The sequence below is a fragment of the Fibrobacter sp. UWB5 genome, from assembly GCF_002210295.1.
GTDB lineage: Bacteria > Fibrobacterota > Fibrobacteria > Fibrobacterales > Fibrobacteraceae > Fibrobacter.
Genome location: NZ_MWQH01000005.1, coordinates 1 through 230,686, shown reverse-complemented (window position 1 = coordinate 230,686; position 230,686 = coordinate 1). Strand labels below are relative to the sequence as shown.

Annotated in this window: 197 protein-coding genes, 3 tRNA genes and 5 pseudogenes (1 of these 205 cut by a window edge); 110 read left to right on the top strand and 95 right to left on the bottom strand. The window is 51.5% G+C overall.

All coding sequences use genetic code 11. From position 1 onward, the window contains the following. The 6 genes in view from B7989_RS09320 to B7989_RS09295 are tightly spaced (at most 44 nt apart) and all read right to left on the bottom strand, a layout consistent with a single transcriptional unit that may run on beyond the window. Window positions 1-269, bottom strand: partial view of an STAS domain-containing protein gene (locus B7989_RS09320; protein ID WP_088628228.1) — the 5' portion only. 31 nt of this gene lie to the left of the window's left edge; 269 of the gene's 300 nt are visible here — the first part of the coding sequence; the start codon lies at window positions 267-269; the stop codon falls past the left edge of the window. 44 nt (window positions 270-313) lie between these two features. Then, a complete protein-coding gene (locus tag B7989_RS09315; protein WP_088628227.1) occupies window positions 314-1,300 on the bottom strand; it encodes a hypothetical protein in 987 nt (328 codons plus the stop codon). An 18-nt stretch (window positions 1,301-1,318) separates the two neighbouring features. Continuing rightward, entirely contained in the window at window positions 1,319-2,677 is a 1,359-nt protein-coding gene (locus B7989_RS09310; protein ID WP_088628226.1) for a DUF1302 family protein, read from the bottom strand. Next, on the bottom strand, window positions 2,674-5,073 hold the full coding sequence (locus B7989_RS09305) for an RND family transporter (RefSeq protein ID WP_088628225.1): 2,400 nt from the start codon (window positions 5,071-5,073) through the stop codon (window positions 2,674-2,676). Before B7989_RS09305 ends, B7989_RS09310 begins: the two co-directional genes overlap by 4 nt. A 2-nt stretch (window positions 5,074-5,075) precedes the next feature. Next, a complete protein-coding gene (locus B7989_RS09300; RefSeq protein ID WP_073317962.1) occupies window positions 5,076-5,864 on the bottom strand; it encodes an outer membrane lipoprotein-sorting protein in 789 nt (262 codons plus the stop codon). A 24-nt stretch (window positions 5,865-5,888) separates the two neighbouring features. Next, a complete protein-coding gene (locus B7989_RS09295) occupies window positions 5,889-6,296 on the bottom strand; it encodes a DUF2147 domain-containing protein (RefSeq protein ID WP_088628224.1) in 408 nt (135 codons plus the stop codon). A 148-nt stretch (window positions 6,297-6,444) separates the two neighbouring features. Here B7989_RS09295 and ispE point away from each other — a divergent pair, with 148 nt between their 5' ends. The 3 genes from ispE to B7989_RS09280 all read left to right on the top strand — a co-directional run bounded on the left by ispE (window position 6,445) and on the right by B7989_RS09280 (window position 8,088). Then, window positions 6,445-7,311 (top strand): 4-(cytidine 5'-diphospho)-2-C-methyl-D-erythritol kinase, encoded by an 867-nt coding sequence (gene ispE, locus B7989_RS09290; protein WP_088628266.1) that lies wholly within the window; start codon window positions 6,445-6,447, stop codon window positions 7,309-7,311. A gap of 48 nt (window positions 7,312-7,359) precedes the next feature. Then, window positions 7,360-7,431: transfer RNA gene (locus tag B7989_RS09285), tRNA-Gln, on the top strand. A 36-nt stretch (window positions 7,432-7,467) separates the two neighbouring features. Further along, the gene (locus B7989_RS09280) at window positions 7,468-8,088 is read left to right on the top strand and encodes a 50S ribosomal protein L25 (protein WP_088628223.1); all 621 of its coding nucleotides are present in this window, start codon (window positions 7,468-7,470) and stop codon (window positions 8,086-8,088) included. Window positions 8,089-8,176: 88 nt separating this feature from the next. On the opposite strand, the gene B7989_RS09275 is transcribed toward B7989_RS09280, so the two are convergent. The 4 genes from B7989_RS09275 to B7989_RS09260 are packed head-to-tail and all read right to left on the bottom strand — an operon-like array spanning window position 8,177 to window position 11,939. After that, complete coding sequence (locus tag B7989_RS09275; protein ID WP_088628222.1) at window positions 8,177-9,124, bottom strand: asparaginase; 948 nt, start codon at window positions 9,122-9,124, stop codon at window positions 8,177-8,179. Window positions 9,125-9,135: 11 nt separating this feature from the next. Next, a complete protein-coding gene (locus tag B7989_RS09270; protein ID WP_088628221.1) occupies window positions 9,136-10,122 on the bottom strand; it encodes a hypothetical protein in 987 nt (328 codons plus the stop codon). Then, the gene (locus B7989_RS09265) at window positions 10,119-10,688 is read right to left on the bottom strand and encodes a DUF4416 family protein (RefSeq protein ID WP_088628220.1); all 570 of its coding nucleotides are present in this window, start codon (window positions 10,686-10,688) and stop codon (window positions 10,119-10,121) included. The genes B7989_RS09270 and B7989_RS09265 overlap by 4 nt, the downstream gene beginning before the upstream one ends. 3 nt (window positions 10,689-10,691) lie before the next feature. Next, window positions 10,692-11,939 (bottom strand): hypothetical protein, encoded by a 1,248-nt coding sequence (locus tag B7989_RS09260; RefSeq protein WP_144265011.1) that lies wholly within the window; start codon window positions 11,937-11,939, stop codon window positions 10,692-10,694. A 96-nt stretch (window positions 11,940-12,035) separates the two neighbouring features. On the opposite strand from B7989_RS09260, the gene B7989_RS09255 reads away from it, so the two are divergent. Next, on the top strand, window positions 12,036-14,399 hold the full coding sequence (locus B7989_RS09255) for a DNA internalization-related competence protein ComEC/Rec2 (protein ID WP_088628218.1): 2,364 nt from the start codon (window positions 12,036-12,038) through the stop codon (window positions 14,397-14,399). Here B7989_RS09255 and B7989_RS09250 read toward each other — a convergent pair whose 3' ends face one another. Beyond that, window positions 14,400-15,107, bottom strand: a complete 708-nt coding sequence (locus B7989_RS09250; RefSeq protein ID WP_088628217.1) for a hypothetical protein — start codon at window positions 15,105-15,107, stop codon at window positions 14,400-14,402. Between the two features lie 46 nt (window positions 15,108-15,153). On the opposite strand from B7989_RS09250, the gene hisC reads away from it, so the two are divergent. Both hisC and hisN read left to right on the top strand, forming a co-directional pair. Beyond that, complete coding sequence (gene hisC, locus B7989_RS09245) at window positions 15,154-16,245, top strand: histidinol-phosphate transaminase (RefSeq protein WP_088628216.1); 1,092 nt, start codon at window positions 15,154-15,156, stop codon at window positions 16,243-16,245. A 14-nt stretch (window positions 16,246-16,259) separates the two neighbouring features. Beyond that, window positions 16,260-17,075, top strand: coding sequence for a histidinol-phosphatase (gene hisN / locus B7989_RS09240; protein WP_088628215.1), 816 nt, complete (start codon window positions 16,260-16,262; stop codon window positions 17,073-17,075). Window positions 17,076-17,163: 88 nt separating this feature from the next. Here hisN and B7989_RS09235 read toward each other — a convergent pair whose 3' ends face one another. Then, window positions 17,164-19,716, bottom strand: coding sequence for an ATP-dependent Clp protease ATP-binding subunit (locus tag B7989_RS09235; protein WP_088628214.1), 2,553 nt, complete (start codon window positions 19,714-19,716; stop codon window positions 17,164-17,166). Window positions 19,717-20,068: 352 nt separating this feature from the next. After that, window positions 20,069-20,641 carry a hypothetical protein gene (locus B7989_RS09230; RefSeq protein ID WP_088628213.1) on the bottom strand — a complete coding sequence of 191 codons (573 nt, stop codon included), beginning with the start codon at window positions 20,639-20,641 and terminating at the stop codon, window positions 20,069-20,071. Window positions 20,642-20,688: 47 nt separating this feature from the next. On the opposite strand from B7989_RS09230, the gene B7989_RS09225 reads away from it, so the two are divergent. After that, the gene (locus B7989_RS09225) at window positions 20,689-21,288 is read left to right on the top strand and encodes a fibrobacter succinogenes major paralogous domain-containing protein (protein ID WP_088628212.1); all 600 of its coding nucleotides are present in this window, start codon (window positions 20,689-20,691) and stop codon (window positions 21,286-21,288) included. Here B7989_RS09225 and B7989_RS09220 read toward each other — a convergent pair whose 3' ends face one another. From B7989_RS09220 to B7989_RS09210, 3 genes are all read right to left on the bottom strand, one after another. Further along, window positions 21,289-21,591, bottom strand: coding sequence for a type II toxin-antitoxin system YafQ family toxin (locus B7989_RS09220; RefSeq protein WP_088628211.1), 303 nt, complete (start codon window positions 21,589-21,591; stop codon window positions 21,289-21,291). Beyond that, window positions 21,588-21,863, bottom strand: coding sequence for a type II toxin-antitoxin system RelB/DinJ family antitoxin (locus B7989_RS09215; protein ID WP_072977381.1), 276 nt, complete (start codon window positions 21,861-21,863; stop codon window positions 21,588-21,590). Before B7989_RS09215 ends, B7989_RS09220 begins: the two co-directional genes overlap by 4 nt. 645 nt (window positions 21,864-22,508) lie before the next feature. Next, the gene (locus B7989_RS09210; RefSeq protein WP_144265010.1) at window positions 22,509-23,606 is read right to left on the bottom strand and encodes an FISUMP domain-containing protein; all 1,098 of its coding nucleotides are present in this window, start codon (window positions 23,604-23,606) and stop codon (window positions 22,509-22,511) included. A 274-nt stretch (window positions 23,607-23,880) separates the two neighbouring features. Between B7989_RS09210 and B7989_RS09205 the strand changes: the two genes are divergently transcribed. Beyond that, window positions 23,881-24,195, top strand: coding sequence for a BrnT family toxin (locus B7989_RS09205; RefSeq protein ID WP_088628209.1), 315 nt, complete (start codon window positions 23,881-23,883; stop codon window positions 24,193-24,195). Next, window positions 24,192-24,407, top strand: a complete 216-nt coding sequence (locus B7989_RS09200; RefSeq protein ID WP_088628208.1) for a CopG family antitoxin — start codon at window positions 24,192-24,194, stop codon at window positions 24,405-24,407. The genes B7989_RS09205 and B7989_RS09200 overlap by 4 nt, the downstream gene beginning before the upstream one ends. A gap of 23 nt (window positions 24,408-24,430) precedes the next feature. Here the strand turns inward: B7989_RS09200 and B7989_RS09195 are convergent, their stop codons facing one another. The 3 genes from B7989_RS09195 to B7989_RS09185 all read right to left on the bottom strand — a co-directional run bounded on the left by B7989_RS09195 (window position 24,431) and on the right by B7989_RS09185 (window position 25,281). Beyond that, complete coding sequence (locus B7989_RS09195) at window positions 24,431-24,619, bottom strand: hypothetical protein (protein WP_088628207.1); 189 nt, start codon at window positions 24,617-24,619, stop codon at window positions 24,431-24,433. 42 nt (window positions 24,620-24,661) lie between these two features. Next, window positions 24,662-24,735: transfer RNA gene (locus B7989_RS09190), tRNA-Pro, on the bottom strand. A 78-nt stretch (window positions 24,736-24,813) separates the two neighbouring features. Next, window positions 24,814-25,281: a Smr/MutS family protein gene (locus B7989_RS09185; protein WP_088628206.1), complete on the bottom strand. Its 468-nt coding sequence runs from the start codon at window positions 25,279-25,281 to the stop codon at window positions 24,814-24,816. A gap of 156 nt (window positions 25,282-25,437) precedes the next feature. On the opposite strand from B7989_RS09185, the gene B7989_RS09180 reads away from it, so the two are divergent. Beyond that, on the top strand, window positions 25,438-26,271 hold the full coding sequence (locus B7989_RS09180) for an ABC transporter substrate-binding protein (RefSeq protein ID WP_088628205.1): 834 nt from the start codon (window positions 25,438-25,440) through the stop codon (window positions 26,269-26,271). On the opposite strand, the gene B7989_RS09175 is transcribed toward B7989_RS09180, so the two are convergent. Genes B7989_RS09175 through mraY form a run of 3 tightly spaced genes read right to left on the bottom strand, consistent with a single transcriptional unit; the run spans window position 26,268 to window position 29,576 of the window. Next, the gene (locus B7989_RS09175) at window positions 26,268-27,098 is read right to left on the bottom strand and encodes a lauroyl acyltransferase (protein WP_088628204.1); all 831 of its coding nucleotides are present in this window, start codon (window positions 27,096-27,098) and stop codon (window positions 26,268-26,270) included. The genes B7989_RS09180 and B7989_RS09175 overlap by 4 nt on opposite strands. Beyond that, window positions 27,085-28,422, bottom strand: coding sequence for a UDPGP type 1 family protein (locus B7989_RS09170; protein ID WP_088628203.1), 1,338 nt, complete (start codon window positions 28,420-28,422; stop codon window positions 27,085-27,087). The genes B7989_RS09175 and B7989_RS09170 overlap by 14 nt, the downstream gene beginning before the upstream one ends. 5 nt (window positions 28,423-28,427) lie before the next feature. Then, a complete protein-coding gene (mraY, locus tag B7989_RS09165) occupies window positions 28,428-29,576 on the bottom strand; it encodes a phospho-N-acetylmuramoyl-pentapeptide-transferase (protein ID WP_088628202.1) in 1,149 nt (382 codons plus the stop codon). Window positions 29,577-29,714: 138 nt separating this feature from the next. Between mraY and B7989_RS09160 the strand changes: the two genes are divergently transcribed. Continuing rightward, window positions 29,715-30,203 (top strand): hypothetical protein, encoded by a 489-nt coding sequence (locus B7989_RS09160; protein ID WP_073317886.1) that lies wholly within the window; start codon window positions 29,715-29,717, stop codon window positions 30,201-30,203. A gap of 6 nt (window positions 30,204-30,209) precedes the next feature. After that, the gene (locus tag B7989_RS09155) at window positions 30,210-30,836 is read left to right on the top strand and encodes a LysE family translocator (protein WP_088628201.1); all 627 of its coding nucleotides are present in this window, start codon (window positions 30,210-30,212) and stop codon (window positions 30,834-30,836) included. Here B7989_RS09155 and B7989_RS09150 read toward each other — a convergent pair. Then, window positions 30,833-31,792 (bottom strand): bifunctional oligoribonuclease/PAP phosphatase NrnA, encoded by a 960-nt coding sequence (locus tag B7989_RS09150; protein WP_088628200.1) that lies wholly within the window; start codon window positions 31,790-31,792, stop codon window positions 30,833-30,835. The genes B7989_RS09155 and B7989_RS09150 overlap by 4 nt on opposite strands. A gap of 37 nt (window positions 31,793-31,829) precedes the next feature. Here B7989_RS09150 and B7989_RS09145 point away from each other — a divergent pair, with 37 nt between their 5' ends. From B7989_RS09145 to B7989_RS09115, 7 genes are all read left to right on the top strand, one after another. Then, the gene (locus B7989_RS09145; RefSeq protein WP_088628199.1) at window positions 31,830-32,657 is read left to right on the top strand and encodes an HAD family hydrolase; all 828 of its coding nucleotides are present in this window, start codon (window positions 31,830-31,832) and stop codon (window positions 32,655-32,657) included. A gap of 116 nt (window positions 32,658-32,773) precedes the next feature. Beyond that, window positions 32,774-33,673, top strand: a complete 900-nt coding sequence (locus B7989_RS09140; RefSeq protein WP_088628198.1) for an FIST N-terminal domain-containing protein — start codon at window positions 32,774-32,776, stop codon at window positions 33,671-33,673. After that, window positions 33,606-34,652, top strand: a complete 1,047-nt coding sequence (locus B7989_RS09135) for a sensor domain-containing diguanylate cyclase (protein ID WP_088628197.1) — start codon at window positions 33,606-33,608, stop codon at window positions 34,650-34,652. The genes B7989_RS09140 and B7989_RS09135 overlap by 68 nt, the downstream gene beginning before the upstream one ends. Beyond that, on the top strand, window positions 34,642-36,300 hold the full coding sequence (locus tag B7989_RS09130) for an EAL domain-containing protein (RefSeq protein WP_088628196.1): 1,659 nt from the start codon (window positions 34,642-34,644) through the stop codon (window positions 36,298-36,300). Before B7989_RS09135 ends, B7989_RS09130 begins: the two co-directional genes overlap by 11 nt. Before the next feature lie 89 nt (window positions 36,301-36,389). Continuing rightward, window positions 36,390-38,879 carry an NPCBM/NEW2 domain-containing protein gene (locus B7989_RS09125; protein WP_088628195.1) on the top strand — a complete coding sequence of 830 codons (2,490 nt, stop codon included), beginning with the start codon at window positions 36,390-36,392 and terminating at the stop codon, window positions 38,877-38,879. Continuing rightward, window positions 38,876-39,976, top strand: coding sequence for a glycosyltransferase (locus tag B7989_RS09120; RefSeq protein ID WP_088628194.1), 1,101 nt, complete (start codon window positions 38,876-38,878; stop codon window positions 39,974-39,976). The genes B7989_RS09125 and B7989_RS09120 overlap by 4 nt, the downstream gene beginning before the upstream one ends. Then, window positions 39,942-40,628, top strand: a complete 687-nt coding sequence (locus B7989_RS09115) for a hypothetical protein (RefSeq protein ID WP_088628193.1) — start codon at window positions 39,942-39,944, stop codon at window positions 40,626-40,628. The genes B7989_RS09120 and B7989_RS09115 overlap by 35 nt, the downstream gene beginning before the upstream one ends. Before the next feature lie 251 nt (window positions 40,629-40,879). Here B7989_RS09115 and B7989_RS09110 read toward each other — a convergent pair whose 3' ends face one another. Together B7989_RS09110 and B7989_RS09105 are read right to left on the bottom strand one after the other, a co-directional pair. Continuing rightward, window positions 40,880-41,764: a phosphoribosylaminoimidazolesuccinocarboxamide synthase gene (locus B7989_RS09110; protein WP_088628192.1), complete on the bottom strand. Its 885-nt coding sequence runs from the start codon at window positions 41,762-41,764 to the stop codon at window positions 40,880-40,882. Window positions 41,765-41,830: 66 nt separating this feature from the next. After that, complete coding sequence (locus tag B7989_RS09105; RefSeq protein WP_088628191.1) at window positions 41,831-42,544, bottom strand: polysaccharide deacetylase family protein; 714 nt, start codon at window positions 42,542-42,544, stop codon at window positions 41,831-41,833. Between the two features lie 35 nt (window positions 42,545-42,579). Between B7989_RS09105 and B7989_RS09100 the strand changes: the two genes are divergently transcribed. Next, a complete protein-coding gene (locus tag B7989_RS09100) occupies window positions 42,580-43,422 on the top strand; it encodes an undecaprenyl-diphosphate phosphatase (protein WP_088628190.1) in 843 nt (280 codons plus the stop codon). A 268-nt stretch (window positions 43,423-43,690) separates the two neighbouring features. Next, on the top strand, window positions 43,691-45,577 hold the full coding sequence (gene htpG, locus B7989_RS09095) for a molecular chaperone HtpG (RefSeq protein ID WP_088628189.1): 1,887 nt from the start codon (window positions 43,691-43,693) through the stop codon (window positions 45,575-45,577). Window positions 45,578-45,661: 84 nt separating this feature from the next. Here the strand turns inward: htpG and B7989_RS09090 are convergent, their stop codons facing one another. Continuing rightward, the gene (locus tag B7989_RS09090; protein ID WP_088628188.1) at window positions 45,662-46,705 is read right to left on the bottom strand and encodes a BamA/TamA family outer membrane protein; all 1,044 of its coding nucleotides are present in this window, start codon (window positions 46,703-46,705) and stop codon (window positions 45,662-45,664) included. 92 nt (window positions 46,706-46,797) lie between these two features. On the opposite strand from B7989_RS09090, the gene ettA reads away from it, so the two are divergent. Next, on the top strand, window positions 46,798-48,492 hold the full coding sequence (ettA, locus tag B7989_RS09085; RefSeq protein ID WP_088628187.1) for an energy-dependent translational throttle protein EttA: 1,695 nt from the start codon (window positions 46,798-46,800) through the stop codon (window positions 48,490-48,492). A gap of 40 nt (window positions 48,493-48,532) precedes the next feature. Here ettA and mqnE read toward each other — a convergent pair whose 3' ends face one another. The 4 genes from mqnE to B7989_RS09065 form a co-directional block, all read right to left on the bottom strand. After that, complete coding sequence (gene mqnE / locus B7989_RS09080) at window positions 48,533-49,573, bottom strand: aminofutalosine synthase MqnE (RefSeq protein WP_088628186.1); 1,041 nt, start codon at window positions 49,571-49,573, stop codon at window positions 48,533-48,535. A gap of 1 nt (window position 49,574) precedes the next feature. Then, window positions 49,575-51,614: a M23 family metallopeptidase gene (locus tag B7989_RS09075; protein ID WP_233144342.1), complete on the bottom strand. Its 2,040-nt coding sequence runs from the start codon at window positions 51,612-51,614 to the stop codon at window positions 49,575-49,577. A 110-nt stretch (window positions 51,615-51,724) separates the two neighbouring features. After that, window positions 51,725-51,797 (bottom strand) — tRNA-Ala (locus tag B7989_RS09070). Window positions 51,798-51,885: 88 nt separating this feature from the next. Continuing rightward, window positions 51,886-52,431 carry a peptidylprolyl isomerase gene (locus tag B7989_RS09065; RefSeq protein ID WP_073317843.1) on the bottom strand — a complete coding sequence of 182 codons (546 nt, stop codon included), beginning with the start codon at window positions 52,429-52,431 and terminating at the stop codon, window positions 51,886-51,888. Between the two features lie 179 nt (window positions 52,432-52,610). Here B7989_RS09065 and pyrR point away from each other — a divergent pair, with 179 nt between their 5' ends. From pyrR to B7989_RS09020, 9 genes are all read left to right on the top strand, one after another. Then, window positions 52,611-53,171 carry a bifunctional pyr operon transcriptional regulator/uracil phosphoribosyltransferase PyrR gene (gene pyrR, locus B7989_RS09060; RefSeq protein ID WP_088628264.1) on the top strand — a complete coding sequence of 187 codons (561 nt, stop codon included), beginning with the start codon at window positions 52,611-52,613 and terminating at the stop codon, window positions 53,169-53,171. Window position 53,172: 1 nt separating this feature from the next. Further along, window positions 53,173-54,132 carry an aspartate carbamoyltransferase catalytic subunit gene (locus B7989_RS09055; RefSeq protein WP_088628185.1) on the top strand — a complete coding sequence of 320 codons (960 nt, stop codon included), beginning with the start codon at window positions 53,173-53,175 and terminating at the stop codon, window positions 54,130-54,132. Further along, the gene (locus B7989_RS09050) at window positions 54,119-55,402 is read left to right on the top strand and encodes a dihydroorotase (protein ID WP_088628184.1); all 1,284 of its coding nucleotides are present in this window, start codon (window positions 54,119-54,121) and stop codon (window positions 55,400-55,402) included. The genes B7989_RS09055 and B7989_RS09050 overlap by 14 nt, the downstream gene beginning before the upstream one ends. Before the next feature lie 9 nt (window positions 55,403-55,411). Further along, window positions 55,412-56,485 (top strand): PilZ domain-containing protein, encoded by a 1,074-nt coding sequence (locus tag B7989_RS09045; RefSeq protein WP_088628183.1) that lies wholly within the window; start codon window positions 55,412-55,414, stop codon window positions 56,483-56,485. Between the two features lie 98 nt (window positions 56,486-56,583). After that, window positions 56,584-57,729, top strand: coding sequence for a pilus assembly protein PilM (gene pilM / locus B7989_RS09040; RefSeq protein WP_088628182.1), 1,146 nt, complete (start codon window positions 56,584-56,586; stop codon window positions 57,727-57,729). After that, window positions 57,729-58,352, top strand: coding sequence for a PilN domain-containing protein (locus tag B7989_RS09035; protein WP_088628181.1), 624 nt, complete (start codon window positions 57,729-57,731; stop codon window positions 58,350-58,352). The genes pilM and B7989_RS09035 overlap by 1 nt, the downstream gene beginning before the upstream one ends. After that, window positions 58,345-58,944 (top strand): type 4a pilus biogenesis protein PilO, encoded by a 600-nt coding sequence (locus tag B7989_RS09030; protein WP_073317822.1) that lies wholly within the window; start codon window positions 58,345-58,347, stop codon window positions 58,942-58,944. The genes B7989_RS09035 and B7989_RS09030 overlap by 8 nt, the downstream gene beginning before the upstream one ends. Then, window positions 58,944-60,992, top strand: coding sequence for a hypothetical protein (locus B7989_RS09025; RefSeq protein ID WP_088628180.1), 2,049 nt, complete (start codon window positions 58,944-58,946; stop codon window positions 60,990-60,992). Before B7989_RS09030 ends, B7989_RS09025 begins: the two co-directional genes overlap by 1 nt. 5 nt (window positions 60,993-60,997) lie before the next feature. Then, complete coding sequence (locus tag B7989_RS09020; RefSeq protein WP_233144348.1) at window positions 60,998-62,509, top strand: secretin N-terminal domain-containing protein; 1,512 nt, start codon at window positions 60,998-61,000, stop codon at window positions 62,507-62,509. 92 nt (window positions 62,510-62,601) lie between these two features. On the opposite strand, the gene holA is transcribed toward B7989_RS09020, so the two are convergent. Then, a complete protein-coding gene (holA, locus tag B7989_RS09015; protein ID WP_088628179.1) occupies window positions 62,602-63,579 on the bottom strand; it encodes a DNA polymerase III subunit delta in 978 nt (325 codons plus the stop codon). Window positions 63,580-63,582: 3 nt separating this feature from the next. After that, window positions 63,583-64,047 (bottom strand): transcription elongation factor GreA, encoded by a 465-nt coding sequence (gene greA / locus B7989_RS09010; RefSeq protein ID WP_088628178.1) that lies wholly within the window; start codon window positions 64,045-64,047, stop codon window positions 63,583-63,585. Window positions 64,048-64,147: 100 nt separating this feature from the next. Here greA and argJ point away from each other — a divergent pair, with 100 nt between their 5' ends. The 3 genes from argJ (at window position 64,148) to B7989_RS08995 (ending at window position 67,683) form a co-directional block, all read left to right on the top strand. Next, the gene (gene argJ / locus B7989_RS09005; protein ID WP_072797135.1) at window positions 64,148-65,365 is read left to right on the top strand and encodes a bifunctional glutamate N-acetyltransferase/amino-acid acetyltransferase ArgJ; all 1,218 of its coding nucleotides are present in this window, start codon (window positions 64,148-64,150) and stop codon (window positions 65,363-65,365) included. 102 nt (window positions 65,366-65,467) lie between these two features. After that, the gene (locus tag B7989_RS09000) at window positions 65,468-66,646 is read left to right on the top strand and encodes an iron-containing alcohol dehydrogenase (RefSeq protein ID WP_088628177.1); all 1,179 of its coding nucleotides are present in this window, start codon (window positions 65,468-65,470) and stop codon (window positions 66,644-66,646) included. Window positions 66,647-66,666: 20 nt separating this feature from the next. After that, complete coding sequence (locus tag B7989_RS08995; protein ID WP_088628176.1) at window positions 66,667-67,683, top strand: SDR family oxidoreductase; 1,017 nt, start codon at window positions 66,667-66,669, stop codon at window positions 67,681-67,683. Window positions 67,684-67,703: 20 nt separating this feature from the next. Here the strand turns inward: B7989_RS08995 and B7989_RS08990 are convergent, their stop codons facing one another. Genes B7989_RS08990 through B7989_RS08980 form a run of 3 tightly spaced genes read right to left on the bottom strand, consistent with a single transcriptional unit; the run spans window position 67,704 to window position 74,864 of the window. Next, entirely contained in the window at window positions 67,704-70,124 is a 2,421-nt protein-coding gene (locus tag B7989_RS08990) for an ABC transporter (RefSeq protein ID WP_088628175.1), read from the bottom strand. Continuing rightward, window positions 70,117-74,253, bottom strand: coding sequence for a hypothetical protein (locus tag B7989_RS08985; protein WP_088628174.1), 4,137 nt, complete (start codon window positions 74,251-74,253; stop codon window positions 70,117-70,119). The genes B7989_RS08990 and B7989_RS08985 overlap by 8 nt, the downstream gene beginning before the upstream one ends. A gap of 29 nt (window positions 74,254-74,282) precedes the next feature. Beyond that, a complete protein-coding gene (locus tag B7989_RS08980) occupies window positions 74,283-74,864 on the bottom strand; it encodes a hypothetical protein (protein ID WP_088628173.1) in 582 nt (193 codons plus the stop codon). A gap of 252 nt (window positions 74,865-75,116) precedes the next feature. Between B7989_RS08980 and B7989_RS08975 the strand changes: the two genes are divergently transcribed. The 3 genes from B7989_RS08975 to B7989_RS13990 are packed head-to-tail and all read left to right on the top strand — an operon-like array spanning window position 75,117 to window position 79,088. Further along, window positions 75,117-78,797 carry an InlB B-repeat-containing protein gene (locus B7989_RS08975; protein WP_088628172.1) on the top strand — a complete coding sequence of 1,227 codons (3,681 nt, stop codon included), beginning with the start codon at window positions 75,117-75,119 and terminating at the stop codon, window positions 78,795-78,797. Further along, window positions 78,797-78,919 (top strand): hypothetical protein, encoded by a 123-nt coding sequence (locus tag B7989_RS14245; RefSeq protein WP_255406416.1) that lies wholly within the window; start codon window positions 78,797-78,799, stop codon window positions 78,917-78,919. Before B7989_RS08975 ends, B7989_RS14245 begins: the two co-directional genes overlap by 1 nt. A 13-nt stretch (window positions 78,920-78,932) precedes the next feature. Then, window positions 78,933-79,088: a hypothetical protein gene (locus B7989_RS13990; protein WP_158212888.1), complete on the top strand. Its 156-nt coding sequence runs from the start codon at window positions 78,933-78,935 to the stop codon at window positions 79,086-79,088. 71 nt (window positions 79,089-79,159) lie between these two features. On the opposite strand, the gene B7989_RS08970 is transcribed toward B7989_RS13990, so the two are convergent. Further along, window positions 79,160-80,110, bottom strand: coding sequence for a YihY/virulence factor BrkB family protein (locus tag B7989_RS08970; protein ID WP_233144341.1), 951 nt, complete (start codon window positions 80,108-80,110; stop codon window positions 79,160-79,162). Window positions 80,111-80,158: 48 nt separating this feature from the next. Then, the gene (locus tag B7989_RS08965; protein WP_088628170.1) at window positions 80,159-81,217 is read right to left on the bottom strand and encodes a hypothetical protein; all 1,059 of its coding nucleotides are present in this window, start codon (window positions 81,215-81,217) and stop codon (window positions 80,159-80,161) included. Between the two features lie 85 nt (window positions 81,218-81,302). Between B7989_RS08965 and B7989_RS08960 the strand changes: the two genes are divergently transcribed. After that, window positions 81,303-82,034 carry an OmpA family protein gene (locus tag B7989_RS08960; protein WP_233144340.1) on the top strand — a complete coding sequence of 244 codons (732 nt, stop codon included), beginning with the start codon at window positions 81,303-81,305 and terminating at the stop codon, window positions 82,032-82,034. Between the two features lie 50 nt (window positions 82,035-82,084). Here the strand turns inward: B7989_RS08960 and B7989_RS08955 are convergent, their stop codons facing one another. Then, window positions 82,085-82,918: a S1 RNA-binding domain-containing protein gene (locus B7989_RS08955; protein ID WP_088628168.1), complete on the bottom strand. Its 834-nt coding sequence runs from the start codon at window positions 82,916-82,918 to the stop codon at window positions 82,085-82,087. A gap of 112 nt (window positions 82,919-83,030) precedes the next feature. Here B7989_RS08955 and radC point away from each other — a divergent pair, with 112 nt between their 5' ends. The 9 genes and pseudogenes from radC (at window position 83,031) to B7989_RS08915 (ending at window position 92,090) form a co-directional block, all read left to right on the top strand. Next, a complete protein-coding gene (gene radC / locus B7989_RS08950; protein ID WP_233144339.1) occupies window positions 83,031-83,735 on the top strand; it encodes a DNA repair protein RadC in 705 nt (234 codons plus the stop codon). Window positions 83,736-83,898: 163 nt separating this feature from the next. Then, window positions 83,899-86,580: an OmpA family protein gene (locus B7989_RS08945; protein ID WP_088628167.1), complete on the top strand. Its 2,682-nt coding sequence runs from the start codon at window positions 83,899-83,901 to the stop codon at window positions 86,578-86,580. Window positions 86,581-86,661: 81 nt separating this feature from the next. After that, on the top strand, window positions 86,662-86,901 hold the full coding sequence (locus B7989_RS08940) for a hypothetical protein (protein ID WP_088628166.1): 240 nt from the start codon (window positions 86,662-86,664) through the stop codon (window positions 86,899-86,901). 19 nt (window positions 86,902-86,920) lie between these two features. Next, on the top strand, window positions 86,921-87,733 hold the full coding sequence (locus tag B7989_RS08935; RefSeq protein WP_088628165.1) for a thymidylate synthase: 813 nt from the start codon (window positions 86,921-86,923) through the stop codon (window positions 87,731-87,733). Window positions 87,734-87,753: 20 nt separating this feature from the next. Continuing rightward, a complete protein-coding gene (locus tag B7989_RS08930) occupies window positions 87,754-88,239 on the top strand; it encodes a dihydrofolate reductase (RefSeq protein ID WP_088628164.1) in 486 nt (161 codons plus the stop codon). Next, window positions 88,240-89,955: a GGDEF domain-containing protein gene (locus B7989_RS08925; protein ID WP_144265009.1), complete on the top strand. Its 1,716-nt coding sequence runs from the start codon at window positions 88,240-88,242 to the stop codon at window positions 89,953-89,955. It begins immediately after the preceding gene. A gap of 70 nt (window positions 89,956-90,025) precedes the next feature. Continuing rightward, a pseudogene (locus B7989_RS14350) lies at window positions 90,026-90,454 on the top strand (MgtC/SapB family protein); the annotation flags it as partial. 129 nt (window positions 90,455-90,583) lie between these two features. After that, window positions 90,584-91,333: an MgtC/SapB family protein gene (locus B7989_RS14345; protein WP_369829055.1), complete on the top strand. Its 750-nt coding sequence runs from the start codon at window positions 90,584-90,586 to the stop codon at window positions 91,331-91,333. A 13-nt stretch (window positions 91,334-91,346) separates the two neighbouring features. After that, a complete protein-coding gene (locus B7989_RS08915; protein ID WP_088628161.1) occupies window positions 91,347-92,090 on the top strand; it encodes a hydroxymethylpyrimidine/phosphomethylpyrimidine kinase in 744 nt (247 codons plus the stop codon). A 152-nt stretch (window positions 92,091-92,242) separates the two neighbouring features. On the opposite strand, the gene typA is transcribed toward B7989_RS08915, so the two are convergent. Next, window positions 92,243-94,075: a translational GTPase TypA gene (gene typA, locus B7989_RS08910; RefSeq protein ID WP_088628160.1), complete on the bottom strand. Its 1,833-nt coding sequence runs from the start codon at window positions 94,073-94,075 to the stop codon at window positions 92,243-92,245. Window positions 94,076-94,175: 100 nt separating this feature from the next. Here typA and B7989_RS08905 point away from each other — a divergent pair, with 100 nt between their 5' ends. Then, on the top strand, window positions 94,176-94,631 hold the full coding sequence (locus B7989_RS08905) for a hypothetical protein (RefSeq protein WP_088628159.1): 456 nt from the start codon (window positions 94,176-94,178) through the stop codon (window positions 94,629-94,631). Here B7989_RS08905 and B7989_RS08900 read toward each other — a convergent pair. Together B7989_RS08900 and B7989_RS08895 are read right to left on the bottom strand one after the other, a co-directional pair. Continuing rightward, window positions 94,628-95,866 carry a lamin tail domain-containing protein gene (locus B7989_RS08900; RefSeq protein WP_088628158.1) on the bottom strand — a complete coding sequence of 413 codons (1,239 nt, stop codon included), beginning with the start codon at window positions 95,864-95,866 and terminating at the stop codon, window positions 94,628-94,630. The two genes, B7989_RS08905 and B7989_RS08900, sit on opposite strands and share 4 nt — an antisense overlap. 144 nt (window positions 95,867-96,010) lie before the next feature. Further along, window positions 96,011-96,502 (bottom strand): peptide chain release factor-like protein, encoded by a 492-nt coding sequence (locus tag B7989_RS08895; protein ID WP_088628157.1) that lies wholly within the window; start codon window positions 96,500-96,502, stop codon window positions 96,011-96,013. A 21-nt stretch (window positions 96,503-96,523) separates the two neighbouring features. On the opposite strand from B7989_RS08895, the gene B7989_RS08890 reads away from it, so the two are divergent. From B7989_RS08890 to B7989_RS08870, 5 genes are all read left to right on the top strand, one after another. After that, complete coding sequence (locus tag B7989_RS08890) at window positions 96,524-97,249, top strand: hypothetical protein (protein ID WP_233144338.1); 726 nt, start codon at window positions 96,524-96,526, stop codon at window positions 97,247-97,249. A gap of 23 nt (window positions 97,250-97,272) precedes the next feature. Beyond that, window positions 97,273-98,148, top strand: coding sequence for a hypothetical protein (locus tag B7989_RS08885; protein WP_088628155.1), 876 nt, complete (start codon window positions 97,273-97,275; stop codon window positions 98,146-98,148). A 39-nt stretch (window positions 98,149-98,187) separates the two neighbouring features. Further along, window positions 98,188-102,291 (top strand): C25 family cysteine peptidase, encoded by a 4,104-nt coding sequence (locus tag B7989_RS08880; RefSeq protein ID WP_233144337.1) that lies wholly within the window; start codon window positions 98,188-98,190, stop codon window positions 102,289-102,291. Between the two features lie 2 nt (window positions 102,292-102,293). Continuing rightward, the gene (locus tag B7989_RS08875; RefSeq protein ID WP_088628154.1) at window positions 102,294-103,160 is read left to right on the top strand and encodes a hypothetical protein; all 867 of its coding nucleotides are present in this window, start codon (window positions 102,294-102,296) and stop codon (window positions 103,158-103,160) included. Window positions 103,161-103,285: 125 nt separating this feature from the next. Continuing rightward, window positions 103,286-105,022, top strand: coding sequence for a carbohydrate-binding protein (locus B7989_RS08870; protein WP_088628153.1), 1,737 nt, complete (start codon window positions 103,286-103,288; stop codon window positions 105,020-105,022). Window positions 105,023-105,128: 106 nt separating this feature from the next. Here B7989_RS08870 and metK read toward each other — a convergent pair whose 3' ends face one another. Then, window positions 105,129-106,319 carry a methionine adenosyltransferase gene (gene metK / locus B7989_RS08865; RefSeq protein ID WP_088628152.1) on the bottom strand — a complete coding sequence of 397 codons (1,191 nt, stop codon included), beginning with the start codon at window positions 106,317-106,319 and terminating at the stop codon, window positions 105,129-105,131. 249 nt (window positions 106,320-106,568) lie between these two features. On the opposite strand from metK, the gene B7989_RS08860 reads away from it, so the two are divergent. The 5 genes from B7989_RS08860 (at window position 106,569) to B7989_RS13985 (ending at window position 111,041) form a co-directional block, all read left to right on the top strand. After that, window positions 106,569-108,293, top strand: a complete 1,725-nt coding sequence (locus tag B7989_RS08860; RefSeq protein WP_233144336.1) for a type II and III secretion system protein — start codon at window positions 106,569-106,571, stop codon at window positions 108,291-108,293. Continuing rightward, entirely contained in the window at window positions 108,290-109,378 is a 1,089-nt protein-coding gene (locus B7989_RS08855; RefSeq protein WP_088628151.1) for a hypothetical protein, read from the top strand. The genes B7989_RS08860 and B7989_RS08855 overlap by 4 nt, the downstream gene beginning before the upstream one ends. Next, window positions 109,368-110,261 (top strand): hypothetical protein, encoded by an 894-nt coding sequence (locus B7989_RS08850; RefSeq protein ID WP_144265008.1) that lies wholly within the window; start codon window positions 109,368-109,370, stop codon window positions 110,259-110,261. Before B7989_RS08855 ends, B7989_RS08850 begins: the two co-directional genes overlap by 11 nt. Window positions 110,262-110,331: 70 nt before the next feature. Further along, window positions 110,332-110,844, top strand: a complete 513-nt coding sequence (locus B7989_RS13880) for a type II secretion system protein J (protein WP_158212887.1) — start codon at window positions 110,332-110,334, stop codon at window positions 110,842-110,844. Further along, complete coding sequence (locus B7989_RS13985; protein WP_158212886.1) at window positions 110,832-111,041, top strand: PilW family protein; 210 nt, start codon at window positions 110,832-110,834, stop codon at window positions 111,039-111,041. The genes B7989_RS13880 and B7989_RS13985 overlap by 13 nt, the downstream gene beginning before the upstream one ends. 45 nt (window positions 111,042-111,086) lie before the next feature. Here the strand turns inward: B7989_RS13985 and B7989_RS08840 are convergent, their stop codons facing one another. Beyond that, window positions 111,087-112,655: a glycosyltransferase gene (locus B7989_RS08840; RefSeq protein ID WP_233144335.1), complete on the bottom strand. Its 1,569-nt coding sequence runs from the start codon at window positions 112,653-112,655 to the stop codon at window positions 111,087-111,089. 131 nt (window positions 112,656-112,786) lie between these two features. Here B7989_RS08840 and B7989_RS08835 point away from each other — a divergent pair, with 131 nt between their 5' ends. From B7989_RS08835 to B7989_RS08825, 3 genes are read left to right on the top strand one after another with little or no spacing between them, the layout of a single operon-like run. Continuing rightward, on the top strand, window positions 112,787-113,317 hold the full coding sequence (locus tag B7989_RS08835; protein ID WP_088628148.1) for a sulfurtransferase TusA family protein: 531 nt from the start codon (window positions 112,787-112,789) through the stop codon (window positions 113,315-113,317). 12 nt (window positions 113,318-113,329) lie between these two features. Continuing rightward, entirely contained in the window at window positions 113,330-113,914 is a 585-nt protein-coding gene (locus B7989_RS08830) for a hypothetical protein (protein WP_088628147.1), read from the top strand. A 13-nt stretch (window positions 113,915-113,927) separates the two neighbouring features. After that, a complete protein-coding gene (locus B7989_RS08825; RefSeq protein ID WP_088628146.1) occupies window positions 113,928-114,263 on the top strand; it encodes a hypothetical protein in 336 nt (111 codons plus the stop codon). 117 nt (window positions 114,264-114,380) lie between these two features. On the opposite strand, the gene B7989_RS08820 is transcribed toward B7989_RS08825, so the two are convergent. Then, window positions 114,381-115,655 (bottom strand): ammonium transporter, encoded by a 1,275-nt coding sequence (locus B7989_RS08820; RefSeq protein WP_088628145.1) that lies wholly within the window; start codon window positions 115,653-115,655, stop codon window positions 114,381-114,383. 25 nt (window positions 115,656-115,680) lie between these two features. Next, window positions 115,681-116,022, bottom strand: a complete 342-nt coding sequence (locus B7989_RS08815) for a P-II family nitrogen regulator (protein ID WP_088628144.1) — start codon at window positions 116,020-116,022, stop codon at window positions 115,681-115,683. 538 nt (window positions 116,023-116,560) lie between these two features. Between B7989_RS08815 and B7989_RS08810 the strand changes: the two genes are divergently transcribed. Next, window positions 116,561-118,345 (top strand): S8 family serine peptidase, encoded by a 1,785-nt coding sequence (locus tag B7989_RS08810; RefSeq protein WP_088628143.1) that lies wholly within the window; start codon window positions 116,561-116,563, stop codon window positions 118,343-118,345. Window positions 118,346-118,363: 18 nt separating this feature from the next. On the opposite strand, the gene B7989_RS08805 is transcribed toward B7989_RS08810, so the two are convergent. The 4 genes and pseudogenes from B7989_RS08805 to B7989_RS14180 form a co-directional block, all read right to left on the bottom strand. Beyond that, a complete protein-coding gene (locus B7989_RS08805; protein WP_088628142.1) occupies window positions 118,364-119,677 on the bottom strand; it encodes a GGDEF domain-containing protein in 1,314 nt (437 codons plus the stop codon). Window positions 119,678-119,744: 67 nt separating this feature from the next. Further along, window positions 119,745-120,233: a GNAT family N-acetyltransferase gene (locus tag B7989_RS08800; protein WP_088628141.1), complete on the bottom strand. Its 489-nt coding sequence runs from the start codon at window positions 120,231-120,233 to the stop codon at window positions 119,745-119,747. Between the two features lie 23 nt (window positions 120,234-120,256). Further along, window positions 120,257-120,919 carry a LysR family transcriptional regulator substrate-binding protein gene (locus B7989_RS08795; protein WP_233144347.1) on the bottom strand — a complete coding sequence of 221 codons (663 nt, stop codon included), beginning with the start codon at window positions 120,917-120,919 and terminating at the stop codon, window positions 120,257-120,259. A 45-nt stretch (window positions 120,920-120,964) separates the two neighbouring features. Continuing rightward, window positions 120,965-121,138: pseudogene (locus B7989_RS14180) on the bottom strand (LysR family transcriptional regulator); the annotation flags it as partial. A 193-nt stretch (window positions 121,139-121,331) separates the two neighbouring features. Between B7989_RS14180 and B7989_RS08790 the strand changes: the two are divergent. The 4 genes from B7989_RS08790 (at window position 121,332) to B7989_RS08775 (ending at window position 124,685) form a co-directional block, all read left to right on the top strand. Further along, the gene (locus B7989_RS08790; protein WP_072977139.1) at window positions 121,332-121,871 is read left to right on the top strand and encodes a flavodoxin family protein; all 540 of its coding nucleotides are present in this window, start codon (window positions 121,332-121,334) and stop codon (window positions 121,869-121,871) included. Window positions 121,872-121,888: 17 nt separating this feature from the next. Further along, window positions 121,889-123,082, top strand: a complete 1,194-nt coding sequence (locus B7989_RS08785; protein ID WP_088628139.1) for an alpha/beta hydrolase — start codon at window positions 121,889-121,891, stop codon at window positions 123,080-123,082. Between the two features lie 175 nt (window positions 123,083-123,257). Next, window positions 123,258-123,782, top strand: coding sequence for a cyclophilin-like fold protein (locus B7989_RS08780; protein WP_233144334.1), 525 nt, complete (start codon window positions 123,258-123,260; stop codon window positions 123,780-123,782). A gap of 24 nt (window positions 123,783-123,806) precedes the next feature. Then, window positions 123,807-124,685: a phosphatase PAP2 family protein gene (locus B7989_RS08775; protein ID WP_233144346.1), complete on the top strand. Its 879-nt coding sequence runs from the start codon at window positions 123,807-123,809 to the stop codon at window positions 124,683-124,685. A gap of 121 nt (window positions 124,686-124,806) precedes the next feature. Here the strand turns inward: B7989_RS08775 and B7989_RS08770 are convergent, their stop codons facing one another. From B7989_RS08770 to B7989_RS14090, 3 genes are read right to left on the bottom strand one after another with little or no spacing between them, the layout of a single operon-like run. After that, window positions 124,807-125,646: a nucleotidyl transferase AbiEii/AbiGii toxin family protein gene (locus B7989_RS08770; protein ID WP_088628137.1), complete on the bottom strand. Its 840-nt coding sequence runs from the start codon at window positions 125,644-125,646 to the stop codon at window positions 124,807-124,809. Next, entirely contained in the window at window positions 125,636-126,244 is a 609-nt protein-coding gene (locus B7989_RS08765; protein WP_088628136.1) for a hypothetical protein, read from the bottom strand. The genes B7989_RS08770 and B7989_RS08765 overlap by 11 nt, the downstream gene beginning before the upstream one ends. Before the next feature lie 52 nt (window positions 126,245-126,296). Continuing rightward, window positions 126,297-126,449, bottom strand: a complete 153-nt coding sequence (locus B7989_RS14090) for a hypothetical protein (protein ID WP_173347431.1) — start codon at window positions 126,447-126,449, stop codon at window positions 126,297-126,299. A gap of 115 nt (window positions 126,450-126,564) precedes the next feature. Here B7989_RS14090 and B7989_RS14340 point away from each other — a divergent pair, with 115 nt between their 5' ends. Next, on the top strand, window positions 126,565-126,660 hold the full coding sequence (locus tag B7989_RS14340; RefSeq protein WP_198959551.1) for a type II toxin-antitoxin system mRNA interferase toxin, RelE/StbE family: 96 nt from the start codon (window positions 126,565-126,567) through the stop codon (window positions 126,658-126,660). 178 nt (window positions 126,661-126,838) lie between these two features. Then, window positions 126,839-127,171 carry a putative quinol monooxygenase gene (locus tag B7989_RS08755; RefSeq protein WP_072980505.1) on the top strand — a complete coding sequence of 111 codons (333 nt, stop codon included), beginning with the start codon at window positions 126,839-126,841 and terminating at the stop codon, window positions 127,169-127,171. A gap of 25 nt (window positions 127,172-127,196) precedes the next feature. On the opposite strand, the gene B7989_RS08750 is transcribed toward B7989_RS08755, so the two are convergent. Continuing rightward, window positions 127,197-128,000, bottom strand: a complete 804-nt coding sequence (locus tag B7989_RS08750; protein WP_088628135.1) for a LysR family transcriptional regulator — start codon at window positions 127,998-128,000, stop codon at window positions 127,197-127,199. Window positions 128,001-128,198: 198 nt separating this feature from the next. Here B7989_RS08750 and B7989_RS08745 point away from each other — a divergent pair, with 198 nt between their 5' ends. The 10 genes and pseudogenes from B7989_RS08745 to bioD all read left to right on the top strand — a co-directional run bounded on the left by B7989_RS08745 (window position 128,199) and on the right by bioD (window position 135,926). Beyond that, window positions 128,199-128,711 carry a flavodoxin gene (locus B7989_RS08745; protein WP_088628134.1) on the top strand — a complete coding sequence of 171 codons (513 nt, stop codon included), beginning with the start codon at window positions 128,199-128,201 and terminating at the stop codon, window positions 128,709-128,711. Window positions 128,712-128,904: 193 nt separating this feature from the next. Next, window positions 128,905-129,246 (top strand): annotated as a pseudogene (locus tag B7989_RS14335) (carboxymuconolactone decarboxylase family protein); the annotation flags it as partial. 132 nt (window positions 129,247-129,378) lie between these two features. Beyond that, window positions 129,379-130,113, top strand: a complete 735-nt coding sequence (locus tag B7989_RS14330; RefSeq protein WP_369829054.1) for a carboxymuconolactone decarboxylase family protein — start codon at window positions 129,379-129,381, stop codon at window positions 130,111-130,113. Then, a pseudogene (locus B7989_RS14175) lies at window positions 130,113-130,898 on the top strand (formylglycine-generating enzyme family protein); the annotation flags it as partial. The gene B7989_RS14330 and the pseudogene B7989_RS14175, both read left to right, overlap by 1 nt. A 149-nt stretch (window positions 130,899-131,047) precedes the next feature. After that, window positions 131,048-131,272 carry a flavodoxin gene (locus tag B7989_RS14170; RefSeq protein ID WP_233144333.1) on the top strand — a complete coding sequence of 75 codons (225 nt, stop codon included), beginning with the start codon at window positions 131,048-131,050 and terminating at the stop codon, window positions 131,270-131,272. Window positions 131,273-131,287: 15 nt separating this feature from the next. Continuing rightward, window positions 131,288-131,944 carry a DUF4405 domain-containing protein gene (locus B7989_RS08730; protein ID WP_088628132.1) on the top strand — a complete coding sequence of 219 codons (657 nt, stop codon included), beginning with the start codon at window positions 131,288-131,290 and terminating at the stop codon, window positions 131,942-131,944. Continuing rightward, window positions 131,941-133,251: an adenosylmethionine--8-amino-7-oxononanoate transaminase gene (bioA, locus tag B7989_RS08725; RefSeq protein WP_088628131.1), complete on the top strand. Its 1,311-nt coding sequence runs from the start codon at window positions 131,941-131,943 to the stop codon at window positions 133,249-133,251. The genes B7989_RS08730 and bioA overlap by 4 nt, the downstream gene beginning before the upstream one ends. Before the next feature lies 1 nt (window position 133,252). After that, window positions 133,253-134,002, top strand: a complete 750-nt coding sequence (locus B7989_RS08720; RefSeq protein ID WP_088628130.1) for a 6-carboxyhexanoate--CoA ligase — start codon at window positions 133,253-133,255, stop codon at window positions 134,000-134,002. Beyond that, window positions 133,999-135,213, top strand: a complete 1,215-nt coding sequence (gene bioF, locus B7989_RS08715; RefSeq protein ID WP_088628129.1) for an 8-amino-7-oxononanoate synthase — start codon at window positions 133,999-134,001, stop codon at window positions 135,211-135,213. The genes B7989_RS08720 and bioF overlap by 4 nt, the downstream gene beginning before the upstream one ends. 47 nt (window positions 135,214-135,260) lie before the next feature. Further along, a complete protein-coding gene (gene bioD, locus B7989_RS08710; protein WP_088628128.1) occupies window positions 135,261-135,926 on the top strand; it encodes a dethiobiotin synthase in 666 nt (221 codons plus the stop codon). Window positions 135,927-135,953: 27 nt separating this feature from the next. Here bioD and B7989_RS08705 read toward each other — a convergent pair whose 3' ends face one another. Together B7989_RS08705 and B7989_RS08700 are read right to left on the bottom strand one after the other, a co-directional pair. After that, window positions 135,954-137,066: a cation diffusion facilitator family transporter gene (locus B7989_RS08705; protein WP_088628127.1), complete on the bottom strand. Its 1,113-nt coding sequence runs from the start codon at window positions 137,064-137,066 to the stop codon at window positions 135,954-135,956. A 10-nt stretch (window positions 137,067-137,076) separates the two neighbouring features. Then, a complete protein-coding gene (locus tag B7989_RS08700; protein ID WP_088628126.1) occupies window positions 137,077-137,658 on the bottom strand; it encodes a flavodoxin family protein in 582 nt (193 codons plus the stop codon). A gap of 147 nt (window positions 137,659-137,805) precedes the next feature. Between B7989_RS08700 and B7989_RS08695 the strand changes: the two genes are divergently transcribed. Continuing rightward, window positions 137,806-139,299, top strand: coding sequence for a glycoside hydrolase family 30 beta sandwich domain-containing protein (locus B7989_RS08695; RefSeq protein WP_088628125.1), 1,494 nt, complete (start codon window positions 137,806-137,808; stop codon window positions 139,297-139,299). 107 nt (window positions 139,300-139,406) lie between these two features. On the opposite strand, the gene carB is transcribed toward B7989_RS08695, so the two are convergent. The 6 genes from carB to B7989_RS08670 all read right to left on the bottom strand — a co-directional run bounded on the left by carB (window position 139,407) and on the right by B7989_RS08670 (window position 149,424). Beyond that, window positions 139,407-142,670 (bottom strand): carbamoyl-phosphate synthase large subunit, encoded by a 3,264-nt coding sequence (gene carB / locus B7989_RS08690; RefSeq protein WP_088628124.1) that lies wholly within the window; start codon window positions 142,668-142,670, stop codon window positions 139,407-139,409. Further along, window positions 142,663-144,360: a CTP synthase gene (locus tag B7989_RS08685; RefSeq protein WP_088628123.1), complete on the bottom strand. Its 1,698-nt coding sequence runs from the start codon at window positions 144,358-144,360 to the stop codon at window positions 142,663-142,665. Before B7989_RS08685 ends, carB begins: the two co-directional genes overlap by 8 nt. Continuing rightward, the gene (gene carA / locus B7989_RS08680) at window positions 144,347-145,528 is read right to left on the bottom strand and encodes a glutamine-hydrolyzing carbamoyl-phosphate synthase small subunit (protein ID WP_088628122.1); all 1,182 of its coding nucleotides are present in this window, start codon (window positions 145,526-145,528) and stop codon (window positions 144,347-144,349) included. Before carA ends, B7989_RS08685 begins: the two co-directional genes overlap by 14 nt. Further along, window positions 145,525-145,746: a hypothetical protein gene (locus tag B7989_RS13875; RefSeq protein WP_144265006.1), complete on the bottom strand. Its 222-nt coding sequence runs from the start codon at window positions 145,744-145,746 to the stop codon at window positions 145,525-145,527. The genes carA and B7989_RS13875 overlap by 4 nt, the downstream gene beginning before the upstream one ends. Before the next feature lie 162 nt (window positions 145,747-145,908). Beyond that, a complete protein-coding gene (locus B7989_RS08675) occupies window positions 145,909-148,029 on the bottom strand; it encodes a glutamine synthetase III (protein WP_088628121.1) in 2,121 nt (706 codons plus the stop codon). Between the two features lie 141 nt (window positions 148,030-148,170). Beyond that, window positions 148,171-149,424 (bottom strand): FISUMP domain-containing protein, encoded by a 1,254-nt coding sequence (locus tag B7989_RS08670; RefSeq protein ID WP_088628120.1) that lies wholly within the window; start codon window positions 149,422-149,424, stop codon window positions 148,171-148,173. Window positions 149,425-149,590: 166 nt separating this feature from the next. Here B7989_RS08670 and B7989_RS08665 point away from each other — a divergent pair, with 166 nt between their 5' ends. Both B7989_RS08665 and B7989_RS08660 read left to right on the top strand, forming a co-directional pair. Further along, window positions 149,591-150,148 (top strand): DUF1007 family protein, encoded by a 558-nt coding sequence (locus tag B7989_RS08665; RefSeq protein WP_158212885.1) that lies wholly within the window; start codon window positions 149,591-149,593, stop codon window positions 150,146-150,148. A gap of 13 nt (window positions 150,149-150,161) precedes the next feature. Then, window positions 150,162-151,169, top strand: a complete 1,008-nt coding sequence (locus tag B7989_RS08660) for a nickel/cobalt transporter (RefSeq protein WP_088628118.1) — start codon at window positions 150,162-150,164, stop codon at window positions 151,167-151,169. Between the two features lie 32 nt (window positions 151,170-151,201). On the opposite strand, the gene B7989_RS08655 is transcribed toward B7989_RS08660, so the two are convergent. The 11 genes from B7989_RS08655 to B7989_RS13870 all read right to left on the bottom strand — a co-directional run bounded on the left by B7989_RS08655 (window position 151,202) and on the right by B7989_RS13870 (window position 161,111). Further along, window positions 151,202-151,597 carry a biopolymer transporter ExbD gene (locus tag B7989_RS08655; protein WP_088628117.1) on the bottom strand — a complete coding sequence of 132 codons (396 nt, stop codon included), beginning with the start codon at window positions 151,595-151,597 and terminating at the stop codon, window positions 151,202-151,204. Beyond that, the gene (locus B7989_RS08650; protein ID WP_072799342.1) at window positions 151,598-152,179 is read right to left on the bottom strand and encodes a MotA/TolQ/ExbB proton channel family protein; all 582 of its coding nucleotides are present in this window, start codon (window positions 152,177-152,179) and stop codon (window positions 151,598-151,600) included. 39 nt (window positions 152,180-152,218) lie between these two features. Beyond that, window positions 152,219-152,926, bottom strand: coding sequence for an energy transducer TonB (locus tag B7989_RS08645; RefSeq protein ID WP_233144332.1), 708 nt, complete (start codon window positions 152,924-152,926; stop codon window positions 152,219-152,221). 9 nt (window positions 152,927-152,935) lie between these two features. Then, window positions 152,936-154,147, bottom strand: a complete 1,212-nt coding sequence (locus B7989_RS08640) for a DUF1302 family protein (protein ID WP_144265005.1) — start codon at window positions 154,145-154,147, stop codon at window positions 152,936-152,938. A 2-nt stretch (window positions 154,148-154,149) separates the two neighbouring features. Further along, window positions 154,150-154,932, bottom strand: a complete 783-nt coding sequence (locus B7989_RS08635) for an outer membrane lipoprotein-sorting protein (RefSeq protein WP_233144331.1) — start codon at window positions 154,930-154,932, stop codon at window positions 154,150-154,152. 9 nt (window positions 154,933-154,941) lie between these two features. Continuing rightward, window positions 154,942-157,317, bottom strand: coding sequence for an RND family transporter (locus B7989_RS08630; protein ID WP_088628115.1), 2,376 nt, complete (start codon window positions 157,315-157,317; stop codon window positions 154,942-154,944). A 243-nt stretch (window positions 157,318-157,560) separates the two neighbouring features. Next, window positions 157,561-158,196 carry a hypothetical protein gene (locus tag B7989_RS08625; protein ID WP_088628114.1) on the bottom strand — a complete coding sequence of 212 codons (636 nt, stop codon included), beginning with the start codon at window positions 158,194-158,196 and terminating at the stop codon, window positions 157,561-157,563. 21 nt (window positions 158,197-158,217) lie between these two features. After that, complete coding sequence (locus B7989_RS08620; RefSeq protein WP_088628113.1) at window positions 158,218-159,123, bottom strand: hypothetical protein; 906 nt, start codon at window positions 159,121-159,123, stop codon at window positions 158,218-158,220. Between the two features lie 8 nt (window positions 159,124-159,131). After that, window positions 159,132-159,665, bottom strand: a complete 534-nt coding sequence (locus B7989_RS08615; protein WP_088628112.1) for a hypothetical protein — start codon at window positions 159,663-159,665, stop codon at window positions 159,132-159,134. Between the two features lies 1 nt (window position 159,666). Next, complete coding sequence (locus B7989_RS08610; RefSeq protein ID WP_088628111.1) at window positions 159,667-160,863, bottom strand: hypothetical protein; 1,197 nt, start codon at window positions 160,861-160,863, stop codon at window positions 159,667-159,669. 29 nt (window positions 160,864-160,892) lie between these two features. After that, the gene (locus tag B7989_RS13870; protein ID WP_144265004.1) at window positions 160,893-161,111 is read right to left on the bottom strand and encodes a hypothetical protein; all 219 of its coding nucleotides are present in this window, start codon (window positions 161,109-161,111) and stop codon (window positions 160,893-160,895) included. 538 nt (window positions 161,112-161,649) lie between these two features. Here B7989_RS13870 and B7989_RS08605 point away from each other — a divergent pair. The 3 genes from B7989_RS08605 to feoB (B7989_RS08595) all read left to right on the top strand — a co-directional run bounded on the left by B7989_RS08605 (window position 161,650) and on the right by feoB (B7989_RS08595) (window position 165,021). Further along, window positions 161,650-162,657, top strand: coding sequence for a virulence RhuM family protein (locus B7989_RS08605; RefSeq protein ID WP_088628258.1), 1,008 nt, complete (start codon window positions 161,650-161,652; stop codon window positions 162,655-162,657). 61 nt (window positions 162,658-162,718) lie between these two features. Next, on the top strand, window positions 162,719-162,970 hold the full coding sequence (locus B7989_RS08600; protein ID WP_233144330.1) for a FeoA family protein: 252 nt from the start codon (window positions 162,719-162,721) through the stop codon (window positions 162,968-162,970). A gap of 2 nt (window positions 162,971-162,972) precedes the next feature. Further along, window positions 162,973-165,021 carry a ferrous iron transport protein B gene (gene feoB / locus B7989_RS08595; protein WP_233144329.1) on the top strand — a complete coding sequence of 683 codons (2,049 nt, stop codon included), beginning with the start codon at window positions 162,973-162,975 and terminating at the stop codon, window positions 165,019-165,021. Window positions 165,022-165,029: 8 nt separating this feature from the next. Here feoB (B7989_RS08595) and B7989_RS08590 read toward each other — a convergent pair whose 3' ends face one another. From B7989_RS08590 to B7989_RS08555, 8 genes are all read right to left on the bottom strand, one after another. Continuing rightward, entirely contained in the window at window positions 165,030-165,818 is a 789-nt protein-coding gene (locus tag B7989_RS08590; RefSeq protein ID WP_088628110.1) for a ZIP family metal transporter, read from the bottom strand. A gap of 15 nt (window positions 165,819-165,833) precedes the next feature. Further along, a complete protein-coding gene (locus B7989_RS08585; RefSeq protein WP_088628109.1) occupies window positions 165,834-168,182 on the bottom strand; it encodes an RND family transporter in 2,349 nt (782 codons plus the stop codon). 73 nt (window positions 168,183-168,255) lie between these two features. Then, entirely contained in the window at window positions 168,256-169,116 is an 861-nt protein-coding gene (locus B7989_RS08580; protein ID WP_088628108.1) for an ATP-binding protein, read from the bottom strand. A 125-nt stretch (window positions 169,117-169,241) separates the two neighbouring features. After that, window positions 169,242-169,670, bottom strand: a complete 429-nt coding sequence (locus B7989_RS08575) for a flavodoxin (RefSeq protein ID WP_088628107.1) — start codon at window positions 169,668-169,670, stop codon at window positions 169,242-169,244. Between the two features lie 42 nt (window positions 169,671-169,712). After that, on the bottom strand, window positions 169,713-170,279 hold the full coding sequence (locus B7989_RS08570) for a DUF3793 family protein (protein ID WP_072799359.1): 567 nt from the start codon (window positions 170,277-170,279) through the stop codon (window positions 169,713-169,715). 90 nt (window positions 170,280-170,369) lie between these two features. Next, window positions 170,370-172,100, bottom strand: coding sequence for an ABC transporter ATP-binding protein (locus B7989_RS08565; protein ID WP_088628106.1), 1,731 nt, complete (start codon window positions 172,098-172,100; stop codon window positions 170,370-170,372). Continuing rightward, the gene (locus B7989_RS08560; RefSeq protein WP_233144328.1) at window positions 172,093-173,844 is read right to left on the bottom strand and encodes an ABC transporter ATP-binding protein; all 1,752 of its coding nucleotides are present in this window, start codon (window positions 173,842-173,844) and stop codon (window positions 172,093-172,095) included. Before B7989_RS08560 ends, B7989_RS08565 begins: the two co-directional genes overlap by 8 nt. A 35-nt stretch (window positions 173,845-173,879) precedes the next feature. Next, window positions 173,880-174,716: an AraC family transcriptional regulator gene (locus tag B7989_RS08555; protein ID WP_088628104.1), complete on the bottom strand. Its 837-nt coding sequence runs from the start codon at window positions 174,714-174,716 to the stop codon at window positions 173,880-173,882. A gap of 312 nt (window positions 174,717-175,028) precedes the next feature. Between B7989_RS08555 and B7989_RS08550 the strand changes: the two genes are divergently transcribed. The 12 genes from B7989_RS08550 to B7989_RS08495 all read left to right on the top strand — a co-directional run bounded on the left by B7989_RS08550 (window position 175,029) and on the right by B7989_RS08495 (window position 190,362). Then, complete coding sequence (locus B7989_RS08550) at window positions 175,029-176,369, top strand: hypothetical protein (protein ID WP_088628103.1); 1,341 nt, start codon at window positions 175,029-175,031, stop codon at window positions 176,367-176,369. A gap of 161 nt (window positions 176,370-176,530) precedes the next feature. Then, window positions 176,531-178,777 (top strand): TonB-dependent receptor, encoded by a 2,247-nt coding sequence (locus B7989_RS08545; RefSeq protein ID WP_233144327.1) that lies wholly within the window; start codon window positions 176,531-176,533, stop codon window positions 178,775-178,777. A gap of 254 nt (window positions 178,778-179,031) precedes the next feature. Beyond that, window positions 179,032-179,256, top strand: coding sequence for a DUF1490 domain-containing protein (locus B7989_RS08540; protein ID WP_088628102.1), 225 nt, complete (start codon window positions 179,032-179,034; stop codon window positions 179,254-179,256). Between the two features lie 3 nt (window positions 179,257-179,259). Then, complete coding sequence (locus tag B7989_RS08535; protein ID WP_088628101.1) at window positions 179,260-181,341, top strand: heavy metal translocating P-type ATPase; 2,082 nt, start codon at window positions 179,260-179,262, stop codon at window positions 181,339-181,341. A gap of 349 nt (window positions 181,342-181,690) precedes the next feature. After that, complete coding sequence (locus B7989_RS08530; RefSeq protein ID WP_088628100.1) at window positions 181,691-182,128, top strand: metal-dependent transcriptional regulator; 438 nt, start codon at window positions 181,691-181,693, stop codon at window positions 182,126-182,128. Between the two features lie 48 nt (window positions 182,129-182,176). Continuing rightward, window positions 182,177-182,461, top strand: coding sequence for a FeoA family protein (locus tag B7989_RS08525; protein WP_072799378.1), 285 nt, complete (start codon window positions 182,177-182,179; stop codon window positions 182,459-182,461). Then, window positions 182,461-185,214, top strand: a complete 2,754-nt coding sequence (gene feoB, locus B7989_RS08520; RefSeq protein WP_088628099.1) for a ferrous iron transport protein B — start codon at window positions 182,461-182,463, stop codon at window positions 185,212-185,214. The genes B7989_RS08525 and feoB (B7989_RS08520) overlap by 1 nt, the downstream gene beginning before the upstream one ends. Window positions 185,215-185,447: 233 nt before the next feature. Beyond that, entirely contained in the window at window positions 185,448-186,839 is a 1,392-nt protein-coding gene (locus B7989_RS14085; RefSeq protein WP_088628098.1) for a hypothetical protein, read from the top strand. A gap of 130 nt (window positions 186,840-186,969) precedes the next feature. Beyond that, window positions 186,970-187,584 carry an MptD family putative ECF transporter S component gene (locus B7989_RS08510; protein WP_088628097.1) on the top strand — a complete coding sequence of 205 codons (615 nt, stop codon included), beginning with the start codon at window positions 186,970-186,972 and terminating at the stop codon, window positions 187,582-187,584. Then, window positions 187,581-188,264: an energy-coupling factor transporter transmembrane component T gene (locus tag B7989_RS08505; RefSeq protein ID WP_088628096.1), complete on the top strand. Its 684-nt coding sequence runs from the start codon at window positions 187,581-187,583 to the stop codon at window positions 188,262-188,264. Before B7989_RS08510 ends, B7989_RS08505 begins: the two co-directional genes overlap by 4 nt. Beyond that, window positions 188,261-189,733, top strand: coding sequence for an ABC transporter ATP-binding protein (locus B7989_RS08500; RefSeq protein WP_088628095.1), 1,473 nt, complete (start codon window positions 188,261-188,263; stop codon window positions 189,731-189,733). The genes B7989_RS08505 and B7989_RS08500 overlap by 4 nt, the downstream gene beginning before the upstream one ends. A 41-nt stretch (window positions 189,734-189,774) precedes the next feature. Beyond that, window positions 189,775-190,362, top strand: coding sequence for a class I SAM-dependent methyltransferase (locus B7989_RS08495; protein WP_088628094.1), 588 nt, complete (start codon window positions 189,775-189,777; stop codon window positions 190,360-190,362). Window positions 190,363-190,392: 30 nt separating this feature from the next. Here the strand turns inward: B7989_RS08495 and B7989_RS14325 are convergent. Together B7989_RS14325 and B7989_RS08485 are read right to left on the bottom strand one after the other, a co-directional pair. Next, window positions 190,393-190,542 (bottom strand): annotated as a pseudogene (locus tag B7989_RS14325) (hypothetical protein); the annotation flags it as partial. Between the two features lie 6 nt (window positions 190,543-190,548). Further along, the gene (locus B7989_RS08485) at window positions 190,549-190,935 is read right to left on the bottom strand and encodes a hypothetical protein (RefSeq protein ID WP_198959550.1); all 387 of its coding nucleotides are present in this window, start codon (window positions 190,933-190,935) and stop codon (window positions 190,549-190,551) included. 862 nt (window positions 190,936-191,797) lie between these two features. Between B7989_RS08485 and B7989_RS08475 the strand changes: the two genes are divergently transcribed. The 10 genes from B7989_RS08475 to B7989_RS08435 all read left to right on the top strand — a co-directional run bounded on the left by B7989_RS08475 (window position 191,798) and on the right by B7989_RS08435 (window position 206,812). Beyond that, window positions 191,798-192,856 carry a DNA cytosine methyltransferase gene (locus tag B7989_RS08475; RefSeq protein WP_088628092.1) on the top strand — a complete coding sequence of 353 codons (1,059 nt, stop codon included), beginning with the start codon at window positions 191,798-191,800 and terminating at the stop codon, window positions 192,854-192,856. Further along, a complete protein-coding gene (locus B7989_RS13860; RefSeq protein WP_144265003.1) occupies window positions 192,853-194,967 on the top strand; it encodes an AAA family ATPase in 2,115 nt (704 codons plus the stop codon). The genes B7989_RS08475 and B7989_RS13860 overlap by 4 nt, the downstream gene beginning before the upstream one ends. Next, entirely contained in the window at window positions 194,968-196,353 is a 1,386-nt protein-coding gene (locus tag B7989_RS08465; protein ID WP_088628090.1) for an LlaJI family restriction endonuclease, read from the top strand. Window positions 196,354-196,472: 119 nt separating this feature from the next. Next, on the top strand, window positions 196,473-196,895 hold the full coding sequence (locus B7989_RS13980; RefSeq protein ID WP_158212884.1) for a hypothetical protein: 423 nt from the start codon (window positions 196,473-196,475) through the stop codon (window positions 196,893-196,895). After that, the gene (locus B7989_RS08460) at window positions 196,892-197,386 is read left to right on the top strand and encodes a helix-turn-helix transcriptional regulator (RefSeq protein ID WP_158212883.1); all 495 of its coding nucleotides are present in this window, start codon (window positions 196,892-196,894) and stop codon (window positions 197,384-197,386) included. Before B7989_RS13980 ends, B7989_RS08460 begins: the two co-directional genes overlap by 4 nt. 318 nt (window positions 197,387-197,704) lie before the next feature. Further along, window positions 197,705-198,133 carry a metal-dependent transcriptional regulator gene (locus B7989_RS08455; protein WP_088628088.1) on the top strand — a complete coding sequence of 143 codons (429 nt, stop codon included), beginning with the start codon at window positions 197,705-197,707 and terminating at the stop codon, window positions 198,131-198,133. Between the two features lie 11 nt (window positions 198,134-198,144). Beyond that, window positions 198,145-198,384 (top strand): FeoA family protein, encoded by a 240-nt coding sequence (locus B7989_RS08450; RefSeq protein ID WP_072799394.1) that lies wholly within the window; start codon window positions 198,145-198,147, stop codon window positions 198,382-198,384. Beyond that, window positions 198,384-200,699 carry a Fe(2+) transporter permease subunit FeoB gene (gene feoB, locus B7989_RS08445; RefSeq protein ID WP_088628087.1) on the top strand — a complete coding sequence of 772 codons (2,316 nt, stop codon included), beginning with the start codon at window positions 198,384-198,386 and terminating at the stop codon, window positions 200,697-200,699. Before B7989_RS08450 ends, feoB (B7989_RS08445) begins: the two co-directional genes overlap by 1 nt. Before the next feature lie 325 nt (window positions 200,700-201,024). Further along, window positions 201,025-205,443, top strand: a complete 4,419-nt coding sequence (gene gltB / locus B7989_RS08440) for a glutamate synthase large subunit (RefSeq protein ID WP_088628086.1) — start codon at window positions 201,025-201,027, stop codon at window positions 205,441-205,443. Between the two features lie 7 nt (window positions 205,444-205,450). After that, window positions 205,451-206,812 (top strand): glutamate synthase subunit beta, encoded by a 1,362-nt coding sequence (locus B7989_RS08435; RefSeq protein WP_088628085.1) that lies wholly within the window; start codon window positions 205,451-205,453, stop codon window positions 206,810-206,812. Between the two features lie 12 nt (window positions 206,813-206,824). Here B7989_RS08435 and B7989_RS08430 read toward each other — a convergent pair whose 3' ends face one another. The 5 genes from B7989_RS08430 to B7989_RS08410 form a co-directional block, all read right to left on the bottom strand. Further along, window positions 206,825-208,390, bottom strand: coding sequence for a hypothetical protein (locus B7989_RS08430; RefSeq protein WP_088628084.1), 1,566 nt, complete (start codon window positions 208,388-208,390; stop codon window positions 206,825-206,827). Beyond that, window positions 208,377-209,213 carry a TIGR02147 family protein gene (locus B7989_RS08425; RefSeq protein ID WP_088628083.1) on the bottom strand — a complete coding sequence of 279 codons (837 nt, stop codon included), beginning with the start codon at window positions 209,211-209,213 and terminating at the stop codon, window positions 208,377-208,379. Before B7989_RS08425 ends, B7989_RS08430 begins: the two co-directional genes overlap by 14 nt. 215 nt (window positions 209,214-209,428) lie before the next feature. Beyond that, window positions 209,429-210,157 carry a twin-arginine translocase subunit TatC gene (tatC, locus tag B7989_RS08420; RefSeq protein WP_088628082.1) on the bottom strand — a complete coding sequence of 243 codons (729 nt, stop codon included), beginning with the start codon at window positions 210,155-210,157 and terminating at the stop codon, window positions 209,429-209,431. An 11-nt stretch (window positions 210,158-210,168) separates the two neighbouring features. After that, on the bottom strand, window positions 210,169-210,369 hold the full coding sequence (tatA, locus tag B7989_RS08415) for a twin-arginine translocase TatA/TatE family subunit (RefSeq protein WP_072797201.1): 201 nt from the start codon (window positions 210,367-210,369) through the stop codon (window positions 210,169-210,171). 113 nt (window positions 210,370-210,482) lie between these two features. Further along, a complete protein-coding gene (locus B7989_RS08410; protein ID WP_088628081.1) occupies window positions 210,483-211,778 on the bottom strand; it encodes a GTP-binding protein in 1,296 nt (431 codons plus the stop codon). A gap of 404 nt (window positions 211,779-212,182) precedes the next feature. On the opposite strand from B7989_RS08410, the gene B7989_RS08405 reads away from it, so the two are divergent. Continuing rightward, window positions 212,183-212,596, top strand: a complete 414-nt coding sequence (locus B7989_RS08405; RefSeq protein WP_073054722.1) for a hypothetical protein — start codon at window positions 212,183-212,185, stop codon at window positions 212,594-212,596. Here B7989_RS08405 and B7989_RS08400 read toward each other — a convergent pair. The 7 genes from B7989_RS08400 to B7989_RS08370 all read right to left on the bottom strand — a co-directional run bounded on the left by B7989_RS08400 (window position 212,593) and on the right by B7989_RS08370 (window position 222,952). Further along, entirely contained in the window at window positions 212,593-213,684 is a 1,092-nt protein-coding gene (locus B7989_RS08400) for a radical SAM protein (protein WP_088628080.1), read from the bottom strand. The two genes, B7989_RS08405 and B7989_RS08400, sit on opposite strands and share 4 nt — an antisense overlap. After that, window positions 213,681-214,367, bottom strand: a complete 687-nt coding sequence (locus tag B7989_RS08395; RefSeq protein WP_088628079.1) for a hypothetical protein — start codon at window positions 214,365-214,367, stop codon at window positions 213,681-213,683. The genes B7989_RS08400 and B7989_RS08395 overlap by 4 nt, the downstream gene beginning before the upstream one ends. A 164-nt stretch (window positions 214,368-214,531) precedes the next feature. Next, window positions 214,532-215,029 (bottom strand): acetolactate synthase small subunit, encoded by a 498-nt coding sequence (gene ilvN / locus B7989_RS08390; protein WP_072799415.1) that lies wholly within the window; start codon window positions 215,027-215,029, stop codon window positions 214,532-214,534. Window positions 215,030-215,040: 11 nt separating this feature from the next. Further along, entirely contained in the window at window positions 215,041-216,759 is a 1,719-nt protein-coding gene (gene ilvB, locus B7989_RS08385) for a biosynthetic-type acetolactate synthase large subunit (RefSeq protein ID WP_073317419.1), read from the bottom strand. A 353-nt stretch (window positions 216,760-217,112) separates the two neighbouring features. Next, window positions 217,113-217,619 carry a RidA family protein gene (locus B7989_RS08380; RefSeq protein ID WP_073317417.1) on the bottom strand — a complete coding sequence of 169 codons (507 nt, stop codon included), beginning with the start codon at window positions 217,617-217,619 and terminating at the stop codon, window positions 217,113-217,115. 102 nt (window positions 217,620-217,721) lie between these two features. Then, window positions 217,722-221,117, bottom strand: a complete 3,396-nt coding sequence (locus B7989_RS08375; RefSeq protein ID WP_088628078.1) for an MFS transporter — start codon at window positions 221,115-221,117, stop codon at window positions 217,722-217,724. A gap of 182 nt (window positions 221,118-221,299) precedes the next feature. Then, a complete protein-coding gene (locus B7989_RS08370; RefSeq protein WP_088628077.1) occupies window positions 221,300-222,952 on the bottom strand; it encodes a sodium:calcium symporter in 1,653 nt (550 codons plus the stop codon). A gap of 247 nt (window positions 222,953-223,199) precedes the next feature. Between B7989_RS08370 and B7989_RS08365 the strand changes: the two genes are divergently transcribed. After that, window positions 223,200-223,934 carry an SDR family oxidoreductase gene (locus tag B7989_RS08365; protein WP_088628076.1) on the top strand — a complete coding sequence of 245 codons (735 nt, stop codon included), beginning with the start codon at window positions 223,200-223,202 and terminating at the stop codon, window positions 223,932-223,934. Window positions 223,935-224,145: 211 nt separating this feature from the next. Next, window positions 224,146-226,869, top strand: coding sequence for a CIA30 family protein (locus B7989_RS08360; protein ID WP_088628075.1), 2,724 nt, complete (start codon window positions 224,146-224,148; stop codon window positions 226,867-226,869). A gap of 94 nt (window positions 226,870-226,963) precedes the next feature. Here the strand turns inward: B7989_RS08360 and tgt are convergent, their stop codons facing one another. Further along, window positions 226,964-228,100 carry a tRNA guanosine(34) transglycosylase Tgt gene (gene tgt / locus B7989_RS08355; protein WP_088628074.1) on the bottom strand — a complete coding sequence of 379 codons (1,137 nt, stop codon included), beginning with the start codon at window positions 228,098-228,100 and terminating at the stop codon, window positions 226,964-226,966. Window positions 228,101-228,281: 181 nt separating this feature from the next. Between tgt and B7989_RS08350 the strand changes: the two genes are divergently transcribed. After that, window positions 228,282-230,495, top strand: coding sequence for a carbohydrate-binding protein (locus B7989_RS08350; protein ID WP_233144326.1), 2,214 nt, complete (start codon window positions 228,282-228,284; stop codon window positions 230,493-230,495). Window positions 230,496-230,686 lie beyond the last annotated feature (191 nt).

Genomic DNA, 230,686 nt, shown 5'->3' with positions numbered 1-230,686 from the left:
GTTGCGTCCAGGACTTCCCTGAAGTTTTCGCCGATATTGAGAAGTTGCATGTTTCCCTGTTTCTTTTTTAAGACCTTGAATGTTGAAAGTAATACTCGGATCCCTGCCGAGGATACATAATCGCATTCTTTGAAATCCATGATTAGCGAGTTTACCTTTTCGATGTGTGCTGCAATTTCTTCTGCGAGTTTGGGCGAGGTGAGGGTGTTCAGCTCGCCAGAAAGAGCAATTGTCATTTCAGCATCGTTCAAAACAGTTCTAAGTTCCATTCTAGGCTCCGTATTATATTTTAGTAAAAAAATTGTGAAAAGAATTAAAACAAGTGCTTCCACTGGAATCCGAGTGTGTAGAATATCCACTCTCTACCGCTGTAAGTCATTAGCGGCTCGTGTTCTACGTCTTTGTATTTTTCGTGGAAACTGCGGCGCGACTGGAAATCAAAAAGCACATAAAGCTTGTCTTTCTTGCCGAGCGTGATTTCAGCCATGGGCCAAATGTCGATGGTCATGAAGTCGCCCTTGTAGTTTGATGAATAGTCGCCGAAATCGCTGGACTCATAATGGCCCGAAAGCGTGGTGCCGACGCCGATCATCGAAAGTTTCAAAGGCATTTGGTAGCCTACAAAGTATTCTTGTTCGTACACCCAGCCGCTTGCCATGCCGTCGGAGGCCTGCCATAGCCAAACATCGCTGTCGGTGCCAGTCAATTTCTGGTAGCCGGCTTTGTAGGTGGCTGTCGCTACAACGTGGTGCCAGTCGCCTTCCCAGAGGGCGGCGAGATCGAACATGAAACATGCGCTTCCCCAGCCGTACAAGTACCAGTGCGCAAAGGGAGTCATGTCCTTGTATTCAGGCTCTACTGCATTGTATGCAGCCATGCCTTGGAATAAATCGAATGCGTTCCAGCCGGTTCCTGCCGTGCCGCCGATGGCTAGCTCCAAAAAGGCAATGGGCGATACGGTGATGGATGCTACAGGCGCAATGGTTATCGGCGAAACTTCCAACCCCGCGCTAAATGTCACATGGTTGTCGGCGGTGAATTCGTCGTCGCCACGCAAGAAGGGGAGCGTGTAGGCCGCGTCAAATTCAGCAACGGCCTCGATGCCGTCGTATGGACCGCTGATGCCTGTAATATGAGTGCTTCCACGATCGTGTTCTACTTCAGGATAGTAGGCCGCAGAGGTCGTCGCTGAAAACTCCCAAGGCGAAGGTGCTTGAGTGGCTTTTTTCGGGGCTTCTTCTGCGAAAAGCTGACTGCCTAAGCAAAGTACGGCAGCGAATGCAAATAATGCTTTTTTCATGCTTTCCCCTCCAGAACGTTAGAATGACATTTTTCCTTTGAAAGTGACGCTGCTATAATCGCGGTATTCGCCGTATAGTCCCTCCTTGCCGTCGGGGCCTTCCAAGTACAGGTCTCCAATCAGGCTAAGCGTAATCGCGTCGGTTAGCTTGTAGTCCAGTTCCAGTTCGCTTGCCGTAGAAAAATCCCATAGATCCAAAGCGCCCGAGGCCATAATGGTGAGCGTTTCGTTCAGGATCGATTTTTCAATACTCAAGGTTGCCTGGTGCTCGAACTCGTTTCGTTCAAGGTCGCTATCGTGATCGATTACGCCGTCTGCAACATATTGTGCTGTAATCGTCCAACCTCCGCTAGGTGTCCAGTCTAGCCCGGCAAGGCCCAAGACTTGATTCTTTCTCTTGCTTGCGGGGCGCGAGTCTTCCGAATACTTGAAGAGTTGGCTGTTGACATCTGTTTGAAAATGTCGTTTGGGGAAATAGGCGCCTTCAAGACGGAATACGAAATCGCCGGCAGGAATCGCTGCGTCGGCACCGATCATATACATGCGCTTGTATTCACCTGTCACATCGATTGTGTAGCTGGTGGCAGGCATATCTTCGCCATCGCCAAAAATAATATTGGGGTTGTATCGGATTAACGGGAGGTCATCCCAACCATAGAATCCGTACAGCGACAAATCTGCGACCGAAGTGTAGGTACTAGCGCGCAGGGCGAGTTCGCTCTTCGAAAGCCTTTTTTCGGGGAGTTCGAAGTCGTCGTTTTTTTCAGGATAATTGATCCCGATGCCATCCACTTCCTCCGGGAATATGCGTGAATGCAGTGGATTTCCCTTGGCAAGTGGCAGAATGCTCGGCGTAAAGAATGGGATCCAGTAGGCGTCCACCTGCGTCTTGTCTGTCAGTAAGGAAAGGCGCACGGCGTCTACACCTAGCTTGGATTCGTTGTAGTCGGCAGCAACCACATTCGTTTCGTCTCGCGGGTTCAAGACGTCTGTAATTTGTATGTCGTCTGCCTTGCCCCACGAAACAACTTGGCGACCGACACGGAGCGCAAGCATTTCGCCCTTCCAGTCGATGTATGCTTCGCGTAGTTTTAAGGCGAAAGTGCCGTCATCGGCCACAAATGCCGATGAGCCGTTTGTCGATTGAGCGCCTAAGGCGTCGTGGACAATTTGGCCGTTCACGTAAACCATTGCTTCGTCCAGGTACGATTTGATTGTGCCGTCAAAGATCGTCTGGCCGAGTAGAAAGTCGCCCTTGTTGTGGTGAGCGTTCGGAAGTCCTACCCCGGCCTGCGAGGTTAGGCTACCCAAGAAGACTGTTTCTTGGGCACAAATGGTTACAGCAAGGGCTAAGCTGAGTGCGGTAAATCGTTTCATGCTTTCTCCTTTTCTTTGCCATACGGTTTTGACACTTGCAGAAGTGCGGGCGTAATCGTATAGTCGGCGAGCAAGGCGCTTGAAAGGCCGACAATGATTAGCAGACCGAGCACCATCAGGAAACGCAAGGGGCTAAACAGGTAAACGGCGAACATCGCACACAGAATCAACGTGGTCAAAAACATCGAAGCCCCGATTTCGCGGAAGGTCGCTTCCATCGCCCTCGATAGGGATCCGCATTCTTCGTATCGGACTTTCAAGTGTGTGGTCAAGTGGATTGTGTCGTCTACGGCAATACCCAGCACCAAGGGCATTACGGTGACAGTGCTAAAGTCCAGCGCAAAGTCAAAGTATCCCATGACACCGCCCACCAAAATGACAGGGGCCACGTTCGGAATCATGCCGATAATTCCAAGCTTGAAGCTGGAGAATGCAAGCATCAGCATGATGGCGATGATGATGAGCGAAAATCCGAAGGATTTCAGGCCGCCAAAAACAATGCGATTGCTCATTTCGGAATAGCGGATCATGTCGCCAAGCAGTGTGCATTGGGCGTTCGGGAACAATTCGGCGAGTTTAGCCTTTAAAGCGTTCATGTTTTGGAGCGCTTCTTCGGTAGCGAATTGGGTCATGTCCACGCTGACTTCTGTAATTCTGAATTCTTCGTCCATCGTTTCGCTAAAGTCTTCGCGCATTTCGATAGATGAAAGTTCCATCAGCTGCGCAAGTACGTATTCGTCTTCGGGAACGGCGTAAAGCGAATCTTTGCCTTCGTTCAAGGCGCGATTCATTTCTTTCAAGATGCTTGTCGCCGAGGTCACGCGCGGTTTTCCACCCGACCACTTGGTAAGCGAAAGGGAGCCTACGTAATCTTCGAGTTCCAAAAGTGCTTTCATGTTTTCGGGTTTCTTGAATGCGCCTTCTTCGTCAAAAGAGATCATGATGGAATAGCTGTACTGGTTTCCGAGCTTAGTCTTTAGCATTTTCTTGATTTCTTGCACATAGGGAACCTTGTCGCCCGAAATACTCAGGTAGTCCAGTTGCGCCGTAATCTTGAACATTCCCGGAATAAATGCTGCAATAATCAGGGCTGCAGCCACAATAAAGTGCCATTTTCTTTTATAGACGAGATCGGACCAGGCTGAAAATACCTTGTCCAGTTTTGTCGCTCCGTCTTTGCTAGTAGTGTCGGGCACGCCGTTCTTGCCGAACGACAGTAGAATTGGAATCAGGATTGTTACATAGAGGTAAATCGCGAGCACCACAAGAGCTGCGGCTTTACCCATCCATACAAGGGGTTTCATGTCGACAAACAGGAAACTGATAAACGAAGCCATGGTCGTAAGCACTGTAAACAGTACCGGCCAACCACATTCTTCGATGCATTTGATGGCAGATTCTTTACGGATGCCGGTGCGTCTAAATTGCAACTTGAACATGTTTATATAATGCACCGAATAGCCAACGGCTAATGCCATGCCCAGAACGACTGGCAAAGTGACGAGCGTAGAATCTGCCTTTACTCCGAAAAGGGCCATGCCGCCAAATACCGAGGCGATGGCACTGAGGGTAGTGATTGCCGGAACGAAAACGCCAAAGAAATTGCGCAAGAAAAGTGCCAGGAATAAAAGCATCACGCCGACGCTGCATAGTACCCTGATGCCGTATTCGGGAATTTCGTAACGGTCTTCGCAGGCGCTGTCGAACGGGATTCCTCCGCCATACAGTTTATAGTCTTTGTTCTGGAATTCGTCGCTTTCCATAATTTCCATCAGCTTGTAGCCGATAGCCAGATTGACTTCATCTACGTCGCCTTCGAATTTCTCTTCAAGTTCCTTGCCTTCGAACGGGTGGAGCGACAAGGAAATCCAGGTTTCGCGTCCGTCGTCACTGACGAGTGCGTTGATGAGGGCGTTCGTTTTTTCGTTCCCGCGCATCACGAGGGCACGTGCCTTGGCGAGCTCTGCCGAGTCCGAGGGGATCCCGTTCTCATAAGGCTTGACGATTTCAAAACCTTCTTCGTTACCTACGGGAATATTGACATTGATAATCGAGGTGAGCCTGTTTGCAAACGGAATTTCGTCCTGTAACCGCGTCCCGATTTTATCGATGACATTCAGGATGTCTTCGCTAAAGACATCGCCATCGCCTTGCTTTACGAGGAGGACTCCGACGCCGTTCAGGTTCCCGAAGACCTGTTCGTATTTTTTCGTATTGATGGTGATTTCGTCGGAATCGCCAAACCAGCCCTCTTCGCCACGCGAAAGAGCGAAATCGGCAAGACCGGAACTACAGATTACGGTAATAACGAGCAGTATGGCTAGAATGGGCCAACGGTAACGAATCTGGGTGGTTCCGACCTTGCGAAAAAAATGATTGATTCTAGAAACTCTCATTTTTACTTGACCTGTTCACGTTCCAACGCACTGACTGTAAAGTAACTTTCGTTTACTTTTTCGTCGTACTTAAGGTTCTTGATTTCGTAGACGGTTTTGTGGTTTGTTTGGACGTTGGTCATGGTCATCTTGAGAGAGGTCCAGTAGCCGTTCACTTGCTGAATATTGTCGGCAACGAGTGTCTTTTGCAGACGATTCTGTTTGTCGAAGTATTCGCCCTTGTGGACCACGTAAGTCTTCTTGTTCACCCAGGACACGCGACGGCTTACTTTTGCTTTGGGATCCTTTGCCTTTGCTTCGAGAATCCAGCAGTCAATTCCGTTCACCTTCTCTTCGCCGAGAATGGCGAAGTTGTCCTTGGAAAGACTGCGCGTGCCCAGGTCGTCGTAAGTAAAGTCTGTTCCCTGGAAATCGTCGTCCTTGCTGGAACCCGAAACGCGGCGCACCTTTTTCATGGCAGGGAGGTAAATCCAGCTGTCGCTATCGACGGTGGAACCATCGGCCTTGTCGGGGTAGTCGTAGGTGAGGTAGCTGATTCCTGCCACGTCCCTGGGTGTCTTGAAAACAAGGACCGTCTTGTCGGTGGTTCCGTCCTTCATGGTGTAAGATGCGATTTCGCGATTGCGAGTCTTTCCGTTTTTGTCAATCAGGGTAACCGAAATGGTTCCAGACGATGTTTTTCCGGAAGGCAAGTCGTGAACTTTCTTGGCGATTTCGTTTGCCGACTGGGCAAAGGTGGTTGCCGCATACAATAAGCTAGTGCCGAGCACTTTAATAAACAGATTCTTCATATTTTCTCCTTATTCCATCTTTTTTTACTTTTTACTGCGTTTCCAATATTCCGTGGCACCCAAAAGTCCCCAGCGGTCAAGCGAACCGCGCATTTCTAGGCGACCGTCCTTGGTGAGTGAAATCTTTCCGTGGTAGGTCTTGTTTTCTTCGGGGTCGTAAATGGAGCCGCCCTTTAGCATACCGTCATCTTCTTTCATGTCCTTGATGATGATGGTGCCGATGAGCTTTTGGTCGGCGGGGTCATCGGAATCCAGAATTTCGGTGAGCTTGCCGTAATACAGCCCGTTGCTGCTTTTATAGATGAGTACGGTGGCGTAAGGCTTGTCGGTATCGGGGTCGATGGCGGTCCACGGTCCCAGAATTTTGTCGACTTGGGCTTCCACTGCCAATGTAGCAAGGCATAAGAAAATGGTGAAAACGATTTTCTTCATAATTTTCTCTTCTTTTGGTTTTACAAGCTTTGGGCTTGTTTAATAGTTAGAAACTATCATCCCTTAATATATATTGTTTTTTTTTTACGGTAATGAAAAGTTTGTCCTAGGTATTCCAAATTGGAATATTTTTGCTAAGTTTAATGGCATGAAAGAATACGCTCCTGCTAAGATTAATTTGTTCTTAGATGTCATCCGCAAGCGTGAAGACGGATACCATGACTTGGGCACGCTGTTCCAGACCATTGACGCAGGCGATACCATAAGTGCCGAGCCGCGTCAGGATGGTCGCATTACGCTTTGCTACAACGAACCGCAGAATTATCCGCTGGAATCGGACTTGGTTTACAAGGCCGCAAAGCTCTTGCAACAAGAATCGGGCACGACGCTCGGCGCAGACATTTACCTCAATAAAGTGATGCCTTTGGGCGCAGGCCTTGGCGGAGGTTCTGCAGATGCTGCAGCGACGCTTCGCTTGCTGAACCAGCTGTGGAAGCTCAAATTTAAGTTCGAAAAACTTGAAGAAATCGGTGCGAAACTGGGTGCTGACGTGCCGTTTCTGGTGCGTGGCGGTACTGCCATGGCCGAAGGCATTGGCGAAAAGCTGACTTTTGTAAAGCCGTTGCAGTTGAGTGACGAACAGTACCTGTTGGTCGCGACTCCGCTTGATTCCGTACCGACCAAGGATGCCTACGCGGGCGTGCCCAAGTCCGGCCCGGACCGCTGGGAGACTTACAAGTCCAAGTGCATGCGCACGGGCAAGGCTGCGTCGATTGACTTTGCGCTTGCCAATACCTTCAATGCTTTTGAGGAATCGGTGTTCCCCAAGCACCCGCTTGTCGAAGAGATGAAGAATGAGTTTAAGCGTCTCGGGGCGAAGGCCGTCCTGATGTCGGGGTCGGGGGCGTCTGTTTTTGGCGTTTTCGAGACCCGTAAGCAGGCGAAAGAGGCTGCCGAAGAGCTGAAACCCATCTCCAGGTACCAAGTGGTAACCCGCTTTTTTGAGGGTTTTTAGCCCTCACCCTTTGAATTTGGCGTAAATTTGCTATATTTGCGCCACCATTGGGGTATCGTCAAGTGGTAAGACAACGGATTTTGATTCCGTTATTCGTAGGTTCGAATCCTGCTACCCCAATGAATTTTTTAACCATTTACTAATTGGAGTAAAATTATGGAACTCACAAAGCTCGCAGCAACCTCGAGAGTGCTAGGCAAGAGCCGCGACAACGCCCGCCTTCGTAAGGCTGGCCAGATCCCGGCTGTCTATTATGGTAAGGGTCAGGAGTCTGTGAATATCAGCGTTAGCGCAATTGATGTTCGCAAGGTCCTCGCCCCGGGTAAGCGTTACACGCTTCTCGACTTGGAAATTGATGGCAAGGCCGGCAACGCTGCCGTAATTTACAACTACCAGAAGAACCCGATTACCCAGGAAATCGAACACATCGACTTCCTCAAGATCGACGATACGACCAAGGTCAAGGTTCGCGTTCTCGTCAAGCTCAACGGCCTCCCGGTTGGTGTTAAGACCCAGGGTGGTACCTTTGCTCAGCAGAACCGCTACATCCAGCTCGCTGCCGTGCCGACCAAGATTCCGGCCGTGCTCGAAATGGACATCTCCGAATTCCCGGCTCCGACGACGTTCTACGCCAAGGACCTGAAGCTCGAAGACGGTATCGAACTCGCTTGCAAGCCGCGCACCGTTATCTTCACCATTACTGCCAAGAGCGGTAAGAAGGCTGACGACGCTGCTGATGCTGCCGCTGCTCCGGCTGCCGCTGCTGAAGCCAAGTAATTTTCAAAAAAGAAAATTTCAAAGAACCTGTCCTGAACAAGGGCAGGTTTTTTGTTTACGGTTCTTACTGTTCGCTGGAACGGGTTGGTTAAAGCGCGAAGACGCGCTTGATGTCGTCGGTGCGGCTTGTCTGCGTAAGCACGAGCTTGAGGAGTACGGCGGCCTTTTGAGGCGGCAGGCGGCCAGCACAAATGCGGCCTGGCGCAAGCGATTCGTTTAGAGTTACGAGCCCGTGATGGATTCGGCTCGAAATGACCACCGGAATGTCGATGCTTTCTAGGGCGCGGGCCCATGCCATGCTGAATTCACCCGAGCCGGCGCCCGCAATCACGAGACCGTCGGAGACGCAGGCGGCGTATTCCAGAATTTTCGGGTTGGCGTCTACGGTGAAGTAGACCACGTTCACGCGCGGCAGGCTTTCGAGCTTGGACACGTCAAAGAAATTCTGCTCCTTGAGGGCGTTCCAGTTGGAGCCTTCGCCGGGGGCGCTGACGCCCATCGCATTAATTGCCGATGCGCTACATTTTTGCACATTGCGTGCATCGAAAAGTTCACCTGCAAAGTAGACCCAGACCAGGTTCGCCGGAGGATCGTCGTCGACAGCGAAGCCGGCTGCCGCACGTACGGCGCCCAGCAGGTTGGCGGGGCCATCGGGATTCTTGGCGGTAGCAGGCTTCATGGAACCCGTGAAAATCACTGCCTTTTCGCACTTGACCGTAAGGCTTACGAAGTAGGCCGTTTCGTCCATGGTGTCGGTGCCGTGAGTGACGACGATGCCATCTACGGATTCATCGGCCTGCAAGTCGGCAATGCGGTTTGAAAGCTTGATCCACAGCTTGTCCGTCATGTCGTCGGAATTCACGTTGCAAATCTGCTCGGCCGTAATTTCGGCGTACTCCGAAAGCTCCGGCACAGATTTGACGAGGTCTTCGGCCGAAATTTGCCCGGACACATAGCCTGTATTTTTGCCGGGTTCACCGGCGCCAGCAATTGTGCCGCCCGTAGCAAGAATCACGATGTGTTTTTTCTTCGCCATAGAATCCTCCGCTACCTTACTTCATCTAGCAGTTGCTGCGTGGTGACGCCGTAGTATTTTTTGAGGGCTTCGTCGTCGCCGAGGGTGCGCATATCCTGAATGAACTTCCTGAAATGCACGAGGTTTGCGTTGCGTGCCAAAAGCCGTTCGACCATGGCCTGCGAATACCAGTAGAGTTTAACGGCCGTACCGGTGTTGTTTTCGTTTACGAAGGGCGTCTTGAGCGCTTCAATGCTAGGAACGCTGCCTTCGGGCTTGGCCATTCCCGTACGGGAGGCGTCAATCACCTGGGCGATGCCTTCGTTTACCCAAAGCGGTATGTGGTAACGGGTCATGGCGCGGATAAAGGCGTGGGTGAGTTCATGGAAGAACATCGGACGGTAAATTTCGCGGTAGGCCATCACGTTCACGGGAATACGGAGCTTGCCATCGAATACGGCTCCGACCCATTCGGGGCGAGGGCCTACACCTTGGTATTGCGAAGATTCGTAAAGCACCAGGTGCATCTTGTTTTCGGGATGAAAGTCAAACAGGTGGCAGAGTGAATCGTAGGCAACCTCTAATACCGAGAGCGCTTCCATTACGTCACTGCGGGAAGGGCGACCTTCAAATTCCACGCGAAAATGCATGGACCGTTCAATCTTGAGTTCGTCCATTTCGCGAATCAGGGATTCGCTTTTCTGCTTCAGGTAATCCAGGTCTTCATGCCGGAATTTTCGCGACTGAACGTAGGCAATGCAGTCTTCGTATCGTTCCTGTTCGTAGAGGATTCCTGCCAAATGGAGCTGTAAATTCTGGTCGTCGGGGGCTTCCTTGAGGAGCGTGCGCACGTTTTTCTCGGCGCAGTTCCATTCTGCCATTTCCAGGCATTCATTGGTCTCGGCGATTAGCGCTTCGTGCTTGTCAAAAGCCTCTTTGGCCGCCGATTGCTGCATGAACCAGCGAACTCCGACGAGCAAGACGATGACGCCAATGACAATCGAGACCAGATTTTTCAAAGTCTTACCGCCGTATCTTTAGACGAATCGTTTTTACCGCTGCCGGCCTTCTTGTAACGTTCGCGAATGAGTTGCAAGTCATGCTGGTAGGGGTTGCGCTTAAAGTCTTCGAAAGCCCAGGCGGTGGGGTGGAATTGTCCCTTCGCGTAAGTCAGGAGCATGTCGAGCCATACGCCATTGCCGGCGTAAAGTTTGAACGGTCCGCGCTTATAACTTGGTAAAACCACCTTGTCCAAGTCCATGTAACCGATATCAATGTTCACGCGGCGCGCTTCAGGGTTTGTGGCCTGCGCCATCGTAAGTTCCAGCGCATTGCTTCGTTCTTTTTCGGCGGCTATCGTTTCGGGCGGAATCGTCTTCTCGAACGAAACCACGCCGCGATACAAGCCTTCTCCCATTTCGGGCGTGTAATAGGGCGTCTTGTCGAAAGCAAATAATTTCCCCTTATGGCGAATCTTGCCCCAGGTGTTTTCGAGGGCATCGATCACTTCGGGCAGCCATTCGGCACTGGGCTGCAAGACAAATGCAATCAATTGGGCTTGTTCAGAAAATTGCGAAGCTTTCATAAATCAATGCGGGAAAATCATCAGGTTCTGACGGATAATGGCCAGTTGCTGTTTGCTAAACGAGAGAGTCTTGTTTTCTACCGTGAGCGGGAACATGTAATTGCCTGCATCCGGGCAGTTCTCGACTTTGAACGGGGTGTTCGCGAAAACGCGGATGCGCGGCATCAAGCGGTTGACGCGGAAATCGGTCCTTTGAACTTTGGCAAAGCTTGCCGCCACAAGTGAATTGCAAGAGGGGGTGTCTTCGAGCCCGTCTTCAAGGTTCGAATAATCGCCGAAATCGTAGCCTTCAAAGATGGTTTCGATATCGGCAGTAGTCGCGGTCGTATGGCGGAGCCCAAAGAAATGGCCGGTTTCGTGGAGGGCCGTTTCAATGATTCCCTGCATGTCAAGCGTTTCTTCGCCAGCCGGGGTCTTGATGTGCGTTCCCAAAACGACGGTACTTCCGGTTCCCTTGCCGAGGTTTGCGCTAAACAGGTTTGAATAACCCAGAATGCCTTCTTGGTCAATAAAGTGCACTAGGGTGATGTCCAACGCGTTTTCAGCACCGGGCCAGCCACCCAGTTCAGAAACCATGATGTCGTCTGAAGAACGGCCTGCAATCCAGGGCTCGTTTGCCGGGTAGTTTTCCCCGAGAGTCGGGTGTTCGGCGGCTCGCTTGATATAGAGCGTGTCAATCGTTACGGAGGTGTAGTGCTTGCGGTATTCCGCCAACAAGTTTGAAGCCAGTTCCTTGACGCTAAAGTCCTCGAGTTCTTCTTCGATATTGCCGACCAGAATCAGGTTGATTGAAAAATGGTCGGAGTAGGCGCCTTCGCCCGTGAACCGGATGTTTGAAACGCGGCCCTGGTAGTAGGACTCGTCTTGAATCAGGCTCGTTGCCCACAAGGCATTTTCGCGTTCTTCGCAAATAAAGGAGTATATGTAACGGCCGTTCTTGACAACGGGATCCAGGGTGCGGACCACTTGGGCGTGCAAGTCTTCGCCGTTTTTGCTCAGGAAAATTCTAAAAAGCTGGAGCTTCGGGGCTTCAAAATCGGGGTCAACATCGAATGACAGCTGGTAAGTGGCATTGGGGTGGACTATCAGCGTAATGCCGTGAGCCAGGTTCGCAGCCGAGGAATCGTTTTGGGCGTAGTCGTTGGGGAACAGTCCAAAAGCAAGTCCGCTGTCCGGGTAAAGGATAAATTCTTTTTCAGGATCATCACCGCAGCCTGCCAAGAATAGCGCCAGGCCTAAAAAGTACAACACACAAAATTTTTTACAAAAATTTTTCATAAAAAAACGTTCCAGTGCCTCCAAAAAAGCGTGTATAGAAGAGGGACTCTTCTGAAGGGCTTTATAACAATGAAATCTAGAAAAAAATACAAAATTCAGACTGATTTATATAACCTGTTGACTCCGCTCATGGGAAAACCGGCCTTGTTGTGTGCCATTGTCATGACGGTTGTTTTTGCAGGCCTCGATGAACCGCTGTACGCTTGTTTCTTGTGGCCTGTTTTAGGCCTTGTGACGCATGTCTTCAAAAAGTCGTTGCAATGGGTTGTCTTGATCAGTGTCGTGGTGTCGTTTGTTTGCCATGAATACTCGGTGCGCCAAGATGAGAATGATTTGCCTGCGGCAGGCGCTTATACAGAGGCTTGCGGGATTGTCGAGACGACGCAATCCAAAAAGAGCGGCATGGCGATCGTCATTCGCACGACTCAAACGATTGCGGGGGAGCTGCTTTCGCCATATCGTGTTCGACTGACTGAAAAGCGCTCGTTGCCCGAGTACCCTATGCCCGGAGATTCGCTTTGTTACGAGGCTTCGTACTATCCGGTTTTGCCGCCTACGGTGCCGGGCGCATTTGATACCCAGGGATGGCTTAAGTCACAAGGGCTCTTGGCGTATGGCAAGTTTGTCCATTGGACGACTTACCGTAAAAACTGGGTGCCGGAGCGCAGTTTTTATCAATTCCGCAAGTGGATTGGGTCGCGATTTAGCGATTATCTGGACCAGTCCGAAACGGGACTCTTGTTGGGGCTCTTGGCGGGTGACCGGAGCGGTATTCCCGATGCCTTGCGCAGTGATTTTCAGCGTTCTGGGCTAGTTCATGTTTTGGCGATAAGCGGGTTTCATGTGGTATTGCTTGCCGGAATGCTCATGATTTTTTTGAAGGCGACGGGGCTTCCGCACCGAGGCGTGCGCATTTTGGCGATTGTACTTCTGTTCTTGTATATTCCTGTGACCGGCGGGTCGCCCGCCGTAAGGCGTGCGGTGCTCATGTTTGCCGTGCCGCAGGTCGGCGCATTGTTCCAAAGGACTGCGAATACTCTGAATAGCCTGGGGGTCGCCCTTCTTTTCATTATGATTCCCGAACCCTCTGTCATCTGGAATCCGGGTTTTCAGCTTTCGGTGGCGGCGACCATGGGAATCTTGATGGGTGGCTCTTGGAGTCCGCTCAAAAAGTTGCCCGATGAACTTCGCAAGAATAAGTGGTGGTCCCGCTTGCAGGCGCTTGTGGTGGAGCCGACTTATGTGACCCTGTGCGCCACACTTTCGACGGCTCCTTTTTTGATTCACCATTTCAAGACGCTTTCGCCGTTTGCGTGGCTTGGCAATATTGTGGTGGTGCCTGCGATTTCGATGGGCATGCAGGCGGGGCTGTTTGCGCTGCTTTCTCCGTTTGATATTTTGCGGGAATATTTCTGTTATGCGGCTCGCTTCTTTTTGAGACTAGCTTCGCTCTTGACGCGCTTGCTGTCGGATTCTTCGCAAGCCTCTATTACAGTGGGGCCCTTTGATCCGTCAATTCTACTTTTATGCGGAGTATTGATTGTGTTGATGCCCGTTTTCGGTAAAAACAGGATTGCCCGGCGCTTTTCGCTGTGTTGCATGATTCTTTTTGCGATGACGTTTGCCTACAAAGGCTATTACGCCATTGTCAAACCGAGTTGGAAGTTGACGGCCATCGATATCGGACAGGGCGATAGCCTTTTGCTTACGACTCCTTCGGGCTCCCATATCCTGGTTGATGCCGGCGATATCAAGCGGCAAGATTCCGGAAAAGACATCATCGTGCCTTATCTGCACCATATAGGGGTTTCCAAGCTAGACGCCTTGATCATTACGCATGCGGACCAGGACCATTTTGGCGGAGCGGCGTCAATCATCAAGATGTTTCCGGTCAAGGAACTCTGGATAACGGATTGCGCAAGAATCGATGAAAAAGAAAACTGGCAACAGGTGATAGCGGAGGCTTACCGGCGAGACATTCCTATCCGCGATATTTCACGTGGGGTAATGTACAAAGAAAAGTTCTTTGAAATCAAGGTAATTCATCCCGATTCCAAACGTTGCGTAGATGCCAACACGCAAAGCATTTCGTTTCGGGCAAAGGGCCTCGGACATTCGGCAGTTTTGACCGGTGATTTGACGGTGCAAGGCGAAAAAGAAATCATGAAAACGGATGCTTATTTGGAAAGTGATGTGCTGAAACTTGGCCATCATGGTTCAAAGACATCAAGTAGCCGAAAATTCTTGAATCGTGTCAAACCAAAACTCGCCCTCATTTCGAGCGGCCGCAAGAACCGCTTTCGCCATCCGAGCAAACAGGTGATTCAAAGACTGGATTCTCTTAAGATTCCGTACCTGAATACGGCTGAACGCGGGACGATCAATGTCGTCTTCCGGCAAGATACCATGTTTGTCGAAACGATGTGGCGTTAGCTAGAGGGCCGTCTGCACGTACAGACCGATGCTCTTTTGGTCGTTGTTATCATCCTGCAGAACGCCGATATCGAATTCCAGGCGCACGCGTGTGCTGCCAAGGGCGAGTTCCAGCTTCGGGATGATGTCGACCATAAAGTCGTCGCGGAAATGTCCGGCGCTTCCGCTTGAGGTAATTTCGATCATGCAAAGGAAGCTTTTGCCAAAGTGCAGTGTCGGAATGGTTCCGAGGGCGAATTTGACGTAGCCGTCTTCTCCGGTAACGCCGTCAAAGAAACCGGCGCGTGCTTCGTAGGAGTTAGAAAAGTTGCTTGCGATGTAAACTTCTTTGCCGTAGGTGAGCACCATGGCGCTACCGTTGTTGCGGTTGAGTCCAAAGTAGCCGTCCAATTCTACAAATCGGCCGGCGCCCATACGGTATCGTCCACCGATGTCAATGGAGGCTTCCATGTTGTCCATCTTGTTGTAGGTGTACATGTCCACCTTGGCGCCCAATTCCCATTCCTTGTTTAGTGAACCCAAAATGTTCACGGGGAAAAGCACATTGCTTCCGAAATCCGAACGCAAGCCAAGACCGGCGCCAAACTTGGGCGAGGGTCTAGCATCGGGGCCGAGAGTGTAACGCATGTTCCAAATACGGTCCAAAGCGAAGGCGTTTTGAAAGCAAAGGCCTATTAACACAAAAATAATGAAATGGGAAATTTTCATGGGACTCAATTTAGCTAAATTTTAGGTGCAAAAAAAAGAGGATATCATGATTGATCCGCGTCCAGAGCTTTTGAAACTTTCTGATTACGTTCCCGGCAAATCCATGGAAGAAATCCGTGCCAAGTACGGTTTGACCAAGGTTGTGAAGCTGGCCTCGAACGAAAACCCACTGGGGGCTTCCCCCAAGGCTATTGAAGCCTATCGTGAAATTGCGGATATTTTACATTTGTACCCGCGTGGTGATGCTCCTAAGCTGATCAATGCCATCGCTGATTTTTACGGCGTGAACACCGACCAGATTGTTATTGGTAACGGTTCCGACGAAATCATTGACATGGTGGGTAAGGCTTTTATCCGTCAGGGTGACAACTGTATCGGCATTACGCCGACGTTCTCGGTCTATAAGTTTACCACACTTTCCAACGGCGCCGATTTTATCGGTGTCGGTGTGGGTGACCAGAAGACTCCGCTTTCGGAACTTTTGAAGGCTATTAACGACAAGACTCGCGTGGTCTTTATCTGCAGCCCGAACAATCCGACTGGCGTTTACTACAATAAGCAGGAACTGATTGACTTCCTGGATAAGGTACCGAGCAACGTGCTCGTATTCCTCGATCAGGCTTATTCTGAATTTGCAACGGCAAGCGATTATCCTGTGCTGATTGACATGTTGGACAAGTACAAGAACTTGTTTATCAACCGCACGTTCAGTAAGATTTACGGCCTTGCAGGGCTGCGCATCGGTTACGCATTCGGTAACGTTGAAGTTATCCGCGCCTTGTGGAAAATCAAGCCGCCGTTCGACGTGAACCAGGCCGCTCAAGTGGCTGCAATTGCCGCCCTTTCCGACAAGGAACACGTCAAGCGTACGCTTGAACTCAATGCTGCTGGCATCAAGTATCTGACTCCGGAGTTTGAATCGCTCGGCTTCAAAGTGTTGCCGACTCAGGGTAACTTCATTTGCGTCCACATCGGTGCGAAGGCGAAGGACCTCGTGCTGTTCCTCGAACAGAACGGCATGATCGTTCGCGGACTTACAAGCTTTGGCCTGCCCGAACACATCCGCGTGACTCTCGGCAAGCGCGAAGAAAACGAACTCCTGGTCAGCCTCGTTAAAAAGTGGAAGGCGGAGAATTAATCGCCGGAGGTGTTATGGCAGCGACTGCTGAAAATCAAGAGCTTTTGAAAATTGCGCTTAAGGCCGCAGACCTTGCCCAAGAAAATATCATGAAGTATTTTCAGGCAAGCGTTGGCGTGGAATGGAAAAAGGACAACACGCCTGTGACCGTCGCTGACAAAAGCACCGAAGAAATTGCCCGCAAGTTCTGGGAAAAGGAAACTCCGGGCTTTGGCGTGATTGGCGAAGAATTCGGAATTGAAAATCCCGATGCCGAATACCAGTGGGTGATTGACCCGATTGACGGAACCAAGGCCTTCATTCATGGCGTTCCTCTGTTCGGTACGCTCATTGCCTTGTACAAGAAGGGAACGCCGATTGCTAGCCTTATTCGCATTCCTGCCATGAATACGGCGGTGTGGGCGGTCAAAGATGGCGGCGCATTCTTAGACGGCCGTGAAATTAGCTGCTCCAAGGTTGCTAAACTTTCTGATTCGCTCGTGCTTTCGGGCACTGTGAATACCATGGAAACCGCGGGCTACGGCGAAAAGTATGCTGCCGTACGTCGCGCAGCCAAACTGCATCGCGGCTGGGGAGATTGCTACGGTTACTACCTAGTTGCCGCCGGCCGTGCCGAACTGATGATTGACCCGGTGGTTTCGTTGTGGGACATTGCCCCGTATCCGCTGCTGTTCAAGGAGGCGGGCGGCAAGTTCAGCACTATCGACGGCATCACGGAACTCTTCGATGCAAGCGGCAAGCCGGTAGCCCCGATTTACGAAGGCTACACGAGCATGGCCTCGAACGGCTTGATTCACGACGAAGTCGCGAAAATCATGTCTGCCAAATAAAACGCTAATCAAAAGACATTAAAAAATGACCCGCATCGTTTAGGATGCAGGTCATTTTTTGTTAGGGAGGGATGATTGGAGGAGAATATTACTTCACGGTGAACGTAGTTCCATCGTAGTCGATGGTGACCGGCTTTGCGGCACTCACTTCGCCAGCGAGGATTGCATGGCTCAGCGGGCGTTCCACGTTCCGTTCCAGATAACGCTGGATCGGACGTGCACCGAATTCCGGCTGGTAAGCACCGTCGGCAATCGCTTCGAGCGCCTTGTCGGTCAGCGTGAGCTGCAAATCCTGACGGGCAGCGCGTTCGGCGAGGCCCTTGAATTTCAGCTTCACGATGTCCTTGATTTGCGGCTTCGTTAAACTCTGGAATACCAGCACTTCGTCCAAGCGGTTCAGGAATTCCGGCCTGAAGAAACCACGGAGTTCCGGCTCGATTTCCTTCAAGGTCACAGGCTTTGCATCACCTGCGCGGTTCTGGAAATGAGCGGCGCCCAGGTTCGAAGTCATCAAGATCAAGGTGTTCTTGAAGTTCACGGTACGGCCCTTGCCATCGGTCAGACGACCATCGTCAAGCACCTGCAACAGCGTGTTGAACACGTCGGGGTGAGCCTTCTCGATTTCGTCGAGCAGAATCACGCAGTACGGATGCGTACGCACGGCTTCGGTCAGCTGGCCGCCTTCTTCGTAGCCCACGTATCCCGGAGGCGCGCCAATGAGTCGCGAAACGCTGTGCTTTTCCATGTATTCGCTCATGTCGATACGCACCAGCGCATTCTCGTCGTCGAACAGTTCCACGGCAAGCGCCTTCGCAAGTTCCGTCTTGCCCACACCCGTCGGGCCCAGGAACAAGAAGCTACCGATCGGCGCATTTTCGCGGCTAAGTCCGCTACGGTTACGCAGAATCGCTTCCGAAACCGCCTCGACGGCTTCGTCCTGGCCTATCACGCGGGCGTGCAGGCGTTCGTCCAAGTGCAACAACTTGGCCTTCTCGCCTTCACAAAGTTTCGTGACAGGAATTCCGGTCCAACGGCTCACCACGAGGGCAATCGTCTCTTCGGTCACCTCTTCGCTCAGGTCGCCGTCGCTTGCGGACTTCTTGATTTCTTCGGTCTTCGCGGCGATTTCCTTTTCGAGGTTCACAATCTTGTTGTACTTGAGTTCGGCGGCGCGGTTCAAGTCATAGCGGGCTTCGGCCTGCTCCATCTCGTCCTTCGCCTGCTGCAAGGACTTCTTGAGGCCCTGCAACTCGGCATTCTTCGCGCGCCTTTCTTGCCAACGGTCCTGCATGAGCTTGACTGCAGCATCTGTCGTCGCGAGTTCTTCACGCAACTCTTTCAGGCGCTTTACGCTGGTGTCGTCGGTTTCCTTCGCCAAGGCCTGCTCCTCGATTTTCATCTGGAGTTCCTTACGCTGCAAGGTGTCCAAGGCTTCGGGCACGGTGTCCATCTGCGTCTTCACAAGGCTTGCCGCCTCGTCAATCAGGTCAATGGCCTTGTCCGGCAAGAAACGGTCACTGATGTAGCGGTTCGAAAGTTTCACCGCCGCCACAAGCGCGTTGTCGTGCAGACGCACGCCATGGTGCGCATCAAAGCCGTCCTTAATGCCACGCAAAATTGAAATGGATTCCTCTTCGCTCGGCTCGTCAACCTGCACGGGCTGGAAACGACGTTCCAATGCGGAATCCTTCTCGATGTATTTGCGGTATTCCTGCGTGGTCGTCGCACCGATGCAGTGCAGTTCACCACGGGCCAGTTTCGGCTTGAGCATGTTGCCCAAGTCCATGGAGCCCTCGGTCTTGCCTGCACCCACGATGGTGTGGATTTCATCGATGAACAGCAAGGTGTTGCCGTCTTCTTCCAGTGCGTCCAGCACGGCTTTCAAACGTTCTTCGAAATCGCCGCGGTACTTTGCGCCCGCCATCAAGGCAGACAAATCGAGCGCAAACAACTTCTTGCCCTTCAAAGCGTCAGGCACGTCGCCGCGATAGATTCGCTCAGCGAGCCCTTCGACAATGGCGGTCTTACCCACGCCCGGTTCACCGACCAGGCACGGGTTGTTTTTCGTCTTTCGGCTCAAGATCAAGATGACGCGGCGGATTTCTTCTTCACGGCCAATCACCGGCGAAAGCTTTCCGTCGGCAGCCATTTCCACGAGTTCACGGCCATAGAGTTTCAGCGGAGACTGTTCCTCGGCATTGGCGGCACCCGCAAACGGGTCCGAAAGCCAGGTTTCCACGACTTCCACGGAACCGAGCGCATCTTCGAACACCTTCGCAAGGCCACGGTCGCCCGAGAACTTCATCAAGGCCACGAGCATATCGCCCGGGGTCACCATGCGGTTCACCTGGCGCGCCGCCTGCACGGAAGCACGCAAAATACGGTTCAAGTCGTTATCAGGTTCCACGTCGGGGTTCACGCCTTCCATGCGCGGAATCTTCTGCACGAACGGTTCCAATTTGCCGCGGAGCTCGTTGGTCTTCGCGCCCTTGGACTTATAAAGTTTCTTCAGGGTGGCATCTGGGCCTTCTACAAGGCCGACCGCCAAATGGGCCGCACCCAGGTAGGAATGCGAACAACGGTCACGCAGGCTCTGCGCCTTGGCCAACACCTTTTCTGCATCGTTATTAAAATCGGACATATTTTCCTCTCTTTTTTACCGCCATATATATGCAAAGGCCGTGCCAAAGCCCCGAAATAGGGAAAAATGGCTTTTTTTGACGATTTTTAGCCTAAAAACAGGTGCTTTACAACGGTTTCTTTTGGGCTGTTTAATAAAAAAAAGCCTTTTTTTCAAAAATTTACGCCATTTTGGCTCATTTTGAGACGTTGGGGTGTTGTAAAGTACAACAACACTTTATGTCCTACAACTATACCTTTTGCCCCTGTACGAATCTATCTTATGGATACGAAACCAAACATCCCAAACACCAACTACGGCATCCCTTGGGGGGGATGCCGTTAGTTTTTTTATAAGGGTGTTTTTCCCTGAGTTATTTCGAGAGGCACTGTGCGGCCTTGAGCATCAAGTCGACTTCCAGCTTTTTCTGGTCTTCAAAGGCGGTTTTCATCAGGTCGCGCACGGTGTAGTCTTTCTTGATTGATTTCAGCACGCATTCGCAGGTCGCTTTGTCTACATCGCCGGCTTTCAGGCATTCTTTCACGAAGGCGTTGTCCGTTTCGGCGGGGTAGTTCTGGGGAATGCAGGGCTCGATAAATTCAAATCCCCATTTTTCAAAATCGATGTTGTCGCCGTTGATCGAGCTCATAATCTGGTTGATGAACTTGCCGTCTCTAACAAGGCGGTCGTAGGCGCATTTGCAGGTTTTGTCGGCTTGGTTCACGCCCAGCCATTCCATGGATTGCACGGTGCATGATTGAACAAAGTTGTCCTTGAAAAGCGGGGTTTGTAGTAGAGTCTTGAAAATCAACATTTCTTCTTGCGAAATTGCGGGAGCCTGGGTGCTAGCCTGTGCGGGGGCTTGGGCTTTTGCGGTCGAATCGTTGGCGGCAAAGCAGAAGGCTGCTGCGCAAAGGAATGCGGCGATAGTTTTAGATATAGACATAAGACTCCGTTTTTTTCAGAAAATAGAAAATTAGTTATTTTTGGGCCATGAAGTTTTGGCTTGCCTTATTTGTAAGTTTGCTTGTAGCCTATGCCTCGGCGGCTCCTAAATCCAAAAAGAAAAACGAGTTCAAGGACCCGCGCGACAAGCAGACGTATCGCACGGTGAAAATTGCCGGCCTCGAATGGTTGGGCGACAACCTGAATTACAAAACCGAGGGCAGTTTCTGCTACAAAGATGAAGACGACCAATGCATGGTTTACGGCAGGCTCTACACTTGGGATGCGGCCAAAAAGGCATGCCCCGCCGGGTTCCGCTTGCCGACTCACGCCGACTTCGAAAGCCTCTGGACTGCAGCAGGCGCCGACTTTAACGCGGGCTACTTGATTAAGGCTGATTACGGCTGGTCGGGCGACACCAACGGCAACGACACTCTCAAATTCTCGGCGATGCCTGCTGGCAACCGTTTCGACGACGAAACCTACGGCAATACCGCCAAATTCGCCTTCTTCTGGAGCTCCGACGACGCCTCCGAGGGCATTGCCCCGGGCTCCGCCCGTGTGTGGTATCTCACCAGCAAATCCATGGCCTTTGGCTACATGTCCAAACCCAAGACCTTCGGATTCTCTGTACGGTGCGTGCGGTAATTATTTCCCGAATAAATCGGCGTGAGAGCCGGTGTCTACAAGTTCTAGAATAAGAATGTTTTCTTCGATTTTGTAGATTAACAAAAGATCGGGAAGAATGTGGCATTCCCTATGGCCGTTCCATTTTCCGACTAAAGCATGGTCCTTAAATCGAGCTTCAAGAGTTTCTCCTTTTTGCAGGGAGTTAACGACGCCTTCAATCTTGCTGACGTGTTCAATGTTTCTTTTGGCAATTTGTTTAAGGTGCTTTTTGAAGCGGTTTGTAATCCGTAAATTATACTTGAATCCGTCTTTGGAGTTCATTTTTTTATGTCCAGTTCCTCAAGCAATTCGTCGAACGAAGCATAAGTTTTTGCATTAGGATCGTGGGCGAGTTCTTCGCCTTCCTTGATGGCTTCGAGGAGTTCTTTGGACGGAGGTCTTGTAACGGCAAAAGGCAGGCCGTGGTGCAGAATGGCTTGCTTCAGGAAAACCGTAAACGCCTGGGAAAGCGTCAAGCCCAAGTCGTTGAATAGTTCGGTTGCCTGAGCCTTGAGCTCTTTGTCGATTCGTATGTTTGTTACCACGGTACTCATACCTCTAAATATACAACAATTGGTTGCGTTTGTAAAGTGTCTGTGGTGTAAATGTTGTAAAGTGGGCGGTCTTGTCATTTTTCGCAATTTCCTTAATTCTTGGCAAAAGATAAAACAAGAAATGGCTGGTGCGTGCAATCAACTGATTGCAAAATTGCGATTATTTTTAGGAGGGGGACGCCTCCCCCTGCTTGCAGCCCCGTGCCGGGTCTTCCAGCACCCCCTCGCCTAAGGGGCTCTGCCCCCTAAAACCCCCAGCTTCAAAAATGCCCACGGCTCCAGAAATGTGCTCGTCTCACTCACATGGATTCGGCCTTCGGCCTCTAATGTTCGCTCAACGACACTTTTTCTTCCGCCTTAGGGCATTCGTTTCCGGTTGTCTTGCCGCACTTGATGCGGCATCTCCTTTCCCCGCCCGCGTCATGCCGATGGAAATCGGCATCAGCTTTTCATGTCCGAAAAAAAACGCTCCGTCTCAGCCTGCTCCGCACGCGGACAAATTACGGCCTTCGGCCTTTACTGTCCGCTTAGCGGCCAGGCATTCGCCGCCGCTTTCTTCTTGGACATAATAACTCCCAATGGCCATTCTTACGAAAGGCCTATTTTTTTGATTTTTATTAAAATTTTACAGTTAAGTGAAAGTGGTTACTCGACCATTACGCAACGGACGGAGGCTCCTGTCACCTTAGACTGATAACCAGAAGAAATGGTCGTCTTATTAGGATTCATTCCATTACAAGAAGAGCGATGCTCTTGTGAGTTCTGTTCCTCAAGATAAAACCAAATTGTATAATCCTCCAATCTTGCAAACCCACCCTCTTCAGAACGATACCCAGCACCAATAAGGCTATAGCCACTATCATTGCTACCGCCAAAGCCGTACGCAGAACGGGTTCCCTTTACCCCATCTTCATTGTTATCAGCATGCACCACAATGTAGTAGTCATTATAAGTCAATAGGCGCCAGCCACTGGGGCATATTCCCTGGTGGTTTGGCTTGATTAAATCGGCACAGCTTTCGGTGTTGCAACGGCTCGGCAATTGCATCATTTCTGCCCACTGGTATAGGCCACCGTACTTGTTGCAGTTAGCAGTATCGTTTTTGTAACAGTAGCGTTCTATTTTAGAATCATCTTCTTGATCCTCAGAGCCCCAAACGAATTCGCCGACATTCAGGTTTTCAGCCATCACCTTGATGGTAGCAGCCTTGCCTGCCGTGTCTTCGCCGGTAATTTGTATGTAATAGTATTCACGGTTGTCGCGGGTATCAACAAATGTTTTGTACTCACCTTTACGCCAAAGCGTTCCCTTAAACGCATCGGTCCTATCGTAAGAACTGCTACTCGATTCTACAGTTTCAGAAGAGGTGACGCTACTGCTCGAAGCAACAACACTCGAAGAAGACTGCTTAACTTCTTCGCTGCTGCTCGACTTGGCTTCCGAAGAAGAAGACGGCTTTACCGAGGAACTGGATTCCTTCGACTTTTCTACCGAGGAAGAAGACTTGCCCTTATCAGCGCTCTTTTGCGAGCTTGAAGAATTTTTGGAAATTTTTTCACTGCTAGAACTTACATTATCGCAGTCATTGCTCTGTTCCTCGCACTGGCGAGGTTCCGGCGAAACAGAAGAAGAGGATTCATCGCCACATGCTGCAAGCAGGGCTAGGAGAATGGACAGAGCCAAAGCGTTTGCAAAAATCTTCACAGAAGACCTCCGGTTATAAAAATCCCACCAAACTTTCATTTTGGGGCAAATATAAATAATCAAATTTATGCTTGCCGCAATTCGCGACCGATTATATGGATTTCGTTGCAATTTTTTTTCTTTTTGTAAAAAGAAATAAATTTTTCGAATAATTGGTATTCAGTGACCTCCCAAAAGCGTGTATAGTATAGACGGTCTCTGTCTCTTCATGGAATGTCCCATGATGAAACGCTTAAAGGCTATAAATGGCAAAAAAAGGTGTTGCTTATTTTCATTTTTATAATTATATTATAATTATCCAGAGGAAATCTATATGCAAGTAGAATTCGTCTGGGACGACAAGAAAAATGCATCAAATCAAAAGAAACATGGTATTTCATTTGAGGAGGCTAAAACTTGTTTTGAAGATGACCATGCAAGAGTTTTCTTTGACGCCGAACATTCTGCGCAAGAAGAAAGATCAATTCTTGTCGGTTTGTCAAATCAATTGAGGACTTTGGTTGTTGTATTTACAGAACGAAGCGGGATTGTTTCCGAACAGTTGATAAATCGCATCATCAGTGCCCGAAAAGCGACTAGAAAGGAATTTCAATATTATTGGAACGCAAGAAAAGGAGATTGCTTATGAAGAAGGAATATGATTTTTCAAAAATGAAGGCCAAGAAGAATCCTTATGCAAAGTTCCTGAAAAAACAAATAACAATAAGGTTGAATTCTGAAACAATTGACTATTTCAAAAAAATGGCTACTGAACTCGGTATTCCGTATCAGGTGTTGATAGATTCGTATTTGACGGATTGTGCAAATACAAAACGCAAACTGAACATGAGTTGGGAGTAGGGGCGCGAGATTAGACAAAAGTTTCACTTCGTTTCAACTTTTGCCCTCCGGGTTTTGGCTTCGCCAAAATCGGACTTGGCGAGATTGACGCCTTCGGCGTCCGCGGCATCGGCTCGGTCATGACAGCCCGCGAGCGGTCTGTCGCGACGCTCGCCTCGCTCGCTTTTCGAACTCACGACTTCGTCGCTCGTTCTCAATCCCGCCAAATCCATATAAGACAAAAAAGACACCCTAGAAGGTGTCTTTTTGTCTTATCGGAATAGCGAGATTCGAACTCACGACCTCTTGCTCCCGAAGCAAGCGCTCTACCAGGCTGAGCTATATTCCGGTTCGGTGGTCCAATAATAGAAAAAAATGGAAAGAATTTAAAGGGGAAAGGTCCAAAAAAATGAAAAAAATCAAATTTTTATTTCTTGGCGGGCTTTCTGGTGGTTTTTGTCGGGGCGGGGCGCGGTTTTCCGAGGATCATGATGCTCGATCCGGCGTTGTCGGGCTCGACTTTGTACAGCTGGATACGGTTGCTCCATTCGGAACGCACCTTGCGGTCGATAATGCGCTTCACGTTGCCGTAGCTGGGGTTCCCGCCGCCGTGGATGACCCTGAGGATCTTGAGGCCAGCGATCATTAGGTCATCGATGCGCCGCTCCACGGTTTCTGCAGCCTCGTCCGAGGTCATGCCGTGCAGGTCAATTTCGTCTTCGGGCACGGGCAATTCCCAGGCGCTGGGGTTGCGGCGCATTTTACGCCCACGCGGGGCGCGTGTCGGGCGTACGGCGGCCGCTTCGGCCACCTTCTGCATTTGAGCGTCCTTGTCTTCCATATGGTGGTTGTTTATCCACTGCAGCTGGAATTCTTCTTCTTCGTTTAGCGCCATGATTCTCTCTTTTTGCGGTAAAAAATAGATTTTTTTGCTGAAATTGCTGTTTTTGAATCCATTTTTGCCGTCTAATCCATAATTATTACAATTTTTTGCATTGAAATCGAACCCATTTTTCTTATATTGTAATAAAAAGTTGAGGTTTTCGTAACAATGCGTCGTTTGTGGGTCTTATCAGCGCTTTTTGCGTTTATAGCCTTTACGGGCTGTACTAAGACTGATATTCCCAAAAACGAGGTTTTCTCGATTAACGATCTCAGTAACAAGAAGGTCGGGGTAATCAAGGGCACTACCGCCGAAATATACGCCGCCGATTACGGTACGGATTCTACTCGACTCCAGGCAGAAAAGTTTGAAACGCTCGCTCAGGCGGTAGATGCCCTGCTTGAAGGCAAAATCGACGCCGTGCTTACAGACGATGCTCCTGCCAAGGTTTTTGCCCGCAAAAATCCCTCGCTGCGAATCTTGAACGAAACCTTCAAAGAAGAATCGTATGCAGGCATTGTTGCAAAAGAAAATATGGGCCTGTTGGATTCTGTGAATATTGCTTTAATCCAGATGCGCGCCATGGGCGTTTACGATTCCATTTTCGACAATTATATCGGGGGGCAGACCAAATACCATGTTTCCCAAGATTCCGCTGTCGGCCCTGTTCTCAGGGTAGCGACCAATGCTGAATTCCCGCCGTTTGAATTCCGTTGCAAAAAACGCGGAATCGTGGGTATCGATATTGAAATTGCCCGCTATGTGGCCAATTACCTAGGGCGCAACCTCGAAATCATTGATATGGATTTTGATGATATTATTGATTCTGTTCGTGCCGGCGGCGCTGACCTCGGACTAGCCGCTTTCTCGGTGACCGAAGAACGCAGTCAGATTATCAACTTCACGGATCACTACGCCACGTCTAAAATTGTGGTTATGGTGCGTAGTGGCGAAGAAGAATCGACTTTCCAACGCATCAAGGATTCGCTGCTGGGTGGCTAAACCCTAAAGTTCCCGTGGTAATTCCAGCTCCACTGTTCAGGGTGTTCTGATATCCACGTCTCCGTTTCCTTTGCAATGTCTTTGACGAACATTTCGGGCTCGGTTTTTGGCGGATAGGCGCTTTCGAAACGGATAACGATTTGACGCCTTGTGTTGGTCCACGTGCGGAACGTGACGACGGATGCTCCCATCTGGTTCACTTTTTGCGGGAGGCGCAAGTAGAGCGTGCTCGCTTGCCCGAAAAGTTGGACTTCGTTGCCTTTGGTATTCTTTCCTTGGTCAAAAACCATGGCGAGAATTCCCTTTGTCTTGAACAGGTCGCGGATCAGCTTGCCGGTTTCTTCGGGGTGGTATTCGGTCAGGTGCGGGTCGCTGCGGAGTTCTTTGAGTACCTCGCGGAATGCGTCGTTGCCGACAGAATCAGTGATCAGGTGCACGTGCTCGCTGTAGCGGCAAAGGGCGCGGTGCAAAAGCTCGAATGCACCCTGGTGAATGCTGATGCCGGCAACGGGACCGAGCTTTACCGCCTCGCGGATGATTTCTTCGTTCTCGTAGACGATTCGGCTTTCGACGCTTTTAAAGCGTGCAAGTCCGCGGTAGGAATCGAGCGCGTTCCAGAAGATTCCCTTGAACATGTCGCGTGCGCTTACGGTCGTTTTTAAATAGGCCTTCGCATTTTCGAGGTGCCTTACCGTGCGCCCGTAGGCTCGCTTGGTGTGGAGCGCCTTGTAGATGGGGAAGGCGACTGCAAAAAGTGCCGAATAGAAAACATCCGGCACTCGCAATAAAACATTCAGCAGAATCTTGTATGTCTTACTCTTCGTCAAATTCCAGAATATTTCTTCCGAGTTCACGTTCGAACACGCGGCGGCTAAGTCCTTCGCCGGCGTAGCTCAGCGTGGGCGACACTTCGTAAAGCTTGCCTGGCTTCACTTCGACATGAGCCTTGCGCAGCCATTCGCGGTGGAGTCTGCCGATCATTTCGCGGGCGGTTTTCGGGCTGTCGTTTCCTTCGGCATTTTTCACCGGGCTGAATTCTTCTTCGCGCACCACGCCAAACGGCATCATCGTGCCCAGCTGCGGGAATGCATCGAACAGGAACTGTTCGAACTTCCAGCACTTTTCGATACCGCAAACGGTCTTGCGGGCCGTGTGCCACGGGAGCTTGCTCGTCTGCAGCTTGCGGAGTCCCTCGGTTTTGAACAAGTGAATGGCGATGTTTCCGCCGTCAAAGGTCAGGCTTCCGTCGGCATTCGTCATGTCGCGGTAGTTTTCGGGCAAGTCGCTGTATTCGACCACGCCAGGCTTGTTGTTCTGCAAGGCGAAAATGCCCACTTTTTCGTTCGGGCCGGCCTTGTGCACCACCTTGGATGCCGACATGCTGCGGCCTTCGCTTGCAAGGGCTCCGACAAAAGCCGGATCGCAAATGCGGCAAAGCGCGTTGTCGACGCTGTAAAGGAATACGTAGCGAACTCCTTTTTCAATCAACCAGGCGAGAGTACCGCTCTGGGCGAGTGCCCTAAAGCACCCGCCGTTGCCATCGGGCACAAGGGCCAGACGGTTGTTTTCGTCAACGACGGCCTTTCCGTTCGGGTCGAGCGCACAAATCGTACCTTGATCAAAGAAACGGATGTTTTCTCGGGCGTAACCGAAAAAGTTGTGCTCGGTAAAGAAGTTGACAGTCGCTTCGTGGTTCAGCGGGCTCGTCATGATGCACCACGGAATCGCATGGCCTACTTGGGCGGCCAAGTTCTGCAAGCGTTCTGCCTGCAGCTGGAACAAACTCTTGTGGCTCGGGAGTCCGATATCGAACATGCCCTTCGGACCATCGAAACCGAGGCGGGAACCTTGACCGCCAGCGACCAGAAATGCGGCGACCTGGCCCTTTCCCAACAAGATTTCGCCGGTTTCTTTCCAGAAGTCGTAACGCAAGTCGTCCGTTGCAATCTTGAACGGCATCGGCTTCAATTCGCCCGAAACGTTGTCATCGAGCGAGGCGTTCGATTTTTCGGTGTAAAGAGCCTTGAGTTCTTCCCAGTCCTGGGTGGCGATGTCGCGTTCCAGATTCTTGCGGGCATCCCCGCTCAAAGATTCAAGCTTGGCAATCAGCTCTTGCTGACCCGCCGCATTCAAAGTTTCGATGATGTCCATATATTCTACCTAATGCCGAAGAAAATCACCATGCTCACGATGAGCGCGAAGATGCTAATCAGGTGCATGCGCCACACGATTTTGGAATTCATGAGCGGCTTGCTCGGGAAACGGCCTTCCCACTTCTTTTGGTAGTGGTGGTGGAGCGGTGCGCAAAGGAAGATGCGCTTGCCTTCGCCGGTGGTTTTCTTGGTGAACTTGAACCAGCTAATCTGGAGCAACACGGAGCATGCTTCGGCAATGATGATGATGCAAACGATGGGGAGGAAAAGACCCGCCTGCACCAGAATGAACATAATACCAATTGCGGCTCCAAAGCCCACGGAACCGGCGTCGCCCATGTAGATTTCGGCTGGAGGGCTGTTGAACCACAAGTAGGCGAGGAGTGCGCCTGCAATCGACATCGCAAGCGGGAATAGTTCGTCGCAGCCGGGCAGGTACGGAACACTCAGGTACTGGCTAAAGATAAAGTTGCCGCTCACGTAGGCCACGAGTCCAACGAAAATCATGCTTGAAAGAATCGGTACAGAAACAAGGCTGTCGAGACCGTCGGTAAAGTTGGTGCCGTTGGCAGAGGCTGCAATCACAAAAGTCATGAAGCCTACGAAAATCCAGTTGGGCAAATGAATCTGGAACACGTCGATGGGGCAGAAGGGGATGGTGAGGTCGCCCTTGAGTTCGGGGATGAACTTGTAGCAGAAAATGGCAACGACCAGGCTAAACAAGAAGTAGAGGAAAAGTCTAAGGCTGCTCGAAATACCGTCGGCCTTGTCCATGTAGTCGGCGGCCTTAAGCTTGCCGAGCTTGATCAGACGCTTGGCCTTGACCTTGGCGATGTCGTCGATGGCACCCACGGCAGAAAAAGCCGCAAGCACAATCAGGGTCGAAATGGTATAGCCGTTCATCTTGCATACCAGGAGCGAGACGATTTCTACCACAATCACCAGAAGAAGTCCGCCCATAATAGGGGGAGACTTGGATTTGCCGTCTTTATCGAAGTCCGAGGTCGCATCGAGGCTCTGGAGTTTGCGAATATAGACCGGCATAAGGCACATGACTAAGATGATAGAGAGCATGGCGGCGGTACCTGCGCGGAACAGACGGCCGTCGAAAAGATCAATACTGGTTAAATGATAAAGCCACTGACAAAGCATATAAAAATCGTAATTCGGAATTCAGAATTCGGAATTGTTGGTTGGTTGTTAAACTTTTCTCTTAAAAAATAATTTTTTGTTTGTTTTTTGGCTTTAGCCAGGTACACGAATGCGCCCGCATTTTCTAAATTAGGGAACATGAGCGAATTCCATATCGACTGCCCCCATTGCGGTACATCTTTCGACGCCCAGATTCAAGGTGATGGCGCCAACATGATGGTGTTTTGCTGCGCCCGCTGCAAGACTCCCTTGATGTATTATCATGGCGAGGTCGCAGAATTGGATCGCGACGAATTTGCCGGACTCCGCAAGAAACTCAGCCGCGCAATCGACGCCGTTGTCAGCAACGGCGGTGCCATGGGGGCTGTCGCCGAAGCCCTCAAGAAGATGGTGGATGCCTCCGAAGCCTTGGCCGAAGAACGTACTGAAAAGGGCGAAAACTTGCCAAGCCCGCGCGAAGGGTCTGCACCTTCGGAATTTGAAAATGTGGCCGAAAAAATCGCTGGCGCCATGGCGTCTAACGATGCTGAAAAGGTGCAACCGGCGGTTATTTCGGACGATGTTCTTGCCGATTTGCAAAAAGACCTCGACGAACTCGATGTCGACAGCTTCTTGGATAAGCTGTAGTTCCCTATGCTTGAATTTTTCATCGCAGCGCTTGTCGTGGGGATTGCCCCCGGGCCAGATAATTTATTCGTACTTGCCCAAAGTGCTGCCCACGGCGCCCGAGCCGGTTTTTGCGTGATTTTGGGGCTTTGCACGGGAATCATGGTGCAGACGGGGCTGCTGGTCGCGGGGGTTTCGGCGCTTGTTGCCGCAAGTCCGAAGGCGTTCTTTGTGATGCAATGTCTCGGCGCGGCGTACCTGCTGTATTTGGCGTACCGGAGTTTTCAAGTTCGCGCCGGAAACGTGGCTATAGATGATGAAAATCATAAGCCCAGCGATGTCGGCCATCCTTCTGCCCGCAAGCTTTACCTTCGCGGCATCATCATGAACCTTTCGAATCCGAAGGTGATTCTGTTCATGCTTTCGTTTATACCACCGGCCGTGCGCCTGGACCGCCCGATTCACCCGAGCTTGCAGACCGCTATCTTTGGCGCAGAATTCATTGTGGCGACCATGATCGTGTTCGGTTCGGTTGCCCTGTTGGCTGGCGCCGTCAAGAAGTTCCTGCTGAATAGCCCGAAGGCGAACCGCAACCTCAACTGGTTCAGCGGCTGTGTGTTCGTGCTCTTGGCTGTGGCGCTGTTCTTGGTTTAAAGCTGTTTTTCAATCAGCTTCAGGATTTTTTCAATCGCGACTTCAGGCGCATCGCTTGTGTCGCCGCCGGCGGCTCGGGTGTGGCCGCCTCCGCCGAATTCTTTTGCGATAGCGTTTACGTCTACAAAGTAGTTGCTGCGGAGGCTGATTTTGTACTTCCCGTTTACGGGGTACAAAAGCAAGGCCACTTCGGTGCCGCCGACTTCGCGGATGGTGTCAATGACGGTGGAAAGTTCCACGGGCGTGACACCGAAACGTTCCATGTCTTCGGGCGTAATGTAGCTGTAGACGACCTTGCCGCCTAAACCAAGCTTGCACTGCTGCATGGCATAGCCCGTAATGTGCGTCTGCTTGTAGGTGCGGGTGTAGTAAGTCTCGTTCACGATTTTTGCGAAGTCGACGCCAGCTTCAATCAAGTCACCCACCACCTGCATGGTGCGCTTGCCGGTGCAACTGTACTTGAAGGCACCGGTGTCGTGCACGATTCCCAGGTACAGGGAACTGGCTGTGTCGCGGCTGATTTTAGCCTTGTCGAGGTTTACGTATAGAACCTCGCTGGCGGAGCTTGCTTCGGGCTCTACCAGGTTCAGGGTGCAAAGGTTCAGCGGGTTGCTAATATGGTGGTCGATGTTGATGGTTTTCTTGGCTGACTTGATGCATTCGGCGCCGTTCGCGCCCACGCGTTCAAAACTCGGCGTATCCATCAAGAAGGCAAGGTCGTAGGGCTTGCCGCCGTTGCATTCGGCAGTCCAGGCAGAGCGGGCGTCGTTTGCCCCACGCAGAATCTTGTAGCTGTCGGGAAAGTTTTCAAGAAACAAGTCTGCCTGAATGGTGGGGTAGTTGTCCTTGATGTAGTTGTAAATGCCTGTGGTAGAACCCACGCAATCGCCGTCCGGGCGCACGTGCCCGAAAATGGCCACCGTCTTCGCTTCACTTAAAAATTCATCAATTCTCATAGTTGGGAATATAGCAAACATTTCTATATTTCGAACTATGAAGCTCCTTTTCACCGACCTTGACGGTACGCTCCTGACCGACGACAAGACCATTCTCGATGTAGACATGAAGGCTATCGAGGGAATGCTTGCCCGCGGGCACAAGTTGGTGCTCTGCACCGGGCGTCCGCTGACCAGCGCAAAGCAGCTGGCGCAAAAGTACGGCTTCGACAAGCCGGGCTTTTTCTTGGTGAGTTTCAACGGCGGGCTTATTTACGATTACGCCACCGAACAGTCCATTCTGACGCGTTACATTCCGGTAGAATCGGTCAAATTCATTATGGATGCGGCCCACAAGGCGGGCATGCACGCGCACACGTACTCGGGCGACCTGGTAGTTTCGGAATATGAGACGGAACAACTCAAGACATATTGCCGGCTGATGAAGATGGACTACGTGGTTGTCAAGGATATTCGCGACTACTACGGTGATTTTATCAATGTGGTGGTAAAGCCTCCCATCAAGGTGAATATCATTACGCCGTTTAATCACGATAGCCTGCTCGATTTTCGCGCCGAAATGCGCAAGAGCACGGCGGGCAAGCTCTTTGACGTGTTCAGCAAGCCCGAAATGCTCGAATTTTCGCACATGCAGTCCAACAAGGGCGATGCGGTGCGTTTTATGGCCGATTTTTACAAGGTCCCGCTTTCGGATACCATCGCCGTGGGCGACGAAGAAAACGACTGCCCCATGATCGAGGCCGCAGGTGTAGGAATTGCCATGGCGAACGCCTCCGATGTGGCAAAATCGGTGGCCGACTATGTCACAAAAGCGGACAATAACCACGGCGGAATTGCCGAAATTATCCAAAAATTCGTGATTTAGTCACTTTTATCACAAATATTCCAATTTGGAATATACAAGGTAACTTTTTTTGAACAAAATGGTAATCTTTGTTGTATCTTCTATATAGATATATAATATAGGGATATCGCAGGGGCATGAAACAATTCCAGTTTGATTACCATAGCATCACTACGTTGAAACGCGACCTTGACAAGATTAGCCTTTGGTGCAAGTCAAGAGTGTTTTCTCATGTGGTATTCCAGATTTATTCCAATTCCATGGATAAGGGGCAAATTGACCTAGTCTGCGACGTTATTTCGCAGAATTTCCCGAATTCCATTTACATGGGCTGCTCGACAGGTGGCAATATCATCGATGGGCGAATTTCCAATGCCGAAATTTCTGTTGTCTGTACGATTTTTGAATACCCTACGACTCAGCTAAAATTGTTGCAGTATACGATGGATGCGGACAATGCCGTTGATGTGGTTGGCAGTATTAAAGAAGAAATCAAGGCGAATCCGTGGGTGAAGGCGGTTGAACTGCAGCTGACGACTCTTGGTGTTTCTATGACACCGTTTTGCGATGCGTTCAAGGATGTGGACCCCTCGATTGCGATTTTTGGCGGTGGTGCCATTAATCCGAACTTGACAAGTACGGAAACATGCATTTTTTCGAATGTGGGCGGGTATTCAGGTAAGGGAGTCCTAGTCCTTTTGATGGGGGGTGAAGACTTCTTTGTCCATACCACCCATGTGATTGGCTGGAAACCCCTTGGCCGTGAATTTGTGGTGACAAAAGCGAAGGGGCCGGTGCTGTATGAACTGAATGGCGAGCCCGCTTATGAAATCTATCACCGCTATTTGAATATCCAGAATGACGAACACTTCATTTACAACACGCTGGAATTCCCGTTGTTCTACAAGCGCAATGGAATTGACATCATGCGTGCTCCGGTAGCCTGTAACGAAGATGGTTCCGTAAGTCATGTCGTCGGATATCGAAGAAGGCGTGAAGGTGCGCCTTGCTTATGGCGACCCGTGGACCATTCTTGAAAGTGTCCGAAATGACGGCCGTAATATAGGGGTGTTTAGCCCTGAAATAATCAAGGCGTTTTCTTGTGTAGTACGTCGAATCTTTTGGGGCAAAGAAGAAATCAGTAGTGAAACGCTCCCGCTGCAGAGCATTGCGTCTACTTCGGGTTTTTATTCTTCTAGCGAATTTTTGCGTACAGGCTGTTGCGTGAATCAGCACAATGCGACCCTTGTGATTGCAGGAATGCGCGAAGGCAAGGGCGGGGAACGTTATGATTTCGAAATGCCCGAGGAGGCGTTCTCGGGCAAGGTTTCCATGATTAACCGTCTGGCTACTTTTATCGATGTGGCGGCACAGGAGCAAGCCGAAACTTACGCAAAACTGCAGTTGACCTCTATTACGGATTCCTTGGCGGAGGTGTTTAACCGTGGCGAAATTCAACGCCGAATTACCCAGTGCGTGACGGCGGGGCGACCTGGCTGTCTTGTAATGTTCGATATCGATAATTTTAAACAAATTAACGATGCCTGGGGCCACAAGGAAGGTGATAACGTTATTCAAGAAATCGGCCGTCTTTTGAGAAGAGTTGCCGATGAAACCGGAGTATCCGGGGTCGATGCGGCTGGCTTTAATATGACTGATTTTGGGGGGATGTGTGCAAAGGAATACGAACTTCATGGTGGAGACTCTTTACAGCCTGTTCCTGTGATTCTGAATGTAAAATCTCCCATTGGCCGTTGGGGAGGCGAAGAATTCATGGTGCTTTTGCAGGATTCCTCGTTAAAAACGGCTATAGATTTTGCTGATAGGGTGCGTGTCGCGTTCAATGATATTACATTTAAAAAAGCTGGACGTCGTTCCGTGAGTGCCGGTGTAACCGAACTTCGGAAGGGCGAAAGTGCTGATACTGCATTCGTTCGTGTCGACAAGGCTCTTTACAAAGCCAAGAATAACGGCAAGAACTGCATTGTGGTATCAGAAGGAGAAAATGATGGATAGCGTTGTCAAAGCGAAAATTGATTCCTTGTATGAGGCTTTTTCGGTACTTGCGAATGGTGCATACACCTATGTCACCGATATGAGGACGGATTGGACCCGCTGGTCTAAAGAGGCTGTTCACTATTTTGGCTTACCTGACGAATATATGCAGGGGGTAGCTTATGCCTGGATGGAAAAAATCCACCCGGATGATCGCGCCGCCTATAAAGAAAATATTGACAAGGTCATGAGCGGCCAGACGAATGAACATAATCTTCAGTATCGCGTGTTGACAAAAGATGGCCGCTACATTGTTTGCACCTGTCGTGGGGTATTGCTCCGTGACGAACATGGAAACCCGGACTATTTCGGCGGGATGATCAAGAACAATGACACCCTAAGCTATTATGACGATGTTTCCAACATGAGAAGCCTTTATGGTTTTTTGGAAGACCTGCAGTCGACGAGTTGGCGTGGTGAAAGCCTGCAGGTGATGATTTTGGGCATTAATGATTTTTCTCGTCTGAATGAAATTTACGGCTACACGTTCGGAAACCGCGTGCTCCAGGAATTTTCAAAGATGATCAAGGTCGAAGCCCATGGCATAGGCGACTGGTACCGGATGGATGGAACCAAGTTTGCTATTGTCTGCCAGAAAGCCTCTGTTGAAGACCTGAAAAACCTGTACAAACGTATCCAGTACAATTCCCTTCATGATTTTAATGTGGATGGAACCCGCGTGGTTCTTTCGTTTGTCGCAGGAGCCATCAACCTCGAAAAATTTGATGTCAGCGTAGAAACCGTTTATTCTTGCCTGCGCTTTGCCTATTACGAATCCAAGAATAATCACTTGGGTGATTTGTATATTCTTAAGAACGACGTAAACGACGACAAGCGTTTCGCCATCGAGCGTATCAATGTGATTCGCAATAGCATCGTGAATCATTGCGATGGGTTCTACTTGTGCTACCAGCCGATTGTGGATGCCAACACCGAAAAGATTATTGGCGCCGAGGCTTTGATCCGTTGGAAAAACGAGGAGTACGGCGTTGTACCTCCGGTAGAATTTGTCGATATTTTGGAACAAGATAATTTGTTCCCGGAACTGGGTAAGTGGATTCTAAGGACTGCAATCAAGGATGCTAAAGTATTCCTTGAATCGTATCCGGGCTTTGTAATCAACGTAAACCTTTCGTACACCCAGCTAGAAAAGCCGAATTTTGTAGAAAGCGTACTTTCTATTCTGGAAGAGGAATCGTTCCCGCCGCAGAACCTGTGCCTGGAAATTACGGAGCGTTGCCGCCTTTTGGATATGGCTCTTCTTAAAGATATCTTTACGCGGCTGCGCAATAAGGGTGTCAAGGTGGCGCTCGATGACTTCGGTACCGGCTTCAGCTCTATTGGCGTGTTGCGTGAACTGCCGGTGACTACGGTGAAAATCGACCGCAGCTTTGTCATGAATATCGAACAGGATACTTCTGACCAGAAGACTGTTCGTTTTATTTCGGAACTGGCGGATTCCTTCTCGTCGTCGGTAACTGCAGAAGGTATCGAAACGCCCGAAATGCGTGAATTCCTGCTGCGATTCAAGGTCAAGAGCCTGCAGGGGTTCTACTACTCGAAACCGCTGCCGGTTGACGAGTTCATGGCCAAGTACGTGAATGTGTAGGCGCCTGTGGCTCGATTATTATGGCTCAAAGGGGCGAAAGCCCCGAGCTCATACCTGAGACCTCGTAGCCTCTTTCTATATTTCTCGGCATGAAGAATATTCTTGAACGTCTGGGCGTTAGCCGCAGGCATTTTGTTGTAATTGGAATTACGCTTGCCGTTCTGGTAGTCGCATTCCTTATATTCAATAACTTAACCGTTTCGTATGCCCGTCGCTGGGATATTGACTGGGGCTATTACTCCATTCTTTCGACCTTCATTTTGCTGGTCGTAGGCGTTGTCGTCAATTTCCCTGTTGTCGCGCGGGGCTGGAAAAGCTTTAGGCCTTCGGGCAAGAGCATTTGTGCCTTTGCGGGGATTGCGCTCGTGTTTTCGGTATTCATGTTCGGAAACATCAGCAACACGCACCGCGTGCTCAGCGATGAAACGAGCTGGGAATCCATGGGTCTCCAGATGTTCTTTGACCACACGGGTGGCGTCTGTAACGAGGGCATTTGGAAAAACGGGGTGTTGGATTGCAAAACCGAAGTGAACAACTTCAAGGGCAAGGCGCTGGGTTTTGTGTATTCGCTGGTGTTCAACTTTATGGAACCCAACCGCGATACAGCCCTGTTGGTCAACTTCCCGTTCTATTTGCTTAGCCTGCTGTTTTTCTTCTTTGCGCTTTCCAAGTGGTTCAAGAACGAATGGGCGGCGCTTGCGGCAACAGCCTTCTTGGGCGGTATGCCGATTTACCTTTTGCAGGCGCGTTCCGCCTCGACCGAAGTGCTGTACATCTTCTTGCTTGCGGTTCTCATGGCGTGGTATGCCTTCGTGCCGGCAAACAAGGTGAACTGGAAACATTTCCTCTTGACCGTTCCTCTGCTTGGATTCTTTGCCCAGACTAGGCAAGAAACGGTGTTTGCGTTTATTCCGTTTGCCCTTTACTACTACAAGTATTTCTTTGAAAAACCACATAGGCTTCCGCTGTTTGTGGCGTCCGTGATAGCCGTGAGCTGGCCTTCGGTGAATACCATGGCTGCTTACCGTGGTTACGATTTCCAGGGGGGCGAACATGCGGCGCATTCGCTAGAAAACTTCTGGTTCAACCTGAAGACGAATATCGAAGTCATGATGAACTTGGACCAGGATTCGTCTTTTGGCGGCATCATGCAGAATCCGTTCTATACCACCTTTACCGTTATTCTGCTAGCCGCTACGGCTTGGCTCCTGTTCCGCTTGATTTATTCCCGCAGGTATTGGCGCGGCGCTTTGCTTGGGATCACGTTCTGCTTGCAGATTTTCGTGATTCTTTTGAACGTGTCGGGTACGTTTACGATCGATATCAACCAGCGTTACGTGCTGGTGGCGCTCCCGCTGTTTGCCTTGATTATGGCGCTTGGCCTTTACGATGCACTGGAATTTTCGACCAAGATGAAGCCCGAGGCGGCCGGCAAGATTATTCTGGCTGTCGCGACGGCCCTCTCGGTCGGCCTCATGATTTATCATGGCGATAGCTACCGCCACAACATGCTCTACTACAAGAACAAGTTGCTGGGCGAAGAAGACTACCTCGACAAGGCGCTTGAAAACTATCCGAAGAATTCCATATTCATTTATGCTCGCCCCTGGCAGATGCTTGCTTCGGGACACAGTTCTTTCAGTGAACGTTCCTTTATGAGCTGGGATAACGAAACCTTCGCCAAATGGCAGCAGGTTTCGGGCGGAAACATTTACATGGTGCGTGGCCAGGACGGCTATGGCGAACTCAACCGCAAGTCCCGCGTGGTGGGTTTCAAGACGACTGACCAGGTGGACGAAATCTTGAAGGACTACAAGAGCGAACGCGTGTTGATTGAACCCAAACTGTTCGGTTACCCGCTCGCGATGTACAAGATTACAGCAAAGAAGGGCGTGTCGACCTACCTGCAGAATTTCTTTGTGAGCGACATGGAAAACAATGCCATGGTCGTGAACAAGCGATTCCCCGAAACCATCACTTGCAATTATTCCTTGAATGGTGAGCTGCAAGAAGAATTGATGCTTTCGCTGAATTCGGATACGCTGTTGCTGGATTCGTCAAAGATTATGGCGGGCATGAACCGCGTGACCTTTGAATGCCTGATGCCGGATTCCGACACGCTTACGCTCAAGAAGGATTTCTTTGTGGAATCGCCCGAGGTGATGTTGCTTTCGGAACTCAAGATGGAAAGCTTTGAACAGGCCTGGGGACAGCCGCAAAAGAATGCGACGGTGGAACACCGCAAGATTACGATTGACAAGGAAGTGTTCCGTTATGGAATCGGGTCTCATGCGCCGTCTTATTTAAGGTATACGCTCCCGCGTTCGTACAACAAGTTCCATGCGGTTATCGGCCTTGACGATGAAAGCGTCGGTGGCGATGGAGCCTCGTTCATTGTGATGGGTGACAACCGCGAACTGTTCCGCAGCAAGCGTATGTATTCGACCGAAAAGCAGACGATTGCGGTTGATATTACGGGCGTTCGCGTGCTGGAACTCCGCCTGGACGAAGGCGACAAGCATGACAAGGACTTTGACCACGGTGATTGGGCGAATGCCTGGCTGGAGGCTGCTCGTTGAAAGTTCTAGTGGCACCACTTGACTGGGGGCTGGGGCATGCGACTCGTTGCGTGCCCGTGATTCGGGAATTCCTGAATCAAGGTGCTGAGGTCGAACTTGCGGTGGTGCGCTCGAATGCGGCTTTGCTGCGGGAGTTCTTTCCGGACTTGCGTCAGCGATTGGCACCGTCTTACAACATTGTTTACCCCAAGCATGGCTACAATATGGGCCTCTGGCTTGTCAAGAACGGGGTACACTTGCGGACGGTGATGAATTATGAACATCGCTTTTCCGAAGAAATGGTGCAGCGTTACCATTACGATGTGTTGGTATCGGATAACCGATTCGGTTTTTACAGCCGGAATGCAAAATCGATTTATATGACGCACCAGCGCCGCATCGCTTTCCCGAAGGTGCTTTCGGCATTTGAACCGCTCGGTATGCTTTGGCATGCCTCGGTCATGAAGCATTTTGACGAAGTTTGGGTGCCGGATTTGCCCGAAACTCCGGGCTATGCGGGATCGCTATCGCATGTGAAGACTTGCCCGGTGCCGGTAAAGTATGTGGGGGCGCTCTCGCGTTTTGAAGGCGAAAACCTGACGGCGAAATCGGATGTGCGCTATCGCTTTGTGGCGGTCGTTTCGGGAGTGGAACCTGCCCGAACTCGCTTTGAAAATCTGTTGCGTAAGACGCTTGTGAAAATTCCCGGTCGCCATGCGATTATTCTAGGGAAACCCTCGCTTGGCGTAAAGAGCTCCAACGAACAGAACCTAGACCTGTTCACGCACTTGCCCGATAATCAGTTTGCGGCGGTAGTGAAAAATGCGGAATGGGTTGTTTCGCGTGGTGGTTACAGTACCGTGATGGATATGGCGGTGCTTGGTGCCCGCTGTATTTTTGTGCCGACGCCCGGACAGTATGAACAGGTGATTCTGGGCCGCGACCTTGCCCGCGAAGGTTTTGCAGCGACCATCGATGAATCCAAGTTCTCGACTGAAACTTTGATTGCCGCTGTCAGTGAAAAAGCCCGCGTCGCTTTGCCGAAACCCGAAGATGATAATAAACTGCTGAAGGATGCTGTATATGCCTCAATTCATTCTCGCTTTTCCTCTCACTAAAGAAGTTAACGAACCGCTCGCTTTGACCGAAACCGTGACGCTTGCTGCCGATGCGACGTCTGCAATTATTCCTGGTTGCAGCGTGATGTTTAAGGTAATTCGCAAAGAACGTGTGGCCGGCCTTGCCGATATTTTCAAGGAACACCAGGATGTTCCGGCTGAAACCGCCGCCGCAATTGAAGCGCACAAGTCGCTGCTGTTCCTGCTCGGCGAAGTCAAGAAGATCGAAGAAGTGACCCAAGTGAATATGGCTATTCTGAAGGTCTTTAACGCGGGTGCGCTGGGCGTGTACATGCAGCAGTGTGGCGCCGCCTGGACCGATGCGGGTTTCCGCGAAGAAGTGGGCGATGGTGAATACCCGATGGACCCGTGGATTAATTTCGTGGAAGCGGGCGATACGATTTATACGCTCGGACTTGCAACTTTCGTGCTGCCGGATTTGTGCATCGCGGCTAGTGCCGAGGACCCGCAAGAAGCTTTGTTGATGGCAGCCGATTCCTTGTTCGGCGATGACGTTCCGGCCAAGTCCGGCTCCGAAGTCGATCTAGGCGAAGGCGTGCATTACGTGCTCCGCGCCGAAGCCAAGAACCCGTTCCCGAAGGATTCGCCTGAATACAACAAGCAGGGAGTCTTGAGGCTAATCAAAAAGTAAATGCAGACGGCAGGTGGTTTTGTTGCCACACGGATTGGAAAAATCTAACGATTTTTCTGATTTTTTTCTCGTTAGGAAATTCGACAAATGCGTAAGGCGAATGTTGCAGGGCTGCTTGCAGACCTATAACTGAGCCTAGCATTTGGTACAGGAGCGTCAGCGACTGTACAATCAGTGTGGCAAAAAAAGCCGGCGTTTAAGCCGGCTTCTTTATTTTCATTAGGGCGGGTTTACCCCGCCGTTTTTATATACTACAATTCCGGCTGCTTGCCGGTGAGGCGCACGAAGATTTCTTCGTACTTGGCGAGCGTGTTCTTCACGACTTCAGGCGGAATTTCCGGACCCGGGTAGGTCTTGCCCCAGTCGAGAGTTTCCAGCCAGTCGCGAACGTACTGCTTGTCGAAGCTTTCCTGGTTCTTGCCCACCTGGTACTTGTCGGCCGGCCAGTAGCGGCTGGAGTCCGGCGTGAGCACTTCGTCAATGAGGATGGTTTCGCCGTCGATTTCACCGAATTCGAACTTGGTGTCGGCGAGGATGATGCCCTTGCTTGCGGCGTAGTCGCGGGCCTTCGTGTAGATGTCCAAAGACATGTCGCGGAGAGTCGTTGCAACCTTTTCGCCAACGATGTCAAAAGTCTGTTCGAAGCTGATGTTTTCGTCGTGGCCAACGTCGGGCTTGGTGCTCGGCGTGTAGAGCGGCTTTTCGAGCTTCTGGCAGAGCTGCAGGCCTTCCGGGAGAACGTGACCGCAAATCTTACCGGTCTTCTGGTAGTCCTTCCAGCCAGAACCCACGATGTAGCCGCGCACGATGCATTCCACGGAATGGCGGTGGGCCTTCTTCACGATCATGGAACGGCCGCGGAGGTAGTCGGCGTGCTTCTTGAGCACGGCCGGGTATTCGTTCACGTCGGCGGTGATGAGGTGGTTCTTCATGCCGAGGTGCTGGAACCAGAACAGCGAAAGCTGGTTGAGGATTTTGCCCTTACCAGGGATCGGGGTGGGAAGCACCACGTCAAAAGCGGAAAGACGGTCGCTGGCGACCATCAGGAAGCTGTCGCCCAGGTCGTACATGTCGCGTACTTTACCCTGGTGGAACAGCGGAACTTCGGTAATGGGGGTTTCGAATTTTAAGCTCATAGTAGCCCAAATATAGGAAAATAGTGGGCTGTTGGCACTATGCAGTCGGCAGGAAAAATGACCGGCTTACAGGTCTTTGTACTGCGAAAGCTTGCGCCCGCTGTTCAAGGCGATGCGGATCAAATCGTGGATTTTGTCGGTCCGGGCAGGGAAATCCACCGGGTGGAGAGCGATGCGGGGGAGTCCGACAGGAACCTTCAGGGCGATGGCACCGAACTTGAAGGCGGCCTTGATTAAAAAGTCGGGGATACCTGCGAAACTGGCGACAGGGGAGGCGTAGCGCTTGCCTTTGGCGGTCACCAGGGCGAATCGTTCTTCGTAAAGCATTTTTTCGGCATGCACCTGGCTCGGCAGGAACTTGTTGCTGTACCAAGTCGGCGGGACAAATGCGGTGGGCTTTTCGGAGTCTCCGATTAATTCTTTCCAGGCGTCTAGCCCCAAGTGCAAAAGTCTGCTCGATTCAAATTCGCTAAGGCCTGCAAATTCGGCTTCGCCGCCGGTCAGGTTCATTCCGATAAGGCCGGCGTAGCTGCGACCCTGGCTGAATTCGGCCTGGTGCTTGTAGCCGTGGAGGGCGAGCTCGAATCCGCCGGCTTTAAGTTTCTGGAGTGTTTCGCGAAAGCCCTTGACCATGTCGGACGGGGCCTTGTCGGTGTCCGGGATAACGAGTACACTGAAAGGGGCGCCCGCCAGGTCCTTGAGTTCTTCAAGAATCGGGGCGACTTTCTGGTAGTTCCAGACGCTGAAATCGTGAAAGCACAAGAGAAATTTGCGAGCCATGACTTTGAAGATAGTAATTTACTATCTTTCCCGTCATGTTTGAATCTATTATTCTCGGCCTGTTGCAGGGCCTCGCCGAATTCCTCCCCATTTCTAGCTCCGGCCACCTTGTGCTTGGGCACGAACTTTTAGGCATGAACGAAGCGGGCATGTTCTTCGATATCATGCTCCATGCCGGCACCTTGCTGTCCATCTTCGTGGTGTTCCACAAGAAGATTACTGACATCATCGTGGGTTGCCTCCGCAAGAATCCGGACCAGCTCCGCGAAGCGGGCTACATTATCTTGGCTAGCATTCCGACGGCTTTGATTGGCCTCGGTTTCAAGGATGCTCTCGAAGGCCTGTTCGAAAACCCGCGTGCCGTGTGTGTCGCCGAACTCTTTACGGGCTTGCTCCTGTTTACTTCGCAGTGGGGCGCAACTGGTGCCAAGCATCCGGATAACGAAGGCGTCAAGATGAACTGGTGGCGTGCTCTCGTGACCGGTACGGTACAGGGCATTGCCTGCATCCCGGGCATCAGCCGCAGCGGCTCTACCATCAGCGCCATGATGTTCATGGGCGTGAACCGCAAGTACGCCGGTGAATTCAGCTTCCTCATGAGCATTCCTGCCGTGGGCGGTGCTGCTCTCCTCGATTGCATCAAGTGGATCAAGTGCCAGAGCATGACTCCCGAAAAGGCTCTCCTCGACCCGGAAAAGGCCATGAAGTGTGCCGACGCCGGTGGCTTTACCCCCGAACTTTTGGTGGGCATGGTCGTGTCGTTTATCTTCGGCATCATCGCCCTCAAGTGGCTTATGACCTTCTTGCAGAAGGGCAAGTTCCAGCACTTCGCCTGGTACGTCTGGGCTGTGGGTATCCTCGGACTGATCTTTATCTAAGTCCTTGAAATTAAATTAAGGCGGCCGCAAAGGTCGCCTTTTTTGTTTGCGGTCTTGTGTGAGCAACGAAGCCCCTGTTATTAAACAGGGGCGGTTGCGAGAGTGAGTGCGTTCGTATTGCTTAGTGGCAATGAGCACGAACGGTCCTGTGTTGGCATGGTTCTTGCAAATACTAGTGCGAAAACAAAGCGGAAAGTAGATTTTGTTTCAAAATGAAACATGGTTTTGCTAATTCGCTTCAAATTTTAACGATAAATGGAGATAAATAATGGCAACAGAGAAGATGGAATTCCAGACCGAAGTTCGCGACATGCTGAACTTGATGATCAACTCCCTTTATAGCAACAAGGAAATCTTCCTCCGCGAGCTTGTTTCCAACGCGGCGGATGCACTCGACAAGCGTCGTTTCCTCTCGCTCTCGAACGCCGACTTGCTTCCGCAGGGCACGCAGCTCCGCATCGACATCTCGGTGAACAAGGAAGGCAAGAGAATCGTCGTGGAAGACAACGGTATCGGCATGAACAAGGAAGACTTGATCAACTGCCTCGGTACCATCGCCCGTAGCGGCACCAAGAATTTCATCAAGAACCTCAAGGAAGGCGACAAGGGCAGCGTCGATCTCATCGGCCAGTTCGGTGTGGGTTTCTACTCTGTGTTCATGGTCGCCAAGAAGGTCGAAGTCTTGACTCTTAAGGCAGGCGAAACTCAGGGCTACATGTGGTCCTCCGAAGGCACCGGCGACTTCGAGATTTCTGAAGCACCGCTCGACAAGGTCGGCACCAAGATTACTTTGTACCTGAAGGATGACGAAGACGCCGAAGAATTCGCCAGCGAATGGAAAATCAAGGACATCGTCCAGAAGTACAGCGGCTTCGTGAGCTACGGCATCTACTTCCACCCGGAAGCCTCCAAGAACGACAAGGGCGAAATCGAAGAAAAGCCCGAAGAACGCCTGAACGAAAAGCAGGCCTTGTGGCGCCAGAGCGAAAAGGAAGTCACCGAAGAACAGTACAAGGATTTCTACAACGTCATCAGCCACGAAGCCGACGAACCGGCCGCCTGGAGCCACAGCCACGCCGAAGGTTCCCAGGAATTCTGGAGCCTCGTGTATATTCCGTCGAAGGCCCCGTTCAACATTTGGCACAACGATGCTTTGCATGGCCTCAAGCTCTACGTGAAGAAGGTCTTTATCATGGACGACTGCAAGGACCTGCTGCCGCCTTGGCTCCGCTTTGTGCGCGGCGTGGTGGATAGCGAAGACTTGCCGCTGAATGTGTCCCGTGAAATCTTGCAGAACAACAAGATTATCACCAACATCCGTAAGCATGTGATCAAGAAGGTGCTCGACTCCCTGCAGAATATGGCCGACAAGGATGCCGCGAAGTACAACGCCTGGTGGCGCGAACTCGGCATGGTCCTGAAGGAAGGCTTCTACATGAACTGGGAACATCTTGACGAACTCAAGAAGTTGCTCCGTTTCGAAAGCACCAAGACCGAAGGCGACGCTCTCGTGGGCCTCGACGAATACGTGAAGCGCATGCCGGAAGGCCAGAAGGAAATTTACTACCTCATCGGCGACAAGAATGCTGTGAAGTCTAACCCGATGCTCGAAGCCTTCAAGGCCAAGGGCTACGAAGTGTTGCTCATGAGCGACGGCATCGATGAATTCATGATGTCTAGCCTCCAGGAATTCGGCGACAAGAAGTTCCACGACATTGCCCGCGGCGATGTGGACTTCGAAAAGACCGAAGACGAAAAGAAGGCCGAAGAAGCCAACAAGGGTATCTTCAAGGGCCTCTGCGAAAACCTGCAGAAAGTCTTGGATGAAGACATCAAGGAAGTCCGCGTGTCCAGCCGCCTCAAAGACAGCCCCTGCTGCCTTGTGACCAGCGAAGACGCCATGAGCGCCCAGATGGAACGCATGATGAAGGCGATGGGCCAGAAGAACTTGCCGAAGAGCAAGCGCATTCTGGAAATCAACCCGACGCACCCGATTTGCGAAATGCTCAAGAAGAAAGCCGAAGCCAAGGAAGACCTGGGCGACTGGCCGAAGGCCCTCTACGGCCAGGCCCTGCTTGCCGAAGGCTCTCCGCTTCCGAACCCGGCTGAATATGTCGCGGCAATTACCAAGTTGCTGACCGCCAGCGTGAAGTAGTGAACGTCATTGCGAGCGTTAGCGAAGCAATCCATCAAAAAAGACCGCGATTCACTCGCGGCCTTTTTGTATTCAAACTTATTGTTAGAACGATTCTCTTAAATCAATCGTAATGCCGATGTGCTTGCCGTCGACAAGTGAGAGGTCGCCGCGGGCGTGTAGCTTTTCGGTCTTGTTCAAGGCGAGGCGCCCGCCGAAGCCTACGGCGTAATGCACTTGGCGCCTAAAGAGTTCGCTGAAGTAGGGCGCCGATTGCAAGGCTTCACCAAAGATAACGCCGGCGAATCGCCAGAAGAGCGGGCGGCGGAATTCCATTTGCCAGATTAAGGCTTGCGTGTCGCTCCAGATGCCCGATTCTACGCCGCGGAATCGCTTGGTGCCGTCGGGGCCGGCGAGGCAGCCGAGCGGAACATTGTCGCCGCGGCTCTGTTTTGCGTAAAGCCCGAGAGCGATTGAGGTCTCCCAGAATAGGGGCGCGTAAAATCTCGCGTCAAGCGTTTCGGTGTGGAAACTAAAGTCGCCACCGAAAAAGATTTCTTCGAAGCTTGCGTAGTAGCCTTTGGTGGGCCAGTTGTCGTTGTCTTTTTTATCGAGAACCAAAAGGTAGCCGCCGCCCAAATAAAATCCGTCTTGGTAATTTTTGGGGATGTCGCTTCCGAGTTCGTTGTCGCGGGCTTCACCTTCTAATACAACGCCGTAGCGCAGAGGAATGTTGTTCGAAATGCCGAAGTTCATTTCGAAGGGAATTTTGCCGTAGACAAAGGAACTCTTGTATTCGTCTATGCGGTCAAAATCTCCGCGGGCGCCGCGCTCGAATAGCGAGTATTGCCACTTGTTCAAGTTGAGTTTTGCCGGAATGTGCAAATGGTCTTGGAAAAGCCACAAGTTCGGGGCGTACTGGAATTGGAACTGCCTGCGCGTGGTTCCGCGTGCAATAAAGTCCATCGAAGAAATGTTTTCGCCTTCTTGGAACGGCCTGAAGAACAGGACGAAAACCGCGCCGTACTGGATTTTGGTTTCTTCGGTGTAGGCGCCAAAGGGTAGCACTGAGAATCGCTGGAATTCGTCTTGTGCATGAGCGCAGATGGCAAAGACCAGGCTTGCGATTATGGCGTAAACGAACTTCATGGCACAAGTATAGTAAAGGTTTATTTGTTATATTTGATTAAACTTCACATTTCACACTTCACACCACACATTTCGAAGCGAAGCGAGCTAATATGGCCGAACAGAATAAAGCAGAAAAATTCGTTTTCTACATGTACAAGATGACCAAGTCCTATCCGCCTAACAAGGAGGTGCTGAAGGACATTTCTTTGAGCTTCTACTATGGCGCAAAGATTGGTATCATCGGCCAGAACGGTGCCGGTAAGTCGACACTCCTGCGTATTATGGCGGGTATCGACAAGGAATTCCAGGGTGAAGCTTGGATTGAACCGGGCCGCACCGCAGGCTACCTGCCGCAGGAACCGCAGTTGGACCCGAACCTGACCGTCAAGGAAAACGTGATGCAGGCTGTGGCCAAGAAGCAGGCCATTCTCGACCGCTTCAACGAAATCTCCATGAAGTTTGCCGAACCCATGGAAGACGACGAGATGAACAAGCTCCTGGACGAACAGGCAAAACTCCAGGATATCATCGATGCGCAGGATTTGTGGAGCCTCGACCGCAATATCGAAATTGCGATGGACGCACTTCGTTGCCCGCCGGGCGACTGGCCGGTGACGAACCTCTCCGGCGGTGAAAAGCGCCGCGTGGCTCTTTGCCGCTTGCTCCTCGAAGAACCGGATTTGTTGCTCCTTGACGAACCGACGAACCACTTGGATGCCGAAACGGTTGCTTGGCTCGAACGCCACCTCCGCGAATACAAGGGCTCCGTGATTCTCGTGACCCATGACCGTTACTTCCTTGACAACGTGACGAACTGGATTTTGGAAATTGACCGCGGTCGCGGCATTCCTTGGGAAGGCAATTACGCCCAGTGGCTTGACCAGAAGCTTGAACGCATGAAGAACGAAGAAAAGGGTGAATCTGACCGTCAGAAGCGCCTCGCTCGCGAACAGGAATGGGTGAAGGCTTCTCCGAAGGCTCGCCAGGCCAAGAGCAAGGCTCGTCTCAAAGCTTACGAAGACTTGCTTGCTGAAGATTCTCGCGAACAGATCAAGGTCGCCCAGATTCACATTGCAAACGGCAAGCGTTTGGGCGATATCGTGATTCAGGCGGAACACTTGCAGAAGGCCTTTGGCGACAAGGTGCTCTTCGACGACTTGAATTTCAGTTTGCCGCGTTCTGGCATCGTGGGCATTATCGGCCCGAACGGTGCGGGTAAGACAACGTTGTTCAAGATGATTATGGGCCAGGAAAAGCCCGATGGCGGTACTCTCAAGATTGGCGAGACCGTAGAAATCATCAGTATGGAACAGGGCCGCGACAGCCTCGATGACAGCAAGACCGTGTGGGAAGAAATCACCGGCGGTAACGACGAGATTATGGTGGGCGACCGCAAGATGAACGGCCGCGCCTACTGCGGACTCTTCAACTTCACCGGTGCTGCCCAGCAGAAAAAGCTCACGGCCCTTTCGGGTGGTGAACGCAACCGTGTGCTCATGGCCAAGAACCTGCAGAAGCCGGGCAATGTGCTCTTCCTCGACGAACCGACCAACGACCTCGACATCGAAACGCTGCAGGCCCTGGAACAGGCGATTCTCAAGTTCGCAGGCTGCGCCGTGATTATCTCCCATGACCGCTGGTTCCTGGACCGCATCGCCACCCACATCCTCGCTTACGAAGGCGATTCCAAGGTGGTGTGGTTCGAAGGCAACTGGAGCGAATACGAAGCCGATCGTCGCAAGCGCCTCGGCGAAGATGCCGACAATCCGAAACCCATCAAGTACAAGACTCTCACGAGACAGTAATTGAAAAAGGCGGCCATCGAGCCGCCATTTTTAATTTTCGTTAAGAGAATCGTTCGTACAACGCATCTCTTTCGACCGGTTCCAAGCCTTCGTTCAAGATAAGGCTCTTCATGCGCTCGGGGCTCATGCCCACGGGAACCGTGGCGCCGGCGGCGTGCGTAATCTTTTCTTCGATAATCGTACCATCCAAATCCGATGCGCCGGCGTGGAGCGCCTTCATCGCGGTCTCGATTCCCATCTGAATCCAGTACGCCTTAATGTGCGGGAAGTTGTCGAGGAAAAGTCTTGCGACAGCGACCGTGCGCAAAATGTCTTCTTCGCTGGTGATATTCGGAACGATTTTATGCAACGCATTGTGTTCCGGATGGTACACCAGCGGAATGAAGGCGAAAAAGCCCGGAGCTTCGTCCTGCAAGTCGCGCAGCATCTTCATGTGGGCGATGCGGTCTTCAATCTTTTCGATGTGGCCGAACAGCATGGTCGCATTCGTCGGGATTCCAATCTTGTGGGCCGCGCGGTGAACGTCGAGCCATTCTTCGCCGGTTTCCTTGCCCGGACAAATTTGGTCGCGAACATCTTGCACCAGGATTTCGGCGCCACCACCGGGCAGAGCGTCAAGGCCCGCTTCTTTCAGCGTGCTCATAATCTGCAGCGGAGTCTGTCCCGAAATTTTGGCGAAGTGGCAAATTTCCACGGCGGTAAACGCCTTCAAGTTCACCTTCGGAAATTCCACACGCAACTTGCGCAACATCTCGATGTAGTAATCGAACGGATGGTCCGGATGCAAGCCGCCTACAATGTGCAATTCGCGGGCGCCGCCAGCAATCGCTTCGGCGGCCTTGTTACGAATGGTGTCGTAATCCCAGTCGTAGGCGGTGGGGCTATCCTTCTTGATTTTCGAAAATGCGCAGAACTTGCAGTGCAACACGCACACGTTGGTGTAGTTGATCTGGCGGTTGTTCACCCAATACACGGACTTCCCGTGCCTGCGTTCCTTTTCGGCGTTGGCGCGGGCACAGAGTTCGTCGAGGGGGGCGTTTAAAAATAAGTCTAAAGCTTCAGCTTCGGTCAGGCGTGCCATGTTACATCTCGGGGATGTCTACGTTATAGCTTGCCTTGTGTCCGGCTTCGTCAACGAGCTTGATGGTGAAGGTTCCTTCTTCGGGGAGCTGGGCTCCTTCAATCACGATTTCGCGAGGCTCGGAATCGTATTCAGCTGCAACCCATTTCTTGCCGACCTGCACCGTAATGGCGTTGCCGTCAGGAATGCCTGCATACTTGAACTGCACCGGAACCTTCAGGGCTGGCTGACGCACGCCGCTGATCATCATGTCTGACCAGTAGGGGAATCCGAGTGTCGGCGCTTCGGTGCTTTCGATGTTGGCAATGTCGCGGATTTCGTTCATGGTAGCGCAGCGGTTCTTGCCCTTGGTCTGCTTGCTAAAGTAGAACCAGTTGCGGGTCGTTTCGCCGAGCCAGTAAAGCGGTTGGTTGTTTTCCGGATTGTCGATGCAAACGGTCCAGTTGCCGAGCTGCATGCCCTTCGGGTGGAATTCAAAGTAATCCAGGCTATCAGTATGCGTGCGGGTCACGGCCAAAATCTTCTTGGTGGTGTCGCGGCCCGTCGGAATGCCGGTGAGCTTCTGCGTAATGCCCACGTTGCCAAGCTTGGTAGACCAATTGACGCTTCTCTGGTACTGGTTGAAGGCGTAAAGTTCAATGCTTGCATCTGCAGCGACGCCATCGCCCGTAGAACGAGCGTCAGCGGTATAGTGGATGCTGGTCATTTCGGGGTAGATTTCAAGGAGGCGGCCAATCGTAATCGGTGCGGGCTTGAATGCCTTACACATGTCTTCTTCGATAATCTGGTCGCCGGCCATGGCGGTGAACTTCATGCCGTTCTTGCAACGGAACAAGTCAAGCATCGGGCGGCTGAGGAACGTGAACAGCGGGGAAGCCTGGTCCTTGTACAGCTGCATGGGCTTGTCGCTCTTGCAGCGCGGGTGGAACGTGAACTTCTTGCTCACCTTGTTGCCGCTATAATCTTCGGCTTCAATGGTGTAAGTCGAAAGTGGGGCGAGCTTGGCGTTCACATAGTGCCAGTCGCCTGCGGTGTCGGCTTCTTCGGCCCACAGGAGCTGGTCGCGAATCAGAGCCATCTTGCTGTAACGCAGCGTGTCGAGAATTTCTTCAAAGATCTTTTCGTCGTAGCGCCATACTGTAAGACGGCGTATAGACATCGGATTGTCCTTGGGCTCGCGGCTGTAGTCTGCAATCTTTACGGCCATGCTCAAGTTGAATTCGTTCTTTACCGGAGTTTCGACGCAACCCTTGCTCAATGCTTCGGGGTTGGTGACGGCCATGTGGTTGCCCTGCCAAACGGCAACGCCAAAAATCTGCGGGGCCAAGGTATCGGTAATCACGACGCCTGCCTGCACGGGGTTCACGATACGGTCGTTGTCCAGGCGGACTTCCAAATGCAAGTGCGGGTTTCCGATACCGGTGCTGCCCGAGAAGGTCAGCGTGTCGCCCTTCTTGTAGCTTGCATTTGTCTTGATCGTGACGTCGTTCTTCTTGGATGCATACTGTTTCTTGATAATCTGGTCGTCAAGCTTGCCGAAGCTGCTCTGGTGAGCGAATGCCCAGGTCTTGCCGCTGTTGCCCTTGAAGAGCATCAGCTTTCCGTAGTGGAACGGGGAAACTCGCAGTTCTACAACTTTGCCGTCTTCGGGCGCGTAAATGGGCCAGCCTTCTTCCATTTGAGTGGAGTAGTCAAAGCCTGCGTGGTAACGCGTGCCGCGGTTCTCGCCAAAGCTCGAGGTCAGGTAAGCGTCGCGGTTGAACGGGCGGTAAGTTGGTTCGTCTGCTTTGAGAACTCTCTTTTCCGCCATGCCGTCGGCGTTATTGACTTTGTTCGCATCGGCGCTTGCGCCGAAGTTGTCGTTAGATACTTTTTCGCCGGATTTTGCCTTGATGCAGTCTTCGTAAGCGAAGGCATCCATGGTCTTTTCGTTGCATTCGGCGGCGAAGGTGGTAGGCACTAAGGCAATGCCGGCCATTGTGCCCAAGAACATACCCTTGCGGGTGATTTTAGCGAGTTTGTTCAAGATTGTAGTATCCATACCACAAAAATACAAAATTATTACAAACTAGCGGGCGAGGTTGTTTGTTTTGCAGGTTTTATGTGATACAAAAAAAGAACCGTTTGCTTGAGCAAACGGTTCTTGTCTAGTGGAGCTAAGGAGAGTCGAACTCCTGACCTCCTGCATGCCATGCAGGCGCTCTACCAACTGAGCTATAACCCCGAAGGACGAGCCAAATATAGAAGAACTAATCTGACTTGTCAAGGGTGGGTCATGAAAAAAAGTGAAATTTTTTCACGACCCGTTGTTTTTAGGCCTTTTCGATGGTCACGGATTCGATAATCACGTCTTCGTACGGGGCGTCGCGGCGGTCAGTCTTGACGCCTGCGATTTCGTCGAGGACTTCGAAGCCTTCGTAGAGCTGGCCGAATACGGAGTAACCGTCAGCGGGGCCGGGGCCAACCTGGTCGTGGTCCAAGAAGTGCACGTTGTCGCCGTGGACAATGAAGAACTGGCTGCCGATGGAGTTCGGCATGGCGGTCTTGGCCCAGCTCAGGGCGCCGCGCATGTGGGTGAGGCGAGGATCGTACTTGTCGCCGATCGTGGTGCCGGGGCCCTTGGCGGAATGGCCACCCGTGCCGTTTCTACGGGTAAAGTCGCCACCCTGGATCATGAAGTCCTTGATAATGCGGTGGAACGGAGCGCCGTCGTACTTGCCCTGCTTGGCGAGTTCAACGAAGTTCGTGGCGCATTCGCCAACGATATCTTCGAAAATGCGCAGCTTCATGGTGCCGTGGTTGGTCTTCATGATGGCGATGGTTTCGCCTGCTTCGGGTTTGCCAAGCTGATTAAACATAAAATCTCCTATTAATGTCCCGACAGGGCGCTGCCGGGGTTTAATGATTCTTTTCTTATATATACAAAAAATCGGGGTCAATTTCCGTAATTAAAGGCGAAAAACCATAAAAAATGCTACATTCAAGTGTGAAAACTAAGGCAAGGCTGAAAACCTTTTACCTGAAACTTGATACTTATATGAAAGACAACTGCAAAAAGATCAGAGAATTGCTGTCTGCGCAGGCGATGGAATTCGCCCTCGACGAAATGGCGGCAAAGCTTGCCAAGATGCATCCGACTGCCGATGACATGGTGGTGCTCGGCATGGCAAGCCGCGGAATCCCTCTCGCTAAAAAGATTTGCGAGCGCTTAAGTCAAAAGTTTAACAAGACTGTCCCGATGGGAAGCCTCGACGCGACCTTCTACCGCGACGATTTCCATTACCGCACCCACATGGGTTCTAGCGAAATGCGCATTACCGAAATGCCTGCCACAGTCGAAGGCAAGACGGTAATCCTCGTGGATGACGTACTCTACACGGGTCGCTCGGTGCGTGCAGCCATGCAGGCAATCCTCGACCTCGGACGTCCGGCGGCTATCCGCCTTTGCGTGCTCGTGGACCGCGGCCATCGTGAACTTCCGATCGCGCCCGATTGCGTAGGACTTACGGTCGAGACCGCACAGGACCAGGAAGTCCGCGTGCAAATTGAACCGATTGACAAAGAAAATTCTGTATACCTCGTAGCGGTGGAGGGATAACGTGAGCGCACTTCAGATCAAGCATTTGTTCGGACTTCAGGGAGTATCCAAGTCCGATATTCGTACTATCTTGGATAACGCCAAGCAGTTCCGTGAAATTTTGGAACGCCCGGTCAAGAAGGTCCCGAGCCTTCGCGGCATGACGGTGGTGAACCTGTTCTTCGAGAACAGTACCCGCACCCGCACGAGTTTTGAACTGGCCGAAAAGCGCCTCTCTGCCGACACGGTGAATTTTGCGAGCTCGAACTCCAGTGTGAAGAAGGGCGAAACGCTGGTCGATACGCTCCGCAATATCGAATCGATGAAAATCGATATCGTGGTGGTCCGCCACAAGGGGACTGGGGTGCCCAAGTTCCTCGCCGAACACAGCAACGCCATTATCGTGAATGCCGGTGATGGTGCCCACGAACATCCGACGCAGTCCCTCTTGGACATGCTCACGGTCGAAGAAAAGCTGGGAACGCTTGAAGGCAAGAAGGTGGCAATCGTTGGTGATATCCGCCACAGCCGCGTGGCCCGCAGCAACATCTGGGGCATGACCACCATGGGTGCTCACGTGACGCTTTGTGGTCCGAGCACGCTGGTGCCGCGCAATACCGAACTTCTGCAGTACAAGGAACTCGCCGGTAGCGTCTCTTGGGAAACCGATGTCTACAAGGCTGTCGAAGACGCCGATGCCGTGATTGCGCTCCGCTTGCAAAAGGAACGCATGGATGACGCCCTCCTCCCGAGCATGCGCGAATATCGCAACTTCTTCGGCATTACCGAGAAGGTTCTTTCTGAAGCCAAGGACAAGGTCATCTTGATGCACCCGGGTCCGATCAACCGAGGCGTTGAACTGGATAGCGATATCGCTGACGGTGAACATTCCGTGATTTTGGATCAGGTGACAAATGGCGTTGCCGTGCGTATGGCGGTGCTTTACCTTTTGGCTGGAGGTCGTGCAAATGAAAATGCATAAGGAATTGAATATCAAGAATCTCGTCCTCAAGAATGCTAAAGTTTGGAACGGCAAGTCTTTTGAAGATCGTAACGAAGTCGCTTTTGAACAGGGAAAGGGCTTAGCGACAGAGGAATTTGATTGCAACGGCGCCTTGGTAATGCCGGCCTTGTTTGGCTTGGGCGTTGACTTTATGGAACCGCTCCGCGACGACGTCTATACGTTTGCAGACGGCCTCGATGCCTTGCACCGTGGCGGTTTTTGCGGCGCCTTGTACGAAAGTGCCGCCAATCCGATTGACGATGCGGACAAGCTTTCGGCAATGAAGTTCCGCGTGAACTCTCCCGATTTGGAATACAACTTTGCCAACCGTTTCGACATCAAGTTCCTGGGCGCCTACAGCAAGGGCTTCGGTTCCGATAGCCTCGCCGAAATGATGGAACTTGCCGAAGACGATTCCGTCGCCGGCTTTGGCGATGGCGGTGAAGCGATTCCTTCGACACGTTTTATCCGTCTTGCCATGGAATACGGCAAGATGACGGGCAAACGTTTCTTCTTCCAGCCCATGGACAAGTCGCTGCGCAAGCATGGCTGCGTTCATGAAGGCGCCTACTCCGACATGCTCGGCATGAAGGGCATTCCGCGTATTGCAGAAACCATTGCTGCCCATACGGTGCTTGAAATGGCCCGCTTCTTGCAGGTGCCGGTGCACTTTAAGCAGGTGACTTGCGGCGAAACGCTCGACTTGGTTCGCGAAGCCCGCAAGAAGGGTATCGATGTCACGTGCGATGTTGGTCTGTACCACTTGCTTCTGGATGATTCTTGCTTGGAAACTCTGGATTCCGCATACCACATTCTGCCTCCGATTCGTTCTGCTGCTGACCGCGAGGCTTTGTGGAAAGGCATCGAAGACGGTACGGTGAATGCCATCAGCATGAACCATACGCCGGTGCTTGGACAAGATACCGAAGTGAACTTTGAAGATTCCGTGCCGGGTGCACTCTCTCTCGAAATCGCTCTCCCTGCCATTTGGAAGGAACTGAGCGCTCGAGTGGGCGAGGCTCGCGCGATTGAACTTCTGTCGCTTGCTCCTGCAAAGTTGGTCGGAGCGAAGCCCGCTTTTGATGGCAATCAGAAGATGTCGAATATCGTGATTCTCGATCCGAACAAACCGCACGAAGTTTCCAAGAAGGATTTTGCTGGCCACGTGAGCAACTCTCCGTTGCTGGGCAAGATTCTTCCGTCCTCGATTCTGGCGACCTTCGTCAGCGGTGTGTGGACCAAACTCTAAGGGTTCTAGATGCAAGGAATAATACAATGGTTATCTGCTTGGCTGCCTGAATGGCCGCCCAAGTTACCGCCCGACCCGCGTTATCTGGTGTGGGTGGCGATAATCGTTTTTTTGTTCTTTGCGTTGTTTGCCCTGTGGGAAATCCATTGCATTAACCGTCGTCGTGAACACGAAGAAATGTTTGGAACCCAGACGTTTGATGCTCAGGTATCGGAACGCGGTTTTTCTGACAAAGAGATCAGGACTTTGGACAAAATAATCAGAACGTCGTCCTTTGAAAATAAGGATGCCATTCTGAATTCGTCAGGTCTTTTTGAACAGGCTGTTTCTACGTTCTACGATGTTCGCAACGTCTTCAGTGTCCGTGACGAAACCGTGGAAGCCGTAGAGCGCTTGCGCAACAAGATGAACTTCACGGCATCTAATCCTTTGTCTGAAATCTATTCGACAAGACAGTTTAATGTGGGCGACCGAATTGACATAATCCCTGAAAACGGGACCTTGATCAAGAGGTCCGAAATTATCTGGCGAACCGAAAAGGAATGGGCAATCTCTTACGACGGTAGCGATGGTCCTGCAAGTTCAATGGTTGGCCGAAATATCCGCATTCGCTGGACTCGTCCGGACGATGCCATTTATTCGACCATGGTTCCAATACGCCGTCTCGACGACTCTGCAAATTTTGTTTTACCTCATTCTGCATCCCTGGATAAGCGTCAGCTGCGTCGATGGGTTCGTGAACAGGTCGCGTTCCCTGTAACGGCCGTGTTCGAAAACGGTGAAACCCTGTACGGGACTTTGCTCGACCTTTCCGCTGGCGGTATCATGATTGGACTGCCCAAAGAATGCTATCCGGGCCAGCACATGCGCATCCAGTTTGAGCTCCCGAGCTTCGGCGACGAAGACGTGGAAATTGAGATTTTGCGCAATTTAGGCCAAAGAAACCAAGATTTTCCCAATTACTATTGCCTTACAGCCTCTTTCCGTGGTAAGTTCGGTTGGACCCAGGAAAGGGTGCTTCAGTATCTGTTTGAGCTAAGCAAGTCCAAAAAAGAGACGAAAAAGTGGGTAAAAGAGGTCTAAGTAGTTCATTTTCAATGACTTAGATGAATTTTTCGCTTGACATTCTCCTTTTATAAAGGTAGAATTAGTAAGGAAATGTTTTACAATCGGAGTTAACTTTGGCTTTAGGATTGATTTCTAAAATCCGTGGCATGCGCGAGACCGTCGGTATTGATGTTGGCCATTACAGCATCAAGTACGTAAAGGTCTTGCATGGCGCGAGCGGAAACAAGATTGTTTTGGATGCCGACCTGGAACGCGTGCCGGATGGATGCATCGTAAACGGTGAAATCCAGGTGCGCGAAGGGGATGCCCCGACCGATCAGGACGGTAAACGCGAAAAGGATGGTGCAGAACTGCTTGCCGAAGCAATGGCAAAGCTCTTGATCCGCCATCCGATTGACGATTCCTGCGAAATTGTCGCTTCGGTGAACTGTGGAGCCGGCGCCGGTGGTGTGCTGGTGGATCGCGTGTCGGTCAAGGTCCCGAAAAACGGAAACGAAGCCGCTATTATTCTTCAGACCGCCCAGTCCCGTCCTCCCTTCGATGACCAGGACAACGTGATCGACTACGAAATCTATTCTCGCGAAGGCGATGACGTCAAGGTGAACGTGGTGGCTGCAAAGAGTGCTCTTTTGGACTCCTGGGCGCAGTTCTTTAATCGCCGCGGGCTCAAACTGTCAGCGCTGGATGTCGATATTTTTGGCTTGCTAAATGCTTACGTTGCAACGGTAGAAGACTCCGAAAAAGACAAGACCGTCGCAATCTTCAATATCGGCGAAAAGAAGATGAGTGTTGCCTTTGTTCAGGATGGCCAGTTCCATTCGATGCGTGCCATGGCCGGTGGTTCGTTGGATATGGTCATCAGCAAGACCTGCATGAACTTGGGCATTGATTCTGAAAAATGTCATGAAATTTTAAGCAAGGGTGACCTGTCCGTGGTGGACGGTTTCTCTGAAGCAGAAGTCGAAGCAGCGCTCCGACTGGCATACGAGGACCTGATGGCGCAGATCGATATCGGTATCCGCTACTTCTCGTCTTCGGAAGATTCTAAACCGCTCGACAAAATCTTGTTGGGCGGAGGCGGAGCCGCCGCCCCTGGTCTAAGGGAATTTGTCGCGGAACACGCAAGCATTGAAACCGACACGGTGAACCCGTTCAGGCTCGTGCCTTGTGATTCCAAGGTTTTCGGCGAAGGCGGACTTTCTATTGCCTTGTCTAATATTTATGCCCCTGCGTTGGGCTTGGCGATGAGGAAATTCTAATGGCGTCTACGAAAAAAGAAACCACAAGAAATGCCTTGGCCATTTCCATCAACCTGCTTCCTCCGGAATACCGCAAGAAGCAGAAAGACTTTACATGGATAACGGACCGTCGCATTATTTGGCCGACAGTTGGCTTGATTGTCGCAATTGTCGCCGTGCTCATGTTGCAGACCTATATTAACGAAACCATTAGCGGGCTCAGCCAAGAGTTGTCGCGCGTTCAAGAAGAAGTGGAACGCGAACGTCCGCTGCTTTCCAAGATTAGCGACCTCGAACAGAAGCAGGGCGTGATCAACACGAAGATCAACGCACTCAAGTCTATTCAGGTGAGCAAGAAACGCTGGGTTATTTTGTTCGAAAACATCTCGTCTGTGCTTCCGCCGAACATGTGGATCACAAGCATCAACCAGATGGGAGAATTCGATCTTGAAATGCGCGGTGTCACTTACGACTTCTCGGAAGTTGCCGAATACATGGTGAAACTCGAGAAGCAGGTGAGCATCGAGTCGGTTTCGCTGGTGACCATCTCGACCTCGAAACAGGAAGGGAAAGAAGCCTATAATTTCACCATCAAGGTAATCCTCAAGCGGGACCTTGGCCTTGGGGAGGGTGATAATGGGTAAGATAGATCTTAAAGACAAACGAAACGTATACGCCATAATCGTGTGCTTATTGATTATGGCGGCCGCACATCTAGTGTATAACTATATGTGGGATCCGTTTACCTATCAGCGCGAATCCTTGGAACGCGATCTCCAGTCGGCTCAGGCAGAATTGGATAAGATCAACGCCAAGAAACATCGTGTGGCTGAACTCGAAATGCAATTGGCCCAGGCCGAAAAGGATTTCGAAAAGCTGAAGGAAATGTTCCCCGAAGAAGAAAAGGTGCCGCTGCGCTTGCAGGACCTTTACGCGGTGATTCGTAGCTCCATGGTGCAGATTCAGAAGTTCAATCCTGAAGGACGCGCCGAAAAGGAACACTACATCGAAAACCGTTACTCGATTGCAGTCAATTCGGGCTACCACATGCTGGGTTACCTGTTTGCAGAAATTGCAAACTTCAATTACCCGACTGCCATTACGAACCTTCGCTTGAACCGTTATTCGGGTATCAAGGCCGAAGTCGAAAAGTCTGAAACTCACGGCTGGACACCGATCACCATGTCGGTCACGTTCAACCTGACAACGTACACATCTAAGAAGGTGGGCAAATAATGAAAATGAAGATTCTTCTTTTGTTGCTCGCCTTTACGGCTTTTGCAGGTGCCGCCCAGATCAAGGATGTTCGCTTTAATTGCGACGCGAAGGGCTGCCAGGTGGTATTTGCCTTTACGTCCGAAAAGAACTTGCCGACGTTCTTCCAGAAGTACGATGCTTCTTCGAAGAAGTTGACGGTCGGTTTCTCTGAAACGACATTTGCTCTTGGTGAAGGCGGCTACGATGTCGATGCCAATTCCAAGTTCGTGAAGTCCATGAAGGTCTTTAAGGATGCCTACAAGGGCATGGCCTTCTTGAAGATTGAAATGGATGTGGGCGCTGCCATTACTTCTGACAAGAACGAAATCGCTTTGGACAAGTCCAACTTCTTGATCAAGCTCAAGAGCAAGGGCGGTAAGTCCTGGACGCTTTCGAAGCTTTTTGCTGACCGCAAGAAGGCCGCCGAAAAGCAGGCCGCTCTTGACAAGAAGGCCGCAGAAAAGGCTGCCCTCGAAGAAAAGAAGGCTGCAAAGAAGGCCGCTCTCGAAGAGAAGAAACGCTTGGCCGAAGAAAAGAAGGCTGCCGAAAAGCGTGCGCTTGAAGAAAAGAAGGCCGCCGAGAAGCAGGCCCTCGAAGACAAGAAGGCTGCGGCAAAGGCTGCTGCCGAAGAAAAGAAGCGCATTGCAGAAGAGAAAAAGCGTTTAGCTGAAGAAAAGAAGCTTGCCGCCAAGCAGGCTCTCGAAGAAAAGAAAGCTGCCGAGAAGGCCGCTCTCGAAGAGAAGAAGCGCTTGGCCGCTGAAAAGAAGGAAGCGGAACGCCGTGCTCTTGAAGAAAAGAAGGCCGCGGAGAAGGCTGCTCTCGAAGAAAAGAAGCGTCTCGCCGAAGAAAAGAAGGCTGCTGAAAAGGCCGCTCGCGAAGCTGAAAAGCTGATGGCCGAACAGCAGAAGCAGATCGACAAGGCAATTGCTGAAGGCGGTGCCATTTCGGCCCTGCTCCCGAAGCTTAAGGAAATGACGGTCCTGATCGGTTCCGGCCTGGAACAGTTCCGCATTGTCGCCGATGACAACATCGTCATGCAGAATGTTTCTAGCGTCGACAAGAACAATACCATTACGATTGGTCTTGCCGGTCCGCAGAAATCGCCTGTATTCAGAATCGGTGCCGGTTCTATTGTCAAGTCTGTGACCTGGGGCGCTAACGGTCTCAAGGTGCAGTTGAAGAATTCTGTACAGCCTGCAGTTCTTGTGCAAGACGGCGTGCTTGTCCTGCAGATTGCCGAAAAGGGAATCAACAAGGATGGCTTTATGTTCTGGTCTGCACAGCCCAAGGGCATCTTCATTCGCGACTGGATGAAGTCTGCAGAAGAAAAGCCGAATTTCGATACCTTCGTCAAGAATCTTGACAAGGGCAGCAAGAAAATTATTTCGGGCTCGCAGACGTTCCACCTGCGTCCTGTCGTCCGCGAACTGATCGTGGTCGCCGACGAAACGGAATTCTACGCCGCCCCGAATGAAAACTCTCAGGTGATGCAGCGCCTTGTGTTTGGCGACCGTCTCGTGAGCCTCGACATGAAGGGCCTGTATCGCAAGGTGCAGTCCGGCAACAAGGTCGGCTACGTCGACCGTCGCGCTGTCGGATTCTTTGATGAACTTTCCTCTGTGCAGGAAGAACGCCTGAAACAGGTAGACAAGGAACGTGGTACAAACCTCACGGCGAATGCTCCGCAGATCGGTAGCCAGCTCGATGGCCTCTACGAAGACCGCGTGACTTACAGTTCCTTTGGCCGTCGCGATCCGTTTGTCGAAGTCGACGGCTTAGTCGAAGAAGGTATCAATATTGACCAGGTCGAACTGGTGGGTATCATTTGGGAATCGGATGTGCCGGTTGCAATTCTTGTTGAATCCAAGAATCCGTCTATCTCGTACACCGTCAAAGAAGGCGACAAGATTCTCAACGGTAAAGTACTTAAAATCACACAAACTGACGTTCTCTTCCTGATCCAGGAATTCGGGGTGAGCCGTCGCTACTCCATGGGTCTTCCCGATAAACTTGGGGGTCAAAAGTGAAAAAGATGACAAAAATCCTTACTGTTCTTCTCTTGGTGGTGGGTCTCACTACTGCATGGAGTGCTCCTGCCGAAGGTACGGTGCAAACCCCCAACAAGAAATTGTATGACTTCAGTTTCGTCGACATGAACTTCGAAGCCGTGTTTAGCTCTGTCTCCGTGATTGCCGGCGTGGACATTATCCTTGCTCCCGAAGTCAAGGGTAAGACAAGCCTCAAGGTGACCAAGAAGACTTGGCAAGAAACGCTCGACATCGTTTGTAGCATGAACGACTTGACTTGGATCATCGAAGACAAGTACATCTTGATCCAGCGCTCCAGCACTTACCAGGCAAAGCAGAAGAAGATTGCCGATGAAGAAGCTCAGGCCGAACAGAATGCCCCGCTGGTCCGTAAGAACTTCCAGGTGCACCACGCTAAGGCCGAAGAACTGGTGAAGGTGCTCGAAAGCATGAAGTCTAACCGTGGCCGTATTACGACGGTGGAACGCACGAACTCGATTATCGTGTACGATACCGACGGAAAGATTGAGCAGATGGAAAAGGCTTTGACCGAACTTGACGTGGAAACGCTCCAGATCATGATTACCGCCAAGCTCGTGGTCGTGAACAGCGAACGTGCTCGCGAACTCGGTGTGGACTGGACCGCAAGAATGGGTACCACTGCCTTGACTCCGGGAACGGTTACGACCCCGCAGGGTAGCGGTGCAGGCGACAGCCGTACCAGCGCAGCCATTCATTCTTTGCCGAATGGTGGTGCTTCGCCGGCAGTGGGCAATGCTACGACTGCTATTACCGCAAGTTTGCTGGACAACAACCTGCAGATTGCCATTTCCAATATCATGGGTGATGCATCTACTGAAGTGCTTGCCAGCCCGCAGGTTTCGACTCTCGACAACACCGAAGCCCAGGTCTTCATGGGCGACAAGGTTTCTATCCGCGTGATTGACGATAGCGGTGAATCTTCGACGCAGCTCGTGGAAACCGGTATTAAGCTCACGGTGACTCCGCACGTTTCTGGCGACAACCGCATTTTGCTTGACCTCCACCCCGAAAACAACTCTTACGGCTACGATGAAAAGGGCCAGGTGGTAATCAGTACTCAGGAAGCCAAGACCAAGGTCGTGGTGGCTGATGGCGAAACGGTTGTGATCGGTGGCCTTACCCGTAACGAAAATACCGAAAGTGAATCTGGTATTCCGTTCCTCAAGGACATTCCGCTGCTCGGTAACCTCTTCAAGTACAGCCGTAAGGCTGTCACCAAGCGTGACCTGATTATCTTCGTGACTCCGCGTATCATTCGCAACTATGTGGGTTCTGTGGAACTCTCTGAAGCTTCTGCCGATGGCAAGGGCGTTCCGGCTGCCAAGAAGACCGAGACGACGACCGAACCGACTGATAGCGAAACTCCGATCGTGGAACCGAAACCGCAGCCGGCTCAGGAAGCCCCGAAGGCTGAATCCGAAGAACAGGCTCCGGCAGCTCCGGCCATCGAAGAAGATGACGGCGGTTGGAACTAATCTGGTTCACAGAGCTTAGAACTTAGAGCTTAGAAAAAAGCCTCGAACTTTGTTCGAGGCTTTCTAAGTTCTACCAACTAAGTTCTAGCGAGCTATCTCACCACGAGGGCGGCGAGGGCAAGTTCCTGGCTTGTCACGGTCCAGCTGGAACTCTTGAATTCGTAATTGAGATCGGCGAGGCGGCGAATCACGCGACACAGGAGCGGCTTGCCCCAGCGGCGGCAGCATTCGGCGGCATTGCCCTGCTTGCAGAACAAGAAATAGTTCTTGCCTAATGCCTTGGCGGCGTCTTCGGCGCTCATCTTTTTGGCGGTGAGCGACATGAAGTTCAGCAGGTCGATGGAATGGCTGTAAAGCGCATTCACGAGGCTGATGGCGTCGGCATTCTTGCTGCTGTTGTTGTAAAGGAATTCGTGAAGCTTGCGGGTAAAGCCCACGGCGTCTCGCATGCCGAAGAAATTCAGGATTTCGTAAGGCGGGATTTCGCGGCGGGGCATAATCATCGTCTTCACGAGATCGTAGGTGAATTTGGCGCAGTCGGGGTCGTAGGTAAGGACCTTTTCCAATTCTTCGCAAACGAGCTTGGTGTCGGTGCCCAGGGCATCGGCCAGGTACTGGCTGGCGGCGGGCTCGATCGGCTTTCCGAAGTGGGCGGGTACGTTCGATGCAATCCATTCCTGCATCTTGTACTGCTTAGGTTCTTCGTACTTTTCGATTTTGCCGACTTTTTGCAGAATCTTGTAGAGTTCCGAAGTTGCGCGGAGTTCGTCAAAATCGAGCAACAGCTTGCAATCGGGGGCGTCTTTAAGCCAGCGGGCGAGTGCCTTGGATTCATCGGCCTTCATGGCGTCGGCATTGCGGACGACCACCGCCTGTTCCGGCGCAAACATCGAAACGGCGCCGCAGCTTTCCATAATGAGCCCGGCGACCGACGGAATGTTCGTGTCGGTGGCATACACGACCTGCTTGGAAAGCGGGTCGTTCTTGCGGTCTCCAAGGGCGTCAGTCAGGAACTTGTCGACCTGCTTGTCCTTGGAAAACTGGTCTTTGCCGATGAGGGCGAGAATCATAGCTTACTTGAAGTCGACGATTTCGAAGCGGTTCTTGCCCCTGGGGGTCACGACTTCGACAATTTCACCCTTCTTTTTGCCCATGAATGCGGAACCCATGGGGCTCTTGAAGCTGATTTTGCCGTTCATCGGATCAACGCCTTCGGGGCTTACCAACTGATAGACGACTTCCTTCTTGGTAGCCAGATTCTTTGCGGTAACAGTGGCGCCAAAGCGGACCTTGTCGGAGTTTGCGTCGAATTCAACGATAATTGCATTGGAAATCTGGTCTTCCAGCTTGGGAATTTCCAGGTCGATATGAGCCAGCATTTCCTTGGCGGCGTGGTATTCTGCGTTTTCGCTCAGGTCGCCTTGCTTGCGGGCTTCTTCCATTTCATCTACAACGCGGGGACGTTCGACCTTTTTGAGGAAGGTGTAACGTTCAACCAATTTGTCGTAAGTTTCTTTAGTACAGGGTGTTTTAGCCATGCCTTTAAATTAGAATTTTTTTGTAGAGCGGAATCGCGAGGTGTTCAACATAGTCGCTTTTTTGCTATAATTTAGGGCGTAAAAAACAATAGGAGATACTATGTACACTGTATTGGAAAAAGGCGGCGTTTGCTCCCCGAAGGGCTTTACCGCATCTGGTATTTGTGCAGGCATTAAGGCCAGCGGTAACGCTGACATGGCTCTTTTGAAGAGTGAAAAGGCTGCACGTTGCTTTGCCGTGTTTACAACGAACAAGGTGAAGGCTGCTCCGGTGCTTTATGACAAAGCCGCTCTTGAACATGCCCACTTTGCTTCTGCTGTCGTGGTGAACAGCGGTAACGCAAACGCCTGTACCGGCGAACAGGGCCTGCGCGATGCAGAACGCATGGCTGTCCTTACCGAAGAAGCCTTGAAGCTTACTCCGAAGAGCGTGCTCGTTTGCAGCACCGGTGTGATCGGCCACCTGATGCCGATGGACAAGATTGAAGCCGGTATTCCGAAGCTGGTTGAAAAGCTCCACGCCGACGCTTCTGAAGAATTTGGCCGCGCCATTCTGACGACTGACCTTGCGCTCAAGAGCCATGCCGTTGAAATCCAGACCGAAAAGGGTGTGGTGACGATTGGTGGCGCCTGCAAGGGCTCAGGCATGATTCACCCGAACATGGCTACGATGCTTGCCTTTATTACTACTGACCTTGCTTTGCCGATCGATTTCTTTGCTGAATTCCGCGCCGATATCGCCGATTCCTTCAATGCGATTACGGTCGATGGCGACACCAGCACGAACGACACTTGCATTCTCTTGGCTAACGGCATGAGCGGCCTTAAGTACGAAGACTTGACGCTCACCGAACAGGGGGAATTCCGCGCCGCATTGATGCTCGTGATGAAGGAACTTGCCAAGGATATCGTTCGCGACGGCGAAGGTGCAACCAAACTGATTGAACTTTGCATTGAAAAGGCCGAAAGCCACGAAGAGGCTTTGCGCATGGCCCGCTTCATTGGTACGTCTAACTTGGCCAAGTGCGCTATGTTCGGCGAAGACCCGAACTGGGGCCGTATCCTCAGCAGTGCCGGTTCCAGCGGTTGCAATATGATCGCCGAACAGACGGACCTTTTCTTTGGCGACGTGCAGGTGCTTTCTAATGGCCGCCCGGTACAGCTCGACGAAGAACAGACCAAGGCTCTGCGTGCGGTAGTCCGCCAGCGTGAATACAAAGTAACGCTCGTTCTTAACATCGGGCACGCTAGCGCTAGCGCATTTACTTGCGACTTGAGCTACGACTACGTTAAGATCAACGCTGAATACACAACCTAAGACCGCTCGGCTTGTTGGTTCCGCTTGTGAACGGAATTCTTGTGAAAATCCTGCCTTTTGGCGGGATTTTCTTGTATTTTTAGGAGAAACAAGAGGATAAACATGGATAATTTCAACTTTTACAGCCCCACGGAATTCGTATTTGGCATGAACCGCGAAAATGAATGCGGTGAACTCGTTAAAAAGTATGGCGGCACCAAGGTGCTGATTCATTACGGTGGGGGCTCTGCGGTGCGTTCGGGCTTGATTGACCGCGTCAAGGCTAGCCTCGATGCGGCTGGTATCCCGCATGTGGAACTCGGCGGCGTGAAGCCGAACCCGCACGATTCGCTCGTGTACAAGGGCATCGAGATTGTCCGTGAAAATGGGATCGATTTTATTTTGGCGGTGGGCGGCGGCTCTACGATTGACAGCTCCAAGGCCATTGCCATGGGTGTTCCTTACAAGGGCGATTTCTGGGACTTTTACGAAGGAAAGGCTTCAGCTGCATGTGCGCTCCCGATTGGCGTGGTGCAGACGATTGCGGCTGCCGGTTCCGAAGGTAGCGGCGACTCCGTGATTACCAAGGAAGACGGCATGCTCAAGCGCGGTGCAAGTAGCGAACATATCCGCCCGAAGTTCGCGGTGCAGAATCCGGCGCTCCTTTGCACGTTGCCTGCCTATCAGACGGCCTGCGGCATTACCGACATCATGGCGCATGTGTTTGAACGCTACTTCACGAATACGCTCGAAGTGGAAATTACCGACCGCCTGTGCGAAGCGGTGCTTTTAACGATGGTGAAGGAGGGGCCGCGCGCCATTGCCGACCCCGCCAACTATCAGGTCCGTGCGAACATCATGTGGGCGGGGACGGTAGCCCACAACGGCGTTGTGGGCTGCGGGCGCAGTCAGGACTGGAACAGCCACGCTATCGAGCATGAACTTTCGGCGCTTTACGACTGCGCCCATGGCGCGGGTCTCGCTGTCATTATGCCCGCCTGGATGGAATATGTGGTAGACCACAACGTGATGCGCTTTGCCCAGATGGCGACCCGCGTGTTTGGCTGCCAGATGAATTTCGAGAACCCGAAGGCGACCGCCCTCGAGGGCATCAAGGCTTTCCGCCGTTTCTTGCATTCCATCGGTATGCCGATTAATTTTGCAGAACTCGGCGCGAAGGAAGAAGACATTTCGAAGATGGTTGAAAAGCTGAATCCGGGCGATGGCTGGGGATTCGTGCCGCTCAAGGCGAAGGATGTGACCGAGATTTACACCATCGCCGCGCACGCCTCTCTCGAATAGCTTGCAGTTTGGTCTAGCGTATGAAAGCTTTATTCATCGGCGGTACAGGAACCATCAGCATGGCGATTACGCGCCTTGCGGTGGCTCAGGGTTGGAAACTGTACCTGCTTAATCGCGGAAACCGCCCCGCAGAAGACATTCCTGCGGGAGTCGAAATCATTCAGGCAGATATCAACGACGAAGCATCCGTTGCTGAAAAAATCAAGGGCATGCAGTTCGATGTCGTCTGCGACTTCATCGTATTTCACCCGAGTGCGCTCGAACGTGATTACCGCCTGTTCAAGGGTAAAACCAAGCAGTTCATGTACATCAGTTCTGCGAGCGCCTACCAGAAACCGCTTTCGGATTACCGCATTACCGAGGGCACGCCTCTCGCGAATCCGTACTGGGAATATTCCCGCAACAAGATTGCGGGGGAGGAATTCCTAATGCGCAAGTACCGCGAGGAAGGTTTCCCGATTACGATTGTGCGCCCGAGCCATACCTACGATGAACGCCACATTCCACTGGGTGTTCACGGCAAAAACGGTAGCTGGCAAGTTGCAAAGCGCATGCTCGAAGGCAAGCCTGTCATCATTCACGGCGATGGTACGAGCCTTTGGACCATGACTTTCAACACTGATTTTGCCCGCGGCTTTGTTGGCCTGATGGGCAACGTTCACGCCATCGGTGAATCGTTCCAGATTACAAGCGATGAAACGCTCACCTGGAATCAGATTTACAAGGCAGTTGCCGATGCGCTCGGCGTCGAACTTAAGCCTTACTATGTATCTTCACAGTTCCTTGCAGACGTAAGCGATTACGACTTGCTGGGGAGCTTAATTGGCGACAAAGCGAATTCCGTGGTGTTTGATAATTCCAAACTCAAGCGTGCTGTGCCGACTTTCCGTACCGAGGTCCGTTTTGACCAAGGAATTCGCCGCACTATCGACTATGTGCTAGCGCATCCGGAATTCCAAAAAGAAGATCCCGAATTCGACGCTTGGTGCGATAAGGTGATTGCGACGTTGGAAACCGCGAAGAAATCTCTGCAGTAATATTGAAAATAAATCGCGCGCTACTTGCGCGAAAGTTCTACGGCGTAATCGGCGGCGTTCACGAAGTCTTGCGCATGTTCGATGGCAATGACTGTGTGGCCCGCTTCGGTGAGACCACGAATCAGGTCGAGCAGGTGCTGGATGTCCTTTTGATGGAGACCACGGGCGGGCTCGTCGAAAAGGAAAAGCGTGTTCGGAGCCTTCGCGCGAGCGAGGGCGATGGAAAGGCGCAAGCGGGCGCGTTCACCGCCGGAGAGGTGTGTCGTAGTCTGCCCGAGTTTCAGGTAGTCGAGTCCCGTATCTACAAGCGGTTTGAGCTTGTCGGCGAAAGGCTTCATGTTAATGAACAATTTGTAGGCGTCGCCGACTTCTAGGTCATAGATGTCGGCGATGGAAAGCGACTTGAAGCGGACTTCGAGAATTTCGTCCTTGAATCGCCTGCCAAGGCATACGGGACATTCGGATTCTTCGTAGCCCGCGGGGTCGAGGATAACGCCTTCGCCCTTGCAGTTTTCGCAGCGGCCTCCGGGGGCGTGCGTCGCGAACTTGCTGGCGGTGTAGCCGCGGACCTTACTTTCGGGAAGTTTTGCGAATAGGTCGCGGAGAATCGTGTTCAGGTTGATAGCCGAGGCGACGGTACTGCGTCGGTTCCCGTGGAAGTCACCTGTCGAAAGAATCGATAGCGCCTGAATGCCGAGGCTTTCGAATTCGCCTTTGGTAGCACGCGGGGCGAGGTTCCTGAAGAAAATCGTGGACTTGCCGCTGCCGCTTTGGCCTGTGATAACGCTGAACTTTTGTACCGGGAAATGTGCGGTGACCGGCTTCATGTCGAACATTGCGAAGTCTTCGACATCGATAGTCGCTGCTTTCTTTGCGGATGTCTTTCCCGACTTGCCCTTTGTCATTCCCGGCTTGACCGGGAATCTTCTTTTCTCGTCGAGCAAGCGGATCCAATTCCCTGTGGGCGATACCGGATTGCCAAGAACTTCTTTCGCGGTTCCTTGCAACAATATTTCGCCGCCTTTTTCGCCGGCGCCAGGACCCATTTCAATAATCCAGTCGGCTTTCTTGATGAGGGCTGGGTTATGGTCAATAAGGACGAGCGTGTTTCCGCGGGATTGTACCTTCTTGAGGACTTTCCAGAGGGCTTCGACGTCGCTCTGGTGCAAACCGCTGGCGGGTTCGTCGAGGACAATCAGGAGGTTGTTCAGGTGCCCGGTGCTGAGGCTCGAAAGCCGAAGTCTTTGGACTTCGCCACCCGACAGGGTGGCGCCTGCACGCCCTGCCGTGAGGTAGCCGATATCGAGGTCGACAATCGCCTGAATGCGGTCAATTAACGTGCGGAAGGCGGGCTGCTGCTTTGCCGTCAGTCGATTGTCGAACAGGGCGTGCAGCCGGCTTTCGAGTTCCGCGAAAGGCGTGCTTAAAATGTCTTGCCAAGTGGTACGGATTTTGCGCGGTTCATTTTTGTGACAATCGCTGCTTTCTCCTTCGCTTGAAATGCTTTCAATCGCCGCGTTCAAAAAATTCTGCTTGAGTCTAAGTCCTTTGCAATCAGGGCATTCTTCGCTGTTGTCGCCGTCTTCGATGATTCCGGTGCCGCCACATTTTTCACAAACGCTCGTGCGGGAATACGGCGACAAGTCTTCTGGTGCGAGCGGTCTCGAAAGCTGCGCTCCATGTTCCGGGCAGCGCGGCACCGTGCTGAAAAGTTTGCGGCTCCCGTTGATGTCTAGAATCAATTCGCCGTGCGTGAGCTTCAAGACTCCATCGACTGCTTCGGCAATGCGGGTGCGCGTGTTCTCGCGGACAATCACGCGGTCCACGACAATAAAGAATTCCTTCGGGACAATCTTCTTTTCGTTTTCAGTCAAGTCGGCAAGCGAATAGCTGACATCATCTGCCATGGCGCGCGTAAAGCCTTGCGCCAGGAACACCGCTGCCAGCTTGTCGAGACTTGTTCGTTTCTCAACATCAATCCGCGCAAAAAACTGCAGCTTACTCCCTTGCGGCAAACTCGCAATCTCGCGAATCATGTCTTCGCGGCTCATGCTTTCCATGGGCTTCCCGCAAACGGGGCAGGCGGGCTTTGCGTATGCCGCAAACAGGGCGCGCAAAGTTGAGTCGCATTCGGAAATGCTTAAGGCATAAGCTTTCGCGGGAGTTTCTCCGTGGCTTGGCCCAACGGCAAGGCTTGCGGGTAAGCCTTCGGCGCTATCCAGCGGAATAATGCGCCTGCCGCCCAGCAATTCGGCCGCAAACGGCGAAAGCGTTTCCAAGTAGCGGCGCTTGGATTCCCCGTGCAGGGTATCAAGCACAAGCGTTGACTTTCCGCAGCCCGAAGGCCCGCATACCACCGTTATCTTGCCCAGCGGGAACTGGGCGTCGATATTCTTCAGGTTGTGCAGCCTGCAGCCGCGAATGGAAATAAAGTTATTCAACAATCACCTTTTGCAGTTTCTTTCCGACACGAATCAGGTATGTTCCTGCTCTCGGTACGGCAATCTGCATATAGCCTTTTTGTAGAGCCCCTGCAGAAACCGTTTTGCCTTGCATGTCGAACAGGGCATAGCTTGCGTACTCCTGAACGTTCGAGAGCAAAATCGTTCTACCAGAAACTTCGAGCGAGAAATTGAAATCCGTGTTGTGCTGTAAGACAAAGTCTTTACCCTTGCTGCTAGAAGATTTTGCGCTACTAGACGACTTGTCCTTTGATTTCGAACTAGAGCTAGAAATTGCGCTAGAACTGGACTTTGCCTGCGAACTGGAGGAATCGACTTTCTTGCTGCTAGAAGACTTACCCTGATCGCCGGAGCTAGAACTTGCCGGAACGCTGGAACTGGATTCTTCTTGCGAGCTGGAACTTGCGACAACTGGGGTCGGCTTTTCGTTGAATATGGGGTAGCCGTCGTTGCGGGTCCAAACGCCGCTGTTTTCCTTTTGGCTGTTCGACGTGTTCAGAATATTGACGAACTCATCGCTCTGCATGGATTCCGTGTTCATGGGAGTTATAGCGACGCGTGCTGAATACATACTGACTTTGTCTGCGGTATCTCGAACGAAGGAGGAATCGTAGAAAATACTGGTGGTGGTATCTTTAAACTTGCGATATTCATAATATTCTACGGGCTCGATGGGGCCGACATAAGCCCCCTTTACAGGAGCCGCATTATAGACGTTTTCGTAATAGTTGTTGTAACTGTATTTTCGACCGACAATGCCGCCTGCTGCGGAATCGGACTGTATTTCGCCCCAGTTATAGACATTGATGAAATTATTGTATTTCGCATAGCCGACAATGCCGCCGGCATAGGCGTTCTTTCCGCTGGCCGAAACCGAAGCTGTATTCGAAAGGACATTCAGATCGGTGTGATCTGCAAATCCGCATATTCCGCCTACATAACTTGTGGTGGAGTCTTTTTCGGTTGCAACCGCTGTAACTTCGCCTTCGTTAAAGGCGTGGTTGATGCCGTTGTCTTGGCTAGACAATCCGGCAATTCCTCCAACATAAGTCTCCTTTGAACTGTATGTAGGACCACGGTGGGCTTTAATTTTCCCGAAATTGCGGACGTTTTGAATGTTTCCTGCTCCTTGTCCCAAAATACCTGCGACAACAATGAATCCTTCGATATCGCCCTTGTTTGTACAAGAATCAACATCGATGCCTTCTAGTCCATAAATTCCGCCAGAAAGAATTCCTGCAAATCTTACATGGACCCATCTGGCAGAAGTTGTGTCTATAGCCGAAATGTTGCCCTCGTTTGTAGAATTCTTGACGGAGCCCTCAAGAGCGATTCCTCCAATCACGAGTGAATTCTTTTTAGCGATGCTATCGGCGATGTCTACCTTGATGGAGCCCAGATTTACGCTTGAATCAATAGTTGCTTTTCCACTGGAGATACCTCCAATCCTAACGACCAATTCACTTTTGGTATAGTTGAATGTAATGTTGCCTTCGTTTCTGGAATTCTTGATAGTTCCGCCACTATTTGCGATGCCTGCAATTTGCATATCCTGTACTTCGGCTGTACTTTCACTGATGCTTTCGCTGAAAATGTTCCCCTTGTTGATGGTATTTTCTATCACACCGGAGTTTGATTGGACAATTCCTGCAAGATATACCGAATGTGTGTATACTAAAAATTCTGTGTTTCTGTCATAGGGATGACTGATATTTCCGTAATTTGTGACATTCTTGATCAATCCTGCATTGTAACCTGCAAAGCCTATGACTGACTCGGCGTATTGGGTTCCTTTTGTAAAATCACTGTAGTTTTCACAATTTTCGATGACGCCCTCTTTTTTATTGTTTACAACAAAACCATATATCTCTTTTGCTGTGGAATCAACAATAGCATTACGGATAGAGCTGTTTTGAATAGTGCCTTCGTTGTCGTAAGCGAATGCGCTGGCTTTGTCGGTATTATATCCACTTGATGGATTCATGAAGAGGCTTACTAAGTTGACATTGCGGATAACCGCCCCTTTTCCAACATCACGGAACATCCTGCCGTTTAATCCATAAATGCTGTGTCCAGCGCCATCGAAAACATTGTTTTTGTGGAGATATCCTGTCATGTAGTTTTCGGGTAAATACTTTGCAGTGTCTTTAGCCAGGTAAATGTCATTTGCAAGAACGGCGCGATCAATATAAGGGTTCTCGCCGCTTGTTCTGTAGCGCGTGTTCATAATATACCATGCATATTCACCGGGGGTAGAAATCACCTGGTAAAGCGAAGAATCCTTGTGCATCTTCAATACGGGTTCCTCGAATTCCCCGTTCCATCCGATAACAGGCGTTTTTTCTGTGGGGTTGTCGTTAAATACGACAAGGCTTGAATCGGTAATGGTGTTGGAGTACTTGGCGAAAATAGTCTGGCTATCCGTAAATACGGTTGTCTTGGTCACGGGTGTGCCGATAGAGTCTACCCAGCCTTGGAAATAGCGGCCTTCTTTAGATACCGCCAGCGGAATATCTTGCAGATGTCCCTTAGAATCGGTATAGGCCGTTTTCACGTAAAGGCTGTCGTCAAGCAATATTTTTTGAATAGGTAAATTGTCGGAATCGGCAAAGAACGGATAAGAACCGTTTGTTGTCCATAGGTATGGTGTGAAATAGAAACCGTCAAAACTGTGGCCTACAAACGGCGTTCCATTTTTAACGATATCATTGAGCTTGCTTGCGAATTCAACGGTTTGCATGTCCTTGGTCGACATGCCGCGCATTTCCCAGTTGATCATGTCGGCGCTGTCTTTGGCGATAGGCTGAAAGCCGGGCACCTTGGTTGTATCATAGAAGCCGCCGATCACTTGGCCGTAGTTGATGGCGATGATACCGCCTGTAGACTCGCTGCCGTTGGCGTTTTCGGTATAAGAGATGGATGAACCGACAATCGTGAAGTTTCGTCCGCAGAGACCTCCGACGTTGCCGCCGTCGATGGAGCCCCTGTTGATAGACGCTACGACGCTGCCGCAATCACCGCCGATACCCCCGGCATAAAGAGATCCTGTTACGGAACTTTCGTTAATGTTTTGCGTGCCGCCGCCTTTTCCGGCAAGGCCACCTGCAATTCCGCCCTTGACTGAGCCTTTGTTGATGCTGTATTGGACTTTACCCGAACCGGTAATGCCTCCGACAAAAGAGGTATCCCACTCTTGAATTTTGTGCGTGTTTGTGATGGAACCCGTGTTTTCGCAGAAATCAGAAGCACTGCCGTAACCGACGATTCCGCCGACTCGCTTTGCCTTTGCTGTAATCGTTCCGCTGTTCTTGCTGTTTGCGGCAAGGCTGTCTTCTCCGGCAATGCCTCCGACATAGACATCTTGCATCTCGGTGTTACCGGAAACGGAGATGTTTCCGGAATTAATGCTGTTGCTATTTTTTTTGCTTTCGCCGACAATGCCGCCAATGTAGGCATCGATGTCGTAAATCTTTGCGACGATTTCACTGGAATTAGAACAGCTGTCAGTAGAACCGGTCAAGTCTCCGACGAGCCCTCCAAGGTGAGCCCTTCTGAAAATGGTGGCTGACGAATCTTCGAAGTGAAGCGCGTTTTCGACACTGTGTATGTTGATGAGGTCTGCTTTTGCCGAGCCTGCAAAAAAGCCTGCATAAAAATAGTCGTGCTGATTGGAGAATTCGCTCTTGTAGTTCAGCGTAGAATGGGCGATGGTCAAGTCCCTGGCAGTGCCGTTAAAGGACTTGAACAACCCTAGCACGCCGCTCTCGGATGTGATGTTCAAGCCGGAAATCGTATGGCCGTTTCCGTAAAATACGCCGTTGAAGTTTGCGATGGGTTTCCATGCGGTTTCGGAAACGCTTATGGAGTCTTCTCCAAAAACGAGGTCGCTTGCAAGTGTCAACGTGATTGTCGGAACTTCGGCAAGGGTGTCGAGCTGTTCTGCAAGCCCCGCGAGTTGTTCCGGGGTAGAAATCTCGCATGCGTAAATGCCGTACGCGGTTATCGCCTCTTCATTGCACGAGGGCTTTTCGGCCTTGCCGGTCCATGCGGCAAGGCTAGAGGATGCTGCCAGAAGACAGATTGAGCTGTAAATCTTTAAAGAACTCATGATTTTCTCCTTTTAAACCTAACCGGGCATTACTCCCTAATCGTAAAGCGCAGCTCGCCAAACGGGGTGCAGAAATCCAGGTTCTCGAGATTGTTGGTCTCGATACCCGTGAACATGCGGTAACCGCCACCAATTGAAATCTCGAGCATCTTCGTGACTCGGTAGTTAAAATGCACGGCCATGTCGGCGGTAAAGAAGTAGTCTTCGGATTCAAAGGCTTCGTCGTCCGGTTCCATCACGTACAGGGCGCCGCCACCGATTGCAATCGGCACCGAAATGGAAAAGTCGTTGATGCGCACCGGGAACAGTTCCACGAATCCGCCCACGGACATGTACTTGATCATCTGCTTTTCGGGCACATTGTAGTTGCGCACGTCGCTCAGAAGCCTGGACACCCAGACACCTGTGGAAAGCAGGGGGTTGATATCCAGACCGATGCGGAGGTTTGCGAAAATCGCGCCGTCATCGGCCACGAGCACGTTACCGCCGCTCACGCCGATGAACGCTTTCAAGCCGTCGCTCGACTTTTCTTCGGGCGAATACTTTACGCTCTGCAGTTCTGCGTTTGCGAAGGCCACCAGGGCCACGATGAGCAATAGAATCTTTTTCATAAGCAAATCCTCTGTTTGTCTATAATTTACTAAAAAAAACGTGATTTTCTCTTGGAAATGGCGCTCATTAGCTTTTGAAAAGGGGTGTTTTGAGGGTTTTATGTGAGGTGAAGCACAAAATGGGCTTGTTGGACTTTTATGGCCGGTTTTAAGAATTTATTGACAAAGTTGTAAGCGTTTTGTAAATTTGTCGCGAAAATTTTGAACTTGTCAAAAAAAATTAAAACTAAATAACACATACGCCTTATTACAATGAAACACAAAATATTCCTTTCGATATTCTCCCTGCTGTTTGCCGCTTCGGCATTTGCAGGAAACACTGTTGATTTGTCTTCGCTTACCGACAACTATGTTGCGCAAGATAAAGATGTGCTGACCGGCGAACTTGTCAAAAAAATCAAGATTTCAATTGCCGATAACGCTACGGTAACGCTCAAAGATGCGACTATTAATGGTGAAAGTTATACCATGTACATGTGGGCGGGTATCACTTGCGCAGGAAACTGCAATATTGTTCTTGCAGACAATTCCGTAAATAAGGTCAGGGGCTTCTATCGCGATTATCCTGGTGTTTATGTGCCGGAGGGCCATACACTGACCATTTCGGGAACAGGTTCTCTTGATGCTAGTAGTAATGGCTATGGTGCTGGTATTGGTGGTGCCGATTATTCTTACGAAAAAAGTTGCGGAAATATCGTGATTAATGGAGGAACTATCACTGCTACGGGAGGTTATGGAGCTGCAGGTATTGGTGGTGGCTATAAGGGGAATGTTGGATATATCAAGATTAGTGGAACCAATACCAAGGTGACTGCAATCAAGGGCCAAGACGCACCATACAGTATTGGCAGTGGCGATAAAGGTTCTATGAACGGCTCCGTTCAAATTGACTATACGATTGAACAAACTACACAATTTTTTGAAACTCCTGGTATCGCAGCGAGTCCGTTTAATTACCCTGTTGCACCATATACCGTGATTTTCGATGCCAATGGCGGTGAAGGCGATATGGCGCCCCAGATGGCTCTTACCAATTTTGAACAAGCTCTTGATGCCAACCGCTTTACTCGCGAAGGGTATTCTTTTGTGGGTTGGAATACCAAGGTCGATGATAGCGGTGAATCTTATGCGGACAAAGGCTATGTGACTTATACTGAAGCGGGTGCTTCGGTAACGTTGTATGCTCGTTGGTTCAAGGGCGATGCAATTAACTTTTCTTATTTAACTGAGGACTATGTCGCTAAGAATGGAGACGTGTTGGTAGGTGTACTTGGTGGCAATCACAAGATATCGATTGAAGATGGAGCCAAGGTGACGCTTGCTGGCGTGACAATCAACGGGGTGAACGATTCCAAATATAAGTGGGCAGGTATTACCTGCGAGGGCGATTGTGAAATAGTTCTTGCCGATAATTCGAAGAACACGGTGAAGGGATTTCATGAGTGGTATCCTGGAATTTACGTGCCGAAAAATAAGACGTTGACTATTTCGGGTTCCGGGTTCCTTGACGTTAGTAGCAATGGCTCTGGAGCCGGTATCGGTGGTGGCTTTAGCCCCGATGCGGAAAAAATGGATTGCGGAAACATTACGATTCTTGACGGAATAATTAATGCTAAGGGTGGCTCTGGGGCCGGTATTGGCGGCGGTTATTATGCATATGTCGGGAATATCACAATCAGTGGAGGTACGATTACTGCTTCATCTAGGACCTCAGCCGGAATAGGCCAAGGTACTAATAGCGGTCGTTACACAGACGTGGGAGATATTACGATCAGTGGCGGCACCATCACGGCTATTGGTGGTAACTATGGTGCTGGCATTGGTGGTGCCCAGAAGTCAATTGTGCAAAACATCACGATCAGTGGCGGCACGGTCAATGCAACTGGTGAATGGGGTGCTGGCATCGGTAGTGGTCGCGAAGGTTATGTTTACGGGAATGTTACGATTAGTGGCGGCACCGTCAATGCTACTGCTGACTATGCTGCTGCCGGTATCGGCAGTGGCTATCAAGGACGTTGTAATAAGATCACGATCAGTGGCGGCACGGTCATTGCTACAGGTGGTGAACGTGGCGCTGGTATTGGTAGTGGTTATAGCGAAAGTGGCATATCGTCGTATGCGTATGACATCATCATCACTGACGGTACGGTCACTGCTACAGGTGGTGACATGGGTGCCGGTATTGGCAGTGGTTATTATGGTGAAACTACTAATATTTCAATTAGTGGCGGCATGGTCACTGCTATTGCTGGTTCGCATTCCGCAGGTGTGGGTGCAGGTTGTGAAGGAAAAGTTTTTGGTGTCACAATCAGTGGCGGAACTGTTGATGCTACAGGTGATTATCTTGGCGCTGGTGTCGGCGGTGGTAAAAAGGGACCCATTCAAAACATTACAATCAGTGGCGGCACGGTCACTGCTACAGGGGGAGCAGGTGGTTCAGGTGTCGGCGGAGGTTACGATGGCGCTGTCGAGGAACTCACAATCAGTGGCGGTACGGTCTCTGCTACAGGAGGTAATGGTGGTGCAGGTGTCGGCAGTGGTGAGAGAAGTTCTGTCAAAAATATCACAATCAGTGGTGGTACGGTCACAGCTACAGGTGGTGAAGATGGTGCAGGTGTCGGCTCTGGTTATGAAGGCATAATTTCCGGGGCTGTCATAATCGAAAACGGTAGGCTTATTGCTTTAGGTGGTAACCAGGGAGCCGGTATTGGCGCTGGTGAAGAAGGAAAGGTCGGGGAGATCAGGATTTGGAACGGTTGGGTCACTGCTACTGGAGGAGCAAAGTATGGTGCAGGTGTCGGCTGTAGTTGGGATGCAACCGTTGATGGTATCGTAATTTGGGGCGGAACAGTTGAAGCTGAAGGTGGCCGCTATGCTGCAGGCATCGGCGGTGGTTATTATGGAGATGTCGTCGGGGATATTTTGATAAGCGATAACGTGGATCATATTGCTGTGACAAAGGGCTCGAGTGAATACTCTATTGGCAAAGGATATGGGGGGGAACGTGGAAAAATAGCCATCGGTGGAACGGAATATAAAGACATTGAAGATGAACTCTTCATCTATCCGGCGGATGTGACGCAATACGGTGCGGTGCAGATTCGTAACTACAATACTGGCACTCGAGCCGTCATCGATGGCATGTACGATGAATTGGATACGGTAGACATTCCGAAAGATACTACAGTTACGTCGGTTGTGTATAAGCGCAAATTTACGACAGGAGAAAAAGCTTACTCGACGATTGTGTTTCCGTTCGAAGTCCACATGTCTAGAACGTACGGCGTGAAGATGGTGCTGGGCTTTAACGGCCTTAAGGAAATCACGAAGAATGGCGTAACCAAGAAGGCTGTGACAATGAAGGTGGTCTGGGCCGATACGACGAAGGCTGATGTGACGCTTGCAGCGAATACTCCTTACATGGTCTTAATGAAAGATGAAAAGTTTGAGGTTGACGGCTCGGCGACTCTGAAAGCGACCAAGGATTCCATTGTACGCGTGGGCGATTGGGAATTCCGCGGAACTCGCCATCGTATTGAATGGGACGCTGACCATGAAGACCTTGGCAATGTTTACGGATTTTCTGCCGAAAAGACTGCTACTACGGATGTGGGTAAATTCGTGAAGGCCGCGGCCGGTGCGTGGATCCGCCCGATGCGTGCGTACATGATTTATGCTCCGGAAACATCTCCGGAAAATGTTCCGGGGAACGGCCGCCCTGCAATGTCTAGCATTGCTCCGGCTGACATGCCCGAAGAATTGGATGTCGTGATCGAAAGTGACGATGCGGAACATACGACGGTGATTGGCCGCATCAATACCCGTACGGGTGAGTTCAAGAACGTTCGCGAAGGCCGTGTGTTCGACCTCAAGGGCCGTGGCGTGAATGGCAAGCCCAAGGCAAAGGGTGTGTATCTGAAGAGGGCTAAGTAATGACAGAAAAATTCGAACAGAAAAAAGAATACCGTGCACCGGAAATGAAAATTGTTGCTTTGGAGCCTTGCAATTTGCTGCAGCCATCGCTTCAGGATTCTTATGAAGTTGTAATTGAATAGCAACGAGGAGATTATGAAAAACGAACAGAAGAAAAACTATGTGCAGCCGGAAATGACGGTGCTTGATTATGGCTACCGCGCAAACGTCCTTTTTAGCGGAAGTTGCGAAGGTGTTGATTGCGCTGAAGAATCATCATCGACAGATGGTGAACCGGTTGAACTCAACTAGATAACCCAAAAGTTAATCATGAAAAAAATCCCTGGATTCAAGTCCAGGGATTTTCTGTAATAGAAAGTTTTTTACAACCGGTCCTTGGTCATGTTCAGGCCTTCGGTGGGGCTACCTTCCCAGTTCCATATACGGTCCTTGGATTCGGGCCAAGTGCAAATCGTCCACACCACGGAATTGCCGCAGAGAACGATAGTCCAAATGCCGAACACAAGGAAAAGAATCAGGGGAATGAAGGCCAGCGAACCGTAGAAGATAGACATACGGGTCACGAGCATGGTCTGGATGAGCATCAGGATCTTCACGTAGATGATGATGAAAATCCATGCAAGAACGGTAATGCCGATCGAAGAGACGAGCAACTTCTTCTTGGTGTAGTTCTTGGGGTCCGGTCTGGCGGGGAGCGCATACAGGGTCAAGAAAATGACCAAGAGGAACGCCCCGTGGAACGTGAGGTACCAGAATGCGTTGATGAGGGTCTTGAGGACTGACGGGTCAAAATGAAGGCCGTCCACGACAATCACCGAAAGGGCGCTTTGCATGTGGTTCACGAAACCGGCATAGAGGCCGATAATGCCTGCAAAGATAAGCAGAAGCGGGGTATAGATTCGAAGCTGCTTATGGAGCGGGCGGGACACCTTGTTTTCCCACACCACGTTAAAGTTCGACTCCAGGCTACCGAAGGCCAGGATGAACGTGATGAAAAGACCCATGGCGCCGATGAAACCGAGCTTGCCGATAGGCACGTGTTCGGCGTTCTGCACGATGGTGATAATCGGGTCGACGGGCCAGTCAAGGTCCAAGAAACTGAGCAGGTGCGGCAGGTAGTCCGAGAAGAAGTTGCCGAATCCGACTGCAAGCGTAATCGAGGTCAGCAAAATCAAAAGCGGAACCACGGCCAAGAAAGTCGTGTAGGTGAGGGCGGCGGCGCGGGTCAGTCCGTGGAAATACAGGAACGACTTGCCGGCAATGACCGCGACCTTCACGGGAGTAACGGAACGTTCGGCAATATAGTCGAACATTCTCTCCCAAGAAAAATTTTTAAACCAATTTGGCATTACGCTCAAAAATTACTTGATGGTGCTGGTCAGGCGGAAGGCGAGACCCACATCGCTCAGTTCGTTTTCGCTGTAGACGCTGAATTGAATCTTGGACTTGCCGACGTTCTTGACATAGGCAACGGTCCATGCCCAGTCGTCGTAGGTGCCCTTCGGGGCGCCATAAAGGTTGTCACGCTTGTTGATGTATTCCCATTCCACCATGAAATGGTTGATGAAGGTGCTTGCCAACTTGTTCTTCGGGGCGAGATCCAGGCCCAGGTAGAACGGCTGGTAATAGATACCCGGCTGGTAATACTTGGATTCGGGAGCGAGGTAGTTGTCTACGCTCGGGTCGATTTCGTCGTCCTGGGTGTAAACGCAGGCGTATTCGCCGTAGGCACGGAGAATCGGGAGGAATTCATAGCTGGCGTAGGCGGCCACACGGTGGGTAATGTAGGCGGAGTTCTGCACCACGTCGACCAGGTTGGCACGGTAGGCGACCTTGACTTCGAGGGGGAAGGTAAACTTCATGTCGTCTTCGAGACGCACATAACCCTGGTTGGCGGTGCCGTTCTTGGCAGCGACCATGGCGTTCAGTTGGTTGAGACCGTGCTTCCAGCCGAGTTCGACAGCGTTATGGCTGTAATCGCGCATCCAGAGACCGCGCTTGGTCAAGTCCTTGTCGACATAGGTACCGAAGTGTGTAGACTGAGACCAGTCGGTCTTCCAGCGACCGATTTTCAGGTTCAGCTGGTTGTCGTCGTTGAGAGCCCACTTGTAGTTCACCCAGTAGAGGTCAGCCAAAATCTTGTCGTAGCTCGTGGTCTTGCCGTCGCCGTCCTTGATCTTGTTGCCGAATTCCGGGGCAAAAATGCGGAGCATGATGGTTCCGTCCAGGTTATCGCTCTTGTACTGGCCGCCGATGTTTGCGCGGATCCAGCCGCTGCTGAAGTTGTTGTCCGTGTCTTCGATGGACTTGGTGACCTGGGTCTGAACATTGCCCTTGAGGGTCATGTTGTCAGTGGCGTCTGCTGCAAATGCGGAAATGCTCATGGCGAGTGCAGCCGCTGCGATTTTCCCGAACTTCATGTTTGCTCCTTGGAGTGTTTTGTTTTTCGTGTCCAAATTTAGAAATATTTTTCTATTTTTCGGCCCGATTTTCAAGGAGTTTTCGGTGAAACGGTTCCGTTTCGGCATTTTGCCCGTTTTTAGCGCTGTTTTGTGTGTAAATCTTTATGTCGCGCCCGCATTTGCACGCGATTTATTGCCCAACAGGACGCATGCTGTACTGACAGTGACTTACACCAACGACCAGGACGTGCCGCAGGTGCATAAAAAGCTTTCTTTCGTGGGCCAGAACAACCCCAAGAACAAGCTTACGGTCACGACCGATTCCGAAGGCGAAGTGACGTTCCATATTCCGCGCGAAGATACCTACACGATTTACTGCGAAAGCGTGACCGGTCCTTTTGAATGCGGTACGACTCCTTATGTTTCGCCCACGGCAAGCACGGGCGGCCTTACGGTGGTGTTCGACGACACGCGCGTGGAACTGACCGGCGTGAACTTCAAGGCGGGCAGTGCCGAACTGGAACCGGAATCCATGGCGATTCTGGACAAGGCCGTGGCCGGAATCTTGAAAAACCCGGATGCCCGTATCGAAATCCAAGGCCACACCAGCTCCGAAGGGGGCGAACAGTTTAACCAGACGCTTTCGGAACAGCGCGCTTACACGGTGTTCCTTTACATGGTCGAACATGGGGTAGACCGCGGGCACCTTTCGGCAAGCGGTTACGGTTCTAGCCAGCCTAAGGCTTCGAATGCGACCGAGGCCGGCCGCAAGAAAAACCGCCGCATCGAACTCTGCGTGCTGAACGACAACGAAGTCCCGGTGGAATATAAATAGAATTTAGAGCTTAGAACTTAGAGCTTAGAAAAAAAACTAAGCTCTACCAACTAGTTTTTACGGAAACCGTCGTCGGAAAGGATAATCTTTCCTTCGCGGAAAAGCGTTCCCAGAATTTTCTTGAATGTCTTCTTGGACATGCCGAATTCGCGGCGGATCTCTTCAGGATCGCTGTGGTCGCCGTACGGCAGGAATCCGCCCGCTTCTTCGAGCTTTTGCATAATGGCGGCGGGGCTTTCGCTCTTCATGATTCCCTTGTAGCCCACGGGAGTGAGGTTCAAGGTAATCTTGCCGTCTTCGGTAAAGCGCTGGATATAGCCCGCCATGGTGTCGCCGATGTAAATGCGCGGCGTATTGGGGGTGACCATGAGGCGGCCCGTGTAGCGGTAGTCCACCAGGAAATCGATATGGTCGCGGGTGACTTCGTAGGCGGCGAGCTGGACTTTTTGACCCAGGTGCAGTTCCGAGGTGTCGAGGTCCAGAAAGCTCTTGATTTTTTCGGTAGCCACGATGCGGTTGCTCTTTTCGTCTTCGAGAATGTAGACGACGCAACGGTCGCCGCGCCTGAGTTCGCCGAGTTGTTGCTTGTAGGGGAGGAACAGGTCCTTGTTCAGGCCCCAATCCAAGAAGGCGCCAACGCGGTTCACGTCCTTGACTTCGAGCACGGCGAATTCGCCGACGGTAGCATAGGGCTTGTCGAGGGTGGCGATGGGGCGGTCTTCGGAATCCATGTAGACAAATACGTCTAGCACTTCGCCTTCCTGGAGCGAGAATTCTTCTTTTTTGCCGGGGAGAAGCACGCGGCCGCCGGTTTCAAGTTCCAGGTAATAGCCCTGGGGCATGATTTCTTCTACTCGGGCGCGATTGTATTTGCCTAATTCCATGGGGACCTTCCGTTCAATTTGAACCAAAATTAGAAAAAATAAGGGGCAAAATCAGACATTTTTTCTGAATTTGGCGTATAGAGAGTATAACCCTCCCAAAAAAGGATACTCCATGAACCGTAACATGATGATGCTGAACGACAGAACTCCCCCCAAGTACTTGCCCCGCGAAAAGATTGAAAAATTCGGGGCGGCAGCCCTCACGAACGAGGAATTGCTGGCCCTGATTCTAGGGAGCGGGAACCAGGATTGCAATGTTTTTGAACTGTCGAGGCGCCTTTCGGACTTTCTTTCGAACCAGACCCAGGTGCCCTCGCTGGCCCAAATCCGTGCAATTCGGGGGCTTGGCAAGGTAAAGGCCTCGCAGGTGCTGGCCTGCCTGGAACTTTCGAGCCGCTACATTCTGAGCGATAAATCGAACCCAATCCAGACGCCCGAAGACCTCTTGGGCAGGCTTTCGTTCCTGAAATACGAATCGCAGGAGCACTTGGTGATTGTGACGCTCAATTCGGTCAATTGCGTGATTCGGGTCCATGAACTGACCACGGGCCTTGTCAACAAGACCCCGGTCCACCCCCGCGAAGCGTTCGCCAAGGCCATCGAAGACCGCGCCGTTTCGGTCGTTTTTGCCCATAATCACCCCTCGGGCTCGCTGGAACCCAGCCAAGAAGACATGGCGATAACCCGTGTGCTCTGTGCGGCGGGGCGAGTGCTCCAAATACCCGTCTTGGACCATATTATTGTGGGCAAAGGGGGGCTTAACAGCATCTGCCGCATGGACCCCGGGATGTTCGAAAAGACGTTTTACCCCGCGTAAAACAGCTTCTTACAAAAATGTTACAAACAGCCCGTTGTGTGATATTCATTAAATTTCAAAAAAAATGCACGTTTTTGGGTTGATTTTTGGACTAATAAGTTATATTTACATTAGTTAAATCGGTAAGCCGTGTTTGGTCGGCTTTCCACTATAAGGAGATGCTATGAATAAGGTAGCGATGGGTCTTGCCCTTGCGTTGGCGGCTTCCGCCTTTGCTGGACATCCCCAGACAATCAACAAGGAAGGCTTTGTGGGTGTGAATAAGACCCAGTCTGCCCAATCCCTTGGTCATTCCAAACTTGTGTTTACCCTTTTGGGTGATGCTACTTTCGGTAACGACATGTTCCCGGGTGACGATGCTACAGGCTTTGGTGCCTTGAACGAAGTCGAAGCGACTGGCGCGTTGAAAAATGCGGCTGTGGCGGATTTCGTGGGCGGAAGCGCTAACATCGGCTTTGCCATCGGTATCTGGCATTATTTTGACTTGGGCGTGACTATCCCCGTTTACTACGACCAGCTGTCTGCCGAAGGCTATTATGTAGACCCGGCTCAGGGTACGAGGGATATGACCCGTCCGGCTACTATTCCGAACACGAAGGTAGGCTATGTGGGCAACCTCAAGGTTGACTTGAAGGCTCGTTTCCCGCTGCCCGAAGACCAGATGTTCGATATCGCCGTGTTCGGCGGTGTGACTGCCGGTACGGCCAATGCCGAAAAGCAGGGCCTCTGGATTCGCGAACCTGAATATATTAATATGAAGAATGGTGCCGCCCTCCCGTTCGGTACCAAGAACACCATGGTTAAGGGTGGTCTTGCTATCACGATGGATGCAAGCAAGCTCGACGGTGGTGACGGATTCCCGTTCTTGCTGCACTTGAACGGTGGCTATCGCTATAACACGAATAGCGACTACATGTCACTCCCATTCATGAGTGCTGCCGCTGAAATCTACTTTATGGACTTCATGTCCATCTTCGTGGAATACTATTGGGATATCCAGCTGGACGACTTTGAACGCTGCATGCCCATCTTTGATGAAGCCGGTATACTCATTAACGAAAACTGCAACCTTTCTATCAAGAATGGTAGCGGCAAGCTCGATATGAAGCAGTTGACGGGTGCCTTGGTGTTCCACCTGCCAGTCGGTGTCGACCTGCACATGGGTGCTTCTTACTACCTGGGCGACGACAGCTACATTACCGCTCAGACTCTTGAATCTAGCGAACGTCCGGGTGGCGTGAGGGTTGACCGCATTCGCGTGAACCCGGAATACACCGTTTACGGCGGTATCACCTGGAGCGGCTTCCTGCTGGCTCAGGACCGCGACGGCGATGGCGTTACGGATGACGAAGACAAGTGCCCGGACGATGTCGGTCACCGTTTGAATCAGGGTTGCCCGCTGGGTAATCCGGATGCTGACGAAGACGGCGTTTGCGATGCCTGGGTTGCTGAAAAGGGATTTGAATCTGAATTTGCTGAAGTTTGCGAAGGCGTTGACCAGTGCCCGAACGAAGCTGGCGAAGGCGACGACGGTTGCCCGCTCGACAATCCGGATGCTGATGGCGACGGCGTTTGCGACGCATGGGTGTCTCAGAAGAAGATGCTCAAGAAGTTTGCCAATGTCTGCGAAGGCATCGATGATTGCCCGGCTCAGGCTGGTTCTCCGGCATTCAACGGTTGCCCGACCAAGCAGCCGGACCCGGATGGTGACGGTCTCTGCTCTCCGTGGGTGACTGACGAAGGCGCCATGAACGAATTCGCCGACATCTGTAAGGGTTACGATATGTGCCCGGGTGAAGCCGGTTCTGCTGCCAACAAGGGTTGCGCATGGGATGATCCGGATGCCGATAACGACGGCCTCTGCGACCCGTGGGTGACCGAAAAGAAGATGGGCTTCTACTTCGAAAAGGCTGCTGAAGACGAAGCAATGGCTAAGGAATGGTTCATTGACAAGTCTTGTAAGGGTATCGACAAGTGCCCGACCGAACTCGGCCCGGCTACTAACGAAGGCTGCCCGCTCGGCAACCCGGATACCGACAAGGACGGCCTCTGCGATCCTTGGGTGACCGAAAAGAATATGCTCGACCAGTATGACGGTATCTGCTCTGGCGTCGACAAGTGCCCGACTGAAGCCGGTGAAGCCTTTGCTCAGGGCTGCCCGATGGAAAGCCCGGACCCGGATGGCGACTCCCTCTGCTCTCCGTGGGTGACCAAGCAGAAGATGCTTGACCAGTTCGCAGAAATGTGCCGTGGCTATGACCGTTGCGAACTCGAAGCTGGTCCTGAATGGAACAAGGGCTGTCCGATCGAAGACGATCCGGACCCGGATAAGGACGGCGTCTGCTCTGAATGGGTTGCTACCAAGAAGCTCCAGAAGGAATTCGAAAGCGTCTGTACCGGTATCGACCGCTGCCCGGATGAACCGGGTGATGACGGCCATGGCTGCCCGAAGAAGGCTGTCGAAAAGCTCGATGGCGTGACCTTCAAGAGCGGTAAGGCTACCTTGGAATCCAACGCCAAGAAGATCCTCCAGAACGTGGCTAAGAAGCTCGTGAACGAAGACAGCTACAAGGATCTGAAGATCGTGATCCAGGGTCACACCGACAACGTGGGTAAGGAAAAGACCAACCAGAAGCTTTCTGAAAACCGCGCTAAGGAAGTGATGAAGGTGCTCACCAAGGCGGGCGTCAAGAAGGATCGCATCAAGGCTATCGGTATGGGTTCCAGCTGCCCGGTGGATGACAACAGCACTGCCGAAGGCCGCGAAATGAACCGCCGTATCGAAATGCACTTCGTAACGCCGGATAACGACGGTACCCAGTGCGAAAGCAACCTGGTGCAGTAATCGATCTGTAAATCATTAACCAAGAACCTCGGCCCTTTGTGGGTCGAGGTTTTTTATATTTTATGAAAAGAAAATTTGATTATGACTAAACTCGACGAAATTTTGCAGTCCCTGGAAGCCTCCAACCACGACCTCGTGGAAATGCTCCCGGCCAATTTGAACCACAAGATGGTGCAGAAGGCGCGCCTCGGCAAAAAGCCCGTGCCCAAGCATACCCAAGACCTGATTTTGCAGGCGGTCAATGCCCTTTTGCGTGAAAAAGCGGTTACCGAAGACAAAAAGGTGAAACAGTACAAGCGCGTCGAAATATTCGGGGAATAACTTTTATTAAATTACCAATATGCAACAGTATTTAGACCTGCTCAAGGATATTATGGAAAACGGGGTGGACCGTTCTGACCGTACGGGTACAGGAACGCGCTCCGTGTTTGGCCGCCAGTGCCGCTATGACCTTTCTAAAGGGTTCCCGTGCCTCACGACCAAGAAACTGCATTTGCGCTCTATTATTCACGAATTGCTGTGGTTCTTGAAGGGTGATACGAACATCAAGTACCTTCACGACAACAAGGTGACCATTTGGGACGAATGGGCCGACGAAAACGGTGACCTGGGCCCGGTTTATGGCCACCAGTGGCGTAGCTGGCCGACTCCCGATGGCGGACACATCGACCAGATCAAGAACTTGGTGAATAGCCTCAAGAACAATCCCGATTCCCGCCGCCACCTGGTGTGTGCCTGGAACGTGGCCGAAGTCGACAAGATGGCTTTGCCGCCTTGCCACTGCCTGTTCCAGTTCTACGTGGGCGGTGTTGGCGCCTCTGGCAAGCGTAAGCTCAGCTGCCAGCTGTACCAGCGCAGTGCCGATACCTTCCTCGGGGTGCCGTTCAATATTGCGTCTTATGCGCTGCTTACCCTGATGCTTTGCCAGGTTTGCGACTACGAACCGGGCGAATTCGTGCATACGCTGGGTGACACGCATATTTATTCCAACCATTTCGACCAGGTCAAGGAACAGCTTTCGCGTACGCCGCGCAAGTTGCCGACCATGAAGTTGAATCCGGCAATCAAGGATCTTTTCGAATTCAAGTTCGAAGATTTTGAACTGGTCGATTACGACCCGTGGCCGACAATCAAGGCGCCAATCGCGGTGTAATCGAAGGGGGAGACAAAGATATGTTGATTTCTGCAATTGTCGCAATTTCTCAGAATAACGTGATCGGGCGTGACGGGCACTTGCCTTGGCATTTGTCCGCCGACCTCAAGCGTTTCAAGGCGATTACGACCGGGCATTCGATTGTGCTTGGCCGCAAGAATTACGACGATATCGGACGTCCACTCCCGAACCGCACGAATTACGTGCTCACACGTAACCCGGCTTTCGAAGCTCCGGGCTGCGTTGTCTGCGGCAATCTTTCTCAGGCTATAGAATCTGCTCGCGCCGCCCACGAAACAGAATGTTTTATTATTGGCGGCGCGGCCGTTTACCGCGAAGCCATGCCCCTGGTGCAAAAACTGTATGTGACGCGCGTGCTTGCCGACGTCGATGGCGACGTCTTGTTCCCTGAATGGGGCGAAGGCTGGCACAAGGTAAGCGAAGAAAAATTCGAAGCCGACGAAAAGAACGATTACCCGACAGTGTTCGAGGTGTGGGAGCGTTAATTGGTAGAACCGGATAGAATTCATAAGCAATATCTTTGGGTCACGTCAGTTTCGACTGTCGTTTTGATCTTGCTGTTTGTCGTCTTTTTGATTGCCGTTCGTTACAACGGCGTCGCTCCGCAAAGTGTCCGCCTGGATAAAGGTTGGACCGTTACATACAAGGGCGAAAAGACCGGGGTAGAGTCCTTGGTGAACTATACGTTCCCCGAAAAACTCATGAGTGGTGATTCGTTGATCCTGGAAGGCAGGATTTCTGCGAACCCGCTTTCGCACCCGATTTTCAGATTCCGGACGGTGCATAGCGCTGTCGAGGTTTTTGAAAACGGCAAAAGCGTTTATGAGTATGGTAAAGATCGCATGTTTCCGGGATGCGGTTACCATTATGTCCACTTGAACCATGGCGAACATCAAAGCTTGAAGGTTGTGCTGGTCGAAAAAATAGACAACAGGAAAATCACCTTCTCGAAATATGAACTTTTGCCCGAAGAATACGCCGTGAGCGATTATTCCTCGCGCCATATTTTTGCGCTTGTCATCGGGATATTCCTGATTCTTTTTGGGCTGCTTGCCGTTATGGTGGGCGCCGTCATGCGCATTTACGGTGTCAATTATTTCCGCCTGTTGATGATCGGGCTTTTGTCGTTTACGTTTGGCACCTGGACAATGTGCTATACGAAACTGATCCAGGTGGTGTCTTACAATTTGACGTTCAATACGACGCTTGAATATATCTGCCTTTATTTTGCGCCGATCCCGTTTACGCTATTGCTTTGGAACATGCAGAAGACGCGTCTCAGCCAAGCCAAGACTTGGGTCATGAAGTTCCTGCTGGTTTACGAAGTGGCTTACCTGGTGATCTCTTCGGTCCTTCATTTTACGGGCTTGTTGTTCTACCCGCAAATGCTGGTGTTTTTCCATGCGGTTGTATTTGCCGGATTGGTATACTTTGTTTATTCCGGCATTCTCTACAACAAAAAGATGGACGAATCCGGAAAGCTTCTTTCTCGCGGCGTCTTGTTCTTTGTGGTGATGGTGGTGGCGGACTTGCTTCGCTTTAATTTTGCCCGCTATCTTGCCGTCGATAACCCGTTGCTGGAATCGTCCTGGATCCCGCTGGGTACGCTGGGCTTCGTGTTTTCGCTGGTCCAAAGCTATGTCGTTTACTTGGTCTACATTCTGGAAGACCGCGCCGAAAAGGGGGCGCTGGCGACGATGGCTTATCTGGACGCCTTGACGGGGCTTTATAACCGTGCCAAGTGCCAGCAAATTTTCGATATTCTGGACAAGAGCTTTGGCGACTACGCCTTTGTGAGTATCGATATGAATGGCCTGAAGGCGGTGAATGACAAGTATGGCCATAACGAAGGCGACAAACTCATTAAAGTCTTTGCCGGCCTTTTCAATGAGGCTTTTGCGGGGGTGGGTACCGCCATTCGCGTGGGCGGCGACGAATTCTTGGCGATTGTGCGCAGCGAACACGTGGCCGACGTGAACGATGCTGTCAAGAAGATGACCGACTTGCAGAAAGAACGCAGCGAAGGCTTGCCGATTTCACTCGAAGTGGCCTACGGCGTGGCTTACAAGCATGAATTCTTGAAGAACGGCTTTAGCATGGCCGAAGAAACCCATATTGATGCCGAAAAGGTTTACCACCTGTCTGACGAACGCATGTACGCCATGAAGGCGAAGATGAAGTCAAAACTCGCCAGGTTCTAAAACTCACTTTTTTGCATATTTTCGCAAATAGGTTGATTCCCGCGACGTGTCTTTAATATATATTAAAGACATGCTTGACTTTAACGTGTTTTATCGTTTGGCGGCTGCGATTGGCATTGGCCTGATTATTGGCCTGCAGCGCGAGCACACTTACTACGACCAGTCGGATAGGCATCCGGCCGGTGTTCGTACGTTTACCCTTGTGGGGCTCGCAGGTGCCATGGCGGCTCTGCTTTCGGACCAGATGGGCGATGTGGCGCCTTTTATTACCGGATTTGTTGTCGTGGGCATGCTCTTGATGGCCATGCATGTGTCTTTTGCGATTGGTCACCGTAAGCATGAAGATCCTTCCGGAGTGCACCTGCCCGGAGGCGACGGTATTACCACCAGCGTGGCGGTTGTGATTGTGTACTTGCTCGGCGGCATTTGCTGGTACGGGCGATTGCTAGAATCTTGCGTGATTGTGGTGGTGATTCTCTGGGTGCTTTCGGCCAAGGAGCAGTTGCATACTTTTGCGCAGAAGCTTTCGAAAGAAGATATTTTGGCGACGGTCAAGTTCGCGGTAATTTCGGCTTTGATTTTGCCGTTCTTGCCGAACCAGGCTTACGGCCCCGCGGGGCTCGAAGTTTTGAACCCGCATACGATTTGGCTGTTCGTTGTATTCATTAGTGGTATCGGTTTTGTGGGCTACGTGCTCATTAAGCTTGTGGGGCCGGGCAAAGGCATTTGGCTTACGGGTTTGTTGGGTGGGCTTGCCAGCAGTACGGCTTTGACCTTGAATTTGGCCGGCCGCAGCCGCGAAAACGAGGATTACGCATCGGACTTTACGCTTGGTATTGTGCTGAGCTGGGCGGTGATGTATGTGCGCCTGTACCTGATTTGTATTTTCTTGAGTGGCGCACTTGCGAAACCGCTTGCGCTGCCGTTGTTGCTGCCCGTGGTGCCGGCACTCGGGTATGCGCTGTTCCTCAAGATTCGTGAATTCCGCGACCATCGGCAGAAATCGTCTGATTTTTCGAACCCGTTCAAGCTTTTGCCCGCGATCAAGTTTGGCGTGATTTTTACCTGCGTGATGTTTGTCGCGAATGCGGCCCGCGTTTACCTGGGGGCAGGCGCCTTGTTGGCTTGCAGCTTCTTGGGCGGTGCCGCCGAGATGGATGCGGTGGCATTCTCGGTAATCGATATGAACTTGAAGGCCGGGCTCCCGGTGCGTGAATTGGTGTTGGCGTTGTTGTTTGCAAGCCTCGCCAATACAATCACGAAGGGTGGCTTGGTGTTTTTCTTGGGAGCAAAGGCGATGCGTCGTCCGATATTGCCTGCCGTGATTTTGATTTGTTTGGTGACGGCAGGTTTAATTGGCTATTACGCGGTCTTATAAAAAAGGATAGGGTATGGGTGAAAAATTGATTCACGCTTTGACGGTAGCGGGCTTTGACGGCTCTGCCGGGGCGGGCTTTATCTCGGACATCAAGACGATGGCGCATTTTGGCGTGTACGGCCAGGCTGTCTGCACGGCGCTCACGCAACAGAACGAAGAAGAATTCGTGGCGCCCGGCTGGGTCATTTGGGACCGCATCGAGGCGCAACTCGAAACGCTCTTTAAAAAACATAAGTTCAAGTACGTGAAAATCGGGCTTGTGGAAAAGGCCCGCACCTTAAAGCGTATTGTGGAATTTGTCCGTGAAAAGTCGCCGGATGCATTCATTGTGTGGGACCCGATTGCAAGCGCAAGCGCTGGGTTCCACTTTATGCGCGATGCCGAAAAATTCTTGCCGATTATGAAGTCTATTGACTTGGTGACGCCGAACCAAGATGAATTTGCCTACTTGGGTTTGGGACTTGCGGAATCCCGCGGGCAGATTAAGATGGGCCGCGACTTTGCCGTACTTTTGAAAGGAGGCCATGCCCGCGGCAAGGAATCGATCGATACCTTGTGGTATAACGAAGAACAGTTCAAGTTTATCAGCCCGAGGCTCCCCGGTAAAGGCAAGCACGGCACCGGTTGCGTGCTCAGTTCCGCAATCCTTGCAAACGTGGCGCTCGGTAAAGATGTGCCTACCGCCTGCGAAATCGCCAAGCAGTACATGAACGAATACCTGCAAACCGGTGAAGGTCGCTTAGGGTTCTTGGTTTAGATTTCCCCTTTACAAAACAAAAAAGGCACTCGATAGAGTGCCTTAAAATTTTTATGAATTTCTCCGTGCCGAAGGCACTCATTAACAAACGAATGTTTGTTAATGCAGGGAGGGTTTTAGGGAGGGGGAAAGGATTTCCTCCTCCCTAGTCATTAATCCTCTTCAGCCGGGCGCTTGGAGAGCTGCTTGCGCTTGATCGGGTCGAGCTCAGTCTTGCGGAGGCGCAGCACTTCCGGCGTGACTTCAATGCATTCGTCTTCGTTGATGAAGGTGACGCATTCTTCCAAAGTCAGGCGGCGGTACGGAGTCAGCTGGATCATGTCGTCAGCGGACTTGGAGCGCATGTTGGTGAGGTGCTTACCCTTCGTGACGTTCACGATGATGTCGACGTCGCGGTTGTGTTCACCCACGATCATGCCCGGATAAACTTCGGCACCCGGTCCGATGATGAGGTAACCGCGGTCTTCCAGGTTGGAAAGGGCATAGCTTGCGGCTTCGCCCGGTTCCTTCGCGATGAGCACGCCGTTCACGCGGGCCGGAATTTCGCCCTTGTACGGTTCGTAGTCCTTGAAGATGGACTGGCTGATGGCGTAACCCTTGGAGAGGGAAAGGAGCTTCGGACGGATACCGATAAGGCCACGGCTCGGAACGAGGTATTCGAGAGTCACGCGGTCGTTTTCGTCGGTGGTCATGTTGACCATTTCGCCCTTACGGGTGTTGATTTCCTGAATGCAGGCACCGCTGAATTCGCTCGGCACTTCGACCTTGAATTCTTCGATCGGTTCCAGGAGCTTGCCGTTTTCGTCGTTCTTGAAGATCACCTGGGGAGAACCGATGGTGAATTCATAGAGTTCACGACGCATGTTTTCAACGAGGATGGTGAGGTGCAAAATACCACGGCCGGACACCTTGAAGGTAGAAGCGCCGTCGACCTTTTCGACGAGGAGGGCGGGGTCAGCCATGTGGGCGCGTTCCAGACGTTCCTGGAGCTGGTTACCCGTCATGAACTTTCCACCGTACTTACCGGCCAGGGGCGAGGTGTTCACGGTGAAGAGCATAGAAATGGTCGGCGGGTCAATGTGGATGCGGGGGAGGTGCACCGGATTGTTCGTCGAAGAAAGGGTATCACCGATGTCGAAGTTGTCGAGACCGGCGATCAAGATGATGTCGCCCGGACCGGCTTCTTCGATCGGCTGCGGAGTCAGGCCTTCGTAGCGCAGAATCTTCTGGATACGGATGTTCTTGACCTTCCCGTCGGTCATAGCCTGGGCAACGGTCATGTTCGGCTTGAAGGTACCCTGCTGCACGCGGCCCACGGCCAAGCGGCCAAGGAAGCCCGAGTATTCGAGGGAGGCAATCTGCAGAAGCGGTTCTGCATTCGGGTCGCCCTTCGGGGCCGGGATGCGTTCGATAATCTTGTCCATCAAAATGTGGAAGTCGCCATCCGGGTCTTCCATTTCGGCCTTGCAGATGCCCTTACGGCCAGAACCGAACACCTTGTCGAAGTCCAGCTGCTGTTCGTTGGCGTCGAGTTCACAGAACAGGTCGAACACCTTGTCGAGGGCGCCGTGCGGGTTACAGCCGTCACGGTCGATCTTGTTCACCACGACGATAGGAATAAGTCCCATTTCAAGGGCCTTCTGGGTCACAAAACGGGTCTGAGCCATGGGGCCTTCGAAGGCGTCCACCACCAGAATCACACCGTCCACCGTACCCAGAACGCGTTCCACCTGGCCGCCGAAGTCGGCGTGCCCCGGGGTATCGACGATGTTTACGCGATAGCCCTTGTACATGACGCTCGTGTTCTTGGAGAGGATGGTGATGCCGCGTTCACGTTCCAGGTTGTCGGAGTCCATCACGCGTTCGTTCACTTCTTCGTTTTCGTGGAAGGTTCCGCACTGCTTGAGGAGCTGGTCCACCAGGGTAGTTTTACCGTGGTCAACGTGGGCGATAATGGCGACGTTTCTGATTTTAGATGTATCCATAATGGCTCTTTTGATTGACGTTTATTTTTGCGCGCAAATTTAGAAATTCTAGCCGATTATGGCAATGTTTTGGGGTCAAGTTTACTATATTTGGGCTACTATGGCAAAAGAACTCGACAATTTTGACGATGAAGAAATGGACGAAGCCGCCCTCGAGAAGTTCGATTCCGAGGACTCCCTAGCCCAGACTCCCGTGGTTCGTGATTATAGCGACCGCCGTATCCTGATTTGGGAAGAAGACGATTCCCATCGCGAAGCTTGCCTGACCGTGCTGACCGACCTTTTGGTGGGTGCAACCATCAAGGCTGTAAAGACCGAGGCTGAAGCCCAGGAACAGCTCGAAAATGACGACTGGGATACTTTCGTTGTCGACTTCTACACCGAAGGCGTTTCTTCTAGCGACTTCATCAAGAGCGCAAACAACTATCCGGGCTCCATTCTGGTGGCCCTGAACATGGGTCCGTTGACTCTTGCTGAAGAACGCGATCCAGCCCGCACAGAATTACTGCGCAGGCTGTTTGACGTTGAACGCGCTAATACGCAGATTCACGCTTAATTACAGAAATTCAGTTCGCCCGGAGTGGGAGTCGTAAGGCACCACGCCGAGGAATCCGAACGCATGTTCCAGTGGTCAACGTTCAGTTGGCCACTTTGATTGTATTTACCCGAACCGACCGCGGGTACCACGTTGCTATGCAGCGAGTCAGGAGCGCTTGCGTAGTACAGGGAATCGAGGGTTTCTCCGTCGCATTGCAGCACCACGGCGCCCTTGCTGTTGGACATGGCGCTCCAACCATCGGTATTGATGTGGAGGGCGGGTGTGTTTTCGGAGGCGGCATCGCCTAATACAAGCACCTTGCCCGGCAAGATTTCGCTTGCGGTGAGGGCGTAGCGCTTGATGCTGGTGGCGCTCCCGAGTCCGAGCGTGCAGTCGTCGAGGATAAGCGTGTCGATGCTCCCGTTGTAGATTTCAACGAATTCATACTGCGTGCTATCCTTGGCGTTGGGCGCTGCGTAGTATTCCGTAATCAGCAAGTCGTCGACCTTGGGTTTGCGGAAAGCGGCGCGGAGGGCAAGCGTGATGGACACGTTGCGCTCGTCGGCGGGCTTTACGGAGACTGCGATTTTACTGCGGAGCGAATTCAGCGAGAGGTCGGGCACCGGGCTGTCTTCGGTGAGCAGGAACCTGTCGCTCAAGTCGTAGATGGCGTTGCCGTCTGCATCGAACAGGGAAATCTGTACTTCGTATTCAACGCCGAGCTTGAGCATGCCGCTCTTGAAGAGGAGCTTGCCCGTGGATTCTTCCATGGGGATTTCGTAGCGCTCGTCTTCGGAAACAAGCGTCATGGTTCCGCTTTCGATACCGCTTTCGTTCCTGAGGCCGATAGGTACCTCGACCACCACGAAGCCCACAATGGGGTGCATCTGGATCGGAATGTCTGCGATGGCGCCTGCTTCCAACTTAGTCGAGAGTTCGCCCATTTGCATGAGCGCACCGTTCGCATAGATCTTGGCCTTGAACGTCCAGTTGTCGCTGGGGAACAGGTCCATGTTAAAGAGCGCGCTGTCGGCGGAATGCACGTAGTGCAACGTGTCGGCTCCGTAACAGTCCAGCACCAGGCTGTCCAAGAGGGGCGGCGTGTTGTACTGCAGGCGGAGCGCGACCGATGCCGTGCCCGACTTGCTGATGGTGGCGCTGGTCTCGTGGGTGTCGCTGCTGCAGTTCCAGAGGGCGAGAGCGCACAGGAATGCGGTGGCGATGTTTGCGTGTTTCGTTTTGATAGGACTCATAATACCTCCATTTGGTTGAGTGGTCCTATTTACTAACACGCCATTTTGGGCAAAAGTGTCTGATTTAACCCCTGTTTTTTGGGAAACTTTGCTGTAAAATTTTGTTAACAGCGATTGCGGGGGTGGAACGAAGTGCCGGAAACCCTAGAGCTTTAGCGCTTTCTGGCCGTTTTGCTTGCGGTTTCCTTGCAGCTTGGTGGCGCAGGCCTTGTCTTGTCGCAAAATCTTCACGAGCGCACTCGGAGTCAGGTTGAATGCGGCTGCCGCGGCCTTTGTGTCACCGTTCTTGGTGGCCATGATATCAAAGACGTGGGCCACGAATAGCGGGAACAAGGGGTTGGAAGGTTGCAGGTGCCCGTTGCTGCCGGGGAAGGGCATTTCGGGGTTTGCGGGCGTTTCGCGGACTTGCAGGGCGAGAGCCATTTGCATTCGGTGTAATGCATGCACCTTGTTTTCGTGCGCGCTCCTGCCTTCGCACGATTTGATTTCTAAATTAAAATCCCGTAAGGTGAGCAAAACTCCGGTATTGGTCTTGTTGCGGTGCTGTCCGCCAGGGCCAGAGCCTTGGAACCCCTTGAGGGAACAAGCGCGGAGCAGTTCATCAAGCGTCATTTTTAAATAGGTATCGCGATGCATACTCTTAAAAATACAATTGTTATGGCCCTTGCAATTGGGGCGAGCGTATTCTTTTCGGCTTGTGCGGGCTCTTCGAATGCCAAAGATCCTAACGACCCGCGCAACGAATCCTTGGTGGATGCCACTCTTGGCGAATCGGCTGAAATCAAGAACGAAAAGGTGGGACACCGCGAATACGACAAGCAGGCCATGCTCGAATCCATGTTCAAGAATTTCTTGGTCGCCATTCGCGAAGATACGCCGGCCGACGACCTTTACGCCATGCTGACGGATTCTTCGGAATACTGGCTCGATACTTTGGAACGCCATGCCATGACCTATGGCCCCGCCGAACTCGATACCTGCCAGTTCTACGAAATCTATTCGATTCTGCTTTACCGCCTTTACGAACGCGAACACCTGTGGCAGGTGCCCGAAGACCGCATGCTTTGGCTCTACATGTCCAAGGCGGGAATCATTCATAACTTTACCAAGCTGAAACTGGGCCCCATGAAAATCAAGAACGACCGCGGAAGTATTGGCTTGGAACAGAGCCCCGAAGTGCCGATCATGATCTTTGAATGGGATGACAAGTCCTGGAAACTGGACCTGGTCGAAACCGTGCCCCTGATTACGAAGGGCATTGAGGCCACTGCCGTCAAGAAGAGCTGGAGCAACAAGAAATTGGCTCTCTACTGGCTCGACCGCGAATACCACATGACGTATTCGAGACTTGATGATTCCCTTTGCGAACCCATTGGCTTCTAGTGGATAAAATTCTTGTGCCTAAAATGAAGTTTTCGAAGATTTCTCTTGTTGCGTTAGTTTGTTTGAGTTCGGTGCTTTGGGCCGCACCCAAGGGTAAGCCTTACACGGCGGGTTCCGCCAAGGTGATAGGCGCTGTAGAATCGAAGACCGCTTTTAGCGGCGAACGCCTTTTTGCGACGCTCGATTCCGTAGGCGGTACGGGAACCTGGATGGAATGGGACGTGAATGGCGTGAAAGACCCTGCGCTTATGGGAATTCTGGACCCCATGCTCAAGGGAACGAACAAGCCCGAAATGGTGTGGGTGATTACCGAACGCACGAAGCCTCTGGTTGCCGTGTTGCTCCCCAAGGGAAAAGGCGAAACCATCCTGTTCTATGAATTGCCTTCGCTCGATGCAAAGCCGGTACCGCTTTCTATTAATCCGGTGCTTGACCCCGAGGTGGTTTTCCGCGACTACAGGCAGGTTTCGGACAAGGAATATGTGCACCGCGACAAGGATAACCTGAAGGTGAAACTTTTGCCGTCGGGCATGCTCTTTTCTTACGAAAAGAAGGGTGAAGATCCGTTGTTCATGGTGGCCGATTATGCGACCAAGGATCCTGCCGAAAAGAATTCGATTCTGACCGATTACGAAGACTACTTCAAGTACGAATATTCGTTGATGCTCAGGGCCTTTGTGCAGTCGGTCAGGGGTGTGTTCAATTGGCAGCCGTGGCACTGGTATATGCCGGCCTGGAACGCCAAATTCATGATCAAGCGCGCCGAGCTTGAAGCTATCCTTGTACGCGGCGTGGCGCCCTCGTTCTTTAGGCTTTTCAAGGCGACAACGCCTGCCGGAGAATCGATTGAATTCCGAACGAATGGAAATGGCTATTCGGAATTAGAAATTCGCAAGTAATCCATAATCGGGGCTTTCGTTATTTGCTATTTTAGGATTGTGAAGCCCAAAGTACTTATTACCCTTTTTGTGGCCTTGGGGGCAATCTGCTCGTTTGCCCGCGTGGTCGAAGATTCCAGGACGCGTTACGTTCTGGATGATGCTGTCTTTGAATCTAGTATTCATCCTTGTGATTCTACCGGTTTGCCTGGGGTTAAATTCAAACCCGAAAATGCGACCTATCTGGAAAAGCACGATATGCCCTTTAGGCATTATTGGGTGGCTTTGCCCACGAACAAGAAACCGACTGTTTCTGTAAGCGACACCAAGACGGTTCCGCTGGGAGCCCCCTTGTGTGCCGAACACCGCGATATTCGTACGGATGCTTCTTGGATATATTCGATTGATGTTTCGGAACCGGTGCTTCGCGACGGTCTTTGGATGACCAACATTCGCGTGCCGCTTTACGTTAAGAATGGCTCGTCGGTTTCGCTGCGCAAGAATTTCCGCTTGAAGGTTCAGTTTAACGGTTCTACTAACGGAGTCAATCCGGGCAAGCGAGCCCTTTCCAGAGTGCAGAACCCGGCGGCGGCTTCACGCTTTGGCGTTTCGAAGGCGAAGGCTATCAAGGCCTTGCGTTCCGAGGCGGCAGACGGTGAATTGCCGACGTTCCTTGCCCGCTTTAGCGTGGGCGACCAGAATGTGGCGACCAATAGCGAAGACGGCCTGTATGCGGTGAGCTATACCGCGATTCGAAATGCCCTACCCAACCCCAAGGATTTGGACGGCATTCCGGTAGAATGGATTCGCGTTTACGGTGCATCGCCCGATACGCTGGCCGACATGGCTCCTGGCGCAAGCGGTCGCATTCCGAACCAGATTTTTGAAATTCCCATCGAAATTCGCGACCATACGCCCGCATCGGAATACGGCTCAGCCAGCAGCGCTCCCGATAACCTGTTCAATAGCGGCGACTCTATTGTGTTCATTGGCTACGGTAGCGCATTCTGGAAACGTTGCGACCGCGAAGATCAGTTCTTTGTGAACGGCAAGATGGATTACTTCCATTCTTACTCCCCGTATTCGTTCTACCAGAAGTTCTTGCTGGGCTACAAGCAGACCGGCAAGGGCATGCGCTTTAACCAGACGGTGGCGGCCCCTGCAGGTAACGGTAAGGACATTGCTTGGTTGCGTTACGTGCGCGCCGAAAAAGAAATGGATTTGCGCGATACCTACTTTGGTAAGGAACTGGACTGGGAAAAGGCAACCGGTAAGGAATGGTACTGGCTGTGGCATAGCCGTCTCGAGACTACGACGGTTCCGGCTTCTGAACTTGAAATGAAGACGACCAAGCAGTTGCCCGGGCTTGTTCCTGGTGGTAAGCAGTATGTGTCGGCTTCGTATTTCCCGCATCGCTCGGTGTGGGCGACTGCTGCAGTGGTGGACCACGACCAGCGTGCAAACTTGACCCTTTCGTCTGCCGGTTATAAGCAGCGCATGGATTCCATTTACTTCGCGATGGAAATCAACGGTGTTCGTGTGGAATATACCGACACCGAACTTTTGCCGGGCGGTAACTTCCGTATTGATAATCCGGGTCTTGTTGAAGACGGTAACCAGTATGTACTTGAAATGTTGCCGTCGCCCAGACAGTTTGACCGCTTTGACGGCTATTCTGTTGCTTACCAGTGGACGCCGGCTGTCGATTCTGCCGAATGGCTCTTGCCAGGCGGTGCGGTTTCGGGCGTTATCAACGTGCCTGTTCCGTCTAACACCAAGGTGCTTAAGTTCTCGAACATGCGTCCGGTCGGATTCTTGACGGCTGCCGGTGGCGTCGCCAAGGACAGCGTTACCCTTGGCGAAGACGTGCGCTACATTGCCGTTAAGGAAAACGTGTTCCGCTCGGGCTTGAAGGTCGAGGGCCTTGCCAACTATGGCGATGGTGTGCTCAAGGATCTTTCGAGACCCAATTCCAAGCTTGAATACCTGATTATCACGCCGGCCGAATTCGTGGACCAGGCGAAAAAGCTCGCCGAATTCCGTAACGACGGCTCTTCTGTGGGAACGTTTGCGACCTCGGTGGTGGTGGCCGAAGACATTTACAACCGCTATACGGGTGGCCGCATGTCGCCGGTTGCAATCCGCAACTACATCGCCTACGTTTATTCCGTGTGCCCGAATTTCCGCTACGTGTTGCTTGCTGGCGCAGGCCACTTCGACTACCGCGACATCAACAAGAAATACGGTGTCCCGGTGCTTCCTCCGTTCGAAAAGGAAGATGGCGTCATCGAAGACTTCTTCGGCATTCTCGACTCTGGCGAAGTGGCTCCCTATGGCACGTACGATTTGGATGTCGCCGTCGGTCGACTCCCGGTGGCGACGGTGGCAGAATTTGCAAGCTATATCGAAAAGGCCAAGGACTACGAAAAGAAAGGCGTCATGGACTATTCCGACTGGCGCTCGACTTTGCTGCATACGGCAGACGATGCCCGTAACAGCGGTATGGATGACGTGACCAAGCATACCTTGTACCAGGAAAACCTGGTGCGCGCTATCGATAGCATGGCCGTGAACAAGAAGGAACGTTGGAACTTCAAGAAGATTTACTTGCTCGATTATGCTGAAGATGCGGCTGGCCAAAAGAAAGATGCCGCCGAAGACTTCCTGAATATCTTGAATCAGGGCGCCCTGTTTACCACGTACTTTGGACACGGCTCCAAGACCGACTGGGCAAGCGAAGGCCTGCTCAAGCCGAGCTACTTGGTAAAGCTGACGAACAAGGGCCGCTATACGATTCTGGGCTCGTTCTCTTGCACGGTGGGCCGTTTTGACGAAGGCAACGCCCGCTCCCTTTCCGAAGAATTCTTGCTGAAGGCAGATGCCGGTTCTATCGTCTCCATTGGTGCGACGCGTGAAACCTTTGCCGAATACAATTCCAACTTCGGAACAAACCTCTTGCTGAATTCCTTGCGTGAAACCGGCGAAACTATTGGTAGTGCCTTCTTGCAAACCAAGCGTGCTGTCAGCATGAAGTATGAACGCCAGCGTTTCAACAACGAACGCTATGTGCTTCTGGGTGAACCGGTGATTCGCATGCCGAGTAGCGAATTCAAGATTTCTTTGGACACTCCGTTGGATTCTGTCAAGGCGCTTGACCATGTGAAACTTTCGGGTTCCGTGGAAGGCCTAGACAACGGTTACGTGGACTTGATTCTGCGCGAAGGTCGCACGAACAAGAGAATGTCGCTCGAAGTGAACGACGATTCCGTTAACGTGTTCTACGACGGTGGATTGGTTTATTCCGAAAAGGTCCCGGTGAAGGGAGGCCGCTTTGCGACCGACTTCGTGACACCGCGCAAGATTTCGATTGGCGATACGACGGCTGAATTCAGCGCCTGGGCTTATTCCCCGAACGAAAGCGCCGTGGGCCGTTCTTGGCTCAGGAACTTGGTAATTAGCGGTATTTCGGACTACGCCGATTCCCTGAATGACACGCTCCCGCCTTCTATCCAGATTCAGTCTTGCTACGGCGGCGGTGTAGCGACCGACTTTGCCGATGGCGAAACGGTCAAATTGCAGGCCCCTGCTTGCCTGCAGGTGATTGTAGAAGATTCTACGGCGCTTGACTTTAGGGAACAGGCTGACGAAGGTATTTCGTTCGAAGTCGTGGGCGTGCAGGAACCGTTCCACCCGTGGCCCTATTTGGAACAGACTTCGAAGCGTGCCAAGGTGCGCATGAACTTTAGCGCAGAACAGTATCCTGCCGGCAAGTACGAATTCAAGGTGTTTGCGAAGGACGTTTTGGACAACATCGCCGTCAAGTCCTTGAATCTTGAAATCACGGACGACATGGAATCTGGCCTTGCCGACGTATTCAACGTGCCGAATCCGATGGGCAAGAAAGGCACCACCTTCTACTTCAAGAATTTGGCTGTAGATCGCGACAGCAAGGTCGACATCTTTATCTACAACCAGAATGGCAAACTGGTTCGCGTGATCAAGAATGCGGTTTCGGGCGTGACGCACTGGAACGGCCACGACAATCACGGACGCCTGCTTGCTAACGGTCTGTACCACTATGTGGTCCGCAGCACCGTGTCTGCTAACGACAAGTTTGGCAAGAAGACTTGGACTAAAAAACAAAAACTGCTGATTTCGAGGTAATTATGGATTTGCGTGAAAAGCCTGGTAAAGTTCAGACTTTTTTGGAATTGATGTTGCGTTTTCGTTTGATCGCCTTGGTGGTCATGGTCATTGCGACGGTTTCATTTGTGGCGACCGGCTGGCAAGAAATAGTTTCTTTGCCGCTGGGCTCTTCTGAAGCGCTTGGAATGTGGCTGGCTGAAACCGAGACGGCGAAGGGCTTGTGGGAATCTGCCCGCTATATTGGCGTGGCGACGATTGCCTGCGTGGTCATGTTTGTGGTATTTGGCGGCGTGCGCGCGGGAATCGCCTCGCTCGTGTCGGCGGTACTTTCTTTTGCGGCTCTCTATGTGCTGGGCGGTGCCGAAAGCATGCCGCTCCCGATGTTCGGCATCTTGGCGCTGGTAGCGGTTGTCATGTTCATTTTTGTGAAACTCTCGGTCGCTTGCGCGCTGTTCCCGTTTGTGCTTTCTTGGCTGTTCTTGAGCGGGATCCTTGAAATTATCTCTTCGAAGTTCGATGCCGCGGCCAGTCTCATGTGGGGCGCACATTCTGCATTCGCCTTCGCTTGCGCGATGGCCTTTGCCGTAGTCGCGGGGAAGCACTTGGGCGAAGGTGCTCCGCAGGCGGGTGCGCTGGTGAAAGCCGCCAAGCAGTTGCTTGCGCCGGTGGTGATCGGTTCCTTGCTCCTGGTTTCTGCCATGACCTTTGACATGGGGGAACGCAACTGGGTTTGTGCTGCACTTCAGTTCGTGGCATTCCTCGTATGGTTCTTCGGATTCTTCTTCTCAATTTCGAGCTTTGGCCCGTGGGAACGCCTGCGCTCCGGAAGCCGCCGCGTCGAAATGAAGGACAAGAAGAAAAAGTCTCCGGCTAAAAAGAAGAAGTAAGCCTCCGCTCTACATGCGTTGTCCGTGGACAACTTGTAAATGCTTTTTTATGCCATAAACGCCCTTTCTGTGCGAAAAAAGGGTAGATTTATAAAAAAGCGTTGGTGACGCAAGGAGTATCACGGATGTTTGAAATGTCTTCCAGAATTTTGGCTATTCTGTGTGGGTTCGCGGTTTGCGCGTCCGCCGCGGTGGACCAGTGTAAGCCCATCGGCTGGGCGACCCGTTCGGGCCGTACGTCGACCCCCTTCGAAGTGACCGGAGGCGGTAACGCAACCCCCATTACGGTAACGACATTCGCCGATTTGCAAAAATACGCGAAGGATTCCTCGCCGCGAGTTATCTACATCGATGGTACCCTCGGTAGCGGCTGGAGCGGCACGACCGGCGACCGCCTGAATATTACCGGCTCCAACAAGACGATTATCGGCCTTAAACCGGGAACGCTCTTGAAGGCTCCCATCCACATCAGCAAGGCCTCGAATATCATTGTCCGCAACATCGTTATCCAGGGCCCGGGCAGCAACGCCGACCAGGCGTGGGACAACCTCACCATCGAAAATGACGGCTCCAAGAACATCTGGATAGACCACTGCGAATTCTGGGACGGGCAAGATGGCAACGCCGACGTGGTGAAGGGCGCTGACAATGTAACGTTTACGTGGTGCATATTCGGCTACAAGAAAAAGAGTACGCACAACCTCTCGAACCTTATCGGCAGTTCCGACAACGAGCCCGTAAGCGAGGGCAAGCTGAATGTGACCTACATGTTCAACTGGTGGAAGGCTGCAAACCAGCGTAAACCGCGTTGCCGCTACGGAAACGTGCACGTGGTAAACAACCTTTTGACGGGCGATGCAAGCGTCACGGGCGGTACCGACGTGCTGGGTGTTTCGGCAGGCCACATGTGCCGTGTGCGTACCGAACGGAATGTGTTCATCAACGAGGCTAACCCGATTTATACTGGCAACGCGAACGGTACGGGCGTGAACGAGGTCATCGACAACATCTTTACGAACTGCTCGGGCAACACGAAGGGCACGGGAACGTCGTTTACGCCGCCCTACGATTACACAGGCTTCATGCTGCCGGCAAGCGAGGTGGAAGCCGCCGTGAAGGCGAACGCGGGGGCGACACTCAAGAGCCCTACGGAATGTGATGCGAACTATGTGGAGCCGCCGCCTCCGACTCCCGATAAGCAGTACCAGGCCGAAAAGGGCTCCATTACGGGCGGTGTTTCCGAAAGCAGCAACTCGGGTTTTCACGGCGACGGATACGTGAACTTTGACAAGGGCGGAAGCGTGGTCGTGCCCGTGAAAGTGGATGCTGCGGGCCAGTACAAGCTCGAAATTGATTTCGCTAACGGCTCGGGCGAGGCGCGCAGTCTTGCCGTAAGTGCGGGACTCGACACCGCGACCGCGTCGTTCAAGGCGACGGGGGCGTGGAGCGCCTGGAATACGCAGGAAGTTCTCGTGAGTCTTGCCGCGGGCGAAAATGCGGTTAAGTTCGCGACCGTCGGCGGCAATGACGGCCCGAATATCGACCAGTTCGATGTAACGCTTGTGAAGGCGCAGGTGGTTTCGCCGGACACCTCGAAGAAGGATACGACTGTTCGAGATACAAGCTCGGGCGATACGACCAAGACGGCCATCCCGATGCTTTCGGGCTTGTCGCTCCAGCAGGGGGCATACAGCGTGAGTGTCTATGCGACCGACGGAAAGTTTGTTCGTAAAACGGAAAATGTCACGCAGGCGATGCTCCGCGACATGCGTGAACTGACCGCAGGCCTTCCCGCGGGCGTGTATCTGGTACGCGTTACCGCTCCGGGCGTAAGCAGGAGCTATTTTACCGCAGTAAAATAGACGCGAACGGCTTCAGTATGTAAAAGAAACAGCCCCGAAATCTCGGGGCCGTTTTCATATCTTGCGCTAGGCCTGCGCTGTTTAGCGGTTGCTAAACCTCCGCAGCTTACACCTTGGCGAGTTTCTTGAGCGTGGCGGCCTTGTCAGTCTTTTCCCAAGTGAAGCGTGCGCCCGTGCGGCCGAAGTGGCCGAGAGCGGCGGTAGACTGGTAGCCCGGCTTCTTCAGGTCGAGCATCTTCACGATGCCGGCCGGAGAGAGGTCGAAGGTCTTGGCGACAATGGCTTCGATTTCGCGGTCGCTGATCTTGCCCGTGCCGAAGGTGTTCACGAGAACAGACACCGGCTTGGAGTAACCGATAGCGTAAGCGAGCTGGACTTCGCAACGGTAGGCGAGGCCTGCAGCCACAATGTTCTTTGCCACATAGCGAGCGGCGTAAGCAGCACTGCGGTCGACCTTGGACGGGTCCTTACCGCTGAAGGCGCCACCACCATGACGGCCCATACCGCCGTAGGTGTCGACGATAATCTTACGACCGGTGAGGCCGCAGTCACCGTGCGGGCCACCGACCACGAACTTGCCGGTCGGGTTCACGAGGTAACGGGTCTTCTTGTCGAGCAACTTGGCCGGAATCACCTTCTTGATGAGCTTTTCGATGATTTCCTTTTCGATTGTGGCGTGCTTGAGTTCCTTGCCGTTCACGAATTCGTCGTGCTGGGTAGAAATCACGACCGTGTCCACGCGTACGGGCTTGTCGTTTTCGTCATATTCCACTGTCACCTGGGACTTGGCGTCCGGGCGGAGCCACTTGATCTTGCCCTTTTCGCGGAGGTTCTGGATTTCTTCCATGAGCTTGTGGGCGAGGCTGATCGGGAGCGGCATCAATTCCTTAGTTTCATTGACGGCGTAACCGAACATCATGCCCTGGTCACCGGCACCCTGCTTGTCATCTTCCTTACCGTCTGCGGCCTTGGCGTCCACGCCCTGAGCGATGTCCGGAGACTGCTTGTCCATAGCCACGAGCACGGAGCAGCCCTTGTAGTCGAAGGCGAGTTCCGGATTCACGTAGCCGATTCCCTTGATGGTCTTGCGGGCAATCTGCTGGTAGTCAATCACGGCCTTGGTGGTGATTTCGCCGGAAATCACGACGAGGCCAGTGTTCACGAGCGTTTCGCAAGCGACGCGGCTGTTCGGGTCCTGAGCAAGGCAAGCGTCGAGGATAGCGTCAGAGATCTGGTCGCAGACTTTGTCGGGGTGTCCCTTGGACACGGATTCAGAAGTAAAAAGATAATGTGCCATGTAGGCTCCTTGATGTTTTCAGCACCAAAAAGAATGTCGCGTTTTTGAGCATTCCCAAGCGCTGAAAAAACGGGTTTGAGTTTTTCTATGCATAAATGTACAAAAATGCATAGAGACTGACAACTCCAAAACGGAATTTTTGGACCGAATTGGGCTTTGGTCTTCTATTTTTGTAAATTGAGTCCGATTCGCCGAATTGGGAATCTTTTTTATATCCCGGGCAGGGTTATTGCCGTTCCCGAGGGATTTTTGCCCCGTACATTGTTGTTTGCGCCCGTTTTGCTGTGGGCGTTACTCTGTTTTGCCCCTGTGCGTGCCGAAAAACCGGTGACGCTGGATTTCGTGGATACGCCTATCGCCGAGGTGGTGCGCCTGATTTCGCTAGCATACAAGACCCCCGTGCTGGTGGACGACGCCCTCGATTTGAAGGTGACGTTTCACTTGGATGGCGTGGGCGTGCTGGATGCCCTGACGGCGCTCTGTTCGGCCCACGGGCTTGAACTGGTGCAGCAGGAATCCGTGTTCCATGTGCGGCGCGCGAGGGAGCGCGGCGAGCATGAATTTACCCTGCGCGATTCGCTTGTTTCGCTGTCGGTGAAGGATAAGGAAGTGGGCGAATTTGTGCGCGAGTTTGCCCTGAATTCCGGCCTGAATATTCTGGCAGCGCCCGGGCTTGAAGGCCGCATTACGGGCGAGCTTCGCTCCATGCCCGCCGAGGCGGCATTTCGCTCTATCATGTCTGTACATGGTTTTCGGGTTTGGCGTGAAGGCGGATGCTTGAGGGTGAGTTCTGGGAGTAAGGCGACAAGCGAGGCGAGCGATAAAATCCGGATTTACAAGGACGGCGACTTGTACAGCGCCGAGGTGAACGATGGCGATTTGGCGCAGGCGCTGAATGTACTTGCGGAAGTTGCGGAATTGAACTTGGCACTGTACGGCGACATTCGCGAAAGTATGCGGCTTAAGCTGCATGCGGTGACGCTTGAATGCTTGATTGAGTCGCTGTTCAAGGGGCGTCGTTACAGCTTTGCGTTGGAGGGCAAGACTTTGTACGTGAGCGAGGGCGGCACGCACAAGGCGCTTTCGGCGAGTAAGCTCTACCCGCTGCGGCATGTCCATAGCGAGCGTGCGCTTGCGTACTTGGGCAAGTTTGCGCCCAGCCCGAACTTCGTGGCGACCGAAATCAAGGAACAGAATGCGCTCTTGCTGGGCGGTTCGCATTTTGAAATCCAGATGGCGGTGGATTTGCTCAAGCAGATTGATATTCCGGCGTTGCAGGTGACGCTCTCTTGCATTGTGGTGGAATTCAAGCGCGGGCGTGGCTTTGAAATCGGGCTGCATAGCGGTGCCGCGCGTAAGACCGCGGAACGCGATCTTGGCGCGCGAGGCTACTTCGATTTTATGGGAAAGGATTTTTCGGTGGCGGGCGCTTTCGGTAAAATCGGGCTCTTGCCCGACCGCTTTGAACTGGAGCTCGCCTCGCTCGAAGAAAACAATCAGGCCGAAGTGCTCGCGCGCCCGCGCTTGACCACGCTCAACGGCAATAAGGCGGAGCTCAATGTGACAAACACCGTCTACTACTTGGTAAGCCAAGTGTCTGCCGACGGTTACCCGATAACAGACTACCGCTCCTTTAATGATGGCATTTCGCTAGAACTCACGCCGTCGGTTACGCAAGAGGGGAGAATCACTTTAGAGGTTTCGCCTGAAATCAAGTCGGCCGGGCGCAGTTCCGGTGATGGCCCGCGCGACATTAGTACCCGAAACTTGAAGACGATGGTGGTGCTGAAAGACGGTGAAACCCTTTGCTTGGGTGGCCTGATTCGCAAGAGCAAATCCGAGGTGCGCTCGGCGGTGCCGTTTCTCGGGAGTATTCCTCTGCTCGGGCGCTTGTTCAGCTATACCTCCGAAGAAGAGGAAGAAAACGAACTGGCCATTTTTATTACGCCCCATGTGGAAAAGGCGGGACTATGATTTTGAATGTGACTGCTTTGTTTTGGCGTTTGCGGTACACGGGGGCAATTCCGGTGGAGGCGAAACTCTTGACTTGGGAATGCATGACGACCTTTGATGAAATTCCGGCGCAAGCGGAACTTGAACGCATGTTTGAAATGGAATTCCCGCGCACGTGTTTGCGCTTGCAGGAAAGCGGTGGCTTTTACCGGATTTGGCATTTGGTCTCGTTTAATTCTGCCGAAGGGCGACGATCGAGATTTTTGGTGGCGCTGGTGGAGCCGCCGCTTGAAAATAGTGGTCGGCGGGTATTGCCGGAACAGATTTGGCTTTCGGCGGCGGCAGACCAGATGATTGGCTCGTTGCCCGAAAGCGATAACGCCGGAAATTACTTGTGCTATGCGCATGATGAGGGTCGGCTTTACGTGCTTGTTTTCTTTGAAGGCCGGTTGTGCCACTGGTCCGAAGACGTCATAGGGCGTCATGCGAAACTGGATTTGGCGTTGTCGCGGTTCCGGCGGTTCCTGGAAAGCGATGCGCTGTTTTCGCGGGCGAATCATTTTGAAGAAATCCCGCTGCAAGGGAGTAGTTCTCCGGCAATGTTCAAGCGGGCCTCGCGTGATCCTTTTTGGCGCGGGCTCGACCTGCGAAAGCCCGAAGGGAATGCGTCAAAGGGCTTAGCGGAGCTCGCTAGCGCGATGCTTGGCCGCAGGACCTTTTGGTTCGCCATTCTAACGCTCGCTTTGTTGCTCGGGAAATTTTGGAATCCGACTCCTCTTTCCATTTTGAAAGATGTGGTGCCGCCGGAATTGTCGATGCCCGAAATATCGCTGCTGGAGGTGTCGCCGGAATGGGATGATGTGATGGAACCGCTGGAGTCTAGCGCTCCGCGGTCGCGTAAACCCCAATGCATTCTGCCAGAAGTTTTCTTGAAGGGAGTCGTGGGCGAAGAGATTGCCGTGATTGCGGTGGCGGGGGAGTCCAGAGAAATTTCGGTCGGAGATTCGCTGGGGGCGTTTGAGGTTCAGACAATCGGGCGCGACCAAATTGCTTTGGCTTGCGGCGATTCTAGTGTTGTGAAAAAGGTGGGTGCGCATGGTCCTTGATTCCCTAAGTAGGCGAGGCGCCGTTTTGCCGCTGGTTTTAGGAATCCTTTTGGCGGTGACGCTCCTGCTGACATCACTTTTGCAATTGCCGGGCGGGGTGCGTCGGGTTGCGCTGCGCCATGCCCAAATGCAACAGCAGATTTATGATGCGGAATCGGCTCTAATCGCGTGCCTGGAAGGCTTTCCCGAGGATTATTTCAAACTCCCGAAAGTGGATCGCTCGCGGCTTGGCCCGTGGACGGATTTATCTGCAGAGGTAGATTCTATCCGAAGCGTTCATGTGTTGGCAGGAATTGCTTGCGATAGCGCCTGCAATATGCTCAAATCGCATAAGCTCCGGCGTGAAATCTACGAGGGCTTCAAGCAACAGCTGAATCAAGAAATCATGTTGGTCAAGCACCCGCTTAAGCTCGAAATCAAGTCGGGCAACCGCCGCATTCTCGGCCGAGATACCGGGCAAATTCCCTCGACGGCGTTGCAAGTTCTCGATGGCGATTTGACGCTTGACTTGGAGGGCGAAATCCCCTCAGGCCGATTCATCGCCGACGGCTCCGTCAAAATTCGCGGGAATGTGGTTTTCGATACGCTGCGCGTATACGCCCGCGGACCACTCACGTTCCGCGGGCGGCTAAAGGCCCGGTTCCTCGAAGCCTTTAGCGAAGACCGCATCGAGATTTCCTCGGGCGTGGAATTCTCGGGCGTCGCCATCGCCCGGCACGAAGTTGCTTTCCCGAATGGGGCGGACAAGGTCAGAATGCGGTATCCCTCTTTCGTAATGGCGGCGGAATCGGCGAACTTGCCGCTGGAATCGGAACAAGATTCGATTCTGATTCCCGACTTTATTTCCGGCGACTTAAAGCCCTTCCAATGGAGCTTGCGGTAGGCTTGTCTTCCCGCACGTAGATGCGGGATCTCCTCTTCAAACCGAGAACAAAGCATTTTAGGAAATGAAAATGAATTATAACTATTACGTCTACATTCTTTTTTTGCAAACATCAAAGGAGATCCCGGCTTCCCCGTTCCGAGGACCATATCCACTAAGCAGCAAAGCTGCAAGTGGCTATTGGCAAGGCCGGGAAGACAAGGAAAAATGCGTGTGTATGATGAAAAGAAAATCCGGCTTTACCTTGATGGAGGTCTGCGTGGCGTTGGCGGTGCTTTCGGCGGGCGTTCTTGTATTCGGGCGGTACTTGGATGGCTTCAATCGCGTCCGGGCGCTGGAGCGCCAGCATGCGAATGCGGCTCTTGCTGCGGCCCAGGCGGTGGAGCATTTTGTCCGAAATCCGCCGGAATGTTGCGATACTTTGTTCGCCTTCGGGGCGCTTGCCGCCGCGGTCCAGGTTTCCCTCGAATCGATCCCTGGCCCGCGGCCAATCGTCTGGCTGAATGTTTTCGTTGTCACGCCAAGTGTGCGGACCGACCCCAAAGCACCTGTTTTCCGGAGACTTGTGCGATGCGCCCGGTAAACGGCTTTACCCTGATAGAGCTCTTGGTGGCGATGCTTGCCGCCTCGGTCCTGTCGCTTGCGGCCCTGCAGGTTTACGGGGCTTACCACAGGCTTTACCTGCATTTGTCCGGCGAATACCAGAAAGAATCCGCCGCAATCCTTGAAGGGCTGCGGCGCATGAACCCCTATGCGGACGGGCCTGTAGACACTCGATAAAAAAAGCCGGATTAGCTCCGGCTTCATTCTGAAATTTTGTTTCGCTTAGGCTTCTGCGACCTTGGCTGCCTTGGCGGCGGCCTTTTCAGCGGCGCGGGCTCTGTGCATTTCGAAGAGGTTGCCGATGTAGTGCATGAAGGAGAGCACGCTCACCGAGAGGAAGCCGACGGAATAGAGGGCGAGGAACGGTCCGATAATGAACTTCTGCGCACCGATGTATTCCAAAAGACCGAAGATGCAGTAGATGCCAACGCCCAGTTCGATAACGGCCTGCCACGGGAACTTCTGAGCGTAGTGGCTCTTGGCCTTCTTCTTGGATCCGCCGCTCTTCGGCGTACGGACGAAGCTACCCTTGGCACCGATTACGGCAGAGAACACGGCGCGGGAGTTGCTCACTGCAATGCCGACACCCAGAGCCATGAGGATGGGGAGGGAAAGCAAGCGGATCTTCCAGCCGGTGTAACCGGAGCAGCGCTGTGCCACAAAGTAAAGAACAGAAGGAGCGATAGCGGCGAGGAAGATAAAGCTGAAACCAACAGTGTAGGCCCAAGTCGGCAGGTGGGCGACCGGTTCAAAGAACGCGAGCAGCGGCCATGCGCAGAGGGCGGTAAACAACATGCAGGGGTGAATAGAATAGTGCGTGGTATGGAGGATGGCGCCAATCTTTACGCGGAGAGGAACCTTGGCCTTGAGCACGCGCGGCAAAATCTTGATAGCGGTCTGGATAGAACCCTTTGCCCAGCGGAACTGCTGTGCCTTGAAGGCGTTGATGTCGTTGGGGAGTTCGGCCGGAACGATCACGTCGAACACGAACTTCATCTTCCAACCGGCGAGCTGGCTGCGGTAAGAAAGGTCCATGTCTTCGGTCAGGGTGTCGCCTTCCCAGCCGCCACCGCCATAGATGGCCTGCTTGCGCCACACGCCTGCAGTACCGTTGAAGTTCATGAAGAGCTTGCCCCAGCTACGGGCGGACTGTTCCACCACGAAATGGCCGTCGATACCGATAGACTGAGCGAGCGTAAGACCGGATTCGGTGCGGTTCAAGTGACCCCAGCGACCCTGGACCAGACCAATCTGTTCGTCCATGACCAGGTAGGGAATCGTCTTGAGGAGGAAGTCCTTCTCGGGCACGAAGTCGGCGTCGAAAATGGCGAGGAATTCACCCTTGGCAACTTCCATTGCTTCTTTAAGGGCGCCGGCCTTGAATTCGGAACGGTTCGTGCGGTGGATAAGCTTGATGTCGTAGCCCTTGGCGGCGAGTTCGGCGACTTTCTTCTTGGCGACTTCGTAGCATTCGTCGGTGGAGTCGTCCAGCACCTGGATTTCGTGCTTGTCCTTGGGGTAGTCGATGGCGCAGACAGCTTCGAGCAGGCGTTCGACACAGTTTGCTTCGTTAAAGACGGGGAGCTGGGTGGTGACCTGCGGGAGCTCGTCCATCGAGTGTTCGCGGTAGAACTGCAGGATCTTTTTGCGGTCAGAAAGACGCGTGGTGCGGCTATTCTTCAAGAATAAGTAAATGCTATAGTAACAGCTAAAACCATAGATGACAAGTCCGATGCCTGCGATCACATAGACAACGAACATGATGTCGAGTAGGATTGTACTGATTGCCATAAAACCGTATAACCTATATGTAAAACCTTTTGCTCCATTCGGAACTTGCGGCCAAATATAGAAACCTGCGGGGAAGTTTGCTACATTGTGGCAGAGATTTTCTTGAAAAATTTATCAAATATAAGTGCCAAATGTCTGTAAAAAACGAAAAACATGCACTTGAAAAATGGATGGACGCCCAAAAAGGGAATCCAGGCTTCGAAATTGCGCTCAGAAAGCTAATTTCGTTCGCCTGTTCGGAGTGGTACAGACGTGAAAATTTAGTTACGATTGCCCCCGAAGAGGCCCTTGCCCGAGTGCTCGCCACGAACCTGCCCGAATACCCCCTGGGAAAGTGGTTGGACTCGCCTGCGAGGTTCGCCCCCGAAATTGCGGATTTCTGTGAGCGGACCAAGGTGGACCCCCTGCCGGAAGCCCTGAAGGGTGGGGTACCGACGCTGTTGGACCTGCGCGGGGTGGTTTGCCCGAACAACTCCATGCGCAGCCGCCTGGTGATGTCTGGCCTCCCTGACGGGGCGGAACTGGAAATCTACCTGGACGATGGGTCGCCTATAGAGAATGTACCTGGGGCATTGGTCGCCGATGGACACGTTGTCAAAAAAAGGCAAAAAAAAGAGGGTTTTTGGTCGATTTCTGTGGTCAAACGCCCGGTAAGAGTGTAGATTATATATGTAATGGAAAACAGGATACTGATTATAGGCGATGAAATGCTTGGAGAGCAGGGCGAGGCCGCCAACCGCTTTGCCGAAATTCTCCTTTGTCGCGAAGCCAACAGACCTGTCCAGTTTTCCATAAACGCCCCCGCCCCCCTGACATTACAGCAGCTTTACGACCGCGCCTCCGCCGATATTATAGGCAAAAAGGCCGGGCGCATTATTGTGGGCTTTGGGCTGAAGGAACTCAAGCGCGGCGGCAAGGACTACACGGGCGTTTTTGCGGCCTACCAGAAGGTGGCCGACGAAATCCTGAACAAGACGCTTGTGCCCGTGCACTTTTTGACCGTGCCGGAGGACATGTTCCCCGTGGCGCCTTCGCAACTGACTGCCCTGAACGACTGCATTCGCGGCTTGCAGCAGAAAGACGAAAAACGCGTGAAGATATTCGATTTTGCCGCTTACGTGGCGGACTTCAAGGAAAAACAGCTGGAACGCGGCAAGTTTGGCCGGAGCCTTTATACCGAAGACGGTAACCCGACCTCCATATGCAACACGTTCCTCGCGCTGTACCTGTATGATTGTGTAATTAAAGAAATGAAATAAAGGAGTTAGTACCATGAGCTTAACAGACGATCATTTCGCCCGCAAGTTAGCAGCCCAGAGCAAGGCCTGGGAGGAAACCAGCGACGCTCCCAAAAAGGAACGTACCCGTGAACCTGCCGCCCCCAAGATGGGAATTTGCGACAAGTGCAAGAAGGAAGCCCTTTTGCGCTCCTACCGTTTTAAGGAAACGAGCGTGAGCAACGGCGCGGCTAGCTTTGGCACGGTAACCAAGCACCTCTGCGAAGATTGCGCTCCCAAGTCCCGCGCCCAGAAGGATGCCGAAGTGCCGCAGCTCGACAAGAAGCAGTTGAAGAACCTGATGCGCTCCGCTCGCAAGGCATTACGATAACCGAAGCGAACAGATTTGAGACCGTCGATTTTGGCGGTCTTTTTTATTATAAAAAAAACGGCCCTGGCCAAAGCCAGGGTCGTTTCGTTTATCCGTTTTGCTAGAGTGTAGGTAGGATTACATGTTGCTGAAGATCTGGAATCCGCTGTAGGATTCTTGACCGTGTTCGCTTTGGTCGAGGCCGCGGAGTTCTTGACGTTCGGTAACGCGGAGGCCCATGGTCTTCTTGATTGCGAAGAAGATGAGGCTAGCAGCACCGAAGCAGGGAACCGCATAAGCGATCACGCCGATGGCCTGTGTGCCGAGGGTGTAGTCGCCAGTGATATCGAAGATACCGACAGCGAGCGTACCCCACACACCGTTCACCAGGTGAACCGAAAGAGCACCGACCGGGTCATCCAAGTGCAGGCGGTCGAACATGAAGACTGCGCCGACAACGAGCACACCGGCGATGGCACCGATAATCCAGGAAGAAAGCGGGGTGACAACGTCTGCACCGGCAGTGATGGCGACGAGGCCTGCAAGGCAGCCGTTGAGGGCCATGGTGGCGTCCGGCTTCTTCGAAACGATCCAGCTCGTGAGCGTTGCGGTAATGATGCCTGCGACAGCGGCGAGGTTCGTGGTCACCAAAATCCAGCTAGTAGCCTTTGCATCGCCGGAGAGAGCAGAACCGGCGTTGAATCCCCACCAACCGAACCACAGCATGAACACGCCGATGGTTGCGAGCGGAATGTTGTGGGCCGGAATAGCGTGCACCTTACCGCCAACATACTTGCCGATACGGGGTCCGAGAATCATGACGCCAGCGAGAGCTGCCCAACCACCCACGGAGTGAACCAGGGTAGAACCGGCGAGGTCATGGAAACCTGCCTTGCCGATGGTGGAGAGCCAGCCGCCGCCCCATGTCCAGCTACCCACGATGGGGTAGACCAAGGCCACGTAGACGATGGTGAAGACGAGGAAGGAGTTCAGCTTCACACGTTCGGCAACGGCACCAGACACGATCGTGGCTGCAGTCGCAGCAAACATCGCCTGGAACAACCAGTCAGTGAAGAGGGTGAAGTGACCGTTGTAAGCGGCGGTGAAGTTGGCCGGGTTGGCCCAGTCACCGATGCCGAATCCGGCAAATCCAAGTACACCGGAGATCGCGTTGAACGTTCCGGGGTACATGAGGGCAAAGCCGATGGCGGCGTACATCGTGATACCTATGGCGGGAACCGCGATGTTCTTGAAAGCGACGTTGGCCGCGCACTTGGCGCGAACAAGACCCGCTTCGACACAGGCAAAGCCCAGGCCCATGATAAACACCAACATGGCGCTGATCATGATCCAAATGTTTTCTGTCATAAAGATGGCGTCGCTGACAGGTACGACAGTTGCTGCTTCGTTCATTGTTTAAATTCCTTGTGGTTGATGTTTAGCCGATCGCTTCGGGGCCGGTTTCGCCGGTACGGATACGGATGCACTGTTCGAGTTCGGTGACGAAAATCTTGCCGTCGCCAATAGCGCCCGTGCGGGCTCCCTTGATGATTGCATCGATACAAGGCTGCACAAATTCGTCGTTCACAGCAATCTTAAGGCAAATCTTCTTGAGCAAGTTCACCTCGGTCACGACGCCACGGAAACGCTGGTTGTAACCGCGTTGCTGGCCGCAGCCCAGCACGTTGGTGACGGACATCTTGAAAATCTTGCTTTCGTAAAGTTCTTGCTTTACGATGTTTAATCGTTCGGGTTGGATGTAAGCTGTAATGAGCTTCATGTTCCTATCCTTTGTTGAGGTTGTTTTCTTGTTTTGCCCAACCTATTGCAAAAGGCGTGCCAAAATCTCAAAAAGGGCTGAAATTCGAAAAAATGAGCGAAAATAAGCTAATTGGCGCATTTTGTTAAGTATCGATTACAAATTTTGGTTTTCAAAACCTGTAATACGCGCAAAAATTGTAAAGTGCTTGCCATAGTGTGTCTTGTATGTCAGGAATCGCCTGGTGGCAACATCCTTTTACCACTCCGTGCAATATTTTGTTTACAATGTGTTTTGTGTGTGGGCGAATCGGAGCGATTGTCTTGTGTGATTGTTGTTTGGAGAATGTACTACTAAAGAATAAAAATGTTTAATAGGCGTGCAGTATATGCAACGCAAAAATGTGGTGCTTTGAATAATTGAATTGTAGACAAATTAATTTATTGGTTTTATTTTGTAAGATTTATTATTAGCAAATTAATTTTTTATTTGTCTATATTTGCGCACGTCAATCTAAACGAGATTGATGGGTAAAAAATCAACTATATAGGAGAGAGAAATGAAGAGCAATCGTTCTTTGTTGTTTCTTTGCTGCGCTCTTGCAACCGGTTCTATGGCTGCAAATCAGCAGGTTGCAGTTTCTTCTGCACAGCTTAATGTTACAAATTCTAAAACCGACGTCCTCGGCCGTCATAATGCAAAGGTGACTAGCGCATCTGTCGCTTTTGTGAAGGGCGTTAAGCCGACGAAGGCTTTGGCAAAGGCTTATCCGACCGAAGTGTCGATGACCAAGACGGAAGGTATTTATTCGATTCACGGCGAAACGAAATCTTATAAGCTCAATGGCAAAAGCCTCACCGAACGTTCCTATAAGGAATCGATCACTAAAATTGAAAATGCGGACAAACCGAGAGATGCCTTCTCGAGGCACGGTAACGACAGACTGCCCACGAATGATCCCAATACGACCAGCTATACGACGACGTTTACGACGAACGAATGCGCAGGCCAAAGCGGCTGCATGCTGAATGTTCAAACCGACTGGTCGCCCAATAAATGGGAAGACATTTATTTCTTGAGTGTCCCTCTGATGATGTCTTACGGTCATGACCTTTCCGACGTCAACTATTTCCCCATGGTGGGCGCAAATGGTGATGGCATTGGCATTCACTTTGTGGAACCGGCTGCTCCGTCTGAAGATTTTGTGGCTGCTGGCAAGTTGAAAATGGGCGGCGATTGCAGTGATTCGTACTATTCTCCCGATATCGCTCATGCATCCAATATCGCTCGCTTGATGAATACGGTCGCTCCCGGTGCCACTTTGTATGGTTACACCACAAGCTGCGTAGACTACATGAATAATGCGGAATATGTTCCGTATCCGGTGAACCCTTATGACCAGAATCCCAAAATCTTTATTGGTACGATTAACAATAAGGAACAGTATTCGGGTAGTGTATATGGCCAGGACAGCCGCTATATCGATGAACTCATCTATAACACGCGTATCATTGAATTTGCCGCAGCCGGTGATAGGGGCTTGGATAGCTACAATCAGATGTTGAGTGCCGCTATGGGTACCAATGTGATTACGGTCGGCGCCGTTAGAAGTCCTTTTGATGGCGGTATGCACCAGACTTCTAGTTTTGTTAACCCGAAATATAGGGGCTCTAAGGAAACCATCGTGAAGCCTGAAATTGTGAACTTCGCGGATTTCCATTTCCCGACCAACTATTCTCCGGTTATTCAGAACGATTTCGTGATGCCTCCGTATGTGACGCAGACGGCTTCTGCTTCGGCGTTTACCGCTGCGACCACCGCCTTGTTGCTGGATAAGCAGCCGTTCTATCGCTGGCATCCGGAAGTGGTCAAGGCTCTTTTGCTGACTTCGGGTACGAACAAGCTTGATATTGATGCTTCGAGCCACGACCGTGACAATGGTCCTTACTATGCTCAGAGGGTGATTAATGCTGAAACGATGGCCTCTAACAACCGTTCCCGTTTCTGGAATGGTAACAATACGGACTTCTTTACAAACACCAGCAACAAGATTCAATTCGAAGAATCCGGTATTATTGCGAAGATGACGTACCGTATTGCTATTGCTTGGCTGTCTAGCGGTGATTACGTTTTTGAAAATGGCAAGCTGCCGCAGGATATCAACCTTTCTGTGTATCAGGATGGCAAGCTGATCGGCAATTCCGCTTCTACCTCAAACCCCTTTGAATATGTGGAAGTGACGCCGACGAATAACCATAATCTGAAGATTGTGATTAGAAGAGTTAGAAACGAAGGTGGCCGCGTGCTCCTGGGCTACAACTTCCATGGCTCTACTAATAACTAATTTGACTTAGAAAAAAACTTAATTTTTTTCTTCGAACGGAACTAAGGAAACGCAGTTCCGTTTTTTCTTTGATATGTAGAGTGCCTTGTCGGCAAAGGAGAGCATGTCTGAAACGGCCCCGTCTCCGAATGTTCCGCCAAAGCTCATGGTTAACTTTACATTTGGGTAGTCTTTCAGTACGATTTTTTCTGCCTTGGCACGCATCTGTTCAAGTCTGACTTTCAGCACTTCATGACTGATGCCCTTGAACGAGATTAAGAATTCGTCGCCGCCATAACGTACGACGTGGTCCAGATTACGAACTGAAGAACTCAGTATTGATGCCACGGCTGCAAGGGCGGCGTCGCCACACTGGTGGCCGTAAGTGTCATTGATTTCTTTGAAAAAGTCGATGTCTGCCATTACGACTGCTTGGCAATTCTGTGATGCGAGTTTCTCGTCGAAATACTTACGATTCATCACTTGAGTCAACGAATCCCTGTAGATTTTATCGTTGATTTCTGTGATTTCGTTAGTTTTGTCGGTAAAGCCGAATACGGTTGTTTCTTCGCCGGTTCGCACCACTTTCATTTCGACATACTGACCGAGTTCGTTATGGAATATTTTTGACAAACTATTGCCGACTGGCAGGTATTCTTTAATATAGGATTCGTCTGCCACTTTTCGGAGACTGTCACGGTCTTCTTCGAGAACGGTCGTATTGAGGAGTTTTTCAACAAGGGCCTTGAAGGTCGGCGGTTCTTTCGTGGAACCAAGAGCATTTTTGATTCGATCGCTAGTGCGGAAAATTTCCACCTTATCAGTTACAAAATCGACACTGGCAACGGAGGCGTATCCGTTCATGAGCGCGTTGATCATGTTTTGTTGTTTGCGGTTCTGCTCCAAGAGTTCTTTCTCTTGTTCCAACTTTGTCATTTGCGCATTCACATTTTCGACAAGGTACAGAACCCGGCGTAGTGGCTTTTCGTCGCCAATGCGTACAAATATCGCCTTGCTCCAACCGTGAATCTTTCCATGGAAAATTTCTGAAATGACATTTGCTTTCTTCATGCGTTCCGGCAATGTTGAAAGAATCGTAAAATTCTTGATAGTTTCAACGCTTTCTGGACATGCAAGGTTTACCATGATATTGGTAAGACTTTCTTGTAGGGTGCCGCCGCATTTCATAAACTTATCGATGAATTCGTTAGTCTTGATAGGATAAACGGTTTTATCCTCAAGGTCAAGAACATGCATCGAAATGTACAGTTCTGTGGCGGCGTGAGTTACAGCCGTGAAAAATTCTGCAGCGTTCGCAGGAATGTCTGCTATAAAATTTTTGCTATTGTCCATAGAATCATTGCTCCAGATACCTATAAAAATATATTCATTTCAATGGAAAAAATGGGGTGCAACCGTTTTAAAGTTCGATATAATGCGGGATAATGTCCTCGTAGTTCCCGTCTTTGAGCAAGAATCCCTTGGGGATTACGCCGAGCTGGGTAAAGCCGAGCTTCTTGTAGAGCTTGAGTGCCGACGTGTTTGTGGCGACAACCGCATTGAACTGCAAAATCCTGAAACCGATTTCCTTGGCCTTCGCGAGGCAATCCTTCACGAGAAATTCACCGATGTGCTGGCCGCGCTTGTTCTTCTTCACCGCATAGCTCGCATTCGAAATATGCCCGCAGCGCCCGACATTATTCGGGTGGAGAATGTACAGCCCGACCACCTCGCCGGAGTCCGTTTCAACGGCGATGCCTGTGAATGACTGCGACTTGAAAAACTCGTCTCCCGTCTGCGGGTCAAGCGCATCTTTCTGAGGGAACGCGATTCCGTCTTCGACAATGTCGTTCCAGATTTCAACCGCGTCGTTGATATACTTTGTACTGTATCCTTCAATTTTAATCATGAGAATAATCCTCTAATTTCTTTCTATTCCCCCAGCACGTGCCGGAGTGTATCGAGGAAAAGTTCGCCCGCTCGCGTGAACTGCTGGCCCCGCCGCCAAATGATGTACATGTTGGTGGTGAGTTCGGGCATGAGTGGCCTGAAGCACAGGCGCGAAGTGCGGCTCGTATCCACAAGGCCGTCGAAAGTGAGCAGGTAGCCCGTGCCCTCCTTCGCAAGCACCGAACCGTTGTACGAAAGATCCAGCCCCACGATTACGTTCAGCTTCGAAATATCGTCGCCGAACCATTTCGGCAAATCCGCCACCATCGCCTGGCGCGACGCCATCAGCGGCTTGTCGAGCAAGTCCTTCGGCTCAATGAAATCCCGCTTGGCCAAAGGGTCGTCGCGACGCATCACCACGCCCCAGCGGTCCACCGAACGCACAGCAAGACAGTTGTACTTTTCCAAATCAACGTTATCTACAACCACCGCGAAATCGAAAATGCCCTTGTCCAGCTTTTCCAAGGCGCGCTCGCTGTCGCCCGAATATAAGTTGTACTTAATCTTCGGATAGTCGTCCCGGAGAATCCCGATGCACTTCGAAAGAAAATTCACGTTCCGCGACTCCGCGCAGGCAATGGCGATTTCACCCACCACCTCGTCTTCCTTCAGCGACTTGAAATCCTGCACCGTCCTGTCCGCCATCGAAAGGATATCCTCCGCACGCTCCCGCAAGAGTTCCCCCGCAGGCGTCAGCCGAATCGCGTAGTTCGTGCGCTCGAAAAGCTTCTCGCCCAGCTCCTCCTCCAACTCCTTGAGCTGGCGACTCACCGTCGGCTGCGTCACGCAAAGATTATCCGCCGCGCGCGAGACATTCCCCAACCGCGCCGCCTCCAGAAAATACCGCAAAACTCGAAGTTCCATACCCGAAAACTAATAAAATTCAAGCCCCGCGGGTATGAAATTGCAAAAATAATGCCCGGAAGGAATAACTAAGGCTTGTGAAAGCATACTTTCTATGCCTTATAAGCATATCTAGTTATGAAAACAAAGTATTTGCAATATCTGAAAAAAGAGGTATATTTGAACATGTAAAGACTTCAACCGAGAGGAACCTATGAAAAAAGTATTGGTCTTGTCCAGCAGCTTGCGCAAGGGGAGCAACTCCGAAACCCTGGCGCAGGAGTTCGCGAAGGGTGCCGCCGAGGCGGGCAACAAGGTGGAATTCGAGTCGCTGCGCGGCAAGAAGATCGGCTTTTGCATGGGCTGCCTCGCTTGCCAGAAGAAGGGCAAGTGCGTCATCAAGGACGACGCTCCCGCCATCACCAAGAAGATGGAATCGGCTGATGTCATCGTGTTCGCGACGCCGATTTACTATTACGAGATGAGCGGCCAGCTCAAGACGATGCTCGACCGCGCAAATTCCCTTTACTCAAGTGATTACAAGTTCCGCGAGATTTACTTGCTCACATCTGCCGCCGACACTGACGCGAAGGCCATGAACATCGCGAAGCGCGGCATTGGCGGGTGGATTGCCTGTTTCGACGGCGTGAAACTCAAGGGCGCCCTCTGCGCCACGGGTGCCGAAAGCGCCGGCGATGTCAAGAAGAATTCCGCGCTCCTGAAAAAAGCGTTCGCCATGGGAAAAAAGGTTTAACAACAAGGAGATAAATCATGAAATCCAGATTCTTTAAAGCGGCGTTAGCCGTGGTTTCCGCATGCACCCTGATGGCATGCACCCCCGAAAAAGAAAACAATGCCGCACAGGATGCGGCCAAAACCGCCGCACCGGCAACAGAAGCGGCACAACAGACAAAGGATGAAAATATGAACAAGCTTACGCTCGCCGCCGAATGGGACAAGGTTTTCCCCAAGAGCGACAAGGTCGAACATTCCAAGGTCACTTTCAAGAACCACTTTGGCATTGAACTCGCCGCCGATATGTTCGTGCCCAAGGACACGAGCCTCAAGGTGAACGGCAAGTTCCCCGCAATCGCAGTCTCTGGCCCGTTCGGAGCCGTCAAGGAACAGTCCAGCGGCCTTTACGCCCAGCAGATGGCGGAACGCGGATTCCTGACCATCGCATTCGACCCGAGTTTCACAGGCGAATCGGGCGGCGAGCCGCGCTACATGAACAGCCCGGACATCAACACCGAAGACTTCATGGCGTCTGTAGATTTCCTCTCGACCCGCGACAACGTTGATCCGGAACGCATCGGCATCATCGGCATTTGCGGCTGGGGCGGCATGGCGATTAACGCTGCCGGCATCGATACCCGCGTCAAGGCGACCGTTGCATCCACCATGTACGACATGAGCCGCGTGACTGCAAACGGCTACTTCGATTCCGCAAACAACGCCGACGCCCGTAACGAAGCCCGCAAGGCTCTGATGGCCCAGCGCACCAAGGATTTCAAGAACGGCATGTACGACCTAGCCGGCGGTGTTATTGACCCGCTCCCGGACGACGCACCTTACTTTGTCAAGGATTACTACGCCTACTACAAGACCCCGCGCGGCTACCACAAGCGCTCCCTCAACAGCAACAAGGGCTGGGCCGCCTCCGCAGGCACCTCGCTCATGAACACGAAACTCCTCGCATACGCCGACGAAATCCGTAACCCGGTGCTCATCATCCACGGCGAAAAGGCCCACAGCCGCTACTTCGGCGAAGGCGCATTCGAAAAGATGACCGGCAAGAAGGCGAACGTCCCCGCAAAACTCGACGCCACCAAGAACTGGAGCAAGACCGTCGGCAACAAGGAACTCCTCGTCATCCCCGGAGCCTCCCATGTTGACCTCTACGACAACCTGGAAAAAATCCCCTTCGAAAAGCTGAACGAATTCTTCAAGACAAACTTGAAGTAACTTGACTGATGTCATCCCCGCGTAGGCGGGCGGACAGCACTTAGCACTTTTATACGATACTAGGTGCTTTAGCGCCTTAGTAGAGTTATCCTCTTTGGGGAAGTGCTTAGTGCGCATGGCCACCAAGGTGGGGATCTCCTTTTTATTATTGAATTAAATTTTTCAGAGAGTTTTTATGAAAGGACGTATCCTATACATTGTCATTTTATTGCTGTTCGCAGCTTGCTCTTCTGACGCGGCGTCGTCTGTCAAACCGACACAACCCGAAGCCCAGACGCCGAAATCGTCTGCAAGCAAAACAGCCGACGTCGTGCCTGCAAGTTCATCAGCCCAAATGGAGGCTCCCGTGAAACTCAAAATCCATGTGAACGATACCACCTTCACGGCAACGCTCGAAGAAAATTCCTCGGCCAAGGCCTTCGCCGAATTCCTCACGCAGGGCGACATGACGCTCGACATGCACGACTACGGCAGCTTCGAGAAGGTGGCTGACCTGCCGCGCAGTTTCCCGCGCAACGACAAGCAAATCGACACCGACGCGGGCGACATCATCCTTTACCAGGGCAACTCCATCACCATTTACTACGACAAAAATTCCTGGAACTTTACGCGCCTGGCTCGCATCGACAACGTAAACAAGAAACGCCTCCAGCAGATCCTCGGCAAAGGGAACGTGAAAGCGACGTTCTCAGTAGAATAAACGTATATTTCCTTCGTGAAGACGATGACGCGCTTGTTGACGAAATTTAGAACGCTCTTGGTGCTATTGCTGTTCACTGCATTTGCAAGTTTCGCACATGCCGAAATGCCCGCGGCCGATTCGACAAGCGCGGATTCCGCAGCCATCGATAGCGCACAAAAACTTTCCCCGTTCGATCACCTGGGCCATAATATGTTGCTGAGTGCGTTCGGCTGGCCGCTCGGGTTCCACATGCTCGGCGGTGCGCTTACGTACAAGTTCTCGATGGAAAATAACGACCTGATGGTGGCCCGTTTTGCGGCACGTCAGGACCAGCTCGCGTATGGCATTGCGTTCACTCCCGGCATGATGATGGGAACGTTCTTCCCGATACTCGTCCCCGGCTACATGTACTTTATCTGCGACAACCGCGCGCTGAACAACACCGGTGCCGTCGCCGTGCAGGCTACCGCCGTGACTTTCCTCTACAACAACATCCTCAAGGCGATTTCGGCTCGCGAGCACCCTGACGCGGAACTCAACAGCGGCGAGCGTTCCCGCGATTTCAAGTGGGGATTTTTTAGGCGCGGCGTCTTTTACGGCTGGCCCTCGGGGCATTCCATGACCAACGCTGCCATGGCCATGAGCATCGCAAGCTACAACCGCGACAAGCCCCTCGTCGTGGCGGGCTGCGCCCTGTATGCAGGTTACATCGCAACAAGCATGGTGCTCGGTGCAAAAGGAGAAGCCCACTGGTTCTCCGACGCCGTCGCAGGAACCCTGATGGGTGCCTCCATCGGCTGGTATATCGGCAGCGTGTTCTACAAGGAAAAAGCCGGTGAAAAACAGACCCCGCCCAAGGTCACCATCGCCCCGCTATTCTTTGACGACACCAAAGGCGCCGTGCTCAGCGTGAGGATATAAGCCAAACGCCTGGTACACAACCTTGTGGACCGACGAAAGAGAAAAAATGCATAAACCACTTGACAATCGCGTTTTGGTATTTTTATTGGAAAATGTCTCTTGCGTCGCCAGCCCCGAAATGTTAGAAAATGCAATCAAGAATTTCTTTGCAAGATTCAATTGTCGCTTCAAATGGAATGTCTTTTGCAAACGAAGATTTTTTCGCATAATTCTTCCAGCGGGTTTGAAGAAGGCCGCTCTTTGAAACTTCTTCTAGAATTAAAATAGATTCCTCTTTTTCAAAGGGAGTTTTGCGATATCGACAAGTTGCCTCAAAAGATTTCTTCAAGTCAGGAATATTGATGTTGTTCCATTGCAATTGATTGATAATGTAAATATCATAATAATCTTTGCAGCGGCTATTGAGCAGGCCTCGGAAAAGAATGGTTTGAAGTTTTTCTGCAACGACTGTTTCAAGGTTATATGCTCGGAACGTAATGGATTCATGGCTGATGAGGCTTTGGTAGGTATATTCGACGTCAGAAGGTGTAATTGGATCGCCTGTAGCTACATCGACATGGAAACTTTGTCTGACATTCTCTAGACGTCCTGTCAAAAGGATGGAAAAACCGCCGTAGGCGTCTTCATCACGTATTGGAGAAATATCACTTATTTCAAAAGAGATAGAATCGTCTGCATCGATTGCGATGATGTCAGTGAAAATTTTCCTCAATCTATTCTCGTCCATAGTTTCCCTTCTCAAAAGGAAATCGATGTCGGCTGTGTAGCGGTTCTTTACGCCGAGCAATGTGGCGAGATAGAAACCGCCCTTGAAAACAAACTTGTTGGCGTATGTTGACTTGGCCAATCTTGAAATGAACGCATCAAAAAAGAACGACACAAGCAAGACATTGGCATGGACATTCATCTCTTTGGAGAGATTGTTGATTTTCGCCTGCAGGGAATTCTTATTAATCTTCATTCAGTACCACCGTCATAAGTTCCGCTACTTTGTTCTCTATTTTCAATATTTGGGCGTAATGGAGTAGGTTGCGTATGTCCTTGTCTTTTGACTTTGCGTAAAGCTTGAGTGCTTTGCCGTAAATTTCCGCATCGATTTTTTGACTGTTTTTAATGATGTCGCAAATCGTTCGTTCCATATCGTAGCATTCCACCAGATGTCCAAGCGAAGTCTTGATTTTGCAAATTCCAAGCCTGTAGGTTTCATCGCGAGAATCTGTGTGGATTGCGACGGAAGGGTTCGGAGAAAATGGCCTATAATTCTTGGGCCCGGTTACCTCGAAATAATCGGGTAGGCGGTCTGTTAGCCCATGCAAGAATAGTGCGGAAACGTGTGAAAAGATGAATCTGGGATACTTGTATTGAAAAACAAGGTAATCGTCCCTGATCCATTGCTCTTGGGCGTAGAATCCCTTGTCTACCTTGACAAGGCCCTGCTTTCGCACGAAATCGGTCAAGAACCACGAGGGAATCTTGTGGGTGTCGACTTGCTTTCGCGTGATGTAGCCGCTATTCGCGTTCAGCATTTTTTCCAGTTTCTTCTCGTTTGTTTCTTGCATTTCAAACCAAATATATAATAAAATGGTTGAAAAAGCAAGTTTTTATTTCTTTTTACCCGCTACAGAACATTAAAGATGCGAAAATCCCCACGAAAATCAGGAACGGTAGCACTTTCAGCAGCAAGGTAATGGCGCAGGCGTCCCCTGCGTCGCCAGCCCCGAAAAGAGCCAAAATACCTAGCACGATAAGGAAAGTTACCAGCATAGAACCTCGCTGGTACAAATATACATACCTTGGATGTCATAATATGACAATTTGAGGATTTGTTGAAAAAGGGGAAAGCCTGGAACTAAAGTCCCAACTGCTTGGCTCGATTGAATTGACGGGAAATTTCAAAGGCGTCTGGGAATGCCATATTCAACCAGATTGGTTATTACTTTATCTGAAGAAGATTTTTTCTGACAGAAAACCATAAAAGCATTTGTTTTCACTATGCGCTACACGCATACTGAGCATGGAAATTAAGCATTTTGCGCATGCTCCGAAAATATTTATATTATATGCGAAACATTTCGGAGTGCAAAATGAAACTCAAGTTTTTAACACTATTTTCAATCCTTGCGCTCGCTGCGAGCGTGTTTGCGGAGAGTGCCATGAGCAACATTACGGTAAACCTGCGCTATACGGGTAAAAACGGGGCGGCAAAGAAGTTCGCCGAAGAGATGGTCTCTAGCGGGACGGTGGCGAAAATCCGTGCCGAGAAGGGCAACATCCGCTACGAATATTTCCAGTCGCTGGACGATCCCGAGACCATCTTGCTGATTGATGCGTGGGAAAGCCAGGCGGCCATCGACGTGCACCACGCTTCACCCATGATGAAGACGATTGCGAAACTCCGTGACAAGTACGACTTGAAAATGACGGTCGAACGCTACACGCCCGACAACACCATGCCCAAGACCGACGAAAAGTTCATCAGGAAGTAAGTCGCGACAATGCAGCGCCCGCGCGCTATTTCATTAACTTCACTTTGAAAAATTCCACGTTCATTTCGCGGTCGGCGAGCGGCACAATCTTGCGGCTCTTGGGTATGTCGTAGTCGAACTTCTGGTCCGAAACGAACGTCAACAGCGAAGACTGCTCAATGAGCTTTGAAATGCCCTTCGTGCTGTCGTGCTTGATGAAGGTGACGTCGGGAATCTTCTTGCGCTTGACCTGCTCCCAGAACCCTACGTTGCTACGCTGGATGATGGTTTCGCCCTTGAGTTCCCGGAGCCGGATGGACTTTCGCTTCGCAAGCGGGTGCTTCTTGGGGAGCGCAATCGAGAGCCGCTCCTGCATGTATTTTTCGGCGCGGTATTTCTTTGCACGTGGGGCCTTAAGCGTGATGCCGATATCCGCCGTGCCCTCGTTCAGCGCCTTCAGCACGCCCGCCTCATTGTCGATAATCTCGTAGGTGACCTGCGCACCGGGGTATTTCTCCTGCAGTTCCTGCACCATCCGCATGGCGGGGAGGATGGCCACCGACGCGATAGAGAATGTGCGCGTGGCCCCCTGCGGGCTCACCTTTTCCATCATCTCGCCCTGCAAATCCATGATGCGCTTCGCATATTCGGCAACCGTGCGTCCCTTCTCGTTCAGCTCGATGCGGTTCTTTTTGCGCTCGAAGAGCGGAGCACCGATTTCGTCTTCCAACTTTTTGAACGCGCGGCTCACCGCCGGCTGCGAAGTGTAGAGCTTGTCCGCAACGGCAGAAAGCGTCCCATATTCCAGGAACCCGGCCAGCAATCGCAAAATGTAGGTCTCGACAAACATAAAAAGCCCCTTTTGGGGGAGAATATAATAAATTCGCTATGCGCTACACGCATAGTGGGCATAAAAAATACGCATTACGCGGCCGTCCTGAAATTATTTATATTAAAGGCAACCGGTTCAAGGAAATTTTTAACGAAAAAGGCGAATCCCATGAAAAAAATCACCTTGATTCTTTTATCACTTCTTCTAGGAGTCTCTATGGCAGCAGAAAAGAAAATCCTCGTCGTTTACTATTCCCGTGCAGACGAAAACTATTCCGTCGGGAACATTTCCAAGGGCAATACCGAAATCATTGCCGAGATGATTGCGGAAAAGACGGGCGGCACGCTCCTGCACGTGGAGCCTGCGAAGGAATACCCCAAGGGCTACGACGACTGCATCAACGTGGCCAAGAAGGAACTTGCGCAGGACGCGCGCCCGGCCATCAAGCCGGTGAACGTGAACCCCGAAGAATTCGACGAGATTTACGTCGGCTACCCGGTGTGGTGGGGTGAAATGCCCATGCCCATGTTCACCTTCTTCGAGAAGTATAACCTGAAAGGCAAGACGATTCACCCGTTCGTGACTCACGAAGGCAGCGGCCTCTCGGGTGTGCAGCGCCTCAAGAAGGTGACCGGCGCGAACGTGACCCCCGGCCTTGCCATCTACGGACACGTGGCCCAGAACGAACGCGACAAGGCCCAGAAAGAAGTCGATAAATGGGTGAAGTAATCGGCTAGCGCCTTATGGGTGGAATGTTTTAGAAAGATTGCCAGGAAACTCTTGGCAGTCTTTTTTTTAGGGGAATCAATCCCCTTGGCGGGCTTCACTATGCGTTTCGCGCATACTGAGCATGAAAAAATGGTATTTTGCGGGATTTGCGCATTTATTTATATTAAAGGCGTAGATAGAAAAGGAACAAACCATGAAAATAGGGACGATTATGACGATGCTTGGTATGGGTGCGGTGCTTGCCGCATGTGACTGCTGTCCGCAGGGCGAGGCGAAGGCGCTTTCGCAGGACAAGGAACTGCGTGCCGTGATGGACAACTTCACGCAGAACGAAGTTCCGGCGGCGACTCCGCTTGTAGAAAAGCGCGAGGTGGAGTTGATTCGCCTGGTGTCGCTTGTGACGCAGCAGTCGGGCGCTCTTTTGCAAGAAGAAGTGGCGACGGCGCTTGCGCAGGGGCTTGCTCCCGAAGAAATTCTCGAGGCGATTTACCAGTGCGCCCCTTACACCGGGTTCCCGCGGACGGTGGATGCTGTGGAAATTGCCCGCAGCGTGTTCAAGGCGAAGAACGTGAAGGTGGACGAAAACCGTGCGACGGTGACGGCGCAGTCCCGCCTGGAGGCGGGTGCTGACGCGCAGGGGACGCTGTTCGGCCAGATTTTCCGCGACATGGCGAAAAACGGAAAGGACGGGATGCCGACTATCAACTACTTCCTTGCGAGCAACTGCTTTGGCGATTACTACACCCGCAAGGGGCTCGACCTGAATACTCGCGAACTCTTGACGATGGCGATTCTCGTGAATCTGGGAACGGAGCCGCAGCTCAAGGCGCATATCGGCGCGAACCTCAAGATTCGTACGCCCGAATACGTGGAACAGGCGATTTACAACTGCTTGCCGTATTGCGGTTACCCGCGCACGCTGAATGCGTTGCGACTGCTTAAGGAAGCGGTGGCTGAGGCTGGTGCTGTAAACGCGACGGTCGCAAAAAACATGCCAGGCAAGGACTGGAGTGTGTTCCCGGTGGGCAAGCCGAACGACGCCTATGCCAAGTATTTCGTGGGCAAGAGTTATCTCGACATGATCAGCAAGGAACAGGTGGGTGTCGGAAACGTGACTTTTGAGCCGGCGTGCCGCAACAACTGGCACATCCATCATGCAAAGAAGGGCGGTGGCCAGATTCTCATTGCGACGGCGGGTCGCGGCTACTACCAGGAATGGGGCAAGCCGGCGGTGGAACTGAAGCCCGGCGACGTGGTGAACATTCCGGCTGGAGTCAAGCATTGGCACGGGGCGGCTCCGGATTCCTGGTTCCAGCATTTGGCGATTGAAGTCCCTGGTGAAGGCGGAAGCAACGAATGGCTTGAGCCCGTGAGCGACGAAGACTACGGGAAGTTGAAATAATGTTCGCTAAATTTTTATCTTGTGCAGTTTTGTTGTTCTCGGCGGGGTCGCTTGCGGCGGCACCTGCGCCCGACGGCTTCGTGCTTATCAAGGGCGGGACTTTCAACATGGGAAGCCCCGCAAACGAGGACTGGCGCGTCAACGACGAGACGCTTCACAAGGTGAAGGTCTCCGATTTTTACCTGGGCAAATACGAGGTGACGCAAAAGCTTTACCGCGAGGTAATGGGCGAAAATCCTTCCAGTTTCAAGGGTGACGACTTGCCCGTCGAAAACATCACGTGGCTCGAAGCGGCTCGTTTTTGCAACAAGTTAAGCGAACGCGACGGACGCACTCCCGTTTACGCTATCGAAGACGATGCTGTCAGCTGGAACCGCGAGGCGAACGGCTACAGGCTCCCCACCGAAGCGGAATGGGAATACGCGGCCCGAGGCGGCACGACCACGCCGTTCTACACAAAGAAGGCTCCCGGTGCCGACGACGTGAATTTTTACGGGCATTATCCGTATCAAATCGAGCAGAATTATTTCAACGACGAGGTTCTGGAAACACGTCCCGGCGTTTACCGCGGGAACACTCTTCCCGTGGGTAAGTTCAAGCCCAATCCCTTCGGGCTTTACGATATTTACGGGAACGTGGGCGAATGGTGCTTTGACTTTTACGGTGATTACGGAGTTTCTGCGGGCTCGGCAAGCGTGACGGTCGATCCGGCGGGCAAACCTTCGGGCACGAGGCGCGTGCATCGCGGTGGCGGCTGGAACGATTTCGGCAAGAACCTCCGCAGCGCCTATCGCGGTGCCATGCAGCAATCCAGCAAGAGTTACAATGTGGAGCTCCGGCTCGCCCAGCCCTCAAGAAAAAGCCTGACGCAAAGAAGTGGGCCGGTTACGAAACGATTATCATCGGTTACCCCAACTGGTGGGCGAGTATCCCGATGCCTATTGCGACTTTGCTCGAAAGTTACGACTTTGCGGGCAAGCGGATTCTGCCGTTCTGCTCCCACGGTGGCGGGCGCTTTGGCCAGAGCATCACCGCGATTGCGAAACTTGCGCCCAACGCAAAAATCGGCGAAGGCCTTTCGGTGCATTATTCCGGCGGTTCGAGCCTCTCGAAAGATGTGGCCAAGTGGCTCGAGAAAAACGGCGTGAAGACGAAATAATGTATATTCCTTGATATGCCTATTTCCGCAAAAATCCGTATGATGCTTGATATCGCGATGACAATCGCGACGCTCGTGCTGATGGGCGGCAATTATTTTTTTGAATCGACCGCTGTTCACGAGATTCTGGGCGTGGTGCTGCTTGTTCTGTGGGCGGTGCACATCACGCTGAACCGGCGCTTTTTTCTTTCGTTGTTCAAGGGCCGCTACAATGTATTCCGCATTTTGCAGGCGGTCGTGAATTGCGGGATCCTTTTGTGCGCGATTTTCTTGATGGTGAGCGGAATCATGCTTTCGAACCACGTGTTCGCTTGGCTCGGGATTGAATCGGGCGCAAACTTCGCCCGCACGGCGCACCTGCTCGCAAGCCATTGGTATTACGTGTTCATGTCGCTCCACATCGGGCTGCATGTGAGCCTGATTGCAAACCGCTTGGGACTTGCGGGCGCATTCAAGTCAAAGGCGGCCCTAATTGCAACCCGCGTGGTTGCCGTTCTTGTGGCGGGCTATGGAATTTACGCCTTCGCGATTCGCGGGCTTTGGAAATACATGTTCCTGCAGCAGCCCTTCTTCTTCTTTGACGCGGAGCGCGGCTACGCCCTCTTTTTTGCGGACTATATCGCCATCGTCGTGCTGTTTGCGATGGCAATTTCTATATTTGGCCGCAAATGAAAACCCTTTTAGATTTTGATAGCGCACATTTGTGGCATCCGTATGCGGCGCTGAAAAATACTCCCGCAAGATTTCTCGCCAAAACAGCTCACGGAACAACGATTGAAACGGCCGATGGTCTGAAATTGATTGATGCCGTGTCTAGCTGGTGGTGCATGGCGCACGGGCATAATGCCCCTGAAATCGTCGATGCGATTCAGAAACAAAGTGAAAAAATGTGCCACGTGATGTTCGGCGGTTTTACGCACGAGCCCGCGATTGAGCTTGGCGAAAAGCTGGTGAACTTTTTGCCCGAAGGATTGAACAAGATTTTCTTTGCGGATTCGGGTAGCATAGCCGTGGAATGCAGCGCCAAGATGGCTGTGCAGTACCAGTATTCCCTTGGACATCCGGAGCGTTGCAAGTTGGTCGCGTTGAAGGGCGGCTACCACGGCGATACCGCAGGCGCGATGGCGCTTAGCGATCCGGACGGAATGCATACGCTTTTCCGCGGAATCATGCCGCACCATTACTTTGCGGAACGTCCGAACTGCCGCTATGACGAGGCGTGGAATCCGACAGATTTCGCTTCGATGGAACGCGTTGTCGAAGAACATAAGGGTGAAATCGCTGCCGTGATTTGCGAGCCGGTTTTTCAGGGCGGAAACGGCATGTGGCTTTACAATGCGGGTTACTTGAAATCACTCCGCGAACTTTGCGACCGTTACGGTATCTTGCTTATTTTGGACGAAATTGCTTCGGGCTTTTACCGCACGGGCCCGCGATTTGCGATGATGCATGCGGGGATAATGCCGGACATCATGTGTATCGGCAAGGCGCTCACGGGCGGAAGCATTACGATGGCGGCTTGTGTCGCGTCCGAGAAAGTTGCCGAAACAATCACGAACAGCAAAATCCCGGCATTCATGCACGGCCCTACTTATATGGCGAACCCGCTCGCCTGCGCCGCGGGAATCGCTTCGCTTTCGCTGTTCGAAAGTCGCAATTACGAGGCTGGTGTTGCACGAATTGAAAAACGTCTTAAACAGAATCTGGAGCCGCTCCGTGCGCTTGAAAATGCGGCGGACGTGCGTGTTCTGGGTGCTATCGGAGTCTTGGAACTGAAGGCGAAACCTTCCGCAGACGACATTCTGCGCGTGATTCGCGAAACCGGCGTGTGGCTCAGGCCTTTCTGCAATTATGTGTATACGATGCCTCCGTTCATTACGACTGATTCTGAAATCGACCGCATCTGCGGAGCCATCAAGATGATTGGCGAATGTGAACCCGCGCCTGTCGTAGAAGGCGAAGACGAATTTCATGAGTGATATGGATTATTACAGCTTGAAAATGCGTGCCTCGCAGCAAGTGGGCGAGGGCGAACAGAAACACGAACAGCATATTTCCGGTGCCGAGCGCATCGTGAACCGGGATTCTGTTGAGGCTGTTTGTATGGCGATGGTACGCCGGGCCATGACGCATTCTAAGGGCGACCCGGATTTTATCAACGTGAAAATCGAGAAGGTTCATGAAAGCGATATCCAAATTCTGAAGGCCTTGCCGGTGACACGTGTGGATGTGGATACATGGCAGGAAGGGCTCGAGAAGGCGTTTGGACTGATTGCTCCGCTGATGGGTTCTGGCTGCGGGCTTCGCGAAAAATTGCAAGAGCTCTTGCGCGAAACGTTCCCAATGCGTGGGGCGATGCTCTACGATATCGCGACGGGAAACCGCCTAGAACCTGACCACGAACGCGGCGTGCGTGCGACTTATATGGATGCGCTTCATTCGAGCGAAGTGGATGGCTGCAAGAATCATTTTAACGAAGCGATTGTGCTGGCGACCAAGGTGGCGAACGCCCCCGGAATGGTTGCGGAATTTTGCGTGAGCGATGATCCGAATTACGTGACGGGCTATGTCGCGAGCAAGGAACTCGGTTACGTGCGCATCATGAAGATGAAGGAAATGGGCGACGAAAACGGAGGCCGCATTTTCCTGTTTGATTCGCGCAAGGCGAAAGCCGAAGAGTGTATTGGATATTTGCAGAGGAAAAAAGTGCTGGTGGATGTCGGGGTATGAGTCGCATTCTTGACATTTTTACGAAAGACGCTTTGGAAACAGCGCGGGCGAATAACACTTACCGCACCATGCGCTTGATGGAATCGCCGGAATCGTCATGCGTGAAAATCCGCATGCCCAACGGCGCTTCGCAGGAACAGATCCTGCTGGCGTCTAATTCTTACTTGGACTTGGCGAATGTCGACGAACTCAAGCAGGCGATGGCCCAGGCCGTTTTGGAGTGGGGTACAGGGAGCGGGGGAGCCCGCCTTACCACGGGCAACAAGACTCCGCATCAGGAATTGGAAGAATTTATCGCGAAATTCAAAGGCGAAGAATCCGCTATCACCTTCAATACGGGCTATATGGCGAATGTCGGCACGATTTCGGCTTTGTGTGGCAAGAACGACTTTATCTTTAGCGATGAACTGAACCACGCGAGCATTATTGACGGAATTAGGTTATCGCGAGCCAAATGCCTTGTTTACAAGCATAACGATATGGCGGATTTGGAACGCGTGATTCAAGAAGCGGAAAAGTCTCGTGCGTATGAGCCCACGTTGCCGGTCCCTCGCAAACTCATTGTGACCGACGCTGTTTTCAGCATGGATGGCGACCTTGCAAATTTGCCGGAACTCCTACGCATCGCGAAAGAAAATGATTGTCTCTTGATGATTGATGAAGCGCATGCCACGGGCGTGCTCGGCAAGACCGGGCGCGGGCTTGCCGAGCACTACGGCTGTGCTCACGCTGATGTAACCGTCGGCACATTGAGCAAAGCCGTCGCCGCCGAGGGCGGCTTCGTGGCGGGCAAGCAGCAGCTGATTGATTTTTTGCGCAACAAGGCCCGCAGCTTTATCTTTACAACCGCGATGGCCCCTGCCGTTGCCGCTGCCGCCTGCAATAACTTGCGCTACATTGATACGCATCCAGAACGCGTGCAGAACTTGCGCGATAACGTGAAATTTTTCTGCGAAGCCTTGCAACGCGAAGGTGTGAACGTGGAACAGTCTCCTTCGGCGATTGTTCCGATTGTCATTGGCGACGAGGCCCGCGCTTTGGAAATTTCTGCAAAACTCCAGGATGCGGGAATCTTGATCCCCGCGATTCGCTATCCGACAGTTGCCAAGGGGCAAGCCCGCCTCCGTGCAAGCCTGATGGCCACACATACGCGTGAACAACTTCATGCCGCCGCAACAACCATCGCTCAAATCATAAATGATTGCTTGTGAAGCGTCGCTATTCCTAACCACTAATCACTAACCACTGTTTACTTTTTATGTCCAAAGGTTATTTCGTTACAGCGACCGGAACCGATGTCGGCAAGACCTTCATTACCGCCCTTCTCGTAAAAAAATGGCGCGATTCCGGCATTGATGCGGGCTACTACAAGGCCGCCCTCAGCGGCGCAGAACTCCGCGATGGCAAATGGGTCGCAGGTGACGCTGATTACGTGACGCGCATCGCAAACCTCCCTGATTCGCAAGAGCAGCTCGTGAGCTATGTCTATAAAGAAGCTGTCTCGCCACATCTCGCTGCCCGCAAAGAAGGCAACCCAGTAGAACTCGCGAAAGTCAAAGATGATTTTGATGCGGCCCGCAATCGCCACGAATTCATTTTCGCCGAAGGCAGCGGCGGAATCATTTGCCCCATCCGCTACGATGACCAGAAAGTATTCCTCGTCGATATCATGAAAATGTTGGACCTTCCGCTGGTTATTGTTACGACAGCGGCTCTCGGCTCCATTAACGCTTGCGTGCTCACCGTAGAATACGCCCGCAGCTGTGGCCTCGATGTTCGCGGCCTCATCGTGAATCGCTACGGCTCTAGCGGTAACCTCGAAATGGAAGACGATAACATCCGTATGATGCAGGATTTGACGGGGCTTGAAATCCTTGCAAAAGTAAAAAACGGCGACACCGATCTAGGTGTCAAGCCGTTTTAAAAAATTAAAGGAACCTCGCGGTGGTCGCTACGATGCGTCAATATCGGCGGCGATATGTAAATCGTAGTCGGGGTAGGCTTCGCCGATTTCCTTGTGCAGAATGTCCAGGCCTTCTTGCGGCTTGATCTCGAAATTCATGACCACATCAAAACGCATGATGCGATCTTCAAGGTTCACATAAAAGCCGTGGAGTTGCAATGCCCAAGGGTGCTCCTTTACCAACTTCAACACGTTGCTGCGAATTTTGGAAGCTTCGTCATTCTTGGTGTTGTGTGAATACACACCTACGCCCGTGAGAATCACGCCAGTTTCCTTGAGTACGCGTGCCTGTACCCTGCGGGTCAGTACGTCGACTTCTTCGACGGTCATGGTGTCGGGGAGTTCCAAGTGCACGGAACCGAGAAACTTGTCTGGACCGTAATTGTTGAGAATGACGTCGTAAGCGCCGCGGACTTGCGGTTCTTCGGTGAGTAGCGCCTTGATTTTCTTGACCAGGTCGCCATCGGCGCGCTTGCCCAGAATGTCGTCCAGGGTTTCGATCAGCATGCCGATGCCCGACTTGATGATGAATCCTGAAATCACGAGGCCTACGTAGGCTTCAAGCGAAATGCCTGTGAGAATGAAGACGATGGCCGAAGCCAGCACCGAAAGGGAGAGAATGGCGTCGAACAGGGCGTCTGCACCCGATGCCACGAGTGCGCCTGAGTTTACGCGTTCGCCTTGGCGTTTCACGAATTTGCCGAGCACGAGTTTTACCACTACTGCCGAGGCGATAATCACCAACGAAGCCGTGGAGTAGTCCGCTGCTTCGGGGTGGATAATCTTCTTGACCGATTCCACCGCCGAGGTACCGCCGGCGTAAAGCACGATTGCCGCAACTACCATTGCGCTCAAGTATTCGATTCGACCGTAACCGAGCGGGTGTTTTTTGTCGGGCAACTTGTTCGAAAGTTTTGCGCCCACAATCGTAATGACCGAGGACAAAGCGTCAGAAAGGTTGTTCACTGCATCGAGCGTCACAGCGATGGAGTTGGTTGCAAAGCCGACGAATGCCTTGAATGCGGACAGCACGATGTTTGCCGCAATGCCGATGATGCTTGTTCGGACAATGACCTTTTGACGGTTTTCCGTTTCGTTCATGTGAAGACTCTTAGCGGATGAAGTTCGTATAAATTTTCTTTTCGGCAACAGGCTGCGCAATGCCCGCCTGCTTGCCCGCTTCGATGCTCTTGAGGAGCCAAGCCATGTTGCGGCCGAGTTCGCGCATGATCTGCACGCCTTCTTCGTCCTTGAGTACGTCTTCGGGACTGGAGCCGTGGACCATGTTCCAGTAGCGCGAGGTCACCAAGGGCTGCTGCGCGTAGGTGGGGTACTTGTTCAGTGCGTCGAGGGTGGCGCTGGTGCCTGCGCGGCGAGCCGAAGCAAGCGTGGCGGCGGGCTTGAAAAGCAGTTCCGCTTCGGCGAGGCCGTAGAGCCTGTCGAGGAACATCAGCATTTCGCCGCTGGGGGAGGCGTAGTAGACCGGCGAACCGTAAACGACTGCGTCGGCGGACTTCAAGATTTCCTTGGCTTCGTGGACGACGGCTTCCGTTTCACCCTTGAGCACGCGGCCCCCGACAAAGAAGATTTCGGTTTCGATGCCTGCGGCGTTGAGTTCGTCCGCGACAATGTTCAGTGCTGTGTAGGTGCAGCCCTTTTCGCGACGGCTGCCGTTGAACAAGACGACTTTCATGATAAACTCCGGTGAGCTTGATTTTTATACCTGTTGAAAGATACAACATTCTATTGTCATTTTATCAAAGCTAATTCGATTTTAGCCGTAAATAAAGTGAATTTTTCAACATATTTTATAGTAAGTAAAGTTCAATTGGGAGGTTTTATGACGGTTTCAATAAAGGGATTTTCTCTTTTTGCGGGGTCCATCGCATTTTGGGGCACTCTTGCCAGTGCTGCTACGATAAACGTTGACATGGACAAAGAATACCAGCGCATCAGTGGCTTTGGGGCCGCCTCGGCATGGGCCGGTTCCATCACCGACAAGAATGCCGCCTTCCTTTGGGACTCTACCAGTGGCGCAGGGCTTACGCTGCACCGCATCCGCATCGCTCCGGACGGCACCACCTCCGAAACAAGTATCGCCAAAAAGGCGAGTGAATACGGCGTCAAAGTTTGGGCTGCCCCATGGACATCCAAATACACCGTAAATTACGACGGTGACAAAAAGCATTTGGATTTCAATCACGCTCAGGACTGGGCCAACACCATCTTGAAGTTTACGCAAGATATGCGGAAGGCTGGCGTTAATCTATATGCAATTTCGTCGCAAAACGAGCCCGACGGCACCGGAGACAACCACTACGAACCCGATGAATTGGCACGTTGGGTCGGCGACTACCTTGGCCCCACCCTCGATACCACGGGCATCAAAATTATTGGCACCGAAGCTATCAACTGGTATGGATTCCCCAATTACAAAAAAGCTTTCTTCAACAACCCTGCCGCCTTGAAATACACGGACATTTTTGGGACGCACGAATACGGCGGAGACCCGGCCGCTTACCCCGAAATTCACGAAGCCGGCAAGGAATTCTGGGAAACCGAAGTCTATGATCTTGGAAGTAACAAGGAAGACGTGGGCATGGGAAGTGCTCTCCGCGTTGCAGGTGTAATCCATGACGCCCTGACTATTGCGAACATGAACGCCTGGCATTTCTGGTGGATTTATTCCTGCAGCGAAGCCAGCTGCGGCAACGGAGCCCTCTGGCCGCAAGGACAAGGCAACCCCGACAATGTGGAGCCTACCAAGCGACTCTGGGTCATGGGGAACTTCAGCCGTTTCGCGCGACCCGGCTCCATGAGAATCGACGCCACCAAGAATCCCGAAAGAGATGTAAAGGTCACTGCCTACCGCGACTCCCTCAAGACGAAAATTGCAGTCGTCATTCTCAATTCCAAGAATGAGGAATTCAAGGCGGACTTTGACTTCGGAAACACAAAAATTGGAAGCTTCAAGCCCTACGTCACCGACGACAACAATAACCTCAAGGAAGGTGACGAAGTTCAGGTTGACGATACAAAGTGCAGTTACAGCGTTCCGGCCCGCAGTGCAACGACAGTCGAATTCATTCTGTGGCAGGAACCAAAGGTGGAACCGCCCGCAGATTCTACAGAGGCTATCGCCTTCGGATTTTCTGCCCCCAAAAGCCTCCAAAGCACATATAAGGTGTTTAGCCCGCTTGGAGCGTTTGTTGGCGAATTCCAGGCCGGACATATCGGTGAACTCCGCAACGCCATGACAAGCGCAGGCCTAAGCCGCGGCGTGTACATGATCAAACGTGGCAATGCCAAAACGCAATACATGGTTTTGAAATAGCCCAATTCAAGATATAGGGTTAGTTAAAGTAAAAAACGCAGGCTCGATTGAGTCTGCGTTTAAAGTTTATAGGAGATTCCGGCTCGGTGGGCGGGATGACATGTCGCTTACTTCTTCACGTGCCTATGGTACTCTTGGAGGCTGCAGACTTCGAAGCGGCCGAAGTCGTGCTTGTCCATGAGGCCTTCCACGGTAGAGGTGAGGGCGGCAATCGTCGTGGTGATGGGGATGCCAGAGACCACAGCCTTGGAGCGCATCTGGATTTCATCGACCATGGCTTCGGCGCCGTTCTCGGTGGTGTTCACGATCCACTGGACTTCCTTGTCGTGAATGAGGTCCAGCAGGTTCGGGCGGCCACGGGAGATGCGGAACACGGCGCGGGTCTTGATGCCTTCGTTGTAAAGCATCGTCGAGGTGCCGCGGGTGGCGTAAATCTGGTAGCCCATGTCTACGAGGCGCTTGATGAGCGGAACGGCCTTCTGCTTGTCTTCGTCCTTGAGCGAGACGAAAATGTTGCCTTCGCTCGGCACCTTGTTGCCTGCAGCGAGCTGGCTCTTGAGGTAGGCAAGGCCGCGGTCGCGATCGAGGCTCATGACTTCGCCGGTGGACTTCATTTCCGGAGAAAGCGTGATATCCACGCCCGGGAACTTGACGAACGGGAACACGGCTTCCTTGACGCTCACGTAAGGCACGCGGACTTCTTCGGTAAAGCCGATTTGTTCGAGGGATTCGCCGAGCATGCAGCGGCTTGCGTAACTTGCGAGCGGAACGCCGATGGACTTGGACACGAACGGAACGGTGCGGGATGCGCGCGGGTTCACTTCGATCATGTAGAGTTCGCCATCCTTCACGGCGAGCTGCATGTTCATGAGGCCGACCACGTGGAGTTCCCTTGCAAAGTCCTTCGCGTATTGACGAACCTTGTCCTGGATTTCCTTGGAAAGCGTCATGGGCGGAATCACGCTTGCGGAGTCGCCGGAGTGGATGCCTGCGGGTTCCACGTGTTCCATGATGGCGCCCACCACGGTGTGCTTACCGTCGCTGATGCAGTCCACGTCGAGTTCGGTGGCGTCTTCCAAGAAGCGGTCGATGAGAATCGGCTTGCCTTCACCAATGGCGGCAGCTTCTTCTACGAACTTGCGGAGGTATTTTTCCTTATAGACAATCACCATGCCGCGGCCGCCGAGAACGAAGCTCGGGCGCACAAGCACGGGGTAGCCAATGCGGTCGACAATAGCCAAGGCTTCTTCCACGTTGTGGGCGATGCCAGATGCGGCCTGTTTGATACCGACCTTGTCGACCAGCTGCTTGAAGAAGTCGCGGTCTTCGGCGAGGTCAATGTCTTCGGGACTTGTACCTACGACGTTTGCGCCGGCCTTCTTGAGACGCATGGCGAGGTTCAGCGGAGTCTGGCCACCGAATTGCACAATCACGCCCGCGCAGTTTTCGCGTTCGTAAATGCCCATCACGTCTTCGAGCGTGAGCGGTTCAAAGTAGAGCTTGTCGGAGGTATCGTAGTCGGTGGAAACCGTTTCGGGGTTCGAGTTCACCATGATGACTTCGTAGCCTTCGCGACGCAGCGTAAAGGCGGCGTGGCAGCAGCAGTAGTCAAATTCGATACCCTGACCGATTCGGTTCGGGCCGCCGCCGAGCACCATGATGCGCTTTTTGCCGCGGTTGCCGATAATCGTGCGGACCGGTTCGGAATTTTCGGCCCAGCAGCTGTAATAATACGGCGTAATGGCTTCGAATTCGCCGGCGCAAGTGTCTACGGAGTAGTAGCTCGGCTTGAGGCCAATCTGCTTACGCACTTCCATGACGTCTTCGGGGCGTTTGTGGAACATGTAGGCAATCTGGATATCGCTAAAGCCGAATTCCTTGGCCTGGCGGAACAGCGGAATATTCTTGGCGAGGCCGGCGAGAGACTTGGCGGCCTTGATTTCGTCTTCGAAGTAGGCGAGTTCTTCCAAGTGACGCAAAAAGTAGCGGTCAATCTTGGTGAGCTCGTAAAGTTTTTCAATGCTCCAGCCGCGACGGAAGGCTTCGTACAGCACGAAGATGCGTTCGGCGCTCGGACGGGCGACTTCCTTGGTGAGCGTTTCGTCGTCGTATTCCTTGAACTTTTCGCACTTGGCGCAAGAACCGAATCCACCGTAACCTGTTTCGAGCGAGCGCAGGGCCTTCTGCATGGCCTGCTTGAAGTTGGAGCCGATAGCCATTGCTTCGCCCACAGACTTCATCTGGGTGCCGAGTGTAGAATCGGCCTTCGGGAATTTTTCGAAGGTGAAGCGCGGGACTTTCACGACAACGTAGTCGAGTGCCGGTTCAAAGCAACTCGGGGTCGTTTGCGTAATGTCGTTGCGGAGTTCGTCGAGCGTGTAGCCCACGGCAAGGAGGGCTGCAATCTTTGCGATGGGGAAGCCCGTTGCCTTAGAAGCAAGTGCAGAAGAACGGGATACGCGGGGGTTCATTTCGATGATGATGCGGCGACCAGTCTTGGGTTCGATAGCCCACTGAACGTTGGATCCGCCGGTTTCCACGCCGATAGCTTCCATGACCTTCAGGGAGTCGTCACGCATGGCCTGGTAGGCGCGGTCATCGAGGCTCTGGATCGGAGCAACCGTGATGGAGTCGCCGGTGTGCACGCCCATGGGGTCGAGGTTTTCGATGGAGCAGACGATAACGGCGTTGCCCTTCTTATCGCGCATGACTTCCATTTCGAATTCTTTCCAGCCAAGCAGCGATTCTTCGATAAGCACTTCGTTGTTGAGCGATGCGTCCAAACCGCGGTTCACGATGGTTTCGAATTCTTCAGGGTTGTGGGCGATACCGCCGCCCGTGCCGCCCAGCGTAAAGCCCGGACGGATAATCAGCGGCCAGCTGCCGATGGTGTTAGCGATAGCGGTTGCTTCGCTCATGGAGTGTGCGGAACCGGAACGTGGGAGGTCCAGGCCAATCTTGAGCATGGCTTCCTTGAACAGGTGGCGGTCTTCGGCGCGCTGGATGGATTCGGCCTTTGCACCGATAAGTTCCACCTGGTAGCGGTCCAAAATGCCGCGTTCATTGAGTTCCATGGCGAGGTTCAAAGCGGTCTGGCCACCGAGTGTGGGGAGCAAGGCGTCCGGACGTTCGCGACGGATGATTTCGTGCAGAATATCGACGCTCAGTGGCTCGATGTAGGTGCGGTCGGCCATTTCGGGGTCGGTCATGATAGTGGCCGGGTTGGAGTTCACGAGCACCACTTCGTAACCTTCGCGGCGCAACACCTTACAGGCCTGCACGCCGGAGTAGTCGAATTCGCAGCCCTGGCCAATCACGATCGGGCCAGAACCAATGAGCATAATCTTCTTGATGTCTGTACGCTTAGGCATTCTTTTTGCCTCCATTCAAATTCTTCTGCGCGGCTTTTGCGGTCGCGGTTTTTGTTTTGCCATTTTTCTGTGCAAGAGCGGCTTTTACAAGTCCGCTGAACAGCGGGTGCGGTGCCGTAGGACGGCTCTTGAATTCCGGATGGAACTGGCAGGCTTCAAAGTAGGGGTGGTTCTTGATTTCCACCATTTCTACGAGCTTGCCGTCGGGCGATGTGCCGGCGATTTTCAGACCGGCCTTTTCGAGTTCCTTGCGGAATTCGCTATTGTAGTTGAATTCGTAGCGGTGACGATGGCGTTCGCTAATCTTTTCGCTCTTGTAAAGCTTTGCGGCGTTGGAATCCTTCATGAGCTTGCACGGGTAAGCGCCGAGGCGCATGGTGCCGCCCTTTTCGGTGACGTTCTTCTGTTCGTCCATCAAGTCAATGACCGGGTGGGCTGTCTTTTCGTCGAATTCCGTGGAGTTGGCGTCCTTCCAGCCGAGTACGTTGCGCGCAAATTCAATCACGCAGCACTGCATGCCAAGGCAAATGCCGAGCAGCGGAATTTTGTGCTCGCGGGCATACTTGATGGCAACACACTTGCCGTTCACGCCGCGGCTACCGAAACCTCCCGGAATCAAGATGCCGTCGGCATTCTTGATGAGGTTCGGATTCTTTTCAAGTTCTTCGGCTTCGATGCATTCCACCTTCACCTTGGCATTGTGTTCCATGCCGGCGTGCTGCAAGGCTTCGTGCACGGACTTGTAGGCGTCGCGGATGGCGATGTACTTGCCCACCAGCGCGATGGTGCATTCGTACTTGGGCTGGGTAGCCTTCTTGACGAGTTTGTCCCATTCGGAGTGGATAATCGGGTGCACGCTCAGATGGAGCTGTTCAAGCACGCGGAGGTCGAGTTCCTGCTTGGAAAGTTCGCGAGGCACGGCGTAAACGGAGTCCTTCACGTCCTTTTCTTCAATGACGCATTCGGGCTTCACGTTGCAGAAGAGCGCGAGCTTGTCCAAGTGATCTTGCGGGATCGTCATTTCGGTACGGCACACGAGAATGTCCGGGAAGATACCGATGTTGCGGAGTTCGGCAACCGAGTGCTGCGAAGGCTTTGTCTTGAGTTCGCCTGCGGCCTTCAGGTAAGGCACCAAAACCAGGTGGATAAAGCAGGTGTTTTCGACGCCGACTTCAAAACGGAACTGCCTTGCGGCTTCGAGGAACGGAAGCGATTCGATGTCGCCTGCGACACCGCCGATTTCGCAGAGCACGATGTCGGCGCCGCTTTCGGCTGCAGAACGGAAGGCATCCTTGATTTCGTTGGTGATGTGCGGGATGACCTGCACGGTACCGCCCAGGTATTTACCGGCGCGTTCCTTGGCAAGCACAGAAGAATAGATGCGGCCCGAAGTGTAGCTGGAAGCCTTGGAGCACTGCACGCCTGCGAAACGTTCGTAGTGGCCCAAATCAAGGTCGGTTTCGTAGCCGTCGTCGGTCACGAAAACTTCGCCGTGCTGGTAAGGGCTCATGGTACCCGGGTCCACGTTCAGGTACGGGTCGAGCTTTTGCATGAACACCTTGTAGCCGCGGCTCTTGAGGAGGAGAGCGAGCGAAGCGGAGGTGATTCCTTTGCCGAGCGAACTTACCACGCCGCCGGTAATGAAAATGTACTTGGTCTGTTTTTTTGCGGCAGCTTTAGAGGAGGACATTTTTTACCTCTTTGGGGACTTCAGCGGGCTTGGGGGTGCTGACTTGTTTTGCTTTGAATTCTTCGATCATTTGTCTGAATTCACTAAACAGGTAGAGAGAATCGTTCGGGCCCGGAGCGGATTCCGGGTGGTACTGCACGCTGAATGCCGGCAGCGTCGTGTGGCGGATGCCTTCGACCGTGTTGTCGTTCAGGTTGATGTGAGTGACTTCGACTTCTTCGGGGAGCGTAATAGCATCGATAGCGTAGTTGTGGTTCTGGCTCGTGATTTCGACGGCGCCAGTCTTTACGTTCTTGACCGGATGATTGCAACCGTGGTGGCCGAACTTGAGCTTAGAGACATTTGCGCCAAAAGCGAGGCCGAGCAACTGGTTGCCCAGGCAAATGCCCATCAGAGGAATCTTGCCCAAGAGTTTCTTGACGACATCGACCACCTGCGGAAGGCTGTTCGGGTCGGCAGGGCCGTTGGAGAGGAACACGCCGTCGGGGTTCTTTGCCATGATCTGTTCGTAGGTAGCGGTAATCGGGAGTACCGTGACCTTCATGCCCTGGTTCACCAGGTTTCTCAGGATGTTCGTCTTGATACCGAAATCGAGTGCGACCACCTGCAAGTCACCTTCAGTGCTGAGCACGTAGCCGTTCGGGTCAGAGACCTTGCTAGCGTAGTCCTGGCCGTCCAGACCGACCCATTCCTGAGCCTTCTGGATTGCTTCTTCTTCGCTCATGTCGGTGCCGTCTACGTGCAGGTAGGCCTTCTGGGCACCGTTGTTGCGCAGGTGGATCGTGAGGGCGCGGGTGTCGACGCCTGCAATGCCCGGCTTGTTGTGCTTGAGCATGTAGTCGTGCAGGCTTTCTTCGTTCAGTTCCTTGGAAACTTCGTCCAACGAGTTCACGACGATGCCGTTCAGGAACACGTCGCGCGATTCGGACTTTTCATGGTTTGCAGCGTAGGCGCCGACTTCGGCGGTGGTGAACACCACGAACTGGCCCGCGTAAGAGGGGTCAGTCAAGATCTGCTTGTAACCGGCCATACCGGTGTTGAACACGGCTTCGCCGACGGTGTCGGTAGCAGCGCCAAAGGCGTAGCCCCTGAAAACGGTTCCGTCTGCCAGTGCCAGAAACGCCTTCTTTTCGCGTTTCGCTTTCCAGTTGAATCTATCAGTATTCATAATGTACTCGTTGTGTAGTTAAAACTTGAAGGCGTCTTTGCCGTTGTTCCTGCATAAAAATAAAGGCAAAAGCCAAATGCTTTTGCCAAACGATAAAGACGATAAAAAATGTGAAAAAAAGAAATTTTGTGAAATCCAGAGAGAGTCACCTGGTTGCGTTGCGAGATTCCTGCAACGGCGGTACTCATGTGTGCCTCGATGGATTCCGATATTTTCATCGGGCTCAAAATATAGTAAATCTTGACCCAAGGGTGGAAGAGTGTTTTTGAATAATTTTTTTGAGTCACGAGGGGTTAAACTTTTTTAAAAGCAATCCGCCGGCGCGGGGCCGACGAATTGCATTTTTGAGGTTCGGATTATTATGAGGTTTTGGAGTACAATTAGTAAATAAACAGCATTTCGCGATACTTCGGCAGCGGCCACTTTTCGTCGGGCACGATGCTTTCGATCTTGTCCACGATAATGCGGAGGTTGGCCATAGCGTCGAGGATGACTTCGTGCTTTTCGCCGAGGGCAGTTTCCATCTGGGCGACTGCGGCTTCAAGTTCTTTGAGCTTGTCGCCGAGTTCGCGAGCGTAACCGTCCACAGCGTAGAAGCCCTGACCCTTAGCTAACTCGTTGGTCTTCAATGCGTTAGAGTATGCACAGAGCACCTGCGGGAGCACCACGTTCTTTGCGATATCGAATGCAATCTTGCCTTCGATGTGGATCTTCTTGTGGTAATCTTCCATGTTGACTTCGTAACGGGAGTCGAGTTCGCGCTTGTTGAACACGCCGTACTTTTCGAACAGGGCCACGTTTTCCTTCTTGGCGAGGGCCTGGAGGGCTTCCATGGTGGTGCGGATGTTCGGGAGGCCGCGCTTGGCAGCTTCTTCGACCCATTCGTCGGTATAGCCGTTGCCGTTGAAGATAACGCGCTTGTGTTCCTTCACGATCTTCTGCAACAGGTTCTGCAGTTCTTCGTGGAACTTGTCGGCCGGAACGCTCTGCATCTTGTCGGCGATGAGGTCGAAGGCTTCGGCCACGATCGTGTTGAGGATGACGTTCGGTTCGGAGCAGCTCTGGCTGGAACCCGGAGCGCGGAATTCGAACTTGTTGCCGGTGAAGGCGAAGGGCGATGTACGGTTACGGTCGGTAGCGTCGCGCGGGAGCGGCGGGAGCGTGTCAGAACCGAGCTTGAGGGCGCCGGCCTGCTTGCTGGACTTCGGATCGCCCTTTTCGAGCTGGTCGATGACGTCGGCGAGCTGGTCGCCGAGGTACATGGAGATGATTGCCGGAGGAGCTTCGTTGGCACCGAGACGGTGGTCGTTACCGGCGCTAGCGACAGCCATACGGAGCAAGTCGGCGTGGGTGTCGACAGCGTAGATCACAGCGCAGAGCGTGGTGAGGAAGATGGCGTTCTGGTGCGGGTCCTTGCCCGGGTTCAAAAGGTTGGTCTTGCCGTAGTTCACGGACCAGTTGTTGTGCTTACCGGAACCGTTGATGCCGGCAAACGGCTTTTCGTGCAGCAGGCAGACGAGACCATGGCGGTCCGCAACCTGGCGGAGCACTTCCATAATCTGCATGTTGTGGTCGCAGGCGAGGTTCACTTCCTCGAACATCGGGGCAAGTTCGAACTGGGCCGGAGCGACTTCGTTGTGGCGGGTCTTGGCCGGAATGCCGAGCTTCCAGAGTTCCTTTTCCACATCGTTCATGAAGTTGATGATGCGTGCCGGAATGCTACCGAAGTAGTGGTCTTCCATCTGCTGGTGCTTTGCCGGAGCGGCGCCAAACAGGGTGCGACCGGCCTGGTACAGGTCCGGACGCTGCAGGTAGAAACGCTTGTCGATCAGGAAGTATTCCTGTTCGGCACCGAGAGTGACTGTGACCTTCTGCTGGGCAACGCCGAAGAGACCCATGAGGCGGTCGGCGGACTTCTGGAGGGCCTGAATAGAACGGAGAAGCGGAGTCTTCTTGTCCAATGCTTCGCCAGTGTAGCTACAGAAAGCGGTCGGGATGCAGAGCGTTGCGCCGTTGCCGTGGCGCTTGATGAATGCCGGAGAGGTCGGGTCCCAGGCGGTGTAGCCGCGGGCTTCAAACGTAGAGCGGAGGCCGCCGCTCGGGAAAGAAGAGGCGTCCGGTTCACCGACGATCAGGTTCTTGCCGCTGAAGGCGAGGATTGCCTTGCCATCTTCGGGTTCGAGGAAGGAGTCGTGTTTTTCGGCGGTGGAACCGGTAAGGGGCTGGAACCAGTGAGTAAAGTGGGTAGCGCCGCGGTCGATTGCCCACTTTTTCATGGCGTGGGCAACTTCGCCAGCGATGCTCGGGTCAAGCGGTGCGCCGCCGTCGATGGTGGCGAAGAGCTTCTTGCAAATGTCCTTGGGAAGATATGCGCGCATGGCCTCGGCGTTGAAAACGTCTTCGCCGTAGAAGTCGATGTTTGCGGGTGCTGCGGGGAGGTTTGCGCCGGCGTTTTCGCTGGCGATTTCCTTGATAGCTTTTAATCTGTATTCGTTGCTCATGGCAATCTCCTATTATGTTTTGTTTTCGGTGCCATAAAAGCAAAACGCGTGCCAAAATCAAAAAATGGCGAATTCTTTGCAGAATCGCCAAATTTCTTGTTTTTACAAAAATTCAATCTTTTTCAAAAATTGAAAATTCGCTTATTCATTTACGGAATCTGTAAAGCCTGTGTCGGGGCTTTCTGAATTTGTATAGGTCGGCGGCGTGTAACCGTCGTCCTTGATGCAGCGGACAAAATGATAGTCTTCGTGGCAGAGCATCGCTTCGCAGTAGTCGGTGCCGCCAAAGCGGTAATGCCTGAGTTGCTTGACTTCTACATTGCCGTTTTCGTCGGGCCAAAGCGGGATTTCCTTGGAATCTACGGTCCAGTAAGAGCCAAAAGCGTAAGTCTCGCCGGTTTCTTCGGTGCACTCGCTATCGTAATAGCGGCGGGTGAGCGTCGAAAAGTTCATGCCATAGGCGTTCGTGGGGTAGAAAAAGACTTCGGCGTCGGTAGAGTACGACTGCGAACCGCTCAGTTTTCCAATTTGGTGAATGGAATAGCGCGGCTTGCGGTAGGCGGTCGAAAAAAGGTCGTCGTAAGAGGCCGTAGGCGAAAGGTCTGTCAGCAGATTTGTAAATTCTGTCTGGGTCGGGAGACGCCAGCCTTCTGGGCAAATATTGTATTCGATGTCGGCGGTGGGGTATTCCAGGCCTGCATCCGTCGGGATCTTTACATTGGGCCTGTTTGCATCGGTAAATGGGCGGCTACCGCTTGTCTTGTAGCGCAAATCCTGGGCCATCCAAATGTGGTCGCCCACGCTGATGGTTCTGTAGGTCTGTCCGTCGCGCACGTCGGTCAGCTGCGCAAAGTTGGGCTTGTGCGGCAGGCGGGTGAATCCCCAGAATTTGATCAAGGCGATGCATACATCCTGGTAGAGCTTGCCCGGGTAAATGTCCTCGATTTCAATGATAATCTTGAATACGTTCTTGAGCGGTTTATCGAACACGATCACGTCGGCAAGGGGGTCTTTGTGCCCGCGCCAATTGGGCTTGGCGAGCGTATGCACCTTGATCAGGTTGTCGGTGGTGTTCTGGTAAATCTTGATGGTCTTTGCTAGGCTGTAATTCGTGTAAGCCGAAGAATCCCGCAAAAAACCGTTATAAATGGTGATAAGGTCAAGTCGCTGGGCTTCTACCAGGAATTCCAGGGTTATGGGCTTGTTTTTGTACTTGGCTCCCCAAACTTGAAAAAACGGGTGCACATGTTTTTTCATGACCATATTTTCGGGTCTGTACGTCGTCTGGCCAATGTCGGGTAGTGTTGCTGAAGCCTTGATTCCGTTAATCGGGATAGAGGTGATTGCGTGCGATAACGAAGCAGCGACAAGAACGGCAACAAAAAAACGAATCATGCGAGGGCCCAAACTAAAGACGAGCGGAAAATATAAAAACAACTAGTTCTATATATATATGGATTTTTTACGAAAAATGAACAAAAAATGGTAAATTTTTCTTTTATATTTAGGGTGAAATCGAGGAAAATTCTTGCGGATGCGATTGTCGTATATTTTAATGCTATTGGTCGGCTTTGTTGTCATGGCCGAGGCGCACCCGCACGTATTTGCCGACGTATCTATTAAGGCCTTGTTCAGTCAAGATGCCTTTACGGGGGTCCAGAATCGTTGGACCTTTGACGAGGTGTACAGTGCGGCGATGGTTGCCTCTGCTGATGCCGACGGTGATGGTAAAATCACGGGGAAAGAGGCCAACGAAATAAAAAAACTCGTGCTTGACCCTTTGAAGCAAAGCGGCTATTTTAACTATGTGACGGTTGAAAGTAAGTTTGCTCCGGCACAGAAAATCGAAGGGTTTTCGGCGGCTATGAAAAATGGGAAACTGGTGCTTGATTTTAAGGTAGCTTATTCTATTCCGGCAACATCAGATTACACGATGCTTGTGATTGTGGTCAGTGATCAGACGAATTATATCCAGATGACGACCGATATGGAAAATGCGGATGTCGATGCTCCTGATGGGCTGGATGTAGAGTTTTTCCCTGACGAGGTTCGCGGGCTCACGTTATTCCGTGCTTTCAGAAGCGATACGGAAGGTCTTTTTTTAAGGTATAAGAAGTGATGGTTGGTGTTTTATGAAAAAGTCCATTGTGTTTTTGCTGGTTCTTTTGATAGCGGTGGCGGCTTCGGCGGCGGTCAAGAAAAAGCGTTTTGATGTGGGAGGCGCTTCGGATGCGCCGGCTGCGACGGAGGTGACTGTCAAATCGGTTGCGCCGGAGGTTGCTGCGGAATCTGCTGTAGTGCCTGAAAAACCGGTAGAAAAATCGCGGTCGCTTTATACGGTGATTGCGGAGGAGCAGAAGGTTCTTCGTGAAAAGTTGACGGCGACGATTTCGGCGATGAAAAGCGGCGATTGGAATGCCATCTGGAAGTTCCTTGCGATTTGCCTTGTGTACGGCATGTTGCATGCGCTTGGCCCCGGACATGGAAAGTCGATTGTGGTCGGATATTTTATTGCGCGTCGTGGTCGCTGGCGGCAGGGCGTTGCGCTTGGCGCAGGCATTACGGTGACGCACACGATGAGTGCTGTTCTCTTGCTGCTGATTCTGTATGCGATTTTCAAGGCGACGGTATTTTCGGCGTTTGAGACGGGGCGCATTGGAATCGAGCGGGCAAGCTATGCGCTGATTATGCTGACGGGTGTGTTGCTGGTGGTGCTAGCGATTCGTGATGTGTTCAAGTCGCACAAGGGCTGCGGATGTTGTGCTCGGATGGAGTCTGCGGAGGGGGCTGTTGCGGAGTCTAAATTGCCGCCGATTGCCCGCTGGCGTGAAATCTTGGGTGTTGCCGCCGTTACGGGAATTGTGCCTTGTCCGGCTGTGGCGTTGATTGTGCTTTTCTGCCTGCTGAATTCGATGGTGGCGCTTTCGCTCCTGGGTGCGCTTGTCATTTGCATCGGCATGACGATTACGAATGTGGCCTTCGGGATTGCGGCCGTGGCATTCCGCAAGGGAATCGACAAGGGGAGTGCCCACACCCGTATTGCGACAAAAATATACACCGTCGCGACTCTCGCAGGCGGTGTCATTATCTTTATTTCGGGACTGTTGCTGTTTACGAACCAGTTCGCGGGCCGCGTATAAAACCCTGCGGCAGAAGAATGCCGCAAGTGGTTTTATTCCGCGCTTTCCATCTCGTTAATCAGCTGGATATTGTACAGTTTTTGCACCTGTAAAATATCAAGGATGACGGCGATGCGCTCGTAAGTTGTTCCCTTGTCGATCTTGATGGCGACAGGGGATTTCTTATTCTGCACCGCAGCGGCTTTTTCGCGGAGTTCGTCGGGAGTGCCACGTTGGCCGTTAAAGGCGAGTTCTGTCTCGGAAAGCTCAATGTACAGGCCTTCGGGCGTGTCGCGCTTGGTTTCGGTCTGTGTTTCCGGCAGAATCAGCTTGAGCACCGATTCGTCTTGCTTGAATACCGATGTCACCAGAAAGAACACCAGCAGCAAGAAGACGCAGTCGATGAGCGGCGTCATGTCGGGGCGGATTCGGCGGGTGCGCTTGGCCATTTATGCATCCTCGTTTGCGGAATCGGCGCTCTGAGAACGAATGTGGTCCTTTTCCTTGAGAATGCGGCCCAGCTGCAAAAGTACATCGTTTTCAACGTTGTCCTGTTCCGATTCCATGCTGGCATTCAGGTAGTTGAAGGCGATGACGTGCGGAATGGCGACTACAAGACCAATCACCGTCGTAATAAGGGCGAGTTTGATGCCTGTGGCGAATGCGCCTGCATCAGAAAGGCCCGAAACGGCGATGACGCTGAAGGCGTTGAAGATGCCGAACACGGTTCCCAAAAGGCCCAGCAGCGGAGAAATGCTGGCGATGTTTTCAATCGTGGTCATGCCCTTCTGTAACGGCGAGAAAGCGAGTGCGATTTCGGTGCGGATGCTTTCCATAATGATGTGGTGATCGGTGTTGTGGCTCACCACGCGGTGCAGAATTTTAGACGGAAGGCGCTTGCGGATGCTCCTGTTAAAGAGAATCAGCGAAATGATTTTCCATACGATGATGGAATAACCGACGAAATTCATCGCCACGAGTACGTAGGCGATAACGCCGCCCTGTTGAATAAAATCTAAGATGTAGTTCATGTTTATGTCATTCCGGCCTCCGAGCCGGAATCTCCTTTGTTAGTGAAGGTTATACTTGATTGGAATTTCCATTTTCCAGGAGTCCTTGCCAAGTACAGCTGGAATTGGATCAAATTTGGGCACGGCCTGCACGGCGGCAAGCGCACTTTCATTCAGCGAAGAATACGGACACGGTTTCGAAACGGTTGCTCCGCTGATGCTTCCGTCCTTTGCAACGGTGAATTGCACGCGCACGGTGCCTTCTTGCTTTAAGCGGCGGGCCGTTGCGGGGTAGTCCTTCTGCTTTTCAAACGCCTTGGAAAGCCCGATAAGGTAGGCTTTCGTCACCTTCATCAGCGAATCCTTCGAAGGTTTCGGTGGAGGTGGCGGCGGGGGCGGTGCCACAGGCTCGGCGGGCGCTTCGACAACGGGTTCCGCGTCTGTCACCACGATCGGTTCCGGCTCTGGCTCCGGTTCAGGTTCCGGCACGGTATCTTGCACGATGTTCGGGATAATCTTGGCGCGAACCACCTTCTTCACGATTTTCTTGACTTCGGGCGGGGGTGGAGGCGGTTGGAGCAGTAATTGCTCCACATGAATCACCTCGGCGTCTTCGCGGGTGGTAACCACCTGCGTCCGCTTCAGGAATCCCCAAGCGTAAAAGCCTGCGTGCAGCAAAACGGCGATAACAATGCCAAAGCAAAATACACGCCGCATCATGAATGCGGAATAGGGATTGCGGGAGTTTGATTCAAATTCAAAATTCATTAGGTCTTATTAGAAGTAATACTTCGCTTTCGCCCAAAGTTCGCGATTCTTGTCGTAGCCTGCGAGTTGCCCGCGCTTGCCGCCAAAGTGGTCATAACCGAGCGAGAGCATCACTTGGTCAGTAACTGAGTAATCGCCCGAAACGCGCGCGTAATAGGCAAGGTTGTCAATGTCGAACATGCCGTAGAGCGAAAGCTTGAGCGTGTTGTTCAGCAGTTCCTTTGAAATACGGAAGGTCATTTCGGAGGAATTCTTTTCGGCGGCCAAGTTATGCGAATAGTCGGCGATGTACTTGTGCAAATACTGCACCATGAAAGTCCAGTTGTCGCCGGCGTACCAGTCGATTCCACCAAGCGCATTGAAGGTATTCTTGCGGGCGTAATCGAGATTGCTTGCGTAACCGAGCGCTTCACCGAAGTATTCTGCGATTTCTGCACGCAGCACGAATTCGCCGATAGGCATAGAGAGGTCGCCACCGATCATGGTCATGGTTTCGTGAATGCCGTGGATGACAATGGAATCCTTGACGGGGTCGTAACCCGCGACGGAGACAGGCGACTGGTTATGCGTATGGAGCGCCGAGACAGAGAAATCTAGATTTGAGAGGAAGAACGAGACTCGCGTTCCGAAGTCGCCGTTCTTGAATTTGGCATCGGGACCTTCCGGGAAATCGATGCTCGCTTTTTCGGGCAATTCAGGACGCCAGGGGTTTTCTTCTTGCATGGGCATCTGGAAGTATCGCGGCACGGGCACGTAAACGATTTCGGCATTCACGCGTTCGCCGGGGTACTTGATGCGAAAACCGTCGACAGCCATGCGCATGTCGTCGTAATCGCTCGACATGAATTCGGTGTAATCTACAGGCGAAATCAAGTCGGTAACGCGAAGCCCGTCGGCAACGCCCCATACCACAATCTGGCGGCCCGCACGAATTTCAAGAAAGTCATTCTGGTAGTTGAAATACGCCTCTTGCAACTGCACTCCGGTGCGGTCTTCGAGAATGCTGTTGTGCACGCCATTCAGGCTGGTGAACAAGTAGGCGTTCTCGTAATCCACGCGGAGTTCTGCGCGCAGGCGCGTCCGCGACGTGGTAAAATCGTGCGGATGCTGCGTTTGCAGGGCGTGATACGTATCCACGAACCCGTTAAACTGGAATGGAGATTCTTGGGCGAAGGCGGTCGCTGCCGCCATTCCGATCGCTAACCACCAGAATTTAGACATTGCTAGAGTCCTCTTTCCAGGCGCGGGACGGTGAATGTCTTTGCGTCAAGCGGAATGTTGAACTTGATGTCGCCGAATTCAAGGAGTGTCTTGTGGTTGGTCTGCACGTTTTCCATGCTCATCTTGGCGATAGACCAGAAACCGTCTACCTGAACCACGTTTTCAACTTTCAGCGAGCGGTGCAGTTTGCCGAGCTTGTCGTAGTATTCCACTTTCGCTGCAATCAGGCAGTCCTTGCGAATCCAGGAGATTTTCTTCGAGAAGATTTCGTCGCCTTTTTTCGGCACGGATTCAACGACCCAGCAGTCCACGCCATCGACCTTTTCTTCGCGCACAAATGTATGCGTGTCTTCGTCGATGTTGCGCAGGCCCACATCGTCGTAAGTGAAGTCGGAGCCCATGAAGTAATCCGTCTTGGAACTCTTTCCGCTAATGCGGCGCGTCTTTTTCATGGCGGGCAGGTAAAGCCACTTGTCGTCATCCTTGTTGATGTCGTCATAATCGACAGTCAGGAATCCTGTGCCCTTCACGTCGTTGGGGTAGCGGAAGAACATGATCTGCTTGGTGTCCTTACCCACGTCCATTGCAAACGAGGTAATCTTGCGTTCGCGCTTGGCTCCGCTCTTGTTGATGAGAGTCATTGAGAGTTCGGAACTGCGTGTGTCGCCATCGGGGCGGTCATGCACTTTTTGCACGATGTCGCGGCCGGTCAAAGTTTCTGCGCTCACCATGGCGCTCAAGGCGACAATAATTGTCGCGGCTTTTTTTGCGAATTTCATATTCATAAATTTCTCCTATTTTCCAAAAATCTTGAATTTCTTGATTAAAAGCGGTGTCACAAACAGGTCGGCGAGCAGTGCCGAGACAAGGCCCACGAACACCACGAAGCCGAAGTTGAACATCTGCGTTGCGGCCGAGGTGGTAAAGCCCGCAAATGTCGCCACCATGATAATCGTCGTCATCACGAGTGCCGGGCCTGCCGTGCGGAATACGTTGAGAATCGATTCGCGGTAATCGTGGGTGCGGTCAAATTCCACATGCCCGTGGTTGATGAAGTGAATCGTGTCGTCGACGGAAAGGCCGATAATCATCGGGATGAGCGTCGCCGTCATCATGTCAAGCGGAATGTCCGTGAGTCCAAGGTAGCCGCCCACGAAAATGCCCGGCGCAATGTTCGGAATCATGCCGATAAGGCCCGTGCGAATGCTGCCGAAAACGATCATCAAAAGGACAGCCACGATGACTACAGAAATCAGGAACGACGTCATCTGGCCCACTTCCAGGTACTGCTGCATGGCGGTGAACTGCGGCAGGTTTCCTACGGCAGTCACCTTTGCGTCCGGGTAAAGCTTGCGTGCGAAATTCTGCAAGTCCTCGATTTCCTTCTGGAGTTCGTTGGAGTTGTAGCTCGAAATTTCAATCATCAGGCGGAGCTTCCTGTAATCGTAATCCATCCAGTAGCTTGCTTCGCTGCCGCCCGCGTTTTCGTAGAGCAAAAGCAGCTGAGCGACTTCTTCTTCCGTTTCGGGAATGGCGTATTTATCCTGACGGTTCTCGTTCAGCGTGCGGTCCAAATCCTTGACGATGTCAAGAATGGAGGTGGAACGCTTGGTGAGCGGGTACTTGCCGGCATGATCCTGCAACTGTTCGAGCTTTTTCAGATTCTCGACTTCCTTGGCCTTGTCGTTTGTACCAAAGTCAATCACCAGGTCGTACGAATAGAAGCTTCCGATTTCGGATTCTGCCACGTAGAGCATCTTGTTCACGTATTCGACCTTGCGGCCCATGGTGCGTTCTACGTCAAAGGCGGGTTCTATCTTGGTGAGCCCGAAAGCAGAAATTGCAGTTACGATGGCGAATACAATCGCAATCGGCTTGCCGTGCCCGAGAACGAATTTTCCGATAGAATCGAGAATGACTCCCATGCGCGTGTCACCGCGTTCAAGCACCTTCGCGTTCGGCTTCTTGTCTTTGCCGAAACTCAGGAGAATCGGCGAAACCGTCAGCGCCACGAGAAGAATGAATGCAATCGCAATCGACGAGAGAATGCCCACGGAGCGAATCGGCTTGAGCATCACCGAAAGGAAACTGAGCAACGCGACAATCGTGGTAAGGCCCGAGAAAAGCACCGACCAGCCCGTTTCACGCATGGCGTAAAGCACCGATTCCTTGCGTTTGCCCGTAAGCATCATGTTCTTGCGGAAGAATGAGTTGATGTGAATGTTGTATGCAATTGAAACGGCGAAGGCCAAAATCACGGGCACCATGATGTTGGTTGCATCCATATAAAGTCCGAGATAACCCACCAGGCCGAAAGTCATGATGACTCCCGCAAAAGTCGTAATCAACGGCGAGACGATTCCGCGCAGCGAACGTGTCACCAAGAACATCACGATGATGGCGCAGAGAATGGTCATGATGAAAATGCGACCCATTTCCTGACCGATGTAAGTCATCTTCTCGAAGCTCAAGTAAGGCATGCCCGTAGCGCGCGGATTCAGCGGTGCATACTTTTCCTTCGCGATGATTGCTGCCGTTTCGCGACCCGTTTTCATGTCGGGGGCTTCCGCCTTTTCACCCTTCGCTTCGCCTTCGGCTTTCCACAGGTCATCTTCGGGGAAGGGGCGCAGCTTGATGTTGATGAAGGCCTGCTTGCGGTCACTCGAAATCAGCTTCTTCGCCAGTTCCGGCTTGTCGGCCAGGCGCTTCTCGATTTCTGCGAGGCCCGCTTCGTCTGTCGGGATTTCTTCGGGCACAATCTGCGTGATTTCCATGCCCTCTTCGGTGCCGAGCATGTATTCCAAATCGACAATCGAAGTCGCCTTGCCGTCGGAATACGAGAGGCTGTCGCGCAGTTCGTTCGAAAGCTCGCGCAATAGCTTCAGGTTGTCCGGCGTCAAGATGGAATGGTCGCTTTCGACCAGCACGCCCACGAAATAGTCGTTACCGAAAGTTTCCTTGAACTTGTCCGTTTCGACAAGCATCGGGTCGCCCTCGATAAAGTAGCTGTCCCACGACGCCTCGACGTAGATTTTTTTCATGCCCACGACCGAAACTGCGAGCAAAACGACAAACGCCACTAGCATAATGGCGCGGTGTGCGAGCAAAAATTCGCCAAAACGGCCGAATCGCTCGTTGATTTTTTCAATGTTGATCTTTGGTAGGCTCATTGTATCCTCTTTTTTTTGCGGTGCAAAAATAGGGATATGGGCCTAAAAATTCTACTCCAAATGGTTTTGCGCAAAACCGAACAGTTTTTAAATCCTTTCGGATTGTTTATTGTCTATTTGGAGTTTTTTTTGAGGGCGTTCCCCGGCTTGCCGGGTCGGGTGCTGTTCGCCTTCGGCTCATCGAGCCGCTACGCGTCTCGCCACAAAAGTGCGACGCCCCCTAACGCAAATACACCAAGAAATTCACCATTTGAGGTATTTCTTGATTTTAGAAAAACATTCTCTATGGGCATCAATGTTTATACCCATAGACGGATGGTGCATACACCAAATGGGGACGGGCGGGAAGCCGTTCAATGTGAACAAATGTAGGTTTATTCCAGCACAATTCTTGCTAATCTCAATTTGATCACGAGCCTGCGGGAGATATTTCCATTCAAGATTATCCCACCCCCAACCGACAATCAAATCAGGACGCAGAATTTCCATAACCTCGGCAAGGGCTTTGGCAGACAAATCCTTTAATTCTGCCGTTAAATAACGTTTATCCGCGTGGTCGCCTTCGCCAATGCTTTTTTGGAAGAAATTATAGAAGGCAATTTTATCGTAAACTTCGTGCGGATTTACATCACGGATCGAAGCAAGAACATTTGCCGTATTGCGGTGGCACTGCGCCCATTTAGGGAGTGTCGCTCCCTTATCGTAGTTTCCCAGGAAATCCTTCTCGACCACCTCACGAGTCCACTCGTGGTAGCCATTGTTAGATTGCGGACCGTAATGCGATTCGCCTAGCACAAGAATTTTGTGCAGAGCATTTGCATAATCCTTACCTATGTATGGGTAGAAATTAACGAATAAAGTTTTGGAAAAGAAATTCATTTCAATTAGTTGCTGTCGAAACTAAAATTCAACTTTCAGTTCTATAGATTGCTCCATAATATTGTGCAATTTTCTTTTTAGCTTAAAGTCAATGTCGAAAGACAATTTTAAGAACTTGTTTATTACTTTTGTTGCAGGATTGAAACCGAAAGCAGTTTTTGCAATATCTATTTCAAAATTCAAGTCCAATACAGATGTACAATCCTTTTTACTATTATAGTGCGTTTCAAATGTCCTTAATAAAGATGGATTGTCGGGATTTCTCTGTTCTAACAAAGTGCTAAATTCTGTATCATCTTGAAGATTGTTTTTCGAAACAAATTCCTTTGCTCTATTCCAGTGAACTTTAGAAAAGCCCTCACTTGAATTATTTTCAAATGAAAAATCTTCCCAATAATTTTCTTCAAGTAACTCCTTAAGTTCTTTTTCCAAAGATAATTTCATACTTTTTTCGTCTTTATCAGCAAATCCTTTTTCATTATCTTTCGCTTTGCTTTCTTTACCCACATTAAGGTCAATTTTTAAATCACTTTCGTTAATATTATTTGTATTTGTTTTCTTATAAACATGTTTTGCACCTAATTTCTGCAAAAGCAATTTGTAAAGATTATAACGTTGCTTCTGAACATTTTCAAGAAAATACTCAGAACTTATGTATTGAGTGCTTAAATAGGGATTTTGAATGTAGACTTCATTTTCCTTTGGATTAACATTGCCTATGCGATCAATAAAGACAAGATTATCTTTCTTTAGTTTTTCGATGGAACAAATTTTTATACAGCCATTAGACACGTCATCTAAGGCTGATTGACATAAAGATTTTTTATCATCATCATTTTCATAGACTTTCTTTAAATCATTCAACATCCATTTGAAACTTTCAGCAATGTAAGCCGGACGTGGTATAATGATTTTGGGATTTTCCATAATAGCTCCTAATTATCTCCTTGAAGTATTTTCTTTACAACAACAGCAAACAAAGCCGCTACAATTAATGAAACAATAGGATGTTTCTTACAGAATTCAGCAAGTTTTTTGCAAATACTTATTAGCTTTTCTAAATATGCTACAAGCAAATCTATTTTCAAACATGTTCCGTTAATGGAAACATTTGAATTCTTCAATCTGCCAATTGTTCTATTTACATCATTTTCATTTAAGCGATAGTTTAATGTTTCAAGAGCTTTTTTCAAATCCTCAAACAATTCATGAAAGGACGTACAATAGCATAAAAATTCAAATGGTAATCTCGAGCTAAGGTAATCTACATCTTCAAGATAACCTTGAATAAAAAACATATCTTCACACTTCTTTACATTGTATGGTTCTGGAGTCAATTGCTCCCATGAAGTGGTTTTCTTTATCTGACGCATTTTGTCGTAATCAGCTTGATTACCTATTTCACCATTTCTCAAGATGGCGTCAGAACCTGTTTCTGTTTTGGTTTGGACCCAAAGTATATTTTTCATATTATACCCCCAAGCTAAATTTCATTAAATTGATGTATTCCTCAAAATTATCAGACCATTGAGCATGTTTCAAATCAGTGACAAACAATGCGTCTGGGTTTTCCGAGAACATTTTTGCAAATCCGGCGTTTGTAGAAACTAAGGAATCATATATTTTATCTTTTGCTTGAACTCTATCGGTTTCTTCTAATTCATCAATATGACTTCCTATGAATTTAATTGATTTTTGAGCAATTCCATCTTTATATATTTTCTCATATACATAATGGAATCGGCCTTGGCATTTTTCCGCATAATCCAAATTAGATTCGTCTGGTTTTAGGTACGATTTTGCATTAAAGAAAAATAAGATCCTTTCTTTATTCATTACATATTCGGAATAATGAACAACATTTGCATCGCCACCGGCAATATCAACACCGCCTTCTACATTTATTCCAAGAACTTTTGCTTGGAAAGCTTCATATGGAACTTCTCCAAATGTTCTTTTCATTTGTTCCTCAACTTCGCCATTTCTCAAAAGTTCAAGATAAGTTGATTTTCCGGACTGTTGCATTCCTATAATGCCTAGCGACACATTGGATAAAATATTGTACTTATCTGCAAGTTCATTTTTTTCTTTTCGAAGGCCTATAACATATAATATTGAAGGAATCGTTATCTGATATTTAGGTCCAGAAATAATGTTATCTCCAATCAGCGGAACCTTATTTTTTATGGAAACAGGACATTTTTTCCAAAACAGTTTCCAATTTTTCCAGATATCATTTGCCAATATCTTAATATTTTTCCCAAGAAAATCAACAGGAGGATTGTCGTACATTAGTGTAAAACACCCTTTATAAAAATCCTCTTCTTTCTTTTTAAGATTTTTGGCATCAGATTTATATCCGATTATTTCCAGCGCGTCGTCTAACAATTCTGCATAGGTAATGCCCGATCCATTTTTAAAAATACGCCTTAAAAGATTTGCCCTAGTATCACCTCCAAATGTTTGCAATTCAGCAGCGATTAGATTCCAACAGGAATGAGGGTCTTTTGAACTTTTGAATCTTAAATCTTTATCTAATTCTTGAAAGGAGTATTTTTCATTCGCTCCATTCGTGGTTAATATTTTTACCAAATCAGCAAGTTCGTAACCAGGCACAAACTCAAGAAAATCAAGGTCAGGATCTTTTCGATATTCTAAATCTAGCATGTCATCTCCATCGGTTTAGGAATTCTGGATTAAAACGGTTCGCACTTGCCGCCTTTTTCGCAGTAAGTATTCTGGATCATGTATTTAAAATCCGTGTAGGCACGTCCACATTTTTTACAATGCCACGGCCCAGTTTCACGACCTTCATAGGGTTCACAATGCCCGCCTTTAGGGCAGTAAGTATTCCGCGTCATATACGTAAAATCCGTATAAGATTGTCCGCACTTCTTACAGTAGTATGTTGCCATTGCAACCTCCCCTTGAATATTTCAAAAGTCTGCCCCTGTTGCAAGGAATCCTGCCAAATTTTGTCTGAATACAAAAAAGGTGCGAGTCGTTGCATTTATCCAAACGAGGCTCTGCAAAGCCTATAACCGATAAATGCGAGCGACCCACGCCCCAAAAGGGCTGTTGCCCAATGGTCAGATGACCAAAGACCGACTATTAAGTCGGTACGACAAACTGAAACACACTGCTAACAACGGCATGCCTGCGTGAGCGTTCGCCTTGTTCCCGGTTATTTGAAATTTGCAGATTTCGTTTGGAGAACAAGAGCTAAACTCTATTTTGCATTAAAAATAACATAAATATTTACAAATTGAATGTTTTTTGCGAAAAAAAATGCGTTTAAGTGCAAAGAACGGCAAATTTCTCTAAAAAAGCCAATTTTATCATAATCCAACCTGGAATGATATTGTATATTTCATCCCGCGTTGGAAGTTCCAACACTTTATTATATCCCCCGACAGGGGCCCGTTTCGGGGAATGCGTTCCATAGGCAAGGCTATGGGAAAAATCAAGGAAAAGGATTCCGGCATAAAGGCCGGATCGACAAATGTATTATCGAATCCGTCTGCGGAATCGGGTTTTGGCGAAATTGTACTCTATCAGCCGGAAGGTGATGTCCGGCTAGAGGTTCGTGTCGAAAATGATACTGTGTGGCTAACACAAGGACAAATGGCAGAATTGTTCTCTGTTAAAGAAAATACGATTACCTATCATATTCAAGAGATTTTTGAAACCGATGAACTTGATTACATTTCAACTACTCGAAAAATTCGAGTAGTTCGAAAAGAAGGCAAAAGAAATGTCGCAAGACGCATTGATTTTTACAACCTTGATATGATTATATCTATCGGCTATCGTGTCAACAGTAGAACGGGCGTAAGATTCCGTCGCTGGGCTAATCAGGTCTTGAAGGACTACATGCTCAAAGGTTATGCCGTAAATCAACGGATGGTTGCAACTGGAATGCAGATAGCCAATAGGTTTCAGGAACAACGGCAACTAATTGAAAATCAGGGCGCAAAACTTGAAAATGTTGAAACTCGTCTTTCGACAGTTGAAAAGCATATTGAGTTCTTTGTGAAAGCAGCGCAAACCCCGACGGGCGGCATCCTTGCGACGGGAACTCGATTTGACGGGCTTGCTCTGATTGCTGATTTAGTGAAATTGGCGAAGCGGTCTGTAGTGTTTATCGATCCATTTGCAACAATTGAAATTTTAAAATTTGCCGCAATGCGAACAAAAGGAGTAACTGCGGTTATTTATTCCGCACATATTACACCAGAATTTAAAGCTGCCAAGGAATTGCACAACAAGCAATATCCCGGCCTGGAGTTGAAAACTATGCGAACCATTCACGATAGATTCTTGCTTGTAGATGATATCGTTTATCACTTTGGGGCGAGTTTTAAAGATATGGGTAACGAGATGACTGCATTTAGCGTTTTGAATTTTGTAACACCCGAAGAAGTTATTGCTAAAATCCAGGAAAGTATGAAGGGAAAATAAACGGATTCCCCGAAGTCCATTTGGAGCGGTTTTTGGGGCGTTTTTCGGCTACTTTTGGCGCATGAAAAATGCTGATTTTGTTGACCGTTTGAGTCTCGCCGAAATGGGCGAGAATCGTTGCGGGACGGTCGCCCAGATCGAAGGCGATTCCCGCTTTATTTCAAGAATTGTTTCCATCGGGCTTACGCCGGGTTCCGCCTTTACGCTCCTCAAGAATGATGGGCGCTCGCCAGTGCTCGTTTTTTGCCGCGATACGGTAATCGCTGTCAATTATAAGGAAAGTTCACAGATTTTTGTCAAGGTGGAATTGTAAAAATGAGCGAAATCAAGACTATTGCTTTGCTCGGACAGCCTAATTCTGGTAAATCGACGCTTTTTAACAACCTTACGGGACTTCACCAGCGCGTGGGCAACTGGCCCGGCAAAACGGTGGAGCAGGCTGAAGGTGAATTTGTTTTTGATGGTTCGACATATAAAGTAATTGACCTTCCGGGCAGTTACGGGCTTTCGGCGAACTCCGAAGAAGAAGTCGTCACGCGCGACTACATTCAGAGCGGCAAGGCGGACCTCGTGTGCATTCTGGTAGATGCGTCGCAGCTGGAACGCAGCCTTTACATGCTGGCGGATTTTGTGGGCATTCGCATGCCCGTGATGCTGGTGCTCAACATGATGGATGTGGCCGAAGCGGCGGGCAAGAAGATTGACGTGGCTGCGATTGAAAAGCGCCTCGGCGTTCCGGTGCTTGGCTTCAGTGCGGCCGAAACGGAACGTTATCCTGATTTTTTCAAGAAGATGGTTTTGGCTATCAAGACGCCTGTTTGCCTTGATAGCGGGAGCCTGCGCGAGGAACTCGTTGGCGGGGGAGAGCTTGCTGAAAAAACGGATAGTCTCATTAGCCGTATCGAAGCAGCCCTCGGCGATTTTGAATACGGCGTTTGCGAAAAAATCTGGATTGCGGAAAAGCTTCTCGAAAAAGACAAACTCATTTGTGGTGTCGTGAATGAAATGCTTCCGTTCGCTAGGAAGAATGCGATTGATGCAATCCTCGATAGCGAAGAAGGGCGCGACGGCGGCATTCTCACCGGCGAAGCCAAGTATCGCTGGGCTTCGAAGATCGTGCGTGAATCGGCCACGCCGAAATCCATCGAGAAAGTTTTCAGCAAGTGGGACCGCATTGCCACGCACCATATCAAGGGCAAGTTCTTTGCATTCGGAATCATGGTCGTTTCGCTGATTGCGTGTATGATTCTCGCTTTCCCGGGCATGGGAATCGGTTTTGGAATGCAGCCTGTATTGCAGTCGCTTGTAGAACGTGTTGGCAATGCGCTTGGCGTTTGGCCTGTGGTGATTTCGTTCATCAACTTGGTGCTCGTCGGTGGAACTTGCATCACGATTTGTATGACGAGTTTCATTTTCGCTATCATTTTCGTGTTCCGCATTCTTGAAGAAATCGGCTATATGGCGCGTTTCTCGTATGCGTTTGACAACTGGCTTTCGCGCCTCGGTTTGCAGGGCAAGGCGATTATGCCGCTGTTCTCTGGAATTGGATGCACGGCGGGTGCAGTTTGCGGTACGCGCGTGCTTGATACCCGCGGGCAACGTTTGCTTGCGCTCGTTCTGTTGTGGGCCATTCCGTGCGGGAGCAAGGTGGCTGTGGTGCTGTTCCTGGCGTCGACTTTCTTCGGGTCGGCCGCACCGCTGTTTGGCATCGGCTACGTGGCGCTGATTTTTGCCAGTTTCTACCGGTCTTCGCGCCTGTTCGGCAAAAAGCTTGTCCCGCAGAATGAACGCGTGGGCATGATTATGGAATTGCCGCCGTATCACAAACCGCACTGGAAGATGATTGCTGCGATGGTCGGGCGTAGCACCTGGGGAATTTTCAAGAAGGCGTTGAAGATGATCCTGATGGTGGCGGCCCTTTTCTGGGCGCTCTCTTACGCGGGTGACGGCAATGTGGAAAATACGCTCCTTTACAAGATTGGCAATGCGATTGAACCGGTGACGATGTTCTTCGGAATGCGCTGGGAACTTTTCGTCTCTTATTTGGGCGGCATGTTCAGTAAAGAAGCTTCGCTTGGCATTATGAGCACGCTTTTCAACCACACTGGAGAGGCGTTCTCTCTTGTGACCCGCGTGGCTGCAAGCGAAAACTTGGGCGAGGCTCTTGCAAGTACCATCAGCAAGCCCGAAGCACTCGCTTTCCTGTTTGCATCGATGTTCAACGTTCCCTGCGTGTTGGCGATGGGCACCACCTACCGCGAGGCCGGCTCGTTCAAGTGGCTAGCCACCATCATGGGCTACTACTTGGCTCTTTCGCTCGGGCTCGCCTTTATCGGCTACCACATCGGATTGCTGATTTTCTAAGTGAAATTTTATAGCGCGCTGTCGAGTACCATCATGAGCGTGAAACCCACGGCAAAAAGGATGGTGCCGGCATCAAAATGCTCTCCTTCGCTGACTTCGGGGAGCATTTCTTCGATGACGACATAAATCATGGCGCCCGCCGCAAGCGAGAGCAGGTAGGGCATGAAGGGCGAGAGCGCCTCAGCCGCAAGCAGCGTGATTAAGGCCCCTACAGGTTCTACCGCTCCGGAAAGCGCGCCAAGTGCAAAAGCTTTTTTGCGGGAAGCCCCTTCGGCACGGAGCGGGAGCGACACCACCGCCCCTTCGGGGAAATTCTGAATAGCGATGCCTATGGCAAGCGCAAACGCACCCGAAAGCGTGATGGCGACATTCTCCGAAAGCCAGCCTGCGAAAACGATACCGACAGCCATGCCCTCGGGCAAGTTGTGCAAAGTTACTGCTAGCGTAAGCATGGTCGTGCGCTTGAGTTTTGCCTTGGGACCTTCTGGCGTGGCGCTACCCAAATGTAAGTGCGGCGTTATTTTATCTAAAATATACAAGAATAGAATGCCGGCCCAGAATCCGACTGTCGCCGGAATGAATGCCAGTTTGCCCATCGATTCGCTTGCACTGATTGCGGGCAAAAGCAGGCTCCATACAGATGCCGCCACCATGACGCCCGCCGCAAAAGAGAGAAGGCCCCGCTTGAGATTTTGGCTCATCTGTTTGCGCATAAAAAACACGCATGCCGCCCCCAAGACAGTCCCTAAAAACGGGATGGCAAGACCTTGGGCAATTTGTAAGACAGGCTCGTTCATGCCATAAAGATAGTATTAACCTTTCCCATATGGCTTGCTCAGGTACACGAGTGCGGTGGTGAGCGTGTAATCGGCAAGGAGTGCGGCTCCGAGGCCCACGATGGAGAGCAGGCCCACGTTGTGGAGGGCCCCCATGGGGCTGAAGATGAACACGAAGAACATCGCGCAAAGGATGAAGGTGGTCATGCCCATGGTCTTTCCGATTTCGCGGTAAGAGAGCAGTAACGCGTGCCTGTAGCTGCCCGTGCGCTCGAATCCGTATTTGATGTGATTGTTCATGTGGATGGTGTCGTCGACGGCGATGCCCAGAATCATTGGCATCACGATCATCGTGATCATGTCGAGCGGCATGCCCGAATAGCCCATGACGCCGCCAATCAGGAGAACGGGCGCGACGTTTGGAATCATCCCGATAAGGCCCGCCTTGATGCTCCCGAACGCAAGAATCATCATGATGGCGATAATCACGAACGAGCCGCCGAAGGAGCGCAACAACCCGCCGACCAGCTTGCCGTTCATTTCGGCGTAGTTCACGACTTCGCCCACCACGGAGACTTTCGCGTCGGGGAAAATCTGCGCGGCATAAGCGTTTGCGGAATCCAGGTCCTCGACGATTTTTTTGGCGTCGTAGCCGGCCAGTTCTATGTGAATGAAGGTTGTCTTGTAATTTTCGTCCATGCGTTCAAAGAGTGCGTCCGGGTCCGAAATCTCGTACAAGAAAAGCAGTTGCGTGAGCATGTCCTGCGCGTCGGGAATCTTGTAATACTCGATGCTGTCAGCGTTCAGCGTGCGGTTCATCTCTTTCACGAGGCGCGTCACCGATTGCACGCGCGGCTTGTCGCCCGAAATTTTGGTGAGCTGGAGCGTGCCGAGTTTCTGTTCCAGTTGCTCGATGCGTTTCATGTTGGCGGGATCCTTGAGCGCGTCTGCATCGTCGAATTCCACCATCACGTTGAAGTCGTAAAGGCTTCCGAGTTTTCCGCTGAGCATGTCCTTGAGCCGCACCACGAAGGGAATCTTTTCGCCCATGGTCTCAGTGTAATCCATATTCACGTCGATACGCATCATTCCTGGAATCTGCAGCAACATTACTGCCGCCGAAATCACTGCGACGATAACGCTGTGCCTGCATACCTTGCGCCCAAAGAATTCAAAGAGAATGTCCGCCTTAGTGGCTCCTGCCGACTTTACTTGCGTCGGGTTCGGTTTTGCGTTCTTGCCGAAACTCATGAGAATCGGAATCAGGATGATGACATACAGATAAACCATCGTGACGATGCCCGCCGAAATCCCGCCAATCCAGCGGATGGGGCGAATGCCTGCGAACAGAAACGAAATCAGCGATGCAACCGTAGTAATGACCGTAAAGAGGATGGGCCAGCCCGTTTCTTCGACGGCGCAAATCACGGATTCGCGGCGGTTGCCCGTGCGCCTAAAATGCATGCGGAATGAATTGATATAGTGGATGGAATAGCCTACTGAAAGTGCCATGCCCAAAAGCACCGGGAGAGCGACCATGCTTTCATCGCCGATAATGCCTAGCCATGCGTTGATGCCAAGCACCGAGGCAATGCCGCCGACTGTTGCAATCGCGGGCACCACCACGCCGCGCAACGAACGTACAAACAAAACAAGGCAAATGACCATCACCAGGAAGCCGAAACCGATGCGCATGGCGCATTCCTTCGAAATGACTTCGTTTTCTTCCATCTCGGTGTAGCTCATGCCTGTCGGGAGCATTTCAAACTTGTCGCTCTTGAATTCGTCGGAATAAATGACTTCGCGGGCGAAAGGCGCGATGCTGTCCTTGCCGAAATCGACGCCGCCCTCGTAAGATTTCAGCGAGAGAATAACCCATGTTTCCTTCGAATCGTCCGAGACGATATTGTTCACCAGCGATTCGCGGGAAAGAATCAGCCGCTTTTTCGATTCCAGTTCCTGCGGGTCGTTGGGAATACCGCCCTCGAATGGGTCGATGACTTCAAAACCTTCGTCATTTGCAACCGGAATTGACAAGTTGTGTGTCAGCGAAACCACGCGGTCGGCGTACGGCACCTCGTTTTCGAGCCTGCGTGAAAGCCTGTCGATTGCCTGCAACACCTCCGGCGCGAATACGTCGTCGGCGCGGACCATCACCATGTAGCCGTCGTCGCTGCCGAATTTTTCGTTGAAGTGCGCCTGGTCAATTTTCACCTTGTCCCAGTCGTCAAACCATTCCTCTTCGCTGCTCGTCATCTGCAGTTGCGGGAGCCCGAGGCACGCCAAAAACGTCACAATTGCCGTTACCAGCAGAATCAACCAGCGAAACTTGATCTGAAAACGCCCTAACCGGGCAAAAACCTTGTTGACACGAGAAACTTGCATAAGCACCCCACTTTTTTTGGGGTGAAAAATAGCGTTCCGGGCCCTCTTTTTCTACTCCAAACGGACGGGAGGCTTACCCTTTCTGCGGTAGGCGATCCTCGTAATCTTCAAGGAATGAATGCGGTTCGCCGCCGGCCTTGTAGCCGGGGAACGTCTCGATGCAGACGGAGTGCAGGCTGTTGAAGATGCTCTTTTCGATGTTCGGGTTTTCGCGCTTGAGGCGCTTGATGAGCATCTTGATTTCTTGCCGCTTGCTACCGCCACCGCCGTTGTCACAGACGGTGCAACTTTCGGTAAAGCGGCAGGCGCACTGGATAAACTGCAGCCCGTTGTAATTTTTCCAGTTGATGATGTCTTGCTCGTTGATGCAATACATGGGGCGGATGAGTTCCATGCCGCCGAAATTCAGGCTGTGGAGCTTGGGCATCATGCCTTGCAGTTGCGAACCGTAGAACATCGCCATGACGGTGGTCTCGATGACGTCGGAGAGGTGGTGACCCAGCGCAATCTTGTTGCAGCCTAGGTCTTTTGCCTTGTGGTAGAGGTGGCCGCGGCGCATCTTGGCGCAAACGTAGCAGGGGGAACGTTCGGTGTTGTTTGCCACGTCGAAAATGTTCGTCTCGAAAACGGTGATGGGAATTTCCAGGAGTTTCGCGTTGCTTTCGATTTTCTGGCGGTTGATTTCGTTGTAACCGGGGTCCATCACCAGGTATTCCACGTCGAATTTCACGTCGCTGTGTCGGTGAAGCATCTGGATGAGCTTCGCCATGAGCATGGAATCCTTGCCGCCAGAGATGCAGACGGCGATTTTGTCGCCTTCTTCGATGAGCTTGTAGTTCTTGATGGCGGTAATGAATGGCGTCCAGAGCCTTTCGCGGTATGTTTTCGAAATGCTCCGTTCTACGCTTTGGACAAATGAAAGTTCTCTTGCCATCTGATCGCTCGTTTTTAAGAAATCCTAGTGAAAAGATAGAAAATTAAAGACGGCAAAGCCCCAACGGAGTGTGATTCCGTCAGGGCAGCTTCAATCCAAAACACTATAAGAAAGAAAAAGTCTTTTTAGGCGGTGGCGAGCGCCTTGCCGAGATCTTGGCAGGCGGCCTTGCCGGCGTCATCGGGGGCGTTCTCGATGGCGAGCGGGTCTGCCACAAGCACGAGCCCGGCGGCTTCTGCGTCGGCCTTCCACGGATTCATCCATTCGCCGCCACCCCAGCCGTAAGAGCCAAATAGGGCGACTTTCTTGCCGTTGAGTGCGGGCTTGACGGCTTCGTAGAAGGGCTGGAATTCGGAATCTTCGAGTTCCTCGGCGCCCATGGCGGGGCAGCCCAGCGCATAGCGGGCGTATTCGCCCAACTGGCCCTGCGAAAAGTCCGAGACACTGAACACGTCGGCTTCGGTGCCGGCGGCCTTTGCACCTTCGGCGACGTATTTTGCCATCAGTTCGGTGTTGCCGGTTCCGCTCCAATAAATGACTGCGATTTTTTCCATTGTGATTCTCCTAGGTGAATTAAAGAGGTAAATGTCGTTTGATTACGCTGCGTTTCGGACTGTCAGCATCGGCAGCGAATATCCTTTTTCAAATAGTTTGTTGAAAACATCGAAGCACTTGCGAAAGCAGGCGAACCGTTTTTCGCATTCGGTTACATCGCCGTAAACTTTCCAGTAGCCCGTATATTTGCTATTCCTGCCGCCGTTGATAATGAATCCTTTCACGTCTTCGAGGGGGTAGCCCAAGAAAAGTCCGACTTCGTGCGGAAAACAGTGGCATTTGCGGATGCGCGCCGTCATGTATGCGAGTGCACAGTCGGTGCTAAAGTCTGTGTAGCCGTAGGCAGCCAAAAAATGGCGGATTTCCGGTTCGGCAATGAGCTTTTGCAGGGCGTCTTCGCGATAGACGTAAATAAAACTGCGCCCGCAGCGTTCTGCGATAACGCGCACGCACACGCCGCGAGGGTTGAGTTCCTTGTTCCAGTGGGCGAGTTGTTTGCACAGCGTTTCGCTGGGTGAAGATTCAAGGCAGAATAAACTTCCGACCTTGAGTCCGGCGAGTGTTGGCGCGCATTGGCGAACGAGACGGTGGTCTAAAAGGCGATTCATTTTTATTTCAAACTACAAATAAATTGTAAAGTTAGATTTCTCTAACAAATATACAAAAAAGCCTTGATGTTTGTCAAGGCTAATTTTGTATTAATTTTTGTTCATTTGCAATTCGAGCATCTTGCTGAATAGGCCGCCTTTCGCCTTGAGCTCGGCAGGGGTGCCCGTTTCGGCGATGTGACCGTCTTGCAGCACCACGACCTTGTCGGCGTTTGCGATGGTACGCATGCGGTGCGCGATGATGATGACAGTCTTGCCCTTTACCAGCTGCGAAATGCCGCGCTGGATCTTGGATTCGTTTTCTACGTCGAGGCTTGCGGTCGCCTCGTCGAGCAAGATGATGGGCGCATCTTTCAACAGGGCGCGTGCAATCGAGATGCGCTGGCGTTCACCGCCCGAGAGCGTTTCGCCGTTTTCACCGATGACAGTGTCATAGCCTTGCGGCATCTTCTGCACGAATTCGTCGCATCCCGCGAGTTTTGCGACCTTCAGGATTTCTTCGTCGCTGGCATCGCGCTTGCCGATGCGGATATTGTCCTTGATGCTTGTGTTGAACAGCACCACGTCCTGGAAGACGATGGAGAAATTCTTGAGGAGCGTTTCAGGGTCAATCTTGCTGATGTCCTGCCCGCCGAGGGTCACCTTGCCACCTTGAATATCCCAGAAGCGTGCCGCGAGTTTTGCTGCAGTCGTCTTTCCGCTGCCGCTCGGGCCCACAAGTGCGGTGATTTCGCCCTGCTTTGCCGTGAACGAAACTTTTTTCAGGACTTGCTTGTTCTCGTTGTAATTGAAGTCGACATCCTTGAATTCGATATCGTAATTCTGGGGAACGAATGCCGTTACGCCTTCCTGAGGTTTCATCTGGTCCATTTCGCGGAATCGGCGCAGGCGCACATTCACAAAGAAGAGCTCGGCGAGATTGTTGAACACCAAGAAAACCGGATTGTAGACCGTTGCCGCGCATACGATGAACACCAGGTAGGTAAACACGTCGATTTCGCCCTTGGTCCAAAGCCTTGCGCCTGTAATCAGCACCGTGGCAAGACCCATCTTGAGAATGCCCTGCGCCGAATTCAGGAACATGCCAACCTTGATATCGGAATCCATCTGCGTTTTTTCGTATTTGATGCAGTCCTTGTCGAAATGGTCGAGGTAGGCGGCTTCGCCCGAGTAGGAACGGATTTCCTGCACGTTTTCGAGGCCTTCCTGGATGTCTTCCATGATTTCACGACGCGCATTGTAAGAACTCTGGAACCAGCGGTCCTGAATTTTCTTGGAAAGCGCAATGAGCAATGCTGCTGCGGGCACCACCCAGAAAAGCGCGATAGACATTTTCCAGTTGTAGCAGAACAGCATGATTCCGATTATGGTGACGCTCCCGATGGCGGCGAAAAGTTCCGGCACCGCATGCGAGAAAATCATTTCGAGTGCGTTGCAATCGTCCATGATGGTCGAAGTCAAGTCCGAAAGGTTCTTCTTGCCAAAGAACGAGAGCGGCAACTTGCGGAGTTTTTCGGCAATCGAGACGCGGCGGCGCATACTTTCGTCGTACACGCTGCTGTAAGTCGCACTGTACGAAAACCTGTAAATGACAAGCATCACGATAAACAGGACTGCAGCAATTCCCACATAGAACAAGGTTCCGTGCGGAGTTTTGCCTGCAAATTCACCAATGCCCATCTGCTCCATCAAAAAATAAAAGAGCATCATCATCGGGAACATAAGTGAAACAAAGTGCAGGAATGTCCAGACAACGCCACGGACAAACGTGCGGGAGCCTTCTTCCGAAAGAGCAAAAGTATTCTGAACCCACTTATACATTTTCGCCTCCTTCATTATCCTTGGAATTGTCGAGGGTCCATGTGACAGACTGTTGGTATTCGGCCCACATCTTGGCATAAATGCCGTTCTTTTCAAGTAATTCGTCGTGCGTTCCGCGTTCAGCGATTTCGCCATCTTCAACAACGATAATCTGGTCGGCGTTCACCACGCTTGTAAGCCTGTGGGCGATCATCAGAACGGTCTTGCCTGCGGCCAGTTTGTGCAAAGCTTCTTGAATCAAGCGTTCGTTTTCTGGGTCAGCAAAGGCGGTCGCCTCGTCTAGCACCACGATGGGAGCGTTCTTCAAGATAGCGCGCGCAAGCACCACTCGCTGCTGCTCGCCACCCGAAAGATAAGTTCCCTTGCTCCCGATAACGGTGTCGATACCGCCCGGCAGCTTGTCAATAATTTCGCGGCACTGCGCAAGATCAAGCGCCTTGTTTACCTGCTCGAGAGTTGCATCGGGCATGCCGTAGCGAACGTTGTCCAAAATGCTCATCTTGAAAAGGCGCGTGTTCTGGAACACGAACGAAACGTTCTTCATCAGTTCCTTCGGGTCAATCTGCTTTACGGGAACACCGCCAATAGTAATCTCGCCGCTATCGACATCGAAGAATCGCGGCAAAAGTTTTGCGATTGTACTCTTGCCGCCGCCCGAAGGCCCGACAAGCGCTACCGTATGGCCCGCCGGTACCGTGAGCGAAATGTCGCTCAATACCTGCTTGTCGGTATCGGGATAGGTGAAGTTCACGTTCTGGAATTCTACATCGAATTTTTGCATCGGCACCGGATTGTCGCATACTTCCAAATCCTTGGTGCGGGCGATATCGTTGATACGGTCAACCGCGATTCCCGCCTGGTTCGTGGCATTGCTCAGGTACATGCTGCGCATCACGCATTGCGAGAACAGCGGTGTTACCAACACGTAAATCATCATGTTCACGATGGTGAGTTTTACATCGCCGTTGTTACCGATAATGAGCGCTGCCGTCGGCACCAGGAACAGCACGAATCCGTTCACGAGAATCGTGTAGATGCAGTAAGGGACTTTCCAGTTGTCGGAATAGGCTGTGACCATCTTGTGGTAAGTCACGATGCTGTTGTAGAAACTCTTGAACGAAAAAATCGTCTGTTGGAAAACCTTGACTACGGGAATTCCGCGCACGTATTCCACCGCTTCGGAGTTCATCTCTTCGAGGGCCTGCATGTAGCGTTCCATGAACTTGGTTCCCCTGCGGCCAAGGGTGCCCAAAATGAACAAGGCGTAGGCGATAGGCACCAAAGAGGCAAGACCGAGTCGCCAATCGAAAACGAACATCATCACAAGCGCCACGATGGGAATCAGGATGGTGCCCGAAATATCGGGCATTTCGTGCGCGACGAAGGTGTGCGTAATTGCAGCATTGTCGTCGATAATCTTGCGGAGTTTGCCTGTCGGGTTCTTGTCGAAAAATCCAAGCGGAGCTGACATCAACTTTTTCATGGCGAATCGACGCAGGTCGCCTTCGAGCCTGAATGCAACCATGTGCGAGCAGGCGAGGGCCGCAAAGTAGAGCAATACGCTTGTGACCGAGGCGAGGACCGCTCCGATGGAGTAGTCAAAAATCTTGATGTTCGTCATGTCACCGCCAGAGATCACCTCGCGGACAATGAGCCACATCAGTAAAAACGGCACGAGCCCCGCGATGGCGCTCAATGCCGAGAGAATCAATGCAAGCGGGAACAGCGGTTTTCGCGATCCCATGTAAGCGTAGAGTTTAGAGAATGTCTTTTTCATAATTATGCGACGTTTGTCATCCTGTATTTTTTCCTGTATTCCTTTGGGGTCATGCCCATCACATCCTGGAAGGCGTGGGCGAACTTGCTCCCGTTATTGTAGCCGACTTCGCCTGCGATCTCAAGAATTCCACGGTCGCACTCGCGAAGTTGCTTGGCGGCCAGTTTCATGCGCTCGCGGCGAGCGTAAGTGAATACCGGCAAACCGAACACGTTCTTGAAGCAGAGTTTCATTGCGGTAGGCGGCATGTCAAACTTGTTGGAAAGTTCCTCGATGGTGAAATGACTGTCCATGTTTTCGCAGATAAAAGAACGGATGCAGTAGATTTTTTCAATTTGCATCGAAGATAAATTGCATTCGCGGCAAATGGATTCTCGCTGCGTGTCTAGGTTTTTCAGGGTGAGCAAAAGCTCCAAAATGGCGAGCCTGCCATATTCCGCCTGCAAATTCTTTGACTTGTTGTCAATCTTTTCGAAGGCGCTGGCGACTTCTTCCTTGGTGTGGACGATAAACGGTCGGCCCGGTCGGCACATTTTCTGTGCGAGCATCTTGATGTCAATCAGAAAACCTGCAAAATGTTCGCGGATGTACTTTATCGATTCTTCAAAGAACAAGATGCGGTCGCCGCAGTAATCGGCGGAACGCGTTAGCGCTCCCGAAGTCCACGCGTCGTAAACCAGCATTTCTCCTGCCTTCAGCTGATTGCAGGGGAGTGCTCCGCCGGCCCAGCTGATTTGCCCCTTTCGGCAAAATTCAAGAACCAGGAGCGGATCCCTTTCAAGCGTTGTATGGTAGCACCCGACTTTGTGCAACCATTCAATTCCGTTAATATTCAACATATTTCCCTCAAAAATCTCTTTAAACTGGCTTTGTTAGTCTAGTCTTAAAAAGTAAGCCAAATCTAATTAGTAAACAAAACTTCGTCAAGGCTAATTTTGTGACGGCAATAGAAAAATTTTATTGCAATAATGTCTGAATGGAGTGAAAAATGACTGAACGGAGTTAAAACAAAACGAAAAAGACGATTTCCCCCTTAAAAATCCAATCGGATTTTTCCACCTCCGTTTGGAGTAGAACGGCCCCAAAGACATTTCTAAAATGCTCCGCAAAATTAACAACCGCGGTTTTTCCGCACCATTTCAGGAGCTAATATGAAAAAAAGATTCTTGGCGGCGCTCATCGTGTCGCTCGGTATGCTGGTTGCTTGCGACGATTCCTCTTCGGCAAGCTCTGACAACGACAAGGAACTCTCTTCCTCTTCGACTGAAAAGTCCGGCGACAGCAAGGACAAATCTAGCAGCAGTAAGGGCAAGTCTAGCAGTAGCGAAGCTAAATCTAGCGATAGCAAGGACGTCTCTAGCAGTTCTAAGAAAGAAGAAAAGGGCGAATACAAGCGTGAATTCGCAACATCGATCGCTTCGGGCGAAACGATGTTCATTGGCACCATGTCTCTGGACCACACCGGTGATTTGGGCAAGGACTATATTGAAGTCGGCACCCGCGCAGGTGTCGTTTATTACGATGGATCTCTATTCATTGCAGACCTTGACATCGGTTCCATTGCCCGCTACAGCCTCGATGCCAACAACAAGATTGGTAAAAAGTCTGCTGAACTCACGCTCCCGGGCGTATGGGCGAACCACATTTACTTTGTGAACGAAGAAAAGGCCTATTTGGGCGGCATGCTTGATTCGCTCCTTATCATCAATCCGAAGACCATGGAAACCACCGGCGCAATAGACCTTTCTAAGTACAAGGGTGATGACGCTCTCGTGGTGAGCCCGGGTACTGGCGTGATTGTGGATGGTCGCCTCTACGTTGGCCTCTTGCAGAACGTGAGCGACTATGCTACCGGTAATACGGCTCAAGTCGCTATCATTGACGTTGAAAAGGATTCCGTGATTGCCGTGGCCGAAGATGACCGCGTTGCTGCTGTGGGCTCTCTTGACGACTCTCAGAATCAGGCGTTCATTGTTGCTGATGGCTACATTTACTGCTACAGTAACGCCTCCTGGGGCTATGCTCCCGGCCAGGTTGATGGCTTCCTGCGTATCAAGGTGGGTGAAACCAAGTTCGATAAGGATTATGCTTGGCTCGTAACCAAGGAAGTCGCTATCGATGATGTTACCAAGAAAGGTAACTTCAAGTACCTGAGCCCCACTACCTACGCGAATGGAACTAAGGTTTATGCATTCTTGAACGTGATGGTGGACCTGCAGCAGGTTTGGACTGATATGGATAGCTACCACAATAACACTTGCAAGCCGGTGGAAATCGATCTTGCCAAGAAGACCATGAAGGCTCTCCCGATTGGTTACTCTTCTAGCTGGGCTAGCTATGGTAAGTACATTGATGAAGACGGTACCGTGATTTTTGCTGTGTCTACCGAAGAAGACGGCAATGCCTACTTCCGTTATGACCCGAAGACGGAAAAGGCCGAAAAGATTGCTACGGTGGAACCGATTCCGATGTGGATTGTGCCACTCAAGTAAGAAAAAATCTCCATAAAACCTCAATATCCTCATAAACACAAACTTCCGTTCTTGCTTAAGCAAGGGCGGATTTTGCTTTATGAAAAGGAAAAAACTATTCGGGTTTTTAGCAGCCTATTTGGAGTAGAATTTTGAGCGAAAATTTGCTCAATTGCGCTGCGATGAAAAAGATGTTTATTTACAAGGCGGCCACGCTTGCCCTTATATTTGCTACGGTTGGTGCGGTTTCGGTCCGTGCTCAAGATGATGAAATTACCTCGATAGACGATTTTCTGGAAGAAACTGCTCCAGAAAATTCGGAGTCTGCCGATGTGTCGAATTCAGGTGCCCCTGCACAAGTAAGTGCGTCGGGGGTTACGCAGCTAGATGAACTATCGGTGGAATCTGAAATAGAAGCGGAACAGGCTAAACAGGCAAAAAAGGCCGAATCGGTTGCGACGATTGATGCTGCTGAAATGCAGAATACCAGCAAGACTGTTTCGAAGGCGGTCAATTCCGCTTCGGGCGTTAAGGTGCGCAAGTCCGGTGGCGTGGGCAGCGAAGGTAAAATCAACATTCGCGGCATGGAAGGCAAGAATATCAAGGTGCTCGTGAACGGTGTTCCTGTCGAAACACAGGGCAACTTGGGCCTTGACGATATTCCTATTGATCAAATTGCCGATATCGAAGTCTATAAGGGGTATGTTCCGGCACGTTTTGCAACGGATGGCGCAGGCGGTGCTATCAATATCATTACCAAGAAACGTCCTGCCAATTCGATTGACGCTTCTTACAGCCTTTCGAGTTTTAATACGCACAAGGCTTCTGTAACGGCGAGCCACTTGGTGGATAGTATTGTGGGTGGCGCAGGCTTGGAAGTGGGTGTGTCGGGGTATTTTAACCATTCCGACAACGATTACAAATTTACTTCGCCTTATATGAAAAGTTCTACGGGCAAAGACACGAGCATTGTTCGCGATCACGACCATTACACCTCTTACAATGTACAGGCTTTTGCAAACTTGATGAATGCTTGGTTTGACCAGGTTTCGCTGGGTGTAAGCTACGGTGCGTTTGAGAAGGAAATTCAGGGCGATGCAAACCGCATTGTGGAAGCGATGTCCGAAGGGTACAATTTTGGAGCGACATTCGGGCTTGACAAGAAGAATATCTTTGTGAAAGACTTGAATTTTGGAAACCATTTTTCGTTCGGATATGGCGAAAATAAAGTCATTGATACGAGCCGAGTGCATTGCCGCAACTGGTATGCTTGCGATACGGCAAAGAAAAATGTGGGCGAACTTTCGTCAATGGGACTCCCGAAACTGAGGACTGTTCAGGCTTATGACTTCAACAATTTGTTGAATTTGGATTATCAGTTCATTAAAAATCAGTTTGTTTACTGGAATACTCTTTTCAGGTATCATAAGGAAGATCCTGAAGATGATGTGGGCTCTGAAATGGTGGGATTCAATACGGCGGGTTTCCCGGGAAAGACAATTTCTGTGACGACGGGCCTTTCGCTTGAAGATAATTTCTTTGATTCTAGGTTGCAGAACTTACTTGGTTTCAAATTTCACTACTTGAAGGCTGAAATTTCTAACACATCGACGAGCTTGTTGCAGCAGGCTTCTGTAGAATCGAACGATTATACGGATTTCAGTTACGATGAAAGCTTGATGTTTAGGATTGTAAAGCCGCTTTCGGTCAAGGGCTCCTACCAGCATGCGGTGCGCTTGCCCACGCCTGACGAACTCTTTGGCGATGGAGTGCGCGTGAGTGCCGCGACAAACCTCAAGCCCGAAGAAGCGGACAATTTTAACGTGGGCCTGTCTCTTGATTTGCAAGAAATCCCGTTGTTTGCACGATTCCGATTTGACGGAGACGTGTTTTATTCCTATTACAAGAACCGCATCCATTATATGGGTACTTCACAAATGTCGGTGCCGTACTTTAACATGGACCCGATTCGCGGCTGGGGCTACGAAGGCGACGTAAAACTCGATGTGAATGAATGGGTGTTGCTCGGAACGAACTGGACTTTCCAGGATTTGCGCAATATCGATTATAATGCAAAGCAGGGAATTCTAGAAGATGCAATCATCCCGAACATTCCGCGGTTCTTTACGAATTATATGGCCGAATTCCACATGGGTGATATACTCAACAAGAACGATTTTGTCAAGTTCTGGTGGGCCGCAAATTACACCGATGAATACTATTACGGCTGGAAAGTCAGTTCTCGCCAAAGCAGAAAGATTGATGCATCGTTCACGCAGGATTTAGGTATTGAATATTCCGTGTGGGAAAACAAACTCGCTTGGAGCTTTGAAGTCGATAACTTTATGGACGAAACCGTTTACGATAAGTATGGAGAATCTAAACCGGGACGCACTTTCGCGACTAAGATTAGATACAGTTTTAGGTAGTTCTTTCTAACTAAGTTGTATCGCTACTAACTAAGTTGCAAGTTGTCAACTAAATTTCAAATTTGCAACATTGTTAGTCGCTTGGAAAGCTTATGGGACTAAGGCTCTAAGTCTGTTTATTAGTTTGTATGTAAGTTGCTTTTTGAAGTAAAAAGAGATAGATTTATAGTAACAAACAAATCCACTTGAAATGGAGATGCCCGCCTGTGCGGGCATGACAATGAAAGTGGAAAAACATTAACAAGGAGTAAGCTATGTCCGTATGGAAAAATGAAAAGTTCTGGTGTGTGGTGGCTGGTGTCGTTGGCCCGGCTATCATCAAGAAGATTCTCAAGGCTCCCAAAACCCGCGAATATGCCGTCAAGGGACTTGCCGAAGGCATGAAGATTACTGCCGACGCCAAGGCTACCTTCCAGGATATGAAGGACCAGGCTGCTGACATCTGCAACGACGCAAAGAAAGAAGCAGAAGCGAAGTAATCCATGAAATTCAAGATTGTTTACGATCAGCCGGGGCGAATCCGCTTTCGGGCGGGGGCCTACGCGTTTGAGAAAATGCATGAACCGCGCATCCACATGGCATGCGTGAGTGAACCTTATGTCCAGAAAGCGGTAGTCCATTCGGAAAACGGCGGTATTCTGCTGGAATACGAAGATGGCTATCGTGAACAGGTGATTGATTTCGTTCGAAATCTGAACATTGCAAATCTTCCGGAAATCGAACCCGATACCGAATATCAGCTGCAGGCTCTTGATTCTGATTTCAAGAATAAGCTCGCGTTCATGATTGCGCGGCGTTACTTGGCCAAGTTGTTTATTCCGGCTCCTATCCGCACGGTGCACCTGATTTACAGGGGCCTCAAGTTTGTGGCGAAGGGCCTGAATTGCCTTGGTGAAGGAAAGCTTTCTGTCGAGGTGTTAGATGGAGCCGCTATCGGAGCGAGCATCCTGCAGCGCAATTACGAATCGGCGGGAACCATTATGTTCTTGCTGAACGTAAGTAGCCTTTTGGAAGATTACACCAAGGCGCGTACACGCACCGCCCTTACTGCAAGCCTTGCCGTGAAGGTGGACAAGGTGTGGGTCGTTCGAGATGGCGTCGATGTTCAGGTACGCATGCAGGACGTTCAGGTGGGCAATCTTGTGCATGTACGTTCCGGCAGCATGATTCCGGTGGATGGAACCGTTGCCGAAGGCGATGCCTTTGTGAACGAAGCGACCATGACGGGCGAATCGCAGGCGGTTCATAAGACTGTTGGAAAATCCGTCTTTGCGGGCACCATCGTAGACGAAGGCTCGATTGTCGTGTCGGTGCGTGCCGTGAGTGGCAATACCAAGATCCAGAAAATCATCGAACTCATTGACCGCTCCGAAGACCTGAAGGCCTCTATCCAGAGCCGCGCCGAACGCCTTGCCGATGGTATCGTGCCGTTCAGCTTTATCGGATTCGGGCTCACACTCCTGTTTACGCGCAACATCACCAAGGCGGTCTCGATTCTGATGGTGGACTATTCTTGCGCCATCAAGCTTTCCACCCCGATTTCGGTGATTTCGGCGCTGCGCGAAGCGGCCGACCGCAACATGACCGTGAAGGGCGGCAAGTACCTGGAAGAATTCGCGCTTGCAGACACCATCGTTTTCGACAAGACGGGAACGCTCACCAAGGCGGAACCGAAACTCGAACGCGTGATTCCGTTCGGAAATCGCAGCGAAGAAGAAATTCTGCGCATTGCGGCCTGCATCGAGGAGCATTTTCCGCATAGCAAGGCACGCGCCATTGTGCGCGGTGCCGCCGAACGGGGAATCGACCACGAAGAAGAACACGCCGATGTCAAGTACATTGTGGCGCACGGGATTGCGACGACTCTCGATGGCGAACGCGCTGTTATCGGTAGCAAGCATTTTGTAGTCGAAGACGAAAAAATTGCAGTGGGCGAGGCGGAACAGAAAAAGATTGACAAACTCGCCGGAGCCGCTTCTGTGATTTACCTGGCCATTGGCGGAAACCTCGCGGGTGTGCTTTGCATTAGCGATCCTCCGCGAGACGAAGCAGCAGAAGCGATTCGCATGCTCCGTGAACGCGGAATCAAGCATGTAGCGATGATTACCGGCGATAGCCAGAAGGCTGCCGAACGCACGGCGCAACTTTTGGGCATTGACACCTTCTTTGCGCAGGTGTTGCCCGAAGACAAGCACCGCTATGTGGAAAAGATGAAGGCCGAAGGCCGCCGCGTGATTATGGTGGGCGATGGAATCAACGATGCTCCCGCCCTTGCCGCCGCGAACGTGTCGGTCGCCATGAGCGATGCCAGCGACATTGCCCGCGAAACCGCCGACGTGACCCTCCGCAGCGAAGACCTGCGCGACCTCGCCGAACTCCGCACATTGAGTACGCAGCTCATGGAACGCATCCAGGCGAACTACCGCTTTATCGTCGCCTTCAACACGTCGCTCCTGGCCGCAGGTTTCTTCGGCTTCTTGGCCCCCTCGACCTCGGCCCTGCTGCACAACCTCTCGACCATGGCGATTTGCGCCAAGAGCATGACGCCGTTGAAGCGGGTGTAGGGCCCCCTCCGCCTAAATAATTGGCTTAAATTAACAAAAATGCCCCTGCTCAGAGCTACTTGAGCGGGGGCACCTTTATTCCCAAAGAGACACAAAAGAGGGAATTGATTTTTTGATTCAACCTAACAAGCCTGAGTCCGAAAGCTATGGCGACATTCTGAATTAGACTTGTCTAACTAAAAGTTAGATAAATCTAACTACAAAAACAAGGGTAAAATGACGAAAATGATGTAAATTTTTCTTATAAAATTAGTCTTATCTAAATAAATACGAATTCGGTAATATTTTTAGCCTTGCCTAATTAGATTTATTAAACTATATTAGCCGCGTCTAAATAAGGCTGGTTGAAATGGACCATACAAAATTGACTCAAAGTTTAGAAGACTACTTAGAAATGGTGCACATGTTGCGCCTGGCGAACGGGCTTGCCCGCGTCAAAGACATTGCTGCCGCTCTCGCCGTGAAAATGCCGTCGGTGGCAAAGGCCATGGTTGAACTCAAGAAAATGGGCCTTGTAAGGCAGGAACCCTATAGCGGTGTGGAACTCACCGAAGAGGGAGAGCGCGTTGCTGCCATGATTTTGAACCGTCATATTCTTCTGAAGGGTTTCCTGATTAAGCTGGGCGTGTCCGAGGCGATTGCCGACAAGGACGCTTGCAGTATGGAACATATTCTTTCGGCAGAAACGCTCGGTAAGATTGAAGATTTTGTGAAACCGTCGAATGCGATTGCCTCGGCAAAAGTTTCTTCGGTGAAAAAACTAAGGGTTGTCAAAAACACAAAGTAAACAGGAATGCTCCGCTCAAGAGTTTTCCCGTTTTTATATGAGGATGATATGAGCTGTAATTGTGGTTGCGGCGGAAAGTCGCAAACGAAAAAGTGGAGTACCGAGCCCAAGTTCTCGGAACTCAAAAAGGGCGACAAGGTGGAAATCGTCGGCTATAACGAAGGCGATTCTCGCTACAAGTCCAAGCTTCTTTCGATGGGGCTTGTGCGTGGCGTCCAGATCGAAGTCTTGCAAGCTGCCCCGCTCGGCGATCCGATCGAAGTGGCCGTGCTTTCTTATAGACTCTCGCTCCGTAAAGAAGAAGCGAACGTGCTCAAGCTGAGGAGGGTATAATGGCTGCTAGAAAACTTTTGACGATTGCTATTGCCGGTAACCCGAACTGCGGTAAGACGGCTCTCTTTAACGCCCTTACGGGTGCCCGTCAGCATGTGGGTAACTGGCCCGGCGTGACTGTCGAAAAGAAAGAAGGTTATTTTGAACTGGGTGACCGCCAGATTCGCCTGGTGGACCTTCCGGGTACTTACGCTTTGTTCGCAAATGCCGAAGACGAACGCGCTGCTGTTGACTACTTGCTCAGCCGCGAAGCAAGCCTGATTATCAACATTGTTGATGCCACGAACCTCGAACGTAACCTGTTCCTCACGAGTCAGCTTGCCGATATGCATATCCCGATGGTGATTGCCGTCAATATGATGGATATCGCCGAAAATCGTGGAATCCAGCTGGACCTCGATGAACTTTCTGATGTTTACGGCGTGCCGTGCATTCCGCTTTCCGCTGTGAGCGAAAAGAGCGTCACTAACTTTATCAGCCAAATGGGCCATGTGCTGGCATCTCCGATGCCGCTCCCGAAACAGATGGTTTATGGTGACAAGATTGAAGAAACCGTTAAGGTCTTGGAACCGAAGGTGGCGACCGTCGCAAAGCTCTTGGATGCGGACGCTCGTTGGGTTTCGCTCATGTATTTGGGCAACCAGAATAGCTATGCCGACAAGTTTGCCGAAGCTGGCGTAAAGATTAACAAGGCCGACGTTACAAAGATTCTTGGCGAAGAACCGGAATTTGCGATGGCCGAAAACCGCTATTCCATTTCGCACAGTGTGGCGGGCAAGGCAATTGTCGCTGCACGCGAGAAGAAGACCTTCTCGGATAAGCTTGATGCTGTGCTTTTGAACCGCTGGGCGGCGCTCCCGATCTTCCTTGTCATCATGTATTTGGTGTTCTGGGTAGCAGTCACTATCGGTTCTGCATTCATTGATTTCTTTGATGTACTGTTTGGTGCAATTTTTGTGGACGGCCTCGGCTACGTGCTCACGGATGTTCTCCATGCGCCGAGTTTTGTGTCCGCTATTCTCGCCGACGGTATCGGTGCCGGTATCCAGACGGTTTCGACCTTCATTCCGGTCATCTTCTTCATGTTCCTGTGCCTTTCGTTCTTGGAAGACTCGGGTTACATGGCTCGTGCCGCTTTCGTTGCAGACCGCTTCATGAGATTCCTTGGCCTTCCGGGTCGCGCCTTCGTGCCGATGATGGTGGGCTTTGGTTGCGGCGTGCCTGGCATTATGGGCTCTCGCGTGCTGGAATCCAAGCGTGAACGTTTCCTCACCATCTTCTTGGTGCCGTTCATGAGCTGCGGCGCTCGCCTTCCTGTGTATGCGCTGTTCGCTGCTGCATTCTTTGGCAAGATGGCGGGCACGGTCGTGTTCCTGCTTTACCTCGCTGGCGTTCTCTTCGCTGTTGCTTACGGTCTCTTCTTGAAGAAGTCCCTGTTCCAGGGCCAGGCCAGCAACTTTGTGATGGAACTTCCGCCGTATCATTTGCCGAAGTTCAAGTCCTTGATGATTCACTGCTGGCAGCGCCTGCGCGACTACATCTGGCGCGCCGGTAAGGTGATTACGCTTGCCGTTGCAATCCTCGGCTTCCTCAACAGCTTCGGTATTGTCGAGAAGGCTGTGGACGAAAATGCTCCGGCCGATGAACCGGCAGGTTTTGAATTCACTGCCGGTAACGGTGACTCCGAAAACAGCTTGCTTTCTACCATCGGTAAGGCCATTACGCCGGTGTTCGAGCCGTTTGGTGTCGAGAAGGAAAACTGGCCGGCCTCTGTGTCTCTGTTTACGGGCCTGTTGGCTAAGGAAGCCGTTATCGGTACTATGAACTCGCTGTATTCCATGGCGGGTGAAAATGCGGAAGCTCCTGCTGAAGAGCAGAAGGCTGAAGAACCTGCTGCTGAACCTGCTGAAGTTGCCGCCGCTGATTCCGCTGCAACGGATAGCGCTGTTGTCGCTGACAGTGCCGCTGCTCCTGCAGAAGCTGCCGAAGCACCTGCTGAAGAAAAGGCTGAAGAAGAAAAGGTGCTTATCGCCGGTGTAGACGAATGCCCTGCCGAAGAAGAGGAAGAAGGTGGCGCTCCCGATATCAAGGGTGCCGTGCTCGAAGCTCTCGGCTCGATTCCGGCAAATCTCTCTGAAGTCTTCGGCTCGCTCACCGACATTCTCGGAACCGCCGGTGAATTGGAAGGCCAGGAAGCTGCCGAACTCAAGAAAGAAACTCTCGACAAGATTACTGATGCCAAGGTGCTGACCTGCGAAGAATTCGCTGCCATCGCTACCTTCGGCGAAGAAGAAGAGGATGAAAAGACCCGCGAAGCCGTGTTCGAAAAGCTCGCTGCTGCTGGCATCACGCTCAACGAAGACGAAATGGGTGCTCTCGAAGAAGGCGACCTTTCCGAAACCGCCGACATCTACGCTAACCTCCGCTCTTACTTCCACAACCCGGATAAGAACGGTAACCCGGTGGATGGCTTTAACTGGCAGGTGTTCGCATTCCTCATCTTTATCTTGCTCTATGTGCCTTGCCTTGCTGCAATGGGTGTCGTAGCCCGCGAAATCGGCCTCGGCCTTGCTATCCTAATGGCAACGGTTCAGACGATTCTTGCTTGGGCTGTGGCGGTTCTCCTCTATCAGGTGCCGGTTGGAGGCGATACCAAGTGGATCGTCGCTGCCATCGTGGCGCTGGTGGGTACGGGAATCTTCCTCAAGCTCTTCGGCATGAAGGCCAACAAGGAAAAGAGATTCGAAGACTAATCTTTTCGAATCAAGAACTATTAAGGGCTGGTAGGCCCAAAACCTGCCGGCCCTTAATTAAAAAGTTTGAATTAGATTAATCTAATTTTTGAAACTAAACTAAAACATCTTGGCACGCATTTTGCAACAATAGCACACAGAAGGCGATAGCCAAGCGTTTTTGTAGCACTATTTGTAAAAAACCTGACGGAGTGTTACAAAAACAGAAAATCAATCCGTCAAGGGAGAGAAAAATGAAGAACCGTTTGACGTCTAATCTTTTGTTCGGTCTTGCAGCCGCTTCCTTCTTCGCCGTATCGGCTTTTGCTCAGGAAGCTGCCCCCGCTGCTGCCGAAGCACCCGCTGCAGCCCCTGCTGCTGAAGCTCCTGCCGCAGCCCCCGCTGAACAGGCTGCTCCTGCCCCTGCACAGGAAGCCCCTGCCGCCGCTCCGGCACAGGAAACTCCTGTCGCTGCCGCTCCTGCCGAAGAAAAAAACGCTGAATCCGCTCCTGCCGAAAACACTAACCCGGGCGAAGTGGCTGACGCTGCCGGTAACGCTCTCGACATGCTCAAGGCCAGCATGAACGAAGGCACTTCGGAAGCCCAGATGGAAGTCAAGTACAATGGCGAAGTTGAATTCGATGCTTACACAGGCAATGTCTGGGCAGAAGATGACCTGAACCACAGCTATGCTTCTACCTTCGACCTGAATTTTGAAGTCAAGTTCAACGAAAAGTGGTCTGCGTTCGTGGGCCTCGAAGCCGATGGCGAAACCACTGATCCGGGTGCCATTTACAATGGTGCTTACGTTCAGTACCAGCCGGCTGATTTCTTCGCCGTCAAGCTGGGTGATCTGACCTTCTCGGAAGGTGCATTCGTTGCCTACTATGACTACGACGATCCTGCCGACAATGCTGCTGGTATGAAGGAACACGATATCCGCGGTTTTGAAATCGACTTGGCAGGCTTTATTCTCGGCTTTGGCTTTGGCCGTGGCGATAACGACTGGGCCGATGAAGAAGGTGCCAAGGTTTATGATGTCCACGCCGCTTACGAATTCGACTATGCCGGTCAGCACTTGCGTCCGTATGTAGACTACAAGAGCTTCCAGACCACTCAGCATAACGAACTCCATGCCGGTGTCGAAGCGGGCCTCTCTCTTGGTGGTTTCGGCTTCAGGGCTGTGTATGGCTTCCATGCCGACTACCTGGGTGACGACGGCGATGTCGTGGAAGGCCAGGATTGGACTTCTACCGCTCACGCCTTCTTGGTTGAGCCGACCTTCGAAGTGGGTATGTTCGATATCAAGACGACCGCCTTCTATGCCATCATCGATAGGGGCGATGCCACCGAAGACGCCAGCGATCTTGACAACGGCGAAATTCCGGAATACTTCTTCGTGTATGCCGAACCGGCTTTCAAGCTTGCAGAATTCATCAAGCTCGGTATTCCTGTAGAATACCACACGCACACCTTGGATGATGATGACGATACCGCTGCTACGTTCGATGTCGGTGCCCGTGTCTACATCACTCCGGTCGAAAACCTGGAAATCACCGCTTTCGGCATGGTGGATGTTGCCGTGCAGGATAACGAAGACGACAATGCTCTGCGTTTCGGTCTTGAAACGGTGTACAGCTTCTAATTACCTCGCATAATGCGCAAAAAGGGGACTGTGGCGTTTTGCCACGGTCCTTTTTCTGTCTAAATGGAGTAGAAAAAAAAGCGCCTAAAAACTCTATTTGGCATGCATTTGTTTGCTATTGGAGACTTTTATGAGTAATGTAAGATCGACCGGGAAAAAATCATCGAATACCTTGGTCCGTGACCTAGTGAACGTGGGCATTTTTGCGGCGCTTTATATCGTGCTTGGTTTTATGTCGTCGAGCATCGGCTACATTCCCGCCCTTATTGTTTTTTCGACCGCGAGCATTGCGCTTGTGACGAGTGTTCCCATGTTCCTGTTCTATTCGAAAATAGAAAGGCCGATCCTGTGCTGTATGCTTTTTTGCGGCATATTCGGGGGAGCAATGCTGGTGATGGGCCAGAGCGTTATCATGTTTGCGATAAGCCTTGCAGTTGGGCTACTGTCGGGAACAATTCTGAAAATCATAGGGAAAAATTTTGCTGGCTTGTACATGGCAAACATTGTCTTGAGCCTAATGAGTTCTTCGATGATGCTTCCGCTTTGGCTTTATACCGAGGAATATCTAGAATATACCCGTGGCATGTGCGACGAAGGTTACGTTGCGAAATTGGCGGAACTTTCTAACAGTATCTGGCCCCTGGTCGGAATTTACACCTTCGGCATCTTGGGTGCCGTTATCGGTGGACTCGTGGCCCGCCGCATCATGAAAAAGCATTTTGAACGGATCGGTCTTGCCCGGTGAAATTGGACCCTCGGACAAAACTGTTCTTAACGATTGCGGGAAACAGCGTCATTCTTTCCGCGCCAGTGATTTACGGCGCCATGATTGTTGTTTTGCCGGCAGTTTTATTGGTGCTTGAAAAAAGATGGCGGTTTTCCCTGCTCTTTTCTTTCTTGTACGCAATATCTGCATTCAGTTTTGATTATTTAAAAACGATGGATGTCGGGCTGGCGGGCACGCTGTTTGTCTCGACGATGATGCTTGTTTCGCATGTGATGCCGATAAGCGTTATTTTTTACTATGTCATGACGACCACCAAGGTGAACGAGTTCATGGCGGGAATGTCGAAGATGCATATTCCTAACAAAGTGACGATTCCCTTGGCGGTGATGATTCGCTTTTTCCCGACCGTATTCGATGAAGCCCGCGATATCGGAAACGCAATGCGCATGCGGGGCATTCGCCTGTTCAGCCTGCGGACATTAAAGAACCCGCTTGCCATTTTGGAATACAGACTTATTCCGCTACTGGTGTCGCTCACAAAAATCGGTGACGAACTTTCGGTGGCGGCGACGACGCGCGGACTTTCGCCAGAAACGAGACGCAGTTGCATTGTCAAAATCGGGTTTCATGTTCAAGATGTTGTCGTGGCGTTATATTGCTGCGCCGTAATAGCGCTGTTTATAGGGGCCCGCGCATGAACATCTCGCTAAAAAATGTTTCCTTTTCCTACACGGAATCCCTTGACGATGCCGTCATTAAAAACTTGAATTTCGAAATCAAGTCTGGCGAATGCGTTGTGCTTGTGGGGGAGTCGGGTTGCGGCAAGACGACCATTTCCAAACTGATTAACGGTCTTATTCCGCTTTATCAATCGGGAACGATGGCGGGTGACGTATTGCTTGACGACAAGAATACCGCCGACATGACGCTTGCAGAAATTTCAAGGCACGTAGGTTCCGTTTTCCAAAATCCGCGTTCGCAGTTTTTCAACATCGATACCGACAGTGAAATCGCCTTCGGCTGTGAAAACTTGGGAATGGATCCGGAAGAAATCCGGGAACGCGTGAATCGCGTCGTGAAGGAATTCCACATAGAACATTTGGCGGGTCGAAACATCTTCCACCTTTCCGGTGGCGAAAAGCAGAAAATCGCCTGCGCCTCGGTCTCTGCGACCGATCCGGAAATTTTCGTTCTCGACGAGCCCTCGGCTAATCTTGACTTGAAAACAGTCGCAGACCTCGCCGGAATCATCAAGTTCTGGAAATCTCGCGGCAAGACCGTCATTATCGTGGAGCACCGCATCCATTACCTGCGAGACATTGCAGACCGGATTTGCTATGTAAAAGATGGCTGTATTGCGCACGAATGGACTCCTGCGGAACTCGAAGCGAAAGGCCCGGAATATGCGGCAAGCCTCGGCCTGCGCTGTATGAATTTAGAACAACTTAAAAATAAGGTCCCTGAGCTTGCCGAAGGGCCGGAAAGTTCGAAGGAGCCTGCGAAGCGAACTCTTAAAGAGTCATTGGTCTTCAAAGACCTCCATTTCGCCTACAATCGCAAATTCCCGGTTTTAGACATTTCGGAGCTTTCACTCCCGCGTAATCAAATCACAGCCATTATCGGGCATAATGGTGCCGGAAAATCGACGCTAGCCCAAGTGCTGTGCGAGCTCCGCGGAACCTGGCGACAAAAACGCAAGACTCGCAAGTACGGTGCTTACTTGATTATGCAAGATGTAAACCACCAGCTGTTTACAGAAAGCGTCCTTGACGAAATCTTGCTGGGCATGAATCCGCAAGATGAAAACGCTGCCCTAGAAATCCTTGAACGGCTTAACCTGAAAGATTACGCTAGCTGCCACCCGATGGCGCTTTCGGGCGGGCAAAAGCAGCGAGTCGCTATCGGCAGCGGCGTTTCTAGCGGCCGCGAGATTGTCGTGTTTGATGAACCTACTAGCGGTCTTGACTATAGGCAAATGCTTGCGGTTTCGGCGACTCTCCAGAAACTTGCCGCAAGCGGAAAAACGCTTCTTGTGATTACGCATGATCCCGAATTCATTCTAAACTGTTGCCAGTCCGTCATTCGCATGGAACATGGAAAAATCGCGGAACAGTATCTGCTGCAAGGCAATCAGGAAAAATTGATTGATGCTATGCTGAATGTATAATATCAATGGTCGTTGAACCTTTTTGTAATTATCTTTGAAATATGAATATTTGGAATTTCTTCGCACCGGTTTATGAATTTTCGATGCGCACGCAGAAGAATATCTACGATTATCTGTATGCGCGTATCGGCGAAGTTGCCAAGGGCAAGATTGTGCTTGAACTTGCAACTGGTCCCGGGATGATTGCGCGGCATATTGCGCCTGCCGCAAAGTCCGTGGTGGCAACGGATTTTGCGCCGAAGATGATTGAAACCGCACTCAAGGCGAAGAATCCAGATAACTTGAGTTTCGAAGTGGCTGATGCGACGTCGTTACGATTTGAGGATAATTTCTTTGACGTTGTAGTCATCGCGAATGCGCTCCATATTATTCCGAATCCTGAAAAGGCGCTTGAAGAAATTCGCCGAGTCTTAAAGGATGGCGGCTTGCTGATTGCCCCGAACTTCTTTTTCCGCGAAGGCGGCAAGAAGAACCTGTGGCAAAAATTCCTGAGCCTCGTGGGCATCCGCTTTGCCCACGAATGGACCGAAAAGGAATACAAGGCCTTCTTGGAATCGAACGGCTGGAAAATCAAAATGGACCGCGTTATCAAGGGCCGAATCGATTTGATTTATGTAGAGTGCGCGTGAGTGCATCAAACTTTTCAGAACGGATGAAAGCATGGCAAATCCCTGTTCCGTAAAAACATAGGGCATAAACCTGTCGCCGCCCCAACTTGAAATCACATTTTGTGATTCCAAGTTTTCCTGTGGTATAAAAAAGCTGAGTAAAAAAGGCAAGGAAACTCCCTTTTTGTCACCTTTTGCCATTCTGATTCAATTTGACTTTTTCTTTATTTTGTGCCTTATCTTGACCATCGCCAAATTCAATTCTATTTCCATTTCGCTTTCCAAACTTGTAGAATCCGAGGCGAGGACATTAGAAATGATTTCGCCGCTTCTTTTCAACAAAGACTTCTTTTCATTTTCATCAACAACTTCAGGAACGCGAGCAATGGCACGAGACAACTCGCGAATTTCTACGAATGTATTGATGATGTTGATAGTTGTTTGCGTTGCGACTCGCCCTTTCAAAATTGTCGCAAGCATGTAGAGACCGCGTTCAGTAAAGGCTGTTGGATTAACAGGACTGTATTTTAGCTTGGCAAGGTGGTCAAAATTTTTGACCACCTCCTTTTTCTCGGCAACATTAACTAATCGCAATCAAGGATAACTCGCTGATCTCTCAACACAAGAATTTTGCTTTCAACTTCATTCATCTTCTACTCCAATCCGCCTACAAGCAAAAAAGGCGGGGAAAAGTGTTCTCGACGCAAATATACATTCCTTAAATGTCATATTATGACAATTGGCGAATTTTGCGGAAATTTTGACAATTTCGAGGAAAATCGACCCCTGCAGGCGGTTGAATTCTGCATTTTTACGCTTTTTTCTTGCCTTCCGGGCGTGGCGACATCTTTTGACACCGGAATAATTTATATTTTGGATGAAAATAGAGTTTTTGCTCTTGTTCTCCATCTGGAAACTAGACACTTTCATGAATACGGAGAATAAGGCGAACGCTCACGTCTGCGACCGGCGCAAGCCTGCCGCATCGTTTTGGTACATGCATATTTGATAAATCTGCCTGTAGGCAAACGGCTATTATGGGGCGTGAGTTGTTTGCGCTTGTTGTATTCGGGCAGTCTAGGCCTCCAGATGATAGGTGCATTCAACTCCACGCCTTTTTTATATCCAGAAAAAGCTTGGATGTGTCTGCAAGAACGAGGGTGAACGCTCGTTGAGTATCGCTCTTGTTCTTCATCTGGAAACTAGACACTTTCACGAATACGAGAATAAGACAATGACTCGCCGTCGCCCGTGGGTTGCATGGGCGTAGTGTACCCGGGGCGTAGTGTATCCGCTCGGGTTTTTGCGGGTGTATTGTATTCTTTTGAAAATGTCGCGCTTTTAGGCGAGGAGTGAGTCGGCTCCCCGCCGTTTTTTTTGCCTGCACCCCGGCTAAGCGAATCGGCCAGAACCGCTCCCGCGAGAGTGAACTCGTTCACTTTCAAAATGGAGCGATATGGCCCAGACTCGACAGAAGAAGAATGTAATCAGGGTTTTTGAAGGCTTTGCTGGTTATGGCGGAGCATCCTTTGGATTGAAAAGAGCAAAAAAAGCTTTGACGAATTTTGATTACACTGTTGTTGGTTATTCAGAGTTCGATAAATACGCTTCAAAACTCTTTGACGCAAATCATCGAGACGAGAAAGGAAATCCTATAAAGAATTGGGGCGACATCACACAGATTGACCCTAATGAATTGCCTGATTTTGATTTGTTTACAGGCGGTTTTCCTTGCCAGCCATTCTCTTCCGCAGGAATGCAAATGGGGACAGAAGATCCCTATGGTCGAGGAGCAATGCTTGGACACATCATTCGAATATGTCGAGTAAAAAAGCCGAAGTATATCCTTTTGGAGAATGTTAAAGGTTTTACTTCTGGAAAATTTAAGCCCGTCCATGATCAACTTGTAAAAGACCTGATTGAAATGGGATATGGTACGACAGAGGAAAACACTTTAGCGAAAGTTGTTCTGAACTCGAAGGATTATGGGGTTCCGCAAAATAGAGAGCGCCTTTGGATGTTCGCTCGATTAGGTGGATTACCGGAAAACTTCAATCTTAAACCAGACAAAATTCAAAGCAAGGTGAAAATGGCAGATTTTTTAGATGATGCCCCTGACAAGACACTTTATTTGTCTGATGAACAAATTGCTCACTTGAAGGTTAAGCACAACATTGATTCTTTCGTTGTGAAAACGCCATTATGTTTTGACGTATATAACAAGAAGATTAAGACAGATGGATACAGCATAACGATTACACAACCAGAACATAATAGTCTTCGTGTTATCGAACCTCCTAAGAAAACTGGAAAAAACAAGGGCAAAGAAATCGTTAGGAAAATGTCTGTTCATGAGCAATTCCGTTTAATGGGGTTTGACATATCTCGCGATAAAAAGAAATGCGAAATCAACTTTGACGGACAATCGTATTCGCAGTTGTCTAAAAGAGCAGGCAACGGCTGGGATGTGAATGTCGTCGGAATTTTGATCGCTCACATTTGGAGGCAATTATGAGACTTGATCAGGGATCATTGATTTTCACACCTAAAAATGGAGAATGCCCTTCGTGGGAAACTTCTCTTGGTCAGTCACACGAAGGTAATGGAAATCTGCCACCATATCATTTTAAGGCGGAAGGATATGAGAACCTTCTAAAGGGAATGTTTTTTAATTCCATTCCATTGGCAGAGGTGTCATGTATTTTGGGAAAACAAAAATTTTTTGTAACGGCGAGCGAATCTTATAAGAGTTCGCAAAATCAAGAAATACAGCTGGCAAGTAGGTTTGACACGATTATTGTGCGTTGTGGAAATGAAGTAAAAACATTTCGTGACATACCAATCATACTTTTGTTTACAAAAATTCAGGACGAGAATAAGTTTCATTTTGGAAGACGTTCCATAAAGTATTCACCTCATACAAGTTTTGGACTATCAACCAAAAATTCAGATTCTTTTGAACGAATTCAGAAACATTTTAACACAAGGCTTACATGTTATGGTCTTTTTGTAGAGCATTTTGATACCCTAAATTTCTATTGTGTAGATGCAGATGCTAATTATGATAAAGAGCAGTGGAAAAACCTCAAGTTGCCAGAAACTGAATGGACTGATTGGGCTTCGTGGGAAATCAAAGAGCGAGAAAAATACGATTTTCAGAAATATTTGGAATTTCCAATTTTTGACGAATCATTTGTTCATGGATTAAATAACGAGCAAATAATTCAGAAAATGGCAACAATTTTACGTCAAGAATGGGTGGAAAATGGATACCCTGGAGTGCATTATTTTGGATTTAAATACTCAAAAGTACTTAAGCAAATCAAAGCCTCTCCCGCAGAAATCATAAAATGGGCTAATGAGCATAATACAGATAATCGCATTCCAACAACATATAATGGCGAAATTTCTAAAACGATAAAGGTTTTTGAGTGTGCCGAGAAAGATAATGAAGTCAACATTGTTTGTCATGACGCAAGTGCTGTAAAAGAAATTTCAACAAATCAAATTGAAACCAATTCTAGTGTATCAGAAAATATTCAGCCGACTTTGCCACTTCCTGATTTCATCCCCTCTCAAACCATCTACTACGGTGTTCCGGGGTGCGGCAAGAGCTACGAAGTGAACAAGGTCATCAACGCCGAATTGGATAAATACGGCGTCACGGACAAGGAATATCATAAGGTTCGTTGCGTATTCCACCCGGAATACTGCAATGCGGATTTCGTGGGGCAGATTTATCCTTACGTGAAGCCGGACAACGGCGGTGTCGAATATCGCTTTAAACCGGGTCCGTTTGCGGAAATCGTGCGCAGGGCCTATCGCAATCCCGCGGAGCCGTTCTTCTTGGTTATCGAGGAAATCAACCGCGGCAATGCGGCCGCTATTTTTGGGGAAATGTTCCAGTTACTGGACCGTATACGCCCGGAAGATGGCCCTGAAGAACTTTCGGGGAACATCTACAATACGGGTTGGAGTTCTTACGGAGTTACAAACATTGATGTGAACGCGTATATTCGTCAGAAGAGTACGGATAATCCGGAAAAGATTGAATACGACGATTCCGTCCCATACGGTAACGAAATAAAGTTTATCAACAATACTGCTGTGCGCTTGCCGCCGAATCTTTCTATTTACGCGACGATGAATACAAATGACCAGAACGTGTTCACGATGGATAATGCGTTCCAGCGTCGCTTCAAGTCAAAGATGATTCGGAATGTCTTGGACGAAAATTCCGCCCAATATAAAACGGAGATTGACGACACCGGCGTTTGCTGGGGCGATTTCCGTGAATGGATAAACGAGAAGATTCTCTTGCCACAGACGGCTATTTTGAAGGCTGACGACAAGTGTCTGGGCGGTTGGTTTATCACCGGTGAAAAGATTAACGGTGTAGATAAAATCAAGAAAGAAGACTTCGCGGAAAAGGTTCTCAAATATCTGTGGGACGACGTTTTCAAGCGCAATAAGTCTGGCGAGATTTTCGTCAAGGACGACAAAGTCAACTCGCTTTCGGATTTGATAGACGCTTTTGAAACGTCTGTCGGATTTGAGTCCTTTGAAAAGATTTTCAAGATGAATGACGTTGATAAGGCAAAGTTGCAAAAGCAGGCGAATACCTAAATGACAGCTCTTGCTCAACATATCGCAGAACCTGCACAAAAGGCTTTCACGTTTTTTGCGGATTTTTGCGTGTATGATGCCTGGTATTCAAGTGACGAAAAGAAGGACAAATCGTTTGTCGGGATAAGGATTGAAGACAATCAACCTAAGATCTATTTCCCGATGGGGTATCGTGCGTCTAAGCCTTCTGAAGATATTTGCAAGCGGGATTTCTACCAACTTATTGCTGTATTGAACGATAAATCCCTGCAAAGCTATTTCTCCGAAGAAGACTTGAGAAAATCCCAACTGGATTTCCCGTTCTACGCGTATCTTTCGGTATTGCGGTACTATCTCGATTTCGGCTACTTTGTGGAATCCGAAACGATTTACAAGAAGGGTTTCTCCGGCAAAATCAGCTGGCCGCGAACAATTAAAAGAATTAAGCCGCAGGTCGTCAAAGACGAAGAAGGTCACGATCAGGTTGTATATCTGAACTTGATTACGCGCAAGACGAGTTACCGTGAAGACAACTTGATTACGCTCGTCCACAAGTTTTGCGTTAAAGAATCTGCTCGGCTGATTGGTTCGCTATACGGCATTTTAGAAAATGAAGTCGAAGAATCGGAACTTTTGTTTGATTACGAATTGTTTGCAGAAGTAATTCAGGATAAAATTGCGGCAACATTCAATGACAAACATTTGGAACTTTTCCATGCCATGCTAAAGATGGTCCGTTATTTGGGAAACGAGGAAAATCGTGGCGAAGATGGTAGTGAAAACGAGCCGTTGTTTGGCGTAAACACCTTCGCCCCTGTGTGGGAAGCGATGGTTGATAGAATTTTCGGGAAGTTGCCGCAGGGAGTTGCCAAGGATAAATTCAATCCGCATTTACGGTGGAATGACGGACGCCGCGATGAAAAACTTGATGAATCCGAAGAGGAAATAGTTCTGAACGACCCGAAACGTTCCACACTCCGACCAGATACGATAATGGTTGTGGGGGAGGGTGTGTATATCCTTGATTCAAAGTACTACAAATACGGCTTGACTGGTTTCAATTCGCATTTGCCGGGGGCCGAATCCGTGTGTAAGCAGATAGCTTATGCGGAATATGTGGAAAAGATGGAGGAAAATCCTTCGACTTCGTTACACTTCGCTCAGGATGACACTTTAAGCATTTACAACGCCTTCATTATGCCATATTGCGCGGAAGCTGAAGGCACTTTGGCGAGCTCTGCGATCTTCCAAATGAAGCGCGCTGGCTACATTTACGGCGATTGGAAAGACTGCAAAAGGCCTTACCACAAAATCCACTGCATCCTCCTCGATATGAAATCCGTCATGCGGAATTACGCGAACAATCCCGCGGCACAAAGTGAACTAGCAGGATTGATTAAGAATTAGAACAGCTGAACTACGCAAGCATCCCCGCTGTGCAAAGCGAACTTGCAGAACTAATTCCTTATTAGAAAATAAAAAAAAAAATTATTGACTAAATATAGCAAATATGCTATATTTAGTATATGAAGTTCAAGTTCTTTCCGAATGTGCAATTTTTTGAGGCAGAAAAAGCAGACCCCAAAGACGAAACAGGAGATGTCGGCAAAGAAATAAAGGATCTGTCAAGGCATCGTCTGGATTTGTATCTACGGGTCAAGAGTTTTCTGAAGGTCCTTTCGACTGTTATGGATTTGTCGCCTTTTTTGCTGAATGAACAAATTTACAAGTTTCCGAAGGAATATGACGGCTTGTACGAGATGCGAATTCCAAAGCAGGCGAAAGGCGGAGTTTTTAGAATATATTTCTGCATGGCAATAAACGAAATCAGCACGCTCATTTTGTTATGCGCGGAATTGAAACACAAAAAGGAACCGATGAAACTCGGGACAGCATTTGCAAAACTGAAGCAATACAGAGAACTTGTCAAACAGGGAGTTATGCAATGAAAAAGAATCAAGTTATCGACTTTATGTCTTCGCTCGAAAAAGAAGACGAAGGTTTGGATTTGTACTCCAAGACATACGAGGCGCTGTCGGCCTTCCTGACGGATTTTGATTTCCTGAAAGATTCCTTGGGGCTCACGCAGCAAGATGTCGCCGACAAGATGGGCACGACGCAAAGCGCTATCTCGCGTATTGCATCCTTGAAAACGAATCCTTCGTACAAGCAGTTGCTGAAGATGTCGGAGGCCGTCGGCGGCGAACTGCACATAACTCCGATGAAGAGCATGATTGTCCAGGTTCCTTACGACTTGCAAGAAACAGTACGAAAGTTGGCGGCCGAAGCTGGCTCAAGTCCTAACGATTTTCTTACAAGGACTCTGCGCAACGCAATAGAACTAGAACGCGCGAACTACATGAACAAAGCGCTTGCCTTGAACTGCGTTGGCGAACGCAAGGTCGCATACAGGGCAAAAAAGAAGAACTCGCAGGGGTAATCGGTGATTAAATTGCTCATCAGTGTGTCGAGATTTTCTCTAGGTCCTTGATGTCGTTATAGTTTAGATTAGTGCGTCTGCTGAAATAGAATGAATTGTTAATTCGCGTTCCGCGTTAGGGATAGTGACCCCTTGGGGCCGAGACTATAGGCTCGGTGAGCGAAGCGAGTATAGCCCGACCCGGCGAGGGACGAGCCGGGTAACGCCCCTTTTTACCCCCATTTTCCGCAGTTTAGCCTTTACTAATTAGCCGAGGCTTTCTAAATTTAGCGTTGACTAATATATAAGGTGTGTTTTTCGTCTAATCGGAGCCGTCCTATGGAACAAGTAAAGTTAAGTCAGAGCCTTGAAGACTACTTGGAAATGGTGCACATGCTGCGCCTTGCGAACGGGATTGCCCGTGTCCGAGACATTGCGGCGGCGCTCAAGGTCAAGATGCCGTCGGTTGCCAAGGCGGTAATCGAACTCAAGAAGCTGGGCCTTGTGACGCAGGAGCCGTACAGCGGTATCGAACTCACCTCGGAAGGCGCGCTCGTGGCGTCCCAGATTCTGAACCGTCACATTCTGCTGAAGAGTTTCTTGATCAAGCTCGGTATCTCCGAGGCGATTGCTGACAAGGACGCCTGCTGCATGGAACACATTCTTTCGGCGGAAACTCTCGAGAGGATCGAGGATTTTGTGAATTCCCCTAGTACGGGTGCGACGGCAAAAAAGTCGAAGACTGCCGCTAAATCTACGAAAAAGTAAATCGTTGGTGTATGAATAACGAACCGAAGTTTTCGGAACTAAAAAAAGGCGACAAGGCCGAAATTATTGGATACAACACGGGTGATTCTCAGTACAAGTCCAAACTTTTGTCGATGGGGCTTGTGCGCGGTGTGGTATTGCAGGTTTTGCAGGTGGCACCGCTCGGCGACCCGGTCGAGGTGAGCGTGCTTTCGTACAGGCTTTCGCTCCGCAAGCAAGAAGCCAACGTGCTCAAGTTGAGGAGAGTCTGATGCCTATCGAGAAAGAAGTTTTCACGATTGCGATTGCGGGCAACCCGAACTGCGGAAAGACGGCGCTCTTTAACTCGCTTACCGGCTCGAACCAGATTGTGGGCAACTGGCCTGGCGTGACTGTCGAAAAGAAGGAAGGCCAGTTTAAGCTCGACAACCACACGATTCGCGTGGTGGACTTGCCGGGTATTTACGCACTGTTTGCAAACTCCGAAGACGAGCGTGCCGCCCTCGATTACCTGCTCAAGGGCGAGGCGGACTTGGTCGTGAACATCTTGGATGCGACGAACCTGGAGCGCAACCTGTTCCTCACGAGCCAGCTGATGGAAAAGGGCGTGCCGATGGTCTTGGCGGTGAACATGATGGACATCGCGGCGAGTCGCGGCATCCATGTGGATCTGCACAAGCTCGAAGAAATCCTCGGCGTGACGGCGATTGGCCTCACGGCGGTTTCGCCCAAGAGCTGCGAAGGATTCGTGAACGACTTGCACAAGCTGCTGCACAATAGCCGCGAACTCCCGCTCCCGAAGGCGGTCAAGCATTCCGAAGTCCTGGAAAAACTGATTGAAGAAATTGCGGTGCCGCTCAAGCCCGTAGCCGACAAACTTGGCGCAAGCCCGCGCTGGACGGCGGTGCAGTACCTGGAGCATAGCGGGCGAGTGCTGGAACTTGCCGACGAGCTCGGTGTCGAAATCCCGCACGACAAGATTGAAGAAGACTTGGGCGAAGAGGTGGAATTTGCGCTGGCTGATTCCCGTTACTCCTATGCCCGCGATATCGCGAAGGCGGTCATCCGCGACAATACTACCAAGCGCACGCGGACCGACAAACTCGACAAACTGTTCCTGAACCGCATTCTGGGAATTCCGCTTTTCCTCGTTGCCATGTATCTGGTGTTCTGGTTTGCGGTGAAGGTCGGCAGCGCGTTTATCGATTTCTTCGACATCCTGTTCGGTGGAATTTTCGTGGACGGCATGACGGAACTCCTGACGAAGGTTGGCGCGCCAGGCGTTGTCGTGGCGCTGTTGGCGAACGGCATCGGTACGGGTATCCAGACGGTATCGACGTTCATTCCGGTCATTTTCTTCATGTTCCTTTGCCTTTCGTTCCTCGAAGATTCCGGCTACATGTCGCGTGCGGCATTCGTGGCGGATCGCTTTATGCGGTTCCTCGGGCTCCCGGGCAAGGCCTTTGTGCCGATGATCGTGGGCTTTGGCTGCTCGGTGCCGGCGCTCATGGGCACGCGTACGCTCGAAAACAAGCGCGAAAGGTTCCTTACGTTGTTTCTGGTGCCGTTTATGAGCTGCGGCGCGCGCCTCCCGGTGTATGCGCTGTTTGGCGCGGCGTTCTTCGGCGAAAGCGCAGGGACGCTCGTGTTCGGAATTTACTTGACGGGCATTGTGATTGCGTTGATTTACGGCCTGCTTTTGCGCCATACGGTTTTCATGGGCAAGGAATCGACGTTTATCATGGAACTGCCGCCTTACCATTTGCCCAAGGCGCGTAACCTTTTCCGCCATGCATGGCTCCGCCTCAAGGAATTCGTTTTCCGCGCGGGCAAGGTCGTGCTCATCATGGTGACGGTGCTCGGCTTTATGGGTTCCGTCGGTACTGACGGAAGTTTCGGCAACGACAACAACGAAAAGTCGGTGCTGAGCGCCGTGGGTACGGTGATTACGCCCGTGTTCGAACCCTTCGGTGTTGAACGCGACAATTGGCCCGCTTCGGTGGCGCTCTTTACGGGACTTTTCGCGAAGGAAGCGATTGTCGGTACGCTCAACTCGCTGTACGCCATCGAGGGCACGGGTGATGCGGCGGGGGAGGTCGGCGCGACTGAGGCTGCTGCAGAGCCCGCTGCAGATGATGGCTTTAGCCTCAAATCCACTGTAAAAGAAGCTCTGGTGAGCATCCCGGCGAACTTAGTGGAAGTCTTTACCTCCATTGCGAACCCGCTGGGCGTCAAGGACGCGATTGATGAATCCGAAAGTGCCGGGAACGAAGGAGCGTACAAGACGATGCAGGCGCATTTCAACCTCGGTCGCTTCCAGGTGCTGGCCTACCTGCTGTTTATATTGCTCTATGTGCCGTGCCTTGCCGCCATGGGAACCGCCTTCCGCGAACTCGGACGCTTTTACGGAACGCTCATGATGGTGCTCCAGACGGTCATCGGCTGGAGTCTCTCGGTGCTGTTCTTCCAGGTGACCTGCGGGCATTCTACCGCATGGATTTTCACCTCGGTGGCACTGCTTGCCGGTGTGGTTGTGAGCCTCGTGTTTATCGGTCGTGACCAACGCAAGAAGAAAGTGTTCGAATAAATATTGGGGGTCTTAGGGGGGGGTGGCCCCCTAGGCGAGAGGGTAACGGCAGACTTGCCCTAGGACGTTTGTGACGTGTATCAGTTGCTTTGATGATTTTGGGCAAGGCTGGAGTGAGGGAGAGGCATCTCCCTTTGTTTGTTACAAGATTTGTAAAATAGCTACGATTCTTTACAAATTTTGAAATTGAAAATTTGGCTGAATTTTAGGATTCGGCTTTCATTTTACATTTTTGACCGCTTTTTCAATAATTGGCGGGTGTTTTGTCTGTTTGGCACGGATTTTGCAAATACGGAGCGCAAAAAAGTAAAAACAAGGATTATTTATGAACGCTCAAGCACTTTACGATCCGGCCAACGAACACGACGCCTGCGGTGTCGGCCTAGTTGCCAATATTAATAATGTTGCCTCGCACCAGATTGTGTTGCAGGGTATTACGGTCTTGAAAAGGCTCATGCACCGCGGTGCGGCTGGTGGCGACCCTGAAACGGGTGACGGCGCTGGCCTTTTGCTTTCTATGCCGCATAAGTTCTTCCGCAAGCTCTATCCGAGTCTTCCGGCCCGTTACGGCGTGGCCATGTACTTTGTCGAAAATACGCTTGCCGCCGATGCTTTGGATGCCGAAATCAAGCACGTTGCCGAATCCGAAGGTGTCGATGTCATCCAGTTCCGCGAAGTTCCGGTGAACCCCGCTACAATCGGTCACACGGCTCGCGAAACCCTGCCGCACATTCGCCAGGTGTTCTTTGACGGCTCCAAGTTCAAGACCAACGAAGAATTCGATATCAAGCTTTACGTGGTGCGCCGCCTGGTCGAAAAGACCTGCAAGGGCGTGTATGTTTGCAGCTGCAGCCGCAAGAGCATTGTGTACAAGGGCCTGTTGCTTGCAAGCCAGATCGAAGGCTTCTATAAGGACCTGAACGACCTCGATTTCGAAAGCCCCTTGGCTCTCGTTCACCAGCGTTATTCTACCAACACGTTCCCGACTTGGCCGCTGGCTCATCCGTTCCGCTACCTCGCTCACAATGGTGAAATCAACACCCTGCGCGGTAACCTGAACAGCCTTCGCGCCCGCGAACCGCTCCTGAAGAGCGATGTCATCGGTGAAGATTTGCCGAAGCTCTTGCCGCTCATTATGCCGGGCCAGAGCGACTCTGCTAGCCTTGATAACATGTTTGAGCTTCTCGTCGCAGCGGGCCGTAGCCTCCCGCATGCGATGATGATGCTCCTGCCGCAGGCTTGGGGCCAGAAGCATTATCTCGGCCGCGACGTGCGTGGCTTCTTTGAATACGAATCCATGCTGATGGAACCGTGGGACGGCCCTGCTGCCGTCGCTTTCTCTGACGGTGTGAACGCCGGTGCAATCCTCGACCGTAACGGTCTTCGTCCGGCACGTTACACTTTATGTAAAGACGGTCTCTTCGTGATGGCCTCTGAAACGGGCGTGCTCGACCTGCAGGATGACGAAGTCGAAGAAAAGGGCCGCCTCAAACCCGGTGAAATCATCTACCTCGACCTCGAAAATCACCACATCTTGAAGAACGCCGAAATGAAGGCTTACGTGGCCCGTAGCAAGCCGTACCGCCGCTGGGTCGCCGAAAACAAGATGAGCGTTCGTGGCCTCTTTAGCGAAATTAACCCGGCCGACGTTCCTGACGATATTCTGGTGCAGCAGAAGCGCTTCGGTTACTCTGCCGAAGACCTCTCCATTATTTTGCAGCCCATGGCCAAGAACGGTGCAGAACCGATTGGTTCTATGGGTAACGACGCCGCTCTCGCCGTGCTCTCTGACAAGCCGCAGCCGCTGTTCAACTACTTCAAGCAGCTGTTCGCTCAGGTGACGAACCCGCCGATTGACCCGATTCGTGAAGAATTGGTGATGAGCCTTACGACTTACATCGGTAACCACGGCAACATCCTCGAAGAAACTCCGGAACAGGCGCACCTCATCAAGATTCCGCGCCCGATCGTGACCGAAGACGAAATCCGCCGCTTTGAAAACATTGGCGATAAGGCTTTCAAGGCCAAGGAACTCAAGATGCAGTTCCCGCTCGGTGGCAATGGGGAAGTCCTGGAAGCCGCCTTGCAGAACCTCGCTGGCGATGCCGTGCGTGCCGTGAACGAGGGCTTCGATATCATCGTTCTGACCGATAAGAACATCGATTGGGGCTACGTGCCTATTCCGTCGCTACTTGCCACGGCCAGCGTGAACCGCGCCCTTGTGGAAGCCGGCGTGCGTCCTGAAATCGGTCTGGTGGTGCAGTCCGGCGAAGTCCGCGAAGTCATGCACTTTGCCCTGTTGCTCGGTTTCGGTGCCACGGTCATCAACCCGTATCTGGCCTTCCAGAGCATTACCAACATGTGCCACAACGGCGACCTCGATGTCGATCCGGTGACGGCTGCCGCCAACTACGTGAAGGCTGTCGATAAGGGTCTCCTCAAGATTATGTCGAAGATGGGTATTTCTACCCTCCGTAGCTACCGCAGCGCCCAGATTTTCGAAGCGGTCGGCCTGAACAAGGAGCTCGTCGAAAAGTTCTTGCCGGGTACCGCAAGCCGCATCGAAGGTATCGGTCTCGAAGAAATCGCTACCGAAGTGGGCGAACGCCAGAAGATTGCCTTTGCCGACGCAAGCAAGGTTCTTCAGTCCGGTGGCCAGTACGCTTACCGCAAAGAAGGCGAAAAGCACTTGTGGACTCCGCAGTCCTTGGCAGCCTTCCGTCAGGCCGTTCAGGGCGGCGACTACGAAAAGTTCAAGGTTTACAGCAAGCTCATTAACGACCAGTCTGAACGTCAGGCAACGCTCCGCGGCTTGTTCAAGTTCAAGGAAGCGACTCCGATCGATATTTCCGAAGTCGAAAGCCGTGAATCCATTGTCAAGCACTTTGTGGCAGGCGCCATGAGTCTTGGCTCCTTGAGCCCCGAAGCACACGAAACCATCGCTATCGCCATGAACCGCATCGGTGCCATGAGCAACTGCGGTGAAGGTGGCGAAGACCCGGATCGCGATACTCCGGCTCCTAACGGTGACATTCGTAGCTCTGCTATTCGTCAGATTGCTTCGGGCCGCTTTGGTGTTACAATCGACTACCTGCGCCACGCCAAGGATTTGCAGATCAAGATGGCTCAGGGTGCAAAGCCCGGTGAAGGAGGCCAGCTGCCGGCCCACAAGGTGAACGAATTCGTGGCCCGCATCCGTCACAGTACGCCGAATGTGTCGCTGATTTCTCCTCCGCCGCATCACGATATTTACTCTATCGAAGACTTGGCCCAGCTCATTTACGACCTGCGTAACTCCAACCCGAAGGCTCGTGTTTCTGTGAAGCTCGTGTCCGAAGTGGGTGTGGGTACGGTTGCCGCTGGTGTTGCCAAGGCTCATGCCGACGTGGTGCTGATTTCTGGCCACGATGGCGGTACGGGTGCATCTCCGCTCACCTCTATTAAGCATGCCGGCCTTCCGTGGGAACTCGGTATTGCCGAAGCGGAACAAACCTTAGTGCTCAACGATTTGCGCGGTCGTATCAAGCTCCAGGTCGATGGCCAGCTCAAGACGGGCCGCGACATTGTGGTGGCAGCACTTCTCGGTGCCGAAGAATTCGGCTTTGCTACGAACCTTCTCGTTAGCCTTGGTTGCGTGATGGACCGCAAGTGCCATACGAACCAGTGCCCCATGGGTATTGCAACGCAGGATGCCGACTTCCGCAAGCGCTTCGCTGGCAAGCCGGAATACGTTGAAAACTTCCTGTTCTTCATCGCCGACGAAGTCCGCGAAATCCTCGCAAGCCTCGGTCTCCGCTCTCTCGAAGAAGCCTGCGGTCGCAGCGACCTTCTCGAAAAGGATTCCGCCATCGCCTTCTACAAGGCAAAGAACCTCGACTTCTCCAAGATTTTCGAAACAGTCAAGGGTGGCGTCAAGTCCTTCGACAAGAGTTACGTCAAGGAAGAATTGGTCAACTTCGACCGCCGCGAACTCTTGCCGTTTGTCAAGGAAACCCTCGAAAAGGGTACTGCCGTGGAACTCTGCACGGTGGTGCACAACACCGACCGTACGGTGGGTACGGAACTTTCCGGCGAAGTGGACGAACACTTTGGCGTGAAGGGCCTCCCCGAAGATACCATCCGCATTCACCTTCAGGGGGTCGCGGGCCAGAGCTTCGGTGCCTTCCTCGCTCCGGGCGTCACGCTCGATTTGGAAGGCGAAGCCAACGACTTTATGGGCAAGGGCCTTTCGGGTGGTAAGATTATCGTGCGTCCGCCGCACAACGCTACCTTCAAGGCCGAAGACAACGTCATTGCCGGTAACGTCATCGGTTACGGTGGTACTAGCGGTAAGGTGTTCATCAACGGTCTCGCTGGCGAACGCTTCGGTATCCGTAACTCCGGTATGCTCCTGGTAAGCGAAGGCGTGGGCGACCACGGCTGCGAATACATGACGGGTGGCCGCGTGGTCGTGCTCGGTCGCGTAGGCGTGAACTTCGCCGCAGGTATGACGGGTGGCTTTGCTTACGTGTACGACGAAACGGGTCACTTCGACCTGAGCTGCAATGTGGGCTCTGTGGACCTTGAAAGCGTGCTTGCCGGTACCGACAGCGAACGCGAACTCATTGACTTTATTGAACAGCACGTTCAGGCAACGGGTAGCGAAAAGGGTAAGCGCATCCTTGAAAACTGGAACAGCGAACGTCCGAAGTTCGTAAAGATCTTCCCGGTCGACTATCGTAACGCATTGGCAAAGAAGGGCTGAGGTATATATGGAAGAAATTAAAAGAATCGCAGATGTTTACCGCCCTGTCGAAGAGCGAATTAAGGACAATAATGAAGTCGAACGTCGCTTGACTTCACTGGAAATCGTGCAGCAGGGTTCACGCTGCCATACGTGTGGCATTCCGTTCTGTCACGGTGCGGGTTGCCCGCTGGGTAACCTGGTGCCCGAATTCAATGCGGCTGTCGCAGCAGGGAATGCCGAACGCGCTTACAACATCATCAGCAAGACAGCGTTCTTCCCTGAATTTACGGGCCGCGTTTGCCCCGCCCTTTGCGAATCCGCTTGTACGGGCAATGTGCATAACGACCCCGTCATGGTTCGCCAGATTGAAAAGTATATCATTGAAACAGCCTTCGAAGAAGGCCGCGTAACGCTCCCTACTGCAGAATGGAATGGTAAAACCGCTGCAGTTATCGGCTCGGGTCCTGCAGGTCTCTTTGCTGCCGAAGCGCTCCGCCGCAAGGGCTACGCCGTTACCGTTTACGAAAAACGTGAAAAGGTGGGCGGTCTTTTACGCTACGGCATTCCGAACTGGAAACTCGACAAGTCGGTCATCGATCGTCGCGTCAAACTCCTTGAAGAAGCGGGCATCAAGTTTGTCTGCAGCACCGAAATCGGCAAGGACATCTCTGCCGAATACATCCACAAGAATTTTGACGAAGTCTTCCTCGCTATCGGTACGCCGAATGCCCGCGACTTGAAAATCCCGGGCCGCGAAGCCGAAGGAATCTTCCTCGCGCTCGACTTCTTGCACGGCGCAAACAAGCCCGGCGAAACGAATCCTGAAAAGTTCAGCGCCAAGGGCCGCAAGGTTCTGGTGATTGGCGGTGGCGATACGGGTAACGACTGCGTCGGTAAGGCTATCCGCGAAGGCTGCGAAAGCGTGCTCCAGGTGGAATTCATGCCCAAGCCGCCCGAGGAACGTTCTCCGTCCACTCCGTGGCCGGATTGGCCGTACATGCTGCGTACCAGCTACGCCCAGCACGAAGGTGGCGAACGCCGCTGGAACGTGTCTTCCAAGCAGTTTATCGTGAAAGATGGCCGCGTCGCCGGTGTCGAAGCTGTCCGCGTGGAATGGGAAATGTCCCCGCAGGGCCGCCCGCTCAAGCCGAATGAAGTTCCGAATTCTACCGAAGTCATCGATACCGACTTGGTGGTGCTCGCCATGGGCTTCACCGGGGTCCCGGCAGAAGGCATCGTGAACGATTTGGGCCTGCAACTTACGCCGCGTACCGCGATCATTCCGGACCCGGCTCGCCACATTTACGCAGTCGGTGACTGCGCAAATGGCGCGTCCCTTGTGGTCCGCGCCATGGCCGATGCTAAACGAGTTGTCGGTTCGCTTTAAGAGAAAAGCGGATTAACAATCGAGGCCTTCTCCGCACTCCTGGCAAGTAGAACTGCTTGCGCAGGGGAGCAATTCGTCTTCCTCGAACAAAGGCTTTACACGATCGTCGTCTTTGTACCTCAGGTATTTGACGTTTGTGTATTCCTTGCTGACGGTAAACGTGAGCGCGCTAATCTGGTAGGAGTGTAGGTTTGCTCCGTCAGGGTAGATGACGTCTACGATGATGGTATCACCAGAAAGTTCTGTGTAAACATCTTTGATAACGAAGTTGTTTGTGACGTAGTAACCGTCATCGCGGATAGAAACGGTTCCGTCGGCATTCTTTACTATCACGACACGCGGGGTTACGGCCATTCCCTGGCGGGGCAGTACCGAGACGTTACGTGCCTGGGAATAGGTGCTGTCCGGGCCCGGAGGCGGCAGGTACACCCACTTGTTTTCAATGCACTGGTAACTGCGTCCGTAGAAATAGAGCAATGTGTCGGTATCGCAGGGCTCCAAGTCAATTCTGCGAACTCCGTCAGGAATGCCGTCACCGTCACAGTCGCTGCCCGGTGCGCAAGCATTTGCGCGTGTCCAATAATTGTCAACACATTTCATTTCTTCGCCGGTTACGCAGTCGATAACAATGCTTGTGTCTGTTTTGCTGTCGCAGTTGCCGTTTGCGGTCATTCCGTCGTAATCGGAAATATGCTGGCATGTCTCGATTTCCTTGCTGGAGCTGGATGCCGGATTTTCTGCGGCAGAAGAACTCGGTGTTTCCGAAGAGGAACTCGTGACGATATCCTTCGAGTCAATCACGTTGACCCACTCGTCGTCGGTCTTGCTGGCAGGGCAGTTTTCCTTGGCGATGTCCGACTTTGCCGTGGTGCGTTCAACGACCGGTTCCTCGCTCACGTCACCGCAGTAGCTGAACAGGAATCGAACAATCTGGTTGCTCGTATTTTCTTCGCAGTTCTTGGCTTCGATATCCACGACCTTCATGGTGTCGGGGGAGACGTATTCCAGCACGTGGCCGGCATACTTTTCGTTACCGTAGAGGTTGAAGGAGTAGAGCGAACATTCGTTCGTGCCGTTCTTGGTGGCTTCAACCAGGTCGGCGTACTTGGCGGCGGCCTTCGGGAACAGCGCTTCTATAGCGCCGATGTTCTGCTGTACAAACTTGCTGACACCTTCGCCATCAAATTCTGTGGAATTTGTGGAGCCATCCATAGCCGGAGTCCTGGAAACCATTTCGCTCTTGTTAAATGCGAGCACGGCCTTGTCGAAACGGTGCTTGGTTTCGAGACCGTATTGCTGCAGGTAGGCTTCCAGCGAGCCGTCGTTAATCTGCGGAGTCTGAACGTCTCCGCTTGACGAGGAATTGGTCTGCTGATCGTCTACGCTACTAGAGGAATTCTTCTGGTCATTGATGCTGCTCGAAGATTCAGCCCCGGGAGTGCCCGAGCTGGAGGAACCCTTGTCGGCGATTTCGTTCACGTCTTCGGAGGTGCCCGAAACGTTTACGCTATTGGAGTCTCCGCAGTTGGTGCAGAGAAGGGCGAGTGCGCCCGCGATGCAAATGTTAAGCTTCTTCATTTTTGCTCTCCTTTACGCTTTTAGTAAGCGGGAATAATTGTAAATTCAAACGGTAAACCTGTTCGATGCCTTTGTCTTCGGCAGCAATTGCGATAATCTGTCGGCGGCAATCGTCCAGTGCCTTGACAATGCGGTCATAGCTCTCGCGAGACACTCCCATGGTGACGCCGCTGAAGTTGCGTTCGGTTGCCGGCAACTCAAGAGCCGGAGCGGCGAGCTGTGCCATCTGGCGGTGCATTCCGCGGAGTGCAAGCCTGGTTGCATCAGGGGTGCCGCTCACAGACGTTTCGGACTGTTTGAAGGCGCCGTCCTTTTCTTTCTTGAGGAGCCCGGTCCTAGTCAAAAAATCAAGCGATTCGCGGACTTCCTGAGCCGATGTCTCGGCGTAGCACATCTTGGCCATCTCGCCCGGGGTAGCGCCGGGCATCAGCGGGGCAAGTTCACGCATCATGGGGTTGCGCCAAGTGTCGTAATAGGCGAACAAGTCCCCTTCCAACACGCGCACCTTATGCACCTTCGCAATCGCGAGCATGTCGCGGTACGCGGCTTTCTTGGTTTCTTCGTTTGCGGCCTGGCCGAACTTGACCATCGCGCGGAAATAGTCGAGCTCAAACCCCGTGAGTCCTATTGCCGCGGCAACGCGTTCCACACCAATCTTGCTGAGCTTGCTTTTTCCGTCGCACACCACCTTCATATAAGAAGAAGAGGTGAAGCCTGCGACTTTCGAGAATTCGCGCCACGAGAAAGCGGAAATGCGCTTGCGCTCCTCGTAGTAGTCCAGCAGATACTGGCGAAAGTCTGAATATTCGATAATCGGTTTCATTGTTTTCCATCCTGTTATGCCAAGAATATATCTCTTTTTTATCCCCCTGTCAATAGTTTTATGCAACAAAAGTTAAGTTTTTTATGAAAAATCACAAGATTTCGCAATTCATTTTAAAAATATTTTCTATATGCAACGGTTGGCGTGTATATGCAACACTTGCTTTCTATATGCAACATTTGTTGGATGGTCCTCGGCGAAATGAGAAAACGCAATCAGGCGTTTTGGTCAGGAGATTTCTTTTTAAAGCGCCTTGCGGCCAAAAGTCCGGCTTCAAAAAGCAGGTAAGTCGGCGCGCCCAGGATAATCTGGCTTACAATATCGGGCGGCGTGAGCAGGGCTGCCACCACGAGAATCCCGACGACAACGTAAGGCCGCTTATCGCAAACGGTTTCGTAGCTCACGATGCCACCGCGAATCAAGGCGTACGTCACCAGCGGGAATTGGAACATACAGCCGAATGCAAGCGAAAGCCAGAGCGCAAGCGAAATCAAGTTCGAAACGCCAAATACAGGCGTCAGTGTTTCGCCCGCAAAGCTCATGCCGAACTGCACAATCAACGGAAAACAGACAATCAGGCAGAATGCGACGCCCGCAATAAACAGTGCGCTTGTAAGCCCGACAATCGAGCGGATGAATCGCTTTTCTTTTTCGTAAAGCGCGGGCAGCACGAACTGCCAAATGTTCCAGGCGATATAAGGAGAAAATAAAACGACGTCCAGGAGGGCTGCAATCTTAAGTTGCAGCAGGAATACTTCCATCGGAGAAAAGTAATGCAGCGTGATTCCGCTCTGTAAGGTAATTTGTTCGCAAAACCAGTCCAGGACGTAGGGCGAAGCAAAAAAGAGCGGGACAATGCCAATCGCAAGCGCGGCAAATGAACGGATCAGCACTCGCCGGAGCGCTTCCAGGTGAGAAACTAAACTAGATTCCGCGTCTTGCATTCGAAACGAATTTACTTCTTGTCTTCGGCTTCGGCAGCCTTCTCGACAGTCTTCTGCAAGTCCTCGGCTTCTTCCTTCAGGGCGTCCTTTGCCTTCTTGTATTCGTTCTGGGCCTTGCCGAGCGAGCGGGCGAGTTCAGGAATGCGCTTTGCCCCGAACAGCAAAAGCACCACGACCACAATCAAGATGATTTCAGGAATTCCGATAGACATGTTACCTTCCTTTTTTATGAAATATAATATAAAATAAAAACGCCTCGATAATCGGGACGTTTTTAAATGTCTTCCCGGGCTTGACCCGGGACGGCTATCCAAGATTCCGCTGATTACTCTCCGAGGCAAGAATCCATTGCGGCGATAATCTTCTTCTTGTCCATGTGCTGGCCAATGAAGACAAGACGAATAATGCGGTCGCCGTACTTTTCGTCCCACACCTTGAGCAAATCCGGATTTTCGCGCAGAATGCGCTTCTGTTCGGCTTCGCTTTCGCTGGCGAACCAAGGTCCGAAATTCTGGGCAGAAGCCTGCTTGCCGGCCTGTTCGAACAGGTAGCTGTTATCGCGTTCGTCTTCGAACCACACGAGACCCTTGGTGCGGATGATGCTGGTCGGGTAGTCGTCGAGCAACACTTCGAAGCGTTCACGAATCAGCGGACGGCGGCGTTCGTACACGAACGTACTGATGCCGTATTCGTCACCATGCGGATGGTCCTTGTCGTGGTGGTGGCCGCAATGGCACACGCCGTGTTCGTGATCGCAGTGGCTGTGATCTTCATGGTCGTGGTCATCATGATCATGGTGGTGATGCTCGTGTTCGTCATGATCATCATCGTGATGATGGTGTTCATGCTCGTCATGGTCATCGTCGTCTTCGTCTTCAGGAGACGTTTCTTTCATGAGTTCCTTGGCCCAAGCGGCGGAGTTGCCGACCTTTTCGAAGTCGAACTGCTTGGTGTCCAAGATATCCTTCATTTCGACCTTGCCGTAATTCGTCTCGATCATCTTGGCTTCGGGCTGCAATGCGCGAACCACGGCCTTCACGTGCTCGAGGTCGGTTTTGGACAAACTATCAACCTTGTTCATCACGATGGTGTTGCAGAATTCAATCTGCTGGATGAGCAAGTTCGCGATGTCTTCTTCTTCAAGATCCTTGGACAAAAGCTTCTGGCCGCCAGCGAATTCGTCGGCGAGACGTGCCACGTCTACTACGGACACGATGTTGTCCAGGTGGCAGGGGAGCGGACGGCCGTCGCGGCTCTGCAACTGGGCGCCGGCCATGCAAATAGTCTGTGCGATAGGAATGGGTTCGCAAATACCGCTCGCTTCAATCAAGATGTAGTCGAACTTGCCCATTTCCAGAAGTTCGGCGATTTGTTCCAAGAGGTCGGTCTTCAGGCTGCAGCAGATGCAACCGTTCGAAAGCGGCACCACCTTGCCGGAGTCTTCCTTAGTGATGTTTCCGCCCTTTTCGATGAGGGTCTGGTCGATGTTCACTTCGCCGATGTCATTCACGATGACGGCGACGTGGTAACCCTGCTGGTTATTAAGTACAAAATTGAGGAGGGTGGTTTTTCCGGCTCCGAGGTAACCGGTGAGCAGCGTAATAGGTACTGACTTTTTCATAGTACCCTAAAATTAGAAAAAGTGTGCAAGGCGAAGTTGCACGAAAACTTGTTTTCGTATTAATGAGCCGTAGCCACGGACGCCGTAAGGCGTCAAAATTGGCGAAATTCGGCTTTTTTATAAAAGAAAACTGGCCCAGCAGAGCCGGACCAGTTTTTTGGGGGTTAGGAGGAGAACAAAGAGTTCTGGTACATAAGATATAAAAATTTGAAGGGTGCGGCAAGGTAATTGCTGAATATTTTCTTACTTTTTTCTTATTTTTGTCAAAAATGTGTGATATAAAAAATTTGCATGGTACAAAAAGTTCCATTTTGCCGTTTTGAACGCTTTCAAAGCCCCTTTTGTAATCAAAAGTTCATTTTTGAGCTAAAAACGGCTATATTTGCTTGAAGAATGGAGATTCTATGAATTGTCGAATACTGATGCGCTTCGTCGGAACCACCGATGAACTTTCCGCCGTTTATGATGCCCTGATGGAGCAGTATCCAGAAATGGATTTGCCCAGCGAAGATTCGGGCGAGTGGTACTCGGTTGACGACGTCATGATGGATGAATATGAATGCCGCTTCGAAGAATTGCCCGAAGGCGAACTCTTGGCAATGGATGGTTCCGTACTCATCGAAGATGAACTCCCCGAAGATTTCTTTGCCGATTTGATGGATCGCTTCGAACGCGTGTATGGCGCCTTCAAGTGGTCTTCTTTAGATGTGGGCGTGGGTTGCGGCGTCAGCGATGGCTGGGGCGAATTTAATCCGGACTACGCCGACGATTATTCCGACGAAGCCAACGAAATCTCCGAAGCCGTTCTCGGTTTCTAATCCAAGTTTTTAATCATTAGATTATCACAGAGCTCTGCGAGCATGCGTTCGTGCGTGCAGACTTCAGGCGATACGCCCTCAATCGTACCCGTACTGTAAAAAGAAGTGCAGGCGCATTCGTGCGCGCAACAGCGGTAGCGAATTTCGCAACCTTCGCATTCCTTTTTGTCGCTGTCCAGGAACTGTCTAATTTGTTCGCAGGCTTCTTCGTTAAATCCGGTAAAGACGTTACCTTGTAAGTAAGGCGGATTCTCGTTTGAGGTGATGAACCTGGTGCACGGGAACATGTTGCCGTTTGTCGCGACTCCAATTGCCCCGTTGTATACGTGGCAGGAATATTGTCTGTACCGCAAATTCGCAAGGTATAATTTTACTTTGTCCTGAATCGTGCCCAGGAACATCTTGTCGCCTTTTTCGCGGCATTCCTTCCAGTACAAGGCCATCTTCTGGTATTGTAAGGCGAGCCTGTCAAAGTCTTCACCGCTCCATTTGCCATCAAAGTCGACGCTTGTGGTAAGGCTCCTGAATCCTTGTTCGTGTAACCACTTCACGCTTTCGGCAAGGGTCTCGATGTGGGCGCGTGTCACGGTGCTTAAGGCGACTGCGCCTAGCTTTACGAATCGCGGAATGTATTTCTCGATGTCCTTGAAACTGCCGCCGTTGTTTACGGTACGGCGCGCAATGTCGTGGTGGTATTCCGGACCGTCGAGCGACAGGTAAATGCGAAAATGCTCTCGCTCGCAATAATCAAAGAAAGAGTCGTCAAAGAGCGTACCGTTGGTGTTTACTGCAAAGTTGAGCTTGAAGTTGCTTGGCGCTTCGCCTTTGTCTATGGCCTCAGCAACGAAAGCTTTGGCGATGTTTACGCCCTTAAAAATGGCGTCTTTGCGCAGTAACGGTTCTCCGCCGAAAAAAGTGATGTTCAAATAAGTCTGCCTGAAAAACAGGCTACGTTCTAGCCCCATGCGAATTGCCTGCTCGAGCGTTTCGTCGTCCATCACGTTATGACGGGCAGATTGCGTGTCCTTGTAATAACAATAGGAACAGCGCAAGTTGCACTGTTCCGTAAGGCATAGAACTAAATTCATCCGGCGGTGTCGAATCGTTCGTAAGTGGATACCATGCTTGCGACCATGCAGCCATCTTCGTTGTTACACATGTGAACCTGGATGCAGAACGGGTCGTTGTCCGGGCATACTTCATGTATATCGACGGACGAGCTGGAGGGCTGTTCTACTTCGCTCGAAGAACTTTCTTCTATAATCGGGTCGCCTGGAAGCGGCTCCGGTTCTTCAGCGGAACTGCTTTGTGCTTCCACTTCGCTTGAAGAACTGCTTTCGAAGTCGCTTTCATCGGGAGCTTCGATAACGCCTGCTTCAGGAGGCGGATACGGTTCATCGTAAGAAGAACTGCTCAGGGGCTTGACTTCGGAAGAAGAACTGGATTCTACGTATTGTTCGTCAGGAAGAATGATTCCAGCTTGAGGCGGAAAATCTGGTTCTGCTGCAGACGACAGCGCTTCAACTGCCGAACTGCTGAGGGTCTCGTGGCTCAGAGGAATATCGACAACGCTAGAGCTGCTGGGAGACTCGGTTTCGGGAGCCCCTGTTTCAGGCTTCTCAAGATCGGTCGGGTCCGGTGCTGCAACATCGCCACTTTCTTCGCAAGCAGTCAATGCAACGGCCGCAATACCGAACGAGGCGGCAATGGCGCTCTTGGCGGCAAGGCTTAGCTTCGCGCTGTTTTTGACGATTTTCTTCTCGATTTTCATAGCAGAACTCCTTCCATCAAATCAAAATATATATAAACTCCCCCCGGATTTCTACAAGAAAAGCCAATCTGCAAAAACCTGTGACCGAATACAAGAAAATCCGCCCTTTTGAGGCGGATTTCCTGAAATCTTGGCGTGAGAGCCGAGCGGTCTTTTTTTTTCCGCTACGTCTGCTCTTCACCACGCAACATGATAACCTTACCCGTGCGAATATATTCGACGATTTCGAACTTCTGCAACAGGCTCTTGAGCGTGTCGACCTTCTGGCTGTTTCCGGTGATCTGGATGATCATCGAAGTAGCGGTCATGTCCACGGTATTGGCGTGGAAGTGGTCGCAAAGCTGCAGAATTTCGGTACGCTGGTCCGGAGTGCAACGCACCTTGATCAGTGCGAGTTCCTTTTCCACGGCGTCGGTATCGGTATGGTCCTTGGCCTGCACCACGTCCACGAGCTTTTCGAGCTGCTTGATAATCTGCATCAAGATCTCGGGATTACCGTGAGCGATGATGTTCATGCGGCTAAAGTTCGGGTCGAGCGTGGGGGAGACCACCAGGGAATCGATATTGTAACCACGGCGGGAGAACACGAGGGCGATGCGCACGAGCACGCCCGGGCGGTTTGCAACTAACAAACTAATAGAATGTGCTTTATCCTTTAACATGGCTTATCTCCTTAGGTCGATCCCGTGGGCTTTTCAAGTTGAGTCTTCGGCTGTTCGGTAATCATGCTCGTAATCGGAGCACCGGCCGGAATCATCGGGAACACGTTGTCTTCCTTTTCGCATTCGCAGTGAATGAGCACCGGGCCTTCGTTGTATTCCAAAGCCTTCTGGATCACGCGTTCGGCGTCGGCGCTACGCTTGATGCGAAGCCCCAGAATACCGTAAGCTTCAGCGAGCTTCACGAAGTCGGGGTTGCCCTTCATGTCCACGCAGCTGTAACGCTTGTCGTAGAACATGTCCTGCCACTGGCGCACCATGCCCAGGTACTTGTTGTCCATCACGAAAATCTTGATGGGAAGCTTGTGGATGGCGGCCGTTGCAAGTTCTGCTTCGGTCATCTGGAAACCACCGTCACCGCAGAAGGTCACCACCGGCCAACCGGTCGTGTTGCCGAAAGCGGCGCCAATGCAAGACGGGAGGCCGAAGCCCATGGTGCCTGCACCGCCACTGGAGTGGAGCTGGCGCGGATAATTGGTGTGGAAGAACTGTGCCACCCACATCTGGTGCTGTCCCACGTCAGTCGTGACAATGGCCTTGCCCTGCGTGAGGTCGCTAACCGTCTGAACAATATGCTGCATACGGAGACCGCCCTGCTTCGGGTAGGTCAGCGGGAAACGCTTCTTCCAAGACTGGCAAGTCTTCACCCATTCGGCGGTGTCGAGCTTACCCACGAGCGGCAAGAGCTGTTCCAGAACGAGCTTTGCGTCGCCGCACATGAACACATCCGGCTGCAACACCTTGCCTTCTTCGGCAGGGTCGATGTCAATGTGCATCTTGATGGCGTCCTTACAGAAAACGTCAAGCTTACCGGTAATACGGTCGTCCCAGCGGCTACCGATCGAAAGAATCAAGTCGCAATCGAGAACGGCCTTGTTGGCGTACACGGTGCCGTGCATGCCGAGCATACCGAGAGAAAGTTCATGGTCGGTCGGGAAAGTGCCAAGGCCGAGCAAGGTGCAGCACACCGGGGCATTCAGCTTTTCGGCGAGTTCCTTCACCTGGCGGCTAGCGCCGGAAATCATGGCGCCGTGACCCACGAGCAAGAGCGGCTTCTTGGACTTCTTCAAGTATTCAGCAGCCTTTTCGATGCTTTCGGTAGAAGCGTAGCTCGGGATCTTGTAACCCGGAAGGTCCATCTTGTCGGTGAACGGAGCGGTGCAGGGGCCTGCAGTCACATCCTTCGGCAAGTCAATAAGCACGGGGCCCGGACGGCCGCTGCGTGCAATGTGGAAGGCTTCCTTCATAATGCGCGGCAAGTCGTTGGAGTCCTTCACCAAGTAAGAATGCTTCACAGCAGCAAAAGTCATACCGCTGGTATCGCATTCCTGGAAGGCGTCCTTACCCAAGTTCGGAGTAGTCGTCTGAGCGGCAAGAACCACGATCGGGCTAGAATCCATAAGGGCGGTGTAGATACCGGTAAAGGTGTTGGTGGCACCCGGGCCGCTGGTGACGAGAGCGACGCCGACCTTGCCGGTCTGGCGAGCGTAACCGTCGGCCATGTGGGTAGCACCCTGTTCGTGGCGGGTCAACACTACTTTAATATTGGAATCCAGAATGGCATCGAACATCGGGATGGCCGATCCACCGGGATAACCGAAAATGGTATCAATTCCTTCGCGCTTGAGGCATTCAATAATCACCTCTGCGCCACTTAATGGAGAATTTGCCATAACTTTTCCTATCTAAATTAGGTTCTTGTTTTAAAAATATGGCTGAAATATAGAACGAATACCCCCTAGTGGCAAGAGATTTGCTCTAAAATATCTAAAAATTTTTAAGATTTTTTGAAAAGTTGTGGCTTTTTGTACGTTGCGTTCTGAAAACTTTGCTTGTTTTTGACCTGTTTTTGGAAAAGTATTTGTTTGTGTTGTTGAAAATTGGCGTGTTTTTGATGTAAGTTTGTTAAATTTTTGATTTTGGATAAAGTAAATCGTGTGTTTTTGGACTAAAGTTTGAATAAAAAGACCCTTTCGGAAGCCGAAAGGGTCTCGAAAAGGACGTTTTTTACGAAAAATGGACTTTTTTAGCCTTCAATCCAGCCGTAACGGCCATTGAACTTGGCTTCAGCCTTTAAAACTTGGAAAGTGCAGCTGATTTCGACCGCCACGTTCTTGGGCAAATTCGATACGCCCACAGCGGTACGGGCATGCTTTCCGTTTTCACCAAAAATCTTTACGGCAAGTTCGCTGGCGCCATTCAGTACGGCCGGCTGTTCGTGGAATCCGGCGGCAGACTGCACAAAACCCTGCATTTGCACGAGTCGAAGCGTTTCGTCTTCTTCCAGCAGCGTGAGTGCGGCGGCAACGTTGTTCATCAGGCAAATGGCGGCGCCTTCGGCAGCCTTCTCAACAGAAACTTCAGTCGGAACAGAACCGCAGAATGCCGAAAAATCTCCGTTAATCGAAGGTAGCTGGCCTGATACGTAAATCGTTTCGCCATTGCGGGTGGCGGGAACATAGGCTGCAAGCGGCGCCGGACATTTGGGGAGTGTTAATCCTAATTCTTGAACCTTTTTAACAATCTGATCCATTTTTTTCTCCTGTGCAACATAATATACAATTTTATATGCAAAAAAGAACGGCAATTTACACATTCTGTATAAATTGCCGTGTAAGAGCTGCGTTATATGGGGCTAGGCTTTCTTTTCGACAAGCTCCAGGGCCATTTTCTTCATTCCGTTGAAGTCCCACTTGCCGGAACCCAGCTTCGGAATGTTTTCCACCACAAATACGGCACCCGGCTGCATGAGCGGCGGAATGCCTGCCTTGCGGAGGTTGCGGGAAACGTCTTCGGCGTTCACGTTGCCCTTGACCAGGAGCACGATCTTTTCGCCCTTGGCGGAATCCGGCACGGCCGTAACGGCAAATTCGCAGTCTTCCATGACCTTGGATTCTGCAATACGCAGTTCCACGGCTGTCAAAGAAATCATTTCGCCACCGAGTTTGGCAAAGCGGCTGTAACGGCCGAGAATCTGTACGAATCCGTCCGGGGTGAGCTTGCACTTGTCGCCCGTCTTGTACCAGCGGCGGCCATCGATATTGATGACCACGGCGTCGGTCTTTTCCTTGTCCTTCAGGTAACCCCTCATCACCTGCGGACCGGTTACCACCAACATGCCTTCTTCGCCATTGGGCAAGAACTCGTTGGTTTCCGGATCGATGATGGCGCAAATGGCTCCCGGCACCGACATGCCGATACTGGAATTGTCGCTGCACTTTTCCATGGTCAAGAAGTCGTCCAGCAACACGTTCGGGGCGTTGAGTGTTGCTAGCGGTGTGAGCTCGGTGCAACCATAGCCTTCGTAAATGTCCTTGCCGAACTTGAGCTTGAAGGTTTCGCGCATTTCGGGGCGGAGCTTTTCGGCACCGGCGATAATATAACGCAGAGAATCCAAGCACATCGGGTGGACCCAGCGGTTAATGGCGATAGCACGCAGGAACGTGGGCGTACCCATCATGATAGTGGTCTTGTACTGGGCGCACACGCGGGCGAGCGTCTTGATGTCGGTCGGATCCGGGCAGAGCACCATGGGCACGCCATCCAACAGCGGCATCATGAAGGTCATGGTAAAGCCGAAGGAATGGAACAGCGGGAGCAAGGTGGTCATCACGTCGGTACGGCGCAGCTTGATAATGTGGTCACCTTGCTGGGCGTTGGAAATCACGTTCTTGTGGGTGAGTTCAACACCCTTCGGCGTGCCTTCGGAACCCGAACTGAACAGGATCACGGCATCGTCATCGAGTTTGGCCGAGGTGAACCACAGACGGCGCAAAATGGCTGCCGGGCACGCACGGATAATGAATGCCGAAACAAAACGGCAAACCGTCGACATCTTGGCTTCTTCTTCGTCCAGGTAAATCATCTGGCATTTGCCGGCAATCTGAGCGAAGGCCGGGTTTTTGCCGCAAAGCTTGTCGAAGAAGGGACGGGTCGTAACCACTGTGGTAAGGTCCGCTTTTTCAATGCATCCGAGAATCGTATCCACCGGAGCGGAGTAGTTCAGGTTCACCGTCGTCTTGCCGGTGCCGAGAATAGACATGATACCGAGAGCGGCGTCGCGGCTGGTGGGCATCATGAAGCCCACGTTCTTGTCGTTCTTGGTTGCAGATTTAATCACTTTGCCGAGATAATGGCAAAGACGAATCATTCCGTAACCGTTCACATGGTTGCCGGCGGGGTCAATCAAAATCATGCGGCTGCGACGCTTGCGCATGGCCTTGAACCACAGCGGAACAATGGAGGCGGAATGGTCCATGGCAATGTTCCAAATGTCGGTATCCAAAAGTTCCAGGTCGTGGCGGATTTCTTTTTCGGTCGCGTTCGTTGGCAGCGGCTTCGAGAAACCGACGCTGATGATACGGTTAAAGGACTGCGGGCGGTTCACGCTTTCGCTGGCGTGGCTGTAACGGCTGCCCCAAAGGCCTTGAATGTAGAACGGAATAATCGGAGCTTCGGTGCCTTCGATTGCCTTGGAATAGTCCAGCGAGAAGGTCGATACGAACGGAGTCTTCGACACTTCGCCTTCCGGGAAAATTACGACCGCTTCGCCGTTCAAGAGGGCCTTGTGGATTTCTTCCATAGCGGGCGCCGGATCGCGGCGGTTAATGCTGATCAGGAAGTTGCCGTGGAAGAACCAGCGCTGGTACCAGTCGGCAAAAGTGTTGCGGTTGCTTGCGATACGGAGCGGTCTAGGAGATGCAATCTGGAGCACAGCCCAGTCAATAAAGCTGAAGTGCGGCCCCACCAAAAGAACCGGGCCCGATTCAGGAATGTTCTGCACGCCCATGACCTTCACCTTGTAGCGGAATACAAAGGCGAACGCAAAGCGGAGTGCGGCACGCAAAAGGGCCATCGGGTTGTTCTTGAGGTTTGCGATAAAGCAGAGTGCAAGAATCACTGCCAAAATCATGAAGCAGTAATCCAGCGTAATCGGCGTAAAGATTAAGAGCAGGGTCTGACCGCCCATAATCAGCACGAGCAATGCCATCTGGATTGCGTTTGCCACAGCGTGAATACGGCCTGCGGTATCGGGGCGCGTAAAGTTTTGAATCACGGTACGCAAAATCACGAAGGCGGAACCGGCGCACCAGCCAATCACACCATACAGAATCGCTTGAATCCAGCCGTTTTGTACCAGCGGAAGGGCGAACATGGTAATGGCGGAAGCTGCTGCGGAGAACGGAATCAAGCCCGTTTCCACAAAACCCTTCGAAGCCTTGCTTGCAGAGAAGGCACCAATCACGTAGCCGGCGGTCACGATGAACATCGAAACCGGAATGACGGCGGTGTTCAGCATGTCGGTCATGCTCTGGATCAAAATCAAGAAAATCTGAGTCACGCCCCAGAAGGCGGCAAGACCGAGAATCGAGAGGCGTACAATCGGGTGGCTCCAGGTGGCCGAGAAATTGCGCATGGGGGAGCGCATTTTTAGGTTGTCATGCCTTTCGCCGACCTTGATGCAAAAACCGGCAATGGTTGTCACGACGCTCAAGCCAAGGTAAATCCACAATGTAAGGTCAATGCTTACGGGGGAATCGGGCCTGCCCGAAAGTCCCATGGCAAAGAAGGCCGCGGTCGCGGTGCCGAGCACTGAAAGGGCCATGTACCAAGAGTTAATCTTGACCAAGTCCTCGCTTTCGACCATCTCTTTCATAATGCCAAGCTTTGCCGGAGTGAGTACGGCAAGAAAAATACCGTACAAGCCAAGAAGCCCGTAGGCAACCCATTCGGCGCCCGCCACATAGCAGACAACGACTGCAATTACCGAGACAAGCATTCCCACCGAGGACCACGCCATGACGTGGCCCTTGTGGAATCGGCCCGCAAAGTAGCTCGCTGCCGGGAGCATAAAGATGCTCGGTGCAAAAATGGCTACCTGCAACAGCATGCTGCGCCACCAGAAGGCAGACCCCTCGAACGAGAACGAAAGCCACCGCTGGAAATGAACAAACAAGCCCATTTGCACAAAAATGCTACAGAAAACAAAAATCAGGTACGCAATGGAACTCTGGTACTTCGTAAGTTTCATGATTCCTCAGTTAGAACTTAGATCTTAGAACTTTGAAGCTAGAATTTAGATCTTAGAATATTCTCTAAGTTCTACCAACTTATTTCTTCTTGAACACCTTGTAAAAACAGAAGGTGCACATTCCGATAATGCCTGCCCACGAAAGGGTCATAAAAATCAGGCCGCTCGTAGAAAATTCCATGTTATGCCTCCTCGTTGTCGGAATCACCGATACTCATGTTCTGCTTGTGGAGAATGGTGGTCTTTCTGGCCGGACCGTTCACCTTCCAGGCGTAGTAGATGGCAATGTTCAAAAGCACCACGAGGGCGAGCAGGAATCCGCGAACGCCCCAGGTAAAGCCAATTTGCGAGAATTCGCTGCCGAGGAAAGTCACCTTGGCAGCGGCGGGAACGTTGCTCAACAGGAGCACGCCCATGCCGTCGTGAATCATCCAGGCGACCAGCACGACTGCCAGGTAAATCGGGCACACGTACATAATGATCGGCCTAAAGAATCGGGGGAGTTTCAAGGCGGCACCGTCGTTCATCAAGGCGAAAGCTTCGCATTCCGGCTTGCCGTCTTCGCCAATCACGTCGGACTTGCGGCGACCGAGCACGAACGAGAAGATGAATGCCTGGATTGTGCCGAGAACCACCAGCAAGAAGCTTCCACCCCAGAAGTCGAGCTCGTCGACCGCGCCTGCGGCAAGGCCGAAAATACCCACAAGGCCTCCCAAGAAGGTCACTGTACCGGTGGCGGTAATGGAGCCCTTGCGGCTAAACTTCAGGTCGTCTTCGCAAAAACTGATCAGCGGCTGGATAATCGAAATGGCGCTAGTGACGCCCGCGATAAAGAGCATCGCAAACCACAGCGTCTGGAAGAATCCGCCAAAGGGCAGCTGGCCGAACACGAACGGCATAGTCTGGAAACCGAGGCCGAAGGTGCCGAGTTTTGCACATTCTTCGATGTTGTTGCCGGCAATGAGCACGGCCATCGGAATCACAATCGTTCCGCCGAGGATAATTTCGGCAAAGCCGTTGGTGGCGCCTGCGGTCAAAGACGAAAGCACCAGGTCTTCCTTGGGCTTCAGGTAGCTGGCGTAGCAGAAAACAATGCCCATACCGAGGCTCATGGTAAAGAATACCTGGCCCGAAGCGGCAAGCCAAACGGCGGGGTTCAGAATTTCGGAAAGGTTCGGGTTCCACACGAAGGCGAGGCCCTTACCGATATCGCTAATGGTAAGCACGCGCACCACGAGGATAATGCCCATGATCAAAAGAATCGGCATGGTAATCTTGTTCACGCGTTCGATGCCCTTGCGCACGCCGAACGACAGGAGTCCCATGTTGCAGGCGAACGTAATCAAGAAGAAGAGAATGGCTGCAGGAATCGGGCCAATCTTGGTGTTCAGCATGATGTAGTTGCCGAAGAATTCCTTCATGGGCTCGTAACCGCCGGCGACCACTTCCATCAGTTTGCCTGTGGCAGAGTAGTAGGTAAACGCGAGAATCCAAGACTGGATAAAGATATAGTAGAAGCTGATGAACAGCGGGGGCAGGAGCCCGAGCGAACCGAGGTGCTTGGCCCAGGGCTTCTTGTTCAGAATATAGTGGAATCCGCCCGGGGCAGTACCGTGGTGCTTGTTACCGGCTGCGCGGCCAAGCGTCCATTCCATCCAAGAAAGCGGAATGCCCAAAAGCAAGAAGGCGATGAGGTAAGGGATAATGAATGCGCCGCCACCGTTTGTGGCTGCCTGCACCGGGAAACGCAAAAAGTTGCCAAGTCCGACGGCGGAACCCGCGACCGCGAGAATCACGCCCAGCTTCGAACCCCAGTTGTCTCTAGAGCTTTTCATTTTTCACATCCTTTAAATTTTTGGGACAAATTTAGCATTTCTCTGCATGACTCTGAATTTGCGTTAGCGAATTCGAATCTGTGTGGCACAATAAAAATGCGTTTGTATTACACTTGCAATCGGGATTATTTACTCTTGTATACAGATTTCTTGAAAAAATCGGTGCTTTTTGTATCGATGGAGTCTATCTTTATATCCATAAACCGAGAGGGTGGGGTAACCCTCGCAAACAACCAAAGGATGACTTATGATTGACGTAAAGGGCAAATGGACCTTGATTACCGGCGGCTGCCGCGGAGTGGGCCGCCTTACCGCCATCGAAATGGCAAAACTCGGCGCAAATATTATTCTGCAGGGCCGTGACAAGTCCCATGCTGAACCGGTAATGAACGAAATCAAGAAGTACGGTGTCGAAGTTCGCGCTGTGGGTTGCAACCTCGAACATGCATGCGAAATCGATGCCGCTCTCGCCGAAATCGATTCCTGGGGCGTGCAGGTCGATATCGTGTTCAACAACGCCGGCCTCATGAGCCATTACTTTACCGATTACCTCACCAATACCATGGAAGACTTCCACCAGGCCATGGCGGTGAACTTCTTGGCTCCAATCAAGATTGCCTACCACTTTTTGCCGGGCATGATCAAGCGAGGCTTTGGCCGTATGCAGCTTACCACTAGTGGCATCGCCAACGAACCCGAACTCATGGGTTACGCCTGCGCCAAGGCTGCTCTGACAAAATTTGTCAAGGACTTTGCCTGCAAGCTGAATGGTACCGATGTCATGATGAACGTCATGGATCCGGGTTGGTTGCGCACCGATCTCGGTGGCCCCAACGCTCCTAACGCCCCCGAAAGCGTGATTCCGGGTTCCATGGTGTCTGTCTTGCTCGACGACAAGAAGAGTGGCCGTTGGTTCAGCGCTCAGGAATTTACTGGCATGTCCCTTGCCGACGCTGTTGAAAAGGGCAAGTCTGTGGAGTAATTGTAAAATCGAGGTGTTTGAAATTTTACAATGGAGAAAGTCCGGCCTTCGGGTTGGGCTTTCTTTTTGTAAAAAGATGTTTAGAAACGCGATGGCTATTGGGCTCAAAAAAACTATAAAAAAATATTACAAGGAAATTGTTCTTCTCATTACTATTTTTTATGTGGGATTAATAAGGGATTGGTTTTTAACATAAACCAAAAGGTCTAGAATGAAAAAGATTCTTGCGATTATGTCTATGGCTGCGGTGTCCGCCATGGCAATCACGGCAAGCAGGGTCGGCCCTGTTAGCACTTACGGCGAACTTAAGGCCAATGGTGGCAAACTTTCGGGTTCTTGTCCCGAATATGCCAACAAGGCTGTCCAGGTCAAGGGCATGAGCCTTTTCTGGAGCTCGGGCAACACCTATTCTACCGACTTCTACTCTGAAAAGGGTATCAACCGCTTGGTCGATGACATGGGCGTCGAAGTGGTTCGTTTTGCTCTTGGTGCTGCTGACGAAAAGTTTAACAGCTCGGGCCGTTCTTACACGACGGGTGGCGAAGGCTTCCAGAAGGCTCTTTTGAAGAACGTCGTGAACGCCGCTGTCGATAAGGACATTTATGTGATTATCGACTGGCACATCGAAAGTTCTACCGGTTTTACCGATGATGCTGTCAAGTTCTTTGAGTATGCAGCTCAGGAATACGGTAAGTATAACAATGTGATTTTTGAAATCTGGAACGAACCGACTGGTGATATGGGTACAGTGAAGTCTCATGCCGACGCTGTGATTCCGGTAATTCGTAAGTATTCTGATAACCTCATCCTCGTGGGTAGCCCGGGATGGTCCAGCCAGCCGGATGCTTGCGCTAACGCAGGCATCTCCGACAAGAACTATGGCTGCACGCTCCACTTCTATGCCGCAACTCACTATATGGGCGATGGCGGTTACAACAAGGCTGCTGAAACTGCTATGGGTAAGGGCGTGCCTGTGTTCGCTACCGAATGGGGTACCGTCAATGCTAACGGTGATGGCCAGCCGGATGAAAACTCCAGTAACAAGTGGGTAGAATGGATGGCTCAGAAGGGCGTGTCCTGGACGAACTGGAACGCTTCTGCTATGGACGAAACTTCTGCAGCATTCTCTTCTGCAGTGTTTGAAAACGGTTTCTCTTACACCAACTCCGGTAAGTACGTGAAGAGCAAGCTCGGTGGCGCAACCTATAAGGATTGCGGCCTCCAGAACGGTTCTGCTGAAGAAGAAAGCGGATTCTCTACGGGCGTTGCCAATGGTGCTACCACTTCCATTCTCGATGACATGGAAGATGGCAACCGTTACGGCTACCTTGGCGGTGCATGGGCTGCTGTCGAAGACCAGGAAAACGGCGGTAAGAGCTCCATTTCTAACGACGTGATTAAAGACGACTTTGGCAACTCGACCTACCAGGTTGTTTACCCGGTCAGCGGCGATAGCAAGAATACTTCCAAGTATATGGCCGCCCTTAAGGACGTGAAGATCGGTAAGGGTACTCTCGATTACGGTCCGTACATCAAGATGTTCCTCACTCTCCTGAAGGAAGAAAAGAAGGATTCTCCGAAGGCTTATGCTGACTTCTCCAAGTGCTCTACGATCAAGTACAAGTACAAGGGTGCAAGCCACAACTTCGCAATCGAAACGACCGACGTTACTGACTACAACTATCACCGCGTGAACAAGGATGCCTCCGAAGGCTGGAAGGAAGTCGAAATCACGACTGACATGCTGAAGCAGGAAACTTGGGGTGACGATTCTCGTTCCAAGCCGATCAACATGGCTCACGCAACTCGTCTTTCTTGGGAAATCAAGGGCCTCGAAAAGGTTCCGGACGATATGAACCAGCCCAAGTATCCGTATCTCTACATCGACGATGTGAAGTGCGATGGCCTCAGCTTCACCGCTGTGAGCGGTGGTGCCGGTGACACTCCGAAGTCTTCTTCTTCTGTGGGAGGCAAGTCTAGCTCCAGCGTTGCTCCGGGTGGCAAGTCCAGCTCTAGCGTTGCTCCGGGTGGCAAGTCCAGCTCCAGCGTTGCTCCGACCGTTTCTTCTTCTTCTGTCGCTCCGGTGATTACCGACATCAAGGTTATCGATGACTTTGAAGACGGTGATGAAGTTGCCTCTACGACTGGTACCTGGTATGCCTATACCGACAAGGAACCGGGTGGCCTTTCCAAGATTTCCAATGTCTATGACAACACCCTCGGTGGCTATGTCGTGGTGTTCCCGGGTACAGCCGATGCCGCTAACGGCACTAAGGGCTTTGCTGCTTTGACAGAAATCGAATGGAACCAGGGTACTTATAAGGAAGCTCCGTTTGTCGCTCTCGGTCTCAATACGCATGCTGACACCTCTAAGGGTGTTGACCTGAGCGCTTGCTCGGCTTTGAGCTACCGCTACAGAGGTAGTGCTCATACCTTCAAGGTCCAGGATGGTCAGGTGGCTGATTACGCCTATCACCAGATCAACTTTGAAGATGCTCTCGAATGGACGACCGTTGTGGCCAGCTGGGATGATATCGCACAGCCGAGCTGGGGCGAACCGGTTGACTTGAACAAGAAGAACATCAAGAAGTTCGCTTGGGAAGTGATTGGCTACAAGAACATTGAATACCAGCCGACGATCAACTTCCTCTTTGTGGACGACTTCAAGTGCGTGGATGCAAGCGTTGGTGTCCGCATGGCTCGCAAGTCTGCTGGCCAGCTCAAGCTCAGCGTGAACGGTTCTACGCTCAACGTGACGACCGCCGCTGCAGCCCGCATCCAGGTGTTCGACATGCAGGGTAACATGGTCATGAACCGCCTCGAAAGCGCCGCCGGTAACCACCAGGTGTCTCTCGAAGGCATGAACCGCGGTAACTACGTGGTCCGTGTCAAGACCGTGAAGGCTGCCCAGACCGCCCGCATTAGCATCCGCTAATCCTCAATTGTCATCCCCGCGAAGGCGGGGGTCACCTTTAAAAAAACTCCGGTTTAACCGGAGTTTTTTTCATTTAAAATATTGCACATTTAAGCTATTGCAAATCTCGCTGCAGAATTTCGCACTTTTCTTTTTTCCACTCTTCAAAAGTGTCGTCGGCGATGTGCTGCTTGGCTTCGCGCATCAGGTGCAGGTAGAAATGCAGGTTGTGGATGCTTGCAAGCGTAAATCCGAGGGATTCGCCGGCGTGGTGCAGGTGGCGCAAGTAGGCGCGGCTAAAGTTACGGCAGCAGTAGCAGTCGCAATTCGGGTCCACCGGCTTGTCGAATTCTTCGGCATGGCGGGCGGCCTTGTAGCGCAAAACGCCTTCGCTGGTAAACAGCATGCCGTTGCGGGCGTTGCGGGTCGGCATCACGCAGTCGCACATGTCCACGCCGCGTTCAATGAGCTCCAGCAGGTTCCATGGGGTTCCTACGCCCATCACGTAGCGGGCATGGTCCTGCGGCAAGATGTCGGTACAGAAATCGGCAATTTCGTACATGGTTTCGGTCGGTTCGCCCACCGAAAGGCCGCCCATGGCGAAGCCGTCGGGGCCGAGTTCTGCAATGCGCTCGATGGCTTGCCTGCGCAAGTCCTTGTGCATGCCGCCCTGGATAATTCCGAAAAATTGCTGGTCGTAACCGTGAATGGGCGGGTGTTCCTTGAGCCACTGCATGGCCTCGGCCGTCCATTTGAGCGTAAATTTGAGGCTATGCTCGGCTTCCTTGGCGGTACTCGGGTACGGAGTGCATTCGTCGAGCGCCATGATGATATCCGCGCCGATTTCGCGCTGGGCGTTCATGACGCTTGCCGGGCTGAAAAAGTGCTTCGAACCGTCCAGAATGCTCCTGAACTCCACGCCTTCGGGGGTGATTTTGCGTAAATCCTTCAGGCTCCACACCTGGAATCCGCCGCTATCCGTCAAAACCGGGCCGTCCCACGCCATAAACTTATGGATTCCGCCCGCTTTTGCAATACGCGGGGTGGTGGGGCGCAGGTACAGGTGGTAGGTGTTTGCAAGGACAATTTCGGCCTTGATGTCCTTAAGCTGCGCTGGAGTGACCGCTTTGACGGTCGCTTCGGTGCCCACAGGCATAAAAATCGGCGTTGTCACGTCGCCGTGGTCGGTATGGACCACGCCAAGACGCGCTTTCGACTTTTTGGAGGTCTTTAGAAGCTCAAATCGATTCATTATGCGTAAATTTAGAAATAATTCTAAGTTCTACCAACTAGGTTCTGCCTACTGCGGCTACGCCGCCCCGTTGTCAATTTATCCATAGTAATCCCCATATAAATGTGTTTTTTGATGTCAAAAAGGGGTAACTTTAACTTTGGATGGGTCTACAAGTTGTAGCCCTTGCATGGAGTGATATATGGATTACAAAAAGGTGTGGAAAAGATCCGCCTGTCTTGTGGCTGGTTTTGCAGTGTTTGGCTTAGCCGACAACCCCATTTCATCTTACCACTATCTGGCGGACCCTTCTTGCGCCTCCGATGGTGATACCTTCTACATTTTGACCGACGTCGATGACTACAACAACCAGACGAACTGGAACTACGACATTGTCGGTCTTTATGCCTTTACGTCCGAAGACATGAAAAACTGGACCGATCACGGCATGATTTTCCGCTCCAAGCGTGAATTCGGCAACTATCCGAACAACACTTGGGCTTCGGGCATTGCTGTCAAGAATGGTAAGGTCTATATCGTTTACCCTGATGGCGCAAGCGGCGTGGGCATGATTACCGCTCCGGCTATCGATGGTCCTTATACCGACCCGGTCAAGGAATCCCATGGCGTCAATAGAATTGCGGGTGGTGGCAGCCTTATCGGTGGTTGCGACGGCATTGCGCACTGCTTTGACCCGGGCATCTTGATTGATGACGATGGCAAGGGTTACGTGATTTTCGGTGGTGGCGAAAGCTCTAGCCGTCCCTACGGCAACAACTTCGACATTATCAGCTTTACCGAAAGCAATGGCAAGATTACTTTCGACAAGAATTCCTTGAAGAAGGTCTCTTTGCCGAACTCTTTCGAAGCTCCTTACCTGCATAAGAAGGGTAGCACCTATTACTTGAGCTTCAACAACCGTAGCCAGGTGATTGACTATGGTATGTCCAACAATATTTGGGGTCCGTATACCTTTGTGGGCACGGTCATTCCGGGAATCGGCTCTGTGCCTGATGCTCATGGCGAAGGTGGTAACAACCACCAGGGCTTCGCTCCGTTCAAGGACAAGTGGTATGCCGTGTATCACGACCGCCGCTTGGTGACCTCTGACAACCACCCGGCTGCAACGACTCAGGCGGGCGTGCGTTCCGAAAACCCGAACTACGAAAACCACAGAAGCGTTTCCATCGACGAACTCACCTGGAATGGCGACAAGATGAACAAGCTCACCTTCACCCGTGAAGGACCGAAGCAGATCAAGAACTTCGACCCGTACAAGACCTACAAGGCAACGACCAGTTCCAAGCAGATGAACATCCGTAGCCGTACGGACTGGACTCAGGGCAAGCCCGTTGTGCATGTGCTTTTGCCGCTCACAAGCCGTAGCGAATCCTGGATCCGCGTTTCTGGCGTGGACTTCGGTAACGGTGCTCAGAACCTCCGTATCAAGGCTGCAAACGTAGGTGATGGCAACAAGATTGAAATCCATACGGGTAGCGCCAGCGGTACGTTGGCCGGTACTTGCGAACTTGCAAAAACCGCCAATAACAAGACCTTCGTTGACAACGATTGCGAAATGAAGGGCCTCACCGGCGTTATCGACCAGGTATTCTTCGTGTTCAAGAATAACGGAAAGGATTCGACCATGGGTGTTCTCGAATGGGAATTCCAGGGTGCCAAGCGCGAACCTGAACCGCAGACTCCGTTCGGCGGCAAGGCTTGGGCGATTCCGGGCAAGATCGAAATGGAAAACTTCGACGAACCGGGCTATGGCACTGGCAACGATTCTTATGCTGACAACGATTCCGACGACCATGGCGCCGAAAGCAATGGCGGCAAGAGCTATCGCGAAGGCACTGGCGTTGACATCTACAAGAAGAACAATGGCTATGTCGTGGGTTACAACCAGAGTGGCGAATGGCTTGAATACACTGTAGAGGTGGCCGAAGCTGGTGATTACACCATGTTCGCTTCCGTGGCTTCAGCAAATGCAACTTCTGGTTTCCAGCTCGCTATCGACGGCGAAAACATCACCGAAGAAATCGCTGTGCCCAAGAATGACGGTGAAGAAAACTACGATGACTATAACGTCGTTCAGGCAAACGTCAAGCTTGCTGCTGGTAAGCATATCCTCCGCTTCACCGTGACCGGTGACTGGATGGACATTGACTACATCGAGTTTGTTGCAGGCAAGGATGCTGATCCGGGCAAGACCTCTATTGCACAGATCAAGCTCCAGAACAAGATCGAAAAGTCCTACAACGTGTTCAGCCTCACCGGCGTGAAGGTCGGTACGGTTGACCTGTCTGGCATGGCTGCCTCCAAGGCTCTCAATGCCGCAGGCTTTGCCAAGGGCGTGTACATGCTCAAGCAGGTGAACGGCAGCAAGAAGTTCATGGTGAACACCTCCAAGTAATTCTTACATACACCTCCAACGGAGTCTTCCTAGTGCATATGTGCTGGGAAGACTTTTTGTATAGAGATCGTTCGGCTCAACATTTTGGCTGCATTATAAAACGAAAAAAGACTCAGTTTTCACTGAGTCTTTCTTCTGCGGTCGGACAGACTTGAACTGTCATGGGATCGCTCCCACTAGCACCTCAAGCT

Bases quoted from the DNA above. Each gene is read 5' to 3' on its own strand.
- B7989_RS09235 (WP_088628214.1), bottom strand. From the start codon at position 19,716: ATGTCCGATTTTAATAACGATGCAGAAAAGGTGTTGGCCAAGGCGCAG.
- B7989_RS09255 (WP_088628218.1), top strand. From the start codon at position 12,036: ATGAAATCTAGAAAAAAATACAAAATTCAGACTGATTTATATAACCTG.
- tatC (WP_088628082.1), bottom strand. From the start codon at position 210,157: ATGCAAGACGCGGAATCTAGTTTAGTTTCTCACCTGGAAGCGCTCCGG.
- B7989_RS08545 (WP_233144327.1), top strand. From the start codon at position 176,531: ATGAAAAAGATGTTTATTTACAAGGCGGCCACGCTTGCCCTTATATTT.
- B7989_RS08885 (WP_088628155.1), top strand. From the start codon at position 97,273: ATGAAGTTTTCGAAGATTTCTCTTGTTGCGTTAGTTTGTTTGAGTTCG.
- B7989_RS13870 (WP_144265004.1), bottom strand. From the start codon at position 161,111: ATGGCAACATACTACTGTAAGAAGTGCGGACAATCTTATACGGATTTT.
- greA (WP_088628178.1), bottom strand. From the start codon at position 64,047: ATGGCTAAAACACCCTGTACTAAAGAAACTTACGACAAATTGGTTGAA.
- B7989_RS13990 (WP_158212888.1), top strand. From the start codon at position 78,933: ATGAAAAACGAACAGAAGAAAAACTATGTGCAGCCGGAAATGACGGTG.
- B7989_RS08840 (WP_233144335.1), bottom strand. From the start codon at position 112,655: ATGGCAATCAGTACAATCCTACTCGACATCATGTTCGTTGTCTATGTG.
- B7989_RS09000 (WP_088628177.1), top strand. From the start codon at position 65,468: ATGGATAATTTCAACTTTTACAGCCCCACGGAATTCGTATTTGGCATG.
- B7989_RS08765 (WP_088628136.1), bottom strand. From the start codon at position 126,244: ATGCAAGAAACAAACGAGAAGAAACTGGAAAAAATGCTGAACGCGAAT.
- B7989_RS09275 (WP_088628222.1), bottom strand. From the start codon at position 9,124: ATGGCGAAGAAAAAACACATCGTGATTCTTGCTACGGGCGGCACAATT.
- ilvN (WP_072799415.1), bottom strand. From the start codon at position 215,029: ATGTTAAAGGATAAAGCACATTCTATTAGTTTGTTAGTTGCAAACCGC.
- ilvB (WP_073317419.1), bottom strand. From the start codon at position 216,759: ATGGCAAATTCTCCATTAAGTGGCGCAGAGGTGATTATTGAATGCCTC.
- B7989_RS08525 (WP_072799378.1), top strand. From the start codon at position 182,177: ATGAGCTGTAATTGTGGTTGCGGCGGAAAGTCGCAAACGAAAAAGTGG.
- B7989_RS09110 (WP_088628192.1), bottom strand. From the start codon at position 41,764: ATGAGCTTAAAATTCGAAACCCCCATTACCGAAGTTCCGCTGTTCCAC.
- feoB (WP_088628087.1), top strand. From the start codon at position 198,384: ATGCCTATCGAGAAAGAAGTTTTCACGATTGCGATTGCGGGCAACCCG.
- B7989_RS09230 (WP_088628213.1), bottom strand. From the start codon at position 20,641: ATGTCTATATCTAAAACTATCGCCGCATTCCTTTGCGCAGCAGCCTTC.
- B7989_RS14170 (WP_233144333.1), top strand. From the start codon at position 131,048: ATGCCTATTGCGACTTTGCTCGAAAGTTACGACTTTGCGGGCAAGCGG.
- B7989_RS08365 (WP_088628076.1), top strand. From the start codon at position 223,200: ATGATTGACGTAAAGGGCAAATGGACCTTGATTACCGGCGGCTGCCGC.
- B7989_RS08410 (WP_088628081.1), bottom strand. From the start codon at position 211,778: ATGAAAAAGTCAGTACCTATTACGCTGCTCACCGGTTACCTCGGAGCC.
- B7989_RS09295 (WP_088628224.1), bottom strand. From the start codon at position 6,296: ATGAAGAAAATCGTTTTCACCATTTTCTTATGCCTTGCTACATTGGCA.
- B7989_RS08940 (WP_088628166.1), top strand. From the start codon at position 86,662: ATGACTAAACTCGACGAAATTTTGCAGTCCCTGGAAGCCTCCAACCAC.
- B7989_RS08500 (WP_088628095.1), top strand. From the start codon at position 188,261: ATGAACATCTCGCTAAAAAATGTTTCCTTTTCCTACACGGAATCCCTT.
- B7989_RS09130 (WP_088628196.1), top strand. From the start codon at position 34,642: ATGATGGATAGCGTTGTCAAAGCGAAAATTGATTCCTTGTATGAGGCT.
- B7989_RS08975 (WP_088628172.1), top strand. From the start codon at position 75,117: ATGAAACACAAAATATTCCTTTCGATATTCTCCCTGCTGTTTGCCGCT.
- B7989_RS08825 (WP_088628146.1), top strand. From the start codon at position 113,928: ATGAGCTTAACAGACGATCATTTCGCCCGCAAGTTAGCAGCCCAGAGC.
- B7989_RS09030 (WP_073317822.1), top strand. From the start codon at position 58,345: ATGGGTAAGATAGATCTTAAAGACAAACGAAACGTATACGCCATAATC.
- B7989_RS08670 (WP_088628120.1), bottom strand. From the start codon at position 149,424: ATGATTCGTTTTTTTGTTGCCGTTCTTGTCGCTGCTTCGTTATCGCAC.
- B7989_RS09140 (WP_088628198.1), top strand. From the start codon at position 32,774: ATGAAACAATTCCAGTTTGATTACCATAGCATCACTACGTTGAAACGC.
- B7989_RS08730 (WP_088628132.1), top strand. From the start codon at position 131,288: ATGCCTATTTCCGCAAAAATCCGTATGATGCTTGATATCGCGATGACA.
- B7989_RS08980 (WP_088628173.1), bottom strand. From the start codon at position 74,864: ATGAAAAAGATTCTATTGCTCATCGTGGCCCTGGTGGCCTTCGCAAAC.
- argJ (WP_072797135.1), top strand. From the start codon at position 64,148: ATGTACACTGTATTGGAAAAAGGCGGCGTTTGCTCCCCGAAGGGCTTT.
- B7989_RS09075 (WP_233144342.1), bottom strand. From the start codon at position 51,614: ATGGATACTACAATCTTGAACAAACTCGCTAAAATCACCCGCAAGGGT.
- B7989_RS08510 (WP_088628097.1), top strand. From the start codon at position 186,970: ATGAGTAATGTAAGATCGACCGGGAAAAAATCATCGAATACCTTGGTC.
- carB (WP_088628124.1), bottom strand. From the start codon at position 142,670: ATGCCTAAGCGTACAGACATCAAGAAGATTATGCTCATTGGTTCTGGC.
- B7989_RS08650 (WP_072799342.1), bottom strand. From the start codon at position 152,179: ATGAACTACATCTTAGATTTTATTCAACAGGGCGGCGTTATCGCCTAC.
- B7989_RS08625 (WP_088628114.1), bottom strand. From the start codon at position 158,196: ATGAATTTCTTTTCCAAAACTTTATTCGTTAATTTCTACCCATACATA.
- B7989_RS09250 (WP_088628217.1), bottom strand. From the start codon at position 15,107: ATGAAAATTTCCCATTTCATTATTTTTGTGTTAATAGGCCTTTGCTTT.
- B7989_RS08475 (WP_088628092.1), top strand. From the start codon at position 191,798: ATGGCCCAGACTCGACAGAAGAAGAATGTAATCAGGGTTTTTGAAGGC.
- B7989_RS08855 (WP_088628151.1), top strand. From the start codon at position 108,290: ATGATTTTGAATGTGACTGCTTTGTTTTGGCGTTTGCGGTACACGGGG.
- B7989_RS13980 (WP_158212884.1), top strand. From the start codon at position 196,473: ATGAAGTTCAAGTTCTTTCCGAATGTGCAATTTTTTGAGGCAGAAAAA.
- B7989_RS08905 (WP_088628159.1), top strand. From the start codon at position 94,176: ATGGCAAAAGAACTCGACAATTTTGACGATGAAGAAATGGACGAAGCC.
- tgt (WP_088628074.1), bottom strand. From the start codon at position 228,100: ATGAATCGATTTGAGCTTCTAAAGACCTCCAAAAAGTCGAAAGCGCGT.
- B7989_RS08930 (WP_088628164.1), top strand. From the start codon at position 87,754: ATGTTGATTTCTGCAATTGTCGCAATTTCTCAGAATAACGTGATCGGG.
- B7989_RS09210 (WP_144265010.1), bottom strand. From the start codon at position 23,606: ATGAAAGTTTGGTGGGATTTTTATAACCGGAGGTCTTCTGTGAAGATT.
- B7989_RS14245 (WP_255406416.1), top strand. From the start codon at position 78,797: ATGACAGAAAAATTCGAACAGAAAAAAGAATACCGTGCACCGGAAATG.
- B7989_RS08795 (WP_233144347.1), bottom strand. From the start codon at position 120,919: ATGGCGGACAGGACGGTGCAGGATTTCAAGTCGCTGAAGGAAGACGAG.
- B7989_RS08395 (WP_088628079.1), bottom strand. From the start codon at position 214,367: ATGAAAATCGAGAAGAAAATCGTCAAAAACAGCGCGAAGCTAAGCCTT.
- bioA (WP_088628131.1), top strand. From the start codon at position 131,941: ATGAAAACCCTTTTAGATTTTGATAGCGCACATTTGTGGCATCCGTAT.
- feoB (WP_088628099.1), top strand. From the start codon at position 182,461: ATGGCTGCTAGAAAACTTTTGACGATTGCTATTGCCGGTAACCCGAAC.
- B7989_RS09155 (WP_088628201.1), top strand. From the start codon at position 30,210: ATGCTTGAATTTTTCATCGCAGCGCTTGTCGTGGGGATTGCCCCCGGG.
- typA (WP_088628160.1), bottom strand. From the start codon at position 94,075: ATGGATACATCTAAAATCAGAAACGTCGCCATTATCGCCCACGTTGAC.
- B7989_RS09180 (WP_088628205.1), top strand. From the start codon at position 25,438: ATGCGTCGTTTGTGGGTCTTATCAGCGCTTTTTGCGTTTATAGCCTTT.
- B7989_RS14330 (WP_369829054.1), top strand. From the start codon at position 129,379: ATGGCGAAAAACGGAAAGGACGGGATGCCGACTATCAACTACTTCCTT.
- B7989_RS14085 (WP_088628098.1), top strand. From the start codon at position 185,448: ATGAAGAACCGTTTGACGTCTAATCTTTTGTTCGGTCTTGCAGCCGCT.
- B7989_RS09105 (WP_088628191.1), bottom strand. From the start codon at position 42,544: ATGGCTCGCAAATTTCTCTTGTGCTTTCACGATTTCAGCGTCTGGAAC.
- B7989_RS08755 (WP_072980505.1), top strand. From the start codon at position 126,839: ATGAGCAACATTACGGTAAACCTGCGCTATACGGGTAAAAACGGGGCG.
- B7989_RS08570 (WP_072799359.1), bottom strand. From the start codon at position 170,279: ATGAATCGCCTTTTAGACCACCGTCTCGTTCGCCAATGCGCGCCAACA.
- mraY (WP_088628202.1), bottom strand. From the start codon at position 29,576: ATGCTTTGTCAGTGGCTTTATCATTTAACCAGTATTGATCTTTTCGAC.
- B7989_RS08400 (WP_088628080.1), bottom strand. From the start codon at position 213,684: ATGAATTTAGTTCTATGCCTTACGGAACAGTGCAACTTGCGCTGTTCC.
- B7989_RS14090 (WP_173347431.1), bottom strand. From the start codon at position 126,449: ATGCTGGTAACTTTCCTTATCGTGCTAGGTATTTTGGCTCTTTTCGGG.
- B7989_RS09225 (WP_088628212.1), top strand. From the start codon at position 20,689: ATGAAGTTTTGGCTTGCCTTATTTGTAAGTTTGCTTGTAGCCTATGCC.
- B7989_RS09090 (WP_088628188.1), bottom strand. From the start codon at position 46,705: ATGAAGTTCGTTTACGCCATAATCGCAAGCCTGGTCTTTGCCATCTGC.
- bioF (WP_088628129.1), top strand. From the start codon at position 133,999: ATGAGTCGCATTCTTGACATTTTTACGAAAGACGCTTTGGAAACAGCG.
- B7989_RS08495 (WP_088628094.1), top strand. From the start codon at position 189,775: ATGAATATTTGGAATTTCTTCGCACCGGTTTATGAATTTTCGATGCGC.
- radC (WP_233144339.1), top strand. From the start codon at position 83,031: ATGAACCGTAACATGATGATGCTGAACGACAGAACTCCCCCCAAGTAC.
- B7989_RS08850 (WP_144265008.1), top strand. From the start codon at position 109,368: ATGGTCCTTGATTCCCTAAGTAGGCGAGGCGCCGTTTTGCCGCTGGTT.
- B7989_RS09020 (WP_233144348.1), top strand. From the start codon at position 60,998: ATGACAAAAATCCTTACTGTTCTTCTCTTGGTGGTGGGTCTCACTACT.
- B7989_RS13875 (WP_144265006.1), bottom strand. From the start codon at position 145,746: ATGAAAATATCGGAATCCATCGAGGCACACATGAGTACCGCCGTTGCA.
- B7989_RS09100 (WP_088628190.1), top strand. From the start codon at position 42,580: ATGTTTGAATCTATTATTCTCGGCCTGTTGCAGGGCCTCGCCGAATTC.
- B7989_RS08635 (WP_233144331.1), bottom strand. From the start codon at position 154,932: ATGAATATGAAATTCGCAAAAAAAGCCGCGACAATTATTGTCGCCTTG.
- B7989_RS08460 (WP_158212883.1), top strand. From the start codon at position 196,892: ATGAAAAAGAATCAAGTTATCGACTTTATGTCTTCGCTCGAAAAAGAA.
- B7989_RS09125 (WP_088628195.1), top strand. From the start codon at position 36,390: ATGAAGAATATTCTTGAACGTCTGGGCGTTAGCCGCAGGCATTTTGTT.
- B7989_RS08770 (WP_088628137.1), bottom strand. From the start codon at position 125,646: ATGAAGATTAATAAGAATTCCCTGCAGGCGAAAATCAACAATCTCTCC.
- B7989_RS08700 (WP_088628126.1), bottom strand. From the start codon at position 137,658: ATGAAAGTCGTCTTGTTCAACGGCAGCCGTCGCGAAAAGGGCTGCACC.
- B7989_RS08830 (WP_088628147.1), top strand. From the start codon at position 113,330: ATGGAAAACAGGATACTGATTATAGGCGATGAAATGCTTGGAGAGCAG.
- B7989_RS08450 (WP_072799394.1), top strand. From the start codon at position 198,145: ATGAATAACGAACCGAAGTTTTCGGAACTAAAAAAAGGCGACAAGGCC.
- B7989_RS09220 (WP_088628211.1), bottom strand. From the start codon at position 21,591: ATGAACTCCAAAGACGGATTCAAGTATAATTTACGGATTACAAACCGC.
- holA (WP_088628179.1), bottom strand. From the start codon at position 63,579: ATGATTCTCGCCCTCATCGGCAAAGACCAGTTTTCCAAGGACAAGCAG.
- B7989_RS08800 (WP_088628141.1), bottom strand. From the start codon at position 120,233: ATGATTAAAATTGAAGGATACAGTACAAAGTATATCAACGACGCGGTT.
- B7989_RS09150 (WP_088628200.1), bottom strand. From the start codon at position 31,792: ATGAGAATTGATGAATTTTTAAGTGAAGCGAAGACGGTGGCCATTTTC.
- B7989_RS08610 (WP_088628111.1), bottom strand. From the start codon at position 160,863: ATGCTAGATTTAGAATATCGAAAAGATCCTGACCTTGATTTTCTTGAG.
- B7989_RS08405 (WP_073054722.1), top strand. From the start codon at position 212,183: ATGAATTGTCGAATACTGATGCGCTTCGTCGGAACCACCGATGAACTT.
- ettA (WP_088628187.1), top strand. From the start codon at position 46,798: ATGGCCGAACAGAATAAAGCAGAAAAATTCGTTTTCTACATGTACAAG.
- B7989_RS09035 (WP_088628181.1), top strand. From the start codon at position 57,729: ATGGCGTCTACGAAAAAAGAAACCACAAGAAATGCCTTGGCCATTTCC.
- B7989_RS08530 (WP_088628100.1), top strand. From the start codon at position 181,691: ATGGACCATACAAAATTGACTCAAAGTTTAGAAGACTACTTAGAAATG.
- metK (WP_088628152.1), bottom strand. From the start codon at position 106,319: ATGGCACATTATCTTTTTACTTCTGAATCCGTGTCCAAGGGACACCCC.
- B7989_RS08375 (WP_088628078.1), bottom strand. From the start codon at position 221,117: ATGAAACTTACGAAGTACCAGAGTTCCATTGCGTACCTGATTTTTGTT.
- B7989_RS09215 (WP_072977381.1), bottom strand. From the start codon at position 21,863: ATGAGTACCGTGGTAACAAACATACGAATCGACAAAGAGCTCAAGGCT.
- B7989_RS09145 (WP_088628199.1), top strand. From the start codon at position 31,830: ATGAAGCTCCTTTTCACCGACCTTGACGGTACGCTCCTGACCGACGAC.
- B7989_RS08835 (WP_088628148.1), top strand. From the start codon at position 112,787: ATGTCTGTAAAAAACGAAAAACATGCACTTGAAAAATGGATGGACGCC.
- feoB (WP_233144329.1), top strand. From the start codon at position 162,973: ATGAGCGAAATCAAGACTATTGCTTTGCTCGGACAGCCTAATTCTGGT.
- B7989_RS08675 (WP_088628121.1), bottom strand. From the start codon at position 148,029: ATGAGCAACGAATACAGATTAAAAGCTATCAAGGAAATCGCCAGCGAA.
- B7989_RS08870 (WP_088628153.1), top strand. From the start codon at position 103,286: ATGTTTGAAATGTCTTCCAGAATTTTGGCTATTCTGTGTGGGTTCGCG.
- B7989_RS09065 (WP_073317843.1), bottom strand. From the start codon at position 52,431: ATGTTTAATCAGCTTGGCAAACCCGAAGCAGGCGAAACCATCGCCATC.
- B7989_RS08660 (WP_088628118.1), top strand. From the start codon at position 150,162: ATGAAAAAGTCCATTGTGTTTTTGCTGGTTCTTTTGATAGCGGTGGCG.
- B7989_RS08380 (WP_073317417.1), bottom strand. From the start codon at position 217,619: ATGGATCAGATTGTTAAAAAGGTTCAAGAATTAGGATTAACACTCCCC.
- bioD (WP_088628128.1), top strand. From the start codon at position 135,261: ATGTCCAAAGGTTATTTCGTTACAGCGACCGGAACCGATGTCGGCAAG.
- B7989_RS08810 (WP_088628143.1), top strand. From the start codon at position 116,561: ATGAAGAGCAATCGTTCTTTGTTGTTTCTTTGCTGCGCTCTTGCAACC.
- B7989_RS09170 (WP_088628203.1), bottom strand. From the start codon at position 28,422: ATGGACATCATCGAAACTTTGAATGCGGCGGGTCAGCAAGAGCTGATT.
- B7989_RS08350 (WP_233144326.1), top strand. From the start codon at position 228,282: ATGGATTACAAAAAGGTGTGGAAAAGATCCGCCTGTCTTGTGGCTGGT.
- mqnE (WP_088628186.1), bottom strand. From the start codon at position 49,573: ATGGCACGCCTGACCGAAGCTGAAGCTTTAGACTTATTTTTAAACGCC.
- B7989_RS08535 (WP_088628101.1), top strand. From the start codon at position 179,260: ATGAAATTCAAGATTGTTTACGATCAGCCGGGGCGAATCCGCTTTCGG.
- B7989_RS08805 (WP_088628142.1), bottom strand. From the start codon at position 119,677: ATGGACAATAGCAAAAATTTTATAGCAGACATTCCTGCGAACGCTGCA.
- B7989_RS08935 (WP_088628165.1), top strand. From the start codon at position 86,921: ATGCAACAGTATTTAGACCTGCTCAAGGATATTATGGAAAACGGGGTG.
- B7989_RS09135 (WP_088628197.1), top strand. From the start codon at position 33,606: ATGTCGTCGGATATCGAAGAAGGCGTGAAGGTGCGCCTTGCTTATGGC.
- tatA (WP_072797201.1), bottom strand. From the start codon at position 210,369: ATGTCTATCGGAATTCCTGAAATCATCTTGATTGTGGTCGTGGTGCTT.
- B7989_RS09315 (WP_088628227.1), bottom strand. From the start codon at position 1,300: ATGAAAAAAGCATTATTTGCATTCGCTGCCGTACTTTGCTTAGGCAGT.
- B7989_RS08430 (WP_088628084.1), bottom strand. From the start codon at position 208,390: ATGAAGAAGCTTAACATTTGCATCGCGGGCGCACTCGCCCTTCTCTGC.
- B7989_RS08900 (WP_088628158.1), bottom strand. From the start codon at position 95,866: ATGAGTCCTATCAAAACGAAACACGCAAACATCGCCACCGCATTCCTG.
- B7989_RS08575 (WP_088628107.1), bottom strand. From the start codon at position 169,670: ATGGAAAAAATCGCAGTCATTTATTGGAGCGGAACCGGCAACACCGAA.
- B7989_RS09310 (WP_088628226.1), bottom strand. From the start codon at position 2,677: ATGAAACGATTTACCGCACTCAGCTTAGCCCTTGCTGTAACCATTTGT.
- B7989_RS08655 (WP_088628117.1), bottom strand. From the start codon at position 151,597: ATGGCCAAGCGCACCCGCCGAATCCGCCCCGACATGACGCCGCTCATC.
- B7989_RS09205 (WP_088628209.1), top strand. From the start codon at position 23,881: ATGCAAGTAGAATTCGTCTGGGACGACAAGAAAAATGCATCAAATCAA.
- B7989_RS08580 (WP_088628108.1), bottom strand. From the start codon at position 169,116: ATGGCAAGAGAACTTTCATTTGTCCAAAGCGTAGAACGGAGCATTTCG.
- B7989_RS09280 (WP_088628223.1), top strand. From the start codon at position 7,468: ATGGAACTCACAAAGCTCGCAGCAACCTCGAGAGTGCTAGGCAAGAGC.
- B7989_RS09195 (WP_088628207.1), bottom strand. From the start codon at position 24,619: ATGGATTTGGCGGGATTGAGAACGAGCGACGAAGTCGTGAGTTCGAAA.
- B7989_RS08630 (WP_088628115.1), bottom strand. From the start codon at position 157,317: ATGAGCCTACCAAAGATCAACATTGAAAAAATCAACGAGCGATTCGGC.
- B7989_RS08540 (WP_088628102.1), top strand. From the start codon at position 179,032: ATGTCCGTATGGAAAAATGAAAAGTTCTGGTGTGTGGTGGCTGGTGTC.
- hisN (WP_088628215.1), top strand. From the start codon at position 16,260: ATGGCAGCGACTGCTGAAAATCAAGAGCTTTTGAAAATTGCGCTTAAG.
- B7989_RS08425 (WP_088628083.1), bottom strand. From the start codon at position 209,213: ATGAAACCGATTATCGAATATTCAGACTTTCGCCAGTATCTGCTGGAC.
- pyrR (WP_088628264.1), top strand. From the start codon at position 52,611: ATGAAAGACAACTGCAAAAAGATCAGAGAATTGCTGTCTGCGCAGGCG.
- B7989_RS08945 (WP_088628167.1), top strand. From the start codon at position 83,899: ATGAATAAGGTAGCGATGGGTCTTGCCCTTGCGTTGGCGGCTTCCGCC.
- B7989_RS08370 (WP_088628077.1), bottom strand. From the start codon at position 222,952: ATGAAAAGCTCTAGAGACAACTGGGGTTCGAAGCTGGGCGTGATTCTC.
- B7989_RS09045 (WP_088628183.1), top strand. From the start codon at position 55,412: ATGCAAGGAATAATACAATGGTTATCTGCTTGGCTGCCTGAATGGCCG.
- B7989_RS08875 (WP_088628154.1), top strand. From the start codon at position 102,294: ATGGATTTGCGTGAAAAGCCTGGTAAAGTTCAGACTTTTTTGGAATTG.
- B7989_RS08970 (WP_233144341.1), bottom strand. From the start codon at position 80,110: ATGTTCGACTATATTGCCGAACGTTCCGTTACTCCCGTGAAGGTCGCG.
- B7989_RS08435 (WP_088628085.1), top strand. From the start codon at position 205,451: ATGGAAGAAATTAAAAGAATCGCAGATGTTTACCGCCCTGTCGAAGAG.
- B7989_RS08565 (WP_088628106.1), bottom strand. From the start codon at position 172,100: ATGTATAAGTGGGTTCAGAATACTTTTGCTCTTTCGGAAGAAGGCTCC.
- B7989_RS08455 (WP_088628088.1), top strand. From the start codon at position 197,705: ATGGAACAAGTAAAGTTAAGTCAGAGCCTTGAAGACTACTTGGAAATG.
- B7989_RS08685 (WP_088628123.1), bottom strand. From the start codon at position 144,360: ATGTCCTCCTCTAAAGCTGCCGCAAAAAAACAGACCAAGTACATTTTC.
- B7989_RS08605 (WP_088628258.1), top strand. From the start codon at position 161,650: ATGGGAAAAATCAAGGAAAAGGATTCCGGCATAAAGGCCGGATCGACA.
- B7989_RS08645 (WP_233144332.1), bottom strand. From the start codon at position 152,926: ATGAATTTTGAATTTGAATCAAACTCCCGCAATCCCTATTCCGCATTC.
- B7989_RS09185 (WP_088628206.1), bottom strand. From the start codon at position 25,281: ATGGCGCTAAACGAAGAAGAAGAATTCCAGCTGCAGTGGATAAACAAC.
- B7989_RS09300 (WP_073317962.1), bottom strand. From the start codon at position 5,864: ATGAAGAATCTGTTTATTAAAGTGCTCGGCACTAGCTTATTGTATGCG.
- B7989_RS08965 (WP_088628170.1), bottom strand. From the start codon at position 81,217: ATGAAGTTCGGGAAAATCGCAGCGGCTGCACTCGCCATGAGCATTTCC.
- B7989_RS08890 (WP_233144338.1), top strand. From the start codon at position 96,524: ATGGCCCTTGCAATTGGGGCGAGCGTATTCTTTTCGGCTTGTGCGGGC.
- B7989_RS08995 (WP_088628176.1), top strand. From the start codon at position 66,667: ATGAAAGCTTTATTCATCGGCGGTACAGGAACCATCAGCATGGCGATT.
- B7989_RS08785 (WP_088628139.1), top strand. From the start codon at position 121,889: ATGAAATCCAGATTCTTTAAAGCGGCGTTAGCCGTGGTTTCCGCATGC.
- ispE (WP_088628266.1), top strand. From the start codon at position 6,445: ATGAAAGAATACGCTCCTGCTAAGATTAATTTGTTCTTAGATGTCATC.
- B7989_RS08985 (WP_088628174.1), bottom strand. From the start codon at position 74,253: ATGAGTTCTTTAAAGATTTACAGCTCAATCTGTCTTCTGGCAGCATCC.
- B7989_RS09160 (WP_073317886.1), top strand. From the start codon at position 29,715: ATGAGCGAATTCCATATCGACTGCCCCCATTGCGGTACATCTTTCGAC.
- B7989_RS08615 (WP_088628112.1), bottom strand. From the start codon at position 159,665: ATGAAAAATATACTTTGGGTCCAAACCAAAACAGAAACAGGTTCTGAC.
- B7989_RS09115 (WP_088628193.1), top strand. From the start codon at position 39,942: ATGCCTCAATTCATTCTCGCTTTTCCTCTCACTAAAGAAGTTAACGAA.
- B7989_RS13880 (WP_158212887.1), top strand. From the start codon at position 110,332: ATGAATTATAACTATTACGTCTACATTCTTTTTTTGCAAACATCAAAG.
- B7989_RS08820 (WP_088628145.1), bottom strand. From the start codon at position 115,655: ATGAACGAAGCAGCAACTGTCGTACCTGTCAGCGACGCCATCTTTATG.
- B7989_RS09265 (WP_088628220.1), bottom strand. From the start codon at position 10,688: ATGAAAGCTTCGCAATTTTCTGAACAAGCCCAATTGATTGCATTTGTC.
- hisC (WP_088628216.1), top strand. From the start codon at position 15,154: ATGATTGATCCGCGTCCAGAGCTTTTGAAACTTTCTGATTACGTTCCC.
- B7989_RS08465 (WP_088628090.1), top strand. From the start codon at position 194,968: ATGACAGCTCTTGCTCAACATATCGCAGAACCTGCACAAAAGGCTTTC.
- B7989_RS08745 (WP_088628134.1), top strand. From the start codon at position 128,199: ATGGCAGCAGAAAAGAAAATCCTCGTCGTTTACTATTCCCGTGCAGAC.
- B7989_RS08620 (WP_088628113.1), bottom strand. From the start codon at position 159,123: ATGGAAAATCCCAAAATCATTATACCACGTCCGGCTTACATTGCTGAA.
- B7989_RS08750 (WP_088628135.1), bottom strand. From the start codon at position 128,000: ATGTTTGTCGAGACCTACATTTTGCGATTGCTGGCCGGGTTCCTGGAA.
- B7989_RS09050 (WP_088628184.1), top strand. From the start codon at position 54,119: ATGAAAATGCATAAGGAATTGAATATCAAGAATCTCGTCCTCAAGAAT.
- B7989_RS08600 (WP_233144330.1), top strand. From the start codon at position 162,719: ATGAAAAATGCTGATTTTGTTGACCGTTTGAGTCTCGCCGAAATGGGC.
- B7989_RS08585 (WP_088628109.1), bottom strand. From the start codon at position 168,182: ATGCAAGTTTCTCGTGTCAACAAGGTTTTTGCCCGGTTAGGGCGTTTT.
- B7989_RS08775 (WP_233144346.1), top strand. From the start codon at position 123,807: ATGACGCGCTTGTTGACGAAATTTAGAACGCTCTTGGTGCTATTGCTG.
- gltB (WP_088628086.1), top strand. From the start codon at position 201,025: ATGAACGCTCAAGCACTTTACGATCCGGCCAACGAACACGACGCCTGC.
- B7989_RS08555 (WP_088628104.1), bottom strand. From the start codon at position 174,716: ATGTTGAATATTAACGGAATTGAATGGTTGCACAAAGTCGGGTGCTAC.
- B7989_RS13860 (WP_144265003.1), top strand. From the start codon at position 192,853: ATGAGACTTGATCAGGGATCATTGATTTTCACACCTAAAAATGGAGAA.
- B7989_RS08720 (WP_088628130.1), top strand. From the start codon at position 133,253: ATGGATTATTACAGCTTGAAAATGCGTGCCTCGCAGCAAGTGGGCGAG.
- B7989_RS09200 (WP_088628208.1), top strand. From the start codon at position 24,192: ATGAAGAAGGAATATGATTTTTCAAAAATGAAGGCCAAGAAGAATCCT.
- B7989_RS08640 (WP_144265005.1), bottom strand. From the start codon at position 154,147: ATGTCTAAATTCTGGTGGTTAGCGATCGGAATGGCGGCAGCGACCGCC.
- B7989_RS08895 (WP_088628157.1), bottom strand. From the start codon at position 96,502: ATGCATCGCGATACCTATTTAAAAATGACGCTTGATGAACTGCTCCGC.
- carA (WP_088628122.1), bottom strand. From the start codon at position 145,528: ATGAATACTGATAGATTCAACTGGAAAGCGAAACGCGAAAAGAAGGCG.
- B7989_RS08790 (WP_072977139.1), top strand. From the start codon at position 121,332: ATGAAAAAAGTATTGGTCTTGTCCAGCAGCTTGCGCAAGGGGAGCAAC.
- htpG (WP_088628189.1), top strand. From the start codon at position 43,691: ATGGCAACAGAGAAGATGGAATTCCAGACCGAAGTTCGCGACATGCTG.
- B7989_RS08360 (WP_088628075.1), top strand. From the start codon at position 224,146: ATGAAAAAGATTCTTGCGATTATGTCTATGGCTGCGGTGTCCGCCATG.
- B7989_RS09025 (WP_088628180.1), top strand. From the start codon at position 58,944: ATGAAAATGAAGATTCTTCTTTTGTTGCTCGCCTTTACGGCTTTTGCA.
- B7989_RS13985 (WP_158212886.1), top strand. From the start codon at position 110,832: ATGCGCCCGGTAAACGGCTTTACCCTGATAGAGCTCTTGGTGGCGATG.
- B7989_RS08705 (WP_088628127.1), bottom strand. From the start codon at position 137,066: ATGAACGAAACGGAAAACCGTCAAAAGGTCATTGTCCGAACAAGCATC.
- B7989_RS08695 (WP_088628125.1), top strand. From the start codon at position 137,806: ATGACGGTTTCAATAAAGGGATTTTCTCTTTTTGCGGGGTCCATCGCA.
- B7989_RS08560 (WP_233144328.1), bottom strand. From the start codon at position 173,844: ATGGGATCGCGAAAACCGCTGTTCCCGCTTGCATTGATTCTCTCGGCA.
- B7989_RS08550 (WP_088628103.1), top strand. From the start codon at position 175,029: ATGAAAAAAAGATTCTTGGCGGCGCTCATCGTGTCGCTCGGTATGCTG.
- B7989_RS08590 (WP_088628110.1), bottom strand. From the start codon at position 165,818: ATGAACGAGCCTGTCTTACAAATTGCCCAAGGTCTTGCCATCCCGTTT.
- B7989_RS08955 (WP_088628168.1), bottom strand. From the start codon at position 82,918: ATGGAATTAGGCAAATACAATCGCGCCCGAGTAGAAGAAATCATGCCC.
- B7989_RS08780 (WP_233144334.1), top strand. From the start codon at position 123,258: ATGAAAGGACGTATCCTATACATTGTCATTTTATTGCTGTTCGCAGCT.
- B7989_RS08815 (WP_088628144.1), bottom strand. From the start codon at position 116,022: ATGAAGCTCATTACAGCTTACATCCAACCCGAACGATTAAACATCGTA.
- B7989_RS09305 (WP_088628225.1), bottom strand. From the start codon at position 5,073: ATGAGAGTTTCTAGAATCAATCATTTTTTTCGCAAGGTCGGAACCACC.
- B7989_RS08915 (WP_088628161.1), top strand. From the start codon at position 91,347: ATGGGTGAAAAATTGATTCACGCTTTGACGGTAGCGGGCTTTGACGGC.